The organism is Amycolatopsis saalfeldensis (genome assembly GCF_900110575.1).
GTDB classification, from domain to species: domain Bacteria; phylum Actinomycetota; class Actinomycetes; order Mycobacteriales; family Pseudonocardiaceae; genus Amycolatopsis; species Amycolatopsis saalfeldensis.
Genome location: NZ_FOEF01000008.1, coordinates 1 through 226,017 on the forward strand (window position 1 = coordinate 1; position 226,017 = coordinate 226,017).

Consider the following 226,017-nt stretch of genomic DNA (forward strand, 5'->3'; position numbering starts at 1 on the left):
GCCGGCTCGCTGGACTCGATGGGCCCGCAGCCGGTCGCGTCGGCCGCCTCGACCAACCCGCTGCTGACCAAGCTGGTCGCCGCGGTCAAGGCCACCAACCTGGTCGACACGCTCAACAGCCAGCCCGCGATCACCGTCTTCGCGCCGGCCGACCCCGCCTTCGCGGCGCTGGGCGACGCGAAGTTCAACGAGCTGGCGAAGAACCCGAGCCAGCTGGCGCCGATCCTGCAGTACCACGTCCTGCCCAAGCGCTACGACGCCAAGGGCCTGGCCGCCGCCGGTGGCTCGGTCACCTCGCTCGACACCGCGGGCGGCCCGCTGAAGATCGAAGGCTCCGGCGACAACATGACCGTCAACGGCGCCAAGATCCTCTGCGGCAACATCCCCACCAAGAACGCCACCGTCTTCGTCATCGACAAGGTCCTCACCCCGGGGACCAACAAGAGCTGACCCACCCCCGCGTCCAGCCCGTCGCCCGGCCTCACCGGCTGTGCGACGGGCTTTTCCCTTTTCGGTGGTGAATTCGGCGATTCGGTCACGCCTTGTCGTGGCGGGTGCGACCAAGCCGGTGAGTGTGTTGCTCTGATCGGGGGGAAATGACGGGCGAATAATCGCCGGAATTGGCGACTGCGAGTCGAACCCGTTGTCGCACAACGTAATTACTGGTGGTGAAGTGCCATGCGACCGCTTTGCCGATAGGCGGTGCTCCTCATCGGGGGCGTTGTCGGTGGGTCTAATATCCTGGTCCCGTCAAAACGCGTTTTTCCCGTACTGTCTCCCCACCTATCGGACGCGAGGACTTCAAGCCATGTCGGAACTACTGCCCGCACACCGAGCGCAGCCGCGCCGGACCGCCGCACCGGCCGCGCTCGCGGTACCGGCGACGGCGGTGGTCGTCGGTGCGCTGTGGGTGCTGGTGACGCTCGCGGTGCCCGGGGGAGTGCGGGTGCTGGTCGCGATCGCGGGTGGGGTGACCTGGCTGCTGTTGTGCGGCGCCGTTTTCCTCGCGACGCGCGGCGCGGGCCGGCTCGAACAGGCCGAGGAGCGCGTCCGCCGGGCCGAGGAGGAGGCGCAGGCGGCACAGGCCCGCGCCGGTCTGGCGGACGCCGATCTGGCCCACCTGGTCGACCAGACCATGCCCGCCGTGCTCGCCCGGCTGCGCGAGGGCGCGACGGCCGCCACCGTGTTCAGCTCGATGCCGCGGCCCGAGCAGGACGCGCACGAGCGGATCGTCCGGATGCTGGTCGAGGAGGTCGCGATCGGCGAACGGCGCCGGGCGGCGGCCACCGCGGCCTGCGCGAACGCCGCCGGCCGGGTGCAGGCGCTGACCACCAGCATCCTCGGCGACCTGCGCGAGATCGAGAACCACTGCCCCGAGGACCTGCTCGGCGACGTGCTGAACGTCGACCACAGCACGGCGCAGGCCGGCCGGCTCGCCGACTCGATCGCGGTGCTCACCGGCGCCCGCTCCGGCCGGCGCTGGGCCAAGCCGATCCGGATGGAGAGCATCCTGCGCGGCGCGATGGGCCGGATCGGCGCGTACCAGCGGGTTCGTGTGCACTCCACCAGCGGCGCGGCGATCGCCGGCTACGCGGCCGAGGACGTGATGCACGCGCTGGCCGAGCTGATGGACAACGCGACCAAGTTCTCCGCGCCGTCGGAGGAGGTCCACGTGTACGTCGAGGACCTGCACAACGGCGCCGTGATCACCATCGAAGACGGCGGGCTCGGCATGAAGCCGCAGGCGCTGGTCCGCGCCGAGAAGGCCGTGGCGCTGCACGAGCCGCTGGACCTGACGTCGTTGTCGGGCACCCGGCTCGGGCTCGCCGTGGTCGGCCAGCTCGGCCGCAAGCACCAGCTGCACGTGTTCTTCCGCCCGTCCTCGCGCGGCGGGATCGGCGTGGTCATGCGGATCCCGAACCACCTGATCACACAGCCGCGGCCGGAGCCGCTGCCCGAACCCGCGCCCCGGCGGGCGGAGCTGGTGGCCGCCGGAGCGAGCCGCGCGTGGCCGGAGGAGTCGCCTTCGGAGCCCAGTGAGTCCGGCGCGCTGCCGAAGCGCCCGCGAGGCCAGACCCTGGCCGCGTCGAACCGCCAGCTGCTCACGCCGTCCCCCGGCCCGCGGCAGTCCCGCCAGAGCGGCGACAGCGGTGCGCGGTTCGGCGCCTTCCAGCAGAGCCGCACCCGCAAGGCCGCTGCCGACTCGCCGGAGCAGCCGGGCGCGGACGAAGAGTGATGCCTGATGCTTCCCCGCTGCCGAACCGGATCCCCCAGATTGGAGCAAGGGGGCCGGAGCCGACCGGCGCCGCCCCCGGATTCTCGATGAACGCCCAGAACCCGAACCTCGAATGGCTGCTGGAGAACCTCGTCGGCAACACCCACGGCGCCGTGCACGCGCTGGTGCTGTCCAAGGACGGCCTCAAGCTGTGCCACACCGCCGGGCTCACCGTCGACAAGGCCGACCAGCTGGCCGCGATCGCCGCCGGTGTGCAGGCCCTGTCCCACGGCGCGTCCGCGGAGTTCGGCGACGGCAGCGGCGGCGTCCGCAACTCGATGACCGAGTTCCACGGCGGGATCCTGTTCATCGTCGAGGCCGGCATCGGCGCGCACCTCGCGGTGATCGCCGCCGAGGACGCCGACGTCGGACTGATCGGGCACAACATGGACGAGCTGGTCGAGCAGATCGGCGCGTTCCTCACCGCGGCGCCCCGCTACGCCCCGGCCGGCCCGACGCCGTGATCAGCCGCGCAGTCGAGGGCGAGGACCCGGACCGGCTCTACACGGTCACCGGCGGCCGCAGCCGCGCCGAAGACGTCGAGCTGGACCTGGTCACCCTCATCGTGACCGAGTCCGCGCCGTCGGCCGGAATGCAGTCCGAGCACGCGGCGATCCTGCGGATCGCGCGGCGCCCGACGTCGGTGGTGGAGGTCTCCGCCGAGCTCGCGCTGCCGGTGAGCGTGGTCAAGATCCTGCTCACGGACCTGCTCGACAGCGGCCGCGTCTCCGCCCGGCACCCCACCTCGGCCACGGCGAGTGTTTCCATCCCCGACTCCGAATTCCTCAAGAAGGTGCTCGTTGGACTCCGCAACCTCTGAACGCACGACCCGCGCTCCGCTGGCCGCCACGGCGGCGGACGGCCTCAAGATCGTGATCGTGGGCGGGTTCGGCGTCGGCAAGACGACCATGGTCCGCTCGGTCAGCGAGATCCGGCCGCTGAGCACCGAGGAGACGATGACGCAGGCCGGCATCGGCATCGACCGGCCCAGCGACCGTCAGGTGAAGACCACCACCACCGTCGCGTTCGACTTCGGCCGGATCAGCCTCGACGAGCGGATGGTGCTGTACCTGTTCGGCGCGCCGGGGCAGGAGCGGTTCTGGTTCCTCTGGGACCGGCTGTTCTCCGGCACGCTCGGCGCCGTGGTGCTGGTGGACACCCGCCGGCTCGAGGACTCCTGGTACGCGATCGACCGCCTCGAGCACCACGGCACGCCGTTCATCGTGGCGCGCAACAACTTCGAGCGGCCGACCCACGACCTCGACGACGTCCGCGGCGCGCTGGACCTGTCCGCCGACGTCCCGCTGATCGACTGCGACGCCCGCCGCCGCGACTCCTCGAAGAACGTGCTGATCGCGCTCGTCGACCACCTCTACTCGCTGTCCACCGCCCGGGAGCACCAGCCGTGACCGATTTCCAGCACAGCACCGGTTTCCAGCACAGTCCAGTGGCCGATCTGGCGTCCACAGAGGACTTCGTGAAGCTGTACGGGACGCAGTTCCAGGAAGACCCGGCGGCCCTGTACGCGCAGATCCGGCACCAGCACGGCGGCGTCGCCCCGGTGCTGCTCGACGGCGACGTGCCCGCGTGGCTGGTCATCGGCTACCGCGAGATCCACCAGGTGGCCAGCGACAACCTGCTGTTCCAGCGCGACACCCGGCGCTGGAACCAATGGGACAACGTGCCCGCGGACTGGCCGCTGCTGCCGTACGTCGCGTACAACCCGTCGGTCATGTTCACCGAGGCGCTGGAGCACCGCCGCCGCGCGGGGGCGATCGGCGACGCGCTTTCGGCGGTGGACCAGTTCGACCTGCGCTCGCACTGCGAGCGGATCGCGGACCGGCTGATCGACACCTTCGCCGGCAGCGGCGAGGCGGACCTGATCGCGCAGTTCGCGATGCAGATCCCGCTGCTCGCGATCGCCAAGATGTACGGCATGCCGGAGGCGGAAACCCCGGCGCTGGTCCGGGATGTGGCGATCTCGCTCGACGTCGGCCCGGACGCGATCCCCGCGTACGGCCGCGTGCAGGAGGCGATGGGGCGGCTGCTGGCCGGCAAGCACCAGCAGCCCGGCGCGGACGTGCCGTCGCACATGATGCAGCACCCGGCGCAGCTCACCGACGCGGAGATCATCCAGGACCTGCTGGTGGTCACGGCCGCGGCGCAGCAGCCGACGGCGAACTGGATCGGCAACACGATCCGGCTGATGCTGACCGACGACCGGTTCGCGATGACGCTCTCGGGCGGGCGCGGGAGCGTCGGCGAGGCGTTGAACGAGGTGCTCTGGCACGACACCCCGACGCAGAACTTCATCGGCCGCTTCGCGACGCGCGACACCCAGCTCGGCGGCCGTCGCGTCCGCGCGGGCGACCTGCTGGTGCTCGGCCTGGCCGCCGCGAACGCCGACCCGCACGTGCGCCCGGACCTGGCCGGCGGCGCGCTGGGCAACCACGCGCACATGTCGTTCGGGCACGGCGAGCACGGCTGCCCGCATCCCGCGCCCGAGGTCGCGGAGGTGATCGCCAGGACCACCGTCGAGGTGCTGCTGGACCGGCTGCCCGACCTCTCGCTGTCGGTGCCGGCGGAGCGCCTGGTGTGGCGGCCGTCGATGTGGATGCGCGGGCTGGAGTCCCTGCCCGTGACGTTCACCCCGACCTACGTGGCCAGCCCGGCGGACTCGTTTTCCGGGGCCTGGTAAGGCTTTTCAGTTGGGCGTGAACCGGACCCGCAGCGAGGACGGGCCACGGGTGAACACCCCCTTCTCGACCGATGCGGCGCCTTCGTCCAGGCGCAGGTCGGGCATCGCGTCGAGCAGCTGCGCGACCCCGACCTCGATCTCCGTCTTGGCCAGCAGGGCGCCGACGCAGAAGTGCCGTCCCAGCGCGAAGGACAGGTGGCTCGCCGCCGCGGAGAACGCCGTCTCGGTCGGCAGGTCGTCGCGGAAGATGTCGAACGCGTCCGGGTTCGAGAACCGCCGCGGGTCGCGGTTGGCCGCGCCGATCAGGCAGGTCACGGTGCTGCCCGCGGGGATCGGCTGCCCGGCGATCTCGATGTCCTCGGCCGGCTGGCGCATGATCATGTGCACCGGCGGCGTATGACGCAGCGTTTCGGCGAACGCCTTCGGGATCAGGCTGTGGTCGTCGCGGACCGCGTCCAGCTGCTCGGGATGGGCGAGCAGATTCCGGAACAGGCTGGAGATGGCCTTGTCGGTCGTCTCGCCGCCGGCGGCGAGCAGCAGGCTGCAGAACGCCTTGATGTCCTCGTCGCTCATCGAGGTGCCGTCGACCTCGGCCGCGCAGAGCGTGGAAAGCAGGTCTTCGCCGAGGTTTTCCCGCCGCTGCCGGATGATCGGGATCAGGTAGGCGGACAGCTCCTCGCGCGTGCGCACCCCGGCCGCGGCGACTTCCGGGTCCTGGCTGAGATTCCCGAGGAAGCCGATGATCGACGTGTACCAGACCTGGAAACGCTCGTGGTCGCTCTGGTCCAGGCCGAGCATGTCGACGATCACGTTGATCGGGAAGTGCCGCGCGTAGTCCTCGACCAGGTCGGCGTGTCCGCGGCCGCGGAACCCGTCGATCAGCCGCGCCGAGTTGCGCTTGATCACCGGCAGGAACTTCTGCTCCAGCTCGCTGCCGCGGAACGCGGGCACGACCAGCGCCCGGCGGATCGAGTGCTCGCGCCCGCTCATCTGCAGGATCGTGCGCCCGTGCGCGGGCTCCAGCTGCCAGCCGTAGTTGTCGGTGGTGAAAACGGGTTCGCGGAACGCCCTGGCCACGTCGTCGTACCGGGAAACGATGTAGCTCTGCATGCCTTCGTGCCAGATCAGCGGCTCGTCCTCGAGCATGATGTCGTACGCGGCATACGGGTCGGCGGCGAATTCCGGGGAAAGCAGGTCCGGCGCGTGACGTGCCGTGGTCATGAAGCTCCCTCGCTCGGGCGGTGGAGCAGCCAGGTTATCGATCGGGGTTGCCGCCGCGGGAGAAGTTCAGGCCATCGGACCAGCGCACTGGGCCAGGTGGATTACGGGTTTCGGCCGCGTTGCCTGCTGTCGGTGGTCGTTCACCGACGCCTTCAGCCGTTCGCGGCAGTGAGCTGCGCCAGCGAATCCCGCAGCTTCCCCGCCACCTCGACCGGCCGCCGGGACTCCCGGTCGACGAACACGTGCACGAAATGGCCCTCCGCGACCAGCAGGTCTTCGGCCGAGTCCGCGTACATGCCGATCTCGTAGCGGACACTGGAGCGGCCGAGGTGCGCGACGCGCAGCCCGATCCGCAGCGATTCCGGGAAAGAAACCGAAGCGTGGTACGCGCAGTGCGATTCCACGCAGAGCCCGATCACGCCGCCGGAGGTGATGTCCAGGCCGCCGCGGGTGATCAGCCAGGTGTTGATCACCGTGTCCATCAGGGAGTAGTGGACGACGTTGTTCACGTGCCCGTAGACGTCGTTGTCCTTCCAGCGCAACGGAACCGTCTGCCAGTGCGGGTAGCCGCTCACCACAGCGTCACCGAGGCGCGCAGGATCGCGGCGAGGTCCTCCTCGGTGGCCTCGCGCGGGGCCGTCGCCAGGAGTCGTTGCTGCTTCAGGGTTCCCGGCACCAGAGAGTCCACATCGGACTCCGAATAGCCGACGGCGCCGAGGCCCGGCGGGATGCCGATCCCGCGCATCAGGTTCGTCAGCACCGCGGGCAGGTGGCCGGCGGCGTCGCCGTCCCACTCGAAATCCGGGGCGAGCAGCCGGGCGACGCGCAGGTGTCGTTCGGGCGCCGCTTCGAAGGTGAAGCGGAACGCGGCCGGCGCCGTCAGCGAAACCGCCATGCCGTGCGGGACCATGGCTTCGTCGCCGGGATAGCCCTCGGGGTGGAAGTCACGGACCTGGCCCGCGATGGGGTACGCGTTGGCGTGCGGGATGTGCACGCCGGCGTTACCGAAGCCGAGCCCCGCGAACGTCGCGGCCAGCGCCATCGCCTCGCGCGCCTTGAGGTCCGACCCGTCGCGGACGGCCGCGGGCAGCGCCCACGAAAGCAGTTCGAGCGACTTCTCCGCGAACATGTCCGCCAGCGGGTTCGCGCCGCAGTACGGCACGCGCTCCTCGGGGCGCTTGCGCGCGAAGTCCGTGTACGCCTTGGCGGTGTAGCTTTCCGCCGCGTGGCAAAGGATGTCCATGCCACTCGCGGCCGTCACGCCGGCGGGCTGCGAAACCGTCAGCAGCGGGTCGACGACCGCCAGCGTCGGGCGCAGCCGCAGGTGGCTGATGCCGCTCTTCACCCGCATCGACAGCACGTCCAGCACGCACACGGTGGTGCTCTCGGAGCCGGTGCCGGTGGTGGTCGGCACCGCGACCAACGGCTTCAGCGGACGGGCGGGCGCGCGGCCGCCGCCGACCGGCGCGTTCACGTAGTCCATCAGCTCGCCGTCGTTGCTGGTCAGCAGATTCGCGGCCTTCGCCGTGTCGATGCTGGAGCCGCCGCCGACCGCGACGAACGCGTCGTACGGTCCGGAGCCGCGCGCGAAGTCGACGGCCTTCTGCATGCTGACGTCGGTGGGCTCGACGTGGACGCCGTCGAAGACCTCGGCCTCGATGCCGTAGCCGGCGATCCCCGTCGCGATCCGCTCGGGCCAGCCCGTGGCCGCGACCACCGGATCGGTCACGACGAGCACGCGGCGGGCGCCGTACTGCGTCAGGTCGTAGCCGATCTCTTCACTGGCGCCGGTGCCGTATTTGAGCGCCGGGGCGCCATATGTGAAAACAGTTTCGTGTTCCGGTGAGGTCAAGACAACGGTCCTCGCTTCCCTGCACGGGGCGGTCAAAGCGGACATTCGGCCGATTCTCGTGGTCATTACCGCAAGATCACTTGACTACGGTCAACAGTGCCGCCCTAAGCTCTCCTCATTAGATACCAAGTAGGGGCGACCGTCGCCCAGACGGCCGTGCGCATCCTGATCGAGGCACACGTGCGTCGGGTGTACGCCGTGGCCGGTGAGTCGTTCCTTCCGCTGCTCGACGCGTTGCAGCGCGAGCGCGAGATCACGCTGGTCGCGGCCCGGCACGACTCCGGCGCCGCGTTCATGGCCGAGGCCGAGGGCAAGCTCACCGAGCGCCCCGCCGTGCTGCTCGCGAGCCGCGGGCCGGGCGCGGCGAACCTCGTCATCGGCGTCCAGACGGCCTATCAGGACGAGACCCCGATGGTCGTGCTGCTGGAGACGCCGGCCCTGGACCGCGTGGCCGCCGGCGAGCTGCCGACTTCCGACCTCACCGCGATGTTCGAGTCCATCTCGAAGTGGTGCGTGCGCGCCGAGGACCCGGACGGCGTGCCCGGGCTGGTGGCCGAGGGGCTGACCCGCTCCCGCGAGGGACGGCCGGGCCCGGTGGTCATCGGCGTGCCCAGCGACGCGTGGGGAGTGCCGTACGACTCGGCCAAACCGGTCGCGACCGTGCGCCCGCCCGCCACCGGCACGCTGGGCCGTTCGGCCGAAGCCGTGGCCGGTCTGGTCGACGAGGCGCGCTACCCGGTGGTGATCGTCGGCGGGCGGGCGCGCTCGGCACGCGAGGAGCTGATCGCCGTCGCCGACGAGCTGTCCCTGCCGGTGTACAACGCTTTCCGCAGGCAGGACGCCTTCCCGGAGACGCACGAGCGGTACGCCGGGCACCTCGGGCTCGGCATCCCGGCGCGGCAGCTGGACGCGTTGGAGCGCGCCGACGTCGTGCTCGCGCTCGGCACCCAGCTCGACGAGGTCACCACGCAGGGCTACCGCTATCCGACGTCGCAGCAGACGCTGGTGCTGGTCGGCACCGGCATCGACGCCCAGCGCCGCCGCGGGCTGACCTTCCGCGTCGACGCCGAGGTGGAGCCGTTCCTGCGGGAGCTGCGGGCGGTCGCCACCCCGCGCACGCGCCGCGCCTCGGCGGCCAATGCGGCCGTGCACACGTTCATGACCCCGCCGGACACCAGCGGGAACACCCGCGTCCATCCCGTGGACGTGGTCCGCGCGCTGCGTAAGCTGGCTCCTGAGGACACCATCGTGACCAGCGACGCGGGCAACTTCGCGCAGTTCATGCACCGTTACTGGTGTTTCACCGCGCCGCGCAGCCAGCTCGGGCCCAGCAACGCGGCGATGGGCTACGCCGTGCCCGCGGCGGTGGCGGCCAAGCTGGCGGAACCGCGCCGGTCGGTCGTCGCGATGGTCGGCGACGCCGGCACGTTGATGACCGGGCAGGAGATCGAGACTGCCGTGCGTTACCGCGCGCCGGTGATGGTGGTGGTGTTCCAGAACGGGCTCCACGGCGCGCTCGCGATGCACCAGGCCCGCACCCAAGGGCGGCTTTCGGGCGTGACGATCCCGTTGACGGACTTCGCGTCCTGGGCGCGGGGCCTCGGCGCGGCGGGGTACACGGTGGACGATCGGGAGGAGCTGGAGCCCATCATCGCCAGTGCGCTGGTCCGGCAGCGGCCGTGTGTCATCGACGTGCGGACCGACCCCGACGTGGTGACGCCCGACGTCCGGCTCAGCGGCCTGCTCGGCGCCGTCCGCCCACAGGATGGCCGAGGGCAGTGATTTTTCTTTCGTGGCATATGAAGAAACGCCGGAGAAGTTCGGTAGCCGATGCCGGACGGCTCAGGTAACCTGGCGGTGTTCCGGGAGTTCGCGGGAACTCGACTGGAGCGTCTACTTTTTGGCCGTTGCAGCCCTGGCCGATCCTGGCGGGAACGCCGGTTTCTGTCGGTGCCCGATGGCATCATCGCGGTCATCGGCCCGCCCGAGTTGCGGGCCGGGAACGAGGGGAGTTTCGATATGGCCGACAAGAACCACGCCCGCGAGGCGAGTCAGGTCTCCGGCGTCGTGCCGGTGCTGTTCAGCGCCAGCGCGGAGGCCCACGACGTCGCCGTCGTGTCCGCGGACGAGAGCCCGAGCTGGCGCTCGCCGTTCGGCGGCGACGGCGAGCTGCGGCCGGCCAGCGGGGAGTAGCGGGCACGGCCCTGGCCTGCGGTTCTGGGCCGAGGCTCTGGTCCGAGACCCTGGTCTGAGGTTCCAGCCTGGGGTTGGTGGTTGACCGCCCGATGCCGATGCCGATGCCGATGTTGGGGTTGGGGTTCGTGGTCTGGTCCAGTCCGGGATCGGCGGCGGGTGCGAGTGACTTGCCTCGCCGGGTTGGATGCGCGTGCATAAGGGCGTGCCGCGGCCGGTGTGGCGAAAGGTCCTTCCGAGCGCGGCAGCTCACGAGGCCGCATGGCTCGGTGAACGTGTTGCCCCGCGCCAAAAACGTGCCACCCTCCGGCGCACGGCGAAAACCCTGTCCCAGCGGGATCTTCGCAGCTCGGCCGTCCAGAGTGGCCGGTGTGGTGAATGGCACCACCCCTGGTCCGGGAGAGCCGGGTTGTCCGCTCCGCGAGGGCTGTGCTTTACTTTAGGCGGTCTCGATTTTGTGTTCGTGCTGAGTCACGCTCGCAGAACTCAGCGGGCGTAGTGTCTCCTCGCCGAGGAAGCAAACCGTTCCGGCTGTGACCCGGGATGCTGATGTGGCTTCCTGTTTTTTGTGTTATGTATGGAGATTTTTGATGACTCAGGGCACTGTGAAGTGGTTCAACTCCGAGAAGGGGTTCGGCTTCATCACCCCCGACAACGGTGGCGGCGACGTCTTCGTGCACTACAGCGAGATCCAGGGCAACGGCTTCCGTTCCCTCGATGAGAACGCGCGCGTCGAGTTCGAGATCGGCCAGGGCGCGAAGGGTCCGCAGGCCACGTCGGTCAGCGTTATCTGACCCACGTACTTCGAGAAGGGGCCGTCACCCGGCATGGGTGGCGGCCCCTTTCGCGTTCCGTCCCACCCGCGTCCCACGATGCGGATCTCCTTGCGGCACAACGGTCTTCGTGCTCCGCCGCCGAGGGCACATCGCCCGATCGTGGGACCCGGGGCCTTCGTAAGCTGCGTCCCATGATCGAGCACGGATACACCGTTTCCGGAATGTCTTGTGGCCACTGTGCACAGTCGGTCACCGAAGAGCTGACCGCAGTGCCTGGCGTCACGGAGGTCTCCGTTGATGTCGAGACGGGCCGCGTCACCGTGAAGAGCACCGAGGCTCTCGCCGAGGACGCTGTGCGCGCCGCCGTCGAAGAGGCCGGTTACACCTACGAGGGCACCACCGCGCTCGTTTCCTGAACCCTCGGTTACGTCCTCGCGTCCGGAGCCGATGCTGGGCCGTCCGGGTGAGAGCCCGGCGTGCAACCCGCTGCAACCCTTCCCTCACAGGCGTGGCACAGGGTCTGCTGAACCGGCACAGGCCGGACGAGGAGGAGCAACTGGTGGGCGAAGCCGTGGCGGGCATTGTCGCGAACCCGGCGTCGGGGCGGGACATTCGGCGGCTGGTGGCACACGCTTCGGTGTTCCCGACGGCGGAGAAGGCCAACATGGTCCAGCGCCTGCTGGCCGCGTTCGCCGTGGCCGGGGTCGGGCGCGCGCTCGTGTCCACGGACCTCGGCGGCATCTCCGCCGCCGTGCTGCTCGCGCTCGGGCGCGGTGGGCAGTGGCCGGACGTCGAGTTCTGCACCAGCGACCCGCTCACCGGCACCGCGCAGGACACCGCGAACGCCGTGCGCCGCATGGTCGACGCGGGCGCGAGCGTGATCGTCTGCCTCGGCGGCGACGGGACCGCCCGCGTCGCCGCGCAGGCCTGCGGCGACGTGCCGCTGCTGGCGCTGTCCACGGGCACCAACAACGCGTTCCCGCAGATGCGCGAGGCCACCGTCGCCGGGCTCGCGGCCGGGCTGCTGGCGACCGGGCAGGTGGACGCCGACCTGGTCACGACCCGGGTCAGCAAGCTCGAGGTGGTCACGAAGGCGCGGCGCGAGATCGCGCTCGTCGACGTCGCCGTGACGATGAGCCAGCACGTCGGCGCGCGGGCGCTCTGGGACCCCGCCGCGCTGACCGAGCTGTACTGCGTGTTCGCCGAGCCCGACGGCATCGGCCTCTCCAGCATCGCGGGCCAGCTCTGCCCGAGCCCTCGCTCCAGCCCGGACGGCGTGGCCCTCAAGCTCGGCCCCGTCGGCGTCACGCCGCACGTCGTCCACGCGCCGATCGCGCCCGGCCTGGTCAAACCGGTCGGCGTGCGTGGCTGGGGCGTGCTGCAGCCGGGCGTGCGGGTGGACCTCGCGGCGGCCGGCGGGGTGATCGCCGTGGACGGCGAGCGCGAGATGGAACTCAAACACGGCGAGAGCGCGTACGTCGAGCTGCGGTCCGACGGGCCGTGGTGCGTCGACGTGCGGTCGGTGATGGCGGAAGCGGCGCGCCGGGGCTTGCTGCGCACCACTTCCGAGCGCGAGCCCGGCCCGGAACGCCGAGGCTGAGGCCACGCCTGGAGAAACAAGCAGTCACCGAAGTCACGGAAGCTTCCGATCACGCGGCGCACACAGGCACACTGACCGCGGGGCGGGGAGCGGCCCGTGGACTAGGAGCGGTGGTTGGACCAGGTGCACCTCGAGGCAGCGCTGCCGATCGGGGCGGACCCCCGTCAGCACGCGCGGAACCTCGCCCGCCTGCACGAGGCCGCGGTGACCGGCGAGGCGCTGCCCAGCCGTCCCCGGTCCGTGATCGGCGCCTCCTGGCAACGGGTGCGACGCCACGGCGTCGACCCGGACCGGGGCAAGCCCATCGCCGTGCTCGGTCCCGAGCAGCTGGAGGAACGGCGGCGTGAGAGCGGGCTGGCGCCGGTGCTGCCGTTGCTGCGCGGGGGCCTGATCAGCCTCGCCGAGCAGGCCGCGCACATCATGGTCGTGGTCGACGCCGGTGGGCACATGCTCTGGCGTGACGGCAGCGTCGCGGTCAGGCGGCGCGCCGACGGCATCGGCTTCGTGGAGGGCGTCGACCTGCAGGAGCAGTCCGTGGGCACCAACGCGCCCGGCACGGCGCTGATCGCGCGGCGGCCGATCCAGGTCTACTCCGCCGAGCACTACGTCCGCGCCCAGCACGACTGGACCTGTGCCGCCGCGCCGTTGCGGGACCCTCGCGACGGCCGCCTGCTCGGCGCCGTCGACCTCTCCGGCCCCGCGTCCACGGTGCACCCGAACACCCTCTCGCTCGTCGACGCCGTCACCCGGCTGGCGGAATCGCAGCTGCGGACGGAGCACCTCGGTGAGCTGCAACGGTTGCGTGGCTTCGCCGTGCCGGCGCTGGCCAAGGTCCCCGGCCGCGCACTCGTGACCGACGCGCACGGCTGGATCGCCGCCGCGTCGGGCCTCGCGCCGGCGGACCGCGTCGCGCTGCCGTCGTCCACCGGGCCCGGCCGGACCTGGTTGCCCGCCTACGGTTCGTGCCTGCTGGAGCCGGTGCCCGGCGGCTGGCTGATCCGGTTGGTGGACGGCGAAGAGCCGCCGCCCGCGCGAGTCGAGCTCGACGTGCGCGTCCCCGGTGAACCGGTGCTGACGGTGTCCGGCGCCTCCGGCGAGTGGACGTGCCGGGTGTCGCCGCGGCACGCGGAACTGTTGTACGTCTTGGCTTCCCATCGAAACGGCCGCTCCGCTTCGCAGCTTTCGCTGGCCCTGTTCGGTGACCCGGGCCGCGCGGGCACCGTGCGCGCGGAGATCTCGCGGCTGCGGCGGATCGTCGGCGGAATCGTCGTCGGCCGTCCGTACCGCTTCGCGGACAACCTGGAGGTCCTGGTGCTGCGCCCCTCAGCGGTGTGCTGAAGAGATCACGTGCTGATGACACCTGACGGGTGAGGTGGGCTGCCGTCGGGGTGACCGGCTACCTTCACCGGGTGGCGTACGGGGAGGAACGGGGATGACCAGCACTGTGGCGCGGCCGGACACGGCAGCGGGTTCGCCGGGGCCGGGGGCGCCCCCGCCGGACGAGCCGGGGGGCCGCAGCGGGGTCGCCGGACTGCTGGAGCTGCCGGGCCAGGCGGTGCGCGCGGTGGTCAAGTCCGCGGCGACGACTCCGGGCCGGCTCTCGGTGATCGCGGTCGGGCTGGTGCTGCTGTCGCTGCTGGCCGGGCTCGTGGCGACGTTGTCCGCGCAGAACAAGGACGACACCATCAGCGGCCTGATCGACCACCGCGAACCACTGGCCGTGGCGGCGCAGCAGGTGTTCCGCTCGCTGTCGGACGCGGACGCGACGGCGGCGAGCGCGTTCCTCTCGGTCGGCACCGAACCGCCCGCGCTGCGCCAGAAGTACGAACAGGACATCGCGGAAGCCGGTTCGGCGCTGGCGAAGGCGGCGTCGGACACCGCGGACGTCGGTGACGCGGCCAAGCAGGTCGACATCCTGAACCAGAAGATCCCCGTCTACACCGGGATCGTCGAGACCGCGCGGGCGAACAACCGGCAGGGCTTCCCTTCGGGCGCGTCGTACCTGCGCGAGGCTTCGCAGCTGATGCGCACGACGATCCTCCCGGCGGCGCAGGCGCTTTACACCGCGGACACCACGAAGCTCTCCGACGAGCAGGACGCCAGCACCAGCTTCCCGTGGGCGGCCGTGGCGCTGCTGCTGGTGCTGGTGGCGGCGTTGGTGCTCACGCAGATCTACCTGACGCGCCGGACCAACCGGGTGCTCAACATCGGCCTGCTGGTGGCGACCGGTGCCGTGATCCTTTCGCTGCTGTGGGGCGGGGTCGCGCTGGTCATCCAGGGCACCCTCGTCGCGGCGGGGAAGACGGACGGCACCTCCCAGGTCGACGTGCTCGTGCGCGCGCGCATCGCCGCGCTGCAGGCACGCGCCGACGAGACCCTCACGCTCGTCGCGCGCGGCGACGGCGACACGTACGAGCAGCAGTTCATCAAGCTCGCCGACCAGCTCGTCGGCCCGGACGGCAAGAGCGGGCTGCTCGGCAAGGCGCGCGACCTCGCCATCGGCACGCCGGGGCAGCAGAAGATCGAGGCGGCCGAGCAGGCCGCGCGCGACTGGTCGCTGGCCCACATCCAGGTGCGCAAACTCGACAACAGCGGCCAATACCAGGAAGCCGTCGACTTCGCCACCAGCGTGAGCAAAGACAGCGCGGCCGCGGCTTTCCAGCGCCTCGACGCCAACCTGCAGGACGCCATCGACGTCTGTAGGCAGGAGTTCCTCGATGACACCCGCAGTGGCGAGAACGCGTTGACCGCGCTCGCTCCCGGGGTCGGCGTCCTCGCGGTGCTCGCCGCCGCCGGGGTGACTGTCGGCGTCAGAGAGAGATTGAGGGAGTACCGGTGAGCAGGTCGCGTCACTTCGTCCGGGCGGCCGTGCTGGCCGTGGTCGCGGTTCTGGCCACGGCCTGCGGGGCGGCGCAAACGCCGGTGGACCCGGCCCGGGTGACTGACGCGGCCTGGCCCCAGCCCGCGGACGTCGGCGGCCCCGACAACAGCGCCGGCGGCGACACCGACACCAGCTGCGACCCGCTGAAGAGCCTCGCGCCGTCGGGCACGAACGTCGGCTCGGGCACGACGATGGCGAAGATCCTGGCCCGCGGGAAGCTGATCGCCGGGGTGGACCAGACCACGTACCTGTTCGGCTTCCGGAACACGAAGACGGGCAACCTCGAGGGCTTCGACATCGACATGGTCAACCAGATCGCGGCCGCGATCTTCGGTGAGGCCGAGGGGCACGTGCAGTTCCGCGCGATCCCGTCGTTGCAGCGCGAGCAGGTGCTCAAGAGCCACCAGGTGGACGTGGTGGTCCGGACCTACAGCATCACCTGCGCGCGCCGGAAGGACGTGCAGTTCTCGTCGGTGTACTACGTGGCGGGGCAGAAGATCCTGGTGCCGAAGACGTCGAAGGTCACCTCGCTGGCCGACCTCGCGGGCAAGCGGGTGTGCGCGGCCAAGCAGTCGACGTCGCTGGCGAAGATCGCGCACGACCCGGCCAAGCCGGTGGCCGTTTCGGTGGACAACTGGTCGGACTGCCTGGTGATGCTCCAGCAGGGCCAGGTCGACGCGGTCTCGACGGACGACACGATCCTGGCCGGCATGGCCGCCCAGGACCCGACGGTGAAGGTCGTCGGCGACCCGATGACGCAGGAGAACTACGGCATCGGCATCCCCAAGGACCAGGACGACATGGTGCGCTTCGTCAACGGCGTGCTCGACCAGGTCCGCACCAGCGGCGCCTGGCAGACGAGCTACCAGAACTGGGTCGGCAGCCGCCTCGGCCCGGCCCAGCCCCCGCAGCCGCAGTACCAGTAATGGCGGTGTGACGGCCCCGCGCGGCGCACCAGACTAGGATCAATGGCGGACTTTGCCGCGGGGGATCTCGGGAGGTAGTTGTGTCGGAGGAGCCGCGCCGTCCTCGGCACGCAGCGCCGGACGAGAACGGGGGCGCCGAGCCATCGTCGTCGTCCCCCTCGTCGCCGCAGCAGCCGTCGACGCCGCCGTCGCCGTCCTGGACGCCGCCGCCCCCGGTCCACTGGGCCACACCCGAACAGTCCTCCTCGGGCCGCCTGACGCCCCCCGAACCGGACCCCTCGTTCCCCGACTCGCCCACGCTGTTCCACGGCGTGGTCCAGCGCCAGGGCGGTGGGGCTGCGCAGCAGGGTGGGCCGGTTCCGCCGGGTGCTGCCGGGCAGGGTGGTCCTGGCCAGGCTGGTTCGGGTGCCGGTCAGGCTGGTTCGGGTCAAGCTGGTTCCGGTCAGGGGGGTGCCGGTCAGGCTGGTTCGGGTCAAGCTGGTTCCGGCCAGGGCGGTCCAGGCCATGCCGGTTCCGGCCAGGGCGCTCCCGGATCCGGCCAGCCACCACATGGCGGCCCGGGGCAGCCATCGCAGGGTGGCCAGGGGTACTCGCAGCCGGCCCAGCCGCAGGGTGGAGGCCAGCCGCATGGCGGGCCTGGTCAGCCGTCGCAGGGTGGTCAGGGCCAACCACAGGGTGGGTCGGGTCAGCCGCAGGGCAGCCAGGGCCAGCCGCAGGGTGGGTCGGGTCAGCCGCAACAGGGCGGGGCCGGGCAGCGGCAGGCGGGGCAGGCGCCTTGGTCGCGGTCGCAGCAGCATGGGCCGCCGTTTGCGCAGCAGCCGCCTTCGCAGGGGCAGCCGTATCCGCCGCACCTTCAGTCGCCGCAGTCTCAGTCGCAGGGGTATCCGCAGCCGAGCCGGACCGGCCAGCAACGGCACCCGGGTCAAGCCGCACCCGGTCAAGGCGCACCGGGTCAGGGCGCACCGGGTCAGGGCGCACCAGGCCAGGGTGCGGCCGGTCAGGGCGGTCCGGGCCAGGGCCAGCCCGCTCATCCGAACCAGGGGCCTGCCGCAGGGCAGTCTCCCGGCACCAGCCGTGGCCAGGCGCCGAAGCAGGGCGCTGGGCAGTCGCAGGGGAGCGGGCAGCCGGGGACCCAGGGCCAGCCTTCGGCGGCTGAGCAGGGGAAGTCCGCGACTGCGGGGCAGGGCGCCTCGCCGAGTCGGCCGTTGGCGGGCAGTCAGCCGAACCAGCCCGGTCAATCCGGCCAGCAGAGCCAGTCCGGCCAACAGAACCAGCAAAACCAGCCTGGCCAGCAAGGTCACCAGAACCAGTCGGGCCAGCAAAACCAGCAAAACCAGCAGAGCCAGCAAAACCGGCCAAACCAGCGAGCCCAAGCCGTAGCCGGAGCGGAGGATCCCACGCGGCCGCCCGGTGACCTGGCGCCGGTGATTCTGCCGCAGTCGCAGCAGCCGGTGGCGCCTGTGGATCCGTCGGCGCCGATGCCGACCAGTGTGCTTGCCAGTCCGGCGCCCGCGACGCAGAGCATCATGCCGCCCGCGCCGCGGGTTGCGCCCGGGAGCGGGGAGCCGTTGCCGAATCCCGGGACCGACAGCGTTTTGCCGCAGCAGGACAGTGAGGGGCACGGCACCGGGTCGCGCAGTGTCGGCACCGGGACGGGTACCGGGACCGGCAGTGGCACCGGCGGCACCGGGTCGTTCCCCGGCACGTCGCGGCGCACGGGTACCCGCGGCTCCCGCCGGTCGCGGCGCGGGCGGCTCGGCGCGGGGCTCATCGACGTCCCGCCCGTGCCCTACCGCGACCCGTCGACGGCGGTCCTCGCGAATCCCGTCGTCTCCGAGGAGAAGCGGTACTGCAGCAACTGCAGCGCGAAAGTCGGCCGGGCCAAGGGCTCCACGCCCGCTTCGCCCGAGGGCACCTGCGAGAAGTGCGGCACCGCGTTCTCCTTCCTGCCGAAGCTCCAGCCCAACGAGCTGGTCGGCGGCCAGTACGAGGTGCTCGGCGCGCTCGCGTACGGCGGGCTCGGCTGGATCTACCTGGCACAGGACCACAACGTCAGCGATCGCTGGGTCGTCCTCAAGGGCCTGATCGACACCGGTGACGCCACGGCCATGGCCGCCGCCGCCAACGAGATGCGGTTCCTCGCCGAGGTCGAGCACCCGAACATCGTCAAGATCCACAACTTCGTGCAGCACCCGGACGCGCAGACCGGCAACTCCGTCGGCTACATCGTGATGGAGTACGTCGGCGGCCAGTCGCTGCGGCAGCTCGCCCTGCAGCACCACCGCGAGAGCAAACGACCGGAGCCGCTGCCGATCGGCCAGGTCATCGCGTACGGCCTGGAGATCCTGCCCGCGCTCGGCTACCTGCACGGCCAGGGCCTGCTCTACTGCGACCTCAAGCCCGACAACGTGATCCAGACCCACGAGCAGCTCAAGCTGATCGACCTCGGCGCCGTCCGGCGGGTCGACGACTACGAGAGCCCGCTGTTCTTCACCACCGGCTACAGCGCGCCGGAGCTGGCGAAGCAGGGCGCGTCGATCTCCTCGGACCTCTACACCGTCGGCCGCACGCTCGCGGTGCTGAGCTTCGAATTCTCCGGCTACACCACGAAGTACAAGTCGACGATCCCCGGCCCCGACGTGGTGCCGCTGTTCGCCTTGTTCGGCTCGTACTACCGGTTCCTCAAGCGCGCGACGCACGCGGACCCGGACCGCCGGTTCATCGCGGCCGAGGACATGGCCGACCAGCTGACCGGGGTGCTGCGCGAGATCATGGCGCTCGGCACGAACAAGCCGCGGCCGGCGGCGTCGACGGTGTTCGGGCCGGAGAGCCGGACGTTCGGCGTGCACCTGGTGGTGCCGGAGCAGGGCGCGAGCGTGCCACTGCCGGACGCCGCCGAGGTGGTCGCCGGCCTGCCGATCCCGCAGGTCGACACCGACGACCCGGCCGCGGGCGTGCTCGCCACGACCACCGCGCTCGACCCGCGCGAGGCCATCGAGGCCCTCGCCACCGCGCCACGCGAGTCCATCGAGGTGCGGCTGCGGATCGTGCGCGCGCGGATCGAGCTGGGCGAGTTCGTGGAGGCGCAACGGCAGCTGCAGGCCGCGCAGTACCTGGCCATCCGCCACGGCTTCCCGCACGACTGGCGCATCGACTGGTACCGCGGCCTGATCGAGCTGGCCGGCGGCCGGCCGCGCGTCGCGCACGTGGCGTTCGATTCCGTCTACGACGACCTGCCCGGCGAGATCGCGCCGAAGCTGGCGCTCGCCGTCAGCGCGGAGGGCGTGGGCGACTACTTCGGCGCCGCGCGGTTCTACGAGCTGGTGTGGCGCACCGACCGGACGTACGTGAGCGCCGCGTTCGGCCTCGCCCGCGTCTACCTGGCGCAGGGTGCGCGCCAGAGCGCGGTGGAGGTGCTGGAAGCGGTGCCTTCGACGTCCACGCACTACGTCGACGCGCAGGTCGCGGCCATCAAGATCAAGTCCCGCGCCCAGGGCAACGGCAGCGAGCAGGGTCGGGTGTCCGAGAGCGACCTGGTGGACGCGTCGGGCCGGCTGGAGCGGCTGAGCCTCGACGCGGAACGGCGCACGCGCCTGACCGCGGAGGTGCTCGAAGCCGCGTACGAGTGGCTTCGCGCGCCGGGCCAGCCGACGCCGTCGGGATCGTCGAAGGTGCTGGGCTACGAGCTGGAGGAGCGTGACGTGCGCTTCGGCCTGGAGAGCTGCTACCGCACGCTCGCCCGCCTGGCCGGGACGACGGCGGACCGCGTCGAGCTGGTGGACCGCGCGAACGCGATCCGGCCGCGAACCCTGACCTGACCAACCGGCTCGTGAGTGTTCGTGACGGTTAGCACCGGCCGGAACACTCACGAGCGGTTCAGGGGTTGATCTCCCAGTCCCGGCCTTCGCGGACGCGCTTGGCCTTTTCCTGCGCGTCCGCCAGCTTCTTCAACGCCGCAGGGTCACCGTGAGTAGTGAAGTGCTCGAAGCCCACGGCGACGAACAGGGCGCGCGCGGAGACGGCGATGGGTCCGTCCGGCGCGTCGAGGTGGCCGTCGGCGCTGGCGTAGATCTTCCGGCCCGCCGTGCCGTCCAGCCGCGCCTCGATGTACAGCGTCGAGCCGACCGGCACCGGACGGCGGAAGTCCGTCTCCAGCTTGCCGGTGACGGCCGGGCGGCGGAGCAGGTTGCCCACCGTGGAGCCGAGCGCCTCGTCGAACGCGCAGGCCAGCAGCCCGCCGTGGGCGAGCCCGGGGGCGCCCTGGTGGGCGGCCGTGACGGTGAACTCCGAGTACACCGTCTGCGCTTCGCCGATCCGGGACCGCAGGTGGAGGCCCGCTTCGAACTCGTCGCCGCAGCCGAAGCACTCGTCGAAATGGATGCCGAGCTCGGTGCCGGGAGTGGGCGCCTTCGGGTGGACGGCGGGCGGCTCGACGTCCACCGGCGGCCACGGTCCTGAAACACGACTCATGCGCCTGACGTTAACCCGCGGCAGGCCGGCCCGGTCACGCGGCCTGACCTGCGAAGCCGCTTTTCTGCGGCGCACAGTAGTCGGAAAATTCCGGACGGTAGAAAGTTCCCGGCTCACTCTGCCGATTAATCCCACCCGGGCAAGACTGGGTGGATGAGCTCCACCGGAACTAATGGGACGTGTACGAGGAGGTCGTCGCGGGCATGAGTGAGGCAAGGGCGGAAAAACCACCCGTCGACGAGAGAACTGTCCGACGAGCAGTGCTCGCGTCCGCGATGGGTAACGCGACCGAGTGGTACGACTACGGCGTCTTCACCTCCGGTGCCATCGCGACCGCGATCGGCACCGTGTTCTTCCCCGGCGAGGGCAACGCGGTGCTCAAATCGCTCGCGCTGGTCGCGGTCGGGTTCATCGTCCGGCCGTTCGGCGGGGCCTTCTTCGGCCCGCTCGGAGACAAGCTGGGCCGGCAGAAGGTCCTGGCGATCACCATCCTGCTGATGTCGGGCTGCACCTTCCTGGTCGGCTGCCTGCCGACGTACGCGGGCGGGTACAGCATCGGCATCGGCGCGCCGATCGCCATCCTGTTGCTGAGGCTGATCCAGGGCTTCTCGACTGGTGGTGAGTACGGCGGCGCGGCCACCTTCATCGCCGAGTACGCGCCGACCAAGCGCCGGGGCTTCTTCGGCAGCTTCCTGGAGCTGGGCACGCTGGCCGGCTACGTGCTGGGCAACATCGTGGTGCTGGCGGTGACGCTGTCGCTGTCCTCGGACCAGGTCGAGTCCTGGGGCTGGCGGATCCCGTTCTTCGTCGCGCTGCCGCTGGGCATGGTCGGGCTCTACCTGCGGTCGAAGCTCGAGGACACGCCGGAGTTCCGTCGTCTGGAGGCGTCCGGGAACAAGCCGGCGAAGGCCCCGCTGAAGGAGATCTTCACCCGCAACTGGCGGATGGTGATGAACCTGATCGGCATCGTGCTGCTGCTGAACATCGCGGACTACATGCTGCTGACCACGATGCCGACGTACTTCACGGACACGTTGAAGATCAACGACAACACCTCGACGTTCATCATCATCGGCGTGGAAGTCGTGCAGATGGCGATCATCCTGCCGCTGGGCGCGCTGTCCGACCGGATCGGGCGAAAACCGTTGCTGCTCACGGCCGCCATCGGGTTCATCGTGCTGAGCTGGCCGTCGATCAAGCTGATGCAGTCGGGCAGCATCCTGTGGCTGGTGATCGGCTTCCTGATCGTCGCGGTGCTGCTGGTGCTGATGCTCGCGGTGATCGGCTCGACGTTCCCGGCGATGTTCCCGACGCGGGTGCGTTACGGCTCGTTCGCCATCGGCTACAACATCTCGACGTCGCTGTTCGGCGGCACCTGCGGTGTGGTGGTGACGGCGTTGATCCAGAGCACGGGCAACAAGGATTGGCCGGCGTACTACCTGATAGCCGCCGCGCTGATCGCGATCATCCCGATCCTCAAGATCCCGGAGACCTCACAGGTCCCGATCGAGGACATCGACACGGCGGACAGCGGCGGCAAGCTGGCCGGCGCCTCTCGTTGATTCCTTTTTCCGGCAACGGAACTGCCCCCGTCCACAATGGACGGGGGCAGTTTCGTTGGACGCTTGCGCCGCGGCGGTCAGCGGGCCTCGGCGACCTCGGCCCGAGGAGTGAAGCGCTTACGGGACCAAGCGGCCAGTCCACCAGCGATCACAAGGGCGACTACGGTTTCGAGCATCAGTGCGGCGAACACCATTGGTGCTTCCTCCTCAGGTTCTCGGGCCGGCGGCGACCGCCGGCTGAGCTAGGGGTCTCGGGAGTCTGTCTGACTCCTCACCCGGTACATCGCCACCAGGCGCCCGGATATTTCGGGGGAAAGCCACTCGATCCAGGTGACGTCCGACACGTTGTTTCCGGCAGGTAACGGGAGCCCGGCCGGGAGGTTTTCGCCAGGTCAGCGAGAGATCGTCAGCGGCCGGCGGTGGGGCGCGAGTCGGTCGGCGTGATGCCCGTGTCCGACGGCAGTGAAGCGGCCGGCGGGCTCGGCGCGCCGACGGGTGAACGCGGGGCCCGGCCCGGCGTGGTCGCCGGCTGCGGCCGGTGCGGGCCGGTGGCGGTTTGGCTCCGTGGCGGCGAAATCGGGCCGGACGACTGGGCCGGGGGCAGCACACCGGGCGTCGGCAGGGGAGACGGGGCGGGGGCGACGGTGGACAGTCCCGGCCGGGCGGGCTCCACCGGGGCCGGGGCGCCGGCGCGGTGGCCGACCGCGAAACCGGCCACCACCAGCACCGCCGCCGTCGCCGCGGAACTGCCCGCGACGGCCCAGCGCTTGCGCCGCCGCCGGACGCGGCCGCCGCGGGCGATCACGTCCGAGGCGTCGAGCCGCATCGGCGGGCCGTCCGTGACCTGCGAGAGCAGGACGCGGACCTGGTCATCGGGTTCCATCTCGTCACCTCCCTTCCGTGCGATCGAGGGCCCAGACACCGAAGTGCGGGCCGAGCCGTTGCCGCAGGGTCGCGAGGCCCCGCGAGGCCTGGCTCTTCACCGTGCCGGTGCTGCAGCCGAGCGTCGTGGCCGTCTCCTCGACGGACAGGTCCTCGAAATACCGCAGCACCAGCACGGCGCGTTGCCTCGGCGCCAGCACGGCGAGGGCCTGCCGTACCAGCATGTCGTGTTCGGTCTCGGCGTCGGCGGCCGGGACTTCGGGTGGTTCGTCGGTGAGGCGCTCCCGCTTCCAGCGGCTCCGCCGGTTCTCGGCGAGGAAGGTGCGCAGCACGACCTTGCGGGCGTAGGCGTCCAACGTGTCGTGCCGGGACAGCCGTGGCCACGCGAGGTAGAGCTTGAGCAGCGCGGCCTGCGTGATGTCCTCGGCCCGGTGCCAGTCCCCGCAGAGCAGGTAGGCGGTGGCCCGCAGGCTGTGCGCGCGCTCGCCGAAGTACCGGGCGAACTCGCCGTCCCACGGCGAGCCCGGCCCGGACGTCGGACGGGAGCGGGAATTCACCTGGCCGTTAGCCCCAGATCGCCGGCAGGTGCAGGTCGCCGGTCGGGCCGGCCGGGATCGCGGTGGGCACGCGCGCGGCCCTCGGCTTGCCCGGCGCCGCGACCGACGGGCGCTGCGCCCGGGGCGCCGTCCGGTCGGTGGGGGCCGGGAGCTGCCCGGGGGTGGGCGCGGCGGTGGGCGGTGCGGGCCGCGAGTCCGTGGGGGTCGGCGCGGTCGGCGCCGGCGCGGCCGACGCGACGCCGCCGGCGATCGCACCCCCGGCGAGCAGCAGGGCACCCAGGCTCAGAGCGAAGCGAATACGCAAGACATCTCCTCGGTCACGGGCGCCGCGTCCGTTCCGCGGCGCCTCTCTGCGTTACTAATCCGACCGGAAGTAGGCGGATACGGGCTGCAGCCGATCTGCTTGCAGGGCCTGTTTCCGCCGTGGCTGTAGTCGGATTAGTAACGAACTAACGCAGTAGTCATGCGCTCGCCCGGCCACGGGGTTGCATCGAATTTCCTTGCCTGGACGCCGGAACGCGAACGGCCGGGAAGCACGTGGCTTCCCGGCCGCCCGGTCTCCCGCATGACGTTCAGCTCGCGAGGGCCGAGAGCTTGCTCCACGACGCCCAGTCGTACGTCCAGTCGTTGTAGTCGCCGTCCTTCGACGACAGCTGCTGGGTGCTGCCGGTGATCTCCACCGGGTCGCCCGGCAGGACGCTGTCGTAGTAGATCTTCGCGTTGGCCGGCGACAGGTTCAGGCAGCCGTGCGAGATGTTCTTCTTGCCCTGCGCCCAGATCGAGCCGGCCAGGCCGTGGATGAACTCGCCGTTGTTGGAGATGCGCACGGCCCACGGCACGTTGACGTCGGTGTAGCCGTAGCGCGGGTTGCTCATCGAGTACGTCGCGTGCTTCGACATGACCACGTGCGTGCCGCTGTGGGTGACCCGGCCCGGGTCGGAGTCGAGGCCGTAGCTCACCGGGAAGTCCTGCACCTGCTGGCCGTCGCGGATCACCTGCATGCGGTGCTCCTGGGTGTTGCCCTTGACGATCTGCGAGCGGCCGATGGTGAAGCTGGACGAGATGTCCTGGCGGCCGTACGTGCCGCCGCCCATGTCGACGCCGTAGATCTTGGCGTTGACCTTCACCGTGGTGTTCGGCGCGAAGTACTCCTTCGGGCGCCAGTGCACGGAGGTGTCGCCGTTCAGCCAGGCCCAGGAGCCCTCGGTCTTCGGCGTGGTCTCGACCGACAGCGCCTTCTCCACCGACGCCTTGTCGGTGACCTTGCTCGGGAAGGTCAGCGCGATCGGCATCGCGATGCCGTACGTCTGCCCGTCGCCGACGTTCAGGCTGCCCGCCATCTGGCGCCGCGGCTTGACGGTGGTGAAGGAGCCGCTGATCGGCACCGTCTTGCCGTCACTGCCCGCCGCCTGCCCGGACCACGTGTACGTCTTGTCGTAACCGAGTTCCTCGGTGGCGCTCCAGCTCTTCTTGTCCGCCGACGCCTGGCCCTGCACCTGCTTGCCGTCGGGGTTCGTCAGCGTGACCGACGAGATCGTGCCTTCCGCGACCGTCGCCGTGATCGGGCTTCCCGGTGCCACGTCCTTCGCTCCGGCCGCGGGGGAAGTCGTGACGGACGCGGGTTTCGCCGCCGGCGGCGGTGCCTGCGTGGGCCCGCCCCCGGACGTCCCGCTCGCACTCACCGTCGGCTCGCTGCTGCACGCCCCGAGCGTCAGCGCCGCCACCAGCCCCAGCACCGCGACGCCGGCCCGGCGTCTCGTGAAGTTTCCGAAAGTCACACTTGTCCCCGTTCACCCCTTGTTGCCCCACTAACCCAGACGTACCGCGAGGCCCGAACGTTGACCGAAAGTGTGGTGACTAGGGTCACATCGGTTCCCCCGAAGTTGACACCGGGAGTGCGACCGACTCCGTGCCGTGATCGTGATCGACGGTGTCGGCCCGCTGAGCCCAGGGTAGTCGGGGGCACCGACAGCGCTGTGTAGGCGGCGATACGACGTTCCGGTGACGTGCGAGTCTGTGAACCGATCGCGTCGATCACGGGGTTCAGATTTGGCCAGATCCCGGTACTCTGCTCGCAGGCCGTCGTTTTGCGTGTTCGTGGCTTCACACTCGCGGAACTTCTGACGCGAGCCGTGGGGCCCACCAGCCTTCAGCTCGACTCGTTGGAACCGCCCGGGACGGCCTGGGGTGCCGTCTCGGCGGCATTCGAAGCGGATCTGTTACGAGGAGTACAGCGGTGGCGCAAGGCACTGTGAAGTGGTTCAACGCGGAGAAGGGCTTCGGCTTCATCGCGCAGGATGGCGGCGAAGGCGACGTGTTCGTCCACTACTCGGAGATCGAGGGGCGCGGTTTCCGCACCCTCGAAGAGAACCAGCGAGTGGAGTTCGAGGTCGGCCAGGGACAGAAGGGCCCGCAGGCCCAGAAGGTCCGCGCTATCTGAGTCAGGCCCACGCGTTTTCTCAGGCCTGAAGTGAAGGGCCTCGGCGATGGAAATCGCCGGGGCCCTTTCTCATGCGGTTCTCGGCGTGCGGATTCCGTGCGGGGACGTGCGGGGCTGAGGTTCCACCGTTCGGACGCACCTCGACGTTGCGGCCGGCGCAACGGATTTCCCTTGCGGGCAAAGAGAAAGCCCCCGGCGGACTTCGCCGGGGGCTCGGCAGGATCGCGGGGCGCCGAGGTCAGCGCCGGCCGGCGAGGGGCTCGTCGAACGTGTCGGACGGGAACTGGAACTCGTCGGTCATCGCGTCGGAGTGGCGGCGGTCCTGCGCGGACGCGGCCTGGCCCTCCCAGGAGAGGCGCTCCAGGATCCACTCCTGGGCCAGCGCCTGCGGGGAGATGTCCCGCTCGTTCGCGATGTCCTTGAGCTGCTGGCTCGCGATGAGGTTCATCCGCAGCTGGTAGACCTGCGCCTCACCGAAGCGCTTGCCCGTCCCGGTGCTGCCGGGGTCGGCGTCGGCGTCGGGGGCCAGTGCGGCGAGGTAGCTGGTGAGCTCCTTGTCCTCAGCGACTTGGTCTTCAGCCGTCTTGACGGCATTGCGGTGCCGCCCGGGGGAGACGGCCTTCAGGTTCGTACGGCTGCCGAGGCGGCCGAGGGAGGGAAGAGGCACTCCGACACGATAACGGTTGGGTCTCGGCAATCAAACCACTGTGAGCCACGACACACGCGTTTCATCGCTCGTTAAGCCTATTCGATCACCTGAACAGCCCAGAAGGTAAACGCCATTCCGTGACAGGGGGTTGACCTGCTGTGCCGTCAGTAGATCACCGGGTAGATCGGCAGACTGTCGGCGAAAGCCGCAGAAATGGAGAGACCCCCGCGCCAGGGGGAGGAACGCGGGGGTCGGAGGGGATCTCCACAGGCGCTGACCGGGGGTGTGTCAGCACCATCGATTGTTGCACGAGTTCCGGGGTTCGGCGAGTGGAACAGGGGAGAAAACCGTTGCCCGGTTCACATTCACGATCTCGTGAAACTGTTCGGCGATTGCGCTGAGTTGTGCGGAGAGTGGCGCCAGGTTCACTCTCCGGGGGGCTGTGTGTTCCGCCCGGCGCTGGTTAGCCTCGCGGCCAGTTGGTTGTGAACCGGGCGGAGGAGCCATGAGCGGGTCTGTGGAAGTTCGACAGTTCCTCCTTCGGTACGAAGGTGCCGATGGGGGTAGCACGACATTGCCCGGCGGAGTGCCGGCGCAGCGCGGGGCGTCCGACACCCAGCGCGTGTCCAACGATCAAGTGCGCCGGGCTCGGCTCGCGGTCGCCAACGGGGCGCTCGGGGTCGAGGACTGCGCCCAACTGCTGGACATGCTCGGCCTGTCCCTCGACGACGATGGCCAGGCTCCGGTCCAGCGCTGACCGCGGGGCTTTACGGCCTTCGGCCCGGCGGCGACCGGCCTGTCCGCGGTGGTTGCGGAGCGCAGGTCCGGCTCGGCGGGGTTGCGGTCGATCGGCGAGTCCGGTGCCGGTGCCGAGGCCGGTTCGGCGACGCGGGCATGGCGTGCCCGGCGGCCGGGCGATCACGGCTGGGTGGGCGTAGGCTGGCGTCGTCGCAGGTCCCGGGCCTGTTGACCGTTAAGGAACCCCCCGGCGCGCGGCTGGTTCCGGGTGCCCTATGCTGGTAATCGCTCCCGGGGGAACCTGAGAGCGCGGTCGGTCGGTCAGCCGAAACCGACCGGGCTCCCATCGTTCAGTGGCCTAGGACTCCGCCCTTTCAAGGCGGCAACGCGGGTTCGAATCCCGTTGGGAGTACGCTTCACCAGCAAGACAAGCAGTATGCAAGGCCCTGTGGCGCAGTTGGTTAGCGCGTCGCCCTGTCACGGCGAAGGTCGCGGGTTCGAGTCCCGTCAGGGTCGCAAGATCGTTCGGCTCTTGGCCGGCGTTCGCGGCCAGGTAGCTCAGTTGGTACGAGCGTCCGCCTGAAAAGCGGAAGGTCGCCGGTTCGACCCCGGCCCTGGCCACCGCTCGCAGAGAACCGCTCCGACCGTGTCGGGGCGGTTTTTTCGTGCCCGGGCACGCCGGGCGGTGCCAGTATCGGGGCCATGGAAACCGTTGCCGTTCCGCGGCCCGTGGTCAGCGCGTTGAGGCAAGCCAGCGTCACTGGGACCGCCACCGAGCTGATCGACCGGTTCCGCACCAGCGGCCGGGACGGGGTCGCGCGGCCGCCGGAGGCGTTCGGGGAGGTGCTGGCCTGGCTGTGGCAGACCGACGCCAATGCCGCCGTGATCCACATCGCCGAGTTGATGAAGCAGCTGCGCGAACGCCACCCGCTCGCGCATGCCGTGACGCCGCCGGTCGGATTCGGTGAGCTGCTCGACGGGGTGCGTGGCTGTCTGCCCGCCGGCTTCGAGCAGGCTGACCTGCTGATTTCCTACACCCGGACCTCGCTCGGGGACTTCTACGGCGGCTGACTCACTTCACGTACGCGGCCCAGGTCAGCGCGGACCAGGTTGACGCGTCGACCGGCTTCAGCGGGCCTCGGGGCATTGCCGGTTTCGTGGGACGCACGGCCTTCACCGGGTTGATCGGCATCGGCTCGTGGGGTGGCTTCGGGGGCGCGCTGTGCGAAGCCTCGGTCCACGCGACGACCGCGCCGACGTGATCGCGGAAGGTGCCCGCGCGGTACCAGCCCTTGTGCACCGAACCCGCGCTCACGACGCTGCCCGAGTGCAGCCAGGCCGTGACCCGGCCGCCGAGGTCGCGCAGGGCGTCTTCGTCGAGCCAGGCGCAGATCTGGCCACGGCGGTCGTAGATCGGTTCCATCTTCGGATGTTAGGGCGATTCGCGGCGAAAGCGGGAAAAAAGTTCGTAAAGTCGCCCTGACCGTCCACATGGGACAAGACTTGACCTCCAGCGGGCTGGAGGTTTCAGACTGGAGCCATGACAACGGGACTGGCCGAGCTGAAGCACCGCGGCGACTGGGGCATCGAAACAGTGGACGTCGACGCTTACCTGGCGCGGATCGGGCAGCCGCGGCGGGAGCCGTCGTCGGCGGCGCTCATCGCGCTGACCAGGGCACACGTCGAGGCGATCGCGTTCGAGAACGTCGACGTGGTGCTGGGACGGCATCAGGGGATCGGGCTGGACGTCGTCGCCGCGAAGCTCGTCGGACGCCGGCGCGGCGGTTACTGCTACGAGCAGGCCGGGCTGTTCGCCGCCGTCGCCGAGCGGCTGGGCTACGAGGTCCAGCGCGCGGTCGCGCGCGTGCAGCCGAGCAAGGACGGGCCGTACACCCACATGGCCCTGCTGGTCACCGTCGAGGGCACGCGGTACCTGGTCGACGTCGGCTTCGGGGCCGGGATCCTGGTGCCGATGCCGCTGGTGGACGGCGCCGTCGTCGACCAGGCCGGGTGGGCGCACCGGCTGATCGAGCGCGACGGCTGGTGGGTGCTGCAGAAGCAGGACGGCGACGGCTGGGACGACCTGCACGAGCTGGACGATCGCGTGCACAGCCGGCCGATCGACTACGAGGTCTACCACCACTACACCTCGACGCACCCGCGTTCGCCGTTCACCGGGCGGCTGGTCGTGATGCGGCTGGCCGAGGGCCGGTTCCGCCGGCTGATCGGCCGTGAGCTGACCGAAACCCGCCCGGACAGCACCGCCGAGACCCGCACCGTCGAGCCGGAGCAGCTCGGGGAAGCGCTCGAAGGCCTGGACGTCGTGCTCACCGCGGAGGAGCTGGAAGCGCTGCTCCGCGTCTACTGAAACAGCGTCTACTGAAACAGGTCGGCGGCCGCGGCGGGACGGCCCAGGTGGTAGCCCTGGGCCTGGTCGCAGTCCAGCTCACGCAGCAGCGCCAGCTCTTCGGCGGTCTCGACGCCCTCGGCGACCACGGTCAGGTCCACCGCGTGCGCCATCGCGATGATGCTCGTGACGATCGCCGCCGCGTCACGGGATTCGGCGATGCCGGTGATGAACGAGCGGTCGATCTTGAGCGTGTCCAGCGTCAGCCGGCGCAGCTGCGCGAGCGACGAGTAGCCGGTGCCGAAGTCGTCGATCGCCAGCAGGACGCCGAGCCCGCGCAGTGACGCGAGCACGGCGGCGGCCGCGGCCTCGTCCCGCATCAGCGCGCTTTCGGTGATCTCCAGGCACAACGAGCCCGCCGGCAGGCCCGTGGTCGCGAGCACGTCGCGGACCGCGGGCACCAGGCCGGGATCGTCGAGCTGGCGGACGGACAGGTTCACTTTCAGGTTCAGGTCGAGCCCGCGTTCGGCGCGCAGGCGCGCCAGCTCGCGCGCGGCACAACGCAGCACGAACTTGCCGATCACGTTGATCAGCTCGCTCTCCTCGGCGAGCGGGATGAACTCCACCGGTGAGATCTCGCCGTGTTTCGGGTGGGTCCAGCGCAGCAGCGCCTCGACCGCCACCATCTCGCCCGTGCGCAGGTCCACCACCGGCTGGTACGCGGGCCACAGCTGTCCATTGTGGACGGCTTCGCGCAGGTCCTGCTCCAGCCGCAGCCGCCGCTGCATGCGCTCGCGCAGCGTGACGTCGAACAGCTCGAACCGGCCGCCGCCGAGCGCTTTCGCCTGGTACATAGCGACATCCGCGTCGCGCAGCAGGTCCTCGGCGCTGCGCTGGTCGTCCGGGCCGACCAGCACGACGCCGATGCTCGCGTCGAGGTGCAGCTGGCGGCCGTGCACGACGATCGGCTCGGCCAGCACCGCGCGCACGTGCCCGGCCAGCGCCCGCACCTCGCCGTCTTCCGTGGCGACCTGCGTGACGACCACGAACTCGTCGCCGCCGAGACGGCCCACCACGTCCTCGGCGCCCGCGGCGTGCCGCAGCCGCTCGCCGACGATGCGCAGCACCTGGTCGCCGACGGAATGGCCGAGGGAGTCGTTGATGACCTTGAACTTGTCCAGGTCGAGGAACAGCACCGTGGACGCCTGGCAGTGGGTGCGCCGGTCCAGCCGGTCGAGCACCAGCGTCCGGTTCGCCAGGCGGGTCAACGGGTCGTGGGTCGCGTCGTGCGCGAGGCGCGCGCTGATCGAGCGGCGCTCGGTGATGTCGGTGAACGAGACCACCGCCGTCGCGCCCGCCGCGTCCACCGGGTCGAGCAGGCGGGAGGTCACCGAGATCCAGACGTCACGGCCGTCCGGGCGGCGCCAGCGCGCGACGCGGCCGTTCTGCGTGATGCCGGTGCGCCGGGTGCGCACGGACGGCAGCTCCTCGTCCGGGATCTGCGAGCCCGCCTCGTCGAAGAGCGCGAGCATGGTGCTGGGGACGCCGATCAGGTCGGCCGGGGTCAGGCCGAGGATGCGGCCGGCCGCCGGGTTGGCCGACTCGAGCCGCCCGGTCGGGCCCATCACCATCACGCCTTCGTCGAGCGCGCCGACGACCGTGCGGTAGCGCTGCTCCGCGCGGCGGCGGGCCGTCTCGTCGGCGCAGACGAGAACGTAGCCGTCATTCATCTCAGCTGCGGAAACGCGGACGGAGAGGGCCGTGCCGGTGCGGTTTCGGTGCGCCTGCTCGACCACGCCGCCCGCGCGCAGCACGGCCCCGGGGTCGAGTTCGGCGCCCACCAGCTCGGCCGCCGGCCGGCCCGCCGCCTCGGCCGCGGACCAGCCGTACACGGCCTCGGCGGCCGGGTTCCAGCTGGTCACGATGCCCGCGCCGGTGGTGGCGATGATGGCGTCACTGACGTGGGTCACGAGCGCGGCCTGCGTGCGCAGCGCGTCGGCCACGGCCCGGCGGCCGGTCACGTCGCGGAGCACGACCTGGAACGACGGCGTGCTCTCGCCGCCGGTCCGCACGGTGATCGTCTCCACGGCGAGCTTGCTGCCGTCGACGCGCTTGAGCACGGCCTCGACCGGCCCGGTCCCGGCGCCCGGCTCGGTCAGCGCCCGCGCCCCGCCGGCCAGCCGCTCGGCCGAGCCGTCGGTGAGGAAGTCGGTGAACGGGCGGCCGAAGACCTCCGCCGTCGAGCCGGCGCCGAGCAGGTCGAGCGCCGCGCGGTTCACGTAGCTGACGAACCCGCCCTCGTGCACGCAGATCGCGTCCGGGCTCAGCTCCACGAGCACGCGGTAGCGGTCGGCCAGCTCGGCCAGCTCCGACTTGCCCGGCTGCTCGTCCGGCACCGCGTACGCGACGCCCAGCAGGCCGGTGGTGCGGGAGCGCTCGCCGACGGTGCGCGCCCGCAGCCGGATCCGGCGCGGTTGTCCCGTCGCGGTCTCCAGCGACTGCTCCAGCTCGAAGTCGCGGCCGGGCAGCACGGCACGCAGGTTCGCGGTGAGTGGGCGGAGCAGGGCGAGCAGCTGTTCGCAGAGGTCTTCGCCGGGGGCGCCGGGCAGGCCGAGCACGGCGTCGAGGCCGGGCAGCCAGGTGAGGGTGGTGTCGGTGGCGTCGAAGGAGAAGATCACGCCGGTGTCGCCTTCCGAGGCCAGACCGGCCAGCCGCGCCCGCAAAGCCGTCTCCGCAGCGTCACCCGCCGGTTCGCCCGCGGTGGCGGCTTCGGCCTCCATGATGCGTCCCGGTCCCCCCGTATCGGCGTATGGCCCGTCGATTACACCACCCGGGGATCTCGCTGTATACGCACAGATACGACCGGACTTTCCATGGTCAGCCGCAGTGGTGAACCGACCTCAGGCTTCCGCGCCGGCCCCGACCAGCCGGGGCCGGGCGACCGGCGGTTCGACGGGCGGGGCGGGCGGCCGCGCGCCCCGCAGCCGGGCGCCCCAGAACAGGAGGCCGAACTGGGCCGCGCACAGGTGGCCGAGCACCGTCACGATCGACTCCAGGCTGCCGGGGTCGTCGGTGACGTAGATGAGCGCGATGAACAGCTCCACCGCGGCCACCGCCGCGATCCGCAGCCGGCCGCGCAGCTGGAAGACGAGCGCGCCCGCTGTGGTGAAGAAGCCGTAGCTGACGCCGATGTCGAGCCAGCGGCCCGCGGAGGTCGGCAGCACCCCGTTGCTGATCAGGGCCATCACCGGCAGCTCGGTGGCGAGCGTGGCCAGCACGTGGCCGCTGAAGAACACCAGCGCGGTCCGGCCGGCGCCGAAGCGGCGTTCGAGCGGCGCGACCAGAACGGCGAAGATGGCGGCGTAGGTGAGCCAGCCGCCGTCGGCCAGCCACAACGCGCTGGTCAGCAGCGAGGTCAGCGGACGGCGCCACAGGTTGTGCGCGTCGGTGCTGGAGAGCAGCAGGAGCTTGTCGGTCAGCGTCGAGCTGGCGAAACGCAGCAGGAGCGTGGTGCCGAGCAGGACCACCAGGTAGCCGAACGTGAACGGGGTACTGCGCGGAGTGGGCACCCACTGGAACCAAAAGGACCAGCGCTTTCGCAGGGGAACCGGCTGGGGGGCGCGCAGCAGCATGGTTCCAGGCTCGCTGGTCATGCTGGGATTTTTACTAAGGGCAGCTGTGAAACCGCTGTGACTGTCACCCGCTAGGGTGACGCACGCAGTGTAGGAATTTCTGTCAGTCTTCACCCGTTCGGTGGCCTTCTGCGGTAAGAATGGCTCACTCTGGTGAAAGGTCCGCTGGTGAACGAAGAGGTTTCGGTCGCCGATCTGCTGGTGCGCGAAGGCTGGGGCGAGCGCGTCCCGCCGCCTTCGAGGTCGCGCTGGCGCATGGTCGCCGTGATGCTCGCCGTCGTGGTCGGCTGTGGTGCCGCGGCGGTGCTCGTCGGCTTCGGGACAACAGCGAACGACACGGCCGCGCACGTCACCGAGATGAAGGTGATCGAGATGCCGGACCGCACCGGGGGTGCGGGCGGCGTCAGCGAGACCAACCCGCCCACCGTCGGCGGCACCAGCGGCGGGGAGGGACAGCAGTCGTCCCCGGGCGACGGGACCAGTGACCAGCCGCGCTCCTCCGACGTCACCTCGACCCTGGACCCGCTGAACCCGCGTGGCGGCTCGACGCACGACTCGCCGCCACCGCGCGACTCGGCCCCGCCGCAGCACAGCGACTCCTCGACGCCCACCGGCGATCCGTCTTCCCCGGACCCGTCCACCTCCGCGCAGCCGCCGACGCACTCGTCGACCCCGAAGCCGCCTCCGCCGCCGTGCCTGCTGGGCATCTTGTTCTGCTGAGTTTCAGGGCGCCGACAGCAGATCGGGCTCCGCGCGCCGGCCGAGGTGGTTGAACACCAGGTTCAGCACAAAGGCCAGCACGGCCGCGACCGTGATCGGGCTGCCGCAGATCGTCTGCAGCCACGCCGGGAAGTGCTGGAAGAAGACCGAGTTGCCGAAGCGGTCGAGCCCGAACGCCGGCAGCAGCCCGACGCCCAGCGCCACGGCGACGACAAAAGTGTTGTGGTTTCCCGAGAACTCGACCTTCTTCAGGTTCTGCACCCCGACCGCGGCGACCATCGCGAACATCACCACCGCGACTCCGCCGACCACCGGCTCCGGGATCGCCGCGATGAACGCGCCGACCTTCGGCACCAGCCCCATCACCACGAGCAGGCCGCCGGTCACCGCGACCACCCAGCGGCTGCGCACGCCGGTCATCTGCACCAGGCCGACGTTCTGCGCGAAAGCCGTGTCGGGGAACGAGTTCATGCAGCCGCCGAGGATCGCGGACAGGCCGTCGGTGGCCAGGCCGCGCGCGAGGTCGGAGTCCGTCGCCGGCCGGCCGGTGATCTCGCCGACGGCGATCAGGTCCGCGGTGGACTCGGTGAAGGTCACCAGCATCACCACGCACATCGACAGCACCGCGGCGATCGGGAAGGTCGGCGCGCCGAAGTGGAACGGGGACCCGAGCCCGAACCAGCTCGCCTGCGCGACCCCGCCGAAGTGCGTCAGCCCCAGCGGAATCGCGACCAGCAGGCCGATCGCGAGCGCGATCAGCGGGCCGAGTTGGTTGCTGAAGCCGCGCAGCACCCGCGTGCACAGGACCACCAGCGCCACCACGCCGAACGCCAGCCCGATGTGTGACGGCGACCCGTAGTCCGGCGCCTCGGTGTCGTGCCCCGCGATCATCGCCGCGCCCGGGCCGAGCAGCGAGATGCCGATGACCAGCAGCAGCGTGCCGGACACCAGCGGCGGGAAGAACCGGATCAGCTTCGCGAACGGCTTCGCGATCACCAGCCCGAACACCCCGGAGACGAGCATCGCGCCGTAGACCGCGGTGAGCCCGTACTGCGAGGCGATCAGGATCATCGGGTTCACCACGGTGAACGTCGCGCCGGCCACCACCGGCAGCCGGATGCCGAGCAGCCTGCCGATCCCGATGGCCTGGACCAGCGTCGCGAGGCCGGCGACGAACAGGTCGGCGTTCACCAGCAGGGCGACGGTCGCGGCGTCGAGCTTCAGCGCGCTGCCGACGATCAACGGCACGGCGACGGAGCCGGCGTACATGATCGCCATGTGCTGCAGGCCGAGCAGGAGCAGCCGGCCGGCGGGCAGCCGCTGGTCCACCGGGTGCGGGACGGGTTCGGTCATGAGGGGCCCTTTCGCGCGATTTCCGGGCCACAGCCAACGCGCCGCGGATGACGGTGGCAAGTCCCCGGCATGATCTTCGTGTTTCCCGGTGACGGGCGTTGGGGGCACCGGTCTGTCCGACGACCCGCGGTGGGGTCGAGGCGTTCTCGGCTGCCGCGGGCAGGTCCGGCCTCGGCGATCGGGCCGGATCGGCGCTCGGCACGGGGCACCAGCCTGTGTGACGATGCCGGGTATGACCCCACGCCCTCCGTTCCGCGCCGACCATGTCGGGAGCCTGCTGCGACCAGCTGTGCTGCGCGAGGCGCGGCGACGGCACTCGGACGGTGAGATCACCGCCGAACAACTCGGCGCCGTCGAGGACGACACGATCCGCGACGTGGTGAAGATGCAGCGGGCCGCGGGCCTGGCGTCGGCCACGGACGGCGAGTTCCGGCGCTCCTCGTGGCACATGGACTTCATCTACGCGCTCGGCGGCGTCTCACGCAGTGACGAGCGGCTGCACGTGAAGTTCCACAACCTCGCCGGCGACCTCGAGTTCAGCCCGCCGGGGCTCCAGGTGGACGGGAAGGTGCGGCTCGAGGAGCCGATTTTCGCCCGGCACTTCGAATTCCTGAAGGCGCACGTCGACGCCGGCGTGACGCCGAAGCTGACCATCCCGTCGCCCAGCATGGTCTATTACCGCGGCGGCCGGGCGGCGGTGAGCGAGACCGTGTACCCGGATCTGGACGAGTTCTTCACCGACCTCAGCTCGGCGTACGCGGCGCAGCTGACCGCGATGGGCGAGCTGGGCTGCACGTACCTGCAACTCGACGACACCAGCCTCGCGTACCTGAACGACCCGGCCCAGCGCGAGCTCGTCGCCCGCATGGGCGGCGACCCGGACACCCAGCACCTGCGCAACATCGAGCAGATCAACGCCGCGCTCACCGGGAAGCCCGACGGCATGACCGTCACGACCCACCTGTGCCGCGGCAACTTCCGCTCCTCGTGGGCGGCCGAGGGCAGTTACGAGTTCGTCGCCGAGGCGCTGTTCGGCGAGCTGGGCGTGGACGGCTTCTTCCTGGAGTTCGACGACGAGCGCTCCGGCGGCTTCGAGCCGTTGCGCTTCGTGCCGCGGGACAAGCGCGTGGTGCTCGGCCTGGTCACCACTAAGCGGCCCGAGCTGGAGGACCCGGACGCGCTCGTGCGGCGCATCGAAGAGGCCTCGCGGTTCGTCGACATCGACCAGCTCTGCCTTTCCCCGCAATGCGGTTTCTCCTCGACGGAGGAAGGCAACGAGCTGACCGTGGACGACCAGCTGCGGAAGCTGGAGCGGGTTGTCTCGACCGCCGAACGGGTGTGGGGCCGCGAATGATCACGTGCGTCGTCGACTACGTGATCGACCCGGCGAAGATCGCCGACTTCGAGCGCTTCGCCGCCGAGTGGATGCGGCTGGTGGACCGCGAGGGCGGCGTCCACCACGGTTACTTCCTGCCCGCGGAGGGGGCCAGCGACGAGGCCCGCGCCCTGTTCAGCTTCGAAAGCCTCGCGGCCTACGAGCGCTACCGCGCGTTGTTCGACGTGGACCCGGAATTCGTTGCGGCGGACCGGATCCGCGATGAGTCCGGCTGTGTGCTGCGCTACCGGCGCACGTTCATGCGGCCACTCCTGCCGGACTGGTCCGAAGGCGAGGCGGAACCGGGCTGAGGAGTCCGCGCGCCGGATCTCGCCCGATGCGCTTGACTGGCCCCCATGCGGCACAACGCGCGGCGGCCGCCGTCGGTGGTGGGGCGGGTGCTGGACGTGCTGGGCGCGTTCACCTCCGACCGTCCCGTGCTCACGCTGTCCGAGCTGAGCCGGCGCACCGGGCTGCCGCTGTCGACCACGCACCGGCTCGCGGCGGAGCTGGTGAGCCGCGGGGCACTGCAGCGGGACGGCGACGGGCAGTTCCGCGTCGGGCTCTGGCTGTGGGAAGTGGCCTCGCTCGCGCCGCACGGGGCGCAGCTGCGGGAGAGCGCGATGCCGTTCCTGGAGGACCTCTACGAGGCCACCCACCAGAACGTGCAGCTGGCCGTGCTCGACGGCGCCGAGGTCGTGTACATCGAACGCCTCTCCGGCCGGCACGCGGTGAACGTGATCTCCCGCGTCGGCGGCCGGCTGCCGGTCCACGCGACGGCGGTCGGGCTGGTGCTGCTGGCCCACGCGCCCGCCGACGTCCAGGAGCAGGTCCTCGCGCGCCCGCTCAAGCGGTACACCGGCCGGACCATCGCGTCGCCCGAGCAGCTGCGCCGCGTGCTCGCCGACGTGCGCCAGCAGGGTTACGCGGTCAGCGACGGCCAGATCGAGCTGGTCGCGCTGTCCGTCGGCGCGGCGGTGCACGGCCCGGACGACACCGTCGTCGCGGCGATCTCCGTGGTCGTGCCGGCGCAGGGAACGGATCCGTTCACGCTGGTCCCCGCCGTACGGGCCTCGGCGCGCGGGATCTCGCGCGCGCTGGGTGCTCCACGCACGCTGCGGCTTCCCGAAGACGTCCGCCGCGAGACGCACCAAAGCTTCCACTGAGTGGAATTCGGCACGCGCCGGGCCGCCCGGGTCCCGCAGGCTGACCGGGAGACCTGAGGTGTGCGTCGTCACGTCGGCGCCGGAGGCCGAGCGCCTCGACGATCTTGGGCCGTTGTGCTCAGATGAAGGGGAGAAGTTGGACTGCATGGCCAGCCCGCGGGAGGCCACCAGCCGGCTGTCGTGTCCGCTACCGGCGACCGAGGTGACCGGCGGTCTGGTCTTGCGCTTGGCGGAGGAGCAGCGATGAGCACCGTGGGTACCGGATCCGAGACCGTGCTGGTGGTCGGGGGCGGGCAGAGTGGCTTCCAGGCCGTGGCGTCCTTGCGTGACAAGGGGTTCGCCGGCCGTGTGGTCCTGGTCGGGGACGAGCCGGGGGTGCCCTATCAGCGGCCCCCGCTGTCGAAGGCGTACCTCAAGGGCACGGCGGGCGACGAGGCGCTGCGGCTGCGTCCGGAAGACTTCTTCGCCGAGAAGGACATCCAGCTCGTGGCCGGCCGCGTGCGCTCGCTCGACCGGGGCGCGGCGCAGGCCGTGCTCGAAGACGGTTCGAAGCTCAACTACGACCACCTGGTGCTGGCCACCGGCGCACGCAACCGGACGCTGCCCGTGCCCGGCGCGGACCTCGAGGGCGTGCTCATGCTCCGCACCCGAGAGGACGCCGACCGGCTGCGCGCCGAGCTGGCGGCCGCCCGCGACGTCGTGGTCATCGGCGGCGGGTTCATCGGGCTGGAGTTCGCGTCGCACGCCGGGCGGCCGGTGACGGTGGTCGAGGCGCAGGACCGGCTGCTGGCCCGCGTCGCCTCGCCCGAGGTGTCGGAGTTCTTCGCCCGGCTGCACCGCGATGCCGGGCACACGGTGCTGCTCGGCACCGGCGTCACGGCGCTGCACGGCGAGGGCCGGGTCGAGTCGGTGGAGCTGTCCGACGGCCGGCGGCTGCCCGCCGACCTGGTGGTGGTCGCCGTGGGCGTGGTGCCGGAGACGGGGCTGGCCGAGGCGGCCGGGCTGCCCGTGACCAACGGTGTGGTGGTCGACGAGCACCTGCGCACCGAGGACCCGAAGATCTTCGCGATCGGCGACTGCGCCAACTTCCCGTGTGTGCAGGCCGGCGCCGCGACCCGGCTGGAGTCCGTGCAGAACGCCGTGGACCAGGCCCGTTGTGTTGCCGCTTCGATCACCGGCGGTTCCGCGCCGTACGACAGCCTGCCGTGGTTCTGGACCGACCAGACCGCCGCGAAGCTGCAGATCGTCGGCATCCTGGCGAACGCCGACCAGACCGTGGTCACCGGCGACCTGGCCGAGGGCAAGTTCTCGGTGCTGTCGTTCCGCGACGGTGTGCTCATCGCGGTCGAGTCGGTCAACCGGCCGGCCGACCACATCGCCGCCCGGCGGCTGTTCACCGCCGAGCAGCGTCCGTCCTACGCGGACCTCAAGGCCAGCGCGTTCGACCTGAAAGCCCATGTGAAGTCGCGTTCCGCGGCTTGAGAACCGGAGGTACCCCCGTTGCGCACTCAGGTCGCCGTGATCGGCGCCGGCCCGGCCGGACTGCTGCTGTCCTACCTGCTGCACCAGGCCGGGGTCGACGCGGTGGTGCTGGAGGCCCGCGACCGCGAGTACGTGCGTCAGCGGGTGCGCGCGGGGGTGTGCGAGCAGCCGACGGTGGAGCTGCTCACCGAGATCGGGCTCGGCGACCGGCTGGCGCGGGAAGGTCTTCCGCACGAAGGCTTTTCCCTGCGCTTCGACGGCGCCGACCACCGCATCGCGCTGACCGAGCTGACCGGCCGGGCGATCACGGTGTACGGCCAGCAGGAGATCGTCAAGGACCTGGTGGACGCGCACGAGGAGCGCGGGCTGCCGCTGCACTTCGAGGTTTCCGGGGTCTCGCTGTCCGATGTGGATACCGAACGGCCGGTGGTGCGCTACCGGGACGCGTCGGGCACGCTGCAGACCCTTGAGTGCGAGGCGATCGCGGGCTGCGACGGGTTCCACGGCGTCGCACGTCCGTCCATTCCGGACGGTGTGCTGAGCGTATTCGAGCGTGAGTACCCCTTCGCGTGGCTCGGCGTGCTGGCGCAGACGCCGCCCTCGCACGAGGAACTGATCTACACCCACCACGAGCGCGGGTTCGCGCTGCACAGCATGCGCTCGCCGGAGATCACCCGGCTGTACCTCCAGGTGGACCCGGCCGAGGACCTGGCCGCCTGGTCCGACGACCGGATCTGGTCCGAACTGGCGCAGCGCCTGGCCGTCGACGGCGAGTTCACCCTGCGCGAGGGTCCGATCCTGGACAAGGGCATCACGCCGATGCGCAGCTTCGTCGCCGAGCCGATGCGCCACGGCCGCCTGTTCCTCGCGGGCGACGCGGCGCACATCGTCCCGCCGACCGGCGCCAAGGGCATGAACCTCGCGGTGGCCGACGTCCGCGTGCTCTCTCGCGCGCTTGTAGCACTGCTCAAGGGAGACGCCTCGCTCGCCGAGTCCTATTCGGACACTTGCCTGCGCCGCGTGTGGCGGGCCGAGCACTTCTCCTGGTTCATGACCACGATGCTGCACACCGATCCGCACGCGGACCCGTTCGCCCGCCGGCTCCAGCTCTCGCAGCTGCGCTACACCGCCACGTCGAGGGCAGCGGCGACCAGCTTGGCCGAGAACTACGTCGGTCTGCCGTTCGGTGGCTGATGCGACAGATGTCGTACCAACGCCGGCCGGATTTCGACAGATTCCTCTAGGTGCTGACCGCGGTGAGCGGCGACACTGGCGCATCAGTCTCAGTGACCTGTGCGAGGGAGCGGCATGTCGACCTTTCGAAGGCACCAGCTGCTGACCGGGGCGACCGTCATCGATGGTCTTTCCGACAACGGTGTTGCCGGCCAGGCCGTCCTGATCGGCGACGGCCGGATCGCGGCGATCGGCCGGCCGGACGAGATTTCGGTCCCCGCGGACGTCGACACCGTCGACTTCAGCGGGAAGTACCTCATTCCAGGGCTGCTGAACGCGAATGTGCACCTGCTGATGAGCGTTGTCCTCGAAACCCTCGTCCGGTACGAGGACCGGTACGAGGACCTGATCATCGAGGCCGCCCAGATCGCGCTGAAGAGCGGCCTGACGACGGTGTTCGACACCTGGGGGCCGCGTCGTCCGCTCATGTCCGTCCGCGACCGGATCGACCGGGGCGAGGTCGTGGGCAGCCGCATTCGCTGTGCCGGCAACATCATCGGGTTCGACGGGCCGTTCTCCGGTGATTTCGACGCGAGGATCAACGGGATCGGCAGCTCCTACTTCGTCGACCGGGTCAACGCGATGTGGGTGGAGAACACCGGGCGGCACCTGATGTGGCTGACGCCCGAGATGGTCGGCGAGGAGGTTCGGGAGCACATCGGGCGCGGCATCGATTTCGTCAAGTTCGCGTCGAACGAGCACGGCGCGACCTCGGCCGGGGCGTTCCTCCAGTTCTCGGAGCGCACCCAGCGGGTGATCGTCGAAGAAGCCCATCGGGCCGGGCTGACCGCGCAATCGCACACCTCGTCGGTCGAGGGCCTCCGGCTCTCGCTCGAGGCGGGCTGTGACCTCATCCAGCACTGCAACGTGACGGGGCCCACCGAAATCCCGAAGGCGACGCTCGAGGAGTTCGTGGAGCGAGGCTGTGGCGCCGTCCTCTTCCCGTTGACCGACAAGGGGCTCTCGATCCTGAAGGAGTCGATCTCGGACACCGAATGGACGATGTGGAAGGCCGCCGACGCCAATTGCCGCAACCTCGTCGAATCCGGCGCCACGATCCTGATGGCCAACGACGGTGGGATCTTCGCGCCGGAGGTCATGCGGGAGCCGATGGTCAAGAACACCTGGAACGGGCTGCCCGAAGGCGAAGCCCTCGGACGGCTGGCGACAGGTCATTTCACCTGGCTGCGGGCAATGGAGGAAAAGGGCATGCCGCCGATCGACCTGCTTCGTGCGGCGACGCGCAACATCGCCGAGGCCTATCACGTCGACGACGATTTCGGCACGCTCGAGGCCGGCAAGGTCGCCGACCTGGTGGTGCTCGACCGGGACCCGTTGTCGGGCGCCGAGAACTACCAGAGCATCCACGCGGTCATCAAAGGCGGCGAACGGGTTGATCTCGACGCGCTTCCGGAGCGGCCGTTGCTGACCGCGGAGCTTCCCGGCCCGATCGAGGAGGAGAGCCGGTTCAAACGAGCTCTTCACCATGGTGCGCGGTTGCCGGCCTGCCCGTCCTGTCTGCCCGGATCGCAGTGACGGTGGCCGGGTTACATTCACCTGCGTGAGCGAAGACCTGCAGCGGGTGGTGGACACGCTGGCCCGGCAGTTGGGGCGGGCGGTCGCGGTCGACGACGTCCACTTCCGCCTGCTCGCCTACAGCACGCAGGCCGGTCTGATCGACGATATGCGAGCGCGGGTGGTGCTGACCCGCGAGGCCCCGCCGGAGGCTGTCGCGTGGTTGCAGCGTTTCCGGCTCCCCCGCGCGGACGGCCCGGTGCGCCTTCCCGCTTCCACGGAGCTCGACCTGCTGCCGCGGGTCGCGGTCCCGATCCGGTTCCAGGGCGTTCAGTTCGGCTACCTGTGGCTCATCGATGCGGACGAGCCGGTGGACGACGCCGGGCTGGCGCTCGCCGTGGTCGCGGCCGACGAAGCTGCCGAGGTGCTGTTCCGCGAGCGGGTTCTCGGCGAGCTGCACGACGCCCGCGTCGGGGAGTTCCTCCGGGACCTGACGTCGGACGACCACGTGGCCCGCACCCTCGCTGCCGACGGGCTCGTCGAATCCGGCCTCTTCCCGGCGCGCGGTGGTGTCGTCGCCATCGTCGTCGCGCCATTGCCGGTGGCCGGTCGGGAGATCGACGAGGGTGACCGCCTGGCGCTAGGGGCGGCTCTGCGTGCGGCAGCCACCGCCGTGCCGGTCCGCGAGAGCATGGTCCTGATCCGCCCGGTCCACGGACTGCTCGTGGTGACCCAGCGCGCGATGGATCGAGTTCCCCGGCTCGCGGAGGACCTGTGCTCGTCGGCGGTGCAACGGCTGGGGCGCGCCGAACGCTGGCGGGCAGTGGTCGCCGGGGTCGGCCGTCCGGCCGCGCGGCTGGCCGACGCCGCGACCTCGTACCAGCAGGCCCTCGACGCGATCCGGGTCGCCGACGTCATCCCCGCGTTCCGGCCCGTCGCCCGCCACGACGCGCTGGGGATCTACGCCCTGCTGGCCGCCCAGCCGCGCGAGCAACTCCGCAGCATGGGGGTGGCACAGGCGATCACCGCGCTCGTCGACGCCGATCCCGCGCTCCTCGTCACCGCGGAGACCTTCCTCGACAGCGCGGGTGACTCCCGCGCGGTCGCCGATCGCCTCGGTGTGCACCGCGCGACGATCTACCACCGGCTCCGTCGCATCGAAGAGCTCACCGGCTTCGACCTGAGCGACGGGGAACGCCGTCTGGTGCTGCATCTCGGCATCAAGGCGGCGAGACTCCTCGGCGACACCGATGCGACAGGTGTCGAATAGGGATCATTTGCGGCGCAACAGTTTGCGCATCCGAACGGGCGTGGTCGTCAATACACTCGCCGGTATGACTCTGCACCAGGACGCCGTGGTCGTGGACTGCCACAACGACCTCATCCTGCTGGTCGACCACTTCGACCAGCGGGACCAGCCCGGTCACTTCAGGGACTTCTGGCTCCCCGAACTGCGGGCCGGGGGCGTTGACGTCCAGATCCTGCCGATCTGCCTCGAACAGGCCTTCCAGTCCGAGGGCGGCCTGCGGCGGACCCTGTTGCTCGTCGAGCGCATCCACCGTCTCGCCGCCGAGCACAGTGACGACGTGGCGGTGTGCCTGACCGGCGCCGAGATCGACGCGGCGGTCTCCGCCGGCAAGATCGCGCTGGTCATCGCGCTCGAGGGAGCGCACGGGGTCGGCCAGGACGTCGCGCTCGTCCGCACTTTTCACCGGGTGGGCGTGCGGGTCGTGTCCATGGCCCACTTCGGCCGCACGTTCCTCGCCGACGGCAGTGGCCTCGACTCGACTTCACGCGGCCGCCTCACCCCGCAAGGCATCGAGGCCCTGCGTGAGATGGAGGCCCTCGGCATCGTCTTCGACATCAGCCACCTCGGCCTCGGCGGGGTCGAGGACGTGCTCGAACTCGCCACCAGGCCGTTTCTCGCGACCCACTCGGCCTGCCTCGGCATCACCGACATCCACCGCAACCTCCACGACGACCACATCAAGCAGATCGCGCGGCTCGGCGGCGTCATCGGGGTGGCCGCGGCGATCCCGTTCTTCATCGACCCCCGGCACCCCACGGCCGACCGCGTCGTCGACCACATCGAGCGGATCGTCGAGCTGGCGGGCATCGACCACGTCGGGCTCGGCCCCGACTTCATCGACGACTACTACCAGCAGGTCTTCGGCGGGTTGATCCTCCCGCCCGGTTTCGAGGCCACCACCGCGCACGCCGAGGTCGCCCGTCCGTCGGATCTGCCGAAGATCACCGAAGCACTGGTTCGGCGCGGATTCGCCGAGTCCGACATCCGGAAGATCCTGGGCGGCAACGTGTTGCGAGTCCTCCGGGAGGTCATGACATCCGGCGCCTGGCATGGCTGAAGGCGAGCGGGTCGTCATCGTCGGCGGTGGCGCCATCGGCCTCGCGACGGGCTACTTCCTGCAGCGCGCGGGTGCCGAGGTCGTTGTGCTGGAACGCGGCCACGTCGGCGACGCTGCCTCGCGGGGCAACGCCGGCTGGGTCACGCCGATGCTGTCCGCGCCCATCCCGGCGCCGTGGATCCGGCGGTACGCGCTGCGCAACATCGCCAAGCGGAGCTCGCCGTTGTTCATCCCGCCCCGGCCCGACCCGGCCCTGGCGCTGTGGCTGTGGCGCTTCTGGCGGTACTGCAACCCCCGCGACCACGGGGCAGGGCTCGCGGCGATGGCGGAGCTCAACCGCAGGACGATGCCGCTGTTCGACGAACTCCGCGAAGACGGGGTGGAGTTCGACATGTGGCAGAAGGGCTTGCTGTTCGCCTTCCTGAGCGAACGGGGCGCGGCGCACGAACTCGCGTCGCTGCGCGAAATGGCGAAGTTCGGCTACGCGGTTCCCCACGTCCCGCTCGACTCGTCCGCCTTGCGGCAGCTCGAGCCGGCTCTCTCTCCGCGCGTGTCGGCCGGCTTCCTGCTCACCGACGAACGGCACGTGGACCCGCAGACGCTCACCCGCGGCCTGGCCGACCGGCTGCGCGAAGGCGGCGCGGTCATCCGTGAGCGCCTGGAAGTCACGGGTTTCGAGACCCGCGGCGACCGGGTCGTCGCCGCGATCTCCCACGGGGAACGCATCGAAGCCGACCGGGTCCTGCTCGCCGCCGGGGCGTGGACGAGGCCGCTGGCCCGCAAGCTGGGAGTGGACGTGCCGGTCCAAGGGGCCAAGGGATACAGCTTCACGGTGCGGACGCCGTCCCCGCCGTCCCACCCCCTGTACTTCGGCGAGGCGAAGGTCGGGGCCAGCTCGTTCCAGGACGGCCGTACCCGCATCGCCGGGACCATGGAGCTCAGCGGTCTGAACGAACGGATCCGCCAGGGCCGGGTCGGATCGATCGCCGAACAGGCGCGGACCTACCTGGGCGACTGGGCCGGCGGGCCGATCGAGGACGTCTGGGCCGGGATGCGCCCACTCACCTACGACGGTCTCCCCGTGATCGGCGGATCGGGCCGCTACGCCAACGTCTACGTGTCCACCGGGCACGCGATGCTCGGCATCACCCTCGCGCCGGCCGCCGGTGAGACGCTCGCCGAGCTGATCCTCACGGGCCAGGCCCCCGGCGTCCTGCGCCCGTTCAGCCCCCGGCGATTTCGTAACCGTCGGAAGGACGGCGATGAGCGCTGACCTGATCCGCGTCGGAAACGCGTTGGACTACGGGAACCTGCCTCTTTCGGCCGCCGCCCGCATCGGCGGGACCGTGCACACCGCCGGCGTCCTGCCGATCGACCCGTCCACCGGCGAGGTGGCCGGCGAGACGATCGAGGAGCAGGCGCGGATCGCCCTGACGAACCTGGACACCGTCCTGCGAAGCGCGGGCTCATCGCTGGACCGGGTCGGGGTCGTGCGCGTCTACCTGGCCGACATCGTGGCCGATCTCGAAGGATTCAACAGCGTCTACGCGGTGTTCTTCGCCCGCCACCACCCGGCCCGCTACGCGCTGGGGGTCACTCTCGCCTTTCCCAGCCTGAAGGTCGAACTCCAAGCGGTCGCCTCCTGCGGCCCCTCCTGATTCGGAACGGAAACCCATGACAGCTCTGCATTCCCTGCGCGACCGGATCGCCGGCATCCTCGACGGCCAGTCGCCGGCGGGCGGTGTCGCCGGGGCGGTGATCGGTGTCGCGGTGGGCGGCGACCAGTTCTCCCTGGCGCACGGTTGCGCGAACCTCAACACGGGGCAGGAGTTCTCGACGGACACCGGCTGGCTGCTCGGCTCGGTCACCAAGGTGCTGACCACAACGCTGCTGCTGCGCCTGGTGGACGCCGGCCTGGTCGACCTGGACGCGCCCGCTCGCCGTTACCTCCCCGAGTTCACCCTCGCCGACGCGGATGCGGCCGAGGCCATCACCGTGCGGATGCTGGTCAACCACACCAACGGCATCGACGCCGACGAGCTGATGCCCTCGGCGGTGCGGGGACGGGACGCGACCCGCTCGTACGTCCAGGAGCTGGCCGGCTTCGGCTGTGTCTTCGAGCCCGGTGCCGGCGTGCACTACTCAAACCCCGGGTTCGTCCTCGCCGCGCGGATCATCGAGACCTGCACGGGATTGCCGTACGAGCGGGCGATCCAGGCCGAGCTCTTCGACGTGTGCGGCATGGCCGATGCCACCGCGGTGCAGACCCAGGCATTCCTGCGCCCCACCGCGATCGGCGCGTTCTCCTCCGACGAGCCCGGAAAACTGCGGGCGACGACGCTGTTCAGCCTGCCGGAGTCCGCCGCCGGTGCCGGCGGGACGCCGATCGTGACCGTCGCCGACATGATCGCGTTCGGCCGGATGCACCTGGCCGGTGGCCTGGCCCCCGACGGCCGGCGGGTGCTGTCGGAAGAGCTGGTGGTCCGGATGCGGACCGAGAGCGTCGACCTCGGACTGCCGCAGACACCGCCGATGGGGCTCGGCTGGTGGCTGGACCCCATCGCCGGAACGACCGCGGCCTGGCACGGCGGCGGGTCTCCGGGAGGCACGTCGAGCTTCTGCATCGTCCCGGAGCACGACGCCGTCATCGTCACCTTTGTCAGCGGCCCCAACAGTTTGCTCAACGACACGCTGCACACCAGCGTGATCGAGCACCTCACCGCACGGCCGGCCACACCACCGTTCACCCCGGCCCCGGCCTCGGCCGGCCCGGAAATGGCCGGCGAGTACGCCGCCTTCCACCGGTCCATGCGCACCAGCGTCCACGACGGCGACCTGCTCGTGCGGACGACCATCCCGCCCTACACCGCCGACCCCGACCTGGACCCCATCCTGGCGGAGTACGGAGTGCCCAGTTCGTCGACGGCCACCTACACCGCCGTCGCGCCCGGGCTGTTCCTGCCCGACGGCATGGACCCCCGGGACACCAACGGTTTCTACGGCCGCATCAGGCTACTGGCCGACCTCCCCGCCGCGCCCGGGCGGCCCCGCGGCATCCACACCGGACTCCGTTTCATCCCCAAGGTCGGGTGAGTGCGGGTCAGCCCAGGTAGAAACCCACCTGCGAATCGACCAGCGACGAAAGGGAAAGCAGGCAGGCCACCAGGGTGATCGCGGCCGTGGTGAACCAGGTCGGACGCAGTTTCGGGACGCCAGCGCCGGCGCGGCGAGCACCGTGAGGATCCCGGCGATGCCCGCGGTCGGCAGGATGAACGCCCACTGGATCGTGAACACGAGGATCGCGGCGCCGGCGAGACCGGGCAGCCACCGTCCGATGTGGACCGTGTTCGGGTGGGAGATCGCCGCCACAGCAGCGATTGTCGTGAGCTGAAGAACGAGAGTGCCCACCAGGGTCAGCGTGGGAAAGTCGAAGAGCCGCACCACGGTGCCCACCGTCGCGAGGGCGGAGAACGTGGTGGCCCAGGTCCGGCTTCCGGCCATCAGGGCGAGGAACGCCGGGAGCCACAGCAGCGCGGTGATCAGGGTGAGCGTGGGCGGGGTGCGCACGAGGTCCGGCGGCCAGGTCAGCCGGAGGATGCCCTGGATCAGGGCCAGTGAGGCTTGAAAAGTGGCGCTCACCAGCGCGAACCGGCGTACGACGTCGCTGGCGATGACGTAGCGGCGAGGGCGGCCCTCGGTGCCCTCGCCGATGCGGAGGCGGACGGCGAGCGACAGGACGCTTGTGGCCTCGGCGAGGCCGGGTCGGCCGTATTCGTGGTCGAACTCCGGGTCTTCGCTGGTCCGGTCGGTCGTTTCGAGGAAGGTGGCGACCATGTCGTCCTCCCAGCGGTTCCGGTAGTAGGCCGGGAGCACGCGCAGCAGGCGGCGGTAGCGGGTTTCCAGCGCGGTGGTCATGGTCAGCCCTCCCCGGTCAGGCCCAGCCGGTGGTGCGCGATGCGGGCGTTGGCGGCTTGGCGCTGGGCCTCGCGGGTCAGGGCGAGCCGCCCGTCCTGGCTGAGGCGGTAGTAGCGGCGCAGGCGGCCGTTGGCCACCTCCTCGCGGTCCGGTTCGACGAGGCCCTCGGCGGCCAGGCGGTCCAGGACGCCGTAGAGGGTGCCGACCCGCAGTTCGAGCCGGTTTTCGGTGAGGGCGGCGACCTCGCCGACGATGCCGTAACCATGTCTCGGCTCGTCGATGAGCGCGGTCAGGATGTAAAAGGCCTGCTCGGTCATGGTGCGAGGGGACATGCCGCCACCATATATCGTTTAGCGATATATATCGCGGCGGTTCGCCGAGATGAGTGAACGTCAACCCGTGGTTGACGACAACAGATCGTCAACCTAAAGTTGACGACATGAGCTATCCAGTGAAACTCGACGACCTGATCAACGCCATCAAGTCCAACCAGGACCACGACGCGCTCGGGCAGCTGTCCGACGCCGTTTACCTCGGCGAGCACCTCGGTGAGCTCGCCGATCACCTCATCGGCCACTTCGTCGACCAGGCCCGCCGGTCCGGCGCGTCCTGGACCGAAATCGGGGGCAGCATGGGTGTTTCCAAGCAGGCGGTGCAGAAGCGGTTCGTGCCGAAGGTCGACCCCGGCGGCGATCCAGGGGGGCTGATCCAACGGCTCTACGGCCGCTACACCGACCGCGCCCGGCACGTGATCGTCGAGGCGCAGCAGGCGGCGATCAAGGGCAAGAGCCCGGGCATCGACACCACGCACCTGGTGCTGGGCCTGCTTTCCGAGCCGGCCGCGCTGGCGGCGGGGGTGATGGTGTTCCAGGGCGTCTCGCTCGACGCCGTCCGCGAGGCGGCCGAGGCCCGGCTGCCCGAGCCGGTGGACGACGTGCCGGACCCGATGCCGTTCACCGCGGCGGCGAAGAAGACGTTGGAGCTGACCCTGCGGGAGGGCCTTCGACTGGGGCACAACTACATCGGCACCGAGCACCTCCTGCTGGCCCTGCTGGAACAGGGCGAAGGCGCGGGCTACGAGGTGCTTTCCGGACTGGGCATCAAAAAGGAGCCGGCCGAGCAGAAGATCAAGGAAGCGCTCGCGGAGATCCTGGCCGCGCGGGCGCAGTGAACACCCGTGAGTGGCTATGCCGGTTGGAACCGGCATAGCCACACACGAGGCGGGTCAGGACGGGGATTCGGTCCGGTCCTCGGTGGCCCAGGCCGTGTGGAACGAGCCTTCGCGGTCCACGCGGCGGTAGGTGTGCGCACCGAAGTAGTCGCGCTGTCCCTGGACGAGCGCGGCCGGCAGGCGGTCGGCGCGCAGGCCGTCGTAGTAGGCCAGCGCGGTCGAGAAGCCCGGCGTCGGGATGCCGAGCTTGACGGCGGTGGAGACGACCGAGCGCCAGGAGTCCTGCGCGTCCTCGACGGCCTTGCGGAAGCCGCCGGAGGTGAGCAGGGTCGGCAGGCCCGGCTCGTCGGCGTAGGCCGCGGTGATGTCGTTGAGGAACTTCGCCCGGATGATGCAGCCGCCACGCCAGATGGAGGCGACGCGGCCGAGGTCGATGTCCCAGCCGTACTCGCTCGCGCCGGCCTGGATCTGGTTGAAGCCCTGGGCGTACGCGACGACCTTGGACGCGTACAGCGCCTGCTCGACGTCGTCCGCGAAGGTCTCCAGCGCGGCACCGGTGAGCGGCGCGCGCGAAGGCCCGCCGAGACCCTGGGCCGCCGAGCGCAGCGGCTTCGAGCCCGAGAGCGAGCGGGCGAACACGGCTTCGGCGATCCCGCTGATCGGCACGCCGAGGTCGAGTCCGATCTGGACGGTCCAGCGGCCGGTGCCCTTCTGCTCGGCGGCGTCCTCGACGACGTCGACGAACGGCTTGCCGGTGGCGGCGTCCACGTGCTTGAGCACGTCGGCGGTGATCTCGATCAGATACGAGTCGAGCCGGCCGGTGTTCCAGGTCCGGAACACGTCGGCGATCTCGGCCGGCGCGTAACCCGCCGCGCCGCGCAGCAGGTCGAACGACTCGGCGATCAGCTGCATGTCGGCGTACTCGATGCCGTTGTGCACCATCTTCACGAAGTGGCCCGCGCCGTCGGCGCCGATGTGGGTGCAGCAGGGTTCGCCGTCGACCTTCGCCGAGATGTCCTCGAACAGCGGGCCGAGCGACTCGTAGGACTCCTTGGAGCCGCCGGGCATGATGCTCGGGCCGTTGAGCGCGCCCTCTTCGCCGCCCGAGACGCCGGTGCCGACGAAGTGCAGCCCGCGTTCGCGCAGCGCCTTTTCACGACGGCGGGTGTCGGCGAAGTGCGCGTTGCCGGCGTCGACGATCACGTCGCCCGGCTCCAGCAGCGGCGCGAACTCCTCGATGACGGCGTCGGTGGGCCCGCCCGCCTTGACCATGATCACGATCTGCCGCGGCCGTTCGAGCGCGTCGACGAACTCCTGCGCGGAGTACGCCGGGATGAAGTCGCCCTCGTCGCCGAACTGCTCGACGAGCGAACGGGTGCGCTCCTCCGAGCGGTTGTGCAGGGCGACGGTGTGCCCGTGCCGGGCGAGGTTCCTGGCCAGGTTGCGGCCCATGACCGCAAGGCCGGTGACCCCGATGCTCGCCTTCTTGCTCATCCGAACCCTTTCCGAAGTCTCTGCCGGAGTCCGACACTAGTCCGCGCGCCCGCCCGTGACGCCCGAGAGAACACTCACGGGGCGGGCGGGAATGAACTGGGCCGCTTCAGGAGAAGCAGCGGATCGGCGCCCCGTTGTAGGCGATCATGTCGGTGATGGCCGCGACCAGGTCGATCGGCGCGCCCCACTCGGCGCCGTCCAGCTCGGCGTACGCGCGGTGGAGGTTGCCGGCCAGCCGCTCCTGCTCGGACATCTCCGCGAACGCGCCGAGGTCCGTCTCCTTCGCCAGCTCCAACGGCGAGCGCCCGGCCGCCTTGCCCCGCGATGCCGTGTCCTGCACGAAACCCAGGTACGCGTCGACGGTGTCCACCACCTCCGGCCCGCACGCCGGGCCGTGCCCGGGCAGGATCACGGCCGGCTCCAGCTCGCGGATCACGTCCAGCGCGGCGCGCCAGCCCGCGACCGAGCCCATCAGCGCGAACGGGCTGCCGCCGTTGAACACCAGGTCGCCGGAATAGAGCACGCGCTGCTCGGGCAGCCAGGCGAGCACGTCGTTGGTGGTGTGCGCGGCGTGGCCGGGGTGGATCAGCTCGACGCGGGTCTCGCCGGCGTACACGGTCAGCCGGTCCTCGAAGACGACCTCCGGCGCGCGCAGCTCCAGGTGGCCCCAGTCGTTGCCGGGGAAGATGCCCTCGTAGTGCTGGATGCCCTCGGCGAGCATCACCTCGCGCGTCTTGCGCTGGCCGACGATCGTGGCGCCCTCGACGAGGTAGTTGCCGTTGGTGTGGTCGCCGTGGTGGTGGGTGTTGACCAGCGTCGTGACCGGACCGGTCGCGGCCGCGACGGTCTCCAGCAGCGCGCGGGTGCGCCGTTCCGTGGAGCAGGTGTCGATCAGGACGGTGTGGCCGCCCGCGTCGAGGAAGCCGCAGTTGTTGATGAACCACGAGCCGTCGGGCTGCACGTAGCCGAAGGCGCCATCGCCCAGGCGTTCGACGCCGGCCGCGGCGGGGGAGCGATCGATCATGCGGTCGACTATGCCCTATTCGGAGCAACGGCCGGGTCCGGAATGCCGGTTATCCGCTGGTCCGGCCGAGTGACAACAACTGACAACCGGGGTGACTGGCGTTTCGCGTCATTTCCTGGAACGCTGCGCAGTGTCATCATCGAACCCCGTTGGGTCAAGCACTAACCTGGGTGGTTCGAACGTTCGCGCTCCGGCAGGGCTTCAGGGCAGCTGCCGGCGAATTAGTGGTCCGGGAGAGCAAGGCTGATGGCGAGCACCGTCACCTCGCGCCGGAAGCAGCTCGGCAACGAGCTCCGGCATGCCCGCAACGCCGCGCGGATGACACAGCAGCAAGTCGCCGAGGTTCTCGGCTGCACCCAGGGCAAGGTCAACAAGATCGAGTCCGGTGCCGTCGGAGTCAAGCTCGGGGATGTGCGCTCCATGTTGAACGCGTTCGGGATCAACGGCGAAGAAGCCGACACCCTGATGAACCTGGCGCGGGCCGCCGCCGGGCAGCGCGGCCACTGGTCGGGCTACCGGTCCGTGGTGCCGCACTGGTTCCGCACCTTCACGGACCTGGAGCCCGCCGCCGCGGAGATCCTGACCTGGCACGGCGAGCGCGTGCCGGGACCGCTGCAGTCCGAGCACTACATGCTCAAGCAGTTCACCGAGGCGGGCGCCACGGACGTCACGGCGCTGGTGCGCAACCGGCTCGACCGCAAGGCCGTGTTCGAGCAGCAGCAGCCGCCGTACTACCGGTTCATCATCAGCGAGGGCGCGCTGCGGCGGGCCCCCGGCGGGTTCGCGCCCGCGGTGATGCTGGACCAGGTGGAGCACCTGCTCGCCCTCGACCGGCACCCGCGCGTGTACGTCCACGTGCTGCCCTTCGGCGCCCGGCTAGCGGCCGTGCCCAACGACTTCACGATCATGCGCTTCCCGGACCGCACCAGGGATTTCGTCTACATCGAGCACTCGGCCGGCGGCCTGTACCTCGACGATGTCAAGGACTTCAACATCTTCGTCGACTCCTGGGACCGCCTCCGCGGCGCCGCGCTGGAGCGGCAGGAGACCCGGCAGTTCCTCAAGGAGCTGGCCGAGGGCTACCGGGCGCAGATGCAGTGACGAGCCGTTCGAGCATCGGCACGGCCGCTTCCGGCCCGGGCATCGCGTTGATCTCCGTTTGAAGTTCGAGGACGGCGTCGCGCGGGCTGGTCCGCGCCCATGGGGAACAGCAGTGACGGGAGCCCGTGCGAGACGACCAGGTCGGTGTCCGGCAGCAGTTCCGCTTGGGGCACAAAAGCGTTTCACGCGCACGTGGCTCGGTTGCGGACCGAAGAGACCCGGGTCGATCTGGGCGCCGACGGTCACGGTCACCCTCGCGTCCAGCTGTGCCAGCCCGGCGATGCCGCGTTCGAACAGGTCGCCGGACTCGATGAGGAAAGCTCCCGCAGGGTCGCGAAAACCCGGTGGGAAGGACGAAAGCACGAGGTCGCCGTCGAGTATCTGCAGCGCCGGGTCCGGTGGCAGGCCGTGCTCGGCGCGCAGCTCGTGCAGCGGCTCGGCGACGACCTCACGGCGCAGGAAGGTGCCGGCGGCGAGCACGAGCGCCGTGGCGCAGGGGAGGCCGAGCCGTTCGGCCGCGATGGCGGCGCCGAAGTCCACCTCGTCCCGCACCACGACGTCCGGCCGCCACTCGCGGGCGATCGCCAGCAGCGCGGCCGCGCGCTCTCGGCCGCCCCGCCGGGCGAACAGCTCCTTCAGCTCCCAGTCGTCGCGCGCCGGGTCGACGGGCGGCATCGGCACCCGGACCGGCTTGGCCGGGTCCACGTCCGGGGCGGGGCTCGTGGCGATCGCGGTGAACCCGGCCCGCTCGATCGACGGGACCTCCCGGCCCGCGCCCGCGACGGCCACCGTGTGCCCGGCTTCGGCCGCGGCCCGCGCGACGGGCGCCATCGGGTCGAAGTGCCCACGGCCGCCGGCGAAGGTGAAGAGGAAGCGCATTCCCGGCAAGGTAGTGGACGGCGGAGTGACCTCCGGCACGCTTTTTCGCGCCCCGGATGTCACCCATCCGTGGACCGGTCGGCAGACTGGACCCCACACGCGCCCCGGGTGAAAGGGAGAACAGCTGATGACGCAGGTACCGGACCCCGCCGATCCACAGGCCCCGGAGGGTGTCGACCTCGAACGGCCCAACGCGGCGCGGATCTACGACTGGTTCCTCGGCGGCACGGCGAACTGGGCGATCGACCGCGAGTTCGGCGAGCGGGCCGTCAAGACGTTCCCGACGATCAAGAGCATCGCGCAGCTCGGCCGCCAGTTCCTCGGCCGCGGCGTGGAATACATGGCGCGCCAGGGCATCGACCAGTTCCTCGACCTCGGGTCGGGGGTGCCGACCGTCGGCAACGTGCACGAGATCGCCGTGTCGGTGAACCCCGACGCGCGCTGCGTGTACGTCGACAACGAGCCCGTCGCCGTCGCGCACTCGCAGATCCTGCTGGAGCGCGAGGGCGTCGCCGACCGGCACGCGGTGATCCACGGCGACCTGCGTCAGCCGGGCGAGATCTGGCCGCGGGCGCTCGACACCGGCGTGCTCGACCCGAAACGGCCGATCGGGCTGATCATGTGCGGCGTCCTGTACTTCGTCGGGCCGGACGAGGACGCGCTCGGGATCGTGCGCAAGTACCTGTCGCTGGTGCCGTCGGGCTCGTACTTCTTCGCTTCACACCTGACGCTCGACGGCGTCAAGTCGCCCGACGAGGACAGCCGGGAAGCGATCCGGGAGCAGTACAAGCAGTCCAGCACGCCGTTCCACCACCGCACCCGCGAGGAGTTCACCGAGTTCTTCGACGGGCTCGAGCTGGTCAAGCCCGGCGTCACCTGGGTTCCGGAGTGGCACCCGGACGAGGCGGCGTCGAGGCTGATCAACCGGATCGCGGAGGACCCGTCGTTCAGCGGCGGCCTCGGCGCGATGGGGCGCAAGCCGTAAAACACAGGCGCGCCCCGGGAAACTGGCCCGGGGCGCGGTGTGTGGTGGGAGCGGTGGAGCGTCAGACCCGGGACGAGCCCAGGCCGTGCAGCAGCGGGGTCAGGTCGACCCTCGCTTCGAGCGGTCGCGTCGCGCGGACCAGGTCCGGCTGGCGCGGCGTGGGGAGATCGACGTCGGTGTCCCATCGCATGGGCGTGCGCAGCGGCGCCTGGATCAGGCTGCGACCGAAGCGGCTGCGCAGTTCGTGACCGATCCCACGCCGGACGCGAGTGTGTTCGTCCTCACGGCGAAAGAGCGTGGTGAGCCGGACGGCCATGGGATCACACCCCCAGTTCGGGTAGCAGCGGGTACCGGGGCTGGTCAGCTCCGGTCAGACCGAGGCAGCGCTCGCACGGCATGCCCGTGCCCGGCACCACCCACTCCACGTCGGCACGGGGAAGCTTCTCCCCGCACCGGGCGAGCACCCGGTCGCCGGAACTGCCGGCGTCCACCTCGAAGACATGCGCGACGCGGCGGGCCTCGCCCGTGGTCCCGGGCGCGAGCCTGCCGGTCACCAGCAGTTTCGCCGTCATGCCGTCTTGGATGAGCACGCTTTCCCTCTCCCGAGGTCCGCGAGTGGCCGGGGTGGTCGAGCGGGTTGAGCTGAATGCAGCAAGCCATTCACCCACCATCACCGCCCCGATCGGTACGATTAATCCTACTCCTGGAATAATCTTCATGTCGAGATCGGGCCGAGTTGATCACCCGCTTGGCCCTGCGGTTTGCTCCGTAGTGACAGAAAGAAGCCGGGGACGTGCGACGCGACCGCACGCCGTGGCCGAGGACTCGGAGGTACGACCCATGGCGGATTATCCGTCGGCCCCGGATTACGACCCGAACACCGTCAAGTCGCTGTTCGAGGACGCCGCCTGGGGGAAGTCGTTCGCCAGCGAGCCCAACGGCGGCAACTGCGTGGAGGTCAACCTGGGCCGGGACGGGCTGGTCGGCGTCCGTGACACCAAGCTCGAGCAGAGCCCGGTGCTGGTTTTCGACGCCGGCGAGTGGGCGGCGTTCCTGGTGGCGGTGAAGGCCGGGCAGTTCGACCTGCCGGCCGATACCTGAATTCGGCCAGGCCGTGGGAGATTCACCAAGTGTCACCCGATGGGGTGAGTCCGGGTGACCCTCAGTGGCCGAGCCTCGGGTCCGACGCGGTGAAGGCCCCCTTCACCGCGTCGGACGCGGGTCAGGAGGCCTTCACGGCTGGCGGGGTCAGGCGGTAGCCGGGATCCCGCCACCGCGCAGGCGCGACCGGGTGCGTCGCCAGGCCAGGGCCACCAGCACCACCAGCACGATCAGCGGTAGGGTGCTGATCGCCCAGCTCAGTCCCATGGGCGGGCCCGGCTGCGGCAGCACGGTCAGGTTCTTCAGGTCCCCGGTGCCCGGGCCCTGCGGCCCGTCGACGGCGAACCGGAACGTCCACGCGCCCTCGGCCGGCAGCGACCGGATGTCCAGGCCCCAGACGTCGCGCTTGCGCGGGTGCCGGGCCAGCGGCTGGGGCCGGGTGAAGTGGTTCGTCTCCGGGTTGAACATCGACAGCGTGCCGGTTTTGGTGCCGATGCCGCCGTCCGGGATGAAGGTGAAGTCCAGCGACTGCATCGCGCGCACCGGCCAGGTCGAGAAGCCGATGGTCAGCCCGTACGGCCCGGCCTGCACCCGCTCCGTGTGGACGATGTTGACCGGTTCGTACGCGTTCGCGGGCGCGGCGGAGATGAACAGCAGTCCCACCGCGGCGCACAACGCCAGCAAGGTCTTACGCATCGGCGTTCCCCTTCCCCGAGTCACCCGAGTTGCCCGAGGCGGGGGCCAGCAGCCGCAGCATCCCGCCGAACCGCCACCCGGCGAACCCGCCGAGCAGTCCCAGCGCGCCGGCCACCGCACCCGTGGCCAGCACGGTCGGCAGGTCGACGACCCGGAGCGAGTAGATCCAGACGTCCTGCAACGGCATGCTCAGCCCGATCAGCAGCCCGCCGACCCCGCCGGCCACCACCGAAACCCGGCCCGGCTGCCAGCTCTGCCGCCGCGACAGGACAAACAGCACTTCCAGCACCACGGCCACCGGCAGCAGCAGCATCGGCATCAGCGCGGGCATCTCCGGCACGCCGGTCACGTAGTCGCGCACCGGCAGGCCGACGAGATCCGTGTACGCCCGCGCCGCCCAGGGCGAGAACCACCAGAACAGGGCCTGGACCACGGCGAGGATCGCGGCCGTGACCACCGCGCCGCCGGGGCGGCGCAGGAAGCCCGCGCCCGCGGTGATCAGCAGCACCGCGAGCATCGCCGTTCCCGCCGAGGTGGCCGAGACCGGCTCGATGTTGACCTGCTGCAGGCCCAGCACCGTGATCGAGCTGAACGCGATCAGCACCGCCAGCGAGCCGAACACCCCGATCCGGCCCCAGCGGTGCTCGCGCGCCGCGGCGAACACCATGGTGGTGCCGATGATCGACAGCGTGATGGAGAGCAGCAGCCCGATGTGCGGCGGCGAGTCGATCACCGCGTCGAAGCCGTACAGCCCGTGCCACCACTGGTCCCACAGCCCGTAGAGCAGGAAGGCCGCGGCGCCGACGCCGGACACGAGATACCCGGCCGGCGCGGCGAAGGTCCGGCCGAACACGTTGACGGCGCGGCCGCCGATCCGCGGGTCCACCGGCCGCCCGGCGCGCTGGGCGGCCGTCGTCAGCAGCACCACGGCGAGGCTCGCCAGTCCGACGATCGCGCTGCCCGCGTACAGGAACAGGTGCGGCAGCGTGAAAAACGTGTCCGGGCCGACGTCGCTGTGCCACTGCACGTCCCAGGTGAGCCCGACCATCGAGATCACCGAGCCCCCGAGCACGGTGCTCGCGGGCACGAGCCCCGGGCGGGCCCTTCTGGTCGTGACGGCCACGCGGGCCCCCGACGCGGTGAGATCCATCCCGTCCCCTCCTTATTGGTTGACCAACACGGGAAAAACGACTTGGGCGGCGCCCGCGGGCCCGCGCAGGGAGACGGTGATCTCCCACTGCCCGGACATCGGCAGGCCGACGTCGGCGGCGCGGAAGCGGCCCGGCCCGTCGGCCGTCGCGGGCACCGGCGTGATCGCGTGGCCCATCTGCGGCATCACCGGCTCCACGGTGACGCCGTCCGGCGCCGCCCCGGTGACGTCGAAGGCGAACGTGTTGCCGCCGACGCGCGGCGAGTCCGTGGACAGCTGCACGGTGTACGGGCCGGACGTCGAGCGCTGCACCGTCGGCCCGGTCGTGCCGCCGCCACCCCAGAGCAGCCAGCCGAGCAGCACGGCCACCACGATGACGACCACGGCGATCAGCACCAGCGGACGACGCCGGTGCTGCGGAACTTCGGCGGTCACTGTCCCCCTCCTTCCGCGGCCGGCACGTCGAGCACCACCGGGACGGTGACGACGGACCAGCCGCGTTCGGCCTGCAGCCACAGCCGGTACCGGCCGGGCGTGGTGAACGTGTAGGTGAACGGCACGTCGGGCCCGTAGGCGGCGACGGTCTCGTCCGGGATCCCGGTCAGCCCGGGGACGTACGGCGGCATGGCGTGCGCGTGGGCCCAGGTCGGCGCCGTCGCGGCGGCCGCGCCGACACCGTCGGCCGAGGGCAGCGGGCCGATGACGATCAGGTGGCCCAGCATCCCGAGCCACGGCTGGAGGTCGCCTTCGGGGAAGTGCGCGGTGATCGTGACCGGCAGGCCGGTGGTGAGGGCGGTGGTGGTGACGTCCACGGGAACCCCGTCGACCACTCGTTTTCCCGGCCCCGCGGGCACTGCGGCAGCGGTGCCGGGCGCGCCGGTGATGTCCACAGTGGACCGCGCCAGCTGCACCCCGCCGCCGCGGCGTTCAAGCTCCGCGGACACCGCGTACGTCCCGGATTCCGGGGGCGCGAACCGAACCCGGTAGTCGCCGGGCGCGACGCGCACCGGGTGCAGGTGCCACAGCCGTCCCGACGGAGAGACGACGATCAGGTGCACCAGCGCGTCGTCGTGGACCACCAGGTCGTCGGCCGGGCGGCCGGTGGAGCCGTCGGTGAAGCGCAGTTCCAGCTCGGCCGAAGTTCCTTTGGTGGCAAGGGTTTTCGCGGTGAAGTTGACCGGCGGGCGCGAGTAGTCCGTGACCGGCAGCCGGGACAGCGCGTACGGATCGGTGACGTTCTCGACGGTCGGGTCCAGCTGGCTGCCGGGCGCGGGCGGAGGGGGCGTGCCGGCGGACAGCAGCGCGCCGGTGACCGCGACGGCCAGCGCCGCGACCATCCCGCCCGCGGGCACCAGCGCGTACGCGGTCTTTCGCGAGCGAAGCGCAACGCCGAGCGCGAGAAGCAGGAAGACGCCCGCCGCGACGAAGCCGCCGTACGTGGCCTTCTCCCAGGGCGGCACCACGCGCGCCGGGATGACAAACGGGATCGTCGCGGTGGGCCCGCCGGCGGCGTCGGTCAGCCCCAGCTCCCACGGCCCGGGCTGGTCGACCTGCAGCGTCCCGGAGTAGATGCCGGGCGTCGCGCCGAGCGTGACGTCGCCGCGCGAGACGACCACGCCGGCGGCCGCGGCCTGCAGGTGGATCGTGCCCGGGGTGGTCCCGGCGTGGGTGGCGACGTCGACGTGCAGCGGCCCCGGTGTCACGTCGATCCGCCGGATGATCACGGTCAGCTCGCGCGCGCCGAGCGTCTGCGCCACCTGGATGTCATTGCCGACCGGCGCGCCGTCGGCGTGCGCGGTGCCGCCGCCGAGCGCGATCCCGAGCGCGCACAGCAGCCCCAGCAGCGCTGCGCGCCGCCCCCTCGTTGTGGTCCCCATCACGATCGAAAGTAGCGGTCGGGCGGGTCCCGAATCGTCACGGCTGCGGGGGAAGATCCATCCCCAGCACGGGGGAGACGACCCTTAGGTGCCGAGGAACTCGCGAAGGTGGGCGACCACGGCATCGGGCTGTTCTTCGGGCAGGAAATGGCCGCACTCAGCCAATCCGGTGCCGTTCGCCTGTTCGCCGTACTCGCGCCAGAGGTCGAGCGTCGGGAGCTTGCCGAGCAGGCCGTTCTGCCCCCACAGGGCGAGCAGCGGCTGGGTGACGCGGCGGCCGGCGGCGAAATCGGCGTTGTCGAGGTCCGCGTCGTGCGGGAAGGAAGCGCGGTAATCGTCGAAGCCGGCGCGCAGGGCACCCGGGGCGGAGAAGGCGCGGACGTACTCGGCGACGTCCTCGGCGGCCAGCCCCTGGCGCTGGAAGGTCCAGCGCTCGAAGAAGTACCCCAGGTACGCGGCGATGTTCTGGCCCGCGAGCAGCTCCGGCAGATCGGGCTGGAGGTGGAAGAGCCAGTGCCAGTAGCCGTTCGCGATGTCGCTGTCGAGGCGGCGCCACATCTCGCGCGTCGGCGCGATGTCCAGCACCGCCAGCCGTTCGACCTGGTCAGGACGGTCCAGCGCCCACCGGTGGCCGACGCGCCCGCCGCGGTCGTGCCCGACGACGGCCACGCGGTCGAAGCCGAGCTGCGCCGCCAGCCCGGCGACGTCGGCGGCCATCGTGCGTTTGTCATAGCCGCCAACGGGTTTGTCGGTGCGGCCGTAACCGCGCAGGTCGGGCGCGATCACCGTGTGCGTCTCGGCGAGCGGCCCGGCGACGCGGTGCCAGCAGTGCGACGTCTGCGGCCAGCCGTGCAGCAGGAAAACCGGCGGGCCGTCGCCGCCGCGGAGGTAGTGCATCCGGAGGTCGCCGACCTGGGCGGTGGTTGATTCTAACTGGCTCATGGGGTTAGACGGTAGCCGTCGAGTCTAACCGGTGGCAACGGTTAGAATCAGCCGCATGGACTGGGTTTTCGACGGTGGGCGGCCGTGCCTCGACCTCGTCAACACGCTCCGCTCGCGGCACCTCGCCGAGCCGGTGGAGCTGCTGACGTCGCCGGAGGCGCTCGCCGAATGGCTGGGGCTGGCGGGTTTCGTCGTCGGTCGCAAGTCTGTGACCAGCGGAAATGTGACCGCTGCCAAGACTTTGCGCGAGGCCGTCAACCGGCTGCTCACTTCGCCACCACGTGCGGCCGACGTGCTGATCGTCAACAAGGCCGCGGCGTCACCGCCTCCCGCGCGCCTGCGCCTCGACGGCGGTGTCCTGCGCCGCGAGGCGCTCGCCCCGTCGGACTGGGTGGCGACGGCGTTGGGCGCCATCGCTTCGGACGCCGTTGACCTGGCTGCTTCGGACGCGCTGGTCCGGATCTGCGCGGCCGGCGACTGCGGCCTGCGTTTCCACGACGCTTCACCACGCCGGACGCGTCAGTGGTGCTCGATGTCCCGCTGCGGGAACCGGGCGAAGGCGCGGGCGCATTACGCCCGGGCTCAGGGCAGGAACCGGTAGGCCCACGGGTGCGCGCGCAGCCAGACGTTCAGCTTCCCGATCCAGCGCATGTGCGCGGTGCGCAGCGGCGGCGGGACCAGGGTGCCCAGAATCCTTGCCACCCGGCGGAAACGCGTGAACCGCCGTTGATCGGTATCGGTCCACTGTAGACCGAGGCGGGCGCGGAACTCCGGTGGCAGCGTCGCCCTCAGCAGGAAGAGCTGGGCCTGTGCCTGACGCCGTTGCAACGGCCGCCACCAGCGGTCCGGCAGCCATCGGGCCGGTTTGCGGACGGTGCGGATGGTGTGCAGGAGGGTGGTGATGGTGTCGTTCGGCTCGAAGCCCGCGACCATCCCGGCGTAGTACCGCTCGAACGCGGGCCAGTCCGGCGGCAGGTCCCGCTCGCGGACGCCGAGCGTCCGGCCGATGTAGCACATCTGCGCGTAGTACTCGTCCAGCTCCGATGTGGACAGTGGACGTCCGAAGAACCGTTGTACGTCAACGGGAACCTTGACCAGCGTGGCGTGCACCCAGGCGTACGCGGCCGGGTCGAGCGCGCTGTAGCGGTGGCCGTCGTCGAAGCCGGTGAACGTCCGGTGCAGCTTCCGCAGCCGGTCGGCCTCGACGCGGGCGCCGTCCGCGCCGCCGTAGACGTAGATCGACAGCGAGGCGCCGGTGCGCATCAGCCGGGTCCACGGGTCCTCGGTGTAATCCGAATGGTCGCGCACGCCGGCCGCGACCACGGGGTGCGCGACCTGAAGCACCAGCACCTGGCCGGCGAGCAGCAGGTCGCGGAAGTCGCCGAAGTACCGCCACGCGGCGGTCCCCTTCACGACCGGCGGCGCCACCTCACACCTGCGCGCCGCGCAGCAGCATCATCAGCGGCTCGGCGGCGGGGACGTCGACGCCGGTCGAGAACCGGCGCAGCTGCAGCCCGGCGATCAGCGCGACGACGTGCCCGGCCAGCCGCTCCGGCTCCGCGACGCCGAGCGCGCGCAGGATCGCGATGGCCAGATCGTCGTACGCGGCGAAGCAGCGCGAGGATGCTTCGCGCAGAGCGGGATCACGCGCGGCCTGGAGGTACAACTCGTGCGGCGCCAGCTCGTCGGTGCCGAAGGGCAGCTGCTTGATGACCTGCTCGACCACGGCGGCGCCCTGCTCGAGGTCGAGGCCGTCGGCACGGTGCGCGTCGACGATCGCCGTGAGCTTCGCCGTTTCCTCCTCGGCGAACAGCAGCATGGCCTCGCGCAGCAACTCGGTCTGGCTGGGGAAGTGGTAGGTCAGCGTGCCGAGCGAGACGCCCGCGGCGGCCACGATCCGCCGGTTGGTCAGACCGCCGACACCGACCTCGCCGACCACTTTCAGCGTCGCGCGCAGGATCGAGTCGCGGGTGCTCACCACACCGTCGCGGGCTGCCGCTCCTGCCATCGTTCGACCTCTTCCAGTTGCGCGGCAACGGAGATCAGCCGCTCTTCCGCGTGGGACGGGCCGAGCAGCTGCGCGCCGAGCGGCAGCCCTTCGGCGGTCCGCCCGGCCGGGACGTTGACCCCCGGCCAGCCCAGCACGTTCCACGGCCAAGCGTAGGGGCACGCGGCGATCATCGTCTGGTCGGTGCGCCAGCCGGTGAGGCCGTCGAACGTGCCGACGGCGGGCGGCGGGGTCGCGGTGGTCGGGGTGAGCAGCACGTCGACGCGGCCGAAGACCGAGCCGATCCGGCGTTGCAGCGCGGGTTCGAAGGCGCGCGCGAGCTTCAGCGCCGGCCCGGCGAGCAGGCGGCCCTGCTGGGCGTTGCTGCGGGTGCGCGGGTCGAGCGCGGCCACGGCGGGGACGCGACGGGTCCAGTCGCGCACCCCGGTGAGCGAGCGCGGCAGGAACGTGAGGCCGACCAGTCCGTAGTCCGGCTCCACCTCGACGATCTCGTGGCCCAGCGCGGCGAGCTTCTCGGCGGTGTCCCGCACGGCGGCCTCGACCACGGGGTCGAGCCGGGTTTTCGTCGCGGTGAAAGGGATCCTGGTGGACAGGCCGATGCGCAGCCGCCCCGGCTCCCGCTTCGCGGCGGTCTGGAACGCGGTGCCCGTGCCCGCGGTGACGTCGAGCAGCAGCGCGGCGTCGCCGACCGTGCGGGCCAGCGGGCCGAGCACCGTCAGGCCGTGGAACAGCTCGCCGCCGGTGGGGATGCGGCCGCGCTGGGGCTTGATCCCGACGAGGCCGGTCCACGCGGCGGGGATGCGCACCGAGCCCGCGCCGTCGGAGCCGAGCGCGCCCGCCACGATGCCCGCGGCGACGGCGGCGGCCGATCCGCCGGAGGAGCCGCCGGGCGTGTGCTCGGGCTGCCACGGGTTGCGCGTCGCGCCGAACGCCTGCCCCTCGGTGAACGGCCATTGGCCCAGCTCAGGCGTGTTCGTCTTGCCGACGATCACCGCGCCGGCCTGCTTGAGCCGGGCGACCGCGGGCGCGTCCGCGATGGCGACGGGAAAGTCCCCGGGACAGCCGAACGCGGTGGGCTGGCCGGCCAGGTCCACGTCGTCCTTGATCGCGACGGGCACGCCGAGCAGCGGGGCGCGCTCGCCGTCCGCGAGGCGGCGGTCGGCCTCGGCGGCTTCGGCGAGCGCGTCCTCGTCGCGGATCCGGCGGAACGCGTTGAGCACCGGCTGGCTCGCGTTCGCCTGCTCCAGCGCGGTGGCGGTGAGCTGCGCGGACGTGACCGCGCCGTCGGCGAGCGCGCTGGACTGCGCGGCCAGACCGGCGAAGGCGGTCGTCTCGGGGCTGACGGTCATCAGCGGCTCCCGTCTCTCGTTCGTTCGAACGAACGTTACCACGCTCAGCTGGGGCGGTCGGCTCCCCAGAACAGGTCGACCAGCTCTTGGGGCGGGTTTTCGCCGAAGAGCTGCAAGAAGAACTCGCTGCCGTCGGTGGGCGTGGCATTACGCGTGAACATCGCCTGCTCGAACTCGGCGAGGGCTGTCTCGACGTCACCGGGGTGCGCGGCGATGGCCTGGGCGAGTTCGGCGCCGTCGAGCATCGCGTTGTTGGCGCCCTCCCCGTCTGGTGGCGCGAGGTGGGCGGCGTCGCCGAGGAGGGTCACGCCGGGAAGCCGGTCCCAGCGGTGCCCGACCGGCAGCCCGAAGAGGGGCCTCAGGACCAGCGGAGTGTCGCCGTCGGTGATCAGCGACGTGAGCACCGGGTCCCAGCCGTCGAACTCGGCCGCGATCCGGGCGGTGGCCGTGACCGGGTCGTCGAAGTCGATGTCGGCGAACCAGTCCTGGGTCCGGGCGAGGATCACGTACGTGTGCAGGGTCGCGTCGCGTTCCCGGTGGGCGTTGATCGAGCCGCCCTCCCCGTTCGCGGCCAGGGTTCCGCCGCCGACAGCCTTCGCGACCGCCGGGTGGCGCTTGTCCGCGTCGTAGAGCCAGGTCTCGACAAACGACTCGCCGGTGTACTCGGGCACCGCGTCGGACAGCAGCGGCCGGACGCGGGACCAAGCTCCGTCGGCCCCGACCAGCAGGCTGGTGACGATGGTGGTGCCGTCGGTGAAGGCCACCTCGTGCCGGCCGTCGCCCAGGCCGCGGACGCCGCTGACTTTGCGTCCCCAGTGGACGGTGCCGGGCGGGAGCGAGTCGAGCAGCAGCCGGCGCAGTTCCCCTCGCTGCACCTCGGGACGGCCACCAGTGCCGTCGTCGCCCTTCTCGAACAGGACCGTGCCGTGCTGGTCGACGATCCGCATCGCCTGGCGGCCCGCCAGCACCAGTTCGCGGAACTCGGCCATGAGGCCGGCCGCCTCGACGGCGAGCTGGCCGTTGTAGTCGTGGATGTCGAGCATCCCGCCCTGGGCGCGGGCCATCGGGGAGGGCTCGGCCTCGTAGACGGCGGCCGGAATGCCGTGCCGGTGCAGGACCCGCGCCAGGGTGAGGCCGGCGAGGCCGGCGCCGATGATGGTGACCGGAGCAGACATGTTCGCTCTTTTCATGATCGGGACTGTTGCCTGCTCAGGCTGGCGACGGCCGCTGTCGGGGCGCGCACACGCGGCTGGCACGGACCTGGCAGCCCGGCGCACACCGTGTCAGCCCGTCCGGCAGCGGTTACGGTGAGCGGAGATCCGTCTCAGCCCCCGGAGGACCGATGACGTTCGACTTCGACCGGTTTCCCGCTCTCGAAGTGTTCCCGCGGGCCGGGCTGGGCGGCTGGCCGACGCCGCTGGTCCCGGCGCCGCGGCTCGGCGAGGCGCTGGGCCTGCCGAACCTGCTGCTCAAGCGCGACGACGTGCACCCGCTCGGCGTCGGCGGCAACAAGCTGCGCAAGCTCGACTTCCACCTCGGCGCGGCGCTGGCTTCGGGCGCCGACACCGTGATCACGTTCGGCGCGCTGCAGACCAATCACGGCCGTCAGACGGCCGCCGCGTGCGCGCGCCTCGGCCTGCGGTGCGAGCTGGTGCTCACCGCGAAGGTCCCGCGCTCGGGAGAGGCGTACGAGCGCTCCGGCAACATTCCGCTGGATCTGCTGTTCGGCGCGCGTGTGCACGTCTGCGCCGACGAAGAGGAGACCGGGCGGACGTACGACCAGCTGGTGGCCGAGGCCGCGGCGGAGGGCCGGAAGGTCGCGACCATCCCGGTCGGCGGCTCGGATGCGTTGGGCGCCTTGGGCTATCTCGACGCCACCCGCGAGCTGGCCCACCAGCTGTCGGCCTCGGGCATCAGCCAGGCCCGCATCGTCGCCCCGCACGCGAGCGGCGGCACCGCGGCGGGCATCGCGCTCGGGACGGCGCTGCTCGGCTCGCTGGGCGCCGACTTCGCGTGCGTCAGCCACCCGATCGGCGAGGCCACGGACAACCTGACGCACCTGGTCACCTCGACCGCGCAGCTCCTCGGCATCGACACCCCGGTGCTGGACCAGGTGTGGATGAGCGACTCCACCCTCGGCGAGGGCTACGGCATCCCGGCGCCCGAGACCTGGGGCGCGCTGCGGCTGTTCGGCCGCACCGAGGGCGTGGTCCTGGACCCGGTCTACACCGGCAAAGTCGCGGCCGCGCTGGTGGAATGGTCGGCCGCCGGCCGCTTCGACCCGGACGAGACCGTGGTGTTCGTCCACACCGGAGGCCTGCCCGGGCTGTACGGCTACGCCCCGGAATTCGCCGACGCCATGGAGGAGTGAGGGCGGCCCTCAGCTTCGTTCGGCTTTGAGCTGCGCGGCCGCCGGTGCGGTCTGGGCCGCCGGCGCCAGGGCCTTGGCGGCGTCGGTCCGGACCGCGATGCGGATCAGGCCCAGCAGCAGGAGGACGTCGGCGATCAGCATCAGGCGCTGCGTCACCCCGATCGGCAGGGCGTCCGCGAGCAGGTGGAACGGCGCGAGGCCCGCCTCGTCCAGCCGGACGAACAGGAAGCTCAGCCCGAACAGCCCCAGCACCACCACGCCGAGCCGCAGCCAGCGCACCACGATCACGCGGTACGGGCTGTCGCGCAGCGGGTCGAGCAGGGTGATGGCCGCGCCCGGCAGGCTGGTGAACGCCACCAGGCACGAGTACAGGTGGATGTCGCCGCTGAGCGGGTTCGGGTTCGGCGGGTAGCTGGCCGGGAAGAGCGCCGCCGTCGCCAGCCCCAGCGACCACAGCGTGAGCAGCACCTTCGTGGTCCGCGGCAGCGGCACGCCCGCCGCCACCAGCGTGCCGAGCACCGCGAGCGAGCCGATAGCCAGCGAGAGCACGCTCGCGCCGAGCATGCCCTGGCCCCGGTCGGTGATGATGTAGCTGGAAAGCGTGTCGTACACCGGATTCCGCGAGCTGATGATGTGCAGGACGGTGATCGTGAACATGCCCCACGCGATCGCCGCGAGCGCGGCCAGCCGCCAGATCCGGAGCCCCCGTGAATTCCCCATGATCACAGGGTTCCGGTTCCGGGCCTTCCCGTGATCCGGGAAAACCCTGAATTCACCCCCTAGTGCCGGGAGGGGTTGAACTCCGCGACGACGAGTGCCTGGTCGTCGTGCCGCTTCGCGCGCGGCCAGCGTTCGCCCTGCGGGTCCTGCTTCTCCGCGGTGCGGACGGCGTCCAGCACCGCGTCCGGGCCGCTCGCCCTGGCCAGCCGCAGCACGTCCGGCCAGCCGAACAGGCGGTACTCGTCGACGCCGATGGAGACGCCGTCGGTGGCCAGCAGCACCGCGTCGACCTCCGCGCGCGGCCACCGGCGCCGCACGGCCTTCTCCGCCGCGAGCGGGTCGGCCTCCGCGACCCAGAAGCCGCCCTCGGCGTTGCGCCGCCGCCGGACGTCGGCGCCGGTCTGCAGCAGGCCGCCGTCACGCAGGGAGAGCAGCCGGTCGTCGGAGACCACATCGGTGCCGAACTGTCCAAAAGCGACAATCGGACTGTCCGCCAGGACAAGGGCTTCCACCTGCTCGGCGTCCCAGCGCACGATCGAGACGGTGCTCGACGGCGAGTGGCGCGGAGTCAGCTCCTGCGCCGCCGCGACGCCGGCGATGGCCGACGCCAGCGCGGCACCCAGGTCGGCCGCGGGCCGCGCGCTCAGCTCGGCGGCCAGCTCCCGCGCCAGCAGCCCCGCGTACCAGCCGCCGGGCGGCAGGTCCGGGCTCGGCGACGTCGCGCCGTCCAGCACCAGCACGGCGTTGTCCAGCACGACGACGTGGTCTTCGGTCGGCCGGGGCAGGCCGTCCGCACCGACCCCGGCCCGCTCGGCGATCGCGATCTCGGGCATCAGCCGACTCTAACCCGGAACCCCTCGTGTCAACCCGGGTTGACACGAGGCCTGCTGTCAACCTAGATTGACAGACATGACGGAAGCAACAGACCTGGCCGCACGGGCCGGCGATCGCGATCCCCGCGTGGGGCTTCGCGCGGTCGCGGCGCTCCGTCGGCTGGTGGAACAACTCGAGGCCGTGCAGGTGCGCAGCGCGCGGATGCACGGCTGGTCCTGGCAGGAGATCGCCGCCGAGCTGGGGGTCAGCCGGCAGGCGGTGCACAAGAAGCACGGGAGGCACTGATGTTCGAACGGTTCACCGTCGACGCGCGGATGGCCGTGGTCGAGGCGCAGGTCGTGGCCAGGGAGCTGGGCTCGCGGGAGATCTCGCCGCAGGACGTGTTCGCCGGCCTCGCCAGAACGGAAAACGGCGACGCGCAACGACTGCTGGCACAGCTGGGCGTCTCACAGGCCGAGGTGCTCGCCGAGCTGGAGCGGATCCGGCGCCGCGGCGGGATCAGCGACGCCGACGTCGAGGCGCTCACGGAGTTCGGCATCGACGTCGAGCAGGTCGTCGAGCGCATCGAGCAGACCCACGGCGAGGGCGCGCTGGCGGTCGGCGGCAAACGCGGCCGCCGCGGCCACATCCCGTTCACCGCCGACGCCAGGAAAACGCTGGAGCTGAGCCTGCGCGAAGCCGTGAAGCTCGGCGACAAGCACCTGGGTCAGGAGCACATGCTGCTCGCGCTGGTACAGCAGAAGGGCGCGGTCGCCGACCTGCTGGCCGCGCGCGGCATCGACTACCTGAGCGTCCGCCGGGCGGTCGGTCAGCGCGAGGCGGGCTGATGCTGTTCCTGCTGGCGGTCCCCGGCCCGCCACGTGACGAGCGGCAGGAGCGCGTGGGTGAGGGGGCCGATCGACGCCGCGTAGAGCACGGTGCCGACGCCGACACTGCCGCCGAGCAGCCAGCCGGCGGCCAGCACCGTCACCTCGATCCCGGTGCGGACCAGTCGCACCGAGCGGCCGGTGCGCGCGGTGAGGCCGGTCATCAGCCCGTCGCGCGGGCCGGGGCCGAGGCGGGTGCCGACGTAGACGGCGGTCGCGACGGCGTTGAGCAGCACCCCGCCGGCCAGCAGCACGATCTGCCACCCGAGCACGTGCTGGTCGGGCAGCACGGCGCGGACGGCGTCGACGGTCACGGAGATCACCAGGACGTTCGCGACCGTCCCGATGCCGGGGCGCTGGCGTAGCGGGATCCAGAGCAGTAGCACGAACACCGACGCGATGGCGGTGACCGTGCCGAAGCTCAGCCCGGTGATCTTCGTGAGGCCGTCGTGGAGCACGTCCCACGGGTCGAGGCCGAGGCCGGCGCGGGTGAGCATCGCCATGCTGGCGCCGTAGAGCGAGAGCCCGCCGAGGAGCTGGAGGCCGCGGAGCACGGGGGCCCGGCGGAGACTGAGCGGACTGAGATCGATAGCTGCCACTTCTGCACTATCCGGCACAACTGGTCTGGTAAACCATGGCCAATTGCGGATAATTGGTCTCATGGAATCGCGCGTACCGCTGGGAAGCCGGATCTCTGGCCAGAGATTGGCTGTGTTGCTGGGGGAGTGGCGGCGCCGTGGCTCCCGCCAGGGCGCCGCCGACCTCGCCGCGGCCGTCGAACTGCAGGTGCTCGACGGCCAGCTCCCGATCGGCACCCGGCTGCCCGCGGAACGGGAGCTGGCCCAGGCGCTGGCCGTCAGCCGGACGCTCATCGGCGCGGCCCTCGACCGGCTGCGCGAAGACGGACTGGTCGCCAGCCGCCGGGGCGCCGGTTCCTGGATCGCCGGCACGGGGCGGCGCGGGCACGAGCCGGCGCTGCCGTCCGGCGAAGGCCTGCTCGACCTGGCGCGCGCCGCGCCCGCCGCGTTGCCCGGGCTGATGTCCGCGGTCGACGACGCGCGGCGCGAGCTCACCGAGCACATCACCGGCAACGGTTATCTCACCGGCGGCCTGCCGTTGCTGCGCGAGCGGATCGCCGAGCGCTACACCGCGCGCGGCCTGCCGACCTCGCCCGACCAGGTGGTGGTGACCAGCGGCGCGTACTCGGCTTTTGTGCTCTGCCTGCGGATGCTCGCCGGCCCGGGCGACCGGGTGCTCGTCGAGCAGCCGACCTATCCCAACGCGCTCGACGCCATCCGCGCCGCCCACGCCCTGCCCGTCCCGGTGGCGCTCGACCCGGTGCGCGGCTGGGACCTGGCGGGAATCGAAGCCGCGTTGCGCCAGGCGTCACCGCGGTTCGGCTACCTCGTGGTCGACTTCCAGAACCCCACCGGCCTGCGCCTCGACGCGGCGGGCCGTGAGCGGCTCGGCGGGCTGCTGGCCCGCTCGCGGACCCCGGTGGTCGTCGACGAATCCTTGGTGGAACTGGATTATCAGGGCGATCCGGTGGACGGGCCCCCGCCGTTGGCCGCGTTCGCCGGCGAGCTGACGCTGACGGTCGGCTCCGCCGCGAAGTCCCACTGGGGCGGCCTGCGGCTGGGCTGGATCCGGGCGTCCGCGGATCTGGTGGACCGGCTGAGCTCGTCCCGGTTCGCGGTGGACCTCGGCGCGCCGGTCTTCGAGCAGCTGGTGCTGGCGTCGCTGCTGGAGCCGGCGGGCTACGAGGCGCTCGCGCGTCGTCGGGAGGAGATCAAGGGACAGCGGGACGCGCTGGTCGGGGCGCTGAAGTGGTACTGCCCGGAGTGGACGTTCGAGGTGCCGTCGGGCGGGCTTTCGCTGTGGTGCCGGCTGCCGGAGCCGATGAGCACCCGGCTGGCGGTCTCGGCGGCGAACCACGGCGTGCAGCTGGCGCCGGCTTCGCGGTTCGGGGTGCAGGGGGGTTTGGAGCGGTGGCTGCGGCTGCCGTTCGGGCTGCCGCCGGACCAGCTGTTCGAGGCCGTCCGGCGGCTGAGCGCGGCGGCCGCCTCGGTGCGCGGCCTGCCGGCGGTGAATGTGCCGGTCACCTAAGGCTTTTGACGATAAACAGCCGGTGCACCGGATGGTCCTGGCCACTCCAGGGAGGGTGGCGGTCGCATCCGGCGCACCGGCTGTTCGTCACCCGCTCCGCGAACGGAACGGGCACCGTGGCGGCTTCCTGGCACAGCCCCTCGACGTGCCGGGAAGCGCCGACGGCTCAGGCGGGCTTCGGTTGGCGCAGGTTCTCGCTCGGCGCGGTGAGCGAGAACCTCCGGAGCACGCCCGTTGTGGGTCCCGGCGCCGCAGGGGCAGCGCGGCGCCGGGACCAGGACCCGATCCGGCCGGGCGCGGTCGGCCGGTCGGGAAGTCGGAAGGTGTGCATGGATCTGCCCCTGTGTTCTGTCAGCGGGTAAGAGCGCTTTCAGGGGAGGGCGCGGCGCAGCCGAACGGGCGCGCGAACAAGAAGTTGATCTTGATTTGGACGCGGCTCTCCCCGGAGGACCAGGTGCCGGTCAGTCCGGGGAGGTGGTGGGCAGGGCCGCTTCCCGGCCCGCGCCGTCGACCTCGTGGTCGCGGCTGACCCCGATCAGCTTGAGCTGAGTGGTGGTGGCGCTGTCACCGGAGACGGCGAACGCCTGCCGCGCGCCGCCGGAGTTGTCGTGCCCCGGGGTGGCGGTGGTGGTCGGTGCCATCGGCGCGCTGGGCGCGGCCGGGAGCCCGCCGCCGCCCCCGCCGCTGCCGCCCCCGCCGTTGATCGCGTGGGTGTCGGACTCGCGCTGCTGCTGCCGCTGTGCGCGCGCGCTGTCAGCGTGTCCGATGGCCGTCTCGGTGAGCCCGCCGCGGCTCGCGACGGTGGTGGTGGTCGGCGCCCCGGCCGGAGGTGCGGTCGCGGCGGGGACAGTGACACCCGCCGGCGCGACGGTCGCCCCGACCAACGTCGGCACGGTTGCGGTAACGCCCCCACTGACGGCCCCACCGGAGAACACCGGCCCGAGCACCCCGTCGATCGGCAGCAACGGCGGCTGGTCCGCACTGCCCCCAGGCACCGACGGCGGCAACACGGTCTGCCCGACAGAGCCCACGGTCCCGATCACCCCGCCGACGGTGTGGAGGGCGGTGTTCAACGTCGTACCCACCACATCGACCAGCCCGCCGACCAACCCACCCACCAGCCCACCGAGAAGCCCACCACTCTGCTTCGGCTGGGTTTGCCGGTCGGGCTGGGTCTTCTGGTCCGGCTGGACTACGGGCTGCTGCCCCACCAACGGCCGGACGACTGCGGTGCTGCCGGTCGTGCTCTTGTCGGGGTCGCTGGTGCTGGCGCTGCCGCTCGTGCTGCTGTTGGGGTCGCTGGTGCTGGTGCTGGTGCTGGCGCTGCCGCCCTTGCTGTTGTCGGCAGTGTTGCCGCTGCTGCTCGTGCTGCTGTCGGGGTCGCTGGCGCTGCCGCTTGTGCCGATGGCGGTGCCGCCGCTGCTGCTCGTGTTGCCGTCAGCATTGCTGCCGCTGCTTTTGTCGGCGGGGCCGCTGCTGCCCTTGCTGCCGTCGGCAGTGTTGCAAGCGCTGCTGTCGGTGCCGGACCCGTTGGCCGAGTCGCTGCCGGGCGAGGCAGCACCGCTACTCGGCAAGGTGGCGCCTTCAGCCGCACCGGCGCACGAGGCAGTTCCATTGGCCGGGTTACCGGTCTTCGAGCCGTCGGCGGCCGAGGTACCAGCGGCCGGGCTACCGGCGGCGGAGTTGTCGCTGGCCGAGCTGCCAGTAGCCGAGTCGCCGGTGGCGGAGTTGTTGGTGGCCGAGTTGCCAGTGGCCGAGCTTTCGGGCGCGGTGGTCACCGATGTCGTCGTGCCGGTGTGGCTGGGTCTGGTCGAGCTGGAGGTGCCGGTGGCTCTCGAGCCGCGGCTGGTTGCTGCTGAGCTGGGGCTGGTTGCTTCGCGGTCGCCGGGGGTGGTGGAGCCGTGCGGGCCGTCGGCGGCCTGGTGATGCCTGGCGGATGGAGAGCCGGCGTGCTTTCCGGCGTGGGCGGAGGCGGTGGCGACGGCGTCACCGGAAGAAGAATCGGCGCCGCCCCGCTCGGCGGCCGACGCGCTGCTGTTCGCCAGCATCGCCCCGAGCAGCCATCCGGCCAGCGCCAGCCCGCCCGCCAACGCGATCCGCGCGGTCGGCCGTGCGATCGGACCAGCCCACGCCCTCGGACGGTGCACCCTCGCCCCGCCCGCCGTCGTCGAAGTGCCAGAGGAACCGACCGCCGTGGGGGCAAGCAGGCCGGAAGCGAGTGTCCCCGGAACCGCGGCAAGCTCAGCAGACGCAGGCTGGGTAGCCGCTGCCTGAGTAGCCGCAGGCTGGACGGCCGCTGCCTCAGCAGACGCAGGCTGCTCAGCCATAGCCGGAGTTTGAGCAGCCACCGTTCGGGCAGCGACAGCGGGGTGCACGGGAATCGTGTCGATCACGCCACCACCACCGTCCGCGCCTGAAGCTCATGCGGTCACCGCACGAAGCTGATCTTGCTGGGGTTCTCTTCCGGCCAGGTCGCAGTTACCCCGGGGCTGCACTCTTTCTAGCACCGCTCGCGAGTGTTTCATCTCTCCCGCGTTCGATCCACCCCGTACGGCGGAACAGCCTCACCGGCTCTGGTGTCCGAACGGCCGAAGTTGATCACCGTCCGTGCTCTCGGACGGCCGCGCCAGGGCCATCCGGGCGCCTCCCGCGACCGTCCCCGCAGGTGTTTGACCTGATGTTTCGAGCTGGACAGCCACTCAGGGTATCGCGTGGTCAACGCTGGGTGCGCGCACGGTCCGCACCCACGACTGTACTGAAAGGACAGCCCGCCATCCGGGACGCGAAGTGGTCAGACGAGTGACCGCAATCGCTTGACGGCCTCGTCGATGACCTCGTTGCGCTTGCAGAACGCGAAGCGCAGAAGGTGTTTCCACTCTTCCGGGTGATCGGTGAACACCTTTACGGGGACGGCCGCGACACCCACGCGTTCCGGCAGCTCCCACGCCAGCTCGGCGGCGTCGGTGAAACCGAGCGGCCGGACGTCGACGCACACGAAGTACGTGCCCTCGCTCGGGCGCACCTCGAAACCGGCGTCCGCGAGGCCCGCGGAGAGCCGGTCGCGCTTGTCCTGAAGGCTGGTGCGCAGGCCTTCGACCCACTCCAGCTCGTTGTCCAGCGCGTACGCGACCGCCGGCTGCAGCGGGCCGCCCGAGACGAACGTGATGAACTGCTTCGCCGCCTTCACCGCCGCGACCAGCTCCGGGGTCGAGCAGACCCAGCCGATCTTCCAGCCCGTGCAGTTGAACGTCTTGCCGGCGCTGGAGATCGACACCGTCCGCTCGCGCATGCCCGGCAGCGTCGCCAGCGGGACGTGCTCGGCGCCGTCGAAGACGAGGTGCTCGTAGACCTCGTCGGTGATCGCGATCAGGTCGTGCGCCACGCACAACGCGGCGACGGCCTCCAGCTGCCCACGCGTGAACACCGTCCCGGTCGGGTTGTGCGGCGAGTTCAGCAGCACGGCGCGCGTCCGCGGCGTGATGGCGGCGCGCAGGGCGTCGAGGTCCAGCTCCAGGCGCCCGTCGGGGTTCTCGACCAGGCCGATCACCCGCCGCTCGGCCCCGGCCATGGCCACTGCCGCGGCGTACGAGTCGTAATACGGCTCCACGACGATGACCTCGTCGCCGCGCTCCGTCAGCGCGATGAGCGTGGCGGTGATGGCCTCGGTGGCGCCCGCGGTGACGAGGATCTCCGTGTCCGGGTCGTACTCGGTGCCGTAACGCAGCCGGTGCCGGGCGATCGCCGCGCGCAGCTCGGGCCGTCCGGGGCCGGGCGGGTACTGGTTGGCGCCGCCGAACAGCGCGTTCTTCGCGGCTTCGAGCATCCCGGCGGGCCCGTCGGTGTCGGGAAAGCCCTGGCCGAGGTTCACGGCGTTGTGCTTCACGGCGAGTGCCGTCATCTCCGCGAAGATCGTCGCGGTGAACGGGCGGAGGCGGGGGACAAGAGCTGGTTCGCGCACGAAAACGCATCCTCACGGACAATGGCGTCGTGGAGCAACTCACGCCAGCCAACCTCACCCCGGTCGACCCGCCCGGCGGCGCCGCCGGGGAAGCGCGGAAACAACGCGGCCTGCGCAAGATGAAGCTGGTCGCGCTGGCTTTCCTGCTCGGCGCGACGGTCGTCTTCCTGCTCACGAGCTGGGCGGAATCGGCGGGCTGGCCCGGCTGGGTCGGTTACGTCCGCGCGGCGGCCGAGGCGGGCATGGTCGGCGCGCTCGCCGACTGGTTCGCCGTCACGGCGCTGTTCCGGCACCCGCTGGGCCTGCGGATCCCGCACACGGCGATCATCCCGAACAAGAAGGACCAGCTCGGCAGCAGCCTTGGCGAGTTCGTCGGGTCCAACTTCCTTTCCGAGGACGTCATCCGCGACAAGCTGCGGCGCGTCGAGATCGCGCGTCGCCTCGGCGGCTGGCTCCGGCAGCCGGCGAACGCGGAGCGCGTGACGTCCGAGCTGGCCACGGTCGTCCGCGGCGCCGTCACGGTCCTGCGTGACGAGGACGTGCAGGCGATCATGGAGCAGGCCGTGGTCAAGCGCATCGTCGACCGGCCGTGGGGCCCGCCGCTGGGCAAGATCCTGGCCGGCGTCTTCGAGGACGGCGCGCACCACAAACTCGTGGACCTCATGTGCGACCGCGGTTACGAGTGGGTCCGCGACAACCACAACACGATGCTGCGCGTGGTCTCGGACCGCGCGCCGAGCTGGTCGCCGAAGTTCGTCGACGAGATGCTGGCGGACAAGGTGTACGGCGAGGTCCTGGCCTTCACCTGGGCGGTGAAGACGGACGTCAACCACCCGATGCGGCTCGCGCTGGACAAGTTCCTCGGCGAATTCGCGCAGGACCTGCAGCACGACCCGCAGACGATGGAGCGCGCCGAGCAGGTCAAGGGCCAGATCGTCAGCCACGCCGAGGTGCAGAAGCTGATCGGCTCGGCCTGGGCGACGGCGAAGGACATGCTGCTCAACGCCGCGGAGGACCCGTCGAGCGAGCTGCGCCGCCGCGTCCGCGCGGGCCTGGAGTCCCTCGGCTCGCGCCTCATGACGGAGGAGACGCTGGCGGGCAAGGTCGACGGCTGGGTCGAGAGCGCGGCGGTGTACCTGGTTTCCCATTACTCCAAGGAAATCACCACGATCATCACCGACACCGTGGAGCGCTGGGACGCGGAGGAGACCTCGCGGAAGATCGAACTGCAGGTCGGCCGCGACCTCCAGTTCATCCGGATCAACGGGACCGTGGTGGGCGCGCTGGCCGGGCTGGTCATCTACACGGTGGCGCAGCTGTTGTTCTGAGGGTTCCTGTCCCCAGCCGGCGCGGCCTGTCCACAGGGCTTATCCCCAGGTGGAAGCCGGGAAAAACATGAACGAAGCGCTATACCACACGCGGGGGATGCTCAAACGAGTTGTCCACAGGAAGCTGAGTTATCCCCGGGGTTATCCACAGTTTTTCACGGTGATGGCCTAACGGGTGTCCACAAGTTGTGGGGATCCGGTGCTTCTGCACGTGCACATGTGGTGGCTGTGCACTAGTTGTCCACAGGGGTCGAGTTGTGCACACCGGCCGCGCGGGCGCGCCAGGAGCGGGCTTTCTCGCGGTTGCCGCAGACGCGCATGGAGCACCAGGTGCGGGAGCGGTTGCGGGATTCGTCGTAGAAGGCCCAGAGGCAGTCGTCCGCGGGGCAGATCTTCAGGCGGACCCAGTCGCCGCGGATGGCAAGGCGGGTGGCGGCGGCGAGAACCGCGGTGACGGCGTCGGGGGTCAGCAGGGCCGGCCCGTCGGCGGTCAACGCGAAGCGGAGCGGGACGTCCAACGGCCGCAGCGGCAGACGGGGATCGCCGACGGCAGCACGCAGCGCATCACGCACGGCGCGGGCGGCTTCGCACGCGGCGTGAGCATCGACGGGCGTGGTGCGGGCGGCAACGGGTGCGGGGCTGGCGGCGTCGCGTCCGGTGCGGGCATCGGCGGGCGTGGCGTGGGCGGCATCAGCCGCGGCGTGGGCGGCGCGGGCATCGGCAAGGACGGGGCGGGCAGCATCAGCCGAGGGGTGGGCGGCGTCGCGTCCGGTGCGGGCATCGGCGGGCGTGGCGCGGGCAGTGTCGGCCGCAGCGCGGGCGGCGGTGGTCGGGGTGCGGCCGGCGTCGGAGACGGCGCGGGCGGCGGTGGGCGTGGTGCGGCTGGTGTCGGACCCGGTGTGGGCGGCATCAGGCGTGGTGCGGGCAGTGTCGGCCACAGCGCGGGCATCGGCGGGCGTGGTGCGGGCGGTCTCGGACACGGTGGGGACGGCGCGGGCGGCATGAGGTGTGGGGTGGCCGGTGTCGGACGCGGCGCTGGCATCGGCAGGTGTGATCAGGCCGGTGTCGGACCCGGCGCGGGCAGCGGCAGGGGTGACGAGGCCGGTGTCGGACCCGGCGCGGGCAGCGGCAGGGGTGACGAGGCCGGTGTCGGGCCTGGCGCCGGTGGCGGGCGCGGCGAGGGCGGCGGTGTCAGGCGCGCTGTGGGCATCGGCAGGTGTGGCGCGGGCGGCATGAGGTGCGGGGTGGCCGGTGTCGGACCCGGCGCGGGCAGCGGCAGGGGTGACGAGGCCGGTGTCGGACCCGGCGCCGGTGGCGGGCGTGATGGGGGCGGCGGTGTCACGCGCGCTGTGGGCATCGGCAGGCGTGGCGTGGGCATCAGCAGGCTGACCGGGGCCGAGGTTGTGCTCGGCGGACCAGCGGTGCCAGAGCTCCGGGTCGTCCAGGAGGTCCTCGTTCCGTTCGATGTCGACGGTGTTGAGGAAGGCGACCACCAGGGAAGCGTCGGTGTGCACGCAACCAGTGTACGGGGAATGCCGGTTGCGGACTGCCTTGCTAACTTCCATACTCCCTACACTGGTTATCCAACTGGAGGGATGTGGATGGAAATGGGTGCGATACCGACCTTCGGCAGCGTGTGCCTCGACTGTCCCGACCCGGCGGCTCTCGCCGGGTTCTATCGGGCCTTGCTTGATTGGGACGAACCCAAGATTGGGGACGGCTGGGTCACCCTCGTCAATCCACAGGGTGGCGCACGACTCGAATTCCAGCGGGTGGACGACTATCGCGCGCCCGAGTGGCCGTCGCCGGAGAAGCCGCAGCAGGCGCATCTCGACTTGGACGTCAAGGATCTCGAAGGGGCGCACGAGCGGGCGCTGGGGCTCGGCGCGCGGCTGCTCGACGCGTCGCCGAAGACCTTCCGGGTGTACGCCGATCCGGTCGGTCACCCGTTCTGCCTGTGCGCCTGCTGACGCGGCCCGCGAAAAATGCGTAGGCTCTGATACGTGATTTGTCCGAAGTGTCAGAATCAGATGCGGACCGTCGACAAGAACGGGATCCACATCGACCAGTGCGACGGCTGCCGCGGCATCTTCCTGGACCGCGGTGAGCTGGAGCAGATCGTCGGCGCCGAAAGCTCCTACTACGGCCGGCAACAGCCGCCGCCGTACGGGGTGGCCGGGCCTCGGCCGGACTCGCCGAAGCCGTACCGCGGCGGCGGCGGTTACGCCGATTCGCCACGGCCCCACCGCGGGTACTCGGATTCGCCCCGCCCGTACGGCGGCCACGGCTACTCCGACTCCCCGCGGCCGTACGGCGGAGGCAACCACGGCGGCCGCCGCAAGCGCAGCTTCCTCGAGAACCTCTTCGACTGAGCCGAGCCGAAGCCGGTGCTTGACCTCAGGATCTGCCCGGCCTGCGGCGACCGAGCCGAACGGCCGATCGCCACCGGCGAAACGTTGGTGTGCGGGCGATGCGGGCATCGGTGGCCGTTCCGGCGGCTGCCGCTGTTCGCGCTGACCGGGCCGAGTGGCGCGGGCAAGTCGACCGTCGGGCCGGCGTTGGCCGCGAGGATGTCCGGTGACGTCGTGGTGCTGGAGCAGGACGTGCTCTGGACGGGCGCCCTGCGCGACGACGTCCCCGGTCACCCCGCGTTCCGCGCGGCCTGGTTGCGGATGGCGGCGATGCTGCACCAGAACGGCCGCCCGGTCGTGCTGTGCGGGACGGTCGCGCCGCCGGAGCTGGAACCCTTGCCAGAGCGCGTTTTCTTCGCCGAAGTGCACTATCTGGCGTTGGTCGCCGATCCCGCGGCCCTCCGCCGCCGGCTGCGCGCCCGGCCCGCCTGGCGCGAGTGGGACGAAGAGCGGATCGACGAGATGCTGGGCTTCAACGCCTGGATCCGCGGCCAGGCCGACCATTTCGACACCACCGAAGTGCCGTTGGACGAGACCGTCGCGCACGTCGAGAAGTGGGTTCGCGCCGGGCTCAAGCAGCCAGCGGCCACCTGAGCCCGTCCGGCTCGTCGAGCCAGAACTCCTGGTGCGGCCCGTCCACGGTGAGCCCGAAGCGGTCGCGCTCGGGTTTGCCCAGAGATTCCCACAGCACGTACGCGCGTTCGGCCAGGTCCCACAACGCGCGTGGACCGCCCTGGGCGACCTCGAACGTCCCGCCCGCTTTGCGGCAGCGGACCCACGAGCCGTCGGGATGGGTCAGCGCCACCGGGCCCGGGTCGGCGCGGGTCAGGATCACGGACGTGCCGCTGGACGGCGCCTCGCGGACCGGGTGCACGTCCGGCAGCTCCAGCGACGCGAAGAACTCGAACCGGTGCTTCGGCTTGACCAGCAACGACATCGGCAGCCGCGTGGGGCGCCAGGCCGAGTCGTCCGGGACCGGCAGCGGCGCGGGCTCGGGGCGGCGGTGGGCGCGAAGCGGCATGAACCGGCCGTCGCGGGCCAGCACGCGGCCGGTGCCCTTCGCGCCTTCGCCCGCGACCAGGCGCACCAGGCCCGCGCCCAGCGGCCGGTTCAACGTCGTCACCACGAGACCGCCCGGCACGGTCTGCTCCAGCCAGGCCGGCGGGATCGTCGAGACCGACGCCGTGCACAGCACCCGGTCGAACAGCACGCCCGCCGGGAAGCCGAGCGCGCCGTCGCCCACCGCGCAGGACGGGGCGTAGCCGCATGCTTGCAGGTGCTCGCGCGCCGCGGCCACCAGATCGGCGTCGATGTCCACAGTGGACACCTGGCCGGAGCCGCAGCGGTGGCTCAGCAGCCCCGCGTTGTACCCCGTGCCGGTGCCGACCTCCAGCACGCGCTGCCCGTCCTGCACGCGCAGCTCCTCCAGCATGATCGCCATGATCGCGGGCATGCTCGACGAGCTGGTGGGTGTCCCGGGAACGGGGCCACGGCGGGCTTCGGCCCAGCGCGACGGGTCGTCGTCGAGCTGGGTGACCAGGACTTCCGGCGAGTAGACGTGCTCCAGCCAGCCCGGGTCGCCGGAGTCCATCGCGGTCCAGCCGTCGCCGGACGGCAGGAAGAACCGCGGCAGGAACACGTGCCGCGGCACCGAGCGGAAGGCCTCGGCCCAGCGGTCGTCGTGCAGCGCGTCCTGTTCGACGAGGTGCTTGACCAGCCGGCGGCGCAGCCGTTGCGTGCCCATGGACTCCACCGTAACCGGGTGAGCGGCAACACACCCGATCGTTGCAAGCAGAGTGCTTGCAACTGCTAGCACTCGCGCGTACTGTCAAACGTGTCGCGAGGAGGTGACCGGATGACAGAACCCGGCGGAGCCCAGAACCCGATGGAGAAGGTCGCGGACATCGCTTCCGACATCGGCGAGTACATCCGGCAGCAGCGCAGCAGCGCGAAGATCTCGTTGCGGCAGCTGTCGAAACTCGCCGGAGTGTCCAATCCGTACCTGAGCCAGATCGAGCGCGGGGTCCGCAAGCCCAGCGCGGAAATCCTGCAGCAGATCGCCAAGGGCCTGCGCATCTCGGCCGAGGCGCTCTACGTGCAGGCAGGAATCCTCGATCTGCCCACCGGCGGCCCGGTCGGCGACTCGATCCGCGCCGACGCCGAGCTGACCGAACGGCAGAAGCAGGTCCTGCTCGACGTCTACGAGTCCTTCCGGCGCGAGAACGCCGCGGCCCGGCCGGCCGCGGAGACCACCCAGACCACTACTGAAGACACCACTGAGGAGTCGGCATGACCACGCCCACCACCAAGGACGTCCGCAAGGCCGTCGACACCGCCCTCGAGCAGGTCCGCACCCCGCTGCTCGCCGCGCTCGGCGCCGGCAACCTGGCCAGCCAGGCCGTCGTGGACGCCGTCGCCAAGGCCCGCGAGAACGTGACCAAGAGCGGCGAGGCCGCCCGCAAGAACCTCGAGGAGATCCCGACCGACGTCGAGGGCCTCCGCGAGAAGCTCGACCCGGCCGAGCTGCGCAAGGTCATCGACGAGTACACCGAGGCCGCGCTCAAGCTGTACAACAAGCTGGCCGAGTCCGGCGAGCAGGCCTGGGACAAGATCTCGGCTCAGCCGCAGGTCAAGAAGGCCATCGAGCAGCTGGAGGACGCGCTGTCCACCGCGCAGGAGCGCGTGGACGGGCTGACCGGCGAGACCCGTGAGCGCGTGGACGGCGTGCTGGCCAAGGTGACCAAGCGCACCCGCTCGGTCGGCGAGAAGGCCGCCCGCAAGGTGACCGAGGTCGCCGGCGAGACCGCGGACGCCGTGGAGGAGCTGGGTGGCGAGCTCGCCCACGAGACCCGCTCGGTGACCCGCAAGGCCGCCAACCGCACCGCGCCGAAGACGACCAGCCCGGCCGCGCGCCGCACCACCACGACCACCAGCACCGCCGCGGCCAAGAAGCCGGCCGCGCCGAAGACCGACAAGTAACGACAGCGTCCCACTGGCCCCGGCACCCCGCGAGGAGTGCCGGGGCCAGAGTCGTCCCGGCGGCCTGCCGTAAGCTGGAAAACGTGCTGGTTGCCACTTGGATCCTCGGGGTCATCCACTGGGGCAGCGCCTTGGTCGGGCTCTTCGCCTTCGTACACGCGCTGTTCCAGCGGTCGGACGCCTACTCGGCCGCCGATCGCCGGACCAAGCCGATCTGGTCGCTGATCACCTTCGGCGCCACCCTCGCGCTGGCGCTGTTCTGGCTGCAGGACGCCGGGTTCATCTTCTGGGTGCCGGCGATGGCCGCGGTGCTCGTCTACCTGGTCGACGTGCGGCCGCGGCTGAACGAGGTCCAGCGCGGCAAGCGCAACTGGTGAAGCCGTAGCCTGGCGAAGTGACCACCTGGAGCATTGCCGGGACCCTCACCGTCGTTCCCGCGCCCACCCGCACCGAACTGCTCGCCGAACCCGTCGCGAAGGCGCTCGCCGCGCTCGCTTCGCCGGAGGCCGTCGGCGTCACGGAGATCGATCCCGAGCTGGCTGACACCGCCGCCTTCTGTGAGGCGTACGGCTCGCCGCTCGACGCGTCCGCGAACTGTGTGGTCGTCGCCGGCAAACGGGCCGGTGAGGTCCGCTTCGCCGCCGCGATGGTGCTCGCCACCACTCGCGCCGACGTCAACGGAGTGATCAAGCGGCGCCTCGACGTGCGCAAGGCATCGTTCGCGCCGATGGACGAGGCTGTTTCGCTCACGGGCATGGAGTACGGCGGCATCACGCCCGTCGGCCTGCCCGCGGAATGGCCGATCCTGATCGACGCCGCGGTCGCTGCCGCGCCGGAACTGGTGATCGGCAGCGGGATCCGCGGCAGCAAGCTGCTGATCTCCGGTGCCGCGCTCGCGTCGCTGCCGAACGCGGAGGTCATCGAGGGCCTCGCCCGGTGACGTCCGTCTGGATGCGGTACCTGAGCGGCGCGGACATCGACTCGCTCGGTGTCACGCACGCGGACATCGTCGGCGCGGTCGAGGACGTGCTGGTCGACCACGGGCACGGCGACGTCGTCTTCGAGCCGCGCACGCACCTCGTGCCGGACAACGGCGGCAAGGGGCACTTCAACATCCTGCGCGGGCACCTGTCGGCGAAGCAGGTCAGCGGCGTGAAGGTGGTCGGCGACTTCGTCTCGAACTTCGAGCGCGGGCTGCCCAGCGAGATGGCGCTGATCCTGTTGCTCGACCCGGAGACGGGCATGCCGCGCGCGATCGTCGACGGCACCATGATCACCGAGGCCCGCACCGGCGCGATGACGGCGGTGGGCGCGAAGTACCTGGCGCGGCCCGGTTCGAAGGTGCTCGGCCACGTCGGCGCGCGCGGCACGGCGTGGTGGAACGTGGTGCTGCTGGACTCGATCTTCGACTTCGACGAGATCCGCGTCACCAGCAAACGGCCCGAGTCGCGGGAGGAGTTCGGGCAGCGGCTTTCGGCTGAGCTCGGCAAGGAGGTCCGCGTCTGCGCCGATGCCGCCTCGACGCTCGACGGCGCCGACGTGCTCGTGGAGGCCTCTCGGCTGAACGAGCCGGAAGCGTTGGTGCGCAAGGAGTTCCTGCGTCCGGGCACCTTCCTCGTCCCGTACGGCACGATCAGCGCGCTGGAGCTGACGCTGCTCGACGCCGTGGACAAGCTCGTGGTCGACAACTGGCGGGAATCGCAGTCCGGCAACCCCCGGTTCGGCGCGCTGCGGCCGCAGCTGAACGCGGGCCTGCTCACCGAGGACGGCGTGTACGCGGAGATCGGCGACATCGTGGCGGGCGGCAAACCCGGCCGGGAGAACGACGAGGAGCGCATCCTGTTCTGGCACCGCGGACTGTCCACAACGGACGTCGCGGTGGCGAACATGATCCTGCAGCGGGCCGAAGCGGCGGACGCCGGCACGATGCTGCCGTACCGATGATCGCCCGCGAGCCGGACGACGTCATCCGCGCGGACCCCGCGCGGATCGAGCTGGACCCGGCGCTGCTGGCGTCGGTCCGCGCGAACCGTTCGGCGATGCTGGCCGCGCTGGATGCCGCCGAGGGACCGATCTATGGCGTCAACACCGGCATGGGGCGGCTCGCGGGCGTCCGGCTGTCCACCGCACAGCAGGCCGAGCACCAGCGGAACCTGCTGGTGGGCCGGGCCGTCGGGGGTCCGCCGTGGCTCTCGCCGGAGCTGACGCGGGCGTTGATGCGCATGCGGCTGCGCAGTTTCCTGCGGCCGGAGGCGGCGGTGAGCGCCGAGCTGGTCTCGTTCCTGGCGGACCGGCTCAACGACGGGTTCACCCCCGCGGTGCCGCGCGGCGGGCTGGGCAGCGCGGGCGAGATCATCCCGCTGGCACACGCGTTCCAGACTTTCGCCGGCCTCGGCTCGGTGCTGGAGGACGGGGTGGTGGTGCCCGCGGCGGAAGCGTTGCGCCGCCGCGGGGTGCGGCCGTTCGAGCCGGGGCCGAAGGAGGGCGCGAGCCTGATCCAGGGCTCGCCGCTGGCGCAGGCCTATGCGTGGACGACCAGCGGGAGCGTGCACCAGCTCGTCGACCTGCAGACGCTGTGCGCCGCGATCGCCGTGGACGTCACGGGTGCGCCGCGCTCGGTCTACCAGTACGCGATCCCGAACCCGCACGTCACGGCCGTGCTCGCCGAGTTCTCCGAGCTGACTTCCGGCGCCCTCGCGCGTCCCGGGGTGGTGCAGGCGCCGGTCTCCCTGCGCGTGGGCCCGCGGGTGATCGGCTTCCTGGACCAGGTGTGCGCCGACCTCGTGGCCACGCTGCGCGAGTCCTGGGACACGCCGGGTGACTCACCGTCGTTTGTGGACGGTGCCTTCGTGCCGACCACGGGGTACCACGCGGCCGATCTCGGGCTGCGGATGGACGCGGTGAAGGCGGCGGTGGTGCACGTCGGCGAGGTCGCGGTGCAGCGGCTGCACCGGCTGCTGGACCCGCAGTTCAGCGGGCTGCCGGCGCAGCTGGCCGTGGACCCGGGGCCGCAGGCCGGGCTGACGCCGCTGCACAAACGCGCGGTGGGGGAGCTGCATGCGTTGCGCCGCTTGGCTTCGCCGGCGACGATCGGCTCACTCGACACGTCGGCGGGCCAGGAGGACGTGCAGGCGTTCGCGTGGGCGGCCGGGGCCGAGCTGGAAACGGCGATCGGGCACCTGTTCACCATCACGGCGTGCGAGCTGATCGCCGGCGCCCAGGCCCGCCACCTCGGCGCCGGCGACGGCGCGCCCGGGCTGGCCGGGGCGTACCGCTGGATCGCCGCGACCGTCCCGCCGGTGCTGGTGGACCGCCCGCTGGGCCCGGACGTCGACCGGCTCGTGGCGGTTTGCCGGGAGACCTACGTCGACCAGCTGGCGGACCTTTAGGACTCGCGGCGCGCGTTCTGCAGGGCGAGGCCCTTCGGGGTGGCCCAGCGTGTCAGCAGCGAGAAGATGCCTTCGCACACCAGCGCCAGGACGATCACGGCGATGCCGCCGCCGAAGATCTCGCCGTAGCCCTGCACGCCTTCGGCGAAGCCGTCGACGATGTAGCGGCCGAGGCCGCCGCCGTCATTGACGATGGCGCCGATCGCGACGGTGGCCACGAGCTGCAGGAAGGCCACGCGCGCGCCCGCCACGATCACCGGCGACGCCAGCGGCAGCTCCAGCTTCAGCATGATCTGCCATTCGCGGTAGCCGGTGCCGCGCGCGGCGTCCACCGTTTCCTGCTCCAGCTGGACGACGCCGGCGTAGGTGTTCGTGAACAGCGGCGGCAGGGCCAGGCCGACCAGCGCCAGCAGCAGCGGCCAGAAGTTCGTGTCCGCGCCCCACCGGCTGGCCAGGAACCAGAACAGGATGATCAGCCCGAAGCTCGGGATCGCGCGCCCGATGTTCACCGCGCTGCTCGCCAGGAACGCGCCGCGCCGGTAGTGCGCGAGCCACACCGCCGCCGGGATCGTCAGCACGGCCGCGACGAGCAGGGACAGCACGGAGAACCAGAGGTGCTCGACCGTCCGGTACGGGATGCCGGCCGGGTCCGTCCAGCTCCACCGGTTCGGGTCGGACAGCCACTGGCCCAGCTGCGTGAAGACGTTCATCGGGCCCGCACCTTCCGCGCCCACGGGGCGAGCGCGCGTTCGCTCAGCCAGAGCAGCAGGTCGACGACCACCGCGAGCACCACCGAAAGCACGATGCCGGCGATGATCGGGCTCGGGTTGGGCGTGGTGGTCTGGATGCCGGCGCGGATGAAGTAGCCGAGGCCGCCCATGCCGAGCAGCGAGGTCACCGTCACCAGGCCGATCGTCGTCACCGCGGCCACGCGCAGGCCCGCGATCACCACCGGCAGCGCCAGCGGCAGCTCGACCTGCCAGAGCAGCCGCCGCCGGGTGAAGCCCATGCCGATCGCGGCCTCGCGGACCTCGGTGGGCACCTGCTGGACGCCGGTGACGATGTTGCGGATCAGGATCAGCAGCGTGTACGTCGCCAGCGGGATCACCGCCGTGGTGAACGAAAGCCCGAAGAACGGCACCAGCAACGCGAACGCCCCGAGGCTCGGGATCACGTACAGCGCGCCCGTCGCGCCGATCACCAGCGGGTAGAACCAGCGGTAGCGCAAGCACAAGGTGGACAGGACCAGCGAGACGACCAGCCCGATGCCGAGCGCCGCGGCGGTCAGGGCGATGTGCTCGCCGAGCCGCTGGACGATGGCGTCGGAGTTGCGCTCGACCCACCGCCACTCGAAGATCGGCCGGCTGCTCTCGGCGAGCAGCGGGGTCACCGAAGGCGCGTGCACCGGGCGACCTTACCCCGTTCGGGGTGTCGGATTCCGGTTGTTGAGATCAGGTCGCGGTTGAATCCCAATCCGTGGTTTCTGTCGTGGCTCACGGTTAAGGTCCAATCCTCTGTTCGTGGAAAGAGGAGTGTGGGGACGTGCGCTGGACCCGGAACATCCGAGCGGCCGCACTGGTGGCGGTCGCCGCCTTGGGCCTGACCGCCTGCGGGGGTGGGGGCTCGGACCAGCCCGCCGCCCCGAGCAAGGGCGGCGCGCCGATCGTCGTCGCCTCGTTCAACTTCACCGACAGCCAGATCCTGGCCGAGATCTACGCGGCCGCGCTGGAGGCGAAGGGCTACCCGGTCACCCGCAAGCTCAACCTGGGCTCGCGGGAGCTGATCTACCCGTCGCTGAAGTCGGGCGAGCTGCAGTTCCTGCCCGAGTACCAGGGGTCGGCGATCACCACCGGCTTCGGCAAGGACCCGGTCAAGGACGCCCCGGGCGAGCACGAGCAGCTGGCCAAGCTGTTCGAGCCGTCCGGCATCTCGCTGCTGAACTACGCGGCGGACGAGGACAAGAACACCTACATCGTGAAGGCCGACCTGGCCAAGTCCAAGGGCCTGACCAGCATCAGCGACCTGAAGAAGCTCGACAAGGTCGTCATGGCCGGCCCGCCGGAGTGCGAGAAGCGGCTGCCGTGCTTCCAGGGCTTCAAGGACGTGTACAAGCTCACCAACGCGACGTTCCAGACCGTGCAGGAGGCCGGCCCGCGGGTGCAGCAGCTCAACTCCGGCGCCGTCACGGTGATCCCGGTCGACTCGGTGAGCCCGCTCGTCGGCGACCCGCAGTACGTGGCGCTGAAGGACGACCTCACCATCGTGCCCACCGAGAACGTGGTGCCCGCGGTGAACAAGAAGGTGCTCGACGAGCGCGGCGCCGACTTCGCGGCGGCGGTCAACGCCGTCAGCGCGAAGCTGACCACCGAGGGGATGCGCGAGCTGAACAAGCGCGTCGACTCCGACGGTGAAGTGGCCGCGGACGTGGCGAAGGACTGGCTGAAGCAGCAGGGCCTCGGCTGACGTTCTGCCTGGTCGAACGGGCCGCTCGGGGTTCTCCCGGGCGGCCCGTTCGCTGTGTGTGCGAAGGTAGCGACGGCGGAAAACGAGGAGAAGCTGAGGAGCACGATGGGAAAGGTCACGGCCACCGCGGAGCGCACGATCGACGCGCCGGTGGACAGGGTTCGCGAACTGGTCGCCGACTACGCCGAGACCCGGCCGAAGCTGCTCACCGAGCACTACCGCGACTACGAGGTGACCGCGGGCGGGCACGGCGCGGGCACTGAGGCGAGCTGGAAGCTGCAAGCGACGTCGAAGCGCGTGCGCGACGTGGCGGCCACCGTGAGCGAGCCGTCCCCGGGCACCCTCGTCGAGACCGACGCGAACTCCAGCATGGTCACCACCTGGACGGTGGCGTCCGCCGGCGAGCGCTCGCTGGTGCGCATCGAGACCAGCTGGGACGGCGCCGGCGGCATCGGCGGCTTCTTCGAGAAGACGTTCGCGCCGGGTGGATTGAAGAAGATCTACGACGGCGTGCTCGGCAAGCTCGAAGAGATCGTGTAGCGCTCACCACAGGTCCCCGCTGAATCGGAATGATCGCCCCGGTTGACTGGTTGGCCGGGTATATGCGGGGCGAACGCCCCGGTTGACTCAGCCCACGAAACGGAGTTCAGCGGTGAACGCACCGACCCAGGCCACGGAGATCCGGCTCGCCTCCCGTCCGCACGGCGTCCCGACGCAGGACAACTTCGACATCGTCGACACCGAGATCCCCTCGCCCGGCGCGGGGCAGATCCTGGTGCGCAACCTCTTCATGAGCGTCGACCCGGCCATGCGCGGCCGGATGAGCTCGGCGAAGTCGTACGCGCCGCCGTTCGAGGTGGGCGAGGTCATGTCCGGCGGCGCGCTCGGCGAGGTCGTCGAGTCCACTGTGGACGGCTTCAAGCCGGGCGACCACGTGTTGCACCAAGCCGGCTGGCGCACCCACGCCGTGCTCGACGCGGCGAGGAGCGTGAAGGTGGACGCCTCGGCGGCGCCGCTTTCGACCTACCTCGGCGTGCTCGGCATGCCGGGCCTCACTGCGTACGCCGGGCTGCTGGTGAGCGCGGAGTTCAAGCCGGGCGACACGGTGTTCGTGTCCGGCGCCGCGGGCGCGGTCGGCTCCCTGGTCGGGCAGCTGGCCAAGCTGAAGGGCGCCAAGCGCGTGATCGGCAGCGCCGGCTCGGCGGAGAAGGTGCGGCACCTGATCGACGACCTCGGCTTCGACGCCGCGTTCAACTACAAGGACGGCCCCGTCACCGAGCAGCTGGCGGCAGCCGCGCCCGAGGGCATCGACGTCTACTTCGACAACGTCGGCGGCGAGCACCTCGAGGCCGCCATCGCGTCGATGAACCTGCACGGCCGCATCGCCGTCTGCGGGATGATCTCGGTGTACAACGCCACCGAGCCGACCCCGGCGCCGCGCAACCTGCCGCAGATCATCGCCAAGCGCCTCACCATCCGCGGCCTGCTGGTGATCGACCACTGGAGCCTGCGCGAGCAGTTCGTCACCGAGGTGGCGCCGCTGGTGGCTTCGGGCGAGATCAAGTACTCGGAGACGTTCGTCGACGGCATCCGCAACGCGCCCGAGGCGTTCCTCGGCCTGCTCGGCGGGGCCAACACCGGCAAGATGCTGGTCCGGCTCTGAGCTTCTGAGCGGCTTGTCGGTGGAGGGTGTTGAGCTGGTGGTGTACCCCGCAACTCTCAGCCAGGTCATCCCCGTGAACGGGGTGACTCGCTCAGCCCGGCAGTGACCCAGCAGACCCGGGGTGCAGACAAGACGCGTACGCCTGTCCGCCCCTGACGTCCACCAGTGGGCCTCAGCCGAAGGACAGCTCGGGCAGGCTCGCCGCCGTGTGGTCGGGGGCGGGCGTGCCCGGCAACGGCCGGACGCCGGGCCGCGTGAGCAGCGCGGTCCGTAGTCCGGCCGCGTGCGCGCCGGCGATGTCCCACCCGTGCGCGGCGACCATCACGGCCTGGCCGGGCTCGAGGTCGTAGGCGTCGAGCACCTGCCGGTACGGCTCGGGCGCGGGCTTGAGCCGGCTGACCTGCTGCGCGGAGAAGATCCGGTCGAGCGCCGTCGCGACCCCCGCGTGCTGCAGCTGGGTCTCCGCGGTGGCCAGCGGCGAGTTCGTCAGCGCGACGACGGTGTGCCCGGCCTGCTTGAGTTTCTTCAGCCCTGGCAACACATCGGCGTGCGCGGACAGCGAAAGCAGCGCTTCGCGGAACCCGGTCAGCTCGGCGTCGGTGAGCTCATGGCCGTACCGCGCCACCGTGTCGACGGCCGCCGCGCCGGCGATCTCCGCGAAGTCCCGGTAGCCGCCGGTCGCCGTGGTGGCGAGCGCGGTGTGGATGGCGAGGTCGAACCACTCCCGCCGCGCCCGAGCCGCTCCGGTCAGCCCGGTGAACCACGGGTCGAGGCCCGCGAGGTCGAGCAGGGTTTCGTTGACGTCGAAGACACACAGCATGTGTTCTCCCTCGGCGGGTTCAGTACTGCTGGGTGGCGGAGCGGTGGTCGAGGTCGGCGTCGAGCTGGTCGACGGTCGCCGTGAGGTTCAGCTGGTCACGCAGGATGCAGCCGAGCGTGGGCAGCTCCGCGCGCTCCGGCCAGGTCTCCGGCTGCCACAGCGAGGAACGCAGGAAAGCCTTGGCGCAGTGCATGTACAGCTCCCGCACCTCGATCACGATCGCCAGCCGCGGGCGCTTTCCCTTGACCACGAGGTCGTCGAAGAACGGCGCGTCGGCGACGATCGTGGCGCGGCCGTTGACCCGCAGGGTTTCGTTCATGCCCGGGATGAGGAACAGCAGGCCGGCGTGCGGGTTGTCGAGGATGTTGCGGAAGCTGTCCACGAGCTTGTTGCCCGGCCGGTCCGCGAGCACGAGGGTCTTGTCGTCCAGCACCAGCACGGAGCCGGCGGGGTCGCCGCGCGGGGAGACGTCGCAGCTGCCGTCGGGCGCGGACGTCGCCAGCAGGCAGAACGGCGAGTGCGCGATCAGCGTCCGCGCGTGCTCGTCGATGTGGCCGAGGATCTTCCTGGCCGTCCGCTCGCTCGCCTCGCCGACCACGTCGCGCAGGGCCTCGTGGGTGGAGATCACCGTTGTCGCCATGGCTCCAGTGAACCGCGCCGGGAAGGGTGGGCGACAGGGGATATTCCGGGCGGTCACTCCTGGACCGGGCCGTGCCCGTCGCGGTGGGCTTCGATCACGATGCGGGCCGCGGTGGTGGACTTCGCCGCGACCTGGGCGGCCGTGTAGTTCATGCGGCGGTAGACGCCGTTGAGGAAGAATTCGCCGTAGCCGTGGGCCTGGGCGTTGAGCTGCTCCATCAGTTCCAGGGCCGCCGGCGGGTACGGGCAGACGGCGAGGCACAGCGTCAGGTACGAGTCGATCAGGGCACGGCGGCTGTCGTGCAGCTCGGTGTACTTCGGGTCCTGGAGCCCTTCGGCGAAGATCGCCTGGAAGCCGATGCGGCGGTCGATCAGGAAGCTCGTGTACGCGCCCGTCGCGGCGGCCAGCTGGCAGACGGTGTCCGGTTCGTCCTTCGCGACGGCCGCCTCCACCTGCTCGCGCAGCTGGCAGGCCGTGTTCGTCGCGACGGCCGCCAGCAGGCTGGTGCGGTCCGGGAAGTGCCGGTACGGCGCGGCGGGCGAGACCTTCGCGCGCTTGGCCACCTGCGCCACCGAGAAGCCGTCCATGCCCAGCTCCGCGATGAGGTCCACCGACACCCGCACGAGCTCGTCACGCAGATCGCCGTGGTGGTACTTGCCGCCCATGCGCTGAATCACATCCGATCACCCTCGCGCATATGTAAGAGACCTCTTACTATAGACATGTGAGAGAGGTCTTACATAGAAAACCCGGGCGGTTGCCCGGACTTGTCTGGAGGGTTTCATGACCACCACCACGCCCGCCATCGCCGTATCGGCTCCGGGTGCCCCGCTCGCCACGACGACGATCGAGCGCCGGGACCTGCGTGCGGACGACGTGCTGATCGACATCGCGTTCGCGGGCATCTGCCACAGCGACCTCCACCAGGCGAAGGAGGACTGGGGTTCGGCGATCTTCCCCATGGTCCCGGGCCACGAGATCGCCGGCGTCGTCGCCGCGGTCGGCGCTGACGTGACGAAGTACCAGGTCGGCGACCGCGTGGGCGTCGGCTGCATGGTCGACTCGTGCGGTGAGTGCGAGTACTGCCTGGCCGGCACCGAGCAGTTCTGCCTGAAGGGCAACGTCCAGACGTACAACGGCGTCGGCTTCGACGGCGAGAACACCTACGGCGGGTACAGCCGCCAGGTCGTGGTGCGGGACGCGTTCGTCTGCCGGATCCCGGAGGGCATCGAGCTGGACGTCGCCGCGCCGCTGCTCTGCGCGGGCATCACCACCTACTCGCCGCTGCGCCACTGGGGCGCCGGGCCGGGCAAGAAGGTCGCCGTCGTCGGCCTCGGGGGTCTCGGGCACATGGCGGTCAAGCTCGCGGTGGCCATGGGCGCCGACGTCACGGTGCTCAGCCAGAGCCTGAAGAAGCAGGAAGACGGTCTGAAACTCGGCGCGAAAGATTACTTCGCGACCGGCGACGAGGCCACCTTCGACGTGCTCAAGGGCCGCTTCGACGTCATCCTCAACACCGTCTCGGCGAAGCTCCCGATCGACGCGTACCTCGGCATGCTGCGGGTCGGCGGCGCGATGGTGAACGTCGGCGCGCCGCCGGAGTCCTTGGCCTACAACGCCTTCTCGCTGCTCGGCGGCAACAAGGTGCTGGCCGGCTCGATGATCGGCGGCATCGCCGAGACGCAGGAGATGCTCGAGTTCTGCGCCGAGCACGGCCTCGGCGCCGAGATCGAGACGATCTCCGCCGACCAGGTCAACGCGGCCTACGAGCGGGTCGAGAACAGCGACGTGCGGTACCGCTTCGTGATCGACGCCTCGACCATCGGCGCCTGATCTCTCGTGAGTGGCGGTGAGAGCTTCTCGCCGCCACTCACCAGTCCTAGAAGACGACGGTTCGGTTGCCGTGCACCAGGACGCGGCCTTCGAGGTGCCAGCGCAGGCCTCGCGCGAGCGTCACCTTCTCGATGTCGCGGCCCTTGCGCACCATGTCCTCCACCGAGTCGCCGTGGTCGACGCGGATCACGTCCTGCTCGATGATCGGCCCGGCGTCGAGGTCGGCCGTCACGTAGTGGCAGGTGGCGCCGACCAGCTTGACGCCGCGCGTGTACGCCTGGTGATACGGCTTCGCGCCGGCGAAGGACGGCAGGAAGCTGTGGTGGATGTTGATCGCCCGCCCGGCCCACTCCGCGCACAGCCCGGCGGGCAGCACCTGCATGAACCGGGCCAGGACCACGGCGTGCGGATCGTGCTCGTCGACGAGTTCCCGCACCTGCGCAAACGCTTGCGCCTTGCCTTCCGGGTCCCCGGCCGGGAACGGCACGTGGTGGAACGGGATGCCGTGCGCGCGGGTGATGTCCGCGAGTGAGGCGTGGTTGCCGATCACCGCGGCGACGTCGACGTCCAGCTCACCCGACGCGACGCGGCCCAGCAGGTCGTACAGGCAGTGCCCGGACTTCGACACCAGCACGACCGCGCGCGGCCGCTCGCCGGTGTCGCGCACCGACCAGCTGGACTCCGCCGACAGTTCCGCCGCCACCGCGCCGAACCGCTCGCGCAGCCCCGCGGCGTCGAAGGGCAGCGAGTCGGCGCGGACGACCTGACGCGTGAAGAACCAGCCCGTGTCCGGGTCGGTGTGGTACGCGGCTTCGACGATCATGCCGCCGTGCTCGGCCAGGAATCCCGAGATGCGGGCGATGATGCCGGTGCGGTCGGGGCAGCCGAAGGTGAGGACGTAACGCTGGGGATCAGGCACGCCGCCCATTCTCGCCGGTGCTGGTCAGGGCGCCGCGAGGGGCTCCAGGAGGGTGCCGTCGCCGGTGGTGGCGGCGTGGTTCGGGCGGCCCCAGAGCGCGCGGTAAACGTCGTCGGCGGGGCCGCTGAGCGTGACGTCCGGGCGGCCTTCGCCGACGAGCGCGGGCGGCTCGCCTTCGCGCAGGGCGATGGTCCACAAACGACCTTCGGTCTCGACGCGAACGGTCCCGTCCCGGTTCGAGGGCCGGGCGCGCCGGGGCATCAGGAAGGTGAGGAACTCGTCCACGCCGTCGGCGGCGAACGCGGCGGCGTACCGGGTCGGCGGCGGCTCGGGCAGCGCGCTTTCGGCGTCCAGCCGGTGGATCGCCATCTCGTGCGCCATCCGCCGGGTCAGGTCGCCGCAGGTGATGGTGGCGCCGCCGCGTGGGAACGGCGAGCGGACGGGGCCGTCGGCCGGTCGGCGCAGCGCCTCGCGCAGGGCGAGCCGCTCGCCGTCCCAGCAGCCGAGCAGGTCCGCCCAGCCGGTGGGCGCCGACGGCTCAGCTGCCCGGTCCGTGATCACCGCCACGCTGGAGGAGAGCACCCTCGCCAGGTGGGTCACCAGGTCGTGCACAGTCCATTTCGGACAGTTCCGGACGCGCGCCGCCGGGCCCGCCGTCAGCGCGGCCGTCTTCAGCCGGTCGCTGTGGATGTCGATCGTCTCCCGCAGGTGGTCCGCTCCGTCCATCCGCTGAACGTAGCGCGCGCAGCCGGAGCCGGCGGATCGCTTCGATCAGGCTGACGAGCAGCAGCCCCAGCAGGAACGACAGCAGCAGCCCCTTGACCGGCTCGTCCGCGAAGGCCGCGCCGCCGGCCAGCCCGATCAGCACGCTGTAACACGCCCAGAGCGCGGCGCCCGCGGCGTCGAGCGGCACGAACCGGCGCGGCGGGTAACCGAGGCTGCCGCACGCGAGCGCGCTGGCCACCCGCCCGCCGGGCAGGTAACGCGCGGCGACGATCAGCAACGGCGCCTGCCGCCGCACCTGCGCGCGGGCCCACTCGTACCGCTGCCGCCCCGACGGCCCCCGCTGCAACCGGGCCAGCGCCCGCGGCCCCGCCGCCCGGCCGACCGAGTAGGCCAGGCAATCCCCGGCCCACGCCCCGGCGGCCGCGACCACGGCCAGCGTCGCCAGCCAGCGCGGGTCCGGCCCGAGCAGCACCGCGACCGTCACCACGGTCGTCTCGCTCGGCATGAACGGCAGCAGCGCGTCCAGCCCCGCCACGGCGAAGACGAGCACCCACAGCCACGGCGAGCCCAGCGCTCCGCGCAGCAGCTCGGTGATGTGCTCCAGCAGTTCCACCCGCCCATGGTGATCACCGCAGGTCGACGGCGGGTGACGCAGCGGCGTTCGGCCGGTGAACAGGTGGGTTTCGTACCCGGATGCCGGTCTTGGCAGCGTGTTCCGGGCCTTGTGGTCACCCTCGGTAAAGCGAACTGGCCGGGTCCCGTGCTTGCTCCCTAACTGACGACGACAGCGCTCCGCAGCAGTGCGGAGCCTACGACTCCGAACGCAATCCCAGAGCACTGTGCTCCACGACGCCCGGGGGAAGATCACTCTTTCCCGAAGCCCGGCCGGTCAGCCGGCGTAGGCCGGCCCGGAGGTCGGCGGCCGGCTCGCCAAGGACGATCGCGCTGATGACCAGTTCCAGCATCAGACGGTCGTGCTCGTCGCCCTTGCTCCGATAGCGCTTCCCGTCGCTTTCCACCACCGCGGAGGCGATCTTTCTCCCGCCTTCAGGCACTCGGGCAAAGGACGCCTCGTAGATGCCGTGTCCGGTCCAGCTCCGGTGCATGAACAGCACGTCGCCTTCGCAGAACACGTTCCACTTCTCGTCCATGTCCCGGGATCGGTATCCGCGCCGGATCCGGTCCCAGTCCTCGTCCGTCCAGACCCGGTCGGGCAGTTGAGGCATCGGCCTGGGTGTGGTGATCGGTTGAACGCGCCGGAACGAGTCTCGGGTGAGCGGGGGATCGGCAGTCATGGCGGTGATCCTACGGATGCGCTACGCCAAGGACGGCCGCTGATTCCGCAGCGTGCGCTGAGTGCAAAGCGGGACTCGTTGGGCTCGACGACGTGATCACTTCGGGGCGACCGCGGCCCACGGGACGGTCAGCTCGCCGAGCCGCGGCGGGTCCGGGCGGCCGAGTGGGGGCCAGCCGCGGGCGGTGAGGCGGCGCACTGTCTCCGTCCAGCGCGCGCGGACGCCGAACGAGCGCTGCGGCGCTGCGGCCGCCCAGCAGGAATCCATAGTGGACAGAAGATCGTGGATGCGTTCGCCGGGAACGTTGCGGTGGATGAGCACTTTCGGCAGTCGTTCGGCCACAGTGGACGGACGGTCCAGGTCGGCCAGGCGCATCGAGAGCGTCAGCGACACCGGGCCGCCGGCCGCGACCGTGACCCAGGTGGACAGCCGGCCGATCTCGTCGCAGGTGCCCTCCACCAGCAGTCCGTCGGCGGGCATGTTCGCCAGCATCAGCGCCCACGCGCCGGGCACCTCGTGCTCGGCGTACTGCCGCAGCACGTTGAACGCGCGCACCAGGATCGGCCGCGTGCCGGCGAGTTCGAAGCCGCCGCGCCGGAAGTCCAGGCGCGGCGGGTCGGCGGCCGGACGCGCGCAGGCGACGCGTTCCGGGTCCAGTTCGAGCCCGAGCACGCGGACGTCGGCCCGCACCCGGCGCAGCCAGCGCGCCAGCTCGACGGTGGTGACCGGCGAGGCGCCGTAGCCGAGGTCGACCACCAGCGGGTCCGCGGCCCGGCGCAGGAGCCGGGTGACGGCCGCGTCGCCGGCCAGCCAGCGGTCGACGCGGCGGAGCCGGTTCGGGTTGGTGGTGCCCCGCGTCGGGGCGCCCACCGGGTTCAGGCGTGCTCGGCCAGCCATCGCGCGGTGAATTCGGCCTCGTGCCGAAGGAGGTTGGTCACCTGCTCCGCCACCACGCTCTCGATCTTGCCGCCGAACAACGGGATCCGGACCGTGACCTCGCCGTCGGTGCGGTACCGCACGCGCTCGCCCTCGGGCTTCAGCGAGGTCCGCGCGGTGATCTCGCCGGGCACCCCGCTGACGTTCACGTCGATGCGGCCCGCATAACCGTCGCCGTCGGGCCGCCACTCCTCGGTGCGCCGGACGATCAGGTCGCCCTTGTGCAGCGCGCGCACGGCTTGCGGCAGCCGCGCCGCGTTGATGCCGTGCTGCAGTTCGAACCGCGTGACGTCGCCTTCTGTGGTGTGCGAGAGGAGCTTGGCGTTGTCCCCGCCCAGCTCTTCGAGGCGCGCCAGCAGGGCCTCCTCACCCGACACCGCGGCCACGACGGCCGCGAGTCCGGCGGAGAACTCTGCACGGTGCTCGATCCGGGATCCCATTCGCCGGACAGTACCGTTAGGCAGCGTGAACCCCGCCGATCCTGCCGCCCAGCCCCGCCTCGCCGAGTACACGACGCTGCGGCTCGGCGGGCCCGCCCGCCGGTTCGTCCGGGCCGGGACCAGCGAAGACCTCGTCGCGGCCGTGCGGGCGGCCGACGAAGCGGGCGAACCGGTGCTGCTGCTCGGCGGCGGGTCGAACCTGGTGGTGGCCGACGAGGGGTTCGCGGGCACGCTGATTCAGGTCGCGAACACCGGCTGGACCCGCGACGGCGACGTGGTCGAGGTGGCCGCCGGGCAGGGCTGGGACGAGTTCGTCGCGGACCTGGTCGAGGCGGGCCTCGGCGGCCTCGAGTGCCTGTCCGGCATCCCCGGCTCGGTCGGCGCGACGCCGATCCAGAACGTCGGCGCGTACGGCTGCGAGGTGGCCGAGTCCCTCGTCTCGCTGGAGCTCTACGACCGTTCCGCGCGCGAGGTCCGCACGGTCAAGGCCGACGAACTCGGCTTCGCCTACCGCACCAGCGTGCTGAAGGGCACCGACGCCGGCGTGGTGCTGAGCGTCCGGTTCCGGGTGGACCCCGGCGGCGAGTCCGCGCCCGTCCGGTATGCCGAGCTGGCACGCACGCTGGGCGTCGAGATCGGCGCGAGGGTCCCCGCCGCGACCGCGCGGGACGCCGTCCTCGGCCTTCGCCGCGGCAAGGGCATGGTCCTCGACCCGGCCGACCACGACACGTGGAGCGCGGGCTCGTTCTTCACGAACCCGATCGTGCCGTCCCGGCACGTCGACGCGGTGCTGGCGCGCATCGGCGAAGCGGTGGGCGCGGACGTCGCGATCCCGCAGTACCCGGCCGAAGGCGGCGCGAAGCTGTCCGCGGCCTGGCTGATCGAGCGCGCGGGCTTCGCGAAGGGCCACCTCGGCCCCGGCGGCCGCGTTTCGCTGTCGACGAAGCACACGCTCGCCCTCACGAACCGTGGCGGCGCCTCGACGGCGGACCTGCTCGCGCTCGCCCGCGAAGTCCGCGACGGCGTCGAGGCGCGCTTCGGCGTCACGCTGCACCCCGAGCCGCTGTTGATCGGTTGCACGCTGTGAACCCCGTGAAATTCGCCTGAAATCCGGCATCACCGGCAACCCGGGCAACCGTCAAGACGTCTTGTCGACAAGGGCGGAAGCGGGTGATCTTCCGCCCGGCAGGTAACGTCGAGTCGCTCACCGGCGCTGATCAGCGTGGAAGCATCGGCCGGTGCGGGGGTTATGGGAGGTTTTCGGTGATCGAACGGCGCTCGGTGTTCAAAGCCGCGCTCGCCGCGGGGGCGGCCGCGCTGGTGGCGGCGTGTTCGGGGAGCAACGACGGCAACGCGGTGCCGCAGGGCGGCAGCGGCGACGACGGGGGCAAACCGGTCGCGCCGGTGGCGAAGATCACCGCGACCCCGGCCGTCGACGCCAAGGACGCGAGCGTGCGCGAGCCGGTGGTGGTCAAGGTGGCCGAAGGCAAGCTCACCGAGGTGAAGGTCACCAACTCCGACGGCGAGGACGTCAAGGGCGACCTGGCTACCGACGGCCTGACCTGGACCAGCTCCGAGCAGCTCGGCTACGGCAAGACCTACACGTACGCGGCGAAGGCGACGGGCACCGACAACCGCCCCGCTGAGTTCAAGGGCTCGTTCAACACCGTCGCGCCCGCCAAGCAGCTGCGCGCCACGCTGAACCCGGCCGACAACGCGCACGTGGGCGTGGCGATGCCGATCAGCGTGAAGTTCGCTTCGGCGCCGAAGGACCGCGCGGCCGTCGAGAAGGCGCTGAAGGTGACCACGGACGCCAAGGTCGAGGGCTCGTGGGGCTGGCTCTCCGCGACGCAGGTCGACTGGCGGCCGAAGGAGTACTGGCCGGAGAACATCACCGTGAACGTCGAGGCGAACCTCTACGGCGTCGACCTGGGCGGCGGCGCGTACGGCAAGGCCGACGTCACCACGAAGTTCAAGATCGGCCGCAACCAGGTTGTCAAGGTGAACACCCCGGACCACACGATGAAGGTCTACCGCGGCGGCGCCGAGCACAGAAGCTACCCGTGCAGCAACGGCCTGGACAGCGACGTGAACCGCAACACGCCCAACGGCACGTTCATCGTGATGTCGAAGGAGCCCACCGCGCGGTTCGACAACGCGCGCTACGGCTACACGAACGTCAACAAGAAGTGGGCCTGCCGGTTCTCCAACCACGGCGAGTACATCCACGAGAACCAGGACAACGCCGCGGCCATCGGCAAGACCAACAACTCCCACGGCTGCGTCAACCTGCTCGACGCGGACGCCAAGGACTTCTTCGACTCGGCGCTGATCGGCGACCCGGTGGAGGTCACCGGCTCGCGGCTGTCCAGCCCGACCGGCTCCGACGTCAAAGACTGGTTCTACGACTGGTCCGCCTGGCAGGGCCTGTCTGCTAACAAGTAAGGCGTGAACACCGAAGTCGTCGGCACCAGCGGGGTGCGCATCGCACTGCGCGTCGAAGGTGCCCAGAACTCGCGTCCCCTCGTTTTCGTGCACGGCTGGGCGCAGTCGTCCCGGGCGTGGGCCGCGCAGTTCGCGGATCCCGCGCTCACCGAGCGGTTCCGCCTGGTCGCGATGGACCTGCGCGGCCACGGCGCGTCCGACGTGCCGGCCGCGGGCTACGACGACCCGCGCCAGTGGGCCGACGACCTCGCCGCGGTCCTCGACTTCGCGGGCCCCGGCGCGATCGTCGTCGGCTGGTCCTACGGCGGGCTGGTGCTCACCGACTACCTGCGGGTGCACGGATCCGCCCGGCTGGGCGGGATCGTGCTGGTCGGCGCGATCACGGAGATCGGCCGCGGCCGGGCGGGCGGCAAGACCGGCGCCGTGATGCGGGCCGCGCTGCCCGCCGCCCTGTCGGACGACTCCGGGGTCGCGGTGCCCGCGCTGGTCGAGTTCACCCGGTCCATGGCGACCGGGCCGGTGCCCGGCACCTACGAGCAGGCCCTGCTCGGCGCGTCGCTGGCCGTGCCGCCCGCCGTCCGGGCCGCGCTGTTCAAGGGGGACGTCGAGAGCGCCGGGGTGCTCCAAGCGGTGGACAAACCGGCCCTGGTGCTGAGCGGAACGGCCGATGCCGTGGTGGACCCTTCGGCGGCGGACTACGCGGCCGGGAAGATTCCGGGGGCGGTTCAGCGTTGGTTCGTTGAGGCCGGGCATCTGCCGTTCGTGGAGGACGCGGGGGAGTTCAACTCCGCGCTGCGGCAGTTCGCCGGCGAGACAGGCCAGTAGCCGCGCACAGGAAGTAGTGACCAGGTGACCATCTCCCTTCAGGGATTTCGTGGTGCGCCGCGCCGGATCGCGGTGCTGTCGGTGCACACCTCGCCGTTGGAGCAGCCCGGGACGGGCGACGCCGGCGGGATGAACGTGTACGTCAGCCAGACCGCGCAGGAAATGGCGCGCCGCGGCGTCGAGGTCGAGGTGTTCACCCGGGCGACTTCCTCGGACCAGCCGCCGCTCGTGGAGCTGGCGCCGGGGGTCACCGTGCGGCACGTGCAGGCCGGGCCGTTCGAGCCGCTGGGCCGCGACGAGCTGCCGGCGCAGCTGTGCGCGTTCACCTCCGGGGTGCTGCGGGCCGAGGCGTTCCACGAGCCGGGTTACTACGACCTGATCCACTCGCACTACTGGCTCTCGGGCCAGGTCGGCTGGCTCGCGCGCGACCGCTGGGGCGTGCCGCTGGTGCACACCGCGCACACGCTGGCGAAGGTCAAGAACGCCGCGCTCGCCGACGGTGACAAGCCGGAGCCGCGCACCCGGGTGATGGGCGAGGAGCAGGTCGTGGCCGAGGCCGACTGCCTGGTCGCGAACACCCCGGTGGAGGCGCGCCAGCTGGTCGAGATGTACGGCGCCGAGCCGCACGCCGTGCACGCCGTGCCGCCGGGGGTGGACCTCGAACGGTTCACGCCGGGTTCGCAGGCGCTCTCCCGCCAGGCGCTCGGCCTGCCGCAGGACGCCGTGGTGCTCGCGTTCGCGGGCCGGATCCAGCCGTTGAAGGCGCCGGACGTGCTGCTCCACGCGGCCGCCGAGCTGCTGCGCAAGCGGCCGGAGCTGGCGCCGCGGCTGGTGGTGCTGGTGGTCGGCGGGCCGTCCGGCACCGGGCTGGAGCAGCCGCAGGCACTGCGCGAGCTGGCCGTTTCGCTGGGCATCCGGGACCAGGTGCGGTTCCTGCCGCCGCAGCCGGGGCCGGCGCTGGTGGACGTCTACCGCGCGGCCGACCTCGTCGCGGTGCCGAGTTACAACGAGTCGTTCGGCCTGGTCGCGCTGGAGGCGCAGGCCTGCGGGACGCCGGTGGTCGCCGCCGAGGTCGGCGGGCTGCCGGTCGCCGTGGTGCACGGCGTCTCCGGGCTGCTGGTGCCCTCACACGGCGCGGCCGAGTGGGCGGACGCGCTGGCCGCGCTCGCGCTGCGCCCGGACCGGCGCCGCGAGCTGGCGGCGAACGCCGTCGAGCACGCGCGGCGGTTCTCCTGGCGCCGGACCACGGATTCGTTGCTGGACATCTATGCTCAGGCCACCCGGGCGTTCCGCAACGCCCTCGACCTGCGCACGGAGGTGGCGGTGTGAGCCTTGACGCGACGATCAAGTCTACTTTGGACGATTCGGAGCTGAAGTACGACCGCCGCGGCGAGGGAAAGTACTTCGTCACCCTGCCCGGGACCAAGAAGCTGCAGACCAACTGCTGGCTGGTGGACGGCGACCACGCCTTCTCCGTGGAGGCGTTCGTCTGCCGCCGCCCGGACGAGGAACACGAGGCCGTCTACCGATTCCTGTTGCAGCGCAACGCCAGGCTCTACGGCGTTCACTACACAGTGGACGGTATGGGCGACATCTACCTGGTCGGCCGCTTCGGCAAGGAGACGGTCACCGAGGCCGAGCTGGACAAGATCCTCGGCCAGGTGCTGGAGGCCGCGGACGGCGACTTCAACACGATCCTGGAGATCGGCTTCGCCACCTCGATCAAGCGCGAGTGGGACTGGCGGGTGTCGCGCGGCGAATCGCTGGCGAACCTCCAGGCGTTCAAGCACCTGATGGAGCCCGCGACCCCGCACGAGCCCGGCTTGACCGAGTCGTGACCACCGGCGTGCAACGGCGCTGAACCGCGCCACCGTCCCCCTCCCGCCTACTGGAGGGAGAGACGGATGAGAAGCCGTTGGAGACGTTCGCTGGCGGTCGCCGGCGCCGGGCTGGCGCTGGTGCTCGCCGCGTGCACCAGCACGAGCCAGCCGATGAGTGCTAGTGGCGGGGTACCGGCCGACAGTGGCGGGGTCTCCGCCAACCAGGGCGCGGCGCCCGCCGTGCCGAAGTCGGGTGCCTCGAAGGCCCCGGCCCAGGGCGGGCCGACCGTCGGCCAGCCGGGGACCACCGATCGCAAGCTCGCCCGCAGCGCGAGGCTCGACGTCAAGACCCCGAAGCTCGACGACGTCGTGAGCCAGGCGCGCGCGATCGCGGCGGGCGCGGGCGGTTACACCGGGCAGGAGAGCACGGTCGCGTCCTCGGCGACGCTGAGCCTCGCCGTGCCGGCCGAGAAGCTCGACGCGGTGCTCGACCAGCTCGCCGCGCTGGGGACGGTGACCCGGCGTGAGCTGAGTTCGCAGGACGTCACCGCCCAGGTCGTGGACACCGACGCGCGACTGGCGACACAGCGCGCGAGCGTCGAGCGGATCCGGGCGCTGCTGGCGAAGGCGGCTTCGGTCTCGGAGATCGCCTCCGTGGAGAGCGAGCTGACCGACCGCGAGGCGACGCTGGAATCACTCGAACAGCAGCAGAAGGCCCTTGCCGGCAGTGTCGCGATGGCGACCGTCGCGCTGTCCGTGACGGCCGAGACCGCCGGGGCGCCCTCGACTTCGGCCGACGGTTCGAGCGGGTTCCTCGGCGGGCTGGCGGGCGGCTGGGACGCGTTCCTCGGCTTCGGCGGCGGGCTGCTGACCGTGCTCGGTGCCGTGGCGCCGTTCGCCGTGCTGATCGGCCTGCCGCTCGGGCTGCTCTGGTGGTGGCTGCGGAAGCGGCGGCGGGCGGGAGCCGAGGAGTACGCGCCGGAACCCGTTGAGTGAACGGGAAAGGCGGAGCGGCTCGAGGGAGGGGGGAGTCGCGATCTCGAGCCGCTCCGCTGAAGTTCCCGCCAATGGACCCGGTGACGAGGGGGATGCCAACGGGGCCGGCGGGCCGCGGCTCGGCAGGGGGGGAGACGAGCCGCGGTCGTAGCCCGCCGTCAGCCGGGGAGTGCGTGGAATCCGGCTGAGCGGGACAGGTCAAACCTGTCAGATGTCCACCTGTAATCACAAGACTACTGGTTACGCCGTTCGAGTGAACTTTGTATCTAGCGATAACGGTGCGCATCGCGTTGCACCCATTTGCGCCGTTGTTGGCAGACCGAATTCTGGACGGGTGAGGTGTTACCCTCGGGTAACACACTCTGCGTAGAACACCGTTCAATCGACGTGCCAGTCGGGTTCCTGGTCCGCTCTGGCAGGCTGTGGGCCATGGCCGAACTTGGGACGTTGGTGCTGCTGCGTCACGGGCAGAGCACGTGGAACGCGGAAAACCTGTTCACCGGCTGGGTGGACGTACCGCTTTCGGAGACGGGTGAACGCGAAGCCCGCCAGGGCGGGCAGCTGCTCGCCGAGGCGGGGCTGCTGCCGGACGTCGTCCACACCTCGCTGCTGCGCCGGGCGATCAGCACTTCGAACATCGCGCTGGACGCCGCCGACCGCCACTGGATCCCGGTGAAGCGGGACTGGCGGCTCAACGAGCGCCACTACGGCGCGTTGCAGGGCAAGAACAAGAAGCAGACGCTGGACGAGTTCGGCGAGGAGCAGTTCATGCTCTGGCGCCGCTCGTACGACACGCCGCCGCCGGCGATCGACCCGGCCGACGAGTTCAGCCAGTCCGGCGACCCGCGGTACGCCGACCTCGGCGACACGGCCCCGCTGACGGAGTGCCTGAAGGACGTCGTCGCGCGCCTCCTGCCGTACTGGGAGTCCGCGATCGTGCCCGATCTGCGCGCCGGCAAGAACGTGCTCGTCGCCGCGCACGGCAACTCGCTGCGCGCACTGGTCAAGCACCTCGACGGCATCTCCGACGCCGACATCGCGGCGCTGAACATCCCGACCGGGATCCCGCTGCGCTACGACCTGACCGACGAGCTGAAGCCGGTCAAGCCGGGCGGGCTGTACCTCGACCCGGAAGCCGCCGAAGAGGCCGCCGCCGCGGTCGCCAACCAGGGCCGCTGAACCAGCTCGTGAGTGTTCCGGACGGTGAGAGCGAATACGCATTTAGTAACCTACTTGTGACCTGCACAGACGCTTGCGCGTCTCGTGTATTCGGTGTCCGCAAGTAGGGGATCGAAGCAGGTCTCACAGCGGTTGGCCACCCGTTCCAGGCGTGAGACGGGTGGCCAACCGCCTTACCTCCAGCGGAGGCGTGCGTGGGTTACGACCGCCTGCCCGCACGGATGGATGCGACGATCTCTGCCGCCGTCGCGACGACCAGTTGCAGCGCGTCAAGATGATCTGTCAGACGCTGAGCGCCGGTCGGAGTCAACCGCCAAGAGGACCGGCGCCCGTCGGGGCGAGACTCGACGTGCCCAGTCTTTCGGAGCACTCCGAGTTGCTTCGACAACGCCGCAGGGGTCAACCTCAGCGTCTGGCGCATCGTCGCGTACTCGCGCCACTGCTCGTCGGCGAGGGTAGCCACGATGAACAGCCGCACCGGAGGTACGAGCACCGGATCGAGCCCCTCGGTATATCCGGCGATTGGGACCAAGCGCGCCATCGCTACCCCTCGACCTCGTCGGGAGTAGGCGAGTTCCGCAGGCACGACACGCAAGGCATCCCACTCGGTCCGTCGATCATCTCCAATTCCCCTGGTCCGAAGTCCGTGCCGCACAAGGCCACGAGCCGCGACGGCATCACATCATCGGTCGGGTAGGGAAAGAGGTGCACCACGCGACGAGTCTCACCGACCACGCCCGGCAGCGGGCGAGCGAGATAGATCCGCACCGTCATCGCTCGGTCCCGCCTTCGGCGTTTGGCGATGCTCCGGCGCGTGGACGCTCAGCGCGGAGCCCGCCTAGCAGGCGAGGCCACACGCGCGCCTTTCGGTGTCGACGACGAGGTGAGCGCTGGTTCAACTGGTGCGGTGACCGCGCAACCACATAGGCCCGGCAGGCCACGCACCGCGCGCCTGGAGCCTCCAACATAGATCCGACTACTACGACATGCCCGCACACCGACTGGTAGCGCCCGGCCGAGTTCGCACGTCGCCCCCGCGCGAACTCCTCGTCGGTGACGGCGTGATCTCGACCATCAGAAGCAGAGCGGTGCCATGACAGATACGTCCGCACGACAGTCACGCCAGCCTGTTCGTCGTCCATCTGTTCCGCCTTCCGCGCACCGGGGGCTGACCTGGGCCAATGCCATGTGAGACACTGAAATGAGCTTCGCTCAAGAGCGGATTTCAGCGAAAGGTCGCAGGCGGGCCACACAGGGGACATTCGGGTGTCAGGGCGGTCAGAGGGGATGACATGACGACGGGCGACCAGCGTGCGCGGAAGCCGCGCACGGTCCTTGAGTTGAAGATCTGGCAGCGCAACCAATCGTTGGCTGAGTTCGTCAAGTCGGCGGAGGAGTTCGCCCGCAGGTGCGGCGAGCCGGGAACGCTCAGCGAACGTCATCTCAAGCGTCTGGTCGCGGGGCAGACCACGGACGGTTCGCCGGTCGGCCGCCCCCGTCCAGCCACAGCGCGTCTGCTCGAACGGATCTTCAGTCTGAGCATCAAGGACCTTCTCGCACCGTCGGAGACAGCCAGCGCGGAAGAGAGCGATGGGTCGCAACTTCGTCTCAGTCTCAACGCCGCCAGGCAGGTCGACCCGGAAGTTCTCGCGGTCCTGCGCGATCAGCTCAACAACCTGCGACGGCTCGACCGGCAACTCGGGGCCGTCACCGCACACGACGAGGTAGTGGCCAAGATTGAGCAGATTTCCCTGCTCCAGTCGCATTGCCTCGACACGGACATCAGAACAGGTCTGGCCACCTTGCTCGCCGAGTTGGGGACACTGGCCGGATGGCAGGCACTGGACCTCGGTCGAGTCGCGGAGTCATGGAGGCACTACGAACGAGCCAAGAGCATCGCGCTCCAGTCGGGCAATGCTCGGTTCGAGGTGCACACCACCGCGGAACAGTCGTTCGCCTTGCTCGCCGTCGGCGAGACGAACGCCGCCGTTGAAGTATTGGCCGCCACCGAAGCACGAGCGCGGCATGTCACTGACCGGCTGTTGCGCTCGTGGCTTGCAGCCGCTCATGGAGAAGCACTCGCCGCCGCCGGGAAACGTTCGGCTAGCCTCCGCGCTTTCGACCGGGCTGCATCATTGTTGCCGTCCGAATCATCCGATGCAGATGGTCCGTACGTCGTGCTTGACCCCGTGCACCTCGCGCGGTGGAGGGGGCACGCGCTCGCTCGAACCGGCGCCCCGGAGGCGATCGACGTATTAACGTCGGCGCTGAATCGACTCGATCCGACGTTCGCCCGCGCAGAAACTGGCCTGCGCGTAGACCTGGCGTCTGCGTTCGTCACAAAGGGTGCACGTGAAGAAGCAAAGGTGCACGTCGCAAAGGCGCACACTCTGGCAGTCAGCATTGGGTCGACGCGTCAACTACGCCGAATTCAGAAACTGACCTACGCAATGTTCTGACACGCTAGTATCGGCGGCAGTCACATCCACTTATGCGGAAATTTTCAAAACATTGACCACTACACCTACTACTCCAACAATAATTCCAACAATTAGAGACCACCTTTGCAAGGTAAATCCGCCCTGCACTCTTAGTCGAAATCGTGTCTTCGAAAGGTCTGGAAGACTCTTCTTCTCCAAGATATACATCCTTGAAGGGTATATCCCCGCTCGCAATGCGCGTACTGTGTGAATGCAAACCCGAATAGCCTCATCGTGGAATTCGTCGTTCCAATATCTAACACCAGTCCGAAGAACGCTCCGAGGAATCCAACTCAACGGCGATTTCGCCCGGTCCTTCTTGCTTTCACCAACAAGTAAGCACAGGTCTCCCGCAAGATTCCAAGACGTTCCTGCGAGTACATTTCTCCGGTTCCCTGAATCGTCACCTAGCCCTCCCATGAGTATCATAAGTAATGACCCCGACTGACTCTCGCCGCGAGGTTCGCATATCCATCGAACAGATAGAGCAAGTCTCGCTGCGACTCGTATTCCTACGCTTACTCGACTTCGAATCGCCACCGAAAACAGTAATGATACAGCAGTACCTACCAGTAGAAATCCTCGAAATCCCTCAATTCCAGGCATGGAATTGATCCAAGGAGCCCGGTAGATTGCGAATGCTAACACGAAAGTCACCGGCAAGATCTCGGACGTTGTGAAAATCGCCCAGCATCGAGATAGCGAGCGGATCTCAGCTTCCGTAGCTCCGCATCTTCGTAGAACATCTTCGTGTTTAGCGAGTCTGTTCGCTAATGAAATCTTCCGCCACCCACGTTTAGCCAGCCGGTCGACAATTCCGATCAATCGACCTGACACGGTGCTTTACCTTCCCTAAAGAAGAACCTTATTTCAGTGGCGTTTTAACGCGACCAGTAAGACGCGCGATCTTCCTTGGACTGGGGTGCGATCCTGCATGGCGCGTGACCTACGAGCTCATGTTCATAATGCCTGAAAAGTGCTTTCCAGAGTTCCACTGATGTAGTCGTGACTACCCGGGCCACAGGTGATTTCATCGCCATTTTGACCGTCTTGCAAGTAGATGAGAACTCTGCCCTGTCCTATCGTGTCGATTGCCGTCAGCGGCATGCTCACACTACGCGAGCGGTTGACACGTGATGCGACATAGAATTGATGGCCAGCGATTCGGCGCGCCTTCATCAGGGCGCGCAACTGGTCGACTGGATCAGGTGTGGTGTAGTCGCTCGTCAAGTCCAGGTCGTATGCCTCACCGCTTTGGCCTGACTCGTACTCAGATCGCGCAACGCTGAACGACCGAATATCTGCCGCGGGGCAGGCGGGCAGGTAGTCAACAACGGTCCGGATGAGCCTGTGACGCGGAATCTTCTCCAGCGTGACTCGGTCGCCATCCACTGTGTACCGAATGGCCGATCGCCCGGCCGGCACTGCCAGTGTGGCGGTGCTTTGCCCGTCGCTGGTCGAGGAGAAGCAGTAACACTCGGATTCCGCGTTCGCTGTGGCCAGCAACAAATCCCGGAACTCGCCGACGAAGCGCCCCTTGCGCAGGTCGTAGAAACCGGGCTCCGCCAGGACTTGCCGGGTTAGGTCCTCGAATCTGCCGACGATGTCGTCCTCAAGCCACACGTCGACCATGCCGATCACCGGATGCGGCGCGCCAACGCGCTCCCATTCCCACGCCTGTGCCAGCGCCAAGCGTGGCACCGTCACCGGTTCAGTCAGCAACACGAAGCCCCCCTCGCGTTCAGCACCGCTACTTGCCGATCACGGGTGGTGTGGCCTTGCCGTCGTAGCCGAACAGGGCGTTCGGGTCGGCCTCGCGCAAGTAGTCCGCGGACTTCTTCTCCTTGTCCTCTTCCTTCTTGCCCTTCCCGCCATTGGCGCCTATCGGCATCCCGTTTGCGCCACGCTGGCCTGAACTTCCCGCCTTACTCCCGGTACCTGGCTCTTCCGCTGTGCCGAGTCGACCAGCGCCACTCGAATTCCCTGGCGATCCTGGACCTCGGACGCCCGTGCCCGACCCGCCTGCGCCTGCGCCTGCGCCGCCTGGCATACCGCCGCGTCCTCCGGAGCCCACACCGCCGGGTCCGCCGGTCTCGGACGACGGACCACCAGGGAAGCCCGGTACAAGACCACCACCCGAGCCGTAACCGCCAGCCGGACCGGACACGGTCTGTCCACCGGGACCGGTGGAGCCGAAGCCTGGTCCGAACGTTCCACCACCAACGGGCGTACCACCGGCTGGAGGCGGGGGCGTATACCCGGCTGTCGCGGTTCCGCCGTTCTCCGACGCCGCGGGGGGATGGGGTGAAGCCCCTTGATAGTCATGAGAGCTGGAGCCTGAACTCGGTGCACCGTGCTGCCCGCCCGGTGCACCCGCCGATGAACCAACGCCCGACCCGACCACCGATTGATGAGACCCGCTCTGCTCGGTGCCCGCGCTCTGCTGCGGCGTAGGAGTTTGCACGGAGTAAGAGCCGTCCGGGGAGTCCGGCACCTGGCCGTAGTCGATTGGCATCTTTTGCGCATGACCATCACTGGTCGTAGTGAAGCCTTGGTAGATCTGTTTGTTCTGTGCAATCGCTGCGCTGTTCTTGTTTATCTGGTCCTCGGTGTCGGTGTCCCACGGGCTGAGCGTGTCGAGCAAGTCTGTCGATGGCGGCTTGTCGGACACGTCCTGCAGCGAGTCGCGTGTGGACTGGAACGCATGTCCTTGATCGGCCAATGCGTTCTGACTGTCGTGCATAGCCGACGATGCCGATGTTGCGACGTCAGCCAACGGACGTAGGCCAGCCCGGGATGCATCGCCGCTCGGCCCGGACCACGCCGATTCCAGCCGACCGACGATCGCCAGCGTGTCCGCCTCGATGCCCTGCTGCTCGGTGACCTGTTCAACGCCTGCTGCCTGCGCGTGCCCCAAGCTCTCAGGACCGGGTCCGGCCTTGACTCGACGTACCAACTCCGCGGGGAGGATCAGCTTGCCGTCGGCCTGTTGTTGCTGAAGGAACTGGTAGACGACATCGGCGAGAGCCATCACGCACCGCCCTTCAGCGTGGTGACGGCAAGATCAGCGACGTGGTTCGCGTCCTGGCAAGGGTCTGTCTGACCGACGACGGACCTTGCAAGCGTCACATCGACGTCGAAAGCTGCGTTGTCGGCAATTCCGATAGCAACGCTGCAACGTCCTTGCGAACGCTCGTCATGGGGCCCGTACGCGACAACGGGATAGCCCTGCACCGGTTGCAGAACCTTGAAGAATCCGCCCTGACTCTGGGTGTTGTAGACGGTGCGAAGCCCGTCCTTCCAGGCGTACACAAGCTGAACGCCCACGAGCGACCCCTTGTCGAGATCACTCCAAGAGCACGACTTTGCCGCGCCCGTGTCCTGAACAGGACTCTGCGTCGGTGTTCCCGTGAAGAGCCCGTCAATTTGAGTCGACGTCAGGACTGAGCACGGGTCGCGTTGGATGACTGACGCAGGCAAGGGGTTGGAGATCTGCGGAACTGCGGCACCAGGTTGCTGCCCGCTGCTGGGGGAGGCAGGCGACGACGTACCGGACGTCGGGGTCGCTTTGCCGGTCTCGCCGGAGCAGGCGACAAGCCCGCCCAACGTCACGACAATTCCAACGGTGACGCTGAGGCGTCCCACGCGATGCATCAGAAGTGTCCCTCGCCTTGCGTCTTGATATCCGCGCCCATTTGTACGTCATTACCCTCGTGAATGCCGAGCGCTTTTTGCATTTGCTGAATGATCTGGTCGGCGTAGCTTTTCTGCCGAGAGAGATGGCCGCGATAGTAGTCGCCCGATGTGTTCGAAGCCTTGGTGTTGCGAAGCGAGGCCGGGTCCTGACCGGGAGACTGGATGGTCCAGAGCGGGACGGCGTTGCGCAGCTGGTCGTCAATGCGCCTCGACAGCTTCTTCAGGTTCTCCAACTCGGCCTTCAGGTCGTCGGGGCTGAGGCGGAAGCCGCCACCGCCCGCCCCGCCAGCTGAGGCACCGCCTCCGCCGGCCGAAGCGGGGTCGCCTGTGACGATGAAGTTCAAGTCGCTCACCGATGCCCCCGGTACACCCTCGCCAGCCACGACGTCCTCCCCTGACACCGATCAACCTTGCCCGACCTACACCGATAGTAGCCAATCGGCAACAATGTGTCCGACGAACCGCGCAAGTGGTCTGGCCGGACTCCGAACATTGCTTTGACCTGTGGTTTCCTGGTCTACGTGGGCAACCCGCCAGGTCTCTGCCACGAACGTCCCGCGCGCCGTAGGCTGCGGGCGTGGCTGATGAGCATGGGTCGTGGAAGACGTTCGGTGAGCGGCTGGTCTACGACAATCGGTGGGTCAAGGTCGGGTTGACAGACGTGGAGGCACCGAACGGGGAGCGCTGGGAGTACCACGTCGTGCACCTCGCCAGGATCGCTATCGCTCTGATCGTGAACGACCAGGACGAAGCGCTGATGCTGTGGCGCTATCGGTTCGCCACGGAGCAGTGGGGCTACGAATTGCTGGGCGGCATGGTCGACGAGGGCGACGACTCGGCGGGGACCGCCGCGCGGGAAGCCGCTGAGGAGTCCGGCTGGCAGCCGATCGGCGCACCGGAGCACTTGGTCAGCTTCGAGCCACTGCCGGGACAGGTCACGGCTCCGGTCGACGTGTACCTGTGGCGCGCGGCCGAGCACATCGGCGAGCCGACCGAGACCGAGGAAGTCGGGCGAGTCGAATGGGTGCCGTTGTCCAGGGTCAACGAGCTTGCACAGCGTCAAGAGCTGCTGGGGTCCGGAACATTGGTGTCCCTGCTGTATTACATGAACTCACGCCAACGGTGAGTCGCCTGGGAGCACGAGCCGTTCCAGGCGGCGACGCAACCGCACGGACCCGACTTCGGAGATGATCCGGCGGGCCCGCTGCGCGTAGGTCCGGGCTGCTTCACGATCTCCGGCCGCGCTGTAGGCAAGCGCAAGGTCGACATAGACGGCCGCGCCCACACGGACGAAGGACGCCTGCGTGCGGTCGATCAGCCCTTCGAGCTGGGTGATGGCTTCCGGCGCGCCGAGGTGGACGAGCGCATTCCCGCGCCAGCGGTCCAGATGGGAGCCGCCGAGGAACAGGAACGGCAGCTCCGGGTGGACGACTTCGGACGGCAGGAGCGCGTCAGCCTTGTCGAACGCGCGCAACGCACCGTCGCGGTTGCCGCCGATCGCGTGGCCTTCCCCCTCGGCGGCTGCCAACCACGCACGCAACAGGTGCGGCGCCTGCGCGCCGATTGATCGTGCCTCGGCGAACAGAGCTGCTGCGTCCTCGATGTTGCCCGCATCGATCAGGACGAACGCCTGCTCCGCGGTGGCGTGGGCAAGCAGTGCCGTCGACCCGGATTCCAGCGCCGCGGTCTTCGCACGTTCGTAGTGCGACCAGGCCTGGCTGAGCGAGCCGATGTCGAGCGAGTTCCAGCCGGCCAGAGTGGACGCCTCGACGAGCACGCTGGCCAGCGGCGCCCGGTCGCGCTGCAACAAGGTGTGTCGCAACCGCTCCTCGACCTCGTCGATCTGCCCACGCAAGCGTTCCAGCCGCAGGGCTGAACCGTAGCGCCGGTCGGCGTGTCGGACGCCGTCGATCTCCTCGCGGAACAGGGCGATGGTCTGGGGATCGACCCGCCTGGCGATGGCAAGCCGTTCGGCCAGTTCACCGCCCTCGACAGGAGCACTCGGCGGAAAGCCGAGTTCGGCGTCGGTGCGGCCGTAGATCTCGCGCAGGAGCGCGCGCATCGGCGGTTCGGGAGTGATGTGCCCGTTCTCCCACCGGGATATATCCGTCTTTCGGCTCGCGACCGAGCGCACCGGCAATCCGTGCGCCGGAGCGCGCGCGTTGATCGCACGCGCGAGCTTGTCCTGTCCCCAGCCTCGTGCGTCCCGTGCGGCCCTCAAAGGGGTTGCCGACGTCATGAACCGGCACTCCGATGACTAGGTCTACCTGCGGAGATAACACGAAATAACACGGGTCGTGTCAACTGCTGCCAGCTCCCGGCAGGCGCGTAAATGCCGTTTATTAGTGGCATGACACACGACAGGAACACCCGCCGGACAGCCGCTCGGACCGACCGGAAAATCGAACTTCCGCTAACCGCGGCGAGTCCCATCACGACCGACCAGCCCGGCAATGCTTGCATTCAGCTCGGCGAGTTGGTCGGTAATCTGCGACAGCCTCAGCTCGATCACCGCCAGGCGTGCCGACACGGCGTCTTCCATATCCTCGCGGGGCTGGCCGGGTGCCGGCGGGATGCGACCGTGCAGCACGGCGAGCAAGTGTTGCGGGTGCAACCCGAGCGCCAGGGCAAGCGCTTCGAGCGTGCGGTCACTGCGCTTGCGCTCGACGGTGTGGTTCTGGATCTCGCGGACGATCGCCTGAGAGACCTGCGAGCGTTCCGCCAGTTCGCGTTGCTTCCACCCGAGCTCGTGCACGCGCTCGTTGATGGTCTTCGCGACCGCCGCCCAGTCTTCCGACACCCATTCCTCCGTGGTCCGCCTCAGCGCCGACATTAGCGCTTCACGGATTTCGTGACGTCTAGATCGACACCGCGTCGCGCATTCGGGCCATTACTTGTCCAATGAGCGACTAAATCAGCTTGTTTTTCGCGACTAAATCATCGTTCTTGACACAAGGGACTCAATCCAATGTCGAAGAAACTTCCTGACGCCGTTCAACCGGCGTTCTACTCACTGGCCGACGCTGCGTGGATTCTCGGCGTCGACCACGACCAAGTGCACCGCGCCATCCGAGTAGGCACGCTCCGCGCGGAACGTCGCCGCTCCCGGCTCGTCATCCCTGCTGCTGAGTTGCTGCGGGTGCTCGACGGCGGTGCGCGATGACCGATTACGACTACACGGAGATGGCCGCTCAGCTTGACCGGTACGCCGATGTGCCGGACGAGGTGCTGAACGACGTGGTGTCCAGGGACGGTCTGTGTTTCTGGGCGTTCGACCGGGCGGACATGCCACGACTGTCCGGAGATGACCCGCCGGACCGGGAGCTTGCGTTCCGATTGTGCGCGAGGTGTCCGGTGATCGACGAGTGCCGGGAGCTGGAGTTACGGACAGCCGGGCCGGACACGGTCGGGGTGTGGGGTGCGTTGCCGGACACCGATCGGCGTGCGCTGTATCCGGTGTGGCTGGCCCGCCGCGAGGGTGGTGAGGCGCGATGACGCTGAACCTCACGGCAACACAGATCGTGGTCGGGGCCGGGGTGCTACTGGTGCTCTTCGGCGCGTGGCGATACAGCGCACGGAAGGCGCGCCGGGCGGCCGAGGCGGCACAGGCGGGTGCCCGGGTGGTGTCGCTGGCCGGGCGGGTGCTGTTCACGGGTGCGGCGTTCACGGGCGTTCAGTGGCTCGTGATCACCCATCCCGGGAATCCGCTGCTGCTTCTGGTGGTTCTCGGACTGCCGAACCTGATCGCGGCCTATGTCCTGACGCGGGTCCTGACGGTTACGTCGCTGGACACCACCACGCGCCGGGGTGGTGGTCGCCGATGACCACGACCAAGGAAGGCCGTATGAGGCTGGCGGCCGTCCCGGAGCTTTCTACGCGGACGGTTCCGGGCCGGGCACGGCGGTTGGCCGAGGATGCCGCGGAGGCGGCCGAGGTCCGGCGCTGGCAGACGCACCCGGACGTGGTGGCGTTGCGGGTCGAGCGGGTCCGTACGCAGGTGGATCGGTTGTGCTGGGCCGGGATTGTCCTCGGCTTGGCGTTCACCACAGCCAATGTGCAGTGGTTCGCCGCTGCCGGTGCCGCGTTCGGGTCGCTGCCGTGGCTCACGGCCTGGCTGCTCGATCCGACCGTGTGTCTGGTCCTGCTCGCAATCCTGCGGGCGGAGCAGGTGACCGCGCGGTACCAGGTCCACACGGACCGGTGGGTGCGGGCGGCAAAGTGGCTCACGCTGGCCGCGACGTACGTCATGAACACCTGGTCATCGTGGGCAGCAGGTATGCCGGCCGGAGTGGTTCTGCATTCGGTGCCACCGCTGGTTGTGTTCGTCGCGGCCGAGGCGGTCACCGATCTTCGGGACAAGCTCACCGACGCGGTCCAGGTGGCGTTCACGAACGCCATCGACAAGGCGAGGGTTCACGAACAGAGCGCACCGGTTCATGAACCGGACCCGTCGCCACCGGCGGCGCCTCGCCCGGTGGCTCGGGGTGATGAACGGTCGGTGCGGCGGAAGCTATTCGCGGACTACCTCACCGAAGCCCGGGACGCCTGGAATCCCGGGGTGCAGATCACCCCGGCGTGGGTGCGGGAGACGACCGGGTGTTCCCGGGGCCTGTCCTCCCGGCTCGCGGCTGACCTGACGGCCGAGGTCGGGACGGGGGTGCGCGATGACGCCTGACCAGAACCCGGAGGAACACGACAGTGCGGCACTGGCGCGCACCGGTGCCCGCGAAGTCGAACACGTCGGGCCGGTCCTCGACGGCGAGTTGATCGACGACACCTTGCCCCAACCGCGACCCCGGACGGCGGCCCGACCGGTCGCCGAACGGCAGCGCTGGTCGCAGGCGGTGTCACGGGTGTGGCGGTCCGGGCCGATGGTCCGGGCACGGTCGATCGCGGCCTACCGGGCGCGCAAGGCACCGGCGGACGTGGTGCGGCTGATGTGGTTCGTGCTACGCGGGAATGGGCGATGGCTGATGAAGTTCTGGAGCTGGGCCACCTACGCCGATCTTCGCGCGGACGCCCGCCGCGCCCGGCTGGCCGGGGACGCCGAGGCACGCCGGGCCGCACAGGAGTTGATCCGGTCGGATGCCACGGCACGGTGGGCCAAACTCGGGATCGCGCTCCGCCGGATGGTGATCACGGTGCGGGTCGCCGCACCGGTCGCGGCGCTGCTGTGGCTGGTGGACTCGGTGATGGACCGGGCGGACATGTGGCCCTGGCTGGCCGATGTCTACACGGGACTGGACGCCGTGTGGTCGGCGCTGACGGTGGCGGTGCCGCTGATGCTGGTCATGCTGCCGGTGGCGTGGGCGGTCGCGGCGGCGTTCGAGGGACGTGACCGAACCCCGGGCGCGGGCTGGTTGGTCCGGCCCAACCGCGACGACGCCGATTCCTGGATCGACGAACGGATGATCTCGAAAGCGTTGGCGCACCTGGGAATCACCCCGCTCGACAAGTTCTACCGGGATGGCGGTGAGCTGATGTACACCGTGGCGGCCCGCAAGGACGGTGACGGCACGTTCGCTCAGGTCCGTCTGCCGATGGGTGTCACGGCGGACATGGTGGCCGCGCGCCGGTCCAAACTGGCCGCGAACCTCGGGCGTGCGTCGCTGGAAACGTGGCCTACCAAGGGAGATGAGGACGGAGTCCTTGACCTGTGGATCGCCGACAAGGGGGTGCTCCGCGGCGGGGCCGGCGCCTGGCCTCTGGTCCACGAGGGACAGGTCGACGTGTTCGACGGCGTCCCGTTCGGACTGTCGCAACGCGGCCTGGTGATCAACGCGCCGTTGATCGGGGTCAACTGGTTGATCGGTGGCCGCCCCGGGCAAGGGAAGTCGGCCGCGTTGCGGACGTTGCTGCTCGGCGCGGCGCTCGACCCGACGGCGGAGTTGTGGGTGTTCGTGATGGGCGAGTCACCCGACTTCGAGCCGTTCGAACCGCGCTTGTCCCGCTACCGGATGGGGATGGATGACAGCGTGGCCGAGGCGGCGACGCAAGCCCTGGCTGACCTTCTGACCGAAATGGAGCGACGGGGCAAGGTCCTCGGGGAACAGCCGGGCCGTCCGCCGAAGGTCTCGCGCAAGCTCGCCGACAAGCGCGGGCTCGGCCTGCACCCCCTCGTATGTGGGATCGACGAGTGTCACGAACTGTTCCAGCACCCCAAGTTCGGCAAGAAAGCCGCCGAGCTGGCCGTCCGGCTGATCAAGCGAGGACGCAAGTACGGGATCGTGCTGCTGCTGGCCACTCAGTCGCCGACGAAGGACAGCATCCCGAGGGAGGTCACCCGCAACGTGGCGTGCGGGGTCGCGTTCTCCGTGGCCGACCAGGTCGCCAACGACGGCCTGCTCGGGTCGGGCAAGTACGCGGCCGGTATCCGCGCGACCGAGCTGCGGATCAACACCGACCGGGGAACCTGTGTCGCGGTCGGCATCACGGACGAGACGTTCGAGTTGGTGCGGGGGTTTTACGTGCCGTTCGAGGACGGGGCCGACGACGTCACGCCCGTGATCGCGCGTGCCGTCGCGCTGATCGAGGACGCGGGCCGGGCGGTCGAATCCAGCGCGCTACCGGAGATCGAGGCGGCACCGGTGGCGGACCACCTCACCGATATCGACGCGGTAATGGACGGGGAGCGTCGCGTCCGGACACAAGTGATCCTCACGCGGCTGGCACAGCAGGTCCCCGGTGAGTACGAGGGGTGGACCTTCCGCGACCTCACGGCCGCGCTCTCCGCGCACGGGATCGCACCGGTCAAATCCGACGGGAACAAGGTGGTCCGGGCCGAAGACGTCGCCGCCGCGCTTGCCAACCGCGAGCGGGACCGCAGGGAGCCGGACAGGGACCCAGCAGGGAGCCAGGGAGTTCTCCCTGGCAAGTCTCTGAACCAAAATCCCTGCGTTGACCAGGGACAACCTGGCTCAGGGACCCCAGGAGCCCGCCGCCGGCCAACTCTGGAATCGGGTCGGAAACGGGATTCCACCGGGGACGCGCCCGGGTCCCTCCCTCACGACCAGGACGACGGGCACCGGGGGCGCGATGACTAGGAGGCCCGGCCACCCAACACCCACCGACAACGACGCCGCACGACACCGCAAGCGAGGAATCGATGAAGACGCCCGTATCGATCACGACAGCACCACCACGGTTGAACCCACGCCCGAGACGATGGACCCTGAACCGGCCGCGCGGGAGACCTACGCCGAGCAACAGGCGCGGCTCAATGCCGAAGCTGTCGACCGGTGGGCCGTGATAGTCGTGGACTGGCCACCGATGACTGAGGAGCAGATCCGTGCCCTCGCGGTGATCCTCAACCGCATCGACGCTCGTCAGAACCAGCAACTGACCCAGCAGCGACCGAACGGCTGACCGCGACACGACAACGGTGGCTCACGTGTCTCCTCCTGTTGGAGGTAAGTGAGCCACCGTTCGTGTACTACCAGTTCTAATGGGCGCCCCCGAACGGGTGGATCTTCGGCGGCTTGCTCCGCCTCCTACCTGCGGTTTCAAGCCTCGCGAGTTCTTCGCACTTCTCGCCGCTGCCCGTCCTCAGACGGCCTAGAGACGGCCTGCGCGGGTCTCGACCACTCCTCGCCCATCGTCCCGATAAGCAGCCATCCTCAGCGGCGGCCGTTGGACGATCCGGCGCTCGGGTCGGTGGGGTTGGTGAACAGACGTCGAGCAGTCGAGCTGGGCGTCGTCACGATCAAGCTTCGGGATGGTGGCTTACCGCCGTCTGGCGTAACGCGGCATGGGCTCACTGCGACCCGAGATGTACGAATCATTGATGAGGGAGGGTTCGACGTTGGCTGAACGGCTAGGACGGCACGTCGGCGGGTGGCGCTGCGCAGCCCTACCGGGCTCGGGCGTGGTCGCCAACGTGAGCTGCTGCGCAAGGCGCCCGGCGCGCCGCCCGGCGGCGCGCCCTTGATCCCATAGAGCCAAGTTCGGTAGCAAAGATCGACAGAAAGGCAGTGTTATCAAGATCACAGTCGTTCGTTACGATGCCTGGTAACCGCACTTCATGGCCAGACGGCAGGCAAACTCGGAAAGTTGATCAAATGACAATAGAAATGCTTACCTACCAGTACGTGGCGCCTGGAAACGATGTCTTGCAAGCGACACTCCGTGAACACGATGAGAGCACGGACGAGTTCCTGTTCGAGCATTTTCGCCTCTTGGTCCAGAAGTCGGAATCTGGGAGTACTCCATGCGGGTCCTTCCGCGAGCAGGAAGCGAAGGATTTATTCATAAAGCTAGAGAAGGGCGATAACGAAGAATTTCTCGGCGCTGCGACTACTTTCACCGAACGTCTCGTGTCAGAGATGGACCTGCGCGCGTCCGCTGGCTTGTTGGTGTTTGCCCGCTTCGTTGACGAAGGCCCCACGTCGACCGCAGTGCTGAAACTTGACGTGGTAAGTGCGCACGCTGGCGTGCTGCGGCAGATCGCCGATGGATCGCAAAGCCTCGAAGCTGTGCGCGATGTATTAGACTCACCTGGGAAGCTTCAAAAGGGCCTCGTAACACCGGACATTCGCGAAGATAGCGAGATCTTCGTTAGCGACCGTTTAACGAAAGCTTCAGAATACTTTTTGCGCGCGTTCGGCGTGATTATTGACGCTCGCCCGGTTGAGGCAGTGTTGGCCGTTGTTCAGGTGGTCGCCCAAGAAGTTCCCGACGCGACTGTCAAGGTTATATCAGTCTTGCCAAAGATCGAAAGTGGTCCACTAGATGAGACTCTAGATTCTCTAGTAGAAAAAGTTCCGGAGCTCGCACCTAAAAGGCAAGCCATAGAAGATTCACTGCGAGAGCAGCAGCGACCTGTTCGACGAATCGACACATCAGCCGGATTCAAAGCAAAAATTATAGCTGGCGCGATTAGCATCACGGGGCCTGCGGCGATTGTGGACAAGTCGGTTACATGGTCTCCCAATATGTCCCAGGGGTGGAAAGTCGAGATTGCGTCCACTGGGGAGCCCAAGAAGACCTACAACAAGTGACAGTCACGGAATCACCAAGCCTGCTGTTCGATCAGACAATCACAGCAGCGTCCTCAATTGCGAAATCTGGATCACAAAGCTCAACGACTAGCGAACTTAACTCAGTCCGATTCGAGGCTGATATACCAGTTGAGCTTGTCAATGTCGATGACCTCGAAAATATAGGCAAGGATGAAAACGAAGTAACTCTTGAAATTCGCCAGGACCAAACGGTAATTGCGCGAATTGTCTTTTCCGGCAGTACGACCAACATATTTCCGGAGGAAGACCTCCAGGACGCGGTATCGCGGGGACGAGAGGAGGTCATCTCTCAGGCGATTTCCAACGGCGACGCGGTCGAACTTGTCGAAGAGTGCCTTGATATGAAGGCACATCTATCAATTTCGCTTCGCAATGACCCGTCTAAGACCGGGTTTCACTACATCGAACAAATAGAATATCTCATCGAGAAATTGAGTGTGACTGGATGGCATAAATTCGTAAGCACAATCTTCCAGTCAGCTGGCGTACTCATTGTGAGCGATCTTGGTGATACCGTAATCCGTTTGCCTGAACTGGAGATCCGCGGCGCACCTGACACGCCGGGCAGGCTAAGAGATCTCACCGAATTACCAGTCAGCAAAGATGGCGACGTCGACCTTCCTTCACCTTCATGGATATCTCCAATTTCCGTGCAGCTAATTGACGATTCTACACCAGAGTCAGTTGAGCGACTTGTCAAAATACTAACAGGCACCTCTTGCTGCCTTGCTTACGCGGCTCTCGCCGATCGAGTTGACTCGCAAGCTGACGGTTTGTCGATTACATTTTCAGGTTCGCACATTGTATCGATAGCCGACCTGGTTCCAGAAGCGCACTCCAACGCTACAGCAGAGATGCTGCTCTTTGACTGGGCCTATTCAATTGGAGATACGGCCAAGCGTGAGGCGATCCAGCAAGCGGCGTCTTGGACGTTGGCTGAAGATGGAAGCCTCAGGGGTGCCGCAACACCAATCTATCGGACGGCTCGATCTCTTTACGATCTTTCGCAGCGGGGCGCCATAGCGGAAGCTCTCGCAACACGCCGGACAGCGCGCAGTTCAGCGATAGGCATTGCCTTGGACTCAGCGAAGCTTGCCCGCGAGATTGTCACGAAATCCGTCGAACGGACCGTTATACAGATTGGGGCGGCCGTTGGCATAGTAATCGCGAACGCGAAAGATCTCCTGAGTAATTCTGCTACAGCAGCACTACTATTCATACTAACACTCTTGATGTTTTTGTCATGGCTGGTCTCATATCGCCTTGAGCTAGCATCGGCCTCCGGCGCAATCGAATCTGTTTCTATTGATCTCCAAGAGTATCGAGACAGTCTCTCCGAAGACGACATAGCAGCTATTCGAAACATGCACACCCTTGCGCAAGCCAAGATGCGAATCAAGAGCGCCAAGCGCACGGTCGCATTCCTGTCGGTAATCTTCGCTGCGGCATTTATGCTCACGAGTTTTTACTATGCGACTGGGCGCGTTCTTTTTGTTGGTCCACCAATAACCCCGCCGGTTCCAGCGTCGACGACAAAGGTGATGCCTGCCAGCACGAACGGCCTGCCCAGTAGTTCGATGCAAGCGCCAAATCGGGGCAGCAGCGTCACTGGACCCGCCACGATAATTGGAAGGCCTTAACGCTCCATATTGCCGTTGCAAACCCCAAATCTGGCCTTGTCCTACCGCTGAGGTTGCCTTCCGGTGGCGCTCTACGGGGCAGGCCTCGGCAGGCTCGGCCCGCGATCGTAGTCGGATCGATTCATGGACGAGTACTGGTGGCGGCTACAACAGTGTTGGCTCACTGCTCTTGTCAGGGTCGTGAGCCACCGTTTCGCCATCTCCGGCCGCTCAGGACGCGGTCGGCCGTGCCGCCGGCCCGGGCTGGTAGGGCTCGACGCGGACGCGTTTGGGGTTGAACGTGCGGAACCCGGTCCGGTCCGAGGGGTCGACGTAGAGGGTGTCCCGGCCTAGCGCGTCGGTGAGCATGGCGCGTTGCTCGCCGATGTCGGCCGCGTCCCACTTCTCTGCCGCTTCTTCGCGGCTCATCGCTTCGGTGGGGCCTTCCGGGTTCCCGCCGGTCAACTCCTCCCGCACGGCCTCCAACCTCGCCAGATCAGCGACCAGCGGCTCATTCGCGCGGTCGAACGCCTTGTCCGACATCTTCCGTGCGCCCCACTTCGCGGCGATCGCCTCCTGCCGCTGCTCACATTCGGCGATCTCCCGATCAACCTCGGCCAGCCGATCGGAGATCCGCGCCCGTGCGGCCTTGATCGCCGCCGCGTGCGTCTTGTCCGACATCCGGGCGAGCACCATTCCCCGGATCTCCCGATCCACCAACCGGACATCGGCCGCGACCCTCCCGCACCCACCACGCGCTTTCGTGCACGCATACTGCCGCCGACGCTCCCCGTCCGGATACTCCCCGACGTGCGGACGACCGGACAGCTTCTTGCCACACCGAGGGCACGTCGCGATCCCCGACCCGACGTACCGCAGCCCCGGCTGCCGCCCGCGCGTGCGCCCGGCATACAGCGCCCGCAGCCGCTCAAACTCGACCGGGTCCACAACCGGCTCACCCGGCATCGTCCCCACGATCTCGCCCTCGTGCTCGATCAACCCCGCGTTGCGTGGCCGCAACAACAGGTCCCGGACCTTCGTCGGGCTGAACAACCCGCCGGTGACCGTACGCAGCCCGGCCGCGTTCCACTCCTCGCTCAACTTGACCTGTGTCACCCCGGCCAGAACCGCACTGGTCCCGGCGCGCAACGCAACCCGCTCCCGCTCCACCAACGCCGCCGACACCGGTTCCCGCGTGTCATTGCCGTCCGCGTCCATGGCCTCGTCCTTCGGGACGGTCCGGTCCAATCCGGGGAACCCGAACGATCGGCCCTGAAGGTGCGGGACACCCTTGCGGCGCAGCACATCGAACCGCCGGGAAATCCGCTGCGACGCCTCATCGGAGTTGCGCTGGTTGTGCGCTACCTCCTGCCGCAACTGGTACCGGTCGTTGTAGTCCGACAGGTCATACCGGCCGTGCGAGGACGCGACAGTGAACGAGTCGAACCCCTCTATCAGCTTGAACATGTCCTCCAGGTCCGGCGACTGCCGCCACCCCCGGTCCGTGTTCCACAACACCACGCCATCACACGCCCGCGCGGCCACGCGCTTCATAACCCGTACCCACCCCGGACGGTGCACCCTCGGATTCCACGCCGACAGCTTCGGGTCAGAGATCTCCTCACCCAGCACACCGCCCAACCGCTCGATCACGTCGCGGTTGTCGGCGTGCTGAGTCTCGCACTTCTCCAGCTTCCCTTTCTGATTCCGGGACAGCCGCGCGTACGAGTCCAAGACCGGCTGCCGACCGCCCTGACCTGCGCTAACCTGGTGTGAGTGAGCCATACCAGCCACGGTAGGTCGTCAAGTGACGGTTCGCTAGAGCCGTCCGGAACACTCACGAGCTTTACCCCTGGGTGACGGTGTTGAGCCCGGACACCTTCCAGGCCGCGCCCTGCTTGACCATGGTCAGCCGCGCCGGGATCTGGCGCTGCTGCTCGCCGCCCTGCTGCTGGCTGTTGACGATGCCGCCGAGCAGCACCTCCGCCTTGGTGCCGTCGGCGCTCAGCGACGAGAGCGCGGCGACGGACTGCGGATCGAGCGAAGCCTTGGCCCCGCTCTGTTTCATGCTGTCGACGGTGTGCGCGCGGGTCTGGCGGAACTGCGTGAGCAGCGGGTCGGCGGCGACGGATTCGTAGCTGTCGAACAGGGCGTCGGCGTTCTTCGCATCGACCGTGAGCAGGATCGCGGCGGCCTTGTGCGCCGCCGTGAGCACCTGGTCGCGGGTGCCGGCCGGGGTGCCTGGCAGGCCGCTCGCCGGGTCGGCGGCCGCCTTGGGCGAGACCTCGATCTGGGACAGCTGCCAACGCCCGCCCACCGGCTTCGCGGTGAGCAGCATGATCGCGGTGGCGGAGTTCTTCTGCCCGTTCTGCCCGCTGCTCTGCTGCCCGGCGATCACCAGCACCTTCGCGCTGGAGCGGGTCAGGTCGAGCACGCCGGAGTCGAGCACCTTCGTCTGCGTCTGCACCGGGGTGGTCTTGACCTGCGCGAACGTCTGGTCGAAGGCCGTGCGGGCCGCGTCGGTGAGGTACTGCTGCTCGTTCTGCGCCACGGCGGCGGCCTGGGTGGAGTCGTAGCTGAAGACCGTCTCGACGGCCTTCTTCACCCCGTCCGCGGCAGCGGTGGTCGCCGCGGTGTCGACGTACGCGAGGTTCGCCGGGGCCGGCGGCGGCGCGAGGGTGTTCGCGGACCCGTTCGCGGGGCCGCTGCAGCCCGCGAGAGCGAGGGCCGCCGCCAGCGTCGCGACGGCCTTGGCCGGTCGGGGGTTCGGGTGCGGCCGGGGACAACGGCCGTCGGTCGGCTGGGTCATGACTGGTGGGGCTCCGGTCGTCGGCGTCAGGTCGGGGCGGGCTCGGCCGTGCCGGTCACAGCAGGCCGGTCAGAGCAGGCCGGCCTCCCGGGCGCGGGCGCCCGCCTGGAAACGCGACGTCGCGCCGAGCGCGGCCATCAGCTCCGCCACCCGTCGACGGTACGTGCGCAGCCCGACGCCCATCGTCCGGGCCGCCGTCTCGTCCGTGCAGCCGGAGGACAGCAGGTCCAGGATCTGCGGGGTGAACTGCCGCAGCTCGTCGAAGCGCACCTCGTACGTGGCCAGGTCGGTCGCGGAGCGCCACGCCACTTCGAACAGCGAGCGGATGCCGTTGACCAGGTCCGGCCGGCTCAGCACGGTGTAGCTCCGCCCGTCCGGCGTCACCTCCGCCGCGAGGATCGCGATGCGCTGGTCGAGCAGGATCGTCTCGTTGATCTCGCGCTCGGTGACGCGCACCTGCGCGCCCAGCGCGGTGATCTCGCGCAGGTGGGCCGCGCTGGCGGGGTCGAGCAGCACCCGTGGCAGGTAGACCTTGCGCACCTTGCGGCCGCGCACGTTCTCGGCCCGCATCGTGGTCGGCCGGGTGGCCGACCAGGTGTGCATGTCGTTCGCGGCGCACGCGATCTCGGTCGCGGCGGCGAACAGGTGCCCGGTGCGCTCGAACAGGTCCCGCTCCCCGCGCACCGTCACGACGTCCTCGACCTTGGTCACGTCCTCCAGTGTCCGCCACCAGGCCGCCGCGGTGCCACTCCGCCGGGTCATCGGGCTGGCAGCTTGCTGCCAAAACGGGCGGCGCCGGGAGCGGCTCACAAGGCTGGAGGCATGACACAGACCGCACTTCCCGCCGCCGCGGCGGGCACCTGGCAGCTCGGCTCCCTGACCGTGAACCGGATCGGCTTCGGCGCCATGCGCCTGCCGATTTCGGGCGACGGCGAGCCACGGGACCGCGAGACCTCGATCGCCGTGCTCCGGCGGGCCGTCGAGCTCGGGGTGAACCACATCGACACCGCCGCGTTCTACTTCAGCCCGCTCCGCTCGTCCAACGAGCTGATCACCAGCGCCCTCGCCCCGTACGGCGAAGACCTCGTGCTCACCACCAAGGTCGGCCCGGGCCGCGACCCCTCCGGTGAGTGGCTGCCCTTCGCGCGGCCGGACCAGCTGCGCGGGCAGGTCGAGGAGAACCTGCGCCAGCTCGGCCGCGATCACATCGACGTCGTCAACCTGCGGATCGGCGGCGGCCTGGAGCGCGGCACCGGCCCGATCGCCGAGCACTTCGGCGCGCTCGCCGAGCTGCGGGAGGCCGGGATGATCCGTGAGCTGGGCATCTCCAACGTCGGCCCCGAGCACCTGGCCGAGGCGCGGGCGATCGCGCCGGTCGTCTGCGTGCAGAACCAGTACGGCCTCACCGCGCGTCGCGAGGACGACGAACTGCTGCAGCTCTGCGGCGCCCACGGCGTGGCGTTCGTGCCGTTTTTCGCCGTGGCCAGCGGGCAGAACGGCGTCGACGAGCAGGTGGCGAAGGTCGCCGAGCGGCACGGCGCCACGTCGGCGCAGGTCCGGCTCGCGTGGACGCTCGCACAGGGTGAGCACGTGCTCGCCATCCCCGGCACGGGCGACGTCGGGCATCTGGAACAGAACGTCGCCGCGGGCGCGCTGCGGCTGACGGAGGAGGACCTGACCGATCTCGATGCCCGCTGAAGATCCGTAACCAATGTCTCGATCGGGTGAACAGGGCCTGACACCAGGGCGAACATGTCGCCCACAGGTGTCACGAGCCTCACGACGGGGCTTCCAGGACTAGGCCGGAAGGCTACCGGGATGCTTACGATTCCCCTGTGACCACGCCTGTTGCCCTCTTGTTGGCCGTCGGCGCGCTCGTCGTCGGCGCGGTCGCCGGTTTCCTGGCGGCCCGGGCGCGCGCTCGCCGGGAGGCGGCCCAGCCGACCGGGCCGACCGTCGCCGAGCTGATCGAGCGCCTCATCCGCTCGTCCAACAGCGGCATCCTGGTGCTGAACCGCTTCGGCGACATGGTGCTGCACAACCCGCGTGCCTACGAGCTGGGCCTGGTCTGCGTGAACCAGCCCGACCCGCGGGCGCGCAAGGCCGCCGAGCAGGTGGTCGAGACCGACGAGCCGATGGAGGTCGACCTCTCGCCGCTGGAGAACCGCGGCCGCCGCCAGCCGGAGGCCGTGCTCGGCGAGGTCCGGCCGCTGGGCGACGGGTTCACCGTGGTGGAGGCCGTCGACCACTCCGAGGCCATCCGGCTGGAGGCCGTGCGGCGTGACTTCGTCGCCAACGTCAGCCACGAGCTCAAGACCCCGGTCGGCGCGATCGCGCTGCTCACCGAGGCCGTGCTCGACGCCGCCGAGGACGTCGAGGAGGTCCGCCGCTTCGGCAGCAAGATCCTGCGCGAGTCGACCCGGCTCGGCCAGCTCGTCACCGAGCTGATCGCCCTTTCGCGGCTCCAAGGCGCGGAGCGGCTCCCGGACCTCAACGTCGTCGAGGTGGACGCGGTGGTCCGGGAGGCGCTCGGCCGGACCACGCTGTCGGCCGAGTCCGCGGAGATCACCATCACCACCGACGCCGCCAGCGGCCTGCTCTTCGAGGGCGACCGCACACTGCTGGTCACGGCGCTGTCGAACCTGCTGGAGAACGCCGTCGCGTACTCGCAGGCGGGCAGCCCCGTGTCCATCTCCCGGCGTCTCGCCGACGGGATGGTCGAGATCGCCGTGACCGACCGCGGCATCGGCATCGCCGAGGACGAGCAGCAGCGCGTCTTCGAGCGGTTCTACCGCGCGGACAAGGCGCGCTCCCGCGCCACCGGCGGCACCGGCCTGGGCCTGGCGATCGTGAAGCACGTCGCGGCCAACCACGGCGGCTCGGTCGGGCTGTGGAGCCGGCAGGGCACCGGGTCGACGTTCACCCTGCGCATCCCCGCGCACGTCCGCCCCGAGCCCGAAGGCGAGCCGCAGCGCAGCGCCACGGGCAAGCAGATCCCGTCGGCCGCGCCCGCGCGGCCGGACAAGACCCCCGAGCGGACACCCCGGCTCGTGGCAACCGGGCAGGAAGTCTCCGGCCCAAACCCAGGAGGAAACCTGTGACGAGGGTTCTCATTGTCGAGGACGAAGAGTCCTTCGCCGACCCGCTCGCCTTCCTGTTGCGCAAGGAGGGCTTCACCGCCGCCGTCGCCGGTACCGGCCAGCAGGCGCTGGAGGAGTTCGACCGCAACGGCGCCGACATCGTCCTGCTCGACCTGATGCTCCCCGGGATGAGCGGCACCGACGTCTGCAAGCAGCTGCGCCAGCGCTCCGCGGTCCCGGTGATCATGGTGACCGCCCGCGACAGCGAGATCGACAAGGTCGTGGGCCTGGAGCTCGGCGCCGACGACTACGTGACCAAGCCGTACTCGGCCCGCGAGCTGATCGCCCGCGTCCGCGCGGTCCTGCGCCGCGGCGGCGAGCCCGGCGCCGAGGGCGAGCTGGCTCCGCTGGTCCTCTCGGCCGGCCCGGTCCGGATGGACGTCGAGCGTCACGTGGTGACCGTGGACGGCGGCGAGGTTTCCTTGCCGCTCAAGGAGTTCGACCTGCTGGAGTACCTGCTGCGCAACGTCGGCCGGGTGCTCACCCGCGGTCAGCTGATCGACCGGGTGTGGGGCGCGGACTACGTCGGTGACACGAAGACCCTGGACGTGCACGTGAAGCGCCTGCGCTCGAAGATCGAGCCGGACCCGGGCTCGCCCCGGCACCTGGTGACCGTCCGCGGCCTCGGCTACAAGTTCGAGACCTGAGCAACCGGCTCGTGAGTGCTCCGGACGGTGAGAACCGTCCGGAGCGCTCACGAGCTTTTTCACGCACCGCGTCAGGTCAGGCACGCAGAGTCGATCCCTGAACGAGTGGTGTTGGTTACAGTTTCGAGACCTGGCTGTGGGACCGGTACGCTGGATCCTCGTGCGCCTAGGGGTACTCGACGTCGGTTCCAACACCGTCCATCTGCTCGTGGTCGACGCCCACCGTGGCGCCCACCCGACCCCGATGCATTCCGAAAAGGCCGTGCTGCGGCTGGCCGAGCAGATCACGCGTTCCGGGGACCTCGGCCGGACCGGCTCCGACGAGCTGGTCCGGGCCGTCGAATCGGCCAAGGGCGCGGCCCGGCGGCTGGGCTGCGAAGAGGTCATGGCCTTCGCGACCTCGGCGGTCCGCGAGGCGCGCAACTCCGCGAAAGTGCTGGCCAGGGTCGCGGACGAGACCGGCGTCGAGCTCAAAGTGCTCTCCGGCGTCGACGAGGCGCGGCTGACCTTCCTCGCCGTGCGGCGCTGGTTCGGCTGGTCGGCCGGGCAGCTGCTGGTGCTCGACATCGGCGGCGGCTCGCTGGAGGTCGCGATGGGCCGGGACGAGGAGCCGGTGCTCGCCGAATCCCTGCCGCTCGGCGCGGGCCGGACCACGCGCACCCGCTTCCAGCACGACCCGCCCACCCGCTCCGAGGTGGTGGCGACCTCGGCGTGGCTGGAAGAGCAGCTCTCCACGCTGGCCAGGAAGCTCGCCAAATGGGGTGAACCCGATCGGGTCGTGGCGACTTCGAAGACGTTCCGCTCGCTGGCCCGGCTGACCGGCGCCGCCCCCTCGGCGGCCGGGCCCCGGGTGCGCCGTACCCTCACGGACACCGCATTGCGCCAGCTCATCGCCTTCATCTCCCGGATGCCCTCGGCGGAACTGGCGCACCTCGAGGGCGTGAGCACGAGCCGATCGCACCAGCTCGTGGCCGGCGCGCTCGTGGCGCAGGCCGCCATGCGGGCACTTTCGCTCCAGGAACTCGAGATTTGCCCATGGGCGCTGCGAGAGGGTGTCATCCTGCGGCGGCTGGACCATTCCAACGGTGCGGACGACACTGGGCCCGCCCTCACCGGCGTTTCGGCGAACGGGGAGGACCGGTGACAGCAGCGGACTGGACTTCGTTGACGGACAACAGGCACGGTGAAGAGGTGACGGACATGCACAGCACGGTGGTCAGCGCGCGCGGCGCCGTCTGCGTCCAGTCGCAGGCACGTGTCACAGCCAACCCCGAGCGCGCTTTGGACAGCACGGTATGACGGACCAGACCGGCGGCGACCAGCCCCAGAAGACCGTGGCCGAACTGCTCGCCCAGCACGGGCAGCAGGTCGACGGCGGGCGACGGCGCAGGCGCCGGGCCGCGGACGACGACGAAGCCCCCGAGACGGGCACGGCCGGCCCCCGCCGCGCCGCGAACGTCACCGACACCGCACCCCAGGCGATCATCGACCGGGTGACCTCGGACGGGGGCACGCCGCCCCCGCCGTCGCGGACCGGCAGCCGCCGCCGTCCGGACGGCCCGCCGCCCTCGCCGCGAGCGGTCCCGCAGGAGTCGCAGCCACTGCCGCGGCCGTCGGCGCCGCCGCCCGGCCGCCCGGTGAACGGCCAGCAGGACTCCGGTTACGTGCGCCCCCCGGCGCCGCCGCAGGAGTCCGGCCAGTTCGCGCGCCCGCCCGCTCCGCCGCAGGAGTCGGGCCAGTTCGCCCGTCCGCCGGCGCTCCCGCAGGACTCCGGTTACGTGCGTCCCCCGGCGCCGCCGCAGGAGTCCGGCCAGTTCGCCCGTCCGCCCGCTCCGCCGCAGGAGTCGGGCCAGTTCGCGCGCCCGCCGGCGCCGCCGCAGGAGTCGGGCCAGTTCGCCCGGCCCCCGCAGGATTCCACGCAGCTTCCGGTGCCGCCGCGTGGCCGGGCGCCGCGCCAGCAGCCGCCGGGCCCGCCGCCCGCCGCACCGCCGCAGGCCCCGCCGCCGCTGCCCGCCGACGAGACCCGCGACGCCGTGCAGCCGGTCCGGCGCCGGCCCGGCCCGCCGCCCGCGCCGCCCACCAGCTCGCTGACCGCCCGGCTCGACGGCCTCGACGGCACCCCCGACGCCGACGTCCCCGAGCCGCCCGCCGGCCCGGGCGCGATGGCCAGCGGAGCCTTCCCGGCCGGCGCCCCCCAGCGTCCGCGCCGGGCTCCGGCCCGCCGTCCGGCCCCGAAGCAGGAGCCGCACACCGAGCAGTTCGACGCGGTGGCCGACCGGCTCGAGCCCGAGCCGCCCGCGGCCGCGCCGCCCCCGCCGCCGGGCCCCGGCCCGGCGCAGCAGCCCGCCGGACTGGCCGGCTGGCGCAAGCGCCGTCAGCAGGAGCAGCTGGAGGACACCGAGATCGGCGTCATGCCGGTCGTCCCCGGCGAGGCCGGCCCGGACGACGGCTACGCCGATGACGACTATGCCGACGACGATTACGCCGACGACGGCTACCAGGACGAAAACGACGGCTACCCGGCCGCGGACAACGGCTATCCCGCCGCCGACAAGGGTTACGCGCCCGAAGAGGACTACGACGCGGGCCCGCCGACCTCGGGCTACCCGCCGCCGATGCCGTTCGCGCCCGGCCACAAGGACGACCGTCATCCGCTCGACGACGACCTGTCCGAGTACGAGCGCGAGTTCGAGCAGCCGGCGTACGCCGACGGCCCGGACTTCGAGCGTGACGACTACGGCTACGACCAGCAGTCCGTCGAGTACGAGGACGACTACGACGACGAGGAAGACGTCGCCGAAGCGCCCGCCGAGGAGCCGGCCCCGGAAGGTTCGCCGGGCAAGCAGTGGCTGACGCTGGCCGGCCAGCTCGCGCTGGGCGTGGTCGGCGGGGCCGGGGTCTGGCTCGGCTTCAACTGGCTGTGGGTCAACCTCGCGCCGGCCGCCCTGGTCGGGGCGCTGCTGGTGATCGTGGCGCTGGTCTGGATCGTGCGGAAGATCCGTCGCGCGGAGGACCTGCAGACCACGGTGCTGGCGTTGCTGGTCGGGCTGGTGGTGACGGTGTCGCCGGCTGCGCTGCTGCTCGTCGCCCGGTAAGCCGCGGGTGAGCCGTCCCCTGGCGAAGGCCCCGGGGAACGGGAACGGTGCCGCCGGGGGAGTGCCGTCCCGGCGCACACGGCAGGATGGGCGGCGTGAGCGCAGCCGAGAAACCCGTGCCGGTGGGGTTGAGCACCGCCTCGGTGTGGCCGTTGCGGGCCGGGGCGGGCTTCGAGCTCGCGGCCGACCTCGGCTACGACGGCGTCGAGGTGATGGTGTGGGCCGACCCGATCAGCCAGGACGTCGCCGCGGTGCGGCGGTGGTCGCGCCGGACCGGCGTGCCCGTGCTGTCCGTGCACTCCCCGTCGTTGCTGATCACGCAACGGGTGTGGTCGCCGGACCCGGTGGTGCGGCTGCGCCGGTCCGTGGACGCCGCCGTGGAGCTCGGGGCGCGCACCGTGGTCGTGCACCCGCCGTTCCGGTGGCAGCGCCGCTACGGCGACGCGTTCGGCGACCTCGTGGACGAGCTGGAGGAGTCCAGCGGCATCGAGGTCGCGGTGGAGAACATGTTCAAGGTGCGCCCGCCCGGCGGCTCGAAGAACTCGCGGGTTTCGGCGTTCCGGCCCTCGATCGACCCGACCGACGTCGGCTTCCGGCACTACACACTTGATCTTTCCCACACCGCCGCCGCGGGCATGGACGCGCTCGAGCTCGCCGAGCGGATGGGCGACGGGCTCACCCACGTCCACCTCGCCGACGGCACCGGGCTGCCCAAGGACGAGCACCTGATCCCCGGCCACGGCGGGCAGCCGTGCGCGGAGCTGGTGGAGCGGCTGGTCAGCAACGGTTTCAGCGGTCAGATCGTGCTCGAGGTCAACACCCGGCACGCCACCGGTTCGGCCGAACGGGCCCGCGCGCTGGCCGAGGCGCTGCTCTTTGCCCGTCTGCACCTTGGACAGTGACCTGGCCGTCACCAAGATCGGCTGTCCGGGCGGACAACGGCCGAGAGCCTGCTCGACCAGGGTGCGAACACGTAAAGTGCCGACCGTGAACTCGTTGCGATCGTTGAACTTCGCCGCCGTCGGAACGCGCGGGCCGGGCCCCGCGCGCTGCCCCGCAGTGGCCGGTCGTCCGTGAGCGCGGCCGACGACACCACGACCGCGTTCGAGACCGCCACCGCGATCCGCTCGCTCGGCGACGGCACGTTCACCACGACGTTGCGCGCGGAATGGTCGATCGCGAGCCATCCCCACGGCGGTTTCCTCGTCGCCCTGCTGGCGAAGACCGCCACGGCCGTCCTGCACGAGCGGGACGAGGCCACGGCGGAACCGCTGGTGGTGAGCGCCGAATTCCTGCACGCGCCCGCGCTGGGGCCGGTGCTGCTGCGCACCGAGGTCCGCAAGGTCGGCCGCCGCGCGACGGTGGTCGCCGTCCGCCTGGAGCAGCGCGGCCGCAGCTGCGTGGAGGCGCGCGTGACCACCGGGCGGCTGCCGATGCGGCGCGCGGAGTGGTCGGATCTGCCGCAGATGCCGGCCGAACCGCCGTCCGGCGCGCTGCAGCTGACGGCGGAGACGTCCGAAGGCCGGTTCAACCTGTCCAAGAGCTGCGAGGTCCGGATCGACCCGGCGACGGCGGGCCACCTCGCCGGGCGCGCGGGCGACCCACCGCGGATGCGGCTGTGGGCCCGGCCGCGCCAGGGCGTCGTGGACGTCTACTTCGCCCTGCTGGCCGGCGACCTCAACCCGCCGGTGGTCGCGAACCTCGGCCGGCTGGGCTGGGCGCCTACGGTCCAGCTCACCGCGCTGGTGCGCACGCGCCCGGCGCCGGGCTGGCTGCGGGTGGTCGTCGAATCCCGCTCGGTGAACGAGGCCTGGTTCGACTCCGACGCGACGGTCGTCGACGCGCAGGGCCGGCTCGTCGCCCAGACGCGCCAGCTGGCCCTCGCCCCGGCCCCGGGGCCCTGACGGCGGTTTGGCACGCTGGCGCCATGACTGTGATCGCGGTGCTGGGAGCCGGAAAGATCGGGGAGGCCCTGCTGTCGGGGCTGCTGCACGGCGGCCACGCGCCCGGGGACCTGCTCTTCATGGAGCGTTACCCGGCGCGGGCCGAGGAGCTGACCCAGCGGTACCCGGGGCTGCGGTCGGTCACCGTCGCCGACGCCGCCAAGCAGGCCGACGTGCTGGTGGTCGCCGTGAAGCCGCAGGACATCGACCCGGTGCTGGACGTGCTGGCGCCGCTGCTCGGGCCGTCGTCGCTGGTCGTCTCGCTGTGCGCGGGGCTGCCGACGTCGCTGTACGAGCGGCGCCTCGCCGAGGGTGTCCCGGTGGTCCGGGTCATGCCGAACACACCGATGCTGGTCGGCGAGGCGATGAGCGCGATCTCCGCGGGCCGGCACGCGACGGCCGAGCACCTGGCCGTGGTGAAGGAGCTGCTCGCGCACGTCGGCCAGGTCGTCGAGGTGCCCGAGGGCCAGCAGGACGCCGTCACGGCACTGTCCGGCTCCGGCCCCGCGTACTTCTTCTTCCTGGTCGAGGCCATGATCGACGCCGGCATCCTGCTCGGCCTGCCGCGGGCGCTGGCGGGCCAGCTGATCATCCAGTCGGCCGTCGGGGCGGCCAAGATGCTGGCCGAGTCGGACGAGCACCCGGCACTGCTGCGCGAGGCCGTCACCTCACCCGCCGGCACGACCATCAACGCCATCCGCGAACTGGAGAAACACGGCGTCCGCGCCGCCCTGCTCGACGCGATCGAAGCGGCCCGCGACCGGTCCCAGGAACTCGGCCGCGCTCACGACGAGCACTGACTCCGTCGGCTGGTCGAACTGGATTTACCGCAGCTATCGCCCGAATGCCCCAGCGGGGCTGCCTGAGACCGCCCTGGTGAGGGCCCATCCCGGTGACAGGCGTCGCACTGGTCCCACCTGTCCCGCTACTCTCGTGAAGAGCACGTGCGTGTCGATACCACAGGTGGGGAAGCCTCGTGGCGCGACACGTGTCGAAGGACGCGGTAAACATGTCGCCGAACAAGAAGGAGGATTTGCCCGCCGTAGGGCAGGTCCAGTTTTTGACCGTCGCCGAAGTGGCCACGCTGATGCGGGTCTCGAAGATGACCGTCTACCGCTTGGTGCACTCGGGTGAGCTGCCCGCCGTTCGCGTCGGGAAGTCGTTCCGGGTGCCCGAGAAGGCAGTGCACGAGTATCTGCAGGGCGCCTACTTCGACGTGGGCTGATCGGTCGCCGGGCACTGGCTGGCAGCTAGCTCAGCCATGCCCGCCGACCGGCCCGCGTCGGCACGCGGGTAACCTGGTAAACCGCTCGTGCCTGTGCGCTCCACCCGTTGGACGCTGCGCCGGGCAGCGTTACCGACGACGACCTAAGGAGCGCCCATGGGCTCTGTGATCAAGAAGCGCCGTAAGCGCATGTCCAAGAAGAAGCACCGCAAGCTTCTGCGCCGCACGCGAGTGCAGCGTCGTAAGGCCGGTAAGTGAGCCTTACGCTCCATTGACTGTCGTGGCCCGTCCAGCTTCTGGACGGGCCACGTCCATTTGGCGGGCCGTTTCCCCCGTTCGAGTGAGGCGCGGGCCGCATTCCTGGTCCACGGCGTTAATACCAGGTAAGACCTGGTCAGGGCACCCCTCATGGCCGGTAACATGGCCGGTGCGTCCGCGCGATGCTTTCAGTGAGTGCAGGTTCGCGCGCTCCGGGTGATCGCCCGCCCCCACGCTCCGCCCCGCCCCTCAGGGAGTCTCATGCCGTCGAACATCGTGCTCGTCACCGGGGTCGCCGGCGACCTGGGCGGAAAGCTGCTCGCCCGGCTCGGCAACAACCCCGGGTTCGAGCGGGTGATCGGCGTCGACACCGCCCCGCCGGCCAAATCGGTGCTGCAGCGCATGGGGCACGCCGAGTTCGTCCGCGCCGACATCCGGAACCCGCTGATCGCCAAGGTGATCAGCACCGCCGAGGTGGACACGGTCGTGCACGCCTCGTGCACCGCGCACCCGGCCGGCCCGAGCCGTCGCGCGGCGGTCAAGGAAGTCAACGTCATCGGCACCATGCGGCTGCTGGCCGCGTGCCAGCGCTCGCCGCTGGTGCGCAAGCTCGTGGTGAAGTCCAGCGCGGCCGTGTACGGCGCGGGGGCGCGCTCGCAGGCCGTCTTCTCCGAGGATTCGGAGCTGATCCCGGCTTCGTCCAGCGGTTACGCGAAGGATGCCGTGGAGATGGAGGGCTACGTGCGCGGCCTGGCCCGGCGCCGTCCCGACATCACGGTCACGCTCTGCCGGTTCGCCAACATCATCGGCCCCGAGGTGGACACCGTGCTCTCGCGCTACTTCGCGCTGCCGGTGATCCCCACCGTCTTCGGCTACGACGCGCGGCTGCAGCTGCTGCACGCGTCCGATGCGCTGACGGTGCTGGAGCAAGCAACGCTGGAGGACCATCCCGGCGTGTTCAACGTGGCGTCGGAGGGGGTGCTCACGTTGTCGCAGGCGATCCGCCGGGCGGGCCGGGTCGGGCTGCCCATGCCGAGCGCCGTGGTGCCGTCGGTGGGGAAGGTCCTGCGCGGGGCCCGCGTGGTCGACTTCTCCGCCGACCAGGTCCGGCTGCTGAACTTCGGCCGGGTGGTGGACACCAGGAAACTCAAGCAGGAGTTCGGTTACACGCCGCGCTGGACCACGCGTGAGGCGTTCGACGACTACGTCGCGGGCCGCGGCCTGCGCCCGGTGCTCGACGGCGGCAGGCTCGCCGGGCTGGCGGGCAGGGTGCTGGTGGCCGCCGCGACCGGGCAGGCGAGCCGATGAGCCGCGCGAGGGCCGAGAGTGAGGCGCACACCGTGAACGGTGCCCAGGCACAGGTGATCCCCCTGCACGGTCCCGGCCGGGAGAAGCCGGTGGCCGCCGAGCCCGAGGCTGCTCCGAAGGATGCTTCGGGCCAGGTGGACGCGCCCGTGGTGGCGTTCCCCTCGGCGCCTTCGACCGCCGCCGCGGCCGAGGAGTCGTTGCCGGAAGCCCTGCTGACGGCGTTGGACTTCCTGCGCCACCGGCTGACCGGCGACTACTCCGTGGACGAATTCGGCTTCGACGCGGAGCTGACCGACACCCTCGTGCTGCCGCCGCTGCGCGCGCTGTACGAGAAGTGGTTCCGCGTCGACACGCACGGCGTCGAGAACCTGCCGAAGACCGGCGGCGCGCTGCTGGTGTCGAACCACTCCGGCACGCTGCCGCTCGACGCGTTGATGACCGCCGTCGCCGTGCACGACGAGACGGGCGGGCGGCACCTGCGTGGCCTCGGCGCCGACCTGGTGTTCAAGCTGCCGCTGGTGGGCTCGTTCGCGCGCAAGGCGGGCCAGACGCTGGCCTGCAACGCCGACGCCGAGCGCCTGCTGACCGGCGGCGAGCTGGTGGGCGTCTGGCCGGAGGGCTTCAAGGGCGTCGGCAAGCCGTTCTCCGCGCGCTACAAGCTGCAGCGCTTCGGCCGCGGCGGCTTCGTGTCCGCGGCGATGCGCGCCGGCGTGCCGATCATCCCGGTGTCGGTCGTCGGCGCCGAGGAGACCTACCCGAAACTGGGCGACATCCGGCTGCTCGCGCGCCTGCTCGGGCTGCCGTACTTCCCGGTCACGCCGTTCTTCCCGCTGCTGGGCCCGCTGGGCGCCATCCCGCTGCCCACGAAGTGGAGCATCGAGTTCGGCGAGCCCATCCGCACCGACGAGTACGGCCCGGACGCCGTCGACGACCCGATGCTGGTCTTCACCGTCACCGACCAGGTGCGGGAGTCGATCCAGCAGACGTTGTACCGGCGGCTTTCCCGGCGCAAGAGCGTGTTCCGGGGCTGAGTAGAACTGCCTGCCGGGCACGTGCTGGACGATCCGATCGCGACGACGCCGAGTTGGCGCGGCTTCGCGCTGACGCTGACCCTGATTTCCTTGCTGGGCGTGATGTTCTCGCTGGGTCTCGGCTCCGTGTGCGTGATGGCGAGTGATGGGTGCTCCGGCGGCGACACCCGCTTCATCTGCACCGCGAGCGGTCAGAACACGGTGTTCTGGCTGCCCTTGAGCGGCTGGGCCACGGCGATCGTGGGCTCCTTGCCCATCGCGGGCTGGGCGTCACGGAGGGGCTGGGGGCCGTGGGCAGGCCTTTTCGCGGGCGCCCTGATCTACAGCGTCCCCGCGGTGGCCGCCTACTCCATCGCGGCCGGCTGACTCGGGCTCAGCGCCGCCGGTAAGCCATTCCCGCGGCGACCGCGCCGGCCAGTGCGCCCGCGCCCAGCACGGACGGGACGCCGATCTTCGCGGCCTTGCGCCCGGTGCGGAAGTCGCGGATTTCCCAGCCGCGGGCGCGGGCGACGTCGCGCAGGCCGCTGTCCGGGTTGACCGCCACGGCGGTGCCGACGACCGAGAGCATCGGGACGTCGTTCTGCGAGTCGGAGTAGGCCGTGCAGCGTTTGAGGTTCAGGCCCTCGCGTGAGGCGAGCGCGCGCACTGCGTGGGCCTTCGCGCGGCCGTGCAGCATGTCGCCCACCAGGCGGCCGGTGTAGACGCCGTCCTTGGACTCCGCGACGGTGCCGAGCGCGCCCGTCAGGCCGAGGCGGCGCGAGATGATCGCCGCCAGCTCGATCGGGGTGGCGGTGACGAGCCAGACGCGCTGGCCGGCGTCCATGTGCATCTGGGCCAGTGCGCGGGTGCCGGACCAGATCTTGTCCGCCATCAGCTCGTCGTAGATCTCCTCGCTGATCGTGGTCAGCTCCTCCACCGTGCGACCGGCCACAAAGGACAGTGCGCGCTCGCGGTGGGACTTGATGTCCTCCTTGTTCTCCCGCCCGCCGAGGCGGAACTTCACCTGCTGCCAGACGAAACCGGCCAGATCGGAGGAGGTGAAGAACTTGCGGGCGGCGAGGCCGCGCGCGAAGTAGAAGATCGAGGCGCCCATCATCATCGTGTTGTCCACGTCGAAGAACGCGGCCGCGGTGAGGTCCGGCGGGGCGGGCGGCACCGGCGGCACCGCGTTGGCCGTCGCGGTGGCAGCCTCGGCCGACGCCTCGCCCGCGATCGTGGCGAGCCGTTCCAGCTCCTGACTCTTATCCTTGCCACGCCAAGCTGACACGCACCGCCTCCACGTTCGCCGCACGTCCCGGCGGCCGGAAACGGCCGGGCCCTGCTGCACAGGGTAGCGACCGGGCGACTCACCCGGTCGAGGTGTGGCGAGGCCCTCGGTCAGGGGTTGACGCGCGGGCCTGCGAGAGATCCGCGAGGCGATGCTCCGGAAGCTCGACGGGCTGTCCGAGTACGACATCCGCCGTCCGCTGACCTCGACCGGGACCAACCTCCTCGGGCTGGTCAAGCACCTGTCGGTGTGGGAGTCCCGGTACTTCGGCGAGGTCTTCGGCCGACCGTTCCCCGAGCACGTTCCCCGGTGGGACGACCTCGAGCAGCGCGGTGCCGACATGTGGGCGGCCGAGCACGAAACACGCGAGGAGATCACCGGCCGCTACCGGCGTGTCTGGGAGCACTCCGACGCGACAATCGTCGCTCTCGCCGTCGACTCGCCCGGCTACGTGCCCTGGTGGCCACGTCCGGACGTGATGCTGTTCAACGTCCTGGTCCACCTGCTCACGGAGACCAACCGGCACGCCGGGCACGCGGACATCCTGCGCGAACAGCTGGACGCCGAGGTCGGGCCGGGCCCCGACCGGAGCGGGCGAGACGCAGCCTTCCGGGAGAACCGGCGTGCGGAAATCGAGCGGGTGGCCAAGGCAGCCGGCCCAGCCACCGCCTGCTGACCAGTCTCAAACGCTGCCGAACGTGGACCGGGCCGTTCAGCCGATCACGATCGGGGGCAGGCCCGGGAGCAACGGCGGGAACGAGAGCACCGGTGGGGGCGGCGAGGGCGGGGTCGGCAGGCGTGGGGCGGTTGGCGTCGGGATTGGTGGGGCGTACACCGGCGGTGGAGTGCCGCCACTCGGCGGCGGCGTGGGCGTCGGGGCGGTCGGGATGGCCAGGTCCGGTTGCCGAGGTGCCGAGGTGGTCGGTGGCACCGTCTCCGAAGACGGCGGCGGGGGCGAGGACGGGTCGGGGGACGGGGTGGCACCGATCCGCGACGGCTGTTGCTGGGTGCACGCGCCCTTGGCGGGCAGCAGGCCCAGCTCGTCGGAGCTGCCGGTGGTGATCTCGTAGCAGTCGAGCCGCGAAACGAGTGCCGTCGTGCGTTCCTGGATGCGGGTCAGCAACCCGCGCGCGCCGCTCAGGTCCAGGGCCGCGGCGGCCGGGACGCGCGACTCCTCGGCGGCCAGCAGGTTCGACTGATCGTGGGCCCACGCCTTCAGGCCCGTGAGCTGACCGTGGTCGCTGCCGCTCGTGGCGAGCGCGGTGAGCTGGGTGACGCCGGCGCGGACGTCGGTGCCGAAGTCGTCGAGCGCGGTGCGGTAGGCCGACGGGGAGGCGTCGGTCATCCGGCCCAGCTCGGCCACCCGGTCGGCCGCGAACTCCAGGTGCTTCTGGGCCTTGGCCTCGGCGCCGAAGGTGAAGGCGAGCGACGTCGCTTCGCCGGCCCGCTTGACGTCGTACAGCGTCTCGCCCGGCACGGCGTTCTTCGAAAGCAGCAGCGTCAGACCGACGAGGCCCAGCACCAGCGCGATGCCCGCGGCGGCGAGGTCGGCCATCCGCGGCCGCCACCGCCGGCGGACGACGGGCTCGCCGAGCCTGCCCTCGATTTCCGCGCGGATGCGCTCGCGTGTCGCCGGGTCGGGCCGGCCGGCCGGGCCCAGCTCGCGCAGCGCGGCGACCACGGCCAGCTCGTCCGCGAAGTCGTCATCCGGCTGCCCCGGCGGCGGATCGAGCGCGCGGTCGAACCGCTCGACCTCCACCCGCTCCCGCGAAAATCGCCCGGGCACGCCCACGGTGCTGCTCCGTCTCCCACACGGCCGGCCCTGACTGCCGGTCTGCGTGGAGAAACGATTAAGAAGAGGCGAAAGTTACGGCTTCGTCAGGGTCTGAAAAAAGTCAGCGCAACCCGGATGGCAGAAGTTGGGCCAGCCGGCGGACCGCGCGGTGTTGCAGGGCCTTGATCGCGCCCTCGTTGCGGTGCATCACCTTGGCCGTCTCCGCCACCGACAGTCCCTGCAGGAACCGCAGCACGATGCACTCGCGCTGGTCCTCGCCCAGCTCGGCGACGCAACGCAGCAGTTCGGTGCGCGTGGCGCCCGCGATGGCCTGCTGTTCCGGGCCGGCCTGGGCCGCGGGGCCGACGCTCGCGCCCGCCACCGCGCCCGGCTCGGTCACCTCGCCGGTCACCACCTCGAGCCGGAACCGGCTGGACTTCACGTGGTCGAGGATCAGGTTGCGGGCGATCGTGACGAACCAGGCGCCGACGTCACGGCCCTGGTAGCTGACCGACGTGATCCGCCGCAGCGCGCGCAGGAAGGTCTCGCTGGTGACGTCCTCGGCCAGGTCGCGGTCGCCGAGGCGGAACAGCGCGTAGCGGTAGACGACGTCGACGTACCGGTCGTAGAGGTTGCCGAACGCGGACGAGTCGCCCTCCTGGGCCGCGCGCACCAGGTCCCAGGCCTCGGCTTTGGCGGCCTCGGCCGGGTCCGGCTCGGCCGCCGGGCGGGTCAGCGGGACGGCGGGCGGGCGGCCGAACACCCGTTCGGTGAACATCACGGCGGGTCCGCGCGGGGCGGTGGTCGGCAACGTCATCGGGCGGCACCTCCGGCGGTCCCGGCGGCCCGTGGCGAACCGGCCGGGTGAGCACGACCCCCGAACCCCGAGCGAGCAGGGGCGTGCCGCCTCGCGTGTGCCACGACCTCGTGGACCAGCAAGTTCGTCACGACGACTCCCTCTCTCGCGTCACCCGGCAGTGATCAACGCCACCCGGCGACGCAGAGCAGCATACGTGTAGTTACCGCGAAGTAGGTAGAGGTCCCGGGTCACTGGAGGTGCGACGATCGCGCCGCGTCCCCATTACGGGTGACAAGATGACAAAAGAGCAACGGCACGAGAGGGGTCACGGGTGACCAACCAGAGCGGGGTCGCGCAGCTGCTCGCAACGGCCGCTGAGCGCTGGGGCGGCGAGCTTGCCGTCGTCGAGACGGGGACCGGCGCCACGTTCACCTGGCAGCAGCTCGACGAGGCGGTCCACGCGCTGGCCCGGCGGCTGGTCGAGGCCGGTGTCGAGCCGGGTGACCGGGTCGCGGTGCGGCTGCCGACGTCGGCGGATTTCGCGGTGGCGCTGTACGCGGTGCTGCGAGCGGGCGCGATCGTCGTGCCGGTCTCGCCGCAGGCGCCCGAGCCGGAGCTGCGGCAATTGCTGGCGGACTGCGGCGCGCGGCTCGCCGTCCAACGTGACGCCGAGGCCGACCTGCCCGACGGCGTGACCGGTCTCACGCCGCACGGTGCCGCTCCGGGCGACCCGGTCGGCCGTGAGCGCGCGGGGGAGGACCTCGCCGCCGTCTCCTACACCTCGGGGACCACCGGGCCGCCGCGCGGCGTGATGCTTTCGCACCGCGCGCTGCTGGCCAACCTGGAGCAGCTCGCGCAGGTCGAGGGGGCGCTCGAGCACGGCGACCGGGTGCTGGTCACCATCCCGCTCTTCCACGTGTACGGACTCGGCCCCGGCCTGCTGCACGCGACCTCCGTCGGCGCCACCCTGGTGCTGTCCGAACGGTTCGAGCCGCAGCGGACGCTGGACGACTGCGCCGCGCACCGCGTGACGACCATCGCCGGCGTGCCCACGATGTACACCGAATTCGCCGCGCTGGGCCAGGTCGAGCTGAAGCGCGGGCTCGCCACCGTGCGGCGGATGACGTCCGGCGCCGCGCCGTTGCACCCGAGGGTGCTGACCGCGATCCGCGAGGCGACCGGGCTCGACGTCTACGAGGGCTACGGCCTCACCGAGTGCGCGCCCGTGGTCACCTCGACGCTGGTCACGGGCTACCCGAAGCCCGGCTCGGTCGGCCGCCCGCTGCCCGGCGTCGAGCTGCGGCTGGTCGACAGCGACGGCACGGCCGCCGAAGTCCCGCTCGACCCGGAAGACGCCGCCGACGTGTTCGAAGTGACCGGCGAGACCGGGCTGGTGTCGGTCCGCGGCGCGAACCTGTTCTCCGGCTACTGGCCCGACGGCCACCACGGCCCGGACGCCGAGGGCTGGTTCCGCACCGGCGACGTCGGCTACCTCGACTCCGACGGCGACCTGCACCTGGTCGACCGCGCCAACGACCTGATCATCGTCAACGGCTTCAACGTCTTCCCACACGAGGTCGAGGAGGTGGTCTCGCTGCTGCCCGAGGTGGCGGAGGTCGCCGTGGTCGGCGTCGTCGACGAGCGCAGCGGCGAGGCGGTGAAGGCCGTGGTGGTGCCGGCGCCGGGCGCGTCGCTGTCCGAGCAGCAGGTGGTGGACCAGTGCGTGGCGCACCTGGCCGGGTACAAGGTGCCGCACTCGGTGGAGTTCGCCGAGACGCTGCCGCACTCGGCCACCGGGAAGCTGCGGCGGATCAAGCTCCGCTGAGTCCTAGACTCGGGTTGTGCACCAGGTGACCGTAATGACCCGCGCCGGCTGCCACCTGTGCGAGGTGGCGGAGGCGGACGTCGAGCGCATCTGCGGCGAGCTGGGCGTGGCGTGGGAGACCGCGGACGTCGACAGCGACCCGGAGTGGCGGGCCGAGTACGGCGACCAGGTGCCGGTGATCCTGGTCGACGGCGCCGAGCACGGTTACTGGCGCGTCGAGGAAGGCCGGCTGCGGCAGGCGCTCGCCTGAGCGGTGCGGTAACCAAGTCGTAAGAGTTCGGGGCCACATGGACACCGCGACCCTGCCGAAGATGGTGGAGTGAGCGCGTTGAAGGAAATCCCGGCCCCGGTGAAACCACCCGAGCGGCGACGGCTGTCGTTGCCGGTGGCCACGTTGATCGGGCTGGCCGCCCTCGTCACGGCGTTGGGCGTCGGGCATCTCATCGCCGGTTTCGTCGGCTACAACGCGTCGCCCTTCGTGGCGGTCGCGGACTTCGTCATCGCGCACAGCCCGCACCCCGTGGTGGTGTGGGCGGAGCAGACGCTGGGGACGGCGGACAAAACCGTCCTGAAGATCGGCCTGGCCGTGGTGCTGGTGTTGTTCGCGGTGCTCGCGGGCCAGCTGTCACGGCGCAAGCCGCTGGCCGGGCAGGTGCTCGTCGGGCTGCTCGGCATCGCCGGGGTCGCCGCGGTCTACGAGCGCACGGACGTCGGGCAGCTCGCGCTGCTGGCCCCGGTCGTGGCGCTGGTCGCCTCGCTGCTGGTGTTCGGCTGGCTGCACCGGTACGCGCTGCCGCCGGCGTTCGACGAGTCGCGGGCGCCGGAAGGGCCGACCCGTCGGCAGGTGCTGGTGCGCGGCGCGGGCGTCGCCGCGGGCGCGGGGGTCGCCGCCATCGCGGGGCAGGTCATCTCGGGCGCGGGCGACGCCGAGGCTTCACGCGCCGCGGTCGGCCCGCTGATCCCGTCGCGAAAGGCCCCGCCGCTCCCGGCGGACGCGGACTTCCAGAAGCTCGGCTCACCGCCGTTCATCACGCCGAACGCGGACTTCTACCGGATCGACACGGCGTTCGTGGTGCCACAGGTGCGCACCGAGGACTGGAGCCTGAAGATCCACGGGCTGGTCGACCGCGAGGTCACGCTCTCCTACGCCGACATCCGCACGCGCCCGCTGGTGGAGCGCGAGATCACGATGACCTGCGTGTCCAACGAGGTGGGCGGCGACCTGATCTCGACGGCCAAGTTCATCGGCGTCGACCTGGTCGACCTGCTCGACCGGGCGGGGGTGCGCCAGGGCGCGGAGCAGATGTACGCGACCAGCGTGGACGGCTTCACCTGCAGCACGCCCGCGAACGTCGCCCTCGACCCGAAGCGCGGCGCCATGCTGGCCATCGGCATGAACGGCGAGCCGCTGCCCGTCGAGCACGGTTTCCCGGCGCGAGTGGTCATTCCCGGCCTGTACGGCTACGTCTCCGCGACGAAATGGGTCACCGACCTGGAGTTCGCGAAGTGGGACTCACGCCAGTCGTACTGGCTGGAGCGCGGCTGGGCCGAGCAGGCGCCGATCAAGACGGAGTCCCGGATCGACACGCCCAGCGGCTTCGCCTCGGTGACCGCGGGCAAGGTCCGGGTCGCGGGCACGGCGTGGGCGCAGCACATCGGCATCGCCAAGGTCGAAGTGCGTGTCGACCAGGGTCCGTGGCAGCAGGCGATGCTGTCCGCCCAGGTGAACAAGGACACCTGGCGGATGTGGTGGGCCGAGGTGGACGTGCCCTCGGGCACGCACTCGGTGACCGTCCGCGCGACCGACCAGTCGGGCTACACCCAGACCGACCAGATCGCGGACCCGGTGCCGAACGGCGCGTCCGGCTGGCATTCGGTCTCGCTCAACGCCCACTGACCCCGGCCAGCAGCGGCACCAGCTGTTCGAGGCCGGCGAGCGCCGGGTCGATGCGCTGCGGGTCGAACCGGCCGTCGTCCCAGGTCTCGAGGATGCCGTCGCGCACCCGGACCGGACGGCCGTGGTGGGCCAGCCACTGCTGCATCGCGGGGCTCACCGGCCCGCGCGTGACCCACTGCTGGTCGAAGCCCTCGTTGCCGGTGCCGGCGAGCTTGAAGCCGGCGTTGCGGGCGAACTGGCCGATCAGCCCGCGCGGCTCGGCGTAGAAGTTCAGCGCGGGGAACGGCAGCCGGATGCCGGTCACCTGCCTGAACTTCCGCCGTGCCTGGCTGCTCGAGCGCCGGAAGACCCAGCTGTACTCGAACGACAGGACGTGGAGGTTGCCCCGCTGCCCCTCGATGGCGTGCCAGGTCCGCGGCCGGGTCTGGACCAGGTGGAACGGCTCCCCGTGGCAGTGGCCCAGCAACTCGAGGTCCCGCTCGGTGTAGAACCACCCGCGCTGGGTCGCGAACGCCTCGAACGACGCCTTGTTCCGCTGGTAGCGGCGCACGTACCAGAGCGCGTAACCGCCGACGAGCAGCGGTCCGAGCACGTACCAGATCCAGTGGGTGGCCATGGGGCGCGAATACCTCCGGGAAGTGGGCAGGGCCCGGACGATCTTGCCTGGCCCGCCCCCGCCGGTCGGCCGCTACCTGTGTCGTGTCACCTGATCGGACGCCCTGGGCATTCGCGACACCCGCTGCACCGACCGCTCGACGCGGGGAATGTGCCCCTCGTCATGTCGGTGACCAGTGACTTTGTGCGTGCGTTCACAAGTGGACTACCGTAGGGACATCGCCCCCGCGTGGCCCGGACATCGAACCGGACGTGAGCCGTGGGGTCAAGAGTTTGTTCGTACGGGCCGTGGGCCGGTGCCCGAAGAGATGTGCAGAGCAGCCGACGAGGAGTGGCCAGCGTGGTGACAGAGCGGGGACGGCGCGGCGATGCCGATCCGGCAGCCACCCCGCCCCGCAGGGCTCCCCGCCGCGGTGAAACCGCCGGAGCCGCGGACGAGGCCGGTACGCCTGCCGGTAACGGCAATGGGCGCGCTGCCGCCGAAGGATCCGCTGGCGCACATGCCAAAACCGGCAACGGGACCAGTGGCCGCGCTGCCGGGAACGGGACCGGCGCTCGTGCCGCAGCCGGGAACGGCGCCGCCAGTCGCGCCGCGACGGGGAACGGAACCGGCCGCCCCGCCGCCGAGGGCGCTCGCCGCACCGGCACCCGCCGGGCCGCGGCCCGCGGCGGGGCCGCCCGCAACGGGCGTGCCCCCGACGCCGACAACGCCCCGACCGCCGAGATGCCCGCCGTGCCCGCCGAGGGCGAGGACACCGTGGTCCGCGCGAAGTCGATCCCCGAGGCCGCCGTGGCGCGGCTCGCCGTTTACCTCCGGGTGCTGTCCGGGATGGCGGAGCAGGGGCTGACCACCGTCTCCAGCGAAGAACTGTCCGCGGCCGCCGGGGTCAACTCGGCGAAGCTGCGCAAAGACCTCTCCTACCTCGGCTCGTACGGCACCCGCGGCGTCGGCTACGAGGTGCAGGTGCTGGTCAGCCAGATCGAGCGGATCCTCGGCCTGACCCGTCAGCACAAGGTCGCCGTGGTCGGCATCGGCAACCTGGGCCACGCGCTGGCCAACTACGGCGGCTTCCCCGGCCGGGGCTTCCCCGTCGAGGCGCTGTTCGACCTCGACCCGGACCTGATCGGCGTACCCGTAGGGGGCCTGCCGGTCTCGCACCTCGAGGACATCCCGCGGGTCTGCGCCGAGCGCCAGATCTCGATCGGCATCATCGCCACCCCGCCGACCGCCGCGCAGTCGGTGTGCGACCGGCTGGTGGCGGGCGGGGTGCAGTGCATCCTCAACTTCGCGCCGGTGGTGCTCCAGGTGCCCTCGTACATCGAGGTCCGCAAGGTCGACCTCGCGGTGGAGTTGCAGATCCTCTCCTTCCACGTGGCCCGCCGGGCCGACATCGCCGAGGCCGCGCTGGAAAACCAGGGAAAACCCGGGTTACCCGGCACCGCGCTGCCGGTCGACAATGGCAACGGCAACGGCAACGGCAACGGACACAAAGGCGCCGGGACTGACGGCGGTCGCGGAATGGTGGTGCGCTGATGAGCGTGTTGGCGGTCGGGCTTTCCCATCGCAGCGCGGAGCTGAGCACGCTCGAGCGGGCCGCCGTGCCCGCCGGCGAGCTGGTGAAGCTGCTGCACGACCTGCAACAGGCCGAGCACGTCAGCGAAGCGATGCTGGTGTCCACGTGCAACCGCATCGAGGTCTACGCGGTGGTCGAGACCTTCCACGGCGGCGTCAACGACGTGTCCGACGTGCTCGCCCGCCAGGCCGGCATGGAGCCCGCGGAGCTGTACGACAGCCTGTACGTGCATTACGCGGGCGCGGCTGTGGAGCACCTCTTCTCCGTCACCTCGGGCCTGGACTCGATGGTGGTCGGCGAGACGCAGATCCTCGGCCAGGTCCGCGCGGCGTACGCCACCGCGCGTGAGGCCGGCACCGTCGGCCGCACGCTGCACGAGCTGATCCAGACCACGCTGCGCGTCGGCAAGCGGGTGCACTCCGAGACCGGGCTGGACAAGCTGGGCGCGTCCGTCGTGTCCGAGGCGCTGGCCGCCGCGGGTGAGCTGGCCGGGAAGCACGCGCTGATCGTGGGCGCGGGCTCCATGGGCGCCCTCACCGCTTCGCACCTGCGCAAGGCGGGCATCGGCCGGATCACCGTGGCCAACCGCACCGAGGCGAACGCCGTGCGGCTCGCCGCGAAGGTCACCGAGCAGGGCGTGCCCGCGCAGTCGGTGCCGCTGTCGGGCGTGGCCGCGGCGGTCGCCGAGGCCGACGTCGTCGTGTGCTGCACCGGCGCGCAGAACGCCGTCTTCACCCCCGAGCACGTGCCCGCCCGCGCGGGCCGCGCGCTGGTGGTCTGCGACCTCGGCATGCCGAAGGACGTCGACGTCGAGGTCGCCCACCTGGCCGACGTCACCGTCGTCGACCTGGAGACGATTCAGCGCCGCATGCGCGAGGCCGGCGCGCCGACCACCGAACGGCAGAAGGCCAAGGCCGACGGCATCGTGCTGGACGAGGTGCGCGAGTACCTCGCCGGCCAGCGTCGGGCCGAGGTCACCCCCACCGTCACCGCGCTGCGCCGCCGCGCGGCCGAGGTGGTGGACGCGGAGCTGCTCCGCCTGGACAACCGGCTGCCGGAGCTCGACGGCCAGGTTCGCGAAGAGGTCGGCCGCACGGTGCGCCGGGTGGTCGACAAGCTGCTGCACGCACCGACCGTGCGGGTCAAGCAGCTGGCCGCCGAGACGGCCGATACCGACTACGCCAACGCGCTGCGTGAGCTGTTCTGTCTCGACCCGCAGGCCCCCGCGGCCATGGCGAGTCCCACCGCGCCGCCAGAGAACGAGAAGAAGTAGTACGTGAGCAGAGTCATTCGCATCGGCACGCGGGGCAGCAAGCTCGCCCTCGCGCAGACCGGGACCATCGCCGACGCGCTGCGCGCCACCGGCGTCGAGGTCGAGATCGTCCCCATCACCACCCCGGGGGACCGCTCCGACAAGCCGATCCCGCAGATCGGCGTGGGCGTGTTCACCTCCTCGCTGCGGGAAGCCTTGCAGCGCAAGGAGATCGACCTCATCGTGCACTCCTTGAAGGACTTGCCGACGACGCCGGAGCCCGGTCTCGTGGTCGCCGCCATCCCGCCGCGCGCCGACCCGCGCGACGCGTTGATCGCGCGTGACGGCCTCACTCTGGGCGAGCTTCCGCCGGGCTCGACGGTGGGCACGGGCTCGCTTCGGCGCACCGCTCAGCTGCGCGCGCTGGGCCTCGGTTTGGAAATCGTGCCGATCCGAGGCAATATCGACACCCGCATGCGCAAGGTCGCCGACGGAGTGCTCGACGCCGTGGTGCTCGCGCGTGCCGGACTGGCCCGGATCGGCCGGGACGGGGAGATCACCGAGACCCTCGACCCGATCCAGATGCTGCCCGCCCCCGCGCAGGGGGCGCTGGCGCTGGAGTGCCGGGCCGCCGACGTGGACGTGGAGCACCTGCTCGCGTCCACTTTGGACGACGAGGGCACGCGGGCCGCGGTGACGGCCGAACGGGCCATGATGGCCGCGCTCGAGGCGGGGTGCAGCTCGCCGATCGGCGCGCTCGCCGAGATCGTCGAGGACTTCGACGCCGAGGGCGCGGTCGTGGAACGCATCTCGCTGCGCGGCACCGCGGCCGCCGAGGGCGAGAACGGTGCGGTCGACATGGTGCGGGCCATCGCACTCGCCGACCGCAGCGAAGCCGAGCAGCTGGGCCGGACACTGGCCGCCGAGCTGCTCGACCTGGGAGCCGGTGCCCTGTCCGGCCCCGCCCAGTGACGCCAGCGTCACCGACCCGAACGACCAGCACCACACACCTGCGGCCAATGACGCACCCCGGCCGCTCAAGAGGAGAACGCCAGAGATGACCCCCGCTCGCAAGACCACAGGGCGTGTCGCCTTCGTGGGCTCGGGCCCCGGTGACGCCGGACTGCTCACCGTCCGCGCCCAGGAGCTGCTCGCCAAGGCCGAGGTCGTGGTGACCGACCCCGACGTGCCGGCCGGCGTGCTCGCGCTCGCCGCGCCCGGCGCCGAGGTACGGCCCGCCGTCGGCGAGCCCGCCGACGTCGCCAAGGACCTGACCGCCGAGGCCAAGGCCGGCCGGCTCGCGCTGCGCCTGGTCGCCGGCGACCCGCTGACCAGCGCCGCCGTCGTGGCCGAGGTGCAGGCCGTGGCCCGCACCTCCGCCGTGTTCGACGTCGTGCCCGGTGTTTCGCCCGGTGCCGCAGTCCCCGCGTACGCCGGGGTGGCGCTCGGTGGCACGCACACCGAGGTCGACGTCCGCGGCGACGTCGACTGGGGCGCGCTCGCCGTCGTCCCCGGCCCGCTCGTGCTGCACGCGACTTCGCAGCACCTCGCCGAGGCCGCCAGCCGGCTGACCGAGAAGGGGCTGGCCCCCAGCACCCCGGTCGCCGTCACCGCGAACGGCACCATCAACACCCAGCGCACGCTGGACACCACGCTGAGCTCGCTCGCGAACGACGCCGGCGAGCTGGTCGGCCCGCTGATCGTCACCGTCGGCCAGGCCGCCGGGCATCGCTCGAAGCTCTCCTGGTGGGAGTCGCGCGCGCTGTACGGCTGGAAGGTGCTGGTGCCGCGCACCAAGGAGCAGGCCGGCGAGATGGCCGAGCGCCTGCGCGGCCACGGCGCGACCTCGCACGAGGTGCCCACGATCTCCGTCGAGCCGCCGCGTAGCCCGGCGCAGATGGAGCGCTCGGTGAAGGGCCTCGTCGACGGCCGTTACCAGTGGATCGTGTTCACCTCCACCAACGCGGTGCGCGCGGTGTGGGAGAAGTTCGAGGAGTTCGGCCTCGACGCGCGGGCCTTCTCGGGCGTGAAGATCGCCTGCGTCGGCCAGTCGACGGCGGAGAAGGTGCGCTCGTTCGGCATCATCCCCGAGCTGGTGCCCGAGGGCGAGCAGTCTTCGGAAGGCCTGCTGGCCGAGTTCCCGCCGTACGACGACGTGCTCGACCCGGTCGACCGCGTGCTGCTGCCTCGCGCCGACATCGCCACCGAGACCCTTTCAGCCGGCCTGCGCGACCGCGGCTGGGAGATCGACGACGTGACGGCGTACCGGACCGTCCGCGCCGCTCCGCCGCCGGCCGAGACCCGCGAGATGATCAAGACCGGCGGTTTCGACGCGGTCTGCTTCACCTCGTCCTCGACCGTGCGGAACCTCGTCGGCATCGCCGGCAAGCCGCACACCCGCACGCTGGTCGCGTGCATCGGCCCGAAGACCGCGGAAACCGCCGTGGAGTTCGGGCTGCGGGTCGACGTCCAGCCGGAGAAGGCCGACGTCCCCCACCTGGTCGACGCACTGGCCGAGCACGCCGCCCGGCTCCGCGCGGAAGGCGCCCTGCCGCCGCCGCGCAAGGCGAAGCGCGCCCGCCGCAGCTGACGCGTCTTGTGTCGAAGGCCCTTTCCCGGTCGGGGAAGGGCCTTCGACGCGTTCGGGGCGCGGGAAAAGCGCGTCCAGCTGCCGGAGTACCGTGGACGGGGTGTTCCCCGAGCATCGACCCCGCAGGCTCCGTACCACGCCGGCCATGCGCAGGCTGGTCGGTGAAACGACGCTTCGCCCGCGTCAGCTGATCCTCCCCATGTTCGTGGCCGAGGGCCTCGACGCGCCGCGGCCGATTTCGAGCATGCCCGGCGTGGTGCAGCACACCCGGGACACGCTGCGGAAGGCAGCGGTCGACGCCGTCAACGCGGGCGTCGGCGGGCTCATGCTGTTCGGCATCCCCGCGAAGCGCGACGCCGAGGGCTCGGGCGCCATCGACGAGAACGGCATCCTCAACGTCGCGCTGCGCGACCTGCGGAGCGAACTCGGCGACTCCACCGTCCTGATGGCCGACACCTGCCTCGACGAGTTCACCGACCACGGCCACTGCGGTGTGCTCGACGCGGACGGCGACGTGGACAACGACGCGACCCTGCGCCTGTACGCCGAGATGGCCGTGGCACAGGTGGAAGCGGGCGCGCACGTGCTCGGGCCCAGCGGGATGATGGACGGCCAGGTCGGCGTCATCCGCCGGGCCCTCGACGAGGTCGGCCACAGCGAGGCGGCGATCCTGGCGTACGCGGCGAAGTTCGCGAGCGCGTTCTACGGCCCGTTCCGCGAGGCCGTCGACTCCCAGCTCAAGGGCGACCGCAAGACCTACCAGCAGGACCCCGGCAATGTGCGCGAGGCGCTGCGGGAGATCGAGCTGGACCTCGCCGAGGGCGCGGACATGGTCATGGTCAAGCCGGCTCTGTCCTATTTGGACGTCATCAAGGCGGCGGCCGACATCTCCCCGGTTCCGGTTGCGGCGTACAACATCTCGGGTGAGTACGCGATGGTCGAGGCGGCCGCGGCGAACGGCTGGCTGGACCGCGAGCGGACCGTGCTCGAGGTGCTCACGTCCATCCGCCGCGCGGGGGCCGACCTGATCCTCACCTACTGGGCCGCCGAGGCCGCGGCCTGGCTCGACTGAGCACTTCGCCGAGTCGGGACCAGGCGGCTGACCTGGGCCGCAGGCTGGGCTAGAGTCCTCGGGTGGCCGAGAAGGACGAGAACATCGCCAGCTCCGAAGCGACCCCCGGACTGACCTCCGACCGGGTTCCCGCGCCTGAACTGGCCAAACCCGCTGACGGACCTGCGCCCGATGCGGCGGCCGGTGCCGGTGCGGCCTCCGGCTCCGGCGACGGCGCCAAGCCCGGCGGTGCGGCCGAGTCCGCTGCCGCAGCGGACTCCAACTCCGGCAACGGCGCCAAGCCCGGCGCTGCGGCCGAGTCCGGCAATGGGGCCAAGCCCACTGCCGCGCTGAACTCCGCTGCCGCGCCCAAGTCCGGCACAGCAGCCAAACAGACCGAGCCTCCCGGGCTCACCTCCGATCGGCTGCGGGTCAAGGGCCGGTCGCCCGATCCGGTGCTGCCGGGGCAGGCCGCGCCTGTGGTGAACCCGCCCCTGCCGGTCACGATTTCGTTCTGGCTGTGGATCGCTGCCGGGGTGGTGGTCATCGTCGGGCAGGCGTACACGCTGTTGATCAAGGATCAGCTGGTCGCCGAGCTGGTCAGGCAGAACCAGCAGGGCACCGGGCAGAAGGTGGCGCCGGATCAGATCGCGTCGGGCACCAACACGCTGGTGTGGCTGCTGCTGATCGGCGGGGTGGTGTTCGCGGTGTTGCTGGGGCTGTTCGCGTGGAAGGCGCGGGAGGGCACGCGGTCGGCGCGTTCGGTGCTGACCGGGCTGGCCATCGTCTGCGTGCTGTTCCAGATCGTCATCTTCTACAACTTCTTCACGCTCATCGCGGCGTTCGTGCTGCTGATCGCGCTGGTGCTGATGTACCTGCCGAGCGTGGCGAACTACTTCCCGAAGGTCGGCAAGAAGCTCCCGTGACCAGGACGCTGTACTCCGAGGCCGGCGTCGGCTGGCTGGCGCTGGTCTGGGGACCGCTGTTCGCGCTGCTGGGCGCGCTGGCGGAGCTGGCTACGGGCGGCCCGGTGCACACCGTCGCGTGGATCATGATCGCGATCGGGCTGTGCGCGCTGACCTTGCCGTGGGTCTACGCGCGGCGGCGGTTCCTCTCGCTCGAGGTGACCACGCATGGGCTGCGGCAAGGCCGGGAACAGCTGGAGGCGGCGCGCATCGCCGCCGTGACCGACGTCGGCACCCCCGTCGGCGCGCGGGTGCTCGGCGGCGGCTGGACGGTGCCGCGCAAGTACGACGAGCTGCCCGTGAAACTCGACGACGGCACGGTGGTGCTCGCCTGGGCCCGTGACGTCGAGGCACTGCGGGACGCGCTGTCCGAGCTGGCCGAAGCCAACGGGAATCAGGATTGAGTGAGAGGCTTGCACGCGTGATCGACCTACCCCAGCCGACGGGCCGCGAGCTCTGGCCGCCCGAGGAACCGGAAACGCCCGCGCGGCTCAACGAGCCCTGGCGCGCGTTCGTCGCGCTCGGCGAGGTGATCGTGGCGGCTTTGCTGCTGTGGGCGGCGTTCGCACTGTGGCACGCGGGAGTCGTCACGGTCGTCACGACGGCCGGGGACGGCGCGCGGCTGGCCTCGCAGCGGGTGTTCGGCGGGCCCATCGCGGGTGCGCTCGGCGTCGGCACGGTGGCCGCCGTCGTGCTGGTGGACGCGGTTCGTCAGCTGTTGCTCGCGGTGCGTGCGCGCCGCCGCAAGAAGAAGGACTGACTTCGCAAGTCGAGACGGCCGATACACAGCTCCCCCACAGGGAACCAACAGCTGACTGCTAACCATCGGCACCAGTCTTTCCCGCATGACACGTACCCGGACATGGGTGATCAACGGCGCGCTGGTGGTGCTGCTCGGCGGGGCCGCCTTCGGGATCTACCAGGCCTTCACGCCCGCGGCCAACACCGCGCAGGCGCAGAGCCGGACCACCCCGGTGCGGCTGGCGACCGTGACGCAGACCGTGTCGGCCGCCGGCACGGTGGCCAGCAATTACACCGGCGCCGCGAACTTCGCCACCTCCGGCAAGGTCACCAGCATCGGCGTGAAGGTCGGCGACGTGGTGAGCGCCGGGCAGCAGCTCGCCACCATCGACGCCACGCAGGCGGACAAACAGCTCCAGGTCGCGAAGGCGAACCTCGGCGTGGCCGAGGACAACCTCACCGCCGGTGAAAACGCCCCGGCGACCACGTCCACGTCCACCGGCCAGGGTCAGGGACAGAGCCAGAGCCAGAGCCAGGCGAGCAGCCAGGACACCGTCGCCTCGTTGCAGGCCAAGGTGGATCAGGCCCAGCTCGACGTCGACACCGCGCAGGCGGCGGTCGACGCCACCGTGCTCACCGCCCCCGGCGCGGGCACGGTCACCGCGGTCAACGGCACCGTCGGCCAGCAGACCGGCAGCGGCTCGTCCGGCAGCGGGCAGTCCTCGTCCGGCGCGCAGTCCGGCTCGAGCGGCGGGCAGCAGTCCGGCGCGGCCAGCTCGTCGTCTTCCTCGTCGTCGAGCAGCAGCAGCGGGTTCATCGACATCACGGACATGAGCAACCTGGTGGTGGACACCTCCATCGCCGAGATCGACGTCAGCAAGGTGAAGGCGGGCCAGAAGGCCACGGTGACCTTCAACGCGACGCCGGACCAACCCGTTCAGGCCAGTGTCGCGGAGGTCGACCTCACGCCGACCACCAGCGGCAGCGTCGTCTCGTACGGCGCCCGGCTCACGCTGACCAACCCGCCGGCCGGGCTGCGGCCCGGGCAGTCGGCGAGCGTGGTGGTCACCGTCGCCGAGGCCGACAACGTGCTCAGCGTGCCCGCGGCCGCCGTGACCACCGCCGGTTCCACCAGCGTCGTCACGGTGGTGCAGAACGGGCAGGACGTCACCCGCCAGGTCGAGCTCGGCGTGCGCGGTGAGTCCACAGTGGAGATCAAGTCCGGGCTCAGCGAGGGGGACAGCGTGGTGCTGACCGCCGCGTCGCCCACCGCCACGACCGGAGCGGGCGGCCAGCGAGGCGGTACCGGCGGCTTCGGCGGAACCGGTGGTTTCGGGGGCACCGGCGGCACGGGCGGGTTCGGCGGCACTGGTGGCACCGGTGGAGCCAGGGGACGCGGATGAAGCCCGTGATCGCGGTCTCCGGACTGCGTAAGACTTACGGCTCCGGCGAGACTGCCGTGCACGCGCTGCGCGGAGTCGACCTCGTGGTGCAGCCGGGGGAGTACGTGGCCATCATGGGCGCCTCCGGCTCCGGCAAGTCCACGCTGCTGAACATGCTCGGCTGCCTCGACATGCCGACGGCCGGGGGTTACCGGCTCGACGGCTTCAGCGTCGCCGAACTCAACGAACGTCAGCTTGCCTTGCTGCGCAACCGAAAGATCGGCTTCATCTTCCAGTCGTTCAACCTCGTGCCGCGCACCAATGCGCTGTCCAATGTGGAGCTCCCCTTGGTCTACAGCGGACTGCGCCGCGGCCCGCGCCGCCGCCGCGCGCTCGCCGCGCTGGAGCTGGTGGGGCTGTCCGACCGGGCGAAGCACCTGCCGAACGAGCTGTCCGGCGGGCAGCAGCAGCGGGTCGCCGTCGCGCGGGCGCTGGTCACCGGGCCCGCGCTGCTGCTCGCCGACGAGCCCACCGGCAACCTGGACCGCGCCAGCACCGAGGACGTGCTCGGGGTGTTCGACCGGATCAACGCCCAGGGCCGCACCATCGTCGTGATCACGCACGAGGACGAGGTCGCCAAGCACGCGCACCGCGTGGTGCGGGTGAGCGACGGGCTGATCGTCTCGGACGAGGTCCGCCGCCGCGTCGGGGCCCTCGCGTGAACGTCTTCGAGGTGCTGCGGTTCGCCGTCCGCGGCCTGACCGCCAACAAACTGCGCTCGACGCTGACCACCCTCGGCATCACGATCGGCGTCGCGTCGGTGATCCTGCTGGTGGCCGTGGGCAACGGCGCGTCGGCCGCGATCGCCGCGAGCATCCAGGGCCTGGGCACCGACGTGGTCAACGTGTCGCCGGTCCGCGGCGGCGGCCAGGGCAGTGAGGCCCGGCCGCTGACGGTGCAGGACGCGCACGCGCTCGTCGACCCGGTCGGCGCGCCCGACGTGAAGGCCGCTTCGCCGGTCGTGAACACCACGGCGACCGCGACGTACGGGCAGACGTCGTACGACATCTCCAGCGTCAGCGGCACCGAGCCGGCCTACTTCACCACCACGAACCGCGCGGTCGCCGACGGGGCGCTGTTCACCGCCGCCGACGTCACGCAGGCCCGCAAGGTGGTGGTGCTGGGGCCGACCACCGCGCAGTCGATCTTCGGCACGGCCGAGCCGGTCGGGAAGAACGTGCTGCTCAACAGCATCCAGTTCACCGTGATCGGGGTGCTGCAGTCGAAGGGCAGCACCGGGCTGCAGAACGCCGACGACGTCGCCATCGCGCCGATCAGCTCCGTGCAGAACTCGCTGGCGGGCTACGGCAACCTGAGCCAGATCGCGGTGCAGGCCACCTCGGCCGACTCCGTTTCGCTGGCACAGGCCGAGATCACCGCCATCCTCAACGCGCGTCACGGCATCCAGCTCGGCGGCACCGCGGACTACCAGATCCAGAACTCCGAGCAGCTGCTCGCGACGCGGACTTCGGCCACCGAGACGTTCACCGTGCTGCTCGGCGCGGTCGCCGCGATCTCGCTGCTGGTGGGCGGCATCGGCGTCACGAACATCATGCTGGTCACGGTGACCGAGCGGATCCGCGAGATCGGCATCCGCAAGGCGATCGGCGCGCCGCGCTCGGCGATCCTCGGCCAGTTCCTCGCCGAGGCGACCATGCTGAGCCTGTTCGGCGGGCTGCTGGGCGTGGTGATCGGCGTGGTCGGCAGCCAGTTCAGCTTCGCCGGCATCAACCCCGTGGTGGTGCCCTCGTCGATCGTGCTCGCGTTTGCCGTGTCCGCGCTGATCGGCCTCTTCTTCGGCAGTTTTCCGGCGAACCGGGCCTCGCGCCTGCGGCCCATCGACGCCCTCCGGCACGAGTAGGAGTTCCCCAGCATGTCTTCGTCCACCCAGCCCGCACCGCCGCCCGCCGACGAGCCCTTCGTCGACGAGCCCACGGCGGAGTTCCTGCCGGTGACCGCCGAGCTGTCGCCCGAGGAGATCGTGGCGACCCCCGCCGTCGAGGGCGACCTGAACCAGGAGATGAAGCGGGTCGCGAAGCCGTTCGGCAAGACCACGCTGGTTTTGGCCGGGCTGCTGGTGATCGCGCTGTCCTTCGCCGGTGGCGCGTGGACGCACTCGGCGCTCGGCTCGTCTTCCGGCAGCGGGACCGCACGGGCCGGGGGCACGGCCGGTGGCGCGCGCGGCGGCTTCGGCACGGGAACGGGCACCGGCACGGGTACCGGCGCCGGTACCGGGCAGCAGGGCGCGGGGCAGGGCTTCGGCGCGGGTGGCGCCCGGGGCGCGGCCGGACGCGGCACGGTCGGCACCGTCGAGAAGGTCAACGGCACCACCGTGACGCTGAAAACGGCGCAGGGCAGCGACGTCACGGTGTCCACTTCGGACACCACGACCGTCGGGCTGACCCAGCCGGGCAAGCTCAGCGACCTCAAGCCGGGTGCGACGGTGACCGTGCAGGGCCGCGCGGGCACCGACGGAACGGTGGCCGCGCAGACGATCGTGCAGCAGCCGGCGCGCTAGCGGACGTCGTTGAGCGCGACGATCGCGACGTTCAGCGCGGTGGCGTAGAAAAGCCAGACCAGGTACGGCAGGAGCAGCACCGCGCCCAGCTTCGAGCGGCGGTAGAACAGGCCGACCGTCATCAGCACCGTGAAGTCCAGCAGGACGATGTCGACGAGGGCGAGCCGGCTGGAGCCGCCGGCGAAGAAGAGCGGCGTCCAGAGCAGGTTCAGCAGCAGGCCGATGCCGTACGCGGCGAAGCCCTGCGTCTCGCCGTCGGTGCGCCAGTACGTCCAGCCGGCCAGCGCGATCAGCACGTACAGCACTGTCCACACCGGACCGAACAGGCTCGGCGGCGCGGCCCAGGACGGCTGGGCGAGCCGGTGGTAGACCTCCGTCGCCGACGTCGCGGCCAGCCCGGCGACGACCGCGACCACGGCGACCATCCCGAAGAACACCAGCAGGACCAGCCACGGGTTGCGCTGGGGGGTGGGCGCGGTCACGTCTCCTCCTCGGTACCGCAACGCGATCCGGCCCAGCCTAAGCGGCCACGCCAGCCCGCGCCCGGTCGTGAGCACCGGATTTGCGAGACTGGACGGGTGAGCACTGGCACCGAGCAGTCCAAGGTTTGGTTCGAACGCGCGAAGGCGGCCGTCCCGGGCGGGGTGAACTCGCCGGTGCGGGCGTTCAACTCGGTCGGCGGCACCCCGCGCTTCATGGTCCGCGGGGACGGCCCCCACCTGTGGGACGCCGACGGCAACCGCTACGTCGACCTCGTCTCGTCCTGGGGCCCGATGATCCTCGGGCACGCGCACCCGCAGGTGGTCGAGGCCGCGCGCGCGGCCGCCGGCAGCGGGCTCTCCTTCGGCACGCCGACCATCGGCGAGGTCGAGCTGGCCGAGGAGATCATCGGCCGGGTCGAGCCCGTCGAGCAGGTGCGGCTGGTGAACTCCGGCACCGAGGCGACGATGAGCGCCATCCGGCTGGCGCGCGGGTTCACCGGCCGGGCGAAGATCGTGAAGTTCGCCGGCTGTTACCACGGTCACGTCGACGCGCTGCTGGCCCAGGCCGGCTCCGGCGTCGCCACGCTCGGGCTGCCGACCTCGCCCGGCGTCACCGGCGCGCAGGCCGCGGACACGCTGGTGCTGCCGTACAACGACCTCGACGCCGTCCGGAAGTCCTTTGTGGAGAACGAGGGGCAGATCGCCGCGGTGATCACCGAGGCGGCCGCGGGCAACATGGGCGCGATCGCCCCGGATGCCGGGTTCAACGCGGGACTGCGGGAGCTCACCCGTGAGCACGGCGCGCTGCTGATCATGGACGAGGTGATGACGGGCTTCCGCGTTTCGCGCGCGGGCTGGTACGGCCTCGAAGGCGTGGCCGGCGACCTGTACACCTTCGGCAAGGTGATGTCCGGCGGGCTGCCCGCCGCGGCGTTCGGCGGCCGCGCCGACGTGATGGCGAAGCTGGCTCCCGGCGGCCCCGTCTACCAGGCCGGGACGCTGTCCGGGAACCCCGTGGCCGTCGCCGCCGGCCTCACCACGCTGCGCCTGGCGGACGACGCCGTGTACGCGAAGCTGGACGCGAACGCGAAGCGGCTAGGCGGTCTCTTCGACGCGGCGCTGACCGAAGCGGGCGTGAAGCACGTTGTGCAGTACGCGGGCAACCTCGTCAGCGTGTTCTTCGCCGACACCCCCGTGCGCGACTACCCGGGTGCACAAGCCAGCGAGACCTGGCGTTTCCCGGGCTTCTTCCACGCTCTGCTCGACGGAGGCGTGTACGCCCCGCCCAGCGCGTACGAGGCGTGGTTCGTGAACGCGGCGATGGACGACGACGCGTTCGGCGTCATCGAAGCGGCGCTCCCGGCCGCGGCCCGCGCGGCCGCCGAGGCGGTGCAGCCGTGACCACCGTCGTCCACGTGCTGCGGCACGGCGAAGTGCACAACCCGGACAAGATCCTGTACGGCCGTCTGCCGCACTTCCGGCTGTCGGAACGCGGACAGCGGCAGGCGCTGACTGTCGCGGAAGCCGTGGCGGGACACGACCTTGCGTACGTCGTCGCGTCGCCGCTGCAGCGCGCGCAGGAGACCGCGACGCCGATCGCCGCCGCGCACCGGCTCGACATCGCGACCGACGCGGAACTGATCGAGGCCGGCAACGTCTTCGAGGGCCAGCGCGTGGCTGTCGGCGACGGCGCGCTGCGGCAGCCGAAAGCGTGGCCGCACCTGGTCAACCCGTTCCGGCCGTCGTGGGGCGAGCCGTACGTGGAGATCGCGCACCGGATGCTCGGCGCCGTTTATCGCGCGCGGGACGAGGCGGAGGGCCGCGAGGCGCTGTGCGTCTCGCACCAGCTGCCGATCTGGACGCTGCGGCGGTTCCTCGAAGGCAAGCGGCTGTGGCACGACCCGCGGCAGCGGCAGTGCTCGCTGGCGTCGCTGACCAGCCTGGTCTTCGACGGCGAGGCGCTGGTGGAGATCGTCTACAGCGAGCCGGCCGGCTCCACCGACCCGAAGGTGACGGGCGCATGAAGCGGGTCGCGTTGCTGGTGGCGGCCGTGCTGCTGCTGGCGGGCTGCTCGGCCGGCAAGGACGCGGTGGTCACCGGCGGCACGTTCACCTTCGTCTCGCCGGGCGGCCAGATCGACATCACCTACCCGGATGCCCAGCGGCAGAAGGCGCCCACGCTGTCCGGCGACGATCTGATGAACGAGGGCAAGCAGCTCTCGCTCGCCGATTTCCCCGGCAAGCCCATGGTGATCAACCTGTGGGGCCAGTGGTGCGGACCGTGCCGCGCCGAGGCGCCCGAGCTGGAAAAGGCCAGCAGGCAGATGGAGCCGCTCGGCGCGAAGCTGATCGGCCTCGACCTGCGCGACCCGTCGCGCCAGGCCGCCCAGGACTTCGTGCGGGACCGGCAGATCACCTACCCGTCGATCTGGGACCCGTCCGGCCGCGTCCTGCTGCAGCTGTCGGGATACCCGCGCAACATCATCCCGTCGACGATCGTGCTGGACCGGCAACACCGGGTCGCCGCGGTGTTCCTGCGCGACGTGCTGGCCACCGACCTGATGCCGGTCGTGCAGCGGCTGCTGGCCGAGAAGTAGCCGTGGAATCCGGAAAGCGCAGTTCAACGCCGCTGGGACTTAGGTCCCGTTCGGGTGTGGCCAAGGTCCTGTGAACCGGCCCCGCCCGGCTCACGGGAAGCTCACTGCCTAGTCTCAACACCGTGAACTCCGTGTCCGAGCTGGCGATCTCCGGACCGCTGCTGCTCGCCGCGGGGGTGGCGCTGGTGGCGGGCGCGATCTCGTTCGCCTCGCCCTGCGTCGTGCCGCTCGTGCCCGGGTACCTGGCGTACCTCGCGGCACTCGTCGGTGCCGACGCCCCCGCCGTGCGCGCCGACGAGGAACGCAAGAAGGGCCGCTACGCCGTGGTCGGCGCCGCGGGCCTGTTCGTGCTCGGGTTCACCGTGGTGTTCGTCGCCACGCTGGGCACGCTCGTCTGGCTGGCCGACACCCTGCTGATCAACCAGGACCTTTTGCAGCGCATCGGGGGCGTGCTGACGATCGCGATGGCGCTGGTCTTCCTCGGCTGGATTCCCGGCCTGCAGCGAGAAGTCCGCTCGCACCGCGTGCCGGGCGGCGGCCTCTGGGGCGCGCCGGTGCTCGGCGCAGTCTTCGGGCTCGGCTGGACGCCGTGCATCGGGCCGACGCTCTCGGCCGTGACCAGCCTCGCCAGCGCGACCGGCGGCGCGGCCGCCCGCGGGTACCTGCTGGTGCTCGTCTACTGCATCGGGCTCGGCGTGCCGTTCCTGCTGATCGCGGTCGGCGCCCGCTGGGCCGTGCGCGCCACCGACTGGCTCCGCCGCAACGGCCGCCGCGTGCAGCTGGTCGGCGGGGTGCTGCTGCTGGCCGTCGGGATCCTCCTGGTCACCGGGCTCTGGGGAGACGTCATGGGCTGGCTCCGCAATTCCGTCGCCTCCAACCTCGAGCTGCCACTGTGACGACCACCGAAGCACCACCCACGAACCCCCAGCGCCCGTACCGGCCCTCGGTCGCCAAGCAGCTGCTCGCCTTCGTGCGCAACACCTGGCGCGGGCTGACGTCCATGCGCACGGCGCTGGTGCTGCTGTTCCTGCTCGCGCTGGCCGCCCTGCCCGGGGCGCTGCTGCCGCAGCGGCGGCTCAACCTCGGCAAGGTCGAGGACTACATCTCCGCCCACGGCTGGTGGGGCACGCTGCTGGACAAGCTGGAGTTCTACGACGTCTACTCCAGCGTCTGGTTCTCGGCGATCTACATCCTGCTGATGATCTCGCTGATCGGCTGCCTCACGCCGCGCAGCTTCGACTACATCCGGCAGATGCGCGCCCGCCCGGTGCTCACCCCGAAGAACCTCGCGCGCATGCCGCACCACCGCCTGGCGCGCACGGCGCGGAAGCCGGAAGCCATCCGCGAGGACGTCCGCAAGCAGCTTTCGGGCTGGCGCCGGATCGAGCGCGAAGAGGACGACGGCGGGTACAGCATTTCCGCCGAGCGCGGCTACCTGCGCGAGACCGGCAACCTGCTGTTCCACTTCGGCATGCTCGGCCTGATCATCTTCTTCGCCCTCGGCAAGCTCTACAGCTACGAGGGCCAGGTCATCGTCCAGGCCGACGGCAGCCAGTTCTGCAACTCCGGCATCTACAACTACGACTCGTTCGAGGCCGGCCTGCGCGTCGACGGCACCAGCCTCGACCCGTTCTGCGTGAAGGTGAACGACTTCACCGCGCGGTACACGCCGTCGGGCGAGGCCGACTACTACCACTCGAACATCCAGTACCAGTCCGGCGAGGACCTCCAGACCGGCACCTGGCGGCCGTACAACCTCCAGGTCAACGACCCGCTGCGGACCGTCGGCGACCGGGTTTACCTGCTGGGCAACGGTTATTCGCCGAAGTTCACCATCACCTTCCCGGACGGCCAGACCCGCACGCAGAACACGCAGTGGCGGCCGACCGACCAGACCACGATGCTGTCCGAGGGCGCGACGAAGTTCGACCAGCCGGGCATCACCGACGAGGCCCAGCGCCGCACCCGCCAGCTCGCCGTGACCGGGGTGCTCGCGCCGACGTCGTTCGTGCACGGCGGGGTGCTCACCTCCACCGCGCCGCAGCTGAAGAACCCGATGGTCGCCGTCGACGTGCTGCGCGGCGACCTCGGCCTCGACGCGGGCCGCGGCCAGTCGGTGTTCGAAGTGGACTCCTCGCGGGTGGCCGACGGGCGGCTCAAGCAGGTCGCGCGGCAGAACCTGGCCGTGGGCCAGGAGATCAAGCTCGACGACGGCACGCGCGTCCGCTTCGACGGCGTCGGGACGTGGGTCAACCTCCAGGTCTCGCACGACCCGACGCAGGTGTACGTGCTGGCGTTCGCGATCGTCATGTTCGCCGGGCTGGGCGGATCGCTGCTGGTCAAGCGGCGGCGCGTGTGGGTCCGGGTGCGGCCGGGCGACGAGGGCTCGCCGGGTACGGTCATCGAGGTCGCCGGGCTGGCCCGCACCGACCAGGCCGGGTACGGCGAGGAATTCCAGCGGATCAGCGAACGGCTGGTCACGGGCAGGAAGGGCAGCTGAAGCATGCCGGTCAACGAGACTCTGTCGCAGTACAGCGACTGGTTGTACACCACCACGGTGGCGATCTACGTGCTCGCGCTGTGCTTCTCGCTGTTCGAGCAGGCCTTCGGGGCGAAGGGCCGTCGTGCCGCCGAACGCAGCGCGCAGCGTTCGCTGGTCGGCGCCGGCGCGCCGGTGATCGAGGACGCCGACGTCCCGGCCACGCCGGAGGCGCCGCGCGAGGTCGGCCGCGCCGAGCGGATCGGCCGCATGGGCGCGTCGCTGCTCGTGCTGGGCGCCCTGCTCCAGTTGACGGCCATCGTGCTGCGTGGTTTCGCGGTGCACCGCGCGCCGTGGGGCAACATGTACGAGTACGGCATGACGGTCACCTTCGTGACCGTGGTCGCCTGGCTCGTGGTGATCCGGAAGTTCCCGGTCCGCCACCTCACCGGCTTCCTGCTGCTGCCCGTCGTGATCCTGATGTTCATCAACGGCACGCTGCTGTACACCGTCGCCGCGCCGGTGGTGCCCGCGCTCCAGTCGTACTGGCTCTACATCCACGTTTCGGCCGCGATCATCGGCTCCGGCGTGTTCCTGGTGCCGGGCGTCGCGAGCGTGCTCTACCTGTTCCGCACGGCCAACGACAAGAACCCGCAGCGGTTCCCGAAGTTCGGGCCGAAGCTGCCGCCCGCCGACGTGCTCGACCGGATCGCCTACCGGGCGACGATCATCGCGTTCCCGGTCTTCACCTTCGGCGTGCTGTGCGGCGCGGTCTGGGCCGAGGCGGCCTGGGGCCGGTTCTGGGGCTGGGACCCGAAGGAGACGGTCGCCTTCATCGCGTGGGTCGTTTACGCGGCGTACCTGCACTCCCGCGCCACCGCGGGCTGGCGCGGGCAGCGCGCCGCGGTGATCAACGTGCTCGGCTTCGCCGTGACGATCTTCAACCTGTTCTTCATCAACCTGGTTACTGCCGGACTGCACTCGTACGCCGGGGTGAACTGAGCAGGGGTCCGCGCGTTTCGCTGCGGCAGCGGCGACTAACGTCGACACTGGGGGCAGCAGGCAGTCGGCGTACGCGGGAGGTTTTCAGCGGTGACCGGACCCAGTGAAGAGGCTGCCACCGGGCAGTCCGACCAGGCCCAGGAGCCCGCGGCCGAGCTGTTCTCCGAGGAACGCACAGACTCGACGCCGCACCCGAATTCGGACGCGTTCGAAGTGCAGCCCACGCAGGTGGTCGCCTCGCCGAACCCGAACTCGGGCCCGTACGCGACGCCGCAGGCCCCGGCCCAGCCGGCTTACCCGGCGGGCCAGTACGACCAGAACCTGCCGCCGCTTCAGCCTCAGCAGCCGTACACGGGGTATCCGCAGCAGCAGGCCGCGCCGCCGCAGCCCGCCGCGGGTCAGCAACAGCCCGGGCCGCAGCAGGCCGGGCCCGGTTTGCCGCAGCCGGGCCGTCCGGGTCCGAACGGGCCCGACGACCTGGCCACCGCGCACCTGGTGAAGCAGGCGAAGCGGACCCCGCAGTCGGGCTGGCGCAAGGCGCTCTACCTGGGCACCGGCAAGCTGGTGAACCCGGGGGAGAGCCCGGCCGACCGGCGTCGCCGGGAGCTGATCGCGCGGGTCAACCAGCCGCTGCGCGGGTGTTACAAGATCGCGATGCTGAGCCTCAAGGGCGGCGTCGGCAAGACCACCACGACAACCACGCTGGGCTCGACGTTCGCCTCATTGCGCGGTGACCGCGTGGTGGCCGTGGACGCGAACCCGGACCGCGGCACGCTTTCGCAGAAGATCGCCATCGAGACCACCGCGACGGTGCGCCACCTGCTGCGCGACGCCGGGAAGATCACGCGCTACAGCGACGTCCGCTCGTACACCTCACAGGGCTCGAGCCGGCTGGAGATCCTGGCCAGCGAGCAGGACCCGGCCGTGTCGGAGGCCTTCTCGGAGGACGACTACCGGCGCACGGTCAACCTGCTGGAGCACTTCTACAACATCGTGCTCACCGACTGCGGCACCGGCCTGATGCACTCGGCCATGAAGGGTGTCCTGGACGCCGCCGACGCGCTGGTGGTGGTCTCGTCCGGTTCCGTCGACGGGGCCCGCAGTGCTTCGGCCACGCTCGACTGGCTCGAGGCCCACGGCTACGGCGACCTGGTGAAACGCTCCGTGGTGGTGATCAACTCCGTGCGCCCGAAGGGCAGCTCGGTCGACCTGGACAAGCTCTCGGCCCACTTCGGCGCGAAGGTCCGGGCCGTCTGCCGCGTGCCGTTCGACCCGCACCTGGAAGAGGGCGCGGAGATCGAGCTGGAACGCCTCGCCGGCGGCACGCGCCTTTCGCTGCTGGAGCTGGCCGCCACCGTCGCGGACGGGTTCGGCGGTCAGCAGTACCGCTGACCGGCGGCCGTCAGGCGTCGTCCTCGTCGGTGGGGCGCTTGCGCTGCTGCTCACCGAGCTTGCGCAGGAAATCCGGGTCGTCGTCCGGGGCGAGGGTGGGGCGGCGCTGGGGCACGCCGATGCGCTGCGCCCCGAAGGCCCGCCACAACAGAACGGCGATGGTGATCGCGCCCACCGCTGCGAGCAGAGGAATCATGCCCGGGTCCTTCCGTCGCAAGGCCTTGCCGGGCCCCAGGTTAGCCCGGATTCCGGAATCGGGGGTGAACCCGGGTACGACGAAGGGTCGTGACCGGGAGAAGGTGCCGGAAGACACCGTCTGCCACTCACGACCCTTCAGCCCGTGGTCGCTCAGACCTTGCGGGCGGGTTCGCTCGCGTCGGTGGTGAGCTCGGCCAGCAGCTCGTTCACCTCCGACTCACGGAACCTGCGGTGCCCGCCCGGGGTCCGGATCGAGCCGATCCGGCCCGCGGTGGCCCACCGGGTGACCGTTTTCGGGTCCACTCGGAACAGCGCGGCCACCTCACCGGGGGTGAGCAACCTTCCGCCCATCGTCGCGGTCATTTTCCGCCTCCTTAACGACCTACTTGCTATACCGGAGGCATCGGGCCTTTCGCCCGTCGCGCCGGGTAAGCCAACACGGCAATCGTGGCACTTCACCCGTCGGGTACTCGAACGGTTGTCCACGAGTAAAGAGCCCTTAAAGTGCAAAAGGGACATAACCTCGGACCTCGTTCGGCGACTCGTGAATCTTTCACCATGACTCCGACCTGCGCTTTTACGCCTCGGTCCCGGCGCGAAAGGGTAAAGCCGGACCAAAGGCGACGTGGCCCGGCCACCGCTCGGCGCCCTGGTTGTGACGCAGGAGACACCCGCGGCTTTACCGCGGCGGGGGCCGCGCGGGCGGCGCAGCATAATGAGCCGGTGGATCAGCTGGACCGAAAGATCATCGCGGCGTTGCGGGTAAACGGCCGGGCCACCTACGCCGACCTGGGCCGATCCGTGGGCCTGTCCGCGTCGTCGGTGCACGAGCGCGTCGGCAAGCTGGAGGCGGCGGGGGTGATCACCGGCTACCACGCCACGGTCGACCCGAGCACCGTCGGCCTCGGCGTCACCGCGCTGGTGGGCATCCATCCCACCGACACCGCCACCGACGAGGACGTCGCCGCCGCGCTCGGCGAGCTGGCCGAGGTGGAGAGCTGTTACGCCGTGGCCGGGGACGAGGCCTTTGTGGTCAAGGTGCGGGTGCCGACGGTGGACGAGCTGGAGCACACGCTCGGCCGGCTGCGCCGCATCCCCGGGGTCGGGCGCACCAACACCACCGTGGTGCTTTCGACCCGGTTCGAGAGCCGCCCGAACAACGCGGGCCTGGACGAGGAGCCCGCACCAGGGGCGTAGCCTGCCTTGGTGTGAGCGATATGCAGGAACGCGCTGATCATCTGCCTCGTGACCTGACGATCTACATCGTCGCGCGCTTCGCGCTGGTGGCCGTTGTCGCCTGGGTGTTGTCGCTGGTCGGGGTGCCGCTGCTGGTCGCACTGCTGATCGGGCTCGTCGTGGGCCTGCCGGTCGGGCTGCTGGTCTTCCGCTCGCTGAACGCGCGGGTGACCGCCGGGCTGGCCAAGCGCAACGAGTCCCGCGCCCGCGCCCGCGCCGCCCTGCGCGCCCAGCTGCGCGGCGACGTCGACAACGGCAGCGCCGGCAACCTCGGTGGCATCGAGTCCGAGCACCGGACCGCATGAGCAAGCTGCACAGTCGCGCTTGGGTGCGTGAGGCCGTCCGGATCATCGAGGCCGACGCGAACCGCAGCGCCGACACGCACCTGCACGTTTTCCCGCTGCCGCCGGAATGGGGCGTGGACCTCTACCTCAAGGACGAGTCCGTCCACCCGACCGGCTCGCTCAAGCACCGGCTGGCCCGGTCGCTGCTGCTGTATGGCCTGGTCAACGGCCAGATCGGCCAGAACACCGTGCTGATCGAGGCCTCCAGCGGCTCGACCGCGGTCTCGGAGGCGTACTTCGCCCGGATGCTCGGCCTGCGGTTCGTGACCGTGGTGCCGCGGCGGACGAGCAAGGAGAAGATCGCGCTCATCGAGTTCTACGGCGGCGAGTGCCATTACGTCGACCGCGCGCCGGACATGTACCCCGAGGCCGAGCGCCTGGCCGCCGAGTGCGGCGGGCACTACCTCGACCAGTTCACCTACGCCGAGCGCGCGACGGACTGGCGCGGCAACAACAACATCGCCGAGTCGGTGTACGCGCAGATGCGGGCCGAGCGCCATCCGGTGCCGAGCTGGATCATCGTCGGCGCGGGCACGGGCGGCACGAGCGCGACCTTCGGCCGGTACGTCCGCTACAAGCGGCACACCACCAAGATCGGCGTGGTGGACCCGGAGAACTCGTCGTTCTTCGGTGCCTGGGAGACCGGCGCGCTGGACTACGCGACGGGCATGCCGTCGCGGATCGAGGGCATCGGGCGGCCGCGGGTGGAGCCGTCGTTCGTGCCCGGCGTGATCGACGAGATGTTCCAGGTCCCCGACGCGGGCTCGCTGGCCGCGATCCGGCTGCTGCGCGACCACACCGGCCACTGGGCGGGCGGTTCGACCGGGACCAACCTGTACGGCGCGTTCCTGCTCATCTCGCGCATGGTCGCCGAGGGCCGGGCCGGCTCGGTCGTCACGCTGCTGTGCGACGGTGGCGAGCGCTACGCGAACACCTACTACTCCGACGAATGGCTCGCCGAGCAGGAAATCGACATCGCGCCGTACCGCGCGAAGTTCGACGAGTTCCTGCTCAGCGGCAAGTTCGAAGGTTAGAAGCTGGGTTTTTAGAAGCTGAGCGCCACGGCGCTCAGCACGGCCCACGCGAGCATCGCCAGCCCGGTGTCGCGCAGGGCCGGGATGAGGGCGCGGCCGTGCTGCCCGCCGCCGACGGCCTTGACCGACTTGAGCAGCATCGGCGCGGTGACCAGCGTGATCAGCACCAGCGGGTGCCAGATGCCGAGCAGCACGCTGACCACGTACGGCACGGCCACCAGCGTCAGGTACACCCGGCGCGTGCCCTGGTCGCCGAGGCGGGTGGCGAGGGTGCGCTTGCCCGACTCGATGTCGGTGGGGATGTCGCGCAGGTTGTTGGCCGTGAGGACGCCCATGGAGAAGCAGCCGACGGCGACGGCGCAGCCCAGCGCGGCCCAGCTGACGCGGCCGGCCTGCACGTACGCGGTGCCCAGCACCGCCGCGAGGCCGAAGAAGACGAAGACGGCGATCTCGCCGAAACCGTAGTAGCCGTAAGGCTTTTTGCCGCCGGTGTAGAACCAGGCGCCGAGGATGCAGAGCGCGCCCACCACGAGCAGCCACCAGTAACCCGTGAGCGCCACCAGTGCCAGGCCCAGCACCCCGGCCAGGCCGAGGCAGCCCAGCGCCGCCCGGAGCACGGCCTTCGGCGCCGCGGTGCCGGACCCGACCAGCCGCAGCGGGCCGACGCGGTTCTCGTCGGTGCCGCGGACGCCGTCGGAGTAGTCGTTGGCGAAGTTCACGCCGATGATCAAGGACAGTGCGACGAGCAGCGCCAGCAGCGCGCGCCACCAGGAGAACGCGTCCAGCGCGATCGCGGCCCCCACGCCGGCGACCACCGGGGCGATCGCGTTGGGCAGCGTCCGCGGGCGGGCGCCTTCGATCCATTCACTCACTGTCGCCATGAGAGTTATTCAACTCCATGGCGGTTTTCAGCCGGTCAATAACCCGGGCCGACCTGCCAGGTGAGGGTTCCGCTCTGGGGCTCCTCCGCCGCCGCGGCTCCGGCGGCCACCACCAGGCCCAGCACAACAGCGACGGTGGCGACAACCGCTTTCGTCCATCTCGTCATGCCCGCCAGCCAAACGCGAGTACCGGCGCGCTGTCAACGATTCACCGGGATTTCAGATCGCGAGCCGGGCTTTGACGGCGCTCCGGTCGATTTTGCCGGGTCCGCGCAGGGGCAGTTCCGCCGTGAACTCCAGGCGCTTCGGCGTCGCGGCGGGGCCCAGTTCGGCCCGGACGGCCGCGCGCAGGCCGGAGCTGTCGGCCGCGCCGTCGGTGACGACCAGCGCGACCACCGCCTCGCCCCACTCCGGGTCCGGGAGGCCGACGACGCAGGCGTCGCGGACCCCGGGCTGGCCGCCGAGCACCCGTTCGACCGCCGCGGCCGACACCTTCACACCGCCGGTGTTGATCACGTCGTCCGCGCGGCCCAGCACCTCGACGCGGCCGTCGGCGTGGATCCGGCCACGGTCGGAGGTGCGGAACCAGCCGTCGGCGAAGGACTCGGCGGTCAGCTCCGGCGCGAGCCGGTAGCCGTGGGCCAGCACGTCGCCGGCGATGCGGACGCGGTCGTCGGCGTCGAGCTCCACGCGGACGCCGTCGAGGGGGACGCCGTCGTAGACGCAACCGCTGGCGGTCTCGCTCATGCCGTACGCAGGCATGATCCGGACGCCCGCTTCAGCCGCGCGCGTACGCAGCTTCGGTGACGTCGCCGCCGCGCCCAGCACGATCGCGTCGAAGGCGCGCGCGGCATCGAGACCGGCGCCGCCGTCGTCGAGCAGCCGGACGAGCTGCGTCGGGACCAACGCCGTGTACGCCGGGCCGGACGCGGAGAGCACCGGCGCGGCGGCCGCGGCGAAGTCGTCCGGGCGGAAGCCGTCGCCGACGAGGTACGCCGGTCGCGTGCCCGCCAGCCGCGCGCGGACCAGCACCTGCAGGCCGCCGATGTAGTGCGCGGGCGTCGCCAGCAGCCAGTGGCCGGGGCCGCCGAGCCGGTCGTGCGTCGCGCGCGCCGAGGCGGTCAGCGCGGACGGCGAGAGCAGCACGCCCTTCGGCGCGCCGGTGGACCCGGAGGTGGCGATGACCACCGCCGTCCCCGGCTCCTCGGGCGTGCCGGGGGCCATCCCCGCCAGCAGCGCGGGCGCCGACGGGTCGGCGGAGTTCAGCGGCAGCACCGCCTCGCCGCCGTCCAGCGCCGACGCCACCGCGGCGTCGAGCGCGGCGACCGCGTCCGCGCTCCCGTCGAGCCACACCACACGCACGAGCGAAACCTCCGGCCGGATCAGGGGTCAGTAGTAGTACGGGTAGCCGGCCCAGTCCGGGTCCCGCTTCTCCAGGAACGCGTCGCGGCCCTCCACGGCCTCGTCCTGCATGTACGCCAGACGGGTGGTTTCGCCGGCGAAGAGCTGCTGGCCGACCAGACCGTCGTCGATCGCGTTGAAGGCGTACTTCAGCATCCGCTGCGCGGTCGGCGACTTGCCGAGGATCGCCCAGCCCCACTCCAGCGCCTCGGCCTCCAGCGAGGCGTGCGGGACCACGGCGTTCACCGCGCCCATCGCGTGCATCTGCTCGGCGGTGTAGTCCCGGCCCAGGAAGAAGATCTCGCGGGCGAACTTCTGCCCGACCTGCCGGGCGAGGTAGGCCGAGCCGAAACCGCCGTCGAACGAGCCGGCGTCGGCGTCCGTCTGCTTGAACCGCGCGTGCTCGGCCGAGGCCAGGGTGAGATCGCACACCACGTGCAGCGAGTGCCCGCCGCCCGCGGCCCAGCCGGGCACCACCGCGATCACCGGTTTCGGCATGAACCGGATCAGGCGCTGGACCTCGAGGATGTGCAGCCGGCCGGCCCGCGCCGGGTCGACCGTGTCGGAGGTCTCCCCGCTCGCGTACTGATACCCGGACCTTCCGCGAATACGCTGGTCACCACCGGAACAGAAGGCCCACCCGCCGTCCTTGGGCGACGGACCGTTGCCGGTGAGCAGCACACAGCCGACGTCCGGGCTCATCCGCGCGTGGTCGAGGGCGCGGTGGAGCTCGTCGACGGTGTGCGGCCGGAAGGCGTTGCGGACCTCGGGGCGGTCGAACGCGACTCGGACCACCCGTTTGCCGGAGCGGCTTTCGGTGGAGCGGTGGTAGGTGATGTCGGTGAAGTCGAAACCTTCGACCTCGGTCCACGCGGCCGGATCGAACAGCTCGGAAACTCGGGCGTCATCCACGTTTGGGAGAATAGGACCTGTGGACACTTCTGCTGCGCTCGATGCCGCCTCCGCGGGAGAGAGCACGTCGGCTGGGCCCGATGCCGCCTCCGCTGGAGCGCGCCGGTGAACCCGTCCACCGCGCAAGCCCGGGTGATCGTCGACGAGCTCGTCCGCAACACCGTCTCCCACGTGGTCCTCTGCCCCGGCTCGCGTAACGCGCCGCTGGCCATCGCGCTGTACGACGCGGCCGCGTCGGGGCGGGTGCAGCTGCACGTCCGCATCGACGAGCGCGGCGCCGCCTTCCTCGCCCTCGGCATCGCCGCGCGCACCGGGCGGCCCGCGGCCGTGGTGTGCACCTCCGGCACCGCGGCGGCGAACTTCCACCCCGCCGTGCTGGAGGCCGACCGGGCCGGCGTGCCGCTGATCGTGCTGACCGCCGACCGGCCGCCGGAGCTGCGCGCGGCCGGCGCGAGCCAGGTGATCGACCAGTACCAGCTGTACGGCAACGCGGTGCGCTACTTCGACGAGCTCGCCGTCGCCGAGCGCCGGGCCGGTCAGAACTCGTACTGGCGCAGCCAGATCTGCCGCGCGTGGAACGCCGCGTACGGCGAGTGGCGCTGCGGGCCGGTGCACCTGAACATCCCGTTCCGCGATCCGCTGGTGCCGGATTTCGTCGACGAGGCGTGGTACGAGTCACTGGAGGGCCGGCCGGACGGCGAGCGCTGGACGGAGCTGCCGGACTTCGGCGCGCTGCCCTCGTTCGTGGTCCCCTCGGCGCGGCACGGCCTGGTGATCGCGTGCGACACCGGCGTGCAGGCGGCCAGCGAGTGGGCCGAGCAGCACGGCTGGCCGGTGGTTTCGGAGACCGGCGGCCTCGGCCTGTCCGGCTCGACCGCGATCCCGGCCGGCGCGTGGCTGCTGGGCGTAGAGGAGTTCATCAGCAAGCACCGGCCGGAGCAGGTGCTCTGCCTCGGCCGTCCGACGGTGTTCCGGCAGGTCCAGCAGGTGCTGTCCGATCCGTCGGTCGAGGTGCTGCTGGTGCGCCCGGACTCCGACTGGCCCGCGCCCGCGCACAACGTCCGGCAGGTCGGCCAGTGGTTCGCCGAGCCGACGAAGCCCGCCGACCCGGAGTGGCTCGCGAGCTGGCAACGGGCCGACGCGGCCGCCACCGGCGCCGTCACTGAGGCACTGGCGGGCGAGCCGTGGCCGAGCGGCCTGCGGGTGGCGACCGAGCTGGTGGACGCGCTGCCCGACGGCGCGCTGCTGGTGGTCGGCTCGTCCAACCCGACCCGAGACGTCGCGCTGGCCGGCCGGCTGCGCCCGGACGTGCTGGTGCACCGCAACCGCGGCGTCGCGGGCATCGACGGCACGGTGTCCACGGCCATCGGCGCCGCCATGGTGCACCGCGCGCCGTCGTACGCGCTGCTGGGCGACCTGACGTTCCTGCACGACGCGAGCGGCCTGCTCACCGGGCCCACCGAGCAGCGCCCGGACCTGACGATCGTGGTGCTCAACGACGACGGTGGCGGCATCTTTTCCTTGCTGGAGCAGGGCGCGCCCGAGTACAGCGCGAGCTTCGAGCGGGTCTTCGGCACCCCGCACGGCGCCGATCTGGGCGCGCTGTGCGCGGGCTACCGGGTGCCGCACGTGGTCGCCGAGACGATCACGGAGTTCCGCGCCGCGCTGAAGCCCCAGCCGGGGCTGCGGGTGGTCGAGGTCCGCGTCGACCGGACCCGGCACCGCGACCTGCACGCCCGGCTCCGCTCGGCGGTCGCGGCCGCCGTCGGCTCGGCCTGAGGCACGCGCGTCAACCGATTACCGGCCCTGTTCCCAGCCGGTAAGAACCTTCCTTCGGCTGTATCTCGGACTTCGTGAGCTGGCTAGGTTCGAGCGCGCTGATCACCTTTGGGAGGATTCACATGCGTGTCAGAATTCGCGCCGGGCTCGGTGTGCTCGCCGCAGGCGTGGCCTCGGTGCTGCTGGCGAACGTCGCGGGCGCGGCCCCCGCGCCGGGCGCGCCGGGCGTCGGCGACCCGTACTACCCGAACGCCGGCAACGGCGGCACCGACGTGCTGCACTACGACATCCGGCTCAGCTACCAGCCGGCCACCGACGTGCTGGCCGGCACGACCACGTTGCTGCTCACCGCGACCCAGGACCTCTCCCGGTTCGACCTGGACTTCGCGCTCAAGGCCTCCAGCGTGCTGGTCGGCAACCGGCCCGCGCAGTTCACCAACCAGAACGGTGACGGCGAGCTGGTGATCACCCCCGCGGCGCCGCTGGCCAAGGGGCAGACCACCACCGTGGTCGTCGCCTACTCCGACACCCCGTCCACGGCGAAGATCGGCACGCTCAACGCGTGGAAGAAGGGTTCGTTCGGCGCGCTCGGCGTCGACGAGCCGCAGAGCGCCGCCTGGTGGTTCCCGTCCAACGACCACCCCACCGACAAGGCGACCTACGACGTCTCGGTCGAGGCCCCGGACGGCAACTCCGTGGTGTCGAACGGGAACCTCGTGCGCAAGACCCAGAGCCGCGCCGGCTGGACACGCTGGAACTGGCGCAGCACCAAGCCGCAGGCCACCTACCTGACCTCGCTGGTGATCGGCCCGTACGAGGTGAACCAGTCGACGACACCGGACGGCAAGCCGTTCATCACCGCGTACGGCTCGGACCTCGGCGACTCGCTGTACGCCGCGAAGGCCAGCGTCGAGCGCACGCCGGAGATCGACGCGTTCCTGGCGTCGCAGTTCGGCCCGTTCCCGTTCGAGGCCGAGGGCGGCGTGGTGACCAGCGGCATCACGTTCTCGCTGGAGAACCAGACGCGGCCCACCTACGGCCTCAAGAACTTCCTGGCCGGCTCCAACACCACGCTGATCGCGCACGAGAACGCCCACCAGTGGTTCGGCGACAACGTCTCGCTCGGCAAGTGGAGCGACATCTGGCTGAACGAGGGCTTCGCCTCGTACGCCGAGTACCTCTGGTCCGAGCACGAGGGCGAGGGCACCACGGCGGAGCTGGCGCAGTACGCGTACGACTCCTACCCCGCCGACTCCCCGTTCTGGCAGGTCCTGCCGGGCGACCCGGGCGAGGCGAACCAGTTCGACGGCGCCGTCTACGACCGTGGCGCGATGGCGTTGCAGGCCCTGCGCACGACCGTCGGTGACGACGCGTTCTTCGCCACCCTGAAGCAGTGGCAGGTGCTCAAGGGCGGGAAGTCGGGCGTGATCCCGGAGTTCGAGGCGCTGGCCGAGAAGGTCTCGGGCAAGCCGCTGCAGGACTTCTTCCAGACCTGGCTGTTCACCAAGGGCAAGCCGGCGACCGGGCCGAACGGCACCGCGGCGAAGGCCTTCGCGAGCAAGAGCACGCAGGCCAAGCCGAAGTCGTACGACCAGATCCGGGCCAACCACCAGTCGCTGGCCGCGGCCGGCGAACGCTGACCCCGTGGAGTGGCTACGCCGGTTCCCCACCGGCGTGGCCACTCTTACGAGTTAAACTCCCGAGCGTGACGGCAAGGAGCGAGCGGGCGAGGCGCATCGGGTGGTTCGCCGTCCTCGGCGTCGCTTCGCTGCTCACCGTGATGTGCGTGTGCCTGCTCTTCGCCGCGATCCGGAACGACAACTCGATCCAGTCGCACCTCGGCACGGCCAACGCCACGGTCGAGTCGGTCGCCTTCGACCGCACGATCATCCAGTACGGGACGCCGGACGGCATCGTGCACAGCCCGGCGAACGGCGTGCTCTACCCGTCCGGGCTGTCGGCGGGCCAGCTCGTGCAGATCGAGTACGACGCGACGGACCCGGACCTGGCCAGGGTCGCCGGCCGCTCGGCCGTGCTGACCCTGCTGCCGCTGGGCACGACGATCCTGTTCACCTGGCTGATCGCGGGGCCGCTGCTGTGGTGGCTGCGCCGCCTGATCAAGCGCGACCGCGCCGCCCACCCGGCCCCGGAAGCCACCGAGGTGCCCGTCTCCTAGGCGACGGTCGCCGTCTCCTGCCACCAGCCGAGCACCTCGTCGGCGACGCCCGGGGCGGCGACCAGCAGCCCGTCGGTCGGCAGCGCGGTGTCCTCGCCGTGTTTGTCGAGCACCACGGCGCCGGCCTCGATGGCCAGCGCGACGGAGCCCGCGACGTCCCACTCGTGGTAGCTGTGCAGCACGGCGGCGGCCGCGTGGCCCAGCGCGACCTGCGCGATCGACAGCGCGGCCGAGCCCAGCACCCGGACACCCGCGTGCGCGGCCGCCGCGCGTTCGATGAACCCGCCCATGCCCGGCCACGGGCCCTTGCGCGCCAGCTCGGTGCAGACGATCGCGCCCGCCGTCACGCACCGGTCGGCCAGCTTGATCGGCTTGCCGTTCGCGCGGGCGCCCCGGCCGCGGGCGGCGGCGTAGATCTGCGCGCGGTACGGGTCGGCGACCACGCCGACGACCGGGCCGGACGCGTCGACCAGCGCGAGGCTGTAGGCGCACCACGGGACCCCGGCGACGTAGTTGGCGGTGCCGTCCACGGAGTCGACGACCCAGCGGTACTCGGCGACGTCCGCGCCGTGGTCGGCGCCGAACTCGTGGCCCACCACCGGGATCCCGGGGAACTCGGCGGTCAGCACCCGGCGGGTGTGCCGTTCGAGGATGCGGTCGGTGTCGGTGACCCAGTCGAAGGGGGAGTCCAGGGTCGAGGGGTGGGCGCCCCGGCCGGCGGTCGCGGTGATCACGTCGGTCGCGTCGTTGGCCAGCCGGCCGGCCACCTCGAGGGCCCTCGAGAGCAGCCCCGGCTCCACGGGCTGCGACGGCCTGGAGGACAAGAGGGTCATGCCTGCTTAGTCTGGGCGAAGCTGGTTTACGGGACACGACCTTGAGATGACATGTGGTGTCCGATCTGCCGACGGCGCGGCGCCCGGCCCGGCGCATTCGGAGTGTTCGGACACCGTTGGCTCATGTGTCACGCGGGATTGGCCTGGTCCGCGCGCTCCGGTGCGACAGTGGCCGGGTGCGAGTCGCCATAGTCACCGAAAGTTTCCTGCCCCAGGTGAACGGCGTGACGAACTCCGTGCTGCGGGTCGTCGAGCACCTGGTCGAACGCGCTCACGACGTGCTCGTGGTGGCGCCCGGCCCGGGCCCGGAGTCCTACCGCGGCGCCCCCGTCGTCCGCATTCCCGCCTTCGACGTGCCCGGGGTGCACTCCCTGCCGATCGGCCTGCCGACGCGCACGGTGCTCACCGCGCTGGCCGGCTTCGCGCCGGACGTGGTGCACCTGGCGTCGCCGTTCGTGGTCGGCGCGCGCGGGCTGGCCGCGGCGAGACGACTGCGGGTGCCGACGGTCGCCGTCTACCAGACCGACATCGCCGGGTTCGCCGCCGCGTACGGCTTCGGCATCGGCGCCCGCGCGGCCTGGCGCTGGGTCCGGCGCGTGCACTCGCGGGCCGACCGGACGCTCGCGCCGTCTTCCGACGCGGTGGAGCAGCTGGAGCTGCACGGGGTGCCGCGGGTGCACCGGTGGGCGCGCGGCGTGGACATCGAGCGGTTCTCGCCGTCGCACGCCGACCCCGCGCTGCGGGCCGAGCTGGCCCCGAACGGCGAGCTGCTGGTCGGCTTCGTCGGCAGGCTCGCGCCGGAGAAGGAGGTCGACCGGCTGATCGCGCTGGCCGACGTGCCGGGCGTGCGGCTGGTCGTGGTCGGCGACGGCCCGGAGCTGCCCGCGCTGCGCGAGCGCCTGCCGCACGCGGCCTTCCTCGGCGCGAAGTACGGCGACGACCTCTCGGCCGCGTACGCCAGCCTCGACGTGTTCGTCCACACTGGACCGCACGAGACGTTCTGCCAGGCGGTGCAGGAGGCGATGGCGTCCGGCCTGCCGGTGCTCGCGCCCGCCGCGGGCGGCCCGAAGGACCTGGTGCTGCCCGGCCGCACGGGTTACCTGCTGCCGGCTGACCGCGCCGGCTTCGGGTCCGCGCTGGTCGAAAAGGTGGACGCGATGCGCGACCCCTCGCTGCGGGCCCGGCTGGGGGAGAAGGCGCGGAAAGTGGTGCTGGGCCGCACGTGGCCGGCGGTCTGCCACGAGCTCGTCGGGCACTACGAACAGGTGCGGGGCCAAGTCGCCCGTGCGGCTTGAGCCGTGCACATCGTCCAGCTGGCCAACTTCTACGGACCGCGTTCCGGCGGGCTGCGCACGGCGCTGCACCACCTCGGCGCGGGGTACGTCGCCAGCGGGCACCGGGTGACGCTGGTCGTGCCGGGCACGCGGTACTCCGTCGAGAGCCTGCCCACGGGGGTGCGCCGGTATTCGCTGCCCGCGCCGCGCATCCCCGGCACCGGCGGCTACCGGGCCGTCGACCCGCACCGGGTCCGGGCGGTGCTGCGCCGGCTGGAGCCGGACCGGCTGGAGGTCTCGGACCGGCTGACGCTGCGGGGGATGGGCACCTGGGCGCGCCGCCACGGTGTGCCCAGCACGGTCATCTCGCACGAGCGGCTCGACCGGCTGCTGGAGCAATTCCTGCTGCCGGAGGCGATGGCGCGCGCGGTCGCGGACGCCGCCAACCGCCGGATGGCGGCCAGCTACGACACGGTCGTCTGCACCACCGCGTTCGCCCGCGCGGAGTTCGACCGGATCGCCGTGCCGAACGTCCGGCGGGTGCCGCTGGGCGTCGACCTGGCCACCTTCGCCCCGTCCATGCGGGACGACGGCTGGCGGCTCGCCCTGACCGGCGCGGCCGACGCGTTGCTGGTCCACTGTGGACGGCTGTCGCCGGAGAAACACGTGGAGCGCAGCGTCGACACCGTCGCGGAGCTGACGGAATCGGGCTTCCGGGTGCGGCTGGTGATCGCCGGCGACGGCCCCCGGCGGCGCGCGCTGGAACGCCGGGCGCGCGGGCTGCCCGTGACGTTCCTGGGTTTCCTGTCCGGCCGGGCGGAGGTCGCGCGGCTGCTGGCCAGCGCGGACGTGTCGCTGGCGCCCGGGCCGCACGAGACGTTCGGCCTGGCCGCACTGGAGGCACTGGCCTCGGGGACGCCCGTGGTGGTGTCGGCTTCCTCGGCACTGCGCGAGATCGTCGGCCCGGGCTGCGGCGCCGCGGTCGACGACTTCGCGCCCGCGTTCGCCTCCGCCGTGACCGGGCTGTTGGACAGCCCTGAGGATCAACGCCGCGCGGCCGCCCGGGCCCGGGCCGAGGAGTTCGCGTGGCCCGAATCAGTGCGGGGGATGCTCGCGGCCCACGGCTCGTGAGTGTTGCGGACGGTTCCAACCGTCTTGAACACTCACGAGCCGCGGTAGCCGGGGTGGACTCCCGGCGCCAGGCCCTGCTTCTCGGCGACCCGGCTGAGCAGGTCGAACAGTGTCGCGCGCTCTTCGGTGGACAGGGCTGACATGAGGTCGTCCTCGTGGGCTGTCCCTACCTCGGCCAGTGAGCGCATCAGCTTTTTTCCCGCGGCACTCAGGAAAACCGCGTAGAGGCGCCGGTCCTGCGGGTTGCGGCGGCGCTCGATCAGGCCGCGCTGCTCGAGCCCGTCGACCAGCGCGACCAGCCGGGTCGGCGGCGTGCCCAGCTCGGCGGCCAACGTCTGCTGGCTCTCACCCGGCCGTCGCGCGATGACCCGGAGCAGCCCGGTCTGGGGCGGCTTCAGGTCCAGCTCCGCGATGCGCTCGGTGAATCGCCGGGCGGCGTGCGCGCCGAGCTGGGCCAGCAGGAACGCGCTGCCGGTGCGTGGAGGTCCTTCCATGGCCGAAACCATATCCCTTTACAATCGATTACGCCAGTGTAATCGTTTCTGTGTTGAAACTAGTTAACCAGGAGGTTCTCATGACAACGACGACGCAGACCCGACAGCAGGGCGGACCACCGCTGCTCGTTCCGGCGCTGGCGTTCGGGGTGCTGACCATCGCGTCGGGTGCGCTCGGCGCGAGCGGGACGCGGCCGGATTCGAGCGCGGCCGAGGTCCTCGCGTACGACCTGGGTCACCACGGCCTGCTGGACCTGCTCGCGCTGGTGGTGTTCGGCGCGTCGATCCCGTTGGTGATCTGGTCCGCGACGGCTTACCGGCGGCTGCGCAAGCTCGGCGTCACCGCGCCGGGAGCGGTGATCGGGCTGGCCGGCGGCGTGCTGGCGTCGGCCTCGCTCGCGCTCAGCGGGCTGGTCACCTGGACGGCGGCGCAGACGGCGAACCCGGCCGTGCCCGCCCTGTCCCGCGCGCTGACCAGCCTCGCGTTCGCCACCGGCGCGGCCGGTTTCGTGGTCCCGCTCGCGCTGCTGATCGCCGGGATCGCCGTGCCCGCCCTGTTCCTCGGCCTGCTGCCGCGCTGGGTGTCGATTGCCGGCCTGGTCATCGCGGCCGCCGCGGTGCTGGCGACGTTCACGCTGCTGACCCCGGCGCTGAACCCGCTGATCCCCGTCGGCCGGTTCGGCGGCCTGATCTGGCTGGTGCTGGTCAGCGTCCTGCTGCCGCGGAACCGCCATCAGCTCCGCTGAGCCCTCGGGTGCGGTGAATCCGCTCTGGCCCAGCGCGGCCCTGCCTCACAGAGCCGGCTGCAATCCCTCGAACCGCACCACCCAGCGTTGATCGGCGGGGAAGCCCGGGGCGTGGCGGCCGGGGGCGCCGTCCCAGCCGGCGGCCATGAACGCGATGGCGTAGAGCAGTGCGGCGTTGCTGGGGAAGTAGGGGAACGGCCCGCCGGTGGCGAGCCCCGCGTCGTCGAACTGGAAGCCGCCGGCCGGGTGGAGCAGGAAGTCCACGGCGTCCTCGGGGCGGCCGAGCCGGGCCGCGCACATCGCCAGCATCGGGAAGTCCCAGCCCCAGGTCCGGTCGAACTGCCAGCCGGTGAAGACCTTCTCGGCGGTGCGGGCCATGGTGGGGACGTCGACACCGTCGCCCGGCAGCCAGCCGTACGTCCCGATCAGCGCCGGGTGCTCGTAGTTCCACTGGGTCCACATGTTCTCCACGCCCTCGTGCAGCACGTACGCCCCGTCCTGCACCGGCAGCGGCGCGAGCCCGTCGTGCACGCGCTGCCAGCCCGGATCGCGGTCCAGGCCGAGACGTTCACGCCACAACTGCGCCACGCGCAGGCCGAAGCGCCAGTAGCCGAGTTCGAACGTGGGGTTCCGCGTGGTCTTGGGGTCGGTGTTCTCCGAGACCACGTACATGGGCGGGCCGAGGATGTAACGGCTGGTGCCCTCGTCCCAGAACGCCCAGGAGGAGAGGAAATCCGCGGTGTCGAAGACGATGTCACGCCATTTCCGCAGCGTGCTCTGGTCGGGATGGGCGCGGTAGTCCAGTTCGGCGAGGAAGATCGGGTGCGGCTGCTGCCAGACCAGCAGCGCGTGGATGACGTGCGGCGATTCGCGTCCGTCCGCGGTCGTGCACTTGGGCCAGCGCGCCCCGCGGAAGCCCTGGAAACGCGCTAGTTCCCGGGCCGAGGCGTGGAAGCGTTCGTAGACGTCCAGGCTGCGGTCGAGTACCGGCCAGCGGTTCCACAGTGACCAGTGCGCGCCGTGCCACCAGTACATCTCCATGTGGAACTTGCCGTTCCAGCCGTTGTTCACCAGCCCGCTCTCCTGTGGGGGCAGCGAACCGGCCTCGTTGGCGCGCAACAGGTATTGGGACAGCACGACGCGGCGCTCCAGCTCCGGCCAGCGCGGGTCCGTGCTCTCCGAAAGGTCGATGGCGCCGCCGGAGAGCCAGTACTGCCGCCAGCCGCGGACGCTCGCCGCGAAGCTCGCGCTGGATGTCGGCAGCGAAGTGCTCGGTGCCGGCGAGAACGCGCAGACGAACCGCAGCTGATGGGTGTGGCCGTCGCCGGCGAGCCGGTAGCGATGGCGGTCGGTCGCGTCCGGGCCGGTGAACCGGCCGGGCCCCTCCCAGGCGAGCGCGACGTGGTATTCGGTGGCGTCCATCCGGTGCGTGATGTCGACGCGGTCGTTTCCGCGGGGCACTGCCGTGGTGGTGTGGGCGTCCTGCGCGGCGTAGTCCCCGACGTACGAGGCGAACTCCTGCCCGTCCACGTAGGGGAAGTCCAGGAAGGCCACCAGCCGCCGGGCCGCGACGAGCGGCGAGTCGATCTCCACGGCCACGGTGTCCTGATCGGGGTGGCAGCAGGTGCGGACGTGCACGGGTTCGCCGGCGACCTCGAAGCGGCTGTCGATGACCCCGGTCCACGGGTCGAGTTCCTGCCGGACGGCGGTGAGGTCGCCCGCGACGGCCGCCCGGCCGTCGGGCAGGGCCAGCTCCAGGCCGATCCGCCCGAGGTTGATGCGGGCGGGATTGGCGTAGAGCCAGGCCGACAGCTCGGGCTGGTCGGGATTCGGGATGGGGTAGTCGACGGGGCGGCCGTGGGTGTCCCAGACCTCGCCGCGGAAGTCCGACGGCTGCTGTCCGGGCGGCAGCGGGAAGTTGTGCCAGCCCCAGTCCGACATCGTGTTGAAGGGCACGAACGTCTGCAGCCCGGTGACGTCGACGCCGAAGGCGAACCCGCCGTTGCCGACCTGCAGGGGGCTCTGCGTGTCGAGCTTGTCGCGCACCACCCGGTGCCGCGCCACCACGGCCTGGCGGTCGATCCGGCCCCCCGGCCCGGGGCTCTGCGTCGCCGGTGGGCCGACCGGGGTGAGTGCCGGTGCGGCGAGGCCGGCCACGGAACCGGAGAGGAACGTTCTGCGGGTGATCATGGCTCAACTCCGGTGAGAGGCGGGGGGTGCGCTGAAACAACACCCCCGCTCACACGGGTGTCAAGGTTTCGGGTGCCCGGTGTCCTCTATCGGACACCGGCCGCCACCGGACCCGCTGACCAGCGGCAGTTAGAGTTCGGTTCATGCCACGCGCCAGCTTGGACAAGGATCCGCACGAGGTCGCCGCGATGTTCGACGGCGTCGCGTCCGGCTATGACCGGGCCAACTCGTTCATGACGTTCGGCTTCGACCGGCGCTGGCGCACCACCACCGCGCGGGTGCTGGACGCGAAGCGCGGGGAGAAGGTGCTCGACCTCGCCGCCGGCACCGGGGTCTCCACCGTCGAGTACGCCCGCGGCGGCGCCTGGTGCCTGGCCGCGGACTTCTCCGTCGGCATGCTGCGGGCGGGCCTGCACCGCAAGGTCCCGATGGTCGCGGCCGACGCGCTGCACCTGCCGTTCGCCGACGGCTCCTTCGACGCCGTCACGATTTCGCTGGCGCTGCGCAACTTCGTGGACACCAAGGCGGCGCTGGTCGAGATCGCCCGCGTGGTCAAGCCGGGCGGGCGGCTGGTGATCTGCGAGGTGTCGACGCCCACATTCGCGCCGATCCGGTTCTTCTACCGCCGGTTCGTCCTCAAGCTGCTCACCTGGGTCGGCAGCCGGTCCTCGACGAACCCCGAGGCCTACTCCTACCTGGCCGAATCCATGCTGGCCTGGCCCGACCAGCGGGCGCTGGGCGAGATCGTCGCGAGCGCGGGCTGGACCGAGGTGGAGTGGCTGAACCTCACGTTCGGCGTCGTCGCCATTCATCGGGCGAAGAAGCCTTCTCTAAACTCGGCGGTATGAGCCCTCGTCGTAACCCGGACCACGATGCCGAAGTGATCGTGGTCGGCGCCGGACCGGCCGGATCCACCGCGGCCACCTACCTCGCGCGCGCGGGTGTCGACGTGCTGCTGCTGGAGAAGACCGAGTTCCCGCGGGAGAAGGTCTGCGGCGACGGGCTGACCCCGCGCGGCGTCAAGCAGCTGATCGACCTCGGCATCGACACGAGCGAGGACGCGGGCTGGGTGCACAGCCGTGGCCTGCGCATCCTCACCGGCGACCTGACGCTGGAACTCGACTGGCCGGACCTCACCAGCTACCCGCCGTACGGTGTCGCCCGCACCCGCCAGGACTTCGACGACCTGCTGGCGAAGACCGCGGTGAAGGCCGGCGCGCGGCTGTACGAGCGCACCACCGTCACCGGCGCGATCACCAACTCCTCCGGGCGCGTGATCGGCGTCGAGGCCAAGGTGGGCCCCGAGCGGACGCCGGTCAGCTACCGGGCGCCGCTCGTGCTGGCCTGCGACGGGGTCTCCGCGCGGCTCGCGCTGAGCGTCGGCATCGACAAGAACGAGAAGCGCCCGATGGGCGTCGCCGTGCGCCGGTACTACAAGAGCCCGCGCCACGACGACCCGTTCATCGAGGGCCACCTCGAGCTGTGGGACCGCTCGGACCCGCGCGACCCGAAGCTGCTGCCCGGTTACGGCTGGGCGTTCCCGCTCGGCGACGGCACGGTCAACGTCGGGCTCGGCATGCTCTCGACGTCCGCCTCGTTCCGCAACACCGACTACCGCGCGCTGCTGCGGCAGTGGCTCGACGGCACGCCCGAGGAATGGGGCTACCGCGAGGAGAACGCGATCGGCAAGGTCGGCGGCGCCGGGCTGCCGATGGGCTTCAACCGCACCCCGCACTACCGTGACGGCCTCCTGCTGCTCGGCGACGCCGGCGGCATGGTGAGCCCGTTCAACGGCGAGGGGATCTCCGCGGCGATGGAGTCGGCGCAGCTCGCGTCGGAGTTCGTGGTGCAGGCGCTGGCCCGCGCCGAAGGGCCTTCGCGCGAGCGCGCGCTGGAGGGCTACCCGCGCGCCGTCGGCGAGCTGATGGGCGGCTACTACCGCCTCGGCAACGTGTTCGCGAAGCTGATCGGGAAGCCCAAGGTCATGCACGCCGCGACGAAGTACGGGCTGCGCATCAACAAGATCCTTCCGTTGGTGTACAAGGGACTTTCCGGCTGCTACGACGCCAAGGGCGGCGACGGCGTCGACCGTCTGATCGCCGCTCTCGCGCGCGCCACGCCCAGCCCCCGCTGACCCGCGGAGCGACCCGGCCGGAGCAGTGGTTGCCCGGCCGGTCAGGTGGGATACGTCACAAGATCGGGTCCGGTATGTCCGTCGCCGGGGTGCTCGCGCGGCCTCTTGTCGCTGGTCCCGCGAGTGCGCCCGGGCGAGTCCCGGATTGGGCGCCCGGCCAAGTTAGGTAAGCCTTATACCACGGCCCCTAGGGACAACCGTGTGAGTCGCGTCCTACACTCCCCCCATGCTTGTGAATCGCTTCACATCCACGACGAGTGGCTTGTGAACTATTTCACAAGCAGCCCCCGGTCCGGCCACGGGCCGTAAGGGTGCCCTGACCCTCGGCGGTGTGACCCAGCTCCCTTAGGGTGCCGTCGAGGAAGCGGACCACCACCCGTAGAAGAACCCCGCAGCGGCGCGGAAAGGATGGCGAAAACCCCGTGCTGATGTTGCCCGTGCTGGCGCAGGCGGAAACCGCAGGAGCGGCTGCGGCCGCGCCTGGCTTGAAGGTGTACCTGCCGCTCGTCCTGTTGTTCGTTCTCGCGGCGGCGTTCGCGCTGCTGTCCGTGCTGCTGGGCCCGATGGTCGGCCCGAGCCGGTACAACAAGGCCAAGACCTCGGCCTACGAGTGCGGGATCGAGCCCTCGCCCCAGCCGGTCGTCGGCGGTGGGCGGATGCCGGTGGCGTACTACATCACGGCGATGCTCTTCATCCTGTTCGACATCGAGATGGTGTTCCTCTACCCGTTCGCGGTGAACGCGAACGCGCTCGGTGTGTTCGGCCTGGTGGAGATCGTGCTGTTCATCGTTACGGTCGGGTTCGCGTACGCCTATGTGTGGCGGCGCGGCGGCCTGGATTGGAACTGAAGCCATGGGCCTCGAAGAGAAACTCCCCAACGGCATCCTGCTGGCCAGCCTCGAGGGCCTGGTCAACTGGGCGCGCAAGAACTCGCTCTGGCCCGCCACGTTCGGCCTCGCGTGCTGCGCGATCGAGATGATGACCGTCGGCGGCTCCCGCTACGACATCGCCCGGTTCGGCATGGAGCGCTTCAGCGCCACCCCGCGCCAGGCCGACCTGATGATCGTCGCCGGCCGGGTGACCCAGAAGATGGCTCCCGTCCTGCGGCAGATCTACGACCAGATGGCCGAGCCGCGCTGGGTGCTCGCGATGGGCGTCTGCGCCTCCTCCGGCGGCATGTTCAACAACTACGCGGTGGTGCAGGGCGTCGACCACGTCGTGCCGGTCGACATGTACCTGCCCGGCTGCCCGCCCCGGCCCGAGATGCTGCTCGACGCGATCCTCAAGCTGCACGCCAAGATCCAGGACGAGCCGCTGAACGCCCGCCGCGCCGCGATCCGCGCCGCCAGCGGGGCGCGCACCGAGCTGATCCCGTCGTCGATCAAGTACGCGAAGAAGTGAGCCCGGTGCCTGAGAATCCTGCGCCCGAAACCCCAGAGACCGGCGGCGAGCAGTCCAGCGCCGACCGCCCGGAAGGCGGGCTCGAGCCCCAGGGCGCGAACCCGGCCGCCCCCGCCGAGCCCGTCGTCTCCGGCCGCGCCCGCAGGGGCATGTTCGGCGTCACCGGCAGCGGTGACACCTCCGGCTACGGCGGTGTGCGCCTGCCCGCGTACAGCCCGGCCCCGGCCGAGCGCCCGTACGGCGGCTGGTTCGACGAGTTCGCCGACGAGTTCCTCGCCGCGCTGGCGGACAACCACGTCCCGGCGAGCGCGGTCCTGCAGACCACGGTGCACCGCGACGAGATCACCTTCTACGTCGAGCGCGAGCACCTGGTGGCCATCGCCCGCACCCTGCGCGACGACCCGGGCCTGCGCTTCGAGCTGCTCAGCTCGGTGTCCGGAGTGGACTACGGCGTGGACGTGCCGCAGCGGCTGCACTCGGTCTACCACTTCACCTCGATGACCTACCGGCGCCGGATCCGGCTCGAGGTCACCCTCGACGTCGAGGACGCGCACGTGCCGTCGCTGGTCGGGCTGTACCCGACCGCCGACTGGCAGGAGCGCGAGACCTGGGACATGTTCGGCATCGTCTACGACGGCCACCCGGCGCTGACCCGGATCCTCATGCCGGACGACTGGGACGGCCACCCCCAGCGCAAGGACTACCCGCTCGGCGGGATCCCGGTCGAATACAAGGGCGCGGAAATCCCGCCGCCGGACCAGCGGAGGTCGTACTCGTGAGCATCAACGAAGACACCACCGAGACCACTGAGGTCCCCGAGGCGGACAGCCGCGACACCACCGAGGGTCGCGTCTACACCGTTTCCGGCGGTGACTGGGACGACGTCGTCGCCGACGCGCAGCACGACGAGCGCATGGTCATCAACATGGGCCCGCAGCACCCGTCCACGCACGGCGTGCTCCGGCTCGTGCTGGAGATGGAGGGCGAGACCGTCACGCAGCTGCGGTCGGTCATCGGCTACCTGCACACCGGCATCGAGAAGAACTGCGAATACCGGACCTGGACCCAGGGCGTCACCTTCGTCACGCGGATGGACTACCTGGCGCCGCTGTCCACGGAGATGGCGTACTGCCTCGGCGTGGAGAAGCTGCTGGGCATCCAGGCCCCGCCGCGCGCGGAGCTGCTTCGCGTGATGCTGCTGGAGATCAACCGGATCGGCTCGCACCTGGTCTACATCGCGACCGGCGGCATGGAGCTCGGCGCCACCACCGCGATGACGCTCGGCTTCCGCGAGCGCGAAGAGGTGCTGCACCTGCTGGAGCACCTGACCGGCCTGCGGATGAACCACGCGTTCATCCGCCCCGGCGGGCTCGCGCAGGACATGCCGGCCGACTTCGAGGAGAAGGTCACCGAGTTCTGCAAGGTGATGGACAAGCGCCTTCCCTTGTACGACAAGCTGTTCACCGGTCAGCCGATCTGGCGCAACCGGCTCAAGGGCGTGGGTTACCTGCCGGTCGACGCGTGCCTCGCGCTCGGCGTCACCGGCCCGATCCTGCGCTCGGCCGGCCTGCCGTGGGACCTGCGCAAGACCGAGCCGTACTCGCGCTACGACGAGTTCGACTTCGACATCCCGACGTCCAACGACGCGGACTGCTGGGCCCGGTACCTGATCCGGGTCGAGGAGATGCACCAGAGCCTGCGGATCATCAAGCAGGTGCTGAAGAAGCTCGAGCCGGGCCCGGTCATGGTCGAGGACAAGAAGGTCGCGTGGCCGGCACAGCTGTCGATCGGCAGCGACGGCATGGGCAACTCGCTCGAGCACGTCAAGAAGATCATGGGCCAGTCGATGGAATCGCTGATCCACCACTTCAAGCTCGTCACCGAGGGCTTCCACGTGCCGGCCGGCCAGGTCTACTCGCCGGTGGAGTCGCCGCGCGGCGAACTGGCCGCGCACCTGGTCTCCGACGGCGGCACCCGGCCGCTGCGCGTGCACGTGCGGGAGCCGAGTTTCGTGAACCTGCAGTCGATGCCCGCGATGGCCGAGGGCGGGCTGGTGGCCGACGTGATCGCCGCGGTCGCGTCGATCGACCCGGTGATGGGGGGAGTGGACCGATGACCAGTTCGACAGCGACGCCCGAGCCGGGGCCGCACGCCGCGAAGACGACGCACGCCGCCGCGGGCGGTGACACCGACGTCGTCGCGATCGCGCCGGATTCGGCCGTGGCCGAGGGCATCCTCGCGGACACGCCGCTCGACGAGATCTTCGGCGCTGACACCGAGGCCAAGGCGAAGGACCTGATCGCCCGCTACCCGATGTCGCGCTCGGCGCTGCTGCCGCTGCTGCACCTCGTGCAGTCGGTGCAGGGTTACGTCAGCCAGGAGGGCATCGCCTTCTGCGCCCGGCAGCTGGACCTGTCCGACGCCGAGGTCAGCGCGGTCGCGACGTTCTACACCATGTACAAGCGCCGCCCGTGCGGCGAGCACCTGGTGAGCGTCTGCACCAACACGCTGTGCGCGGCGATGGGCGGCGAGGCGATCTACAAGAAGCTCCAGACGCACCTCGGCTCCGAGGACGCGCCGCTGGGCCAGGAGGAGACGGCGGGCACGCCGGGCGAGCCGGGCTCGATCACGCTGGAGCACGCCGAATGCCTGGCGGCCTGCGACCTGGCCCCGGTGCTGCAGGTCAACTACGAGTACTTCGACAACCAGACGCCGGAAAAGGCCGTCGCACTGGTGGACGCGTTGCAGGCGGGCAAGAAGCCGGCCCCGACGCGCGGCGCCCCGCTCTCGGACTTCAAGGGCGCGGAGCTGCAGCTCGCCGGGTTCTTCCCGGAGGACGAGGCCACCTACCGCGGTGACGTCGACGGTCCTTCGCAGGCCGTCGAAACGCTGCGCGGTGCCCAGATCGCGAACGAGCGCGGCTGGACCGCGCCGGCGACCCAGGACGTCCCGCTCCCGGTTCTGCCTGCCAAGGAAGGGGAGAAGAAGTAATGCCTGATCCCATTACTCCGGTCCTCACGAAGCGCTGGCTGTCGCCGAACTCCTGGCGACTGGAGACCTACGAGCGGCTCGAGGGCTACACCGCGGCGCGCAAGGCGCTGGCCGGCACACCCGAGCAGCTCGTCCAGGTGGTCAAGGACTCCGGCCTGCGCGGCCGCGGCGGCGCGGGCTTCCCGGCCGGCGTCAAGTGGTCCTTCATGCCGCCGAACTTCGACAAGCCGCACTACCTGGTGATCAACGCCGACGAGGGCGAGCCGGGCACCTGCAAGGACATCCCGCTGATGATGGCGGACCCGCACTCGCTGATCGAGGGCTGCATCATCGCCTCGTACGCGATGCGCTCGAACCACTGCTTCATCTACGTCCGCGGCGAGGCGCTGCACTGCATCCGCCGGCTCAACGCGGCGGCGCGCGAGGCGTACCAGGCCGGGTACCTGGGCAAGAACATCTTCGGCACCGGCTACGACCTCGAGCTGACCGTGCACGCCGGCGCCGGCGCGTACATCTGCGGCGAGGAAACCGCGTTGCTCGACTCGCTCGAAGGCCGCCGCGGCCAGCCCCGGCTCAAGCCGCCGTTCCCGGCCGCCGCGGGCCTGTACGCCGCGCCGACCACGGTGAACAACGTCGAGACGATCGCCTCCGCGCCGTTCATCGTGAACGCCGGTTCGGCCTGGTTCCGCGAGATGGGCCGCGAGAAGTCGCCCGGCCCGAAGATCTACTCGATCTCCGGCCACGTCGAGAAGCCCGGCCAGTACGAGTGCCCGCTCGGCACCACGCTGCGCGAGCTGCTGGAGCTGGCGGGCGGCATGAAGGACGGCATCCCGCTCAAGTTCTGGACCCCGGGCGGCTCGTCCACGCCGATGTTCACCGCCGAGCACCTCGACACCCCGCTCGACTTCGAGGGCGCGGCCGAGGCCGGCTCGATGCTCGGCACCACCGCGGTGCAGGTCTTCAACGAGACCGTTTCCGTGCCGTGGGCCGTGATGAAGTGGACGCAGTTCTACGAGCACGAGTCCTGCGGCAAGTGCACCCCGTGCCGCGAGGGCACGTACTGGCTCGCGCAGATCCTGGAGCGCATGGTGGAGGGCCACGGCACCGCCGAGGACATCGACACCCTGCTGGACGTCTGCGACAACATCCTCGGCCGCTCGTTCTGCGCGCTGGGTGACGGCGCGGTGTCGCCCATCCAGAGCGGGATCAAGTACTTCCGCGAGGAGTTCCTCGCGCTGTGCGAGAAGAACAAGGCCGCCCAGCCCGAACTGGTGGGAGCACAGGCATGACGATCGCCCCCGATAAGCCCGCGACCCAGGAGACCCCGGTCCCCGAAGGTCACGTGAAGCTGATCATCGACGGTGAAGAGGTCATCGCGCCCAAGGGCGAGCTGCTGATCCGCACCGCCGAGCGGCTCGGCACGGTCATCCCGCGGTTCTGTGACCACCCGCTGCTCGACCCGGCCGGCGCCTGCCGCCAGTGCCTGGTGGAGGTGGAGATGGGCGGCCGGCCGATGCCGAAGCCGCAGGCCTCCTGCACCATGACGGTGGCCGACGGCATGGTGGTCAAGACCCAGCTGACCTCGGCCGTCGCGGACAAGGCGCAGCACGGCGTGATGGAGCTGCTGCTCATCAACCACCCGCTGGACTGCCCGATCTGCGACAAGGGCGGCGAGTGCCCGCTGCAGAACCAGGCGCTGGCCCACGGCCGCACGGAATCGCGGTTCGTCGACACCAAGCGCACGTTCCCGAAGCCGTTGCCGATCTCTTCGCAGGTGCTGCTGGACCGGGAACGCTGTGTGCTGTGCCAGCGCTGCACGCGGTTCTCCGCCCAGATCGCGGGCGACCCGTTCATCGAGCTGCTCGAACGCGGGGCGCACCAGCAGATCGGCACCGCCGAGACCGCGGACGTGCTGGACCTGGCTTCGCGCACCACTTCGGGCCAGCCGTTCCAGTCGTACTTCTCCGGCAACGTCATCCAGATCTGCCCGGTGGGCGCGCTGACCAGCGCGGCGTACCGGTTCCGGTCACGGCCGTTCGACCTGGTGTCGGCGCCGGGGGTGTGCGAGCACTGCTCGTCCGGCTGCGCCGAGCGCACCGACTTCCGGCGCGGCAAGGTGCAGCGCAAGCTGGCCGGCGACGACCCGGAGGTGAACGAGGAGTGGCTGTGCGACAAGGGCCGCTTCGGCTTCCGCTACATCCAGGCCGGTGACCGCATCCGCCGCCCGCTGGTCCGCAACGAGGCCGGCGAGCTGGAGGAATCCTCCTGGACCGACGCGTTGCGCACCGCCGCCGAGGGCCTCGCGAAGGCCCGTGACGGCAAGGGCGCCGGCGTGCTCACCGGTGGCCGGCTGACCACCGAGGACGCGTACGCGTACGCCAAGTTCGCGCGGATCGCGTTGCGCACCAACGACATCGACTTCCGCGCCCGCGCGCACTCGGCCGAGGAGCTGGCGTTCCTCACCGCGAACGTGCTGGGCGCCACGCCCGAGAACGGCGTGACGTTCGGCGAGATCGAGAAGGCCCGCACGGTCCTGTGCGTGGCCTTCGAGCCGGAGGACGAGGCGCCGATCGTGTTCCTGCGGCTGCGCAAGGCGGCCCGCAAGAACCGCACCCGCGTTGTCCACTTGGGACAGTGGACGACCTCCTCGGTGCGCAAGACCTTCGGCGAGCTGCTGGCCTGCGTGCCGGGTGGCGAGGCCGCCGCGGTCGACGGCATCGCGCAGCACGCGGCCGACGTCGACGCCGCGCTGAGCGCCGAGGGCGCCGTGATCCTGGTCGGCGAGCGTGCCGCCGAGGTCCCGGGCCTGTTCTCCGCGCTGGGACGGCTCACCGCGCGCACCGGCGCCCGGCTCGCGTGGATCCCGCGCCGGGCCGGGGAACGCGGTGCGCTGGAGGCCGGCTGCGTGCCGACGCTCCTGCCGGGCGGCCGCGGCGTGCTCGACGCCGCGGCCCGCGCCGAGGTCGAAAAGCTTTGGGGCGTCACGCTTCCAGCCGAGGCGGGCCGCGACACCACGGGCATCCTCGAGGCCGCGTCCGCGCAGCAGCTCGAAGGCCTGCTCGTCGGCGGCGTCGACCCGGACGACCTGCCCGACCCCGACCTGGCCCGGCGCGCGCTGGACAACGCCGGCTTCGTGGTCAGCCTGGAACTGCGGGCGGGCGAGGTGACCGAACGGGCCGACGTGGTCCTGCCGATCGCGCCCTCGGTGGAGAAGGCGGGCAGCTACCTCAACTGGGAGGGCCGCCACCGCGCCTTCGACATCACGCTCGAAGGCACCGGCGCCCTGTCCGACGGGCGGGTGCTCGACACCCTGGCCGTCGAGATGGACGTGGACCTGTTCACCCAGACCCCGGCCGCCGCGGCGGCCGACTTCGCCAAGCTCGGCCCCGCCTCGCGGACCGCGGCGGGCCCGGAGATCGCGGCCCCGGCCGCTCCGCAGCCGAACGGCAAGGTCGTGCTCTCCACCTGGCGGCAGCTGATCGACAACGGCTCGCTCCAGGACGACGAGCCGCACCTGAAGGGCACGCAGCGCAAGCCCGTCGCTCGGCTGTCCGCGAAGACCGCCGAAGACCACGGCATCCCCGCGGACGGCACGGTCCACGTGTCGACCGAGCGCGGCTCGATCACGCTGCCGGTCGAGGTCGCCGACCTGCCCGCCGGCGTCGTGTGGCTGCCGGCCAACTCCGACGGCTCCGCCGTCCGCGCCGCTCTCGGCGCGGGCCACGGCGCGCTGGTGCAGATCTCCGGAGGTGAACAGTGAGCCCGCAGCTCACGCCGTTCCTGGACCAGCTGCCGGACGCCGCCGAGCGGGCCCGCCTGCTCGCCGACGACCCGTGGTGGCTGATCCTGATCAAGGCCGTGGTCATCCTGCTGATCGGGCCGATCCTGACGATCTTCCTGATCGTCTGGGAGCGCAAGGCGGTCGGCCGGATGCAGAACCGGCCCGGCCCCAACCGGGTCGGCCCCGGCGGCTACCTGCAGTCGCTGGCCGACGCGATCAAGCTCCCGTTCAAGGAGCAGATCATCCCGGACACCGCCGACCGCAAGGTGTACTTCCTCGCGCCGGTGCTCGCCGCCGTCCCCGCGCTGATCGCGCTGGCCGCCATCCCGTTCGGCCCGGTGGTGTCGATCTTCGGCCACCGCACCGTGCTGCAGCTGGTCGACCTGCCGGTGGGCGTGCTGGTGATCCTCGCCTGCTCGTCGATCGGCGTTTACGGCATCGTGCTGGCCGGCTGGGCGTCCGGCTCGCCGTACCCGCTGCTGGGCGCGCTGCGCTCGACCGCCCAGGTGATCTCCTACGAGATCGCGATGGGCCTCTCGATCGTCGCGGTGATCCTCTACTCGGGCACGCTCTCGACGTCCGGGATCGTCGCCGCGCAGGCCCACGGCTGGTACTTCTACATGCTCATCCCGAGCTTCGTGATCTACCTGATCTCGATGGTCGGCGAGACCAACCGCGCGCCGTTCGACCTCGCCGAGGCCGAGTCGGAGCTGGTCGGCGGCTTCCACACCGAGTACAGCTCGATGAAGTTCGCGATGTTCTTCCTCGCCGAGTACGTCAACATGGTGATCGTCTCCGCGTTCTGCACCACGCTGTTCCTCGGCGGCTGGCTCTTCCCGTTCGTCGGTGAAGACTCGGCGCTGAACCAGAACTGGTGGCCGATCCTCTGGTTCTTCGCGAAGACCTTCATCCTCCTGTTCGGCTTCATCTGGCTGCGCGGCACGCTCCCGCGCATGCGTTACGACCAGTTCATGCGCCTGGGCTGGAAGGTGCTGGTGCCGGTCAACCTGGTCTGGATCGTCGTGGTGGTCGCCATCAAGACCGTCCAGTGGAGCTGGCCGCAGATCCTCGTCGGGGTCGGCATCGTCCTGGTCGTGCTGGTGCTGCTGAGCCTGGCGCTGCCGGAGAAGAAGCTGCCGAACGACGACTACGTGCCGATCACCGGCGGCGGTCACCCGCTGCCGCCGCTGGACCTGAAGGTCCCCGAGAGCACCCCGCGCCGGAAGGCGCTGGCCAAGGCGGAGGCGAGGGCCGCCCGGCGCGCCCCGGCCGCCGTCGGCACCGCAGCACAGGAAGGGGCGGAAGATGGCCAAAACTGACTTCCTCAATCCCATCAAGGGTTTCGGCGTCACCTTCGCGATGATGTTCAAGAAGGTCGCCACCGAGGAGTACCCGGAGGCCGGCGCCCCGGCCGCGCCGCGGTACCACGGGCGCCACCAGCTCAACCGGCACCCGGACGGGCTGGAGAAGTGCGTCGGCTGCGAGCTGTGCGCCTGGGCGTGCCCGGCCGACGCGATCTTCGTCGAGGGCGGCGACAACACCGAGGAGGCGCGGTTCTCCCCGGGTGAGCGCTACGGCGCGGACTACCAGATCAACTACCTGCGCTGCATCGGCTGCGGGTTGTGCATCGAGGCCTGCCCGACCCGGTCCCTGACGATGATCAACTTCTACGAGATGGCCGACGACGACCGCCAGCGGCTGATCTACACCAAGGAAGACCTGCTCGCCCCGCTGCTGCCCGGCATGGAGCAGCCGCCGCACCCGATGCGGCTGGGCGAGAACGAGCAGGACTACTACGTGAACGGCCCTGAACTGGCCAAGGCGGCGCAGCAGGAGGGCAAACAATGATCACGGCTCTCCTCGCCCAGGCCCCCGCCGCGGCCGACGGTTCGGTCTCGGTCGGCGAGGCCATCGCGTTCTGGATCCTCGGCCCGCTCTGCCTGCTCGGCGCGCTGGGCATGATCTTCTCCCGCAACGCCGTGCACTCGGCGCTGTGGCTGGTGCTCACGATGCTGAGCCTCGGCGCGCTCTACATGACGCAGTCCGCGCCGTTCCTCGGGTTCACGCAGATCATCGTCTACACCGGCGCGATCATGATGCTGTTCCTGTTCGTGCTGATGCTGGTCGGGCGGGAGAGCTCCGACTCGGTGGTCGAGGTGCTGCGCGGGCAGCGGCTCGCCGCCACGCTGCTCGGCATCGGGCTCGCCGCGCTGATCGCGGCGGGCCTGTTCCGCTCGCTGGTGAACGTGACCCCGGCCGCGCCACTGGACCCGTACACCCCCGCCGGCGGTGCCGCGGGCGGGCTCGGCCGGCTGATCTTCACGCAGTACCTGTTCCCGTTCGAGCTGACTTCGGCGCTGCTCATCACCGCCGCGCTCGGCGCGATGGTGCTGGCGTTCACCGACCGGCATGCCAAGGGCGGCAAGCTTTCCCAGCGCGAGCTGGTGGTCATGCGCTTCCGCGGCGAGCACGACCGCCCGTCGCCGCTGCCCGGCCCGGGGGTGTTCGCCACGGCCAACTCAGTGGCCACCCCGGCGCTGCTGCCGGACGGCACGATCGCGCCGGAGTCGCTCTCGGTGATCATCGAGTCCACCTCGGCCGTGCAGCTCCTGCGCGACCGCAAGCTCGTCGCCGACGAGGGCCCGAAGCCGGACGCGCACGCGCTGGTCGGCGCCGAGTCCGAAGCCGGCGCGGAAGAGGAAGGGGAAGGCAAGTGACCCCGACCTACTACCTGCTGCTGTCGGCGTTGCTGTTCGCCATCGGCGCCGTGGGCGTCCTGGTCCGCCGGAACGCGATCGTGGTGTTCATGTGCATCGAGCTGATGCTGAACGCGGTGAACCTCACCCTGGTCACGTTCGCCCGGATCAACGGCGGGCTCGACGGCCAGGTGATGGCGTTCTTCGTGATGGTCGTGGCCGCCGCCGAAGTCGTGGTGGGCCTGGCGATCATCATGTCGATCTTCCGCACCCGGCGCTCGGCTTCGGTCGACGACACCAACCTGCTGAAGTACTGAGAGGGCGAGTGTGACCGCATCATCGTGGCTGCTGGTGGCCCTGCCGGCCCTCGGCGCCCTGATCCTGCTGCTGGCCGGGAAGCGTTCGAAGGCGTGGGGGCACCTGCTCGGCACCGCCACCGTCGTCGCCGCCTTCGTCTACGGCCTGATCCTGTTCTTCGGCTTCGACGGCAAATCCACTGTGGACACCAAGCTGTTCTCGTGGATCCCGGTCGGGCAGCTCCAGGTGGACTTCGGGCTGCGCATCGACGCGCTGTCGCTGACCTTCGTGCTGCTGATCACCGGCGTCGGCATGCTGATCCACTTCTACTCGATCGGCTACATGGCCGACGACGAGGGCAGGCACCGCTTTTTCGCGTACCTGAACCTCTTCGTCGCCTCGATGCTGATCCTGGTGCTGGGCAACAGCTTCCTGACGCTGTACCTCGGCTGGGAAGGCGTGGGCCTCGCGTCCTACCTGCTCATCGGCTGGTACCAGGACCGCCCGTCCGCGGCCACCGCGGCGAAGAAGGCGTTCCTGATGAACCGCGTCGGTGACGTCGGGCTGGCGCTGGCGATCTTCCTGATGTTCAAGTACGTCGGGTCCACCGGCTACGCGCAGGTCTTCGACGGCGTCGCGAACGGCAAGATCCCGTCGGGCGCGATCACCGCGATCGCGATCCTGCTGCTGCTGGGCGCCTGCGGCAAGTCGGGCCAGTTCCCGCTCCAGGCCTGGCTGCCGGACGCGATGGAGGGCCCGACCCCGGTTTCGGCCCTGATCCACGCGGCGACGATGGTCACCGCCGGCGTCTACCTGGTCGCCCGCTCCAACGTCATCTTCAGCCAGACGCCGGACGGGCGACTGGTCGTGACGCTGGTCGGGGCGGTGACCCTGCTGCTCGGGTCCATCGTCGGCTGCGCCTACGACGACATCAAGAAGGTGCTCGCGTACTCCACGGTCAGCCAGATCGGCTACATGATGCTGGCCGTGGGCCTCGGGCCGGGCATCTACGCGCTGGGCATCATGCACCTGGTCGCGCACGGCTTCTTCAAGGCCGGGCTCTTCCTCGGGGCCGGCTCGGTCATGCACGGCATGAACGACGAGGTCGACATGCGCAAGTTCGGCGGCCTGGCCAAGAAGATGCCGATCACCTTCGTCACCTTCGGCCTCGGCTACCTCGCGCTGATCGGCTTCCCGTTCCTCTCGGGCTACTACACGAAGGACGCGATCATCGAGGCCGCGTTCGGCCAGGAGGCCTGGCGTGGCTGGGTGTTCGGTCTCGCGACCGTCATCGGCGCCGGGCTCACAGCGTTCTACATGACGCGCCTGATGATGATGACGTTCTTCGGCAAGTCCCGCTGGAAGACGATCAAGAGCACCGACGGGCGCGAGTTCCACCCGCACGAGTCCAAGCCGATCATGTGGATCCCGATGGTGATCCTGGCGGTCGGCTCGGTCGGCGCGGGCGCGTTCTTCGCACTGGGCAACCGGTTCGTGGACTGGCTCGCCCCGACCGTCGGCCAGTTCCACGAGGCCGAGCACACGCCGATCTCGGCGTCGCTGGTCCCGTGGCTGACGCTCGCGCTGGCCCTGATCGGCGCCGTGGTCGCGGTCCTGGTCTTCCGGCCCAGCGCGGACATCCCGGTCGAGCGCCCCGAGCGCGTCTCGTGGCCGATCCGGGCGGCGCGCAAGGACCTGTACGGCAACGCCATCAACGAGACGCTGGTCGCCCGCCCGGGCACCTGGCTCGCGCGGGCGCTGGTGTACGTCGACAACCGGGGGGTGGACGGGGCGGTCAACGGCCTCGCCGCGGCCCTCGGCGGCGGGTCCGGGCGGCTGCGGCGGATGCAGACCGGGTTCGTCCGGTCGTACGCGCTGTCCATGCTCGGCGGCACTTTCCTGCTTCTCGCGGCCCTTCTGCTGGTGAGGTTCTCCTGACATGACTTGGCTTCTGGCGCTCATCCTGCTGCCGCTGGCCGGCTCGCTGGTGCTGGCGTTCCTGAAGGGGAACGACCGCGCCGCGATGGTCACCGCGCTGGTCGTGTCCATCGTGGAGTTCTTGCTGATCATCCCGTTCTGGGCGAGCTACTCGCCCTCGGGGGAGCGGATCCAGCAGGCGACCACGATGGACTGGATCCCCAGCTTCGGCATCCACATCTCGTTCGGCACCGACGGCATCTCGCTGATCATGATCGCGGTGATCGCCCTGCTGGTGCCGATCGTGGTCGGCGGCCTCGGCTTCACCGACAAGCTCCCGGCCGGCCGCAGCGCCGGCGGGTTCCTGTCACTGATCCTGCTGCAAGAGGCCATCACCATCGGCGTCTTCGCGGCGACCGACGTGTTCCTGTTCTACGTGCTGTTCGAGATCATGCTGATCCCGATGTACTTCCTGATCGGCGGCTACGGCGGCGCGAACCGGCAGTACGCGGCGGTGAAGTTCTTCCTGTACTCCTTCCTCGGCGGCCTGATCATGCTGGCCTCGGCGATCGGCGCGTACTCGCTGGCGTCGGACAAGCTGGGCAAGGGCACGTTCGACTGGGCCACCCTGGTCACCGTGGTGCGGGACGCGCCGACCAGCACGCAGATCTGGCTGTTCTTCGGCTTCTTCCTCGCGTTCGCGATCAAGGCGCCGCTGGTGCCGTTCCACACCTGGCTGCCGGACGCGGCGGGGCAGGCGCCGATCGGCGTCGCCGTGCTGCTGGTCGGCGTCCTGGACAAGGTCGGCACGTTCGGCTTCCTGCGCTACCTGCTGCCGATGTTCCCCGAGGCGAGCAAGACGCTGGCGCCGCTGGTGCTGGTGCTCTCGGTGATCGGCGTGGTCTACGGCTCGATCCTCGCCGCCGGGCAGTCGGACATGAAGCGGTTCCTCGCCTACGTCTCGATCGCCCACTTCGGCTTCATCGCGCTGGGCATCTTCACCTTCAACGAGCAGGCGATGGTCGGCTCGGTGTCGTACATGCTCAACCACAGCCTCTCCACCGGCATGCTGATCGTGGTGGTCGGCCTGATCATCCGGCGCGGCGGCTCCACCCGGATCTCCGACTACGGCGGGATGGCGAAGCTGACCCCGCTGCTCGGCGGGATGCTGCTGATCGCCGGCCTGTCCGCGCTGTCGCTGCCGGGCACCAACTCGTTCGTGAGCGAGTTCCTGGTGCTGCTGGGGTCCTTTGTGGACCACCCGGTGTACACGATCATCGCGACGGTCGGCATGGTGCTGGCCGCGGCTTACGTGCTCTGGCTCTACCAGCGGATCATGCAGGGCCCGGTGCGCGGCGACGCGCTGCTGGCGCCCGCGCCGTCCGGGTCGTCCGCTTCGGCCGGCGTGGAGTCGGGCGGCGCGGTGGCCACGGCGGTCGCGCCGGAGACCGGCGTGAAGAAGGCCGTCAAGGACCTCGGGGCACGGGAGATCGCGATCCTCGCCCCGCTGGTCATCCTGATCATCGGGCTGGGCTTCTACCCCAAGCCGGTGCTCGACACGATCACCCCGTCGGTGCAGGCGACCCTGTCTGCCGTGCAGGGAGGCAAGTAAACCGTGCTCGACATGTTCCTGGCGCAAGCGCCACAGCCGTTGCCGACGCCCTCGATCGACTACGCGGCCGTGCTGCCGATGCTGATCGTCCTCGGCATGGCCTGTGTGGGCGTGCTGGTGGAGGCGTTCGCGCCGAAGGCGGTCCGGTGGGGGATCCAGGTGACGATCTCCGTCATCGCGATCCTCGCGGCCGGGGTCTCGCTGATCCTGTACGCCACCGGCAGCTCGCCGAAGGCCGGGCTGACCACGTTCGCCGGCGCCATCTCGGTGGACCGGCCGTCGCTGTTCCTGTGGGGCACGCTGCTGCTGCTCTCGCTCGGCGCGGTGTTCCTGATCGCGGAGCGGAAGGTGGAGCCGGGCGGCGCGTTCGTCGCGCAGGCGGCGATCAGCCCCGGCACCGTGCAGGACCGCGCGCAGGCCGGCCCCACCACGGCGTCGCAGACCGAGGTGTTCCCGCTGACGCTGTTCGCCCTCGGCGGCATGATGGCGTTCTGCGCGGCCAACGACCTGCTGACCATGTTCATCGCCCTCGAGGTGCTGAGCCTGCCGCTGTACCTGATGTGCGGCCTGGCCCGGCGGCGCCGGCTGATCTCGCAGGAGTCGGCGGTCAAGTACTTCCTGCTCGGCGCGTTCTCCTCGGCGTTTTTCCTCTACGGCCTCGCGCTGCTCTACGGCTACGCGAACTCCGTGAAGCTCGCCGACATCGCCAACGCCGCGGCCGGCTCGGATCGCTCGGACACCCTGCTGTTCGCCGGCCTCGGCCTGCTGGTGGTGGGCCTGCTGTTCAAGGGCTCGGTCGGCCCCTTCCACACCTGGACGCCGGACGTCTACCAGGGCGCCCCGACACCGGTCACGGCGTTCATGGCGGCCTGCACGAAGGTGGCCGCGTTCGGTGGGATCCTGCGCGTGCTGTCGGTCGCGTTCTCCTCGACCAGCTGGGAATGGCGCGGCGTGCTGTGGGCCGTGGCGATCATCTCGATGCTGATCGGCGCGGTGCTGGGCCTGACCCAGACCGACGTGAAGCGCATGATCGCGTACTCCTCGATCGCGCACGCGGGCTTCCTGCTCGTCGGCGCCATCGCGATGACCGAGAACGGCCTGTCCAGCACCCTGTTCTACCTGCTGGCCTACGGCTTCACGACGCTCGCGGCGTTCGGCGTGATCAGCCTGGTCCGCGACGGCAGCGGGGAGGCCACGCACCTGTCCGCGTGGGCGGGCCTCGCCAAACGCTCGCCGTTGCTGGCGGGGGTGTTCACGTTCCTGCTGCTGGCACTGGCGGGCATCCCGTTGACCAGTGGTTTTGTCGGCAAGTTCGTGGTCTTCTCGGCCGCGCTGTCCGACGGCATGGCCCCGCTGGTGGTGGTGGCGCTGGTGTTCAGCGCCGTGGCCGCGTTCTTCTACCTGCGCGTGATCGTGCTGATGTACTTCTCGGAGCCGGCCACGGACGGGCCCACGGTGACGGTGCCCGGCGGGTTCACCACGGCGGCCATCACGCTGGGCGTGGTGGTGACGCTGGTGCTCGGCGTGGTCCCGGCGTTCGCGCTGAACTGGGCTTCTTCGGGCGGGTTCGCTTCGTAGGACTGCTTGACGCTGAAGGCCGCCACGGATTCGTTTCGTGGCGGCCTTTGTCGTACCCGGCCGTTAAGCTCAGGCCATGTACATCGAGCGGGTGCGGCTCACGGACGTCCTGGGGTTCCGCGGCGCCCGCACCGTCGACCTGCGGCTGCCCGGGCCGGGCTGGACCGTGCTCGCCGGGCGCAACGGGTCGGGCAAGACCACCTTCCTGCGCGCGCTGGCGCAGGCGGTCGTGCAGCCGCCGTTCGCCGAGGGGCTGCTGGGCGAGGGCAGCTCGATCGAGGTGGACGTGGTGGGCGAGGGGCCCGCGTTCTGCGCGGGTTACGGGCCGTTCCGGCGGCTGGCCGGGGGAGCACCGGAAGCGCAGTCGCTGATGCGCGGCGAGTTCGCCCGGGTGGCCAGCCTGTTCAGCGAGGACGCGTCGCTGGCCGAAGGCGTGGCGTGGCTGATCAACCAGCATCTCCGTGCGCTGGAAGGAAAAGCGGGGGCGCTGGAGCTGAAGGAGGCGGTGCTCCGGCTGCTCGGCGACGGCCTGCTGCCCGACGGCTACCGCGTCCGCGACGTCGATTCCGACGGCCTGTGGGTCTCCTACCGCGGCGACCGGTTCCCGCTGCGGGAGATGAGCGACGGGTATCGCACGGTCACCGCCCTGGTCGTCGACCTGGTGCGGCAGCTCGCGGAGGTCGGGCTGACCGCGGACGACGCCGGCGTGGTGCTGATCGACGAGGTCGACGCGCACCTGCACGTTTCGTGGCAGAAGCGGATCGGGCCGTGGCTCAAGGCGCACTTCCCGCGGATCCAGTTCGTGGTGAGCACGCACAGCCCGTACGTCTGCCAGGCCGCCGACCCGGGCGGCCTGATCCGCCTGCCGGGGCCGGACGAGCAGGTGCCGCCGCGGGTGGTGTCCGCCGAGCTGTACCGGCGGGTGGTCTTCGGCAGCGGCGACGACGCCGTGCTGTCCGACCTCTTCGGGCTCGACAGCCCGTACTCGCCGCGGGCCGTGGAGCTGCGTGAGCACCTGGCGGAGCTGGAGATGCTCGTGGCGAGCGGCCAGGCCGACGCCGCGGGCGTGCGCGAGTGGGAGCAGTTGCGCGAGCGGCTGAGCAGCTCGCCGCCGAGCCGCGTGGACGACGTGACCCGGCACCTCGACGAGCGGTGATCGCGCTGCGCCGGGTGGCGCTGCCCGCCGCGGCGGCCGGGGAACTCGACCGCCTGACGGCCCGGATTCCCCACGGGGACAGCAAAACCGCGCGTCGCCTGTGGTCGTCCGCGCGGGGCGCGCGACGGTCCATTCGCGACGGTCTCGCCGAGATGGCCGCGGGCCGCGGGTACTGCATGTACTGCGGCGACGGGCTGGGGTCCACTGTGGACCATTTCGAACCGTTGGCGCGCAACCCGCGCCGCGCGTTCGACTGGCTGAATCACCTGCTGGCGTGCGAATACTGCAACAGCCACCACAAACGCGACCGCTTCCCGCTCGACGCCGACGGTCGGCCGCTGCTGATCGACCCGACCGCGGAGGACCCGTTGGCGCACCTGTTCCTGGTGCTCTCCATCGGCACTTACCGCCCGCTGAGCGAAAAGGGCCGCACGACGATCGAGGTCTGCGGCCTCAACCGGCCCCTGCTCGAACGCGGCCGGGCCGCTGCCGTCGACCAGGTGGCGGCCCTGGTGTTTCGCTGGTGGGAGGGCACGCCCGAGGTCCGCCGCCGCGCGGTCTGGACCCTGCGGGACCAGCCGCACGCCGACGTCCTCCAGGCGATGCTGCGCCAAGCCCGGCTACCGGGCGCACCCCGCGTCTTCGCCGACGCCGACCTCGTCGACCTGCTCCGCGACGAGGACCTGCGCGCCGCTCTGCTGCCTTAGGGGTTACGGCGTGGGCGAGCAGGCGGTGCGGCCGACGGTCACCGAGCCCGTGATCCCGGACGCCGGCAGGAAGTCGAACCGCAGCATGGTGAGGCTGATGCTGCCGTCGCCGGGCAGGGTCTGGGTGTTGAAGACCGCGTTCGCGAGCGCGGTGCCGTTCGACTTGGTCAGCGGTTTGGTGTAGTTCGCGGGCATCGGCGAGGGCAGGCCGGTGATGCCGCCGAGCCCGCTGAACGTCCAGTTCGCGCTGGTCTGCGTCTGCGTCGCGGTGCAGGTGACGGTGTACGACGACAGCCGCACGCGCGGCCCGCCCACACTGACGAGGGCCGACAGCTCGAAGTTCTTCCCGTTGGCCGTCGACGTGGTGGTGGTGAGGTCGTTGCCCGGGTCGGTCACCGTGGTGTCGCAGGTGGTCGTGCCGCCGCCGAAGGTCAGCCCGGTCTTGCTGACCGGTGACGCCGTCGCGCTGACCGGCCCCTCGACCGCGCACGGCGCGAGCGTGGGCACCGTGACCGTGGTCGAGCCCTTGGTGAACCCGGCCTCGCCGAGATCCGCCGTGCCCGCCGCGGTGGCCGGTGTTGCCGCTGTGGCGGGAGTTGCCGCTGTTGTCCCGCTCGCTGCCGCCGCGCCCGTCGGCGTGCCCGCCTGAGCCGTCCCCACCCCGGCGAAAACCCCACCGGCCACCAGTACCGCACCGACGAGCCCGGCTCGCCTGACGATGGTGTTACGCATGTCCTGTCCTCCTTGCTGTCCGGGAGACCTGTCGGAAACGGCAGCTCTGTCCACTGACTGAATATCCGCGCGCCCGATTCGCCCGTTGCGCCGCGCCGCGGTGATCACTCGTCTGCGCGCGGTGATCAACCCGTTCGTGGATCCGGTGTCCGTCCGGTCCGCTTTGGCCGGTGCCGGCGACGCGCGGCTGGTCCGGGTCGTACCGGCCGGTCCCGCCCGAATAGGCCCGATGTCATGTTCGTCACCGTTTCCCCTGGACAGCGGGTAAACCGGGTACCTGGGGTAACCACTACCCTGAAAGCGGAAAACCCGACCGGCGCATGAGAGAGCGGAGCCGACGTGTCTGTGTCTTCACCACCCCCGGGGGCGGGACCCGCCGCTGCTCGGGATGGCGCTGTCGAGGACCTGCGCGCGACCGTCGGGCTGCAGATCGAGGACGAGCAGCTGCTCAGGGCCATCGCGGGCGGGCTCGCGGAGGTCGAGACGATGCTGCGCGACGTCGTCAAGAGCGACGTGCAGGCGGTCCACGACGCGGCGTTGCACCTGGTCGAGGCGGGGGGCAAACGTTTTCGTCCCCTGTTCACGCTGCTGTCCTCGCAGTTCGGGCCCAAGCAGGGCAGCGAGCACGTGCTGATCGCGGCGGCCGCGGTGGAGCTGGTGCACCTCGCGACGCTGTACCACGACGACGTGATGGACGAGGCGACCATGCGGCGGGGCGCGGAGAGCGTCAACGCCCGCTGGGACAACACCGTCGCCATCCTGACCGGCGACTTCCTGTTCGCGCACGCCTCGCGGCTCGTCGCGGACCTCGGCACCGACGCGGCGCGGATCATCGCCGAGACGTTCGGCGAGCTGGTCACCGGGCAGATGCGCGAGACGGTCGGGCCCGGGCCCGGCGACGACCCGGTCGAGCACTACCTCACCGTGATCGCGCAGAAGACCGGCTCGCTGATCGCGACCTCCGGCCGGTTCGGCGGCATGATGTCGGGTGCCGAGGAGGAGCACATCCAGGCGCTGCGCCGGTTCGGCGACATCGTCGGCACGGCGTTCCAGATCTCCGACGACATCATCGACATCGCGTCGCCCTCGGCCGAGCTGGGCAAGGCGCAGGGCACGGACCTGCGTGAAGGCGTCCGGACCCTGCCGATGCTGTACGCGCTGGCCGACCCGGACACCGACCCGCGCCTGATCGAGCTGCTCGCCGGCCCCATCACCGAGGACGCGCTGGTGGCAGAGGCCCTGGAGCTGCTGCGCCGTTCCAGTGGACTCGAACGCGCGCGCGTCACCCTTTCCGACTACGCTTCGCGGGCACGTTCCGAGCTCGCAGCGCTGCCCGCTTCCCCCGCGCGGAATGCCTGCGAGTCGGTCGCCGACTACATGGTCGCGCGCACGCACTAAAGGGGCAGGGAAGATGTCCATTTTCGGACAGGTTTGGCTGTGGAGCCTGTTGGCGTTCTTCGTCGGGGTGCTCCTCACGTGGCTGGTGCTGGTGTTGCCCGCGCGCAAGCGCAATCGCGAGCTGGAGTCCGCGCTGACCGCGGCCCACGCCGAGTCGGCCCGGACACCGGCCAACGCCGGGGCGCTGGCGGGCGGCACGGCGCTGCTTTCGCCGGTGGACACCGAAGACGACTTCTCGGCGGCCGAGCCGGCCGCGGCCCCCTCGTGGGCCCGCGAGCAGACGCCCACGGAGCTGATCCACCGGGCCGAGCCGGAGCCTGAGCCCGTCGACGTCGAGAGCCGGCTCAGCGGGTTCGAGCCGGAGGCCGAGTACGAGGCGGAGTACCGCACCGCGGCCGATCCGGTCGCCAGCCAGACCACTGTGGACGATGAACTGACGTCGGAACGGCCCCACGAAAGGGAATCCGAGCCGGCCACGCGGCAGATCGACGGGTCCGTCTACCGTGCCGCCGCCACCGAGTACCTCAGCCCGGTCTCGCACAGCCTGGAGCCGGATTACCCGGCCGGCGGCTACGAAGCCGACCGCCTCGACGAATTCGCCGACACCGGCCGCGGCAGCTTCCAGGAAGTCGGACAGCGGGCCGGCGACAGCAGCCACCGCGAGGAGGAAGACGCCTTCGCGGGTTCCTCCGGCCGTCACCTCGAAGCCGAGGGCAGCCACCACGCCGCCGAGACGACCTCCATGTTCACGCGGCCCGAGCCCGAAGCCGAGGAGTCCTTCGCGAACCGGCTGGAGCCGGCCGGCGAAGCTCCTTCGCCGTTCGGACAGCTGGAAACCCGCGACACCGAGGCGGAGTCGTCGTTCGGGAGCCTGGAGCCGGAAGCCGAGGCCGGGTCTTCGTTCGGACAGCTCGAACCGCAGGCCGAGCCCGAGTCCGATTCGGACTTCGGCGCGCAGCCGGAAGCCGAGGACGAGCCTGTTTCGCTGTTCCAGCCCGCGAAGTCCACCGACCCGAAGCCCGAGCCGACCTGGTTCGAACGCTCGGCCGAGACGACGGACCGTTCGCCGTTCGAGGAGCCGGCCGGTGGCGGGGACTTCCTCGACGAGCAGTCGTCGACCGAGCATCTGATCCCGTCGGCCGAGCGTGCCGCGGAGCCTTCCGAACACTTTGGCGGTGACCTCGTGGCCGGGGACGAGCCGATCGACTCCACTCAGGTGCTGCCCAAGCGCCAGCCGCGGGAGGCGCCGCGGGGCGGGTTCGAGCCGCCGCGGCCGATCCAGCCGTCGATGCGGCCGGTCGAGCGCCGGGAGCCGGAGCTGGCGGGCACGCAGAGCGGTTCGCTGTTCGAGCCTTCGGTGCAGCCGAACCAGCAGGGCGGCGCCGCGCCGTTGAACGCGCCCGAGCCGCCGCCCGCGCGGCAGGTGACCGAGGACGCCGTGCCGCCAGGGCCGTTCGGCCCCGGCTCGGCCATGCCCCGGCCCGGTGGTGGACGCCCGTCGGAGGGCTTCGCGGTGAAGGCGAGCGTCACGGCGCTGCGGTACTGCACCGAGGAGTCCCCGCAGTTCCCGCGCATGGTCGCCGAGGTCTGGTTCCGCACCTCGGCCGACGCCGAACGGGTCGGGTTCCGGCCGCTCTCCTGACCAAGCGGCTCACCTCCACCAGACGGCCCTACGCGTCGTCGCGCAGGGAATGGATCATGCTCCGCAGGATCCGGTACGCGCCGGTCTGCTCGCTTTCGGTCAGGCCGGCCAGCATCCTGAGCTCGACGGACCGGACCGCCACGGTCGCCTTCTCGAGCTTCCGCCGCCCGCGGGGCGTGAGCCGGGTGGGAAGGACCTTCCCGACGGGGGCCGCCGCGGGTCTGGAGACGTAGCCGTCCCGTTCCAGGGCCTGTAGCAGCACGTTCATCGACTGGCGGGTCACGAACGCGCCCCGCGCGAGCTCGGAGTTCGACAAGCCCGGCCGTTGGGCCAGCAGCTCGAGGCAGGAGTAGTGCGTCACGGTCATCCCGAGCGGCCGCAGCACCTCCTCCATGGCGACGCGCAGGACGCTCGACGCCTCCTTCAGCAGGTAACCCAGTGACGTCTCCAGGTCAACACCGTCTTGACTCATGTCAGTATTCTGACATACGGTGAGTCGTGTCAGAAGACTGACACGAAACGAAGGAGCACGCCATGCCCGCCACCGGACCCGACTTCATCTCGCTGCAAGCCCGCGACCTCGACGCTTCGCAGGCGTTCTACGAGCAGTACCTCGGCCTCGTCCGCTCGCCGACCGGACCGCCGCACGCCGTGGTCTTCGACACCAAGCCGATCGCGTTCGCGCTCCGCGACCTCCTCCCCGGCACCGACCTTGGCTCCGTCCCCCAGCCCGGCATCGGCGCCGCGATCTGGCTGCACGCCACCGGCGTCCAGGCCATCCACGACGCTCTCGTCGCCGACGGCCACACGATCGTCTCCGCGCCGATCGACGGCCCCTTCGGCCGGACCTTCACCTTCGCCGACCCCGACGGCTACCAGATCACCCTCCACGACCGCGCATGAACAGCCGGCGATTCTGGATCAACACCGTCAGCCTGGATCACGTCGAAGCGGCCATCGAGGGCGGCTTCACGCAAGCGGACCACGGTGCCGGCACGCGCCTTCGCCGGCCGCGGCCCGGTGACGAGATGGTCTTCTACTCGCCGCGCACGAACCTGCGGGGAGGCGAACCCGTCCGGCAGTTCACCGCGTGGGCCACCATCACCGGCGACAAGCCTTACCAGGTCCGGATCAGCGAGGACTTCCAACCGTGGCGGCTGGCGGTCGTTTTCCGGCCCTGCGAGCGAGTGGAGGCGAAGCCACTTGTCGACCAGCTGTCTTTCATCACGGACCCCGCTGATTGGGGTTTGCCGTTTCGCCGTGGATTGTTCCAGATTCCGCACGAGGACTTCTCGACGATCACCGCGCACATGGTCCCGCGTGCGGAGGCCTGAAAAAAGGGCCACCGCTCGGAAGTGAGCGGTGGCCCTTCTCTGTCCATTCAGGTCAGACGACGGTCCAGGTGTCCTTGCCGCGCAACAGACCCTGCAGGTCCGGCTTGCGGGCCGCGCGGGCCTGCTCGACCTGGGCGCGGGCGCCGTCGTCGTAGGTGGGCCGCTCGACCTGGCGCAGGATGCCGATCGGGGTGTGCGTCAGGTTCTGGTCGCCGAGCCGCGAGAGCGCGAACGAGTAGGTGGTGTCCGCGATCGACGGGTCGTGCACCACGAGGTTGTCCTCGCCGATGTCGCTGACCTTGCCGATGTCCAGACCGCCCCAGTCGCCGCGGCGGACGCCGAACTCGCTTTCCGGGCCGAACCGGATCGGCTCGCCGGCCTTCAGCGGGATCAGCCGCTGGGCCGCCTCGTCCTTGTCCTTCAGCACGTCGAAGGCGCCGTCGTTGAAGATCGGGCAGTTCTGGTAGATCTCGACCAGGGCCGAGCCACGGTGCTCCGCGGCGGCCTGCAGGACCTCGGTGAGGCCCTTGCGGTCGGAGTCCAGCGCGCGCCCGACGAACGAGGCCTCGGCCCCGATCGCGAGCGAAAGCGGGTTGAACGGCGAGTCCAGCGAGCCCATCGGGGTCGACTTGGTGACCATGCCCTGCCCGGAGGTGGGCGAGTACTGGCCCTTGGTCAGCCCGTAGATCCGGTTGTTGAACAGCAGGATCTTGATGTTCACGTTGCGGCGCAGCGCGTGGATCAGGTGGTTGCCGCCGATGGACAGCGCGTCGCCGTCACCGGTGACGACCCACACCGACAGGTCCGGCCGCGTGGTGGCCAGCCCGGTCGCGATCGACGGCGCGCGGCCGTGGATCGAGTGCATGCCGTAGGTGTTGAGGTAGTACGGGAACCGCGAGGAGCAGCCGATGCCGGAGACGAACACGATGTTCTCGCGCTTGAGGCCCAGCGTCGGCAGGAACGACTGCACGGCATTGAGCACCACGTAGTCGCCGCAGCCCGGGCACCAGCGGACTTCCTGGTCGGACTTGTAGTCCTTGGCCTTCTGCGGCTCTTCGGTCGTCGGCACAAGGTCCAGGCCGCCCAACTGGGGCAGCCCGAGGTCGATGGCAGTCACTTGACGCCCTCCGGGGTAACGCTCGTGATGATCTCGCGGAACAGGTCCTGCAGCTCCTCGGCCTTGAACGGCAGGCCGGCGACCTTGGTGTGCGAGTGGACGTCCACCAGGTACTTGGCCCGCAGCAGCAGCGCGAGCTGGCCGAGGTTCATCTCCGGCACCACGACCTTGTCGTAGGAGCGGAGGATGTCGCCGAGGTTGCCGGGCAACGGGTTGAGGTGGCGCAGGTGCGCCTGGGCGATCGGCATGCCCAGCTTCCGCACCCGCCGGCAGGCCGCGCCGATGGGACCGTAGGACGAGCCCCAGCCGAGCGCGAGCACCCGCGCCTTGCCGCCGGACGGGTCGTCGACCACGACGTCGGGGACGTCGATGCCGTCGATCTTCGCCTGGCGCAGCCGGACCATCTTGTCGTGGTTGTCGGGGTCGTAGGAGATGTGCCCGGTGCGGTCGGCCTTCTCCAGCCCGCCGATGCGGTGCTGCAGGCCGGGCGTGCCCGGCACGGCCCACGCGCGGGCCAGCGTCTCGGGATCGCGCACGTACGGCCAGAACTCCTCGGACCCGTCGTCGGCGTTGGGCTCGGTGGCGAACTCGACGCGCAGGTCCGGCAGGTCATCGACGTTCGGCACCAGCCACGGCTCGGAGCCGTTCGCGATCGCGCCGTCGGACAGCAGCAGCACCGGGGTCCGGTACTTCAGCGCGATCCGGGTCGCCTCCATCGCCGCGTCGAAGCAGTCCGCGGGCGAGAGCGGCGCCACGATCGGCACCGGGGACTCGCCGTTGCGGCCGAACATCGCCTGCAGCAGGTCGGCCTGCTCGGTCTTGGTCGGCAGGCCGGTGGACGGCCCGCCGCGCTGCACGTCGACGACCACCAGCGGCAGCTCGGTCATCACGCCGAGGCCCACGGCTTCGGACTTCAGCGCGACGCCCGGCCCGGAGGTCGAGGTGACGCCCAGCGCGCCGCCGTAGGACGCGCCCAGCGCCGCGCCGATGCCGGCGATCTCGTCCTCGGCCTGGAAGGTGATGATGCCGTAGTTCTTGTGCTTGGACAGCTCGTGCAGGATGTCCGAGGCCGGCGTGATCGGGTACGTGCCCAGCAGGATCTGCAGCCCGGACTGCTGCCCGGCGGCGATCAGCCCGTACGCCAGCGCGGTGTTCCCGGTGATCTGCCGGTAGGTGCCCTGGTTCAGCTTCGCGGGCGCGACCTCGAACGTCGTCGCGAACGACTCGGTGGTCTCCCCGTAGTTCCAGCCCGCGCGGAAGGCCAGGATGTTCGCCTCGGCGATGTCCGGCTTCTTCGCGAACTTCTCCTTGAGGAAGCGCTCCGTGCCCTCGGTCGGCCGGTGGTACATCCACGACAGCAGCCCGAGCGCGAACATGTTCTTGCACCGCTCGGCGTCCTTCTTGCCGAGCCCGGTCTCGGCCAGCGCGCCCTGGGTCAGTGTCGACATGGCGACGCGGTGCACCTGGAAGGACGAGAGCGAGTCGTCGTCCAGCGGGTCGTTCTCGTACCCGACCTTGACCAGGTTGCGCTTGGTGAACTCGTCGGTGTTCAGGATGATCGTGCCGCCCTTGGGCACGTCGCGCTGGTTCGCCTTCAGCGCCGCCGGGTTCATCGCCACCAGCACGTCCGGCCGGTCACCGGGGGTGAGGATGTCGTAGTCGGCGAAGTGCACCTGGAACGAGGAGACACCGGGGATGGTGCCCTGCGGGGCGCGGATCTCGGCCGGGAAGTTCGGCATCGTCGACAGGTCGTTGCCGAACGCCGCCGCTTCGGAGGTGAAGCGGTCGCCGGTCAGCTGCATACCGTCGCCGGAGTCGCCCGCGAACCGGATGACCACCCGGTCCAGCTTGCTGACTTCAGTGGACCTGGTTGCGGTCAGGGAGCTGGGGCCGTCGCCGGTCCCGCTGCCGTTCGCACTCGTGCTCATAGGTCAGGGAATCCCTCTCTCCCGACGTACTGCGGCCCCGGGTCGGCCCCGGGATGAAAGCCCGCCCGGCGATGTCGGCTGGATCACCAGGCCTACCCCCGAGGTTACTCGTCGGGGACTCGGGTATTCCCGAAGTGTGGGGTACCCGGACCGGAAGGATTCCGGGCCCGGCCGCGGTGGCGGACACTGGCTGGCTCTGCGCGTCCGATGGTAAAGGGGCGACCGGGCGGAACGCAGTGACGCGCGTCTCCCACCGATGGCCCACCGGGGACTCAGCGCCCGCTGATCCGGGCCTTCATCGCCGCCAGCCGCTCGGCGAACGCGGGGGCGGCCAGCGATTCCAGCTGCGGCCCGAGCTCGGCGTCGACCGCGGCCGCGTGCTGGGTCAGGCCGCCGGTGCGGCGCAGCGTCCGCTTGGTGGACAAGACCACTTCACGGGGCGCGGCGACGGTCAGCGCGGCGAGGTCGCGGGCGGCCTGGACCAATTCGTCGTGACCGCCTTCGACCAGCCGGAGGGCGAGGCCGGCCCGCACCGCCGCCTCGGCGTCGAGCGCTTCGCCGAACAGCGTCATCGCGGCGGCCTGCTGCGGGCCGACGGCGCGCTGCGACATCCAGGTCATCCCGCCGCCGGGGTGGAGGCCGAGCTCGAGGAACCGCGGGATGAACTTCGCGCGCGGTCCGGCCAGCCGGACGTCCGCGGCGAGCGCCAGGTTCAGCCCGGCGCCGACGGCAGCACCCCCTACCGCGGCGATCGTCGGCAGGGCGCAGCGCGCGACGGCGAGGAATCCCTCGTACACCGCGCGGAGGCCTTGTTCCCCCGCGGCGCCGAGCGCGGTCAGGTCCGCGCCCGCGCAGAAGGCGGGCGGCGCGCCGGTGACCACCACGACGTGCACGGACTCGTCGGCCTCGGCCCGCGCGACGGCCGCGGCGAGTTCGGCGGACAGGTCGAGGGTCAGCGCGTTGCGGCTCTTCGGCGCGTCGACGGTGAGGAGCGCGACGCCCTGGTCGTGCTCGCTGTGGATGCGGTCGGTCATGAACCCACCTTCTCAGTCCTTCGGGTTCGGCGGCCGTTCCAGCAGCCGGGACAGCACGACCGTGGACACGGTGCGGTCGATGATCTCCAAACCGCGCAATCGTTCCAGCGCCGTCTCCAGGTGGTGGATGTCGCCCGCGCGCAGGTGGACGATGGCGTCCGCGGCGCCGGACACGGTGTACGCGGCGACGACTTCCGGCAGCGGTTCGAGCCGGGCGCGGATGCGTGCGGGCGTCACGTTGCCCTGGCAGTGGACCTCGACGAAAGCCTCCGTCCCCCAGCCGAGCGCCTCCGGGTCGACCACCGCGGTGAAGCCGCGCAGGACGCCGGTTTCGAGGAGCCGGTCCACGCGCCGCTTCACCGCCGGCGCGGAAAGACCGACGACCTTGCCGATCTCGGCGTAGCTGGAACGCGCGTTGGCCACCAGGCAGGAAACGATTCGCTGGTCGATGCTGTTCACACGCAATGTTTAGCAGGTATGTGCGCAGCAAACAGCGATTGATTGTGATATTAGGTGAACCTTACTCTTCAGGTATGCCGGGATCAGCTGAGCTGCGAGTGCCCACCACCCGCCGTTACCTCATGTGCGAGCCGCGGTTCTTCGCGGTCGACTACGTGATCAACCCCTGGATGGACCCCACCAAGCCGGTCAGCGCCGACGTCGCCGTGGCGCAGTGGACCGAGCTGCGCGACACCTACCGCCGCCTCGGCCACACCGTCGAGGAGATCGACCCGCAGCCGGGGCTGCCGGACATGGTCTTCGCCGCGAACTCCGGCACCGTCGTGGACGGGCGCGTGCTCGGCTCGCGGTTCCGGGCGCCGCAGCGCACCGCCGAGGCCGAGCACTTCCGCCGCTGGTTCGTCGAGCACGGCTACCGCGACATCACCATGCCGGCGAAGGTCAACGAGGCCGAGGGCGACTTCGCCTGGACCGGGCGGCTGCTGCTGGCCGGCACCGGCTTCCGCACCGACCCGGCCGCGCACGCCGAGGCGCAGGAGGTGCTGGGGGTCCCGGTCGTCTCGCTGAGCCTCGTCGACCCGCGGTACTACCACCTGGACACCGCGCTGTTCGTGCTCACCGAGGCCACGGACGCCGGTCCCGCGCAGATCGCGTACTACCCGGAGGCCTTCTCGGCGGGCTCCCGGCGGGTGCTGGCGCGGCTCTTCCCGGACGCGGTGATCGCGACGGCTGCCGACGCGGAGTGCTTCGGGCTCAACGGCGTCTCCGACGGGCGCAACGTCGTCCTGCCGCTCGAGGCGACCGAGCTGGCCGCCCGGCTGGCGGCCCGCGGGTACGACCCGGTGCACGTCGACATCTCCGAACTGCGCAAGGCCGGCGGCGGTCCGAAGTGCTGCACTTTGGAGATTCGCAAATAACTTTGTGTCAACAGTGTAACTACTCCATTTGCCAATCCGATTAATCGTGAAACGGGGGCAGCATGGCGGTCGGAGGGCAACGCGATGGTCAACTTCGCGGTACACGGGGTGGGGCGTCCGGAGCGCGCGCTCGATCCGGGTGAGGACGAGCGCTGGATCACGGTCGAGCAGTTCGACCGGCTGCTGGAGGCCGTCGCCGGGCAGGAAGACGCCCATCTGACGTTCGACGACGGCAACGCCTCCGACGTGGAGGTCGCGCTGCCGCGGCTCGTCTCGCGGGGGCTGCGGGCGGAGTTCTTCCCGCTGGCCGGCCGCGTCGGCGAGCGGGGCTACGTCGACCCGGACGGCCTGCGGCAGCTGGTCGACGCGGGTATGGACGTCGGCTCCCACGGCTGGGAGCGCCGCGACTGGCGACGCCTGGACGACCGGCAGGCGCGCCGCGAGCTGGAGGCGGCGCCGAGACTGCTGACCGAGCTGAGCGGCCGGGCGGTTTGCCGGTACTCGCTGCCTTCGGGACGGCTGGACCGGCGGGTCCTGGGGCGCTTGCGGGCGGCGGGGGCCACGCGGGTTTATTCGAGTTCACGGTCGCTGGGGGCGGGGCCGGGGGGATGGCTGCAGCCGCGGGTCCAGGTGCACCGGGAGATGGACGCGGACTGGGTGGCCGCGGCGCTGGGCGCCGGCGCGGGATTCCGGCGGCCGCGGGCCGGCTGGTGGCGGGGCTGAGGCTCGCGGGGCGGGTTTGATCCGGGCACGCCGGCGCCGGACGCCGCTCCGGGGATGTTTCGGTCAGGGGAAACCTGTGCCGGTGGCAGGGAAGTCGTCGCGCTCGAGTTGAAAGAGGTAAGGCGCAGGAGCATTCTGTGGGCACGCCGCGAATCTGTAAGGAAAGTTTCCTAACCAGAGGGAGTGCGACCGAATGCTGAGGAAGCTGATCCTGTTCGCGACGGTGGTGCTGGCCGCCACCGTGATGCCGTCGGCGGTCGCTTCGGCGGCGGTGCCCGTGGGGCACGCGCCGGCCGCGGCGCCCACCGCCGCCGAGTTGCTCGCGAAGACCACCGGGTGCCAGCAGGTGTCCAACGGGAAGTACAAGACCGACGAGGACGCGTCCTCGGACACCGTCGCCGTTTGTGATGCCAACGGGGCCGTGTTCTGGAAAGCCGACATGGACATCGACTGCGACGGGCAGCGCACCACGCAGTGCAACGAGAACACCGACTGCTGCTTCCAGAACGACACGGCGTTCCACCAGTCCGACGACCAGCCCCTCGACGCCGCGAAGCTGCCGTACATCGTCGTGCCCAGTGCGTCCGGCAAGTGGAATTACGAGTCCTCGCAGCTTCAAGGCGGCGGGTCCTGCGCGGTGATCTACAACGACAAGGTCGAGTACGCGGTCATCGGCGACACCGGGCCGACCGGGATCATCGGCGAGGCCTCGTACGCGACGGCCAACGACCTCGGCATCAACCCCGACCCGTCCAACGGCGGGACCGACTCCGGCGTCACCTACATCTGCTTCAAGAACTCCCAGGTCTCGCCCATCGAGGACCACGGGAGCGCCACGAGCACGGGGCAGGGCCTCGCCACCACGTTCGTGAACAACAACTGACCCGCCCCGAAGCGCCGGGGGAAGCTTTCGCGGCTTCCCCCGGCGCTTCGTCGCTTCTTGGCCGGAAATGGCCCAACGGCAACGAAAACCGCCGCTCGCGAGGCAAATAAAACGAAATCGATACCCGGATTCGGTAACGATTCCCTCCGTGGCCGAAAGTGGTAACGAACCGTCCCCGCGCGCCGACCAACCCGTCAGCTAACGGGCGGAGGTTCGGGCGTGAAGATCAGTGTCTTCGGGCTGGGTTACGTCGGGTGTGTGTCCGCGGCCTGCCTGGCGGGGCGTGGGCACGAGGTCATCGGTGTCGACGTGAACCCGGTGAAGGTCGATTTGGTGACCCAGGGCCACGCGCCGGTGGTCGAGGAGCGGATCGGTGAGCTGACGGCGGAAGTCGTGACGTCGGGGGCGTTGCGCGCGACCACCGACGTGGCCGAGGCCATCGCGGCGAGCGACGTGTCGCTCGTGTGCGTGGGCACCCCGTCGGCGGCCAACGGCAGCCTGTCCACCGAGTACCTGGAGCGGGTCGCCGACCAGATCGGCGAAGCGTTGGCGCGCAAGGAGAGCCGGCACACGGTCGTGTTCCGCAGCACCATGCTGCCGGGCACCTGCCTCGACCTGCTGGTGCCGATCCTGGAGAAGTCCAGCGGCGGCACCGCGGGCGTCGACTTCGGGGTCGCGGTGAACCCCGAGTTCCTGCGCGAGGGCAGCAGCGTCCGCGACTTCTTCGACCCGCCCAAAACCGTGATCGGCGAGATCGACCCGGCCAGCGGCGACGTGGTGGCCCGGCTCTACGAAGGCCTGCCCGGCGACGTCTTCCGCGTGCCGATCCCGGTCGCGGAAATGACCAAGTACGCCGACAACGCCTTCCACGGCCTCAAGATCGGCTTCGCGAACGAGCTCGGCTCGGTCTGCCGGGCGCTGGGCCTCGACTCGCACAAGGTGATGGACGTCTTCCTCGCCGACCGCAAGCTCAACGTGAGCCCCGCGTACCTGCGGCCCGGCTTCGCGTTCGGCGGCTCCTGCCTGCCGAAGGACCTGCGTGGGCTCGTGTACGCGGCGCACCGCGCGGACGTCTCCGTGCCGATCCTCGCGCATGTGCTGCCCTCCAACGAAGATCACCTGCAGCGCGCGTTCGACCTGGTCGCGCGCACCGGCAAGCGCAAGGTCGGGCTGTTCGGGCTGTCGTTCAAGCCCGGCACCGACGACCTGCGCGAGAGCCCGCTCGTCGAGCTGGCGGAGCGGCTGCTGGGCAAGGGCTACGACCTCAAGATCTACGACGCCAACGTCAGCCTTTCGCGGCTGATGGGCGCGAACCGCGAGTACATCGAAGGCCGGCTGCCGCATCTCGGGCAGCTGCTCGCCCGGTCCGTCGAGGAGGTGCTGGAGCACGCCGACGTCTGCCTGATCGGCACGGCCGATCCCGCGGTGCTGGCCGCGCTCCCGCACGGCGGCGGGCAGACGCTCGTCGACCTGGTCCGTATCCCCGACGCCGAGGCGCGCCGGGCCGAAGAGGGATACGTCGGCCTTGCCTGGTGACAAGAGAAGAGCGCTGATCCTGGTCGAGAACCTCTCGGTCCCCTTCGACCGCCGCGTGTGGCAGGAATGCACGACGCTGCGCGACGCCGGCTGGGAGGTGCACGTGATCTGCCCGCGGGGCACCAAACGCGACACCGAGTCCGAGGCCGTGCTCGACGGGGTCCACCTCCACCGTTACCCGCTCACGGCGGCCACCGGCGGCCCGGCCGGGTACCTGCGGGAGTACGGCACCGCGCTGTGGCACACCTTCCGGCTCGCGCGCCGGATCGGCCCGGTCGACGTCGTGCACGCCTGCAACCCGCCGGACCTGCTGTTCCTGGTCGCCCGGATGCTCAAGCGCCAGGGCGCGAAGTTCGTCTTCGACCAGCACGACCTCGTGCCGGAGCTGTACCTCTCGCGGTTCGACCGCGGGCAGGACGTGCTCTACCGCGGCGTCTGCGCGCTGGAGCGGTCCACCTATCGGGCCGCCGACGTCGTGATCGCCACCAACGAGAGCTACCGCCAGGTCGCGCTCATCCGCGGCGGCAAGCGGCCCGAGGACGTGTTCGTGGTCCGCAGCGCGCCCGTGGTCGAGCGGTTCCACGAGGTGCCGGTCGAGCCGGAACTCAAGCGGGGCAAGCCACATCTGCTCTGCTACCTCGGCGTGATGGGCCCGCAGGACGGTGTCGACTACGCGTTGCGCGCGCTGGTTTCGTTGCGCGACGAGGTGGGCCGCGACGACTGGCACGCCGTCTTCGTCGGCGCCGGCGACACCTTCGACGAGATGGTGGCGCTGTCGAAACAGCTGGGCCTCGACGATCAGGTCGAGTTCACCGGCCGCGTCTCCGACGCCGACCTGCTGCGTTACCTGTCCGCGGCCGACGTGTGCCTTTCGCCCGACCCGCTCAACCCGCTCAACGACGTGTCGACCATGAACAAGATCATGGAGTACATGGCGATGAGCAAGCCCATCGTCTCGTTCGAGCTGCGGGAGGCCCGGGTTTCGGCGGGCGAGGCCGCGCTCTACGCGCCGCCCAATGACGTCGCCGAGTTCGCCCGGCTGGTCGGCGTGCTGCTCGACGCCCCGGAGGAGCGGGCCCGGATGGGCAAGCTCGGCCAGGAACGGGTCAGCGGGCCGTTGGCGTGGGGCAATTCGCAGAAGGCGCTGCTGGCCGCGTACGAGCGGGCCGTTCGGCCTTGATCGCGGTTTGAACAAGCCTCGCGGGTCCTTGTAACCAACGCCCGCGGCCTGACGACGGGGTTTATGACCGGCACCAGTGACTTGCAGATGTGGGAAGGGACCCCGCTTTGAGCGACGACACGGTTCGGCTTTCCACAGTGGGGGTGCTCCTTCGGCGGCGCTGGCGGGCGTTGCTGCTCCTGGCGGTGGTCGGCGCGGGAGTCGGCGCCGGCGCTTCGGTGGTGTTCTCGCCGGGTTACGAGACGTCGGCGAGTGTGCTGCTTCAGGGCCCGCGTCAGGCGGACGAGCTGCTCACCCAGGCGCAGGTCGCCACCAGCTCCGTGGTGCTGGACCGGGCGTCGGCCACCCTCGGCCTGCGGGTCAGCGGCACGGACCTGCAGAAGTCGGTGACCGCTTCGGTGGCGCAGGGCAACGTCGTGACGATCACGGCCAAGGGCGACAGCCCGGTGGCCGCGCAGCAGCTGGCGGACGAGGTGGCGAAGGAGTTCGTCAAGTACTCCACGCAGCTGCTCAGCAATTCGGCGGACAGCGCGGCCCAGCTGGCGCAGCAGCAGCGTGAATCCCTGCGCCAGCAGGTGACCCAGACCAATCAGCGGATCCTCGACCTGTCGCGCTCGGTGCAGGACGGCCAGACCGTCGAGGCCGTGCAGGTGCGGACCGAGCTGCAGGGCCTGCGCACCTCGCTGGAGCAGGCGATGAACAACCTCAACGCGGCCGACGCGGCCACCGGCTCCGGCAACATGGTCGTGATGGGCCCGGCCGAACGGCCGACGTCGGCCGCCGTGCCCACTCAACCGCAGCTGATCGCGGGCGGTGCGGTGCTTTTCTTCCTCATCGGGCTGCTCAGCCACCTGTTCGGCGCGCGCACCGATCGTCGGCTGCGCAGCGAAGAGGAGATCGGCTCGGCGCTCGGCGCGCCCGTGCTGGCCGCCGTCGACGTGCCCGAGCCCGCCGAGCGCGTGAAGCCGGCCGGCCTCCGGGCGCGGCTGCGCCGGTTCACCGGCAGCGACCGGCCGTGGCACCTGCCCCAGGTGCCGGCTTCGGCCGACCGGGCCAGCCGCGACCGGCGTTACCAGCGGGTGCTCGCCCGGCTGACGGCCGAAAAAGGGGTCCGGCGGCTGCTCGTGCTGGTGGCTGAGGGCGACGCCGCGGCGAAGCAGGCCGTTGCCCGGTTCACGGCCCTCGCCGATGCCGCGCGGCCACGCGTCGAGCTGACCTTCGCCGAAGTGACTGCGGCGCAACCGGTTGTGCCGGACGGCAGCACCGGCGTGCTCGTGGTGCTCTCGCTCGGCTCGCGCAGCCCGTGGGAGCTGGTCGCGATCGCGGAGGCCTGCGCCGACGCCGGGCACGAGGTGCTGGGCGCCGTGCTCACCCGCGCTGTCCGGCTGAAGGGCAAGCCGCGTGACGAACCCGCCGACGCGGGTCCACCCGAGGTCCAGGCGGACCGTGACCTGATGGTTGGTTCGGCGTGACGAGTCCGCAGAGTTCCTCCCCGCCGCTGGTCGACCTGCACCGCCTGGTCGTGGCCCTGCGCCGCCGTCGCCGGCTGTGGCTCGGCTTCGCGCTGGCCGGGCTGGTGATCGGCGGGGCATCGGCGATCGTGCTGCCCGCGGCGCCGACCGCCGTCACCAAGATCATCGTGGTCCACCCGGACGACTCGCCCACCGACAGCGGCACGCTGATGCGCACCGACGTCGCGGTGCTGCAAACCGGGAAGATCGCGTCCGCGGCGTTGAAGAAGCTCCGCAGCACGGAGGCGCCGGAGGACTTCCTCAAGGAGTACACCGGCCTCGGGCTGACCAACAACGTCATGCAGGTTTCGGTCAAGGCCAAGACGAATGCCGACGCACTGGCCAAGGCGCAGGCGCTCGCCGACGTGTTCATCGCCGACCACGTGCAGCGCAACCAGGCCGCCGCGACCGCGCAGGCCAAGGCGCTGCTCGATCAGCGCGCGCAGGCCCAGCAGCAGCTGGCGGACATCGACGGGCAGGTCGCGACCGAGACCGCCAAGGGCAGCAAGGCGAACGCGGGCACGCTCGAACAGCTCTACACGCAGCGGGCCGACCTGGTGTCGAAGGTCGCGGACCTGCAGAACCAGGCACAGCAGGCGGGCATCGGCACGCCGCAGGTCGCCGCGGGAACCCAGATCGTGGACGCGCCGGCCGTGCTCCCGGCGTCACTGCTGAAGACGGGCGCCACCGACGGCGGCATCGGCCTCGCGCTGGGGCTGGCGCTGGGCCTCGGCTTCGCCGCGGTGACGGCGCTGGTGCGCGACCGGCCGGTGCTGCGCCGGGAGATCGCGGAGCACCTCGGCGCCTCGGTGATCGCCCAGCTGCGCTCGAAACTGCCCGGCCCGTCCCGGCTCTGGTCCCGCGGTTCGGCGGTGGCGGAGCGCAAACGCGTGGCGGTCACGCTCGCCCGCGCCACCCGGTCGGAACGGGGGCCGCTCGCGGTGCTGGAGCTGGGCGCGCCCGGCGTCGCCGCGGAGCTGGCCCTGAACCTGGCGAAGGAGCTGGCCGAGGACGGCCCGGTGGTGGTCGTCGACGACCTGCCGCACCGTGACGTCGGCAAGCTGCCGGTGGAGGGTGACGTGCACGTGCTCGAGCCGGGTGACGCGGCCATCGACGCGGCGTCACGGCGGATCGGCGTCGGCACGGTCGCGCCGGGCACCGCGTGGACGGACCTCGAATACCTGGGCACGGAGGCGGTGCTCGTCGTCCGCTCCGGGCACGCGAACACGTTGTGGCTGCACACGGTCGCGCGCCAGCTCGCCGACTGCCGGATCCCGATCGCCGGCGTGGTGCTCGTCGACCCGGACCCGAAGGACCACACCGACGGCACGCTCTGGGACGGCCTGCACACGGCGTTGCGGGGCCGGGCGTCGGCCGTCGTCGCCAAGCAGGTCGGCCAGGACGCCGCGGAGCCGGCCGTGCACGCCACGGCCGAGCGGGTCGAGGTCGAGGGGATGGCGGAGCGGATCCCGGCCGGGACCGGGCCGCGCAAGTTCGTCGAGCAGGAGCCGGAGCGGCCGGTCGACTGGCCGATGGAGCCGCCGGGCGAGCGCACCGTCGTGATCCGGCGCGAGACCGACTCGTTCGACGCGCCGACCCGCCGGTTCCACCCGATCGTCCCGCCATCGAGCACCACCGTCGGCAACGGCCACCAGCCCTGATCTGCTCCCGAGGAGAGGCGAACGCCGATGTGCGGCATCGCAGGCGCTTACCACTGGCCGGACGGCGGCCCGCTGACCGACCGGCTCACCAAGTGCCTCACGCACCGCGGGCCGGACGGCTCGGGCCGCTACGACCACCGCGCCGGGACCGGTGAAGTCCACTTAGGACACCGACGGCTGTCGATCATCGACCTGTCCGAGACGGGCGCGCAGCCGATGGTGGCCGAAGGCCTGGCCCTGACCTACAACGGCGAGCTGTACAACGCGCCCGAGCTGCGCGTGGAGCTGGAAGCGAAGGGCGTGAAGTTCCGCGGCACGTCCGACACGGAGGTGCTGCTGCGCGCCTGGCGCGAGTGGGGCACGGACTGCCTGCCGCGGCTGCGCGGCATGTTCGCGTTCGGCGTCTTCGACGAGCGCACCGGCGAGCTGGTGCTGGTGCGCGACCAGCTGGGCATCAAACCGCTGTTCTTCGTCCGGCGCGGCGGTGGCGTCGTTTTTTCCTCGGAACTGAAGGCGCTCGCCGGCGAGCTGGGCGGCGAGCTTCGGCTGGACGAGGCCGCTCTCATCGCGTCGCTGCTCTACTACTGGGTGCCGGACAGCCGATGCGCCTATCGCGAAGCCGAGAAGCTGCAACCGGGCACGTGGGCGCGGTTCCGGCCGGACGGCACGTGCGAGCGCGGCTCGTACTGGTCGCTGCGCCAGGTGGCCGAAGAAGGCGCCGCGTACACCGGAGACGTCGACCTGCACGCCGTGATCGCGGACTCCACCAGCAAGCACCTGCTGTCGGACGTGCCGGTGGCCACCTTCCTCTCCGGCGGCCTCGACTCCAGCTACCTGACCGCGCTCGCCGCCCGCCAGACGCCGGGGATTTCCGCCTACACCATCGGTTTCCGCGCCGAGGACGCCAAGTTCGAGGCGATGCCGGACGACCTGAAGTACGCGCGCATCGTCGCGAAGCGGTTCGGGGTGGACCTGCACGAGATCGAGATCGCGCCGCAGGTGCTCGACCTGCTGCCGCGGATGACCTACCACCTCGACGAGCCGATCGGCGACCCCGCGGCGATCAACTCGTTCCTGATCTGCTCGGCCGCGCGCGAGGCCGGCGTCAAGGTGCTGCTCTCGGGCATGGGCGCCGACGAGCTGTTCGCCGGGTACCGCAAGCACTTCGCCAACCAGCTGGCCCTGCGGTACCAGCGGGTGCCGGGCCCGGTGCGCCGGCCGATCGGCGCCGTGGTGGACCGGCTGCCGGTCGCGTCCGCCAGCCGCGGCTATCGCACGGTGCGGTTCGCCAAGCGGTTCCTGTCGTTCGCGGAACTGCCGGAGGAGACGGCGTTCCGGCGCAGCTACACCATGTACGACCGGGGCGAGCTGCTCGACCTGGTGAACCCGGACCTGGCCGCCGAGGTGGACGACGTGCTCACCGAGCACGCGGACACCTATAACGACAACGCGCTGACCGACTACGTCAACCGCATGTGCCTCGCCGATTCCCGGATGTTCCTGCCCGGCCTGAATCTCGCCTACACCGACCGTTCGACGATGGCCGCGTCCACCGAGGTGCGCACGCCGTTCGTCGACGTCGAGGTGGTCAAGGCCGCGTTTCGCGTGCCGGGCAACAAGAAGATCGTCGGACGCCAGGGCAAGGCGGCGCTCAAGGAGGCCGCGCTGGCGATCCTGCCGAAGGAGATCGTCTACCGGCCGAAGGGCCTGTTCAGCGCTCCGCTGCGGGCCTGGATGAGCCGTGACCTCGCGCCGCTGGTGCGGGAAGTCGTGAACGAAGGCGTGCTCGTCGAATCCGGGTTCCTGCGCCGAGACGCACTGCGGAAGCTCGTGGCCGAGGACGCCGCCGGGCAGCAGGACCGCGCCAAGCACCTCTGGCACATCTTGACCCTCGAGTACTGGTACCGCGGCGCCCAGGCCGCCGCGGCGTCGAGCAGCTAGGAGCGTTGTGAAGCAGGTAGTGCAGAACTACAAGAGCGGGGAGCTGGCGCTTCTCGACGTCCCGGTGCCCGCGTGCAAGCCGGGCGGCGTGCTCGTGCGCACGACGTACTCGCTGATCTCCACCGGCACCGAGATGATGAAGGTGTCCGAGGCGAGCATGTCGATGCTGGGCAAGGCGCGCTCGCGGCCGGACCAGGTGGCGAAGGTGATGCAGAGCGTCGCGACCAACGGCTTGCCCGCGACCTACCGCAAGGTGACCAACAAGCTCGACTCGTACACCCCGCTCGGCTACTCGTTGTGCGGCGTGGTCGAGGAGGTCGGCGCGGGGATCGACGACGTCTCGGTCGGCGACCTCGTCGCGTGCGCCGGCAATGAGCACGCGCTGCACGCCGAGCTGAACTGGGTGCCGAAGAACCTGTACGCGAAGGTGCCGGCCGGGCTTTCCGCGCGGCACGCGGCGTTCGGCACCGTCGGCTCGATCGCGATGCAGGGCGTCCGCCGCGGTGAGCCGCAGCTCGGCGACCTCGCGCTGGTGATCGGGCTCGGCCTGATCGGGCAGCTCGTGGTGCAGCTGCTGGTGGCGTCGGGCGCGCGGGTGGTCGGCGTCGACCCGGACCCGTCCCGCTGCGAGCTGGCCGAGGGGCTGGGCGCGCTGGCCTGCGGGCACCCGGGTTCCGGCCAGATCGACAACGCGGTGGCCGAGCTGTCCGGCGGCCACGGTGCCGACCAGGTCTACCTCGCCGCGGGCGGCAGCACGAACGACCCGGTGGAGCTGGCCGCGAAGCTCGCGCGCGACCGCGGGCGGGTGGTCGACATCGGCAAGATCTCGCTGAACCTGCCGTGGAACGCGTACTACGAGAAGGAGCTGGACGTCCGGTTCTCGCGCTCGTACGGGCCCGGCCGCTACGACCCGTCGTACGAGCTGGAGGGCCGCGATTACCCGATCGGCTACGTGCGCTGGACCGAGCGGCGCAACATCGAGTGCTTCCTCGACCTGGCGGCGCGCGAGAAGCTGGACGTCGAGCCGCTGATCACGCACGTCGCGGACTTCTCCTCGGCGGTCCAGACCTACAAATCCCTCAACGACGGTGAGTTGAAGGCCGTCGCGGTGCTGTTCCGCTACCCGGACGCCGAGCCGGCCGAAGCCGAAACGGTGGTCTCGTCGGTCGCCCTGCCCGCGGGTTCGGCCACCCGGGCCACCCCGCGCGGCGGGCTGCGGGTCGGGTTCGTGGGCGCCGGGAACTACGCGTCTTCGATGCTGCTGCCGCATCTGGTCGAGCAGGACCGCGTCAGCCTGGCCGAGGTGGTCACCACTTCGGCGCTGTCCGGCGCGAACGCCAAGCGCAAGTTCGGCTTCGCCCGCGCGAGCACCGACCTCGACCAGCTGCTCGCGAACGACGCGGTCGACACGCTGTTCATCGTGACCCGGCACAGCTCGCACGCCGAGCTCACCCGGCGCGCGCTGCTCGCGGGCAAGGCCGTGTTCGTGGAGAAGCCGCTGGCACTGTCCGAAAAGGAGCTTCGCGGGATCGTCGAGGCGATCGGGGAATCGGGCAACGACCGGCTGCAGGTCGGCTTCAACCGTCGGTTCGCGCCACTGCTGCACGAGGCGCGGCTCCAGTTCGGCCCGCGCGTCGGCCCGGCTTCGGTGCGCTACCTGGTGAACGCGGGCCGGCTCGACTCCGGCAGCTGGTACAACCAGGCCGACGCCGAGGGCACCCGGTTCGCGGGCGAGGGCGGGCACTTCATCGACACCGTCAGCTGGTTCCTCGGCAGCGACCCGGTTTCGGTCTACGCCACCGCCACCCCGGGCAACCACGACCTCCAGGTCCTCCTGCGGTACGCCGACGGCTCGACCGCCGCGATCAGCTACGTCACCAGCGGCTCCACCGCGTTCCCGAAGGAGACGCTGGACGTGCTGGCCGACGGCCGGGTGCTGAAGTTCGACGACTTCACCCGGGCGTCGGTCTACGGCCGGAAACGCTGGTCCAGCTCCCGCATCCCGAAGGGCCGCGACAAGGGGCAGCGCGCCGAGGTCGAAGCCTTCGTGACGGCGCTGACCACCGGCGTCGCGATGCCGATCAGCGTCAGCTCGCTGGTGGCGACCACGCTGGCGACGCTCGCGGTGAACCGCAGCCTGGAAACCGGCGCGCCGGTGCGGCTGGAGCCTTCGGCGGTGCTCGGGTGATGGATCCCGCCTGGTACCTGCGAAGACTTTCGGCGATGGGGCCGGCCGAGATCGCCGGCCGGGCCACCGAGGCGCTGCGCAAGCAACAGTGGCGCGGCGTCGCCCGGCAGAAGGCGAGCTGGCTGCCCCATCGCACTTTTCCCCCGTCCGGCCCGGTCACGGGAGTATCCGAAGGCGCCCGCGGCGAGCTGCTGGCCACGGCCGAGCGGCTGATGGACGGGCACGCCGAGTACTTCGGCGTCGAGCGAACTGACCTCATCACGCCCGACTGGGCCTTCGACCCGAAGACTGGCCGGCGCGCGCCGGGCGACGCCTACTCGTTCGACATCTCCTACCGCAGCGAGGAAACGGTCGGCGACATCAAGCAGATCTGGGAGCCCTCGCGCCACCAGCACCTCACCGTGCTGGCCGCGGCGTACGCGCTGACCGGCGAAGACCGGTACGCCCACCGCGTGGCCGACCACCTGAAGTCCTGGTGGGTGGCGAACCCGCCGATGCGCGGGGTGCACTGGCTGAGCGGGATCGAGCTGGGCATCCGGCTGCTGTCCTGGGTGTGGGTGCGGCGTCTGCTCGACGGCTGGGCCGGCGCGCCCGGCCTGTTCGAGGACAATCCCGAGGCGCTGCACCAGATCTGGCACCACCAGCGCTGGCTGGCCGCCTTCGGAAGCCGCGGCTCCTCGGCCAACAACCACGTGATCGCTGAGGACGCCGGGCAGCTCGCGGCCGCCTGCGCGTTCGACTGGTTCCCGGAGTCAGCCGGCTGGCGTGAAGCGGCGGTGCGGTCGCTGGACACGCAGCTGCAGGCCAACACGTTTGCCTCCGGGCTCAACCGCGAGCTGGCCACCGAGTACCACGGGCTGGTGCTGGAGCTGGCCCTCACGGCGGTACTGGAGACCAGCGCCACTGCGTTCGATTCAGTGGTGCCCGAGTCGACCTGGCTGGTGCTGCGCCGGATGTGCGACGCGCTGGCGTCCATTGTGGACGCCAAACTGCGGCCGCCGCGGCAGGGCGACGCCGACGACGGTTACGGGCTGGTCGTCGACGGCGCCGGCGTGAGCCGCTGGGCCTCGCTGCTCGCGACGGGTGACGCGCTCTTCGGCCGCCGCGAGTGGTGGCCGGAGGTGCCGGGCGGCGACGTGCGGACCGCGTTGTTCTCCACGCTGGCCAAGGTGCCCGCGCTGGAGGGGACGCGGCCGCCGCGCCGACCCGACGACCTGTTCGACGCGGGGATGACCATCCTGCGCACGCCGGCCGGTGCGCCGGGGGAGATCTGGTGCCGCTGTGACGGCGGGCCGCACGGCTTCCTCGCCATCGCCGCCCACGCCCACGCGGACGCGCTTTCGCTGGAGGTCCGCCACGACGGCGTCGACATCCTCGCCGACCCCGGCACGTACTGCTACCACGGCGAGCCGGAATGGCGCTCGTACTTCCGCTCCACGCTGGGCCACAACACGCTGGAACTCGGCGGCACGGACCAGTCGGCCTCCGGCGGGCCGTTCCTCTGGACGCGCCACGCGAGCACGCGGACGCTGGCCGTCGGGCCGGTGCGCTGGCGCGCGGAACACGACGGCTACGCCCCGGCCGTGCACCGCCGTTGCGTCGAACTGGCCGACCGCACGCTGACCGTGGTTGACGAGGTGGAAGGGACGCCGGTGCCCGCGCGGCTCGCCTTCCACCTCGGGCCGCTCGTCGAGGTGACCCTGGACGGCGCCGTCGCGAAGCTGGCCTGGCCGGGCCACACGGCGAGGCTGGAACTTCCCGGCGCGCTCGCTTGGACCGCGCACCGCGGCGAGACGAACCCGCCGCTCGGCTGGTACTCGGCCGGCTTCGGCCGCCGCGAAC

At 70.5% G+C, this 226,017-nt stretch carries 224 protein-coding genes, 3 tRNA genes and 2 pseudogenes (1 of these 229 only partly in view); 153 read left to right on the top strand and 76 right to left on the bottom strand.

The features are described from left to right. The 6 genes from BMY97_RS19075 to BMY97_RS19100 all read left to right on the top strand — a co-directional run. The coding region (locus BMY97_RS19075) for a fasciclin domain-containing protein (protein ID WP_091618550.1) at positions 1-450 on the top strand (450 nt) is incomplete at its 5' end. 358 nt (positions 451-808) lie between these two features. After that, positions 809-2,236: a sensor histidine kinase gene (locus tag BMY97_RS19080; protein WP_091618237.1), complete on the top strand. Its 1,428-nt coding sequence runs from the start codon at positions 809-811 to the stop codon at positions 2,234-2,236. A gap of 86 nt (positions 2,237-2,322) precedes the next feature. Further along, complete coding sequence (locus BMY97_RS19085) at positions 2,323-2,739, top strand: roadblock/LC7 domain-containing protein (protein ID WP_091618238.1); 417 nt, start codon at positions 2,323-2,325, stop codon at positions 2,737-2,739. Continuing rightward, positions 2,736-3,095 carry a DUF742 domain-containing protein gene (locus BMY97_RS19090; RefSeq protein WP_091618239.1) on the top strand — a complete coding sequence of 120 codons (360 nt, stop codon included), beginning with the start codon at positions 2,736-2,738 and terminating at the stop codon, positions 3,093-3,095. Before BMY97_RS19085 ends, BMY97_RS19090 begins: the two co-directional genes overlap by 4 nt. 52 nt (positions 3,096-3,147) lie before the next feature. Next, the gene (locus BMY97_RS19095; RefSeq protein WP_218156820.1) at positions 3,148-3,684 is read left to right on the top strand and encodes a GTP-binding protein; all 537 of its coding nucleotides are present in this window, start codon (positions 3,148-3,150) and stop codon (positions 3,682-3,684) included. Positions 3,685-3,722: 38 nt separating this feature from the next. Further along, a complete protein-coding gene (locus BMY97_RS19100; protein WP_091618553.1) occupies positions 3,723-4,973 on the top strand; it encodes a cytochrome P450 in 1,251 nt (416 codons plus the stop codon). A gap of 6 nt (positions 4,974-4,979) precedes the next feature. On the opposite strand, the gene BMY97_RS19105 is transcribed toward BMY97_RS19100, so the two are convergent. From BMY97_RS19105 to BMY97_RS19115, 3 genes are all read right to left on the bottom strand, one after another. Beyond that, complete coding sequence (locus tag BMY97_RS19105; RefSeq protein WP_091618241.1) at positions 4,980-6,194, bottom strand: cytochrome P450; 1,215 nt, start codon at positions 6,192-6,194, stop codon at positions 4,980-4,982. A gap of 152 nt (positions 6,195-6,346) precedes the next feature. Beyond that, positions 6,347-6,769, bottom strand: a complete 423-nt coding sequence (locus tag BMY97_RS19110) for an acyl-CoA thioesterase (RefSeq protein ID WP_177231436.1) — start codon at positions 6,767-6,769, stop codon at positions 6,347-6,349. Next, positions 6,766-8,046 carry a hydroxyacid-oxoacid transhydrogenase gene (locus BMY97_RS19115; protein ID WP_091618243.1) on the bottom strand — a complete coding sequence of 427 codons (1,281 nt, stop codon included), beginning with the start codon at positions 8,044-8,046 and terminating at the stop codon, positions 6,766-6,768. Before BMY97_RS19115 ends, BMY97_RS19110 begins: the two co-directional genes overlap by 4 nt. Positions 8,047-8,163: 117 nt before the next feature. Between BMY97_RS19115 and BMY97_RS19120 the strand changes: the two genes are divergently transcribed. The 9 genes from BMY97_RS19120 to BMY97_RS19160 all read left to right on the top strand — a co-directional run bounded on the left by BMY97_RS19120 (position 8,164) and on the right by BMY97_RS19160 (position 20,240). Then, a complete protein-coding gene (locus tag BMY97_RS19120; RefSeq protein WP_091618244.1) occupies positions 8,164-9,828 on the top strand; it encodes a thiamine pyrophosphate-dependent enzyme in 1,665 nt (554 codons plus the stop codon). Between the two features lie 237 nt (positions 9,829-10,065). Continuing rightward, on the top strand, positions 10,066-10,239 hold the full coding sequence (locus BMY97_RS47105) for a hypothetical protein (RefSeq protein WP_177231438.1): 174 nt from the start codon (positions 10,066-10,068) through the stop codon (positions 10,237-10,239). 590 nt (positions 10,240-10,829) lie between these two features. Continuing rightward, positions 10,830-11,033 (top strand): cold-shock protein, encoded by a 204-nt coding sequence (locus tag BMY97_RS19130; RefSeq protein ID WP_091618246.1) that lies wholly within the window; start codon positions 10,830-10,832, stop codon positions 11,031-11,033. A gap of 173 nt (positions 11,034-11,206) precedes the next feature. Beyond that, entirely contained in the window at positions 11,207-11,431 is a 225-nt protein-coding gene (locus BMY97_RS19135) for a heavy-metal-associated domain-containing protein (protein ID WP_091618247.1), read from the top strand. 143 nt (positions 11,432-11,574) lie between these two features. Continuing rightward, a complete protein-coding gene (locus tag BMY97_RS19140) occupies positions 11,575-12,615 on the top strand; it encodes an ATP-NAD kinase family protein (RefSeq protein WP_091618248.1) in 1,041 nt (346 codons plus the stop codon). A gap of 114 nt (positions 12,616-12,729) precedes the next feature. Then, on the top strand, positions 12,730-13,953 hold the full coding sequence (locus BMY97_RS19145; protein WP_091618249.1) for a GAF domain-containing protein: 1,224 nt from the start codon (positions 12,730-12,732) through the stop codon (positions 13,951-13,953). A 94-nt stretch (positions 13,954-14,047) separates the two neighbouring features. Then, a complete protein-coding gene (locus tag BMY97_RS19150) occupies positions 14,048-15,454 on the top strand; it encodes a hypothetical protein (RefSeq protein ID WP_091618250.1) in 1,407 nt (468 codons plus the stop codon). Beyond that, entirely contained in the window at positions 15,451-16,422 is a 972-nt protein-coding gene (locus BMY97_RS19155; protein ID WP_245787393.1) for a glutamate ABC transporter substrate-binding protein, read from the top strand. Before BMY97_RS19150 ends, BMY97_RS19155 begins: the two co-directional genes overlap by 4 nt. Before the next feature lie 1,478 nt (positions 16,423-17,900). Further along, positions 17,901-20,240, top strand: a complete 2,340-nt coding sequence (locus BMY97_RS19160) for a serine/threonine-protein kinase (protein WP_245787410.1) — start codon at positions 17,901-17,903, stop codon at positions 20,238-20,240. A 58-nt stretch (positions 20,241-20,298) separates the two neighbouring features. Here the strand turns inward: BMY97_RS19160 and BMY97_RS19165 are convergent, their stop codons facing one another. After that, positions 20,299-20,892 carry a PaaI family thioesterase gene (locus tag BMY97_RS19165; RefSeq protein ID WP_091618251.1) on the bottom strand — a complete coding sequence of 198 codons (594 nt, stop codon included), beginning with the start codon at positions 20,890-20,892 and terminating at the stop codon, positions 20,299-20,301. A 203-nt stretch (positions 20,893-21,095) separates the two neighbouring features. On the opposite strand from BMY97_RS19165, the gene BMY97_RS19170 reads away from it, so the two are divergent. Further along, complete coding sequence (locus BMY97_RS19170; RefSeq protein WP_091618560.1) at positions 21,096-22,454, top strand: MFS transporter; 1,359 nt, start codon at positions 21,096-21,098, stop codon at positions 22,452-22,454. 406 nt (positions 22,455-22,860) lie between these two features. On the opposite strand, the gene BMY97_RS19175 is transcribed toward BMY97_RS19170, so the two are convergent. From BMY97_RS19175 to BMY97_RS19190, 4 genes are all read right to left on the bottom strand, one after another. Next, positions 22,861-23,337 (bottom strand): hypothetical protein, encoded by a 477-nt coding sequence (locus tag BMY97_RS19175; protein WP_091618252.1) that lies wholly within the window; start codon positions 23,335-23,337, stop codon positions 22,861-22,863. A 4-nt stretch (positions 23,338-23,341) separates the two neighbouring features. Then, a complete protein-coding gene (locus BMY97_RS19180; protein ID WP_091618253.1) occupies positions 23,342-23,893 on the bottom strand; it encodes a SigE family RNA polymerase sigma factor in 552 nt (183 codons plus the stop codon). A gap of 7 nt (positions 23,894-23,900) precedes the next feature. Next, the gene (locus BMY97_RS19185) at positions 23,901-24,197 is read right to left on the bottom strand and encodes a hypothetical protein (RefSeq protein WP_091618254.1); all 297 of its coding nucleotides are present in this window, start codon (positions 24,195-24,197) and stop codon (positions 23,901-23,903) included. Positions 24,198-24,465: 268 nt separating this feature from the next. Continuing rightward, positions 24,466-25,671 carry a L,D-transpeptidase gene (locus BMY97_RS19190; protein WP_218156818.1) on the bottom strand — a complete coding sequence of 402 codons (1,206 nt, stop codon included), beginning with the start codon at positions 25,669-25,671 and terminating at the stop codon, positions 24,466-24,468. Between the two features lie 458 nt (positions 25,672-26,129). On the opposite strand from BMY97_RS19190, the gene BMY97_RS19195 reads away from it, so the two are divergent. Continuing rightward, the gene (locus BMY97_RS19195; protein ID WP_003097368.1) at positions 26,130-26,333 is read left to right on the top strand and encodes a cold-shock protein; all 204 of its coding nucleotides are present in this window, start codon (positions 26,130-26,132) and stop codon (positions 26,331-26,333) included. A gap of 238 nt (positions 26,334-26,571) precedes the next feature. Here BMY97_RS19195 and BMY97_RS19200 read toward each other — a convergent pair whose 3' ends face one another. Then, positions 26,572-27,000, bottom strand: a complete 429-nt coding sequence (locus BMY97_RS19200; protein WP_091618255.1) for a hypothetical protein — start codon at positions 26,998-27,000, stop codon at positions 26,572-26,574. A 487-nt stretch (positions 27,001-27,487) separates the two neighbouring features. On the opposite strand from BMY97_RS19200, the gene BMY97_RS19210 reads away from it, so the two are divergent. The 5 genes from BMY97_RS19210 (at position 27,488) to BMY97_RS19230 (ending at position 28,791) form a co-directional block, all read left to right on the top strand. Beyond that, positions 27,488-27,739: a hypothetical protein gene (locus tag BMY97_RS19210; RefSeq protein WP_091618256.1), complete on the top strand. Its 252-nt coding sequence runs from the start codon at positions 27,488-27,490 to the stop codon at positions 27,737-27,739. Between the two features lie 320 nt (positions 27,740-28,059). After that, positions 28,060-28,132: transfer RNA gene (locus BMY97_RS19215), tRNA-Glu, on the top strand. Between the two features lie 30 nt (positions 28,133-28,162). Then, positions 28,163-28,236, top strand: a tRNA-Asp gene (locus BMY97_RS19220). Between the two features lie 31 nt (positions 28,237-28,267). Further along, positions 28,268-28,341, top strand: a tRNA-Phe gene (locus tag BMY97_RS19225). A gap of 81 nt (positions 28,342-28,422) precedes the next feature. Continuing rightward, on the top strand, positions 28,423-28,791 hold the full coding sequence (locus tag BMY97_RS19230) for a hypothetical protein (RefSeq protein WP_143086231.1): 369 nt from the start codon (positions 28,423-28,425) through the stop codon (positions 28,789-28,791). A 1-nt stretch (position 28,792) separates the two neighbouring features. On the opposite strand, the gene BMY97_RS19235 is transcribed toward BMY97_RS19230, so the two are convergent. Continuing rightward, the gene (locus BMY97_RS19235; protein WP_091618258.1) at positions 28,793-29,143 is read right to left on the bottom strand and encodes a 4-fold beta flower protein; all 351 of its coding nucleotides are present in this window, start codon (positions 29,141-29,143) and stop codon (positions 28,793-28,795) included. Positions 29,144-29,260: 117 nt separating this feature from the next. Between BMY97_RS19235 and BMY97_RS19240 the strand changes: the two genes are divergently transcribed. Beyond that, on the top strand, positions 29,261-30,088 hold the full coding sequence (locus tag BMY97_RS19240; RefSeq protein ID WP_091618259.1) for an arylamine N-acetyltransferase family protein: 828 nt from the start codon (positions 29,261-29,263) through the stop codon (positions 30,086-30,088). An 8-nt stretch (positions 30,089-30,096) separates the two neighbouring features. Here BMY97_RS19240 and BMY97_RS19245 read toward each other — a convergent pair whose 3' ends face one another. Next, positions 30,097-32,847, bottom strand: a complete 2,751-nt coding sequence (locus BMY97_RS19245) for a sensor domain-containing protein (RefSeq protein WP_091618260.1) — start codon at positions 32,845-32,847, stop codon at positions 30,097-30,099. Between the two features lie 120 nt (positions 32,848-32,967). After that, a complete protein-coding gene (locus tag BMY97_RS19250; RefSeq protein ID WP_245787394.1) occupies positions 32,968-33,720 on the bottom strand; it encodes a rhomboid-like protein in 753 nt (250 codons plus the stop codon). A gap of 147 nt (positions 33,721-33,867) precedes the next feature. Here BMY97_RS19250 and BMY97_RS19255 point away from each other — a divergent pair, with 147 nt between their 5' ends. Continuing rightward, the gene (locus BMY97_RS19255) at positions 33,868-34,419 is read left to right on the top strand and encodes a hypothetical protein (protein ID WP_143086232.1); all 552 of its coding nucleotides are present in this window, start codon (positions 33,868-33,870) and stop codon (positions 34,417-34,419) included. A 3-nt stretch (positions 34,420-34,422) separates the two neighbouring features. Here the strand turns inward: BMY97_RS19255 and BMY97_RS19260 are convergent, their stop codons facing one another. Next, complete coding sequence (locus tag BMY97_RS19260; RefSeq protein ID WP_091618262.1) at positions 34,423-35,772, bottom strand: nucleobase:cation symporter-2 family protein; 1,350 nt, start codon at positions 35,770-35,772, stop codon at positions 34,423-34,425. Between the two features lie 232 nt (positions 35,773-36,004). Between BMY97_RS19260 and BMY97_RS19265 the strand changes: the two genes are divergently transcribed. The 11 genes from BMY97_RS19265 to BMY97_RS19320 all read left to right on the top strand — a co-directional run bounded on the left by BMY97_RS19265 (position 36,005) and on the right by BMY97_RS19320 (position 48,002). After that, a complete protein-coding gene (locus BMY97_RS19265; RefSeq protein WP_091618263.1) occupies positions 36,005-37,126 on the top strand; it encodes a 5-methyltetrahydropteroyltriglutamate--homocysteine S-methyltransferase in 1,122 nt (373 codons plus the stop codon). After that, positions 37,123-37,458 carry an NIPSNAP family protein gene (locus BMY97_RS19270; RefSeq protein ID WP_091618264.1) on the top strand — a complete coding sequence of 112 codons (336 nt, stop codon included), beginning with the start codon at positions 37,123-37,125 and terminating at the stop codon, positions 37,456-37,458. The genes BMY97_RS19265 and BMY97_RS19270 overlap by 4 nt, the downstream gene beginning before the upstream one ends. Before the next feature lie 45 nt (positions 37,459-37,503). Next, entirely contained in the window at positions 37,504-38,313 is an 810-nt protein-coding gene (locus BMY97_RS19275) for an IclR family transcriptional regulator (protein WP_091618265.1), read from the top strand. A 243-nt stretch (positions 38,314-38,556) separates the two neighbouring features. Further along, positions 38,557-39,795: an NAD(P)/FAD-dependent oxidoreductase gene (locus BMY97_RS19285; RefSeq protein ID WP_091618267.1), complete on the top strand. Its 1,239-nt coding sequence runs from the start codon at positions 38,557-38,559 to the stop codon at positions 39,793-39,795. Positions 39,796-39,813: 18 nt separating this feature from the next. Further along, the gene (locus BMY97_RS19290; RefSeq protein ID WP_091618268.1) at positions 39,814-40,989 is read left to right on the top strand and encodes a 4-hydroxybenzoate 3-monooxygenase; all 1,176 of its coding nucleotides are present in this window, start codon (positions 39,814-39,816) and stop codon (positions 40,987-40,989) included. A 114-nt stretch (positions 40,990-41,103) separates the two neighbouring features. Then, a complete protein-coding gene (locus tag BMY97_RS19295; protein WP_091618269.1) occupies positions 41,104-42,564 on the top strand; it encodes an amidohydrolase family protein in 1,461 nt (486 codons plus the stop codon). A gap of 25 nt (positions 42,565-42,589) precedes the next feature. Further along, positions 42,590-43,813, top strand: a complete 1,224-nt coding sequence (locus BMY97_RS19300; RefSeq protein ID WP_177231439.1) for a PucR family transcriptional regulator — start codon at positions 42,590-42,592, stop codon at positions 43,811-43,813. A gap of 64 nt (positions 43,814-43,877) precedes the next feature. Then, positions 43,878-44,909, top strand: coding sequence for a dipeptidase (locus BMY97_RS19305; protein ID WP_091618271.1), 1,032 nt, complete (start codon positions 43,878-43,880; stop codon positions 44,907-44,909). Continuing rightward, positions 44,902-46,182 (top strand): NAD(P)/FAD-dependent oxidoreductase, encoded by a 1,281-nt coding sequence (locus BMY97_RS19310; protein ID WP_091618272.1) that lies wholly within the window; start codon positions 44,902-44,904, stop codon positions 46,180-46,182. The genes BMY97_RS19305 and BMY97_RS19310 overlap by 8 nt, the downstream gene beginning before the upstream one ends. Further along, positions 46,172-46,567 (top strand): RidA family protein, encoded by a 396-nt coding sequence (locus tag BMY97_RS19315; protein ID WP_091618273.1) that lies wholly within the window; start codon positions 46,172-46,174, stop codon positions 46,565-46,567. Before BMY97_RS19310 ends, BMY97_RS19315 begins: the two co-directional genes overlap by 11 nt. Positions 46,568-46,583: 16 nt before the next feature. After that, positions 46,584-48,002: a serine hydrolase domain-containing protein gene (locus BMY97_RS19320; protein ID WP_091618274.1), complete on the top strand. Its 1,419-nt coding sequence runs from the start codon at positions 46,584-46,586 to the stop codon at positions 48,000-48,002. On the opposite strand, the gene BMY97_RS19325 is transcribed toward BMY97_RS19320, so the two are convergent. Then, positions 47,922-48,824, bottom strand: a complete 903-nt coding sequence (locus tag BMY97_RS19325; protein WP_091618275.1) for a hypothetical protein — start codon at positions 48,822-48,824, stop codon at positions 47,922-47,924. The two genes, BMY97_RS19320 and BMY97_RS19325, sit on opposite strands and share 81 nt — an antisense overlap. Before the next feature lie 2 nt (positions 48,825-48,826). Next, positions 48,827-49,156, bottom strand: a complete 330-nt coding sequence (locus tag BMY97_RS19330; protein WP_245787395.1) for a PadR family transcriptional regulator — start codon at positions 49,154-49,156, stop codon at positions 48,827-48,829. 107 nt (positions 49,157-49,263) lie between these two features. On the opposite strand from BMY97_RS19330, the gene BMY97_RS19335 reads away from it, so the two are divergent. Next, entirely contained in the window at positions 49,264-49,995 is a 732-nt protein-coding gene (locus BMY97_RS19335; protein WP_091618277.1) for a Clp protease N-terminal domain-containing protein, read from the top strand. A 54-nt stretch (positions 49,996-50,049) separates the two neighbouring features. Here the strand turns inward: BMY97_RS19335 and gndA are convergent, their stop codons facing one another. Beyond that, on the bottom strand, positions 50,050-51,489 hold the full coding sequence (gndA, locus tag BMY97_RS19340) for an NADP-dependent phosphogluconate dehydrogenase (RefSeq protein ID WP_091618278.1): 1,440 nt from the start codon (positions 51,487-51,489) through the stop codon (positions 50,050-50,052). Between the two features lie 106 nt (positions 51,490-51,595). Further along, positions 51,596-52,513, bottom strand: coding sequence for an MBL fold metallo-hydrolase (locus tag BMY97_RS19345; protein WP_091618279.1), 918 nt, complete (start codon positions 52,511-52,513; stop codon positions 51,596-51,598). A 246-nt stretch (positions 52,514-52,759) separates the two neighbouring features. Here BMY97_RS19345 and BMY97_RS19350 point away from each other — a divergent pair, with 246 nt between their 5' ends. Both BMY97_RS19350 and BMY97_RS19360 read left to right on the top strand, forming a co-directional pair. Further along, on the top strand, positions 52,760-53,614 hold the full coding sequence (locus tag BMY97_RS19350; protein ID WP_091618280.1) for a helix-turn-helix domain-containing protein: 855 nt from the start codon (positions 52,760-52,762) through the stop codon (positions 53,612-53,614). A 1,006-nt stretch (positions 53,615-54,620) separates the two neighbouring features. Beyond that, positions 54,621-55,478: an SAM-dependent methyltransferase gene (locus BMY97_RS19360; protein ID WP_091618281.1), complete on the top strand. Its 858-nt coding sequence runs from the start codon at positions 54,621-54,623 to the stop codon at positions 55,476-55,478. 61 nt (positions 55,479-55,539) lie between these two features. Here the strand turns inward: BMY97_RS19360 and BMY97_RS19365 are convergent, their stop codons facing one another. Continuing rightward, the gene (locus tag BMY97_RS19365) at positions 55,540-55,794 is read right to left on the bottom strand and encodes a hypothetical protein (protein WP_091618282.1); all 255 of its coding nucleotides are present in this window, start codon (positions 55,792-55,794) and stop codon (positions 55,540-55,542) included. Between the two features lie 4 nt (positions 55,795-55,798). After that, positions 55,799-56,068 carry a hypothetical protein gene (locus BMY97_RS19370; RefSeq protein WP_091618283.1) on the bottom strand — a complete coding sequence of 90 codons (270 nt, stop codon included), beginning with the start codon at positions 56,066-56,068 and terminating at the stop codon, positions 55,799-55,801. Between the two features lie 250 nt (positions 56,069-56,318). On the opposite strand from BMY97_RS19370, the gene BMY97_RS19375 reads away from it, so the two are divergent. Continuing rightward, positions 56,319-56,579, top strand: a complete 261-nt coding sequence (locus BMY97_RS19375) for a DUF397 domain-containing protein (RefSeq protein ID WP_091618284.1) — start codon at positions 56,319-56,321, stop codon at positions 56,577-56,579. Between the two features lie 147 nt (positions 56,580-56,726). Here BMY97_RS19375 and BMY97_RS19380 read toward each other — a convergent pair whose 3' ends face one another. From BMY97_RS19380 to BMY97_RS19400, 5 genes are all read right to left on the bottom strand, one after another. Continuing rightward, a complete protein-coding gene (locus BMY97_RS19380; protein WP_091618285.1) occupies positions 56,727-57,275 on the bottom strand; it encodes a hypothetical protein in 549 nt (182 codons plus the stop codon). Beyond that, positions 57,268-58,425 carry a hypothetical protein gene (locus BMY97_RS19385; RefSeq protein ID WP_091618286.1) on the bottom strand — a complete coding sequence of 386 codons (1,158 nt, stop codon included), beginning with the start codon at positions 58,423-58,425 and terminating at the stop codon, positions 57,268-57,270. The genes BMY97_RS19380 and BMY97_RS19385 overlap by 8 nt, the downstream gene beginning before the upstream one ends. A 12-nt stretch (positions 58,426-58,437) precedes the next feature. Next, the gene (locus BMY97_RS19390; protein WP_091618287.1) at positions 58,438-58,860 is read right to left on the bottom strand and encodes a FixH family protein; all 423 of its coding nucleotides are present in this window, start codon (positions 58,858-58,860) and stop codon (positions 58,438-58,440) included. Further along, positions 58,857-60,302, bottom strand: a complete 1,446-nt coding sequence (locus BMY97_RS19395; RefSeq protein WP_091618288.1) for a hypothetical protein — start codon at positions 60,300-60,302, stop codon at positions 58,857-58,859. The genes BMY97_RS19390 and BMY97_RS19395 overlap by 4 nt, the downstream gene beginning before the upstream one ends. An 84-nt stretch (positions 60,303-60,386) precedes the next feature. Further along, positions 60,387-61,244: an alpha/beta fold hydrolase gene (locus tag BMY97_RS19400; RefSeq protein ID WP_091618289.1), complete on the bottom strand. Its 858-nt coding sequence runs from the start codon at positions 61,242-61,244 to the stop codon at positions 60,387-60,389. 55 nt (positions 61,245-61,299) lie between these two features. Here BMY97_RS19400 and BMY97_RS19405 point away from each other — a divergent pair, with 55 nt between their 5' ends. After that, positions 61,300-61,845, top strand: coding sequence for a CGNR zinc finger domain-containing protein (locus tag BMY97_RS19405; RefSeq protein WP_091618290.1), 546 nt, complete (start codon positions 61,300-61,302; stop codon positions 61,843-61,845). Here the strand turns inward: BMY97_RS19405 and BMY97_RS19410 are convergent. The 4 genes from BMY97_RS19410 to BMY97_RS19425 are packed head-to-tail and all read right to left on the bottom strand — an operon-like array spanning position 61,827 to position 65,776. Beyond that, the gene (locus BMY97_RS19410) at positions 61,827-62,672 is read right to left on the bottom strand and encodes an oxygenase MpaB family protein (protein ID WP_091618291.1); all 846 of its coding nucleotides are present in this window, start codon (positions 62,670-62,672) and stop codon (positions 61,827-61,829) included. The two genes, BMY97_RS19405 and BMY97_RS19410, sit on opposite strands and share 19 nt — an antisense overlap. A gap of 1 nt (position 62,673) precedes the next feature. Beyond that, positions 62,674-63,252 carry a TetR/AcrR family transcriptional regulator gene (locus tag BMY97_RS19415; protein ID WP_091618292.1) on the bottom strand — a complete coding sequence of 193 codons (579 nt, stop codon included), beginning with the start codon at positions 63,250-63,252 and terminating at the stop codon, positions 62,674-62,676. Next, positions 63,219-64,601 (bottom strand): amidase, encoded by a 1,383-nt coding sequence (locus BMY97_RS19420; protein WP_091618293.1) that lies wholly within the window; start codon positions 64,599-64,601, stop codon positions 63,219-63,221. Before BMY97_RS19420 ends, BMY97_RS19415 begins: the two co-directional genes overlap by 34 nt. A 44-nt stretch (positions 64,602-64,645) precedes the next feature. Then, positions 64,646-65,776, bottom strand: coding sequence for an FAD-dependent oxidoreductase (locus tag BMY97_RS19425; protein ID WP_091618294.1), 1,131 nt, complete (start codon positions 65,774-65,776; stop codon positions 64,646-64,648). Between the two features lie 167 nt (positions 65,777-65,943). Between BMY97_RS19425 and BMY97_RS19430 the strand changes: the two genes are divergently transcribed. Next, positions 65,944-66,972, top strand: a complete 1,029-nt coding sequence (locus tag BMY97_RS19430) for a D-cysteine desulfhydrase family protein (protein ID WP_091618295.1) — start codon at positions 65,944-65,946, stop codon at positions 66,970-66,972. Between the two features lie 9 nt (positions 66,973-66,981). On the opposite strand, the gene BMY97_RS19435 is transcribed toward BMY97_RS19430, so the two are convergent. Beyond that, on the bottom strand, positions 66,982-67,692 hold the full coding sequence (locus BMY97_RS19435) for a DUF998 domain-containing protein (RefSeq protein WP_091618564.1): 711 nt from the start codon (positions 67,690-67,692) through the stop codon (positions 66,982-66,984). Between the two features lie 59 nt (positions 67,693-67,751). Then, positions 67,752-68,525: a PP2C family serine/threonine-protein phosphatase gene (locus BMY97_RS19440; RefSeq protein ID WP_091618296.1), complete on the bottom strand. Its 774-nt coding sequence runs from the start codon at positions 68,523-68,525 to the stop codon at positions 67,752-67,754. A gap of 76 nt (positions 68,526-68,601) precedes the next feature. Between BMY97_RS19440 and BMY97_RS19445 the strand changes: the two genes are divergently transcribed. Together BMY97_RS19445 and BMY97_RS19450 are read left to right on the top strand one after the other, a co-directional pair. Further along, positions 68,602-68,811 (top strand): ECF-type sigma factor, encoded by a 210-nt coding sequence (locus BMY97_RS19445; protein WP_091618297.1) that lies wholly within the window; start codon positions 68,602-68,604, stop codon positions 68,809-68,811. Beyond that, positions 68,811-69,353: a Clp protease N-terminal domain-containing protein gene (locus BMY97_RS19450; RefSeq protein ID WP_091618298.1), complete on the top strand. Its 543-nt coding sequence runs from the start codon at positions 68,811-68,813 to the stop codon at positions 69,351-69,353. The genes BMY97_RS19445 and BMY97_RS19450 overlap by 1 nt, the downstream gene beginning before the upstream one ends. On the opposite strand, the gene yczE is transcribed toward BMY97_RS19450, so the two are convergent. After that, positions 69,335-69,991, bottom strand: a complete 657-nt coding sequence (gene yczE, locus BMY97_RS19455) for a membrane protein YczE (protein ID WP_091618299.1) — start codon at positions 69,989-69,991, stop codon at positions 69,335-69,337. The genes BMY97_RS19450 and yczE overlap by 19 nt on opposite strands. Before the next feature lie 61 nt (positions 69,992-70,052). Here yczE and yczR point away from each other — a divergent pair, with 61 nt between their 5' ends. After that, on the top strand, positions 70,053-71,498 hold the full coding sequence (yczR, locus tag BMY97_RS19460; RefSeq protein WP_091618300.1) for a MocR-like transcription factor YczR: 1,446 nt from the start codon (positions 70,053-70,055) through the stop codon (positions 71,496-71,498). Between the two features lie 461 nt (positions 71,499-71,959). Here yczR and BMY97_RS19465 read toward each other — a convergent pair whose 3' ends face one another. Then, a complete protein-coding gene (locus BMY97_RS19465; RefSeq protein WP_143086233.1) occupies positions 71,960-72,616 on the bottom strand; it encodes a hypothetical protein in 657 nt (218 codons plus the stop codon). A gap of 112 nt (positions 72,617-72,728) precedes the next feature. Between BMY97_RS19465 and BMY97_RS19470 the strand changes: the two genes are divergently transcribed. Then, positions 72,729-73,424, top strand: coding sequence for a hypothetical protein (locus BMY97_RS19470; RefSeq protein ID WP_091618302.1), 696 nt, complete (start codon positions 72,729-72,731; stop codon positions 73,422-73,424). 865 nt (positions 73,425-74,289) lie between these two features. On the opposite strand, the gene BMY97_RS19475 is transcribed toward BMY97_RS19470, so the two are convergent. Next, the gene (locus BMY97_RS19475) at positions 74,290-75,456 is read right to left on the bottom strand and encodes a pyridoxal phosphate-dependent aminotransferase (protein WP_091618303.1); all 1,167 of its coding nucleotides are present in this window, start codon (positions 75,454-75,456) and stop codon (positions 74,290-74,292) included. A 29-nt stretch (positions 75,457-75,485) separates the two neighbouring features. Here BMY97_RS19475 and BMY97_RS19480 point away from each other — a divergent pair, with 29 nt between their 5' ends. Further along, a complete protein-coding gene (locus BMY97_RS19480; RefSeq protein WP_091618304.1) occupies positions 75,486-76,784 on the top strand; it encodes a DUF445 domain-containing protein in 1,299 nt (432 codons plus the stop codon). A gap of 233 nt (positions 76,785-77,017) precedes the next feature. Here BMY97_RS19480 and BMY97_RS19485 read toward each other — a convergent pair. Beyond that, positions 77,018-77,365: pseudogene (locus BMY97_RS19485) on the bottom strand (CGNR zinc finger domain-containing protein); the annotation flags it as partial. A gap of 1,026 nt (positions 77,366-78,391) precedes the next feature. Here BMY97_RS19485 and BMY97_RS19495 point away from each other — a divergent pair. From BMY97_RS19495 to BMY97_RS19505, 3 genes are read left to right on the top strand one after another with little or no spacing between them, the layout of a single operon-like run. Continuing rightward, entirely contained in the window at positions 78,392-78,754 is a 363-nt protein-coding gene (locus BMY97_RS19495; protein WP_091618568.1) for a VOC family protein, read from the top strand. 33 nt (positions 78,755-78,787) lie between these two features. After that, a complete protein-coding gene (locus BMY97_RS19500) occupies positions 78,788-79,156 on the top strand; it encodes a TFIIB-type zinc ribbon-containing protein (protein WP_281246912.1) in 369 nt (122 codons plus the stop codon). 15 nt (positions 79,157-79,171) lie between these two features. After that, the gene (locus BMY97_RS19505; protein ID WP_091618306.1) at positions 79,172-79,789 is read left to right on the top strand and encodes an AAA family ATPase; all 618 of its coding nucleotides are present in this window, start codon (positions 79,172-79,174) and stop codon (positions 79,787-79,789) included. On the opposite strand, the gene BMY97_RS19510 is transcribed toward BMY97_RS19505, so the two are convergent. Beyond that, positions 79,767-80,939 (bottom strand): methyltransferase domain-containing protein, encoded by a 1,173-nt coding sequence (locus BMY97_RS19510; RefSeq protein ID WP_091618307.1) that lies wholly within the window; start codon positions 80,937-80,939, stop codon positions 79,767-79,769. The two genes, BMY97_RS19505 and BMY97_RS19510, sit on opposite strands and share 23 nt — an antisense overlap. Before the next feature lie 141 nt (positions 80,940-81,080). Here BMY97_RS19510 and BMY97_RS19515 point away from each other — a divergent pair, with 141 nt between their 5' ends. The 6 genes from BMY97_RS19515 to BMY97_RS19540 all read left to right on the top strand — a co-directional run bounded on the left by BMY97_RS19515 (position 81,081) and on the right by BMY97_RS19540 (position 85,563). Then, entirely contained in the window at positions 81,081-81,488 is a 408-nt protein-coding gene (locus tag BMY97_RS19515) for a helix-turn-helix domain-containing protein (protein ID WP_091618308.1), read from the top strand. Beyond that, positions 81,485-82,174, top strand: a complete 690-nt coding sequence (locus BMY97_RS19520) for a hypothetical protein (RefSeq protein ID WP_091618309.1) — start codon at positions 81,485-81,487, stop codon at positions 82,172-82,174. Before BMY97_RS19515 ends, BMY97_RS19520 begins: the two co-directional genes overlap by 4 nt. An 83-nt stretch (positions 82,175-82,257) precedes the next feature. Then, entirely contained in the window at positions 82,258-82,551 is a 294-nt protein-coding gene (locus BMY97_RS19525) for a DUF2516 family protein (protein ID WP_091618310.1), read from the top strand. 17 nt (positions 82,552-82,568) lie between these two features. Continuing rightward, a complete protein-coding gene (locus tag BMY97_RS19530) occupies positions 82,569-83,114 on the top strand; it encodes a YbaK/EbsC family protein (RefSeq protein ID WP_091618311.1) in 546 nt (181 codons plus the stop codon). Continuing rightward, positions 83,111-84,118, top strand: coding sequence for an ornithine cyclodeaminase family protein (locus BMY97_RS19535; RefSeq protein WP_091618312.1), 1,008 nt, complete (start codon positions 83,111-83,113; stop codon positions 84,116-84,118). Before BMY97_RS19530 ends, BMY97_RS19535 begins: the two co-directional genes overlap by 4 nt. Beyond that, positions 84,115-85,563, top strand: coding sequence for an aromatic amino acid lyase (locus tag BMY97_RS19540; RefSeq protein ID WP_091618313.1), 1,449 nt, complete (start codon positions 84,115-84,117; stop codon positions 85,561-85,563). Before BMY97_RS19535 ends, BMY97_RS19540 begins: the two co-directional genes overlap by 4 nt. On the opposite strand, the gene BMY97_RS19545 is transcribed toward BMY97_RS19540, so the two are convergent. Then, entirely contained in the window at positions 85,560-86,273 is a 714-nt protein-coding gene (locus tag BMY97_RS19545) for an ABC transporter permease (RefSeq protein WP_091618570.1), read from the bottom strand. The genes BMY97_RS19540 and BMY97_RS19545 overlap by 4 nt on opposite strands. Next, a complete protein-coding gene (locus tag BMY97_RS19550) occupies positions 86,270-86,968 on the bottom strand; it encodes an ABC transporter permease (protein ID WP_091618314.1) in 699 nt (232 codons plus the stop codon). Before BMY97_RS19550 ends, BMY97_RS19545 begins: the two co-directional genes overlap by 4 nt. A gap of 137 nt (positions 86,969-87,105) precedes the next feature. Between BMY97_RS19550 and BMY97_RS19555 the strand changes: the two genes are divergently transcribed. The 3 genes from BMY97_RS19555 to BMY97_RS19565 all read left to right on the top strand — a co-directional run bounded on the left by BMY97_RS19555 (position 87,106) and on the right by BMY97_RS19565 (position 89,689). Further along, positions 87,106-88,026: an ABC transporter substrate-binding protein gene (locus BMY97_RS19555; RefSeq protein WP_091618315.1), complete on the top strand. Its 921-nt coding sequence runs from the start codon at positions 87,106-87,108 to the stop codon at positions 88,024-88,026. A 105-nt stretch (positions 88,027-88,131) separates the two neighbouring features. Then, positions 88,132-88,566, top strand: a complete 435-nt coding sequence (locus tag BMY97_RS19560) for an SRPBCC family protein (RefSeq protein ID WP_091618316.1) — start codon at positions 88,132-88,134, stop codon at positions 88,564-88,566. A 112-nt stretch (positions 88,567-88,678) separates the two neighbouring features. Beyond that, positions 88,679-89,689 (top strand): NADP-dependent oxidoreductase, encoded by a 1,011-nt coding sequence (locus BMY97_RS19565; protein ID WP_091618317.1) that lies wholly within the window; start codon positions 88,679-88,681, stop codon positions 89,687-89,689. Between the two features lie 172 nt (positions 89,690-89,861). Here BMY97_RS19565 and BMY97_RS19570 read toward each other — a convergent pair whose 3' ends face one another. From BMY97_RS19570 to BMY97_RS19580, 3 genes are read right to left on the bottom strand one after another with little or no spacing between them, the layout of a single operon-like run. Further along, positions 89,862-90,509 carry a haloacid dehalogenase type II gene (locus BMY97_RS19570; RefSeq protein ID WP_091618318.1) on the bottom strand — a complete coding sequence of 216 codons (648 nt, stop codon included), beginning with the start codon at positions 90,507-90,509 and terminating at the stop codon, positions 89,862-89,864. A gap of 19 nt (positions 90,510-90,528) precedes the next feature. After that, complete coding sequence (locus BMY97_RS19575) at positions 90,529-91,149, bottom strand: pyridoxamine 5'-phosphate oxidase family protein (protein WP_091618319.1); 621 nt, start codon at positions 91,147-91,149, stop codon at positions 90,529-90,531. 53 nt (positions 91,150-91,202) lie between these two features. Beyond that, on the bottom strand, positions 91,203-91,826 hold the full coding sequence (locus tag BMY97_RS19580) for a TetR/AcrR family transcriptional regulator (RefSeq protein ID WP_245787397.1): 624 nt from the start codon (positions 91,824-91,826) through the stop codon (positions 91,203-91,205). Between the two features lie 106 nt (positions 91,827-91,932). On the opposite strand from BMY97_RS19580, the gene BMY97_RS19585 reads away from it, so the two are divergent. Beyond that, on the top strand, positions 91,933-92,982 hold the full coding sequence (locus BMY97_RS19585; protein ID WP_091618321.1) for an NAD(P)-dependent alcohol dehydrogenase: 1,050 nt from the start codon (positions 91,933-91,935) through the stop codon (positions 92,980-92,982). A 46-nt stretch (positions 92,983-93,028) separates the two neighbouring features. Here the strand turns inward: BMY97_RS19585 and purU are convergent, their stop codons facing one another. The 6 genes and pseudogenes from purU to BMY97_RS19615 all read right to left on the bottom strand — a co-directional run bounded on the left by purU (position 93,029) and on the right by BMY97_RS19615 (position 97,298). Beyond that, complete coding sequence (purU, locus tag BMY97_RS19590) at positions 93,029-93,910, bottom strand: formyltetrahydrofolate deformylase (RefSeq protein ID WP_177231440.1); 882 nt, start codon at positions 93,908-93,910, stop codon at positions 93,029-93,031. A 15-nt stretch (positions 93,911-93,925) separates the two neighbouring features. Then, positions 93,926-94,522 (bottom strand): annotated as a pseudogene (locus tag BMY97_RS19595) (maleylpyruvate isomerase family mycothiol-dependent enzyme); the annotation flags it as partial. Next, positions 94,440-95,240, bottom strand: a complete 801-nt coding sequence (locus BMY97_RS19600) for a DedA family protein (protein WP_245787398.1) — start codon at positions 95,238-95,240, stop codon at positions 94,440-94,442. The gene BMY97_RS19600 and the pseudogene BMY97_RS19595, both read right to left, overlap by 83 nt. A gap of 196 nt (positions 95,241-95,436) precedes the next feature. Beyond that, positions 95,437-95,922 (bottom strand): hypothetical protein, encoded by a 486-nt coding sequence (locus BMY97_RS19605; protein ID WP_091618323.1) that lies wholly within the window; start codon positions 95,920-95,922, stop codon positions 95,437-95,439. 96 nt (positions 95,923-96,018) lie between these two features. Beyond that, positions 96,019-96,819 carry a class I SAM-dependent methyltransferase gene (locus BMY97_RS19610; protein WP_091618324.1) on the bottom strand — a complete coding sequence of 267 codons (801 nt, stop codon included), beginning with the start codon at positions 96,817-96,819 and terminating at the stop codon, positions 96,019-96,021. Then, positions 96,798-97,298 (bottom strand): DUF2505 domain-containing protein, encoded by a 501-nt coding sequence (locus tag BMY97_RS19615; protein WP_091618325.1) that lies wholly within the window; start codon positions 97,296-97,298, stop codon positions 96,798-96,800. The genes BMY97_RS19610 and BMY97_RS19615 overlap by 22 nt, the downstream gene beginning before the upstream one ends. A 25-nt stretch (positions 97,299-97,323) precedes the next feature. Between BMY97_RS19615 and BMY97_RS19620 the strand changes: the two genes are divergently transcribed. From BMY97_RS19620 to BMY97_RS19650, 7 genes are all read left to right on the top strand, one after another. Further along, positions 97,324-98,385 carry a UDP-N-acetylmuramate dehydrogenase gene (locus tag BMY97_RS19620; RefSeq protein ID WP_091618326.1) on the top strand — a complete coding sequence of 354 codons (1,062 nt, stop codon included), beginning with the start codon at positions 97,324-97,326 and terminating at the stop codon, positions 98,383-98,385. Between the two features lie 176 nt (positions 98,386-98,561). Further along, positions 98,562-99,743: a L,D-transpeptidase gene (locus tag BMY97_RS19625; protein WP_091618327.1), complete on the top strand. Its 1,182-nt coding sequence runs from the start codon at positions 98,562-98,564 to the stop codon at positions 99,741-99,743. 3 nt (positions 99,744-99,746) lie between these two features. Then, the gene (locus BMY97_RS19630; RefSeq protein ID WP_091618328.1) at positions 99,747-100,568 is read left to right on the top strand and encodes an alpha/beta fold hydrolase; all 822 of its coding nucleotides are present in this window, start codon (positions 99,747-99,749) and stop codon (positions 100,566-100,568) included. Between the two features lie 24 nt (positions 100,569-100,592). Next, a complete protein-coding gene (gene mshA / locus BMY97_RS19635; protein ID WP_177231441.1) occupies positions 100,593-101,897 on the top strand; it encodes a D-inositol-3-phosphate glycosyltransferase in 1,305 nt (434 codons plus the stop codon). Then, positions 101,894-102,406, top strand: coding sequence for a type III secretion system chaperone family protein (locus BMY97_RS19640; RefSeq protein ID WP_091618330.1), 513 nt, complete (start codon positions 101,894-101,896; stop codon positions 102,404-102,406). The genes mshA and BMY97_RS19640 overlap by 4 nt, the downstream gene beginning before the upstream one ends. Before the next feature lie 66 nt (positions 102,407-102,472). Continuing rightward, on the top strand, positions 102,473-103,384 hold the full coding sequence (locus BMY97_RS19645) for a DUF4349 domain-containing protein (protein WP_091618331.1): 912 nt from the start codon (positions 102,473-102,475) through the stop codon (positions 103,382-103,384). 429 nt (positions 103,385-103,813) lie between these two features. Then, positions 103,814-104,563 carry a phosphoglyceromutase gene (locus tag BMY97_RS19650; protein WP_091618332.1) on the top strand — a complete coding sequence of 250 codons (750 nt, stop codon included), beginning with the start codon at positions 103,814-103,816 and terminating at the stop codon, positions 104,561-104,563. Between the two features lie 199 nt (positions 104,564-104,762). Here the strand turns inward: BMY97_RS19650 and BMY97_RS19655 are convergent, their stop codons facing one another. Then, entirely contained in the window at positions 104,763-105,104 is a 342-nt protein-coding gene (locus BMY97_RS19655; protein WP_091618333.1) for a transcriptional regulator, read from the bottom strand. Between the two features lie 751 nt (positions 105,105-105,855). Here BMY97_RS19655 and BMY97_RS19665 point away from each other — a divergent pair. After that, positions 105,856-107,022, top strand: coding sequence for an NsdA family TPR-like regulatory protein (locus BMY97_RS19665; protein ID WP_091618335.1), 1,167 nt, complete (start codon positions 105,856-105,858; stop codon positions 107,020-107,022). A gap of 981 nt (positions 107,023-108,003) precedes the next feature. Here the strand turns inward: BMY97_RS19665 and BMY97_RS19670 are convergent. From BMY97_RS19670 to BMY97_RS19685, 4 genes are read right to left on the bottom strand one after another with little or no spacing between them, the layout of a single operon-like run. Next, positions 108,004-108,768 carry an ESX secretion-associated protein EspG gene (locus tag BMY97_RS19670; protein ID WP_091618336.1) on the bottom strand — a complete coding sequence of 255 codons (765 nt, stop codon included), beginning with the start codon at positions 108,766-108,768 and terminating at the stop codon, positions 108,004-108,006. A 25-nt stretch (positions 108,769-108,793) separates the two neighbouring features. After that, complete coding sequence (locus BMY97_RS46025; RefSeq protein WP_143086234.1) at positions 108,794-110,074, bottom strand: hypothetical protein; 1,281 nt, start codon at positions 110,072-110,074, stop codon at positions 108,794-108,796. After that, positions 110,074-110,697, bottom strand: coding sequence for a DUF3558 domain-containing protein (locus tag BMY97_RS19680; protein ID WP_091618337.1), 624 nt, complete (start codon positions 110,695-110,697; stop codon positions 110,074-110,076). Before BMY97_RS19680 ends, BMY97_RS46025 begins: the two co-directional genes overlap by 1 nt. After that, on the bottom strand, positions 110,697-111,092 hold the full coding sequence (locus BMY97_RS19685; protein WP_091618338.1) for a hypothetical protein: 396 nt from the start codon (positions 111,090-111,092) through the stop codon (positions 110,697-110,699). The genes BMY97_RS19680 and BMY97_RS19685 overlap by 1 nt, the downstream gene beginning before the upstream one ends. Before the next feature lie 224 nt (positions 111,093-111,316). On the opposite strand from BMY97_RS19685, the gene BMY97_RS19690 reads away from it, so the two are divergent. Further along, positions 111,317-111,865 (top strand): NUDIX hydrolase, encoded by a 549-nt coding sequence (locus BMY97_RS19690; protein WP_091618339.1) that lies wholly within the window; start codon positions 111,317-111,319, stop codon positions 111,863-111,865. Here BMY97_RS19690 and BMY97_RS19695 read toward each other — a convergent pair. Beyond that, positions 111,851-112,978 carry a helix-turn-helix domain-containing protein gene (locus BMY97_RS19695; RefSeq protein ID WP_245787399.1) on the bottom strand — a complete coding sequence of 376 codons (1,128 nt, stop codon included), beginning with the start codon at positions 112,976-112,978 and terminating at the stop codon, positions 111,851-111,853. The genes BMY97_RS19690 and BMY97_RS19695 overlap by 15 nt on opposite strands. A gap of 174 nt (positions 112,979-113,152) precedes the next feature. After that, positions 113,153-113,539, bottom strand: coding sequence for a transcriptional regulator (locus BMY97_RS19700; RefSeq protein WP_091618577.1), 387 nt, complete (start codon positions 113,537-113,539; stop codon positions 113,153-113,155). Positions 113,540-113,707: 168 nt separating this feature from the next. On the opposite strand from BMY97_RS19700, the gene BMY97_RS19705 reads away from it, so the two are divergent. From BMY97_RS19705 to BMY97_RS46040, 8 genes are all read left to right on the top strand, one after another. Continuing rightward, positions 113,708-113,902 carry a MerR family transcriptional regulator gene (locus BMY97_RS19705; protein WP_091618340.1) on the top strand — a complete coding sequence of 65 codons (195 nt, stop codon included), beginning with the start codon at positions 113,708-113,710 and terminating at the stop codon, positions 113,900-113,902. Continuing rightward, complete coding sequence (locus BMY97_RS19710; protein ID WP_091618341.1) at positions 113,899-114,234, top strand: WhiB family transcriptional regulator; 336 nt, start codon at positions 113,899-113,901, stop codon at positions 114,232-114,234. The genes BMY97_RS19705 and BMY97_RS19710 overlap by 4 nt, the downstream gene beginning before the upstream one ends. After that, positions 114,231-114,563, top strand: coding sequence for a hypothetical protein (locus tag BMY97_RS19715; protein ID WP_091618342.1), 333 nt, complete (start codon positions 114,231-114,233; stop codon positions 114,561-114,563). Before BMY97_RS19710 ends, BMY97_RS19715 begins: the two co-directional genes overlap by 4 nt. 20 nt (positions 114,564-114,583) lie before the next feature. Beyond that, entirely contained in the window at positions 114,584-115,414 is an 831-nt protein-coding gene (locus BMY97_RS19720; RefSeq protein WP_091618343.1) for a hypothetical protein, read from the top strand. A gap of 454 nt (positions 115,415-115,868) precedes the next feature. Next, positions 115,869-117,782 carry an FtsK/SpoIIIE domain-containing protein gene (locus BMY97_RS19725; protein ID WP_245787400.1) on the top strand — a complete coding sequence of 638 codons (1,914 nt, stop codon included), beginning with the start codon at positions 115,869-115,871 and terminating at the stop codon, positions 117,780-117,782. Beyond that, a complete protein-coding gene (locus BMY97_RS46030; RefSeq protein ID WP_143086235.1) occupies positions 117,775-118,104 on the top strand; it encodes a hypothetical protein in 330 nt (109 codons plus the stop codon). The genes BMY97_RS19725 and BMY97_RS46030 overlap by 8 nt, the downstream gene beginning before the upstream one ends. Before the next feature lie 692 nt (positions 118,105-118,796). Further along, positions 118,797-119,735 (top strand): nucleoid-associated protein, encoded by a 939-nt coding sequence (locus BMY97_RS46035; RefSeq protein WP_143086236.1) that lies wholly within the window; start codon positions 118,797-118,799, stop codon positions 119,733-119,735. Then, positions 119,732-121,396, top strand: coding sequence for a hypothetical protein (locus BMY97_RS46040; RefSeq protein ID WP_143086237.1), 1,665 nt, complete (start codon positions 119,732-119,734; stop codon positions 121,394-121,396). The genes BMY97_RS46035 and BMY97_RS46040 overlap by 4 nt, the downstream gene beginning before the upstream one ends. Before the next feature lie 210 nt (positions 121,397-121,606). Here the strand turns inward: BMY97_RS46040 and BMY97_RS19740 are convergent, their stop codons facing one another. From BMY97_RS19740 to BMY97_RS19750, 3 genes are all read right to left on the bottom strand, one after another. Further along, positions 121,607-123,160: a recombinase family protein gene (locus tag BMY97_RS19740; protein ID WP_091618347.1), complete on the bottom strand. Its 1,554-nt coding sequence runs from the start codon at positions 123,158-123,160 to the stop codon at positions 121,607-121,609. A gap of 61 nt (positions 123,161-123,221) precedes the next feature. Further along, a complete protein-coding gene (locus BMY97_RS19745; protein ID WP_091618348.1) occupies positions 123,222-124,184 on the bottom strand; it encodes a hypothetical protein in 963 nt (320 codons plus the stop codon). A gap of 69 nt (positions 124,185-124,253) precedes the next feature. Then, complete coding sequence (locus BMY97_RS19750) at positions 124,254-124,895, bottom strand: helix-turn-helix domain-containing protein (RefSeq protein ID WP_091618579.1); 642 nt, start codon at positions 124,893-124,895, stop codon at positions 124,254-124,256. A 111-nt stretch (positions 124,896-125,006) separates the two neighbouring features. On the opposite strand from BMY97_RS19750, the gene BMY97_RS19755 reads away from it, so the two are divergent. The 13 genes from BMY97_RS19755 to BMY97_RS19815 all read left to right on the top strand — a co-directional run bounded on the left by BMY97_RS19755 (position 125,007) and on the right by BMY97_RS19815 (position 137,197). Then, entirely contained in the window at positions 125,007-125,882 is an 876-nt protein-coding gene (locus tag BMY97_RS19755; RefSeq protein WP_091618349.1) for an oxidoreductase, read from the top strand. 137 nt (positions 125,883-126,019) lie between these two features. Next, positions 126,020-127,285 (top strand): sensor histidine kinase, encoded by a 1,266-nt coding sequence (locus BMY97_RS19760; protein WP_091618350.1) that lies wholly within the window; start codon positions 126,020-126,022, stop codon positions 127,283-127,285. Beyond that, positions 127,282-127,971 carry a response regulator transcription factor gene (locus tag BMY97_RS19765; protein WP_091618351.1) on the top strand — a complete coding sequence of 230 codons (690 nt, stop codon included), beginning with the start codon at positions 127,282-127,284 and terminating at the stop codon, positions 127,969-127,971. Before BMY97_RS19760 ends, BMY97_RS19765 begins: the two co-directional genes overlap by 4 nt. Positions 127,972-128,131: 160 nt before the next feature. After that, positions 128,132-129,115 carry a Ppx/GppA family phosphatase gene (locus tag BMY97_RS19770; protein ID WP_091618581.1) on the top strand — a complete coding sequence of 328 codons (984 nt, stop codon included), beginning with the start codon at positions 128,132-128,134 and terminating at the stop codon, positions 129,113-129,115. A gap of 151 nt (positions 129,116-129,266) precedes the next feature. Continuing rightward, entirely contained in the window at positions 129,267-131,066 is a 1,800-nt protein-coding gene (locus tag BMY97_RS19775; RefSeq protein WP_091618352.1) for a phage holin family protein, read from the top strand. Between the two features lie 86 nt (positions 131,067-131,152). Then, complete coding sequence (locus BMY97_RS19780) at positions 131,153-131,968, top strand: sugar phosphate isomerase/epimerase family protein (protein WP_091618353.1); 816 nt, start codon at positions 131,153-131,155, stop codon at positions 131,966-131,968. A gap of 171 nt (positions 131,969-132,139) precedes the next feature. Continuing rightward, a complete protein-coding gene (locus BMY97_RS19785; protein WP_091618354.1) occupies positions 132,140-132,970 on the top strand; it encodes a thioesterase family protein in 831 nt (276 codons plus the stop codon). A 23-nt stretch (positions 132,971-132,993) separates the two neighbouring features. Continuing rightward, on the top strand, positions 132,994-133,809 hold the full coding sequence (proC, locus tag BMY97_RS19790; protein WP_091618355.1) for a pyrroline-5-carboxylate reductase: 816 nt from the start codon (positions 132,994-132,996) through the stop codon (positions 133,807-133,809). Between the two features lie 209 nt (positions 133,810-134,018). After that, entirely contained in the window at positions 134,019-134,234 is a 216-nt protein-coding gene (locus BMY97_RS19795) for a helix-turn-helix domain-containing protein (protein ID WP_037353555.1), read from the top strand. Between the two features lie 156 nt (positions 134,235-134,390). Then, positions 134,391-134,492 carry a 30S ribosomal protein bS22 gene (locus BMY97_RS19800; protein ID WP_007030867.1) on the top strand — a complete coding sequence of 34 codons (102 nt, stop codon included), beginning with the start codon at positions 134,391-134,393 and terminating at the stop codon, positions 134,490-134,492. A 261-nt stretch (positions 134,493-134,753) separates the two neighbouring features. Continuing rightward, the gene (locus BMY97_RS19805) at positions 134,754-135,800 is read left to right on the top strand and encodes an NAD-dependent epimerase/dehydratase family protein (RefSeq protein ID WP_091618356.1); all 1,047 of its coding nucleotides are present in this window, start codon (positions 134,754-134,756) and stop codon (positions 135,798-135,800) included. Beyond that, positions 135,797-136,831, top strand: a complete 1,035-nt coding sequence (locus BMY97_RS19810) for a lysophospholipid acyltransferase family protein (RefSeq protein ID WP_091618357.1) — start codon at positions 135,797-135,799, stop codon at positions 136,829-136,831. The genes BMY97_RS19805 and BMY97_RS19810 overlap by 4 nt, the downstream gene beginning before the upstream one ends. A 21-nt stretch (positions 136,832-136,852) precedes the next feature. Further along, positions 136,853-137,197, top strand: coding sequence for a hypothetical protein (locus BMY97_RS19815; RefSeq protein ID WP_091618358.1), 345 nt, complete (start codon positions 136,853-136,855; stop codon positions 137,195-137,197). A gap of 7 nt (positions 137,198-137,204) precedes the next feature. Here BMY97_RS19815 and BMY97_RS19820 read toward each other — a convergent pair whose 3' ends face one another. Then, the gene (locus tag BMY97_RS19820; RefSeq protein ID WP_177231444.1) at positions 137,205-138,098 is read right to left on the bottom strand and encodes an HAD family hydrolase; all 894 of its coding nucleotides are present in this window, start codon (positions 138,096-138,098) and stop codon (positions 137,205-137,207) included. Positions 138,099-138,228: 130 nt separating this feature from the next. On the opposite strand from BMY97_RS19820, the gene BMY97_RS19825 reads away from it, so the two are divergent. Then, a complete protein-coding gene (locus BMY97_RS19825) occupies positions 138,229-138,774 on the top strand; it encodes a DinB family protein (RefSeq protein WP_281246915.1) in 546 nt (181 codons plus the stop codon). A gap of 36 nt (positions 138,775-138,810) precedes the next feature. On the opposite strand, the gene BMY97_RS19830 is transcribed toward BMY97_RS19825, so the two are convergent. Further along, a complete protein-coding gene (locus BMY97_RS19830; RefSeq protein ID WP_091618360.1) occupies positions 138,811-139,890 on the bottom strand; it encodes a DUF5667 domain-containing protein in 1,080 nt (359 codons plus the stop codon). A 103-nt stretch (positions 139,891-139,993) separates the two neighbouring features. Then, positions 139,994-140,689: a sigma-70 family RNA polymerase sigma factor gene (locus tag BMY97_RS19835; protein ID WP_091618361.1), complete on the bottom strand. Its 696-nt coding sequence runs from the start codon at positions 140,687-140,689 to the stop codon at positions 139,994-139,996. A gap of 313 nt (positions 140,690-141,002) precedes the next feature. Between BMY97_RS19835 and BMY97_RS19840 the strand changes: the two genes are divergently transcribed. The 3 genes from BMY97_RS19840 to BMY97_RS19850 all read left to right on the top strand — a co-directional run bounded on the left by BMY97_RS19840 (position 141,003) and on the right by BMY97_RS19850 (position 144,393). After that, positions 141,003-142,496, top strand: a complete 1,494-nt coding sequence (locus BMY97_RS19840; protein WP_091618362.1) for an AMP-binding protein — start codon at positions 141,003-141,005, stop codon at positions 142,494-142,496. Between the two features lie 34 nt (positions 142,497-142,530). Next, positions 142,531-142,746, top strand: a complete 216-nt coding sequence (locus BMY97_RS19845) for a glutaredoxin family protein (RefSeq protein WP_091618363.1) — start codon at positions 142,531-142,533, stop codon at positions 142,744-142,746. A gap of 69 nt (positions 142,747-142,815) precedes the next feature. Beyond that, positions 142,816-144,393, top strand: coding sequence for a molybdopterin-dependent oxidoreductase (locus BMY97_RS19850; RefSeq protein ID WP_177231445.1), 1,578 nt, complete (start codon positions 142,816-142,818; stop codon positions 144,391-144,393). Here BMY97_RS19850 and BMY97_RS19855 read toward each other — a convergent pair. Further along, positions 144,380-145,009 carry a hypothetical protein gene (locus BMY97_RS19855; RefSeq protein WP_091618364.1) on the bottom strand — a complete coding sequence of 210 codons (630 nt, stop codon included), beginning with the start codon at positions 145,007-145,009 and terminating at the stop codon, positions 144,380-144,382. The two genes, BMY97_RS19850 and BMY97_RS19855, sit on opposite strands and share 14 nt — an antisense overlap. A 723-nt stretch (positions 145,010-145,732) precedes the next feature. Here BMY97_RS19855 and BMY97_RS19860 point away from each other — a divergent pair. The 12 genes from BMY97_RS19860 to BMY97_RS19915 all read left to right on the top strand — a co-directional run bounded on the left by BMY97_RS19860 (position 145,733) and on the right by BMY97_RS19915 (position 157,141). Continuing rightward, the gene (locus tag BMY97_RS19860; RefSeq protein ID WP_091618365.1) at positions 145,733-146,542 is read left to right on the top strand and encodes a redox-sensing transcriptional repressor Rex; all 810 of its coding nucleotides are present in this window, start codon (positions 145,733-145,735) and stop codon (positions 146,540-146,542) included. Continuing rightward, a complete protein-coding gene (locus tag BMY97_RS19865; protein WP_091618366.1) occupies positions 146,542-147,855 on the top strand; it encodes a glutamyl-tRNA reductase in 1,314 nt (437 codons plus the stop codon). Before BMY97_RS19860 ends, BMY97_RS19865 begins: the two co-directional genes overlap by 1 nt. Before the next feature lie 3 nt (positions 147,856-147,858). Then, positions 147,859-148,806 (top strand): hydroxymethylbilane synthase, encoded by a 948-nt coding sequence (hemC, locus tag BMY97_RS19870; RefSeq protein ID WP_177231446.1) that lies wholly within the window; start codon positions 147,859-147,861, stop codon positions 148,804-148,806. Positions 148,807-148,891: 85 nt separating this feature from the next. Beyond that, positions 148,892-150,424 (top strand): bifunctional uroporphyrinogen-III C-methyltransferase/uroporphyrinogen-III synthase, encoded by a 1,533-nt coding sequence (locus BMY97_RS19875; RefSeq protein ID WP_091618367.1) that lies wholly within the window; start codon positions 148,892-148,894, stop codon positions 150,422-150,424. A 100-nt stretch (positions 150,425-150,524) separates the two neighbouring features. Further along, positions 150,525-151,496 (top strand): porphobilinogen synthase, encoded by a 972-nt coding sequence (hemB, locus tag BMY97_RS19880; protein WP_091618589.1) that lies wholly within the window; start codon positions 150,525-150,527, stop codon positions 151,494-151,496. A gap of 62 nt (positions 151,497-151,558) precedes the next feature. Then, on the top strand, positions 151,559-152,401 hold the full coding sequence (locus BMY97_RS49360) for a hypothetical protein (RefSeq protein ID WP_342744044.1): 843 nt from the start codon (positions 151,559-151,561) through the stop codon (positions 152,399-152,401). Beyond that, positions 152,398-152,844: a hypothetical protein gene (locus tag BMY97_RS19890; protein ID WP_091618368.1), complete on the top strand. Its 447-nt coding sequence runs from the start codon at positions 152,398-152,400 to the stop codon at positions 152,842-152,844. The genes BMY97_RS49360 and BMY97_RS19890 overlap by 4 nt, the downstream gene beginning before the upstream one ends. Before the next feature lie 17 nt (positions 152,845-152,861). After that, on the top strand, positions 152,862-153,200 hold the full coding sequence (locus BMY97_RS19895) for a hypothetical protein (protein WP_091618369.1): 339 nt from the start codon (positions 152,862-152,864) through the stop codon (positions 153,198-153,200). 85 nt (positions 153,201-153,285) lie between these two features. Further along, the gene (locus BMY97_RS19900) at positions 153,286-154,584 is read left to right on the top strand and encodes an efflux RND transporter periplasmic adaptor subunit (protein WP_091618370.1); all 1,299 of its coding nucleotides are present in this window, start codon (positions 153,286-153,288) and stop codon (positions 154,582-154,584) included. After that, a complete protein-coding gene (locus tag BMY97_RS19905; RefSeq protein WP_091618371.1) occupies positions 154,581-155,285 on the top strand; it encodes an ABC transporter ATP-binding protein in 705 nt (234 codons plus the stop codon). Before BMY97_RS19900 ends, BMY97_RS19905 begins: the two co-directional genes overlap by 4 nt. After that, a complete protein-coding gene (locus BMY97_RS19910) occupies positions 155,282-156,484 on the top strand; it encodes an ABC transporter permease (protein WP_091618372.1) in 1,203 nt (400 codons plus the stop codon). The genes BMY97_RS19905 and BMY97_RS19910 overlap by 4 nt, the downstream gene beginning before the upstream one ends. A gap of 12 nt (positions 156,485-156,496) precedes the next feature. Continuing rightward, positions 156,497-157,141 carry a hypothetical protein gene (locus tag BMY97_RS19915; protein ID WP_245787401.1) on the top strand — a complete coding sequence of 215 codons (645 nt, stop codon included), beginning with the start codon at positions 156,497-156,499 and terminating at the stop codon, positions 157,139-157,141. Here BMY97_RS19915 and BMY97_RS19920 read toward each other — a convergent pair. Continuing rightward, a complete protein-coding gene (locus BMY97_RS19920; protein WP_177231456.1) occupies positions 157,138-157,566 on the bottom strand; it encodes a TspO/MBR family protein in 429 nt (142 codons plus the stop codon). The two genes, BMY97_RS19915 and BMY97_RS19920, sit on opposite strands and share 4 nt — an antisense overlap. A gap of 153 nt (positions 157,567-157,719) precedes the next feature. Between BMY97_RS19920 and hemL the strand changes: the two genes are divergently transcribed. The 7 genes from hemL to BMY97_RS19955 all read left to right on the top strand — a co-directional run bounded on the left by hemL (position 157,720) and on the right by BMY97_RS19955 (position 165,092). Continuing rightward, on the top strand, positions 157,720-159,024 hold the full coding sequence (gene hemL, locus BMY97_RS19925) for a glutamate-1-semialdehyde 2,1-aminomutase (RefSeq protein WP_091618374.1): 1,305 nt from the start codon (positions 157,720-157,722) through the stop codon (positions 159,022-159,024). Then, positions 159,021-159,647 (top strand): histidine phosphatase family protein, encoded by a 627-nt coding sequence (locus BMY97_RS19930; RefSeq protein WP_091618375.1) that lies wholly within the window; start codon positions 159,021-159,023, stop codon positions 159,645-159,647. Before hemL ends, BMY97_RS19930 begins: the two co-directional genes overlap by 4 nt. After that, positions 159,644-160,219, top strand: a complete 576-nt coding sequence (locus BMY97_RS19935) for a TlpA family protein disulfide reductase (RefSeq protein WP_091618376.1) — start codon at positions 159,644-159,646, stop codon at positions 160,217-160,219. The genes BMY97_RS19930 and BMY97_RS19935 overlap by 4 nt, the downstream gene beginning before the upstream one ends. Before the next feature lie 122 nt (positions 160,220-160,341). Further along, positions 160,342-161,115, top strand: a complete 774-nt coding sequence (locus tag BMY97_RS19940; protein WP_091618377.1) for a cytochrome c biogenesis CcdA family protein — start codon at positions 160,342-160,344, stop codon at positions 161,113-161,115. After that, the gene (resB, locus tag BMY97_RS19945; protein ID WP_091618378.1) at positions 161,112-162,719 is read left to right on the top strand and encodes a cytochrome c biogenesis protein ResB; all 1,608 of its coding nucleotides are present in this window, start codon (positions 161,112-161,114) and stop codon (positions 162,717-162,719) included. The genes BMY97_RS19940 and resB overlap by 4 nt, the downstream gene beginning before the upstream one ends. A gap of 3 nt (positions 162,720-162,722) precedes the next feature. Beyond that, positions 162,723-163,700 carry a c-type cytochrome biogenesis protein CcsB gene (gene ccsB / locus BMY97_RS19950; protein ID WP_091618379.1) on the top strand — a complete coding sequence of 326 codons (978 nt, stop codon included), beginning with the start codon at positions 162,723-162,725 and terminating at the stop codon, positions 163,698-163,700. A 90-nt stretch (positions 163,701-163,790) separates the two neighbouring features. Then, positions 163,791-165,092 carry a MinD/ParA family ATP-binding protein gene (locus BMY97_RS19955; protein WP_091618380.1) on the top strand — a complete coding sequence of 434 codons (1,302 nt, stop codon included), beginning with the start codon at positions 163,791-163,793 and terminating at the stop codon, positions 165,090-165,092. 10 nt (positions 165,093-165,102) lie between these two features. Here the strand turns inward: BMY97_RS19955 and BMY97_RS19960 are convergent, their stop codons facing one another. After that, the gene (locus BMY97_RS19960; protein WP_091618381.1) at positions 165,103-165,288 is read right to left on the bottom strand and encodes a hypothetical protein; all 186 of its coding nucleotides are present in this window, start codon (positions 165,286-165,288) and stop codon (positions 165,103-165,105) included. Positions 165,289-165,440: 152 nt separating this feature from the next. Continuing rightward, a complete protein-coding gene (locus tag BMY97_RS19965) occupies positions 165,441-165,653 on the bottom strand; it encodes a BldC family transcriptional regulator (protein WP_033291096.1) in 213 nt (70 codons plus the stop codon). Between the two features lie 360 nt (positions 165,654-166,013). Between BMY97_RS19965 and BMY97_RS19970 the strand changes: the two genes are divergently transcribed. Genes BMY97_RS19970 through cds1 form a run of 3 tightly spaced genes read left to right on the top strand, consistent with a single transcriptional unit; the run spans position 166,014 to position 167,904 of the window. Next, complete coding sequence (locus BMY97_RS19970) at positions 166,014-166,487, top strand: Lrp/AsnC family transcriptional regulator (protein WP_177231447.1); 474 nt, start codon at positions 166,014-166,016, stop codon at positions 166,485-166,487. Between the two features lie 20 nt (positions 166,488-166,507). After that, complete coding sequence (locus BMY97_RS19975; protein ID WP_177231457.1) at positions 166,508-166,831, top strand: DUF4229 domain-containing protein; 324 nt, start codon at positions 166,508-166,510, stop codon at positions 166,829-166,831. Next, the gene (gene cds1, locus BMY97_RS19980; RefSeq protein ID WP_091618383.1) at positions 166,828-167,904 is read left to right on the top strand and encodes an L-cysteine desulfhydrase Cds1; all 1,077 of its coding nucleotides are present in this window, start codon (positions 166,828-166,830) and stop codon (positions 167,902-167,904) included. The genes BMY97_RS19975 and cds1 overlap by 4 nt, the downstream gene beginning before the upstream one ends. 11 nt (positions 167,905-167,915) lie before the next feature. Here cds1 and BMY97_RS19985 read toward each other — a convergent pair whose 3' ends face one another. From BMY97_RS19985 to BMY97_RS19995, 4 genes are read right to left on the bottom strand one after another with little or no spacing between them, the layout of a single operon-like run. Further along, positions 167,916-168,785, bottom strand: a complete 870-nt coding sequence (locus tag BMY97_RS19985; RefSeq protein ID WP_091618384.1) for a 1,4-dihydroxy-2-naphthoate polyprenyltransferase — start codon at positions 168,783-168,785, stop codon at positions 167,916-167,918. A 35-nt stretch (positions 168,786-168,820) separates the two neighbouring features. After that, complete coding sequence (locus BMY97_RS49160) at positions 168,821-168,952, bottom strand: hypothetical protein (protein ID WP_281246913.1); 132 nt, start codon at positions 168,950-168,952, stop codon at positions 168,821-168,823. 52 nt (positions 168,953-169,004) lie between these two features. Continuing rightward, positions 169,005-170,147: an o-succinylbenzoate--CoA ligase gene (menE, locus tag BMY97_RS19990; protein WP_177231448.1), complete on the bottom strand. Its 1,143-nt coding sequence runs from the start codon at positions 170,145-170,147 to the stop codon at positions 169,005-169,007. A gap of 27 nt (positions 170,148-170,174) precedes the next feature. After that, on the bottom strand, positions 170,175-171,098 hold the full coding sequence (locus BMY97_RS19995) for a 1,4-dihydroxy-2-naphthoyl-CoA synthase (protein WP_091618385.1): 924 nt from the start codon (positions 171,096-171,098) through the stop codon (positions 170,175-170,177). Between the two features lie 105 nt (positions 171,099-171,203). Here BMY97_RS19995 and menD point away from each other — a divergent pair, with 105 nt between their 5' ends. The 3 genes from menD (at position 171,204) to BMY97_RS20010 (ending at position 175,053) form a co-directional block, all read left to right on the top strand. Further along, positions 171,204-172,877: a 2-succinyl-5-enolpyruvyl-6-hydroxy-3-cyclohexene-1-carboxylic-acid synthase gene (gene menD, locus BMY97_RS20000; RefSeq protein WP_091618386.1), complete on the top strand. Its 1,674-nt coding sequence runs from the start codon at positions 171,204-171,206 to the stop codon at positions 172,875-172,877. Between the two features lie 122 nt (positions 172,878-172,999). Then, positions 173,000-174,517: a M1 family metallopeptidase gene (locus BMY97_RS20005; protein ID WP_091618387.1), complete on the top strand. Its 1,518-nt coding sequence runs from the start codon at positions 173,000-173,002 to the stop codon at positions 174,515-174,517. A 65-nt stretch (positions 174,518-174,582) separates the two neighbouring features. Then, positions 174,583-175,053, top strand: coding sequence for a DUF3592 domain-containing protein (locus BMY97_RS20010; protein ID WP_091618388.1), 471 nt, complete (start codon positions 174,583-174,585; stop codon positions 175,051-175,053). Here the strand turns inward: BMY97_RS20010 and BMY97_RS20015 are convergent. Next, complete coding sequence (locus BMY97_RS20015; protein WP_091618389.1) at positions 175,050-175,886, bottom strand: inositol monophosphatase family protein; 837 nt, start codon at positions 175,884-175,886, stop codon at positions 175,050-175,052. The genes BMY97_RS20010 and BMY97_RS20015 overlap by 4 nt on opposite strands. Before the next feature lie 224 nt (positions 175,887-176,110). Between BMY97_RS20015 and BMY97_RS20020 the strand changes: the two genes are divergently transcribed. Together BMY97_RS20020 and BMY97_RS20025 are read left to right on the top strand one after the other, a co-directional pair. Continuing rightward, the gene (locus BMY97_RS20020) at positions 176,111-177,181 is read left to right on the top strand and encodes a glycosyltransferase family 4 protein (protein WP_281246914.1); all 1,071 of its coding nucleotides are present in this window, start codon (positions 176,111-176,113) and stop codon (positions 177,179-177,181) included. Between the two features lie 3 nt (positions 177,182-177,184). Next, complete coding sequence (locus BMY97_RS20025) at positions 177,185-178,291, top strand: glycosyltransferase (RefSeq protein ID WP_091618391.1); 1,107 nt, start codon at positions 177,185-177,187, stop codon at positions 178,289-178,291. A gap of 32 nt (positions 178,292-178,323) precedes the next feature. On the opposite strand, the gene BMY97_RS20030 is transcribed toward BMY97_RS20025, so the two are convergent. Further along, positions 178,324-178,785 carry a MarR family winged helix-turn-helix transcriptional regulator gene (locus BMY97_RS20030; RefSeq protein ID WP_091618599.1) on the bottom strand — a complete coding sequence of 154 codons (462 nt, stop codon included), beginning with the start codon at positions 178,783-178,785 and terminating at the stop codon, positions 178,324-178,326. 80 nt (positions 178,786-178,865) lie between these two features. On the opposite strand from BMY97_RS20030, the gene BMY97_RS20035 reads away from it, so the two are divergent. Then, entirely contained in the window at positions 178,866-179,531 is a 666-nt protein-coding gene (locus BMY97_RS20035; protein ID WP_091618392.1) for a DUF4386 domain-containing protein, read from the top strand. A gap of 45 nt (positions 179,532-179,576) precedes the next feature. On the opposite strand, the gene BMY97_RS20040 is transcribed toward BMY97_RS20035, so the two are convergent. After that, positions 179,577-181,721 carry a hypothetical protein gene (locus BMY97_RS20040; RefSeq protein ID WP_091618393.1) on the bottom strand — a complete coding sequence of 715 codons (2,145 nt, stop codon included), beginning with the start codon at positions 181,719-181,721 and terminating at the stop codon, positions 179,577-179,579. A 143-nt stretch (positions 181,722-181,864) separates the two neighbouring features. Between BMY97_RS20040 and BMY97_RS20045 the strand changes: the two genes are divergently transcribed. The 18 genes from BMY97_RS20045 (at position 181,865) to BMY97_RS20130 (ending at position 201,991) form a co-directional block, all read left to right on the top strand. Beyond that, positions 181,865-182,569 carry a class I SAM-dependent methyltransferase gene (locus BMY97_RS20045; protein ID WP_091618394.1) on the top strand — a complete coding sequence of 235 codons (705 nt, stop codon included), beginning with the start codon at positions 181,865-181,867 and terminating at the stop codon, positions 182,567-182,569. Continuing rightward, on the top strand, positions 182,566-183,855 hold the full coding sequence (locus BMY97_RS20050) for a geranylgeranyl reductase family protein (RefSeq protein ID WP_177231450.1): 1,290 nt from the start codon (positions 182,566-182,568) through the stop codon (positions 183,853-183,855). Before BMY97_RS20045 ends, BMY97_RS20050 begins: the two co-directional genes overlap by 4 nt. 428 nt (positions 183,856-184,283) lie before the next feature. Then, positions 184,284-184,703 (top strand): NADH-quinone oxidoreductase subunit A, encoded by a 420-nt coding sequence (locus BMY97_RS20055; RefSeq protein ID WP_091618603.1) that lies wholly within the window; start codon positions 184,284-184,286, stop codon positions 184,701-184,703. Between the two features lie 4 nt (positions 184,704-184,707). After that, complete coding sequence (locus BMY97_RS20060) at positions 184,708-185,256, top strand: NuoB/complex I 20 kDa subunit family protein (RefSeq protein ID WP_091618395.1); 549 nt, start codon at positions 184,708-184,710, stop codon at positions 185,254-185,256. A gap of 5 nt (positions 185,257-185,261) precedes the next feature. Continuing rightward, positions 185,262-186,035, top strand: coding sequence for an NADH-quinone oxidoreductase subunit C (locus BMY97_RS20065; RefSeq protein ID WP_091618605.1), 774 nt, complete (start codon positions 185,262-185,264; stop codon positions 186,033-186,035). Then, positions 186,032-187,372, top strand: a complete 1,341-nt coding sequence (locus BMY97_RS20070) for an NADH-quinone oxidoreductase subunit D (RefSeq protein ID WP_091618396.1) — start codon at positions 186,032-186,034, stop codon at positions 187,370-187,372. Before BMY97_RS20065 ends, BMY97_RS20070 begins: the two co-directional genes overlap by 4 nt. Further along, positions 187,369-188,247 (top strand): NADH-quinone oxidoreductase subunit NuoE, encoded by an 879-nt coding sequence (nuoE, locus tag BMY97_RS20075; protein ID WP_091618397.1) that lies wholly within the window; start codon positions 187,369-187,371, stop codon positions 188,245-188,247. The genes BMY97_RS20070 and nuoE overlap by 4 nt, the downstream gene beginning before the upstream one ends. Further along, positions 188,247-189,536, top strand: a complete 1,290-nt coding sequence (gene nuoF, locus BMY97_RS20080; protein WP_091618398.1) for an NADH-quinone oxidoreductase subunit NuoF — start codon at positions 188,247-188,249, stop codon at positions 189,534-189,536. Before nuoE ends, nuoF begins: the two co-directional genes overlap by 1 nt. Next, on the top strand, positions 189,533-192,007 hold the full coding sequence (locus BMY97_RS20085) for an NADH-quinone oxidoreductase subunit G (protein WP_091618399.1): 2,475 nt from the start codon (positions 189,533-189,535) through the stop codon (positions 192,005-192,007). Before nuoF ends, BMY97_RS20085 begins: the two co-directional genes overlap by 4 nt. Beyond that, positions 192,004-193,347 (top strand): NADH-quinone oxidoreductase subunit NuoH, encoded by a 1,344-nt coding sequence (gene nuoH / locus BMY97_RS20090; RefSeq protein WP_091618400.1) that lies wholly within the window; start codon positions 192,004-192,006, stop codon positions 193,345-193,347. Before BMY97_RS20085 ends, nuoH begins: the two co-directional genes overlap by 4 nt. After that, on the top strand, positions 193,334-193,876 hold the full coding sequence (gene nuoI / locus BMY97_RS20095; protein ID WP_091618401.1) for an NADH-quinone oxidoreductase subunit NuoI: 543 nt from the start codon (positions 193,334-193,336) through the stop codon (positions 193,874-193,876). The genes nuoH and nuoI overlap by 14 nt, the downstream gene beginning before the upstream one ends. Further along, positions 193,873-194,745 (top strand): NADH-quinone oxidoreductase subunit J, encoded by an 873-nt coding sequence (locus BMY97_RS20100; RefSeq protein ID WP_091618402.1) that lies wholly within the window; start codon positions 193,873-193,875, stop codon positions 194,743-194,745. The genes nuoI and BMY97_RS20100 overlap by 4 nt, the downstream gene beginning before the upstream one ends. Next, positions 194,742-195,041: an NADH-quinone oxidoreductase subunit NuoK gene (gene nuoK, locus BMY97_RS20105; protein ID WP_091618403.1), complete on the top strand. Its 300-nt coding sequence runs from the start codon at positions 194,742-194,744 to the stop codon at positions 195,039-195,041. The genes BMY97_RS20100 and nuoK overlap by 4 nt, the downstream gene beginning before the upstream one ends. Positions 195,042-195,051: 10 nt before the next feature. After that, complete coding sequence (gene nuoL, locus BMY97_RS20110; RefSeq protein ID WP_091618404.1) at positions 195,052-196,959, top strand: NADH-quinone oxidoreductase subunit L; 1,908 nt, start codon at positions 195,052-195,054, stop codon at positions 196,957-196,959. 1 nt (position 196,960) lies between these two features. Continuing rightward, entirely contained in the window at positions 196,961-198,550 is a 1,590-nt protein-coding gene (locus tag BMY97_RS20115) for a complex I subunit 4 family protein (RefSeq protein ID WP_091618405.1), read from the top strand. A 12-nt stretch (positions 198,551-198,562) separates the two neighbouring features. Further along, the gene (gene nuoN, locus BMY97_RS20120; RefSeq protein WP_425425301.1) at positions 198,563-200,128 is read left to right on the top strand and encodes an NADH-quinone oxidoreductase subunit NuoN; all 1,566 of its coding nucleotides are present in this window, start codon (positions 198,563-198,565) and stop codon (positions 200,126-200,128) included. A 76-nt stretch (positions 200,129-200,204) separates the two neighbouring features. Then, on the top strand, positions 200,205-201,284 hold the full coding sequence (locus BMY97_RS20125; protein WP_091618407.1) for an AAA family ATPase: 1,080 nt from the start codon (positions 200,205-200,207) through the stop codon (positions 201,282-201,284). Beyond that, the gene (locus BMY97_RS20130; RefSeq protein WP_091618408.1) at positions 201,281-201,991 is read left to right on the top strand and encodes an HNH endonuclease; all 711 of its coding nucleotides are present in this window, start codon (positions 201,281-201,283) and stop codon (positions 201,989-201,991) included. Before BMY97_RS20125 ends, BMY97_RS20130 begins: the two co-directional genes overlap by 4 nt. Before the next feature lie 3 nt (positions 201,992-201,994). On the opposite strand, the gene BMY97_RS20135 is transcribed toward BMY97_RS20130, so the two are convergent. Further along, complete coding sequence (locus tag BMY97_RS20135; protein WP_091618409.1) at positions 201,995-202,723, bottom strand: hypothetical protein; 729 nt, start codon at positions 202,721-202,723, stop codon at positions 201,995-201,997. Positions 202,724-203,068: 345 nt separating this feature from the next. Here BMY97_RS20135 and BMY97_RS20140 point away from each other — a divergent pair, with 345 nt between their 5' ends. After that, a complete protein-coding gene (locus BMY97_RS20140) occupies positions 203,069-204,121 on the top strand; it encodes a polyprenyl synthetase family protein (protein WP_091618410.1) in 1,053 nt (350 codons plus the stop codon). Between the two features lie 13 nt (positions 204,122-204,134). After that, on the top strand, positions 204,135-205,763 hold the full coding sequence (locus BMY97_RS20145) for a sunset domain-containing protein (protein WP_091618411.1): 1,629 nt from the start codon (positions 204,135-204,137) through the stop codon (positions 205,761-205,763). Between the two features lie 28 nt (positions 205,764-205,791). On the opposite strand, the gene BMY97_RS20150 is transcribed toward BMY97_RS20145, so the two are convergent. Next, positions 205,792-206,235, bottom strand: coding sequence for a MarR family winged helix-turn-helix transcriptional regulator (locus tag BMY97_RS20150; RefSeq protein ID WP_091618412.1), 444 nt, complete (start codon positions 206,233-206,235; stop codon positions 205,792-205,794). A gap of 62 nt (positions 206,236-206,297) precedes the next feature. On the opposite strand from BMY97_RS20150, the gene BMY97_RS20155 reads away from it, so the two are divergent. Both BMY97_RS20155 and BMY97_RS20160 read left to right on the top strand, forming a co-directional pair. After that, on the top strand, positions 206,298-206,666 hold the full coding sequence (locus tag BMY97_RS20155; protein WP_091618413.1) for a VOC family protein: 369 nt from the start codon (positions 206,298-206,300) through the stop codon (positions 206,664-206,666). Then, positions 206,663-207,097 carry an EVE domain-containing protein gene (locus BMY97_RS20160; protein WP_091618414.1) on the top strand — a complete coding sequence of 145 codons (435 nt, stop codon included), beginning with the start codon at positions 206,663-206,665 and terminating at the stop codon, positions 207,095-207,097. The genes BMY97_RS20155 and BMY97_RS20160 overlap by 4 nt, the downstream gene beginning before the upstream one ends. A 52-nt stretch (positions 207,098-207,149) precedes the next feature. Here the strand turns inward: BMY97_RS20160 and BMY97_RS20165 are convergent, their stop codons facing one another. The 4 genes from BMY97_RS20165 to BMY97_RS20180 all read right to left on the bottom strand — a co-directional run bounded on the left by BMY97_RS20165 (position 207,150) and on the right by BMY97_RS20180 (position 211,635). Next, a complete protein-coding gene (locus tag BMY97_RS20165) occupies positions 207,150-208,214 on the bottom strand; it encodes a 2-oxoacid:ferredoxin oxidoreductase subunit beta (protein ID WP_091618415.1) in 1,065 nt (354 codons plus the stop codon). Then, positions 208,211-210,142 carry a 2-oxoacid:acceptor oxidoreductase subunit alpha gene (locus BMY97_RS20170; RefSeq protein ID WP_091618416.1) on the bottom strand — a complete coding sequence of 644 codons (1,932 nt, stop codon included), beginning with the start codon at positions 210,140-210,142 and terminating at the stop codon, positions 208,211-208,213. Before BMY97_RS20170 ends, BMY97_RS20165 begins: the two co-directional genes overlap by 4 nt. Before the next feature lie 272 nt (positions 210,143-210,414). Further along, positions 210,415-211,176, bottom strand: a complete 762-nt coding sequence (locus BMY97_RS20175) for an enoyl-CoA hydratase (RefSeq protein ID WP_091618417.1) — start codon at positions 211,174-211,176, stop codon at positions 210,415-210,417. Between the two features lie 12 nt (positions 211,177-211,188). Beyond that, positions 211,189-211,635: an Lrp/AsnC family transcriptional regulator gene (locus BMY97_RS20180; RefSeq protein WP_091618418.1), complete on the bottom strand. Its 447-nt coding sequence runs from the start codon at positions 211,633-211,635 to the stop codon at positions 211,189-211,191. Between the two features lie 74 nt (positions 211,636-211,709). Here BMY97_RS20180 and ddaH point away from each other — a divergent pair, with 74 nt between their 5' ends. The 10 genes from ddaH to BMY97_RS20230 all read left to right on the top strand — a co-directional run. Beyond that, positions 211,710-212,552 (top strand): dimethylargininase, encoded by an 843-nt coding sequence (gene ddaH, locus BMY97_RS20185; protein ID WP_342744045.1) that lies wholly within the window; start codon positions 211,710-211,712, stop codon positions 212,550-212,552. Positions 212,553-212,636: 84 nt separating this feature from the next. After that, complete coding sequence (locus BMY97_RS20190) at positions 212,637-213,275, top strand: polysaccharide deacetylase family protein (RefSeq protein WP_091618419.1); 639 nt, start codon at positions 212,637-212,639, stop codon at positions 213,273-213,275. A gap of 196 nt (positions 213,276-213,471) precedes the next feature. Continuing rightward, complete coding sequence (locus BMY97_RS20195) at positions 213,472-214,158, top strand: glycoside hydrolase family 75 protein (protein WP_091618609.1); 687 nt, start codon at positions 213,472-213,474, stop codon at positions 214,156-214,158. A 219-nt stretch (positions 214,159-214,377) separates the two neighbouring features. Beyond that, positions 214,378-215,694, top strand: coding sequence for a nucleotide sugar dehydrogenase (locus BMY97_RS20200; protein ID WP_091618420.1), 1,317 nt, complete (start codon positions 214,378-214,380; stop codon positions 215,692-215,694). Beyond that, positions 215,684-216,874 (top strand): glycosyltransferase family 4 protein, encoded by a 1,191-nt coding sequence (locus BMY97_RS20205; protein ID WP_091618421.1) that lies wholly within the window; start codon positions 215,684-215,686, stop codon positions 216,872-216,874. Before BMY97_RS20200 ends, BMY97_RS20205 begins: the two co-directional genes overlap by 11 nt. 107 nt (positions 216,875-216,981) lie before the next feature. Further along, positions 216,982-218,346, top strand: coding sequence for a GumC domain-containing protein (locus BMY97_RS20210; protein WP_143086238.1), 1,365 nt, complete (start codon positions 216,982-216,984; stop codon positions 218,344-218,346). Further along, on the top strand, positions 218,343-220,046 hold the full coding sequence (locus BMY97_RS20215; RefSeq protein ID WP_091618422.1) for a Wzz/FepE/Etk N-terminal domain-containing protein: 1,704 nt from the start codon (positions 218,343-218,345) through the stop codon (positions 220,044-220,046). Before BMY97_RS20210 ends, BMY97_RS20215 begins: the two co-directional genes overlap by 4 nt. A 27-nt stretch (positions 220,047-220,073) precedes the next feature. Beyond that, positions 220,074-221,987: an asparagine synthase (glutamine-hydrolyzing) gene (gene asnB / locus BMY97_RS20220; RefSeq protein ID WP_091618423.1), complete on the top strand. Its 1,914-nt coding sequence runs from the start codon at positions 220,074-220,076 to the stop codon at positions 221,985-221,987. Positions 221,988-221,994: 7 nt separating this feature from the next. Beyond that, positions 221,995-224,175, top strand: a complete 2,181-nt coding sequence (locus BMY97_RS20225) for a bi-domain-containing oxidoreductase (protein WP_091618424.1) — start codon at positions 221,995-221,997, stop codon at positions 224,173-224,175. Further along, positions 224,175-226,017, top strand: the 5' portion of a protein-coding gene (locus BMY97_RS20230; RefSeq protein WP_091618425.1) for an alginate lyase family protein. Its footprint extends 68 nt past the window's final position; 1,843 of the gene's 1,911 nt are visible here — the first part of the coding sequence; the start codon lies at positions 224,175-224,177; its stop codon lies off the right edge, out of view. Before BMY97_RS20225 ends, BMY97_RS20230 begins: the two co-directional genes overlap by 1 nt.

Coding starts and splice junctions, on each gene's coding strand:
- BMY97_RS19965 (WP_033291096.1), bottom strand. CDS start 165,653: ATGACCGCGACGATGGGCGGAAGGTTGCTCACCCCCGGTGAGGTGGCC.
- BMY97_RS20040 (WP_091618393.1), bottom strand. CDS start 181,721: ATGATCACCCGCAGAACGTTCCTCTCCGGTTCCGTGGCCGGCCTCGCC.
- BMY97_RS19415 (WP_091618292.1), bottom strand. CDS start 63,252: ATGGCAGGAGCGGCAGCCCGCGACGGTGTGGTGAGCACCCGCGACTCG.
- BMY97_RS19695 (WP_245787399.1), bottom strand. CDS start 112,978: ATGACGTCGGCAACCCCTTTGAGGGCCGCACGGGACGCACGAGGCTGG.
- BMY97_RS19775 (WP_091618352.1), top strand. CDS start 129,267: ATGACGGACCAGACCGGCGGCGACCAGCCCCAGAAGACCGTGGCCGAA.
- BMY97_RS19615 (WP_091618325.1), bottom strand. CDS start 97,298: ATGGGATCCCGGATCGAGCACCGTGCAGAGTTCTCCGCCGGACTCGCG.
- BMY97_RS19975 (WP_177231457.1), top strand. CDS start 166,508: ATGCAGGAACGCGCTGATCATCTGCCTCGTGACCTGACGATCTACATC.
- BMY97_RS19845 (WP_091618363.1), top strand. CDS start 142,531: ATGACCCGCGCCGGCTGCCACCTGTGCGAGGTGGCGGAGGCGGACGTC.
- BMY97_RS19985 (WP_091618384.1), bottom strand. CDS start 168,785: ATGGCGACAGTGAGTGAATGGATCGAAGGCGCCCGCCCGCGGACGCTG.
- BMY97_RS19605 (WP_091618323.1), bottom strand. CDS start 95,922: ATGACTGCCGATCCCCCGCTCACCCGAGACTCGTTCCGGCGCGTTCAA.
- BMY97_RS20170 (WP_091618416.1), bottom strand. CDS start 210,142: ATGAGCACGAGTGCGAACGGCAGCGGGACCGGCGACGGCCCCAGCTCC.
- BMY97_RS20115 (WP_091618405.1), top strand. CDS start 196,961: ATGACTTGGCTTCTGGCGCTCATCCTGCTGCCGCTGGCCGGCTCGCTG.
- BMY97_RS19175 (WP_091618252.1), bottom strand. CDS start 23,337: ATGGAACCCGATGACCAGGTCCGCGTCCTGCTCTCGCAGGTCACGGAC.
- BMY97_RS19655 (WP_091618333.1), bottom strand. CDS start 105,104: ATGGCGCGCTTGGTCCCAATCGCCGGATATACCGAGGGGCTCGATCCG.
- BMY97_RS19305 (WP_091618271.1), top strand. CDS start 43,878: ATGACTCTGCACCAGGACGCCGTGGTCGTGGACTGCCACAACGACCTC.
- BMY97_RS46035 (WP_143086236.1), top strand. CDS start 118,797: ATGACAATAGAAATGCTTACCTACCAGTACGTGGCGCCTGGAAACGAT.
- BMY97_RS19275 (WP_091618265.1), top strand. CDS start 37,504: ATGCGGCACAACGCGCGGCGGCCGCCGTCGGTGGTGGGGCGGGTGCTG.
- BMY97_RS19105 (WP_091618241.1), bottom strand. CDS start 6,194: ATGACCACGGCACGTCACGCGCCGGACCTGCTTTCCCCGGAATTCGCC.
- BMY97_RS20125 (WP_091618407.1), top strand. CDS start 200,205: ATGTACATCGAGCGGGTGCGGCTCACGGACGTCCTGGGGTTCCGCGGC.
- BMY97_RS19665 (WP_091618335.1), top strand. CDS start 105,856: ATGACGACGGGCGACCAGCGTGCGCGGAAGCCGCGCACGGTCCTTGAG.
- BMY97_RS19150 (WP_091618250.1), top strand. CDS start 14,048: ATGACCAGCACTGTGGCGCGGCCGGACACGGCAGCGGGTTCGCCGGGG.
- BMY97_RS20005 (WP_091618387.1), top strand. CDS start 173,000: ATGCGTGTCAGAATTCGCGCCGGGCTCGGTGTGCTCGCCGCAGGCGTG.
- nuoE (WP_091618397.1), top strand. CDS start 187,369: ATGACCAGTTCGACAGCGACGCCCGAGCCGGGGCCGCACGCCGCGAAG.
- BMY97_RS20035 (WP_091618392.1), top strand. CDS start 178,866: ATGACAACGACGACGCAGACCCGACAGCAGGGCGGACCACCGCTGCTC.
- BMY97_RS19380 (WP_091618285.1), bottom strand. CDS start 57,275: ATGCGTAAGACCTTGCTGGCGTTGTGCGCCGCGGTGGGACTGCTGTTC.
- BMY97_RS19780 (WP_091618353.1), top strand. CDS start 131,153: ATGGGCGGCGTGAGCGCAGCCGAGAAACCCGTGCCGGTGGGGTTGAGC.
- BMY97_RS20060 (WP_091618395.1), top strand. CDS start 184,708: ATGGGCCTCGAAGAGAAACTCCCCAACGGCATCCTGCTGGCCAGCCTC.
- BMY97_RS19345 (WP_091618279.1), bottom strand. CDS start 52,513: ATGATCGATCGCTCCCCCGCCGCGGCCGGCGTCGAACGCCTGGGCGAT.
- BMY97_RS19745 (WP_091618348.1), bottom strand. CDS start 124,184: ATGACCCAGCCGACCGACGGCCGTTGTCCCCGGCCGCACCCGAACCCC.
- BMY97_RS19260 (WP_091618262.1), bottom strand. CDS start 35,772: ATGACCGAACCCGTCCCGCACCCGGTGGACCAGCGGCTGCCCGCCGGC.
- BMY97_RS20050 (WP_177231450.1), top strand. CDS start 182,566: ATGAGCCCTCGTCGTAACCCGGACCACGATGCCGAAGTGATCGTGGTC.
- BMY97_RS19130 (WP_091618246.1), top strand. CDS start 10,830: ATGACTCAGGGCACTGTGAAGTGGTTCAACTCCGAGAAGGGGTTCGGC.
- BMY97_RS19725 (WP_245787400.1), top strand. CDS start 115,869: ATGGTGATCACGGTGCGGGTCGCCGCACCGGTCGCGGCGCTGCTGTGG.
- BMY97_RS20100 (WP_091618402.1), top strand. CDS start 193,873: ATGATCACGGCTCTCCTCGCCCAGGCCCCCGCCGCGGCCGACGGTTCG.
- BMY97_RS19405 (WP_091618290.1), top strand. CDS start 61,300: ATGGACTGGGTTTTCGACGGTGGGCGGCCGTGCCTCGACCTCGTCAAC.
- BMY97_RS19935 (WP_091618376.1), top strand. CDS start 159,644: ATGAAGCGGGTCGCGTTGCTGGTGGCGGCCGTGCTGCTGCTGGCGGGC.
- BMY97_RS19860 (WP_091618365.1), top strand. CDS start 145,733: ATGCCCGCCGTGCCCGCCGAGGGCGAGGACACCGTGGTCCGCGCGAAG.
- BMY97_RS19900 (WP_091618370.1), top strand. CDS start 153,286: ATGACACGTACCCGGACATGGGTGATCAACGGCGCGCTGGTGGTGCTG.
- BMY97_RS19755 (WP_091618349.1), top strand. CDS start 125,007: ATGACACAGACCGCACTTCCCGCCGCCGCGGCGGGCACCTGGCAGCTC.
- BMY97_RS19425 (WP_091618294.1), bottom strand. CDS start 65,776: ATGTCTGCTCCGGTCACCATCATCGGCGCCGGCCTCGCCGGCCTCACC.
- BMY97_RS46025 (WP_143086234.1), bottom strand. CDS start 110,074: ATGGCTCTCGCCGATGTCGTCTACCAGTTCCTTCAGCAACAACAGGCC.
- BMY97_RS20030 (WP_091618599.1), bottom strand. CDS start 178,785: ATGGAAGGACCTCCACGCACCGGCAGCGCGTTCCTGCTGGCCCAGCTC.
- BMY97_RS19520 (WP_091618309.1), top strand. CDS start 81,485: ATGACCACGCCCACCACCAAGGACGTCCGCAAGGCCGTCGACACCGCC.
- BMY97_RS19265 (WP_091618263.1), top strand. CDS start 36,005: ATGACCCCACGCCCTCCGTTCCGCGCCGACCATGTCGGGAGCCTGCTG.
- BMY97_RS19285 (WP_091618267.1), top strand. CDS start 38,557: ATGAGCACCGTGGGTACCGGATCCGAGACCGTGCTGGTGGTCGGGGGC.
- BMY97_RS20145 (WP_091618411.1), top strand. CDS start 204,135: ATGTCCATTTTCGGACAGGTTTGGCTGTGGAGCCTGTTGGCGTTCTTC.
- BMY97_RS19160 (WP_245787410.1), top strand. CDS start 17,901: ATGCCGACCAGTGTGCTTGCCAGTCCGGCGCCCGCGACGCAGAGCATC.
- BMY97_RS20175 (WP_091618417.1), bottom strand. CDS start 211,176: ATGACCGACCGCATCCACAGCGAGCACGACCAGGGCGTCGCGCTCCTC.
- BMY97_RS19800 (WP_007030867.1), top strand. CDS start 134,391: ATGGGCTCTGTGATCAAGAAGCGCCGTAAGCGCATGTCCAAGAAGAAG.
- BMY97_RS19720 (WP_091618343.1), top strand. CDS start 114,584: ATGAGGCTGGCGGCCGTCCCGGAGCTTTCTACGCGGACGGTTCCGGGC.
- BMY97_RS19585 (WP_091618321.1), top strand. CDS start 91,933: ATGACCACCACCACGCCCGCCATCGCCGTATCGGCTCCGGGTGCCCCG.
- BMY97_RS19510 (WP_091618307.1), bottom strand. CDS start 80,939: ATGGGCACGCAACGGCTGCGCCGCCGGCTGGTCAAGCACCTCGTCGAA.
- BMY97_RS19335 (WP_091618277.1), top strand. CDS start 49,264: ATGAGCTATCCAGTGAAACTCGACGACCTGATCAACGCCATCAAGTCC.
- BMY97_RS19875 (WP_091618367.1), top strand. CDS start 148,892: ATGACCCCCGCTCGCAAGACCACAGGGCGTGTCGCCTTCGTGGGCTCG.
- BMY97_RS19235 (WP_091618258.1), bottom strand. CDS start 29,143: ATGGAACCGATCTACGACCGCCGTGGCCAGATCTGCGCCTGGCTCGAC.
- purU (WP_177231440.1), bottom strand. CDS start 93,910: ATGGGCGGCGTGCCTGATCCCCAGCGTTACGTCCTCACCTTCGGCTGC.
- BMY97_RS19250 (WP_245787394.1), bottom strand. CDS start 33,720: ATGACCAGCGAGCCTGGAACCATGCTGCTGCGCGCCCCCCAGCCGGTT.
- BMY97_RS19705 (WP_091618340.1), top strand. CDS start 113,708: ATGTCGAAGAAACTTCCTGACGCCGTTCAACCGGCGTTCTACTCACTG.
- BMY97_RS19325 (WP_091618275.1), bottom strand. CDS start 48,824: ATGACCACCGCGCTGGAAACCCGCTACCGCCGCCTGCTGCGCGTGCTC.
- BMY97_RS19240 (WP_091618259.1), top strand. CDS start 29,261: ATGACAACGGGACTGGCCGAGCTGAAGCACCGCGGCGACTGGGGCATC.
- nuoN (WP_425425301.1), top strand. CDS start 198,563: ATGTTCCTGGCGCAAGCGCCACAGCCGTTGCCGACGCCCTCGATCGAC.
- BMY97_RS19810 (WP_091618357.1), top strand. CDS start 135,797: ATGAGCCGCGCGAGGGCCGAGAGTGAGGCGCACACCGTGAACGGTGCC.
- yczR (WP_091618300.1), top strand. CDS start 70,053: ATGGAATCGCGCGTACCGCTGGGAAGCCGGATCTCTGGCCAGAGATTG.
- BMY97_RS19545 (WP_091618570.1), bottom strand. CDS start 86,273: ATGAACGTCTTCACGCAGCTGGGCCAGTGGCTGTCCGACCCGAACCGG.
- BMY97_RS19610 (WP_091618324.1), bottom strand. CDS start 96,819: ATGGCTGGCCGAGCACGCCTGAACCCGGTGGGCGCCCCGACGCGGGGC.
- gndA (WP_091618278.1), bottom strand. CDS start 51,489: ATGAGCAAGAAGGCGAGCATCGGGGTCACCGGCCTTGCGGTCATGGGC.
- BMY97_RS19435 (WP_091618564.1), bottom strand. CDS start 67,692: ATGGGGAATTCACGGGGGCTCCGGATCTGGCGGCTGGCCGCGCTCGCG.
- BMY97_RS19350 (WP_091618280.1), top strand. CDS start 52,760: ATGGCGAGCACCGTCACCTCGCGCCGGAAGCAGCTCGGCAACGAGCTC.
- BMY97_RS19230 (WP_143086231.1), top strand. CDS start 28,423: ATGGAAACCGTTGCCGTTCCGCGGCCCGTGGTCAGCGCGTTGAGGCAA.
- BMY97_RS19445 (WP_091618297.1), top strand. CDS start 68,602: ATGACGGAAGCAACAGACCTGGCCGCACGGGCCGGCGATCGCGATCCC.
- BMY97_RS19795 (WP_037353555.1), top strand. CDS start 134,019: ATGTCGCCGAACAAGAAGGAGGATTTGCCCGCCGTAGGGCAGGTCCAG.
- BMY97_RS19080 (WP_091618237.1), top strand. CDS start 809: ATGTCGGAACTACTGCCCGCACACCGAGCGCAGCCGCGCCGGACCGCC.
- BMY97_RS19165 (WP_091618251.1), bottom strand. CDS start 20,892: ATGAGTCGTGTTTCAGGACCGTGGCCGCCGGTGGACGTCGAGCCGCCC.
- nuoI (WP_091618401.1), top strand. CDS start 193,334: ATGGCCAAAACTGACTTCCTCAATCCCATCAAGGGTTTCGGCGTCACC.
- BMY97_RS19395 (WP_091618288.1), bottom strand. CDS start 60,302: ATGGGGACCACAACGAGGGGGCGGCGCGCAGCGCTGCTGGGGCTGCTG.
- BMY97_RS19495 (WP_091618568.1), top strand. CDS start 78,392: ATGGGTGCGATACCGACCTTCGGCAGCGTGTGCCTCGACTGTCCCGAC.
- BMY97_RS19295 (WP_091618269.1), top strand. CDS start 41,104: ATGTCGACCTTTCGAAGGCACCAGCTGCTGACCGGGGCGACCGTCATC.
- BMY97_RS20055 (WP_091618603.1), top strand. CDS start 184,284: ATGTTGCCCGTGCTGGCGCAGGCGGAAACCGCAGGAGCGGCTGCGGCC.
- BMY97_RS19330 (WP_245787395.1), bottom strand. CDS start 49,156: ATGTCCCCTCGCACCATGACCGAGCAGGCCTTTTACATCCTGACCGCG.
- BMY97_RS19135 (WP_091618247.1), top strand. CDS start 11,207: ATGATCGAGCACGGATACACCGTTTCCGGAATGTCTTGTGGCCACTGT.
- BMY97_RS19570 (WP_091618318.1), bottom strand. CDS start 90,509: ATGCTGTGTGTCTTCGACGTCAACGAAACCCTGCTCGACCTCGCGGGC.
- BMY97_RS19245 (WP_091618260.1), bottom strand. CDS start 32,847: ATGGAGGCCGAAGCCGCCACCGCGGGCGAACCGGCGGGTGACGCTGCG.
- BMY97_RS19210 (WP_091618256.1), top strand. CDS start 27,488: ATGAGCGGGTCTGTGGAAGTTCGACAGTTCCTCCTTCGGTACGAAGGT.
- BMY97_RS19575 (WP_091618319.1), bottom strand. CDS start 91,149: ATGGCGACAACGGTGATCTCCACCCACGAGGCCCTGCGCGACGTGGTC.
- BMY97_RS19360 (WP_091618281.1), top strand. CDS start 54,621: ATGACGCAGGTACCGGACCCCGCCGATCCACAGGCCCCGGAGGGTGTC.
- BMY97_RS20160 (WP_091618414.1), top strand. CDS start 206,663: ATGAACAGCCGGCGATTCTGGATCAACACCGTCAGCCTGGATCACGTC.
- BMY97_RS19450 (WP_091618298.1), top strand. CDS start 68,811: ATGTTCGAACGGTTCACCGTCGACGCGCGGATGGCCGTGGTCGAGGCG.
- BMY97_RS19805 (WP_091618356.1), top strand. CDS start 134,754: ATGCCGTCGAACATCGTGCTCGTCACCGGGGTCGCCGGCGACCTGGGC.
- BMY97_RS19540 (WP_091618313.1), top strand. CDS start 84,115: ATGATCGCCCGCGAGCCGGACGACGTCATCCGCGCGGACCCCGCGCGG.
- BMY97_RS47105 (WP_177231438.1), top strand. CDS start 10,066: ATGGCCGACAAGAACCACGCCCGCGAGGCGAGTCAGGTCTCCGGCGTC.
- BMY97_RS19170 (WP_091618560.1), top strand. CDS start 21,096: ATGAGTGAGGCAAGGGCGGAAAAACCACCCGTCGACGAGAGAACTGTC.
- BMY97_RS19915 (WP_245787401.1), top strand. CDS start 156,497: ATGTCTTCGTCCACCCAGCCCGCACCGCCGCCCGCCGACGAGCCCTTC.
- BMY97_RS19315 (WP_091618273.1), top strand. CDS start 46,172: ATGAGCGCTGACCTGATCCGCGTCGGAAACGCGTTGGACTACGGGAAC.
- BMY97_RS49160 (WP_281246913.1), bottom strand. CDS start 168,952: ATGACGAGATGGACGAAAGCGGTTGTCGCCACCGTCGCTGTTGTGCTG.
- BMY97_RS19835 (WP_091618361.1), bottom strand. CDS start 140,689: ATGACGTTGCCGACCACCGCCCCGCGCGGACCCGCCGTGATGTTCACC.
- BMY97_RS19865 (WP_091618366.1), top strand. CDS start 146,542: ATGAGCGTGTTGGCGGTCGGGCTTTCCCATCGCAGCGCGGAGCTGAGC.
- BMY97_RS19920 (WP_177231456.1), bottom strand. CDS start 157,566: ATGGTCGCCGTGGTCGCGGTCGTCGCCGGGCTGGCCGCGACGTCGGCG.
- BMY97_RS19400 (WP_091618289.1), bottom strand. CDS start 61,244: ATGAGCCAGTTAGAATCAACCACCGCCCAGGTCGGCGACCTCCGGATG.
- BMY97_RS20155 (WP_091618413.1), top strand. CDS start 206,298: ATGCCCGCCACCGGACCCGACTTCATCTCGCTGCAAGCCCGCGACCTC.
- BMY97_RS19440 (WP_091618296.1), bottom strand. CDS start 68,525: ATGCCCGAGATCGCGATCGCCGAGCGGGCCGGGGTCGGTGCGGACGGC.
- BMY97_RS19515 (WP_091618308.1), top strand. CDS start 81,081: ATGGAGAAGGTCGCGGACATCGCTTCCGACATCGGCGAGTACATCCGG.
- BMY97_RS20085 (WP_091618399.1), top strand. CDS start 189,533: ATGACGATCGCCCCCGATAAGCCCGCGACCCAGGAGACCCCGGTCCCC.
- ddaH (WP_342744045.1), top strand. CDS start 211,710: ATGCCGGGATCAGCTGAGCTGCGAGTGCCCACCACCCGCCGTTACCTC.
- BMY97_RS19085 (WP_091618238.1), top strand. CDS start 2,323: ATGAACGCCCAGAACCCGAACCTCGAATGGCTGCTGGAGAACCTCGTC.
- BMY97_RS19960 (WP_091618381.1), bottom strand. CDS start 165,288: ATGATTCCTCTGCTCGCAGCGGTGGGCGCGATCACCATCGCCGTTCTG.
- nuoF (WP_091618398.1), top strand. CDS start 188,247: ATGCCTGATCCCATTACTCCGGTCCTCACGAAGCGCTGGCTGTCGCCG.
- BMY97_RS19650 (WP_091618332.1), top strand. CDS start 103,814: ATGGCCGAACTTGGGACGTTGGTGCTGCTGCGTCACGGGCAGAGCACG.
- BMY97_RS19680 (WP_091618337.1), bottom strand. CDS start 110,697: ATGCATCGCGTGGGACGCCTCAGCGTCACCGTTGGAATTGTCGTGACG.
- BMY97_RS20045 (WP_091618394.1), top strand. CDS start 181,865: ATGCCACGCGCCAGCTTGGACAAGGATCCGCACGAGGTCGCCGCGATG.
- BMY97_RS19560 (WP_091618316.1), top strand. CDS start 88,132: ATGGGAAAGGTCACGGCCACCGCGGAGCGCACGATCGACGCGCCGGTG.
- proC (WP_091618355.1), top strand. CDS start 132,994: ATGACTGTGATCGCGGTGCTGGGAGCCGGAAAGATCGGGGAGGCCCTG.
- BMY97_RS19365 (WP_091618282.1), bottom strand. CDS start 55,794: ATGGCCGTCCGGCTCACCACGCTCTTTCGCCGTGAGGACGAACACACT.
- BMY97_RS19710 (WP_091618341.1), top strand. CDS start 113,899: ATGACCGATTACGACTACACGGAGATGGCCGCTCAGCTTGACCGGTAC.
- BMY97_RS46030 (WP_143086235.1), top strand. CDS start 117,775: ATGACTAGGAGGCCCGGCCACCCAACACCCACCGACAACGACGCCGCA.
- BMY97_RS20015 (WP_091618389.1), bottom strand. CDS start 175,886: ATGACCCTCTTGTCCTCCAGGCCGTCGCAGCCCGTGGAGCCGGGGCTG.
- BMY97_RS19855 (WP_091618364.1), bottom strand. CDS start 145,009: ATGGCCACCCACTGGATCTGGTACGTGCTCGGACCGCTGCTCGTCGGC.
- BMY97_RS19320 (WP_091618274.1), top strand. CDS start 46,584: ATGACAGCTCTGCATTCCCTGCGCGACCGGATCGCCGGCATCCTCGAC.
- BMY97_RS20135 (WP_091618409.1), bottom strand. CDS start 202,723: ATGCGTAACACCATCGTCAGGCGAGCCGGGCTCGTCGGTGCGGTACTG.
- BMY97_RS19310 (WP_091618272.1), top strand. CDS start 44,902: ATGGCTGAAGGCGAGCGGGTCGTCATCGTCGGCGGTGGCGCCATCGGC.
- BMY97_RS19740 (WP_091618347.1), bottom strand. CDS start 123,160: ATGGCTCACTCACACCAGGTTAGCGCAGGTCAGGGCGGTCGGCAGCCG.
- BMY97_RS19420 (WP_091618293.1), bottom strand. CDS start 64,601: ATGACCGTCAGCCCCGAGACGACCGCCTTCGCCGGTCTGGCCGCGCAG.
- BMY97_RS19270 (WP_091618264.1), top strand. CDS start 37,123: ATGATCACGTGCGTCGTCGACTACGTGATCGACCCGGCGAAGATCGCC.
- cds1 (WP_091618383.1), top strand. CDS start 166,828: ATGAGCAAGCTGCACAGTCGCGCTTGGGTGCGTGAGGCCGTCCGGATC.
- asnB (WP_091618423.1), top strand. CDS start 220,074: ATGTGCGGCATCGCAGGCGCTTACCACTGGCCGGACGGCGGCCCGCTG.
- BMY97_RS19430 (WP_091618295.1), top strand. CDS start 65,944: ATGACGTTCGACTTCGACCGGTTTCCCGCTCTCGAAGTGTTCCCGCGG.
- BMY97_RS19905 (WP_091618371.1), top strand. CDS start 154,581: ATGAAGCCCGTGATCGCGGTCTCCGGACTGCGTAAGACTTACGGCTCC.
- BMY97_RS19645 (WP_091618331.1), top strand. CDS start 102,473: ATGAGAAGCCGTTGGAGACGTTCGCTGGCGGTCGCCGGCGCCGGGCTG.
- BMY97_RS19375 (WP_091618284.1), top strand. CDS start 56,319: ATGGCGGATTATCCGTCGGCCCCGGATTACGACCCGAACACCGTCAAG.
- ccsB (WP_091618379.1), top strand. CDS start 162,723: ATGCCGGTCAACGAGACTCTGTCGCAGTACAGCGACTGGTTGTACACC.
- BMY97_RS20150 (WP_091618412.1), bottom strand. CDS start 206,235: ATGAGTCAAGACGGTGTTGACCTGGAGACGTCACTGGGTTACCTGCTG.
- BMY97_RS19385 (WP_091618286.1), bottom strand. CDS start 58,425: ATGGATCTCACCGCGTCGGGGGCCCGCGTGGCCGTCACGACCAGAAGG.
- BMY97_RS19715 (WP_091618342.1), top strand. CDS start 114,231: ATGACGCTGAACCTCACGGCAACACAGATCGTGGTCGGGGCCGGGGTG.
- BMY97_RS20190 (WP_091618419.1), top strand. CDS start 212,637: ATGGTCAACTTCGCGGTACACGGGGTGGGGCGTCCGGAGCGCGCGCTC.